Origin of the sequence: Streptomyces sp. 4N124, from assembly GCF_052245395.1 — a bacterium.
GTDB lineage: Bacteria > Actinomycetota > Actinomycetes > Streptomycetales > Streptomycetaceae > Streptomyces.
Genome location: NZ_JBQQBS010000001.1, coordinates 1 through 226577 on the forward strand (window position 1 = coordinate 1; position 226577 = coordinate 226577).

205 protein-coding genes, 2 tRNA genes and 4 pseudogenes (1 of these 211 running past the window's edge) are annotated in these 226577 nt (G+C 70.4%); 114 read left to right on the plus strand and 97 right to left on the minus strand.

The annotated features are described in order from the left end of the window. The 3 genes from ACTWQO_RS00005 to ACTWQO_RS00015 all read left to right on the plus strand — a co-directional run. On the plus strand, positions 1-737 hold a 737-nt coding region (locus ACTWQO_RS00005), incomplete at its 5' end, for an IclR family transcriptional regulator (protein WP_443235055.1). After that, the gene (locus tag ACTWQO_RS00010) at positions 734-1264 is read left to right on the plus strand and encodes an FAS1-like dehydratase domain-containing protein (RefSeq protein WP_443235056.1); all 531 of its coding nucleotides are present in this window, start codon (positions 734-736) and stop codon (positions 1262-1264) included. The genes ACTWQO_RS00005 and ACTWQO_RS00010, both read left to right, overlap by 4 nt. Then, positions 1261-1668, plus strand: a complete 408-nt coding sequence (locus ACTWQO_RS00015; RefSeq protein ID WP_443235057.1) for an acyl dehydratase — start codon at positions 1261-1263, stop codon at positions 1666-1668. Before ACTWQO_RS00010 ends, ACTWQO_RS00015 begins: the two co-directional genes overlap by 4 nt. 1 nt (position 1669) lies before the next feature. Here ACTWQO_RS00015 and ACTWQO_RS00020 read toward each other — a convergent pair whose 3' ends face one another. Continuing rightward, positions 1670-2617: an ABC transporter substrate-binding protein gene (locus ACTWQO_RS00020; RefSeq protein ID WP_443235058.1), complete on the minus strand. Its 948-nt coding sequence runs from the start codon at positions 2615-2617 to the stop codon at positions 1670-1672. A 179-nt stretch (positions 2618-2796) separates the two neighbouring features. Here ACTWQO_RS00020 and ACTWQO_RS00025 point away from each other — a divergent pair, with 179 nt between their 5' ends. Genes ACTWQO_RS00025 through ACTWQO_RS00050 form a run of 6 tightly spaced genes read left to right on the plus strand, consistent with a single transcriptional unit; the run spans position 2797 to position 7701 of the window. Next, complete coding sequence (locus ACTWQO_RS00025) at positions 2797-3819, plus strand: NAD(P)/FAD-dependent oxidoreductase (protein WP_443235059.1); 1023 nt, start codon at positions 2797-2799, stop codon at positions 3817-3819. 1 nt (position 3820) lies between these two features. Continuing rightward, entirely contained in the window at positions 3821-4147 is a 327-nt protein-coding gene (locus tag ACTWQO_RS00030) for a 4Fe-4S dicluster domain-containing protein (protein WP_443235060.1), read from the plus strand. Further along, positions 4144-4944 carry a 2-keto-4-pentenoate hydratase gene (gene mhpD, locus ACTWQO_RS00035; RefSeq protein WP_443235061.1) on the plus strand — a complete coding sequence of 267 codons (801 nt, stop codon included), beginning with the start codon at positions 4144-4146 and terminating at the stop codon, positions 4942-4944. The genes ACTWQO_RS00030 and mhpD overlap by 4 nt, the downstream gene beginning before the upstream one ends. A 2-nt stretch (positions 4945-4946) precedes the next feature. Further along, a complete protein-coding gene (locus tag ACTWQO_RS00040; protein WP_443235411.1) occupies positions 4947-5879 on the plus strand; it encodes an acetaldehyde dehydrogenase (acetylating) in 933 nt (310 codons plus the stop codon). Then, on the plus strand, positions 5876-6910 hold the full coding sequence (gene dmpG / locus ACTWQO_RS00045; RefSeq protein ID WP_443235062.1) for a 4-hydroxy-2-oxovalerate aldolase: 1035 nt from the start codon (positions 5876-5878) through the stop codon (positions 6908-6910). Before ACTWQO_RS00040 ends, dmpG begins: the two co-directional genes overlap by 4 nt. After that, positions 6907-7701: an alpha/beta fold hydrolase gene (locus ACTWQO_RS00050; RefSeq protein ID WP_443235063.1), complete on the plus strand. Its 795-nt coding sequence runs from the start codon at positions 6907-6909 to the stop codon at positions 7699-7701. Before dmpG ends, ACTWQO_RS00050 begins: the two co-directional genes overlap by 4 nt. 13 nt (positions 7702-7714) lie before the next feature. On the opposite strand, the gene ACTWQO_RS00055 is transcribed toward ACTWQO_RS00050, so the two are convergent. Then, entirely contained in the window at positions 7715-8767 is a 1053-nt protein-coding gene (locus ACTWQO_RS00055; RefSeq protein ID WP_443235064.1) for a class I SAM-dependent methyltransferase, read from the minus strand. 172 nt (positions 8768-8939) lie between these two features. Then, complete coding sequence (locus ACTWQO_RS00060; RefSeq protein WP_443235065.1) at positions 8940-9287, minus strand: hypothetical protein; 348 nt, start codon at positions 9285-9287, stop codon at positions 8940-8942. Positions 9288-9332: 45 nt separating this feature from the next. Between ACTWQO_RS00060 and ACTWQO_RS00065 the strand changes: the two genes are divergently transcribed. From ACTWQO_RS00065 to ACTWQO_RS00080, 4 genes are all read left to right on the plus strand, one after another. After that, a complete protein-coding gene (locus tag ACTWQO_RS00065) occupies positions 9333-10976 on the plus strand; it encodes a glycoside hydrolase family 13 protein (RefSeq protein WP_443235412.1) in 1644 nt (547 codons plus the stop codon). A gap of 62 nt (positions 10977-11038) precedes the next feature. Continuing rightward, complete coding sequence (locus ACTWQO_RS00070) at positions 11039-12394, plus strand: ABC transporter substrate-binding protein (RefSeq protein WP_443235066.1); 1356 nt, start codon at positions 11039-11041, stop codon at positions 12392-12394. A gap of 10 nt (positions 12395-12404) precedes the next feature. Further along, positions 12405-13778: a carbohydrate ABC transporter permease gene (locus tag ACTWQO_RS00075; RefSeq protein WP_443235067.1), complete on the plus strand. Its 1374-nt coding sequence runs from the start codon at positions 12405-12407 to the stop codon at positions 13776-13778. Beyond that, complete coding sequence (locus tag ACTWQO_RS00080; protein WP_443235068.1) at positions 13775-14695, plus strand: carbohydrate ABC transporter permease; 921 nt, start codon at positions 13775-13777, stop codon at positions 14693-14695. The genes ACTWQO_RS00075 and ACTWQO_RS00080 overlap by 4 nt, the downstream gene beginning before the upstream one ends. A gap of 115 nt (positions 14696-14810) precedes the next feature. Here the strand turns inward: ACTWQO_RS00080 and ACTWQO_RS00085 are convergent, their stop codons facing one another. The 21 genes from ACTWQO_RS00085 to ACTWQO_RS00185 form a co-directional block, all read right to left on the minus strand. Continuing rightward, a complete protein-coding gene (locus tag ACTWQO_RS00085; RefSeq protein ID WP_443235069.1) occupies positions 14811-16031 on the minus strand; it encodes a metallophosphoesterase in 1221 nt (406 codons plus the stop codon). 230 nt (positions 16032-16261) lie between these two features. After that, positions 16262-17749, minus strand: coding sequence for a UDP-N-acetylmuramoyl-L-alanyl-D-glutamate--2,6-diaminopimelate ligase (locus tag ACTWQO_RS00090; RefSeq protein ID WP_443235070.1), 1488 nt, complete (start codon positions 17747-17749; stop codon positions 16262-16264). 600 nt (positions 17750-18349) lie between these two features. Continuing rightward, a complete protein-coding gene (locus ACTWQO_RS00095; RefSeq protein ID WP_443235071.1) occupies positions 18350-19801 on the minus strand; it encodes a DUF1996 domain-containing protein in 1452 nt (483 codons plus the stop codon). A 346-nt stretch (positions 19802-20147) separates the two neighbouring features. Further along, on the minus strand, positions 20148-21074 hold the full coding sequence (locus tag ACTWQO_RS00100) for an ABC transporter permease (protein ID WP_443235072.1): 927 nt from the start codon (positions 21072-21074) through the stop codon (positions 20148-20150). Continuing rightward, positions 21061-21858 (minus strand): ABC transporter ATP-binding protein, encoded by a 798-nt coding sequence (locus ACTWQO_RS00105; protein ID WP_443235073.1) that lies wholly within the window; start codon positions 21856-21858, stop codon positions 21061-21063. Before ACTWQO_RS00105 ends, ACTWQO_RS00100 begins: the two co-directional genes overlap by 14 nt. 40 nt (positions 21859-21898) lie before the next feature. Further along, entirely contained in the window at positions 21899-23005 is a 1107-nt protein-coding gene (locus tag ACTWQO_RS00110) for an aliphatic sulfonate ABC transporter substrate-binding protein (RefSeq protein ID WP_443235074.1), read from the minus strand. Between the two features lie 142 nt (positions 23006-23147). After that, positions 23148-23333, minus strand: coding sequence for a putative leader peptide (locus ACTWQO_RS00115; protein ID WP_443235075.1), 186 nt, complete (start codon positions 23331-23333; stop codon positions 23148-23150). A gap of 54 nt (positions 23334-23387) precedes the next feature. Then, entirely contained in the window at positions 23388-23846 is a 459-nt protein-coding gene (locus ACTWQO_RS00120) for an RrF2 family transcriptional regulator (protein WP_443235076.1), read from the minus strand. Positions 23847-23936: 90 nt separating this feature from the next. Further along, a complete protein-coding gene (locus ACTWQO_RS00125) occupies positions 23937-24836 on the minus strand; it encodes a TauD/TfdA dioxygenase family protein (RefSeq protein ID WP_443235077.1) in 900 nt (299 codons plus the stop codon). 51 nt (positions 24837-24887) lie between these two features. Then, positions 24888-25256, minus strand: a complete 369-nt coding sequence (locus ACTWQO_RS00130) for a 4Fe-4S dicluster domain-containing protein (RefSeq protein ID WP_443235078.1) — start codon at positions 25254-25256, stop codon at positions 24888-24890. After that, positions 25253-26866 (minus strand): FAD-dependent oxidoreductase, encoded by a 1614-nt coding sequence (locus tag ACTWQO_RS00135; protein ID WP_443235079.1) that lies wholly within the window; start codon positions 26864-26866, stop codon positions 25253-25255. Before ACTWQO_RS00135 ends, ACTWQO_RS00130 begins: the two co-directional genes overlap by 4 nt. Next, complete coding sequence (locus ACTWQO_RS00140) at positions 26863-28218, minus strand: LLM class flavin-dependent oxidoreductase (protein ID WP_443235080.1); 1356 nt, start codon at positions 28216-28218, stop codon at positions 26863-26865. Before ACTWQO_RS00140 ends, ACTWQO_RS00135 begins: the two co-directional genes overlap by 4 nt. 74 nt (positions 28219-28292) lie before the next feature. Next, positions 28293-29270: an ABC transporter permease gene (locus tag ACTWQO_RS00145; protein WP_443235081.1), complete on the minus strand. Its 978-nt coding sequence runs from the start codon at positions 29268-29270 to the stop codon at positions 28293-28295. Beyond that, on the minus strand, positions 29267-30115 hold the full coding sequence (locus ACTWQO_RS00150; protein ID WP_443235082.1) for an ABC transporter ATP-binding protein: 849 nt from the start codon (positions 30113-30115) through the stop codon (positions 29267-29269). Before ACTWQO_RS00150 ends, ACTWQO_RS00145 begins: the two co-directional genes overlap by 4 nt. A gap of 4 nt (positions 30116-30119) precedes the next feature. Beyond that, positions 30120-31163 carry an ABC transporter substrate-binding protein gene (locus ACTWQO_RS00155; protein WP_443235083.1) on the minus strand — a complete coding sequence of 348 codons (1044 nt, stop codon included), beginning with the start codon at positions 31161-31163 and terminating at the stop codon, positions 30120-30122. Positions 31164-31323: 160 nt separating this feature from the next. Next, complete coding sequence (locus ACTWQO_RS00160) at positions 31324-31416, minus strand: putative leader peptide (protein WP_390823553.1); 93 nt, start codon at positions 31414-31416, stop codon at positions 31324-31326. A 154-nt stretch (positions 31417-31570) separates the two neighbouring features. Continuing rightward, a complete protein-coding gene (locus ACTWQO_RS00165; RefSeq protein WP_443235084.1) occupies positions 31571-32353 on the minus strand; it encodes a TSUP family transporter in 783 nt (260 codons plus the stop codon). A gap of 60 nt (positions 32354-32413) precedes the next feature. Continuing rightward, positions 32414-33643 carry an acyl-CoA dehydrogenase family protein gene (locus ACTWQO_RS00170; RefSeq protein WP_443235085.1) on the minus strand — a complete coding sequence of 410 codons (1230 nt, stop codon included), beginning with the start codon at positions 33641-33643 and terminating at the stop codon, positions 32414-32416. 12 nt (positions 33644-33655) lie between these two features. Then, the gene (locus ACTWQO_RS00175) at positions 33656-34225 is read right to left on the minus strand and encodes a winged helix-turn-helix domain-containing protein (RefSeq protein ID WP_443235086.1); all 570 of its coding nucleotides are present in this window, start codon (positions 34223-34225) and stop codon (positions 33656-33658) included. 272 nt (positions 34226-34497) lie between these two features. After that, positions 34498-36474 carry an FAD/NAD(P)-binding protein gene (locus ACTWQO_RS00180; RefSeq protein WP_443235087.1) on the minus strand — a complete coding sequence of 659 codons (1977 nt, stop codon included), beginning with the start codon at positions 36472-36474 and terminating at the stop codon, positions 34498-34500. Beyond that, entirely contained in the window at positions 36471-37478 is a 1008-nt protein-coding gene (locus tag ACTWQO_RS00185; protein WP_443235088.1) for an amino acid ABC transporter permease, read from the minus strand. The genes ACTWQO_RS00180 and ACTWQO_RS00185 overlap by 4 nt, the downstream gene beginning before the upstream one ends. Before the next feature lie 589 nt (positions 37479-38067). Between ACTWQO_RS00185 and ACTWQO_RS00190 the strand changes: the two genes are divergently transcribed. From ACTWQO_RS00190 to ACTWQO_RS00245, 12 genes are all read left to right on the plus strand, one after another. Further along, a complete protein-coding gene (locus ACTWQO_RS00190; RefSeq protein ID WP_443235413.1) occupies positions 38068-39204 on the plus strand; it encodes an LLM class flavin-dependent oxidoreductase in 1137 nt (378 codons plus the stop codon). Next, on the plus strand, positions 39201-39716 hold the full coding sequence (locus tag ACTWQO_RS00195) for a GNAT family N-acetyltransferase (RefSeq protein WP_443235089.1): 516 nt from the start codon (positions 39201-39203) through the stop codon (positions 39714-39716). Before ACTWQO_RS00190 ends, ACTWQO_RS00195 begins: the two co-directional genes overlap by 4 nt. Next, positions 39713-40669 (plus strand): ABC transporter substrate-binding protein, encoded by a 957-nt coding sequence (locus ACTWQO_RS00200; protein WP_443235090.1) that lies wholly within the window; start codon positions 39713-39715, stop codon positions 40667-40669. The genes ACTWQO_RS00195 and ACTWQO_RS00200 overlap by 4 nt, the downstream gene beginning before the upstream one ends. Before the next feature lie 20 nt (positions 40670-40689). Beyond that, the gene (locus tag ACTWQO_RS00205) at positions 40690-41712 is read left to right on the plus strand and encodes an amino acid ABC transporter permease (RefSeq protein WP_443235091.1); all 1023 of its coding nucleotides are present in this window, start codon (positions 40690-40692) and stop codon (positions 41710-41712) included. Next, positions 41709-42473 (plus strand): amino acid ABC transporter ATP-binding protein, encoded by a 765-nt coding sequence (locus tag ACTWQO_RS00210; RefSeq protein WP_443235092.1) that lies wholly within the window; start codon positions 41709-41711, stop codon positions 42471-42473. The genes ACTWQO_RS00205 and ACTWQO_RS00210 overlap by 4 nt, the downstream gene beginning before the upstream one ends. Before the next feature lie 39 nt (positions 42474-42512). Then, positions 42513-43496, plus strand: coding sequence for an ABC transporter substrate-binding protein (locus ACTWQO_RS00215; RefSeq protein WP_443235093.1), 984 nt, complete (start codon positions 42513-42515; stop codon positions 43494-43496). A 17-nt stretch (positions 43497-43513) separates the two neighbouring features. Further along, positions 43514-44419, plus strand: coding sequence for an LLM class flavin-dependent oxidoreductase (locus tag ACTWQO_RS00220; RefSeq protein ID WP_443235094.1), 906 nt, complete (start codon positions 43514-43516; stop codon positions 44417-44419). Between the two features lie 28 nt (positions 44420-44447). After that, positions 44448-45716 carry a vanadium-dependent haloperoxidase gene (locus tag ACTWQO_RS00225; protein ID WP_443235095.1) on the plus strand — a complete coding sequence of 423 codons (1269 nt, stop codon included), beginning with the start codon at positions 44448-44450 and terminating at the stop codon, positions 45714-45716. 124 nt (positions 45717-45840) lie between these two features. Further along, positions 45841-47049 (plus strand): LLM class flavin-dependent oxidoreductase, encoded by a 1209-nt coding sequence (locus tag ACTWQO_RS00230; RefSeq protein ID WP_443235096.1) that lies wholly within the window; start codon positions 45841-45843, stop codon positions 47047-47049. Between the two features lie 21 nt (positions 47050-47070). Continuing rightward, positions 47071-48444: an NtaA/DmoA family FMN-dependent monooxygenase gene (locus ACTWQO_RS00235; protein WP_443235097.1), complete on the plus strand. Its 1374-nt coding sequence runs from the start codon at positions 47071-47073 to the stop codon at positions 48442-48444. Beyond that, complete coding sequence (locus tag ACTWQO_RS00240) at positions 48441-49523, plus strand: LLM class flavin-dependent oxidoreductase (RefSeq protein WP_443235098.1); 1083 nt, start codon at positions 48441-48443, stop codon at positions 49521-49523. The genes ACTWQO_RS00235 and ACTWQO_RS00240 overlap by 4 nt, the downstream gene beginning before the upstream one ends. After that, positions 49516-50643, plus strand: a complete 1128-nt coding sequence (locus tag ACTWQO_RS00245) for an LLM class flavin-dependent oxidoreductase (protein ID WP_443235099.1) — start codon at positions 49516-49518, stop codon at positions 50641-50643. Before ACTWQO_RS00240 ends, ACTWQO_RS00245 begins: the two co-directional genes overlap by 8 nt. Before the next feature lie 438 nt (positions 50644-51081). Here ACTWQO_RS00245 and ACTWQO_RS00250 read toward each other — a convergent pair. Beyond that, a pseudogene (locus tag ACTWQO_RS00250) lies at positions 51082-51162 on the minus strand (helix-turn-helix domain-containing protein); the annotation flags it as partial. A gap of 135 nt (positions 51163-51297) precedes the next feature. Here ACTWQO_RS00250 and ACTWQO_RS00255 point away from each other — a divergent pair. Both ACTWQO_RS00255 and ssuE (ACTWQO_RS00260) read left to right on the plus strand, forming a co-directional pair. Continuing rightward, complete coding sequence (locus ACTWQO_RS00255) at positions 51298-51378, plus strand: putative leader peptide (RefSeq protein ID WP_409474983.1); 81 nt, start codon at positions 51298-51300, stop codon at positions 51376-51378. Positions 51379-51614: 236 nt separating this feature from the next. Then, positions 51615-52172, plus strand: coding sequence for an NADPH-dependent FMN reductase (gene ssuE / locus ACTWQO_RS00260; protein WP_443235100.1), 558 nt, complete (start codon positions 51615-51617; stop codon positions 52170-52172). A 138-nt stretch (positions 52173-52310) separates the two neighbouring features. Here ssuE (ACTWQO_RS00260) and ssuE (ACTWQO_RS00265) read toward each other — a convergent pair whose 3' ends face one another. The 10 genes from ssuE (ACTWQO_RS00265) to ACTWQO_RS00310 are packed head-to-tail and all read right to left on the minus strand — an operon-like array spanning position 52311 to position 61769. Beyond that, positions 52311-52865: an NADPH-dependent FMN reductase gene (gene ssuE, locus ACTWQO_RS00265; protein ID WP_443235101.1), complete on the minus strand. Its 555-nt coding sequence runs from the start codon at positions 52863-52865 to the stop codon at positions 52311-52313. 11 nt (positions 52866-52876) lie between these two features. Further along, complete coding sequence (locus tag ACTWQO_RS00270; RefSeq protein ID WP_443235102.1) at positions 52877-54262, minus strand: FAD-binding oxidoreductase; 1386 nt, start codon at positions 54260-54262, stop codon at positions 52877-52879. Further along, positions 54259-55422: an acyl-CoA dehydrogenase family protein gene (locus tag ACTWQO_RS00275; RefSeq protein WP_443235103.1), complete on the minus strand. Its 1164-nt coding sequence runs from the start codon at positions 55420-55422 to the stop codon at positions 54259-54261. Before ACTWQO_RS00275 ends, ACTWQO_RS00270 begins: the two co-directional genes overlap by 4 nt. Beyond that, a complete protein-coding gene (locus ACTWQO_RS00280; RefSeq protein WP_443235104.1) occupies positions 55419-56417 on the minus strand; it encodes an ABC transporter substrate-binding protein in 999 nt (332 codons plus the stop codon). Before ACTWQO_RS00280 ends, ACTWQO_RS00275 begins: the two co-directional genes overlap by 4 nt. Next, positions 56414-57517, minus strand: coding sequence for an LLM class flavin-dependent oxidoreductase (locus ACTWQO_RS00285; RefSeq protein ID WP_443235105.1), 1104 nt, complete (start codon positions 57515-57517; stop codon positions 56414-56416). Before ACTWQO_RS00285 ends, ACTWQO_RS00280 begins: the two co-directional genes overlap by 4 nt. A gap of 8 nt (positions 57518-57525) precedes the next feature. After that, positions 57526-58515: an ABC transporter substrate-binding protein gene (locus ACTWQO_RS00290; RefSeq protein ID WP_443235106.1), complete on the minus strand. Its 990-nt coding sequence runs from the start codon at positions 58513-58515 to the stop codon at positions 57526-57528. Then, positions 58512-59240 carry an ABC transporter ATP-binding protein gene (locus tag ACTWQO_RS00295; protein WP_443235107.1) on the minus strand — a complete coding sequence of 243 codons (729 nt, stop codon included), beginning with the start codon at positions 59238-59240 and terminating at the stop codon, positions 58512-58514. Before ACTWQO_RS00295 ends, ACTWQO_RS00290 begins: the two co-directional genes overlap by 4 nt. A 5-nt stretch (positions 59241-59245) precedes the next feature. Continuing rightward, complete coding sequence (locus ACTWQO_RS00300) at positions 59246-60142, minus strand: ABC transporter permease (protein ID WP_443235108.1); 897 nt, start codon at positions 60140-60142, stop codon at positions 59246-59248. Between the two features lie 50 nt (positions 60143-60192). Beyond that, the gene (locus ACTWQO_RS00305; RefSeq protein WP_443235109.1) at positions 60193-61044 is read right to left on the minus strand and encodes a sulfurtransferase; all 852 of its coding nucleotides are present in this window, start codon (positions 61042-61044) and stop codon (positions 60193-60195) included. Further along, complete coding sequence (locus ACTWQO_RS00310; RefSeq protein ID WP_443235110.1) at positions 61041-61769, minus strand: alpha/beta hydrolase; 729 nt, start codon at positions 61767-61769, stop codon at positions 61041-61043. Before ACTWQO_RS00310 ends, ACTWQO_RS00305 begins: the two co-directional genes overlap by 4 nt. Before the next feature lie 426 nt (positions 61770-62195). Between ACTWQO_RS00310 and ACTWQO_RS00315 the strand changes: the two genes are divergently transcribed. The 22 genes from ACTWQO_RS00315 (at position 62196) to ACTWQO_RS00420 (ending at position 91391) form a co-directional block, all read left to right on the plus strand. Beyond that, a complete protein-coding gene (locus ACTWQO_RS00315) occupies positions 62196-63077 on the plus strand; it encodes a LysR family transcriptional regulator (RefSeq protein WP_443235111.1) in 882 nt (293 codons plus the stop codon). 740 nt (positions 63078-63817) lie between these two features. Beyond that, entirely contained in the window at positions 63818-65296 is a 1479-nt protein-coding gene (locus ACTWQO_RS00320) for a sugar transferase (RefSeq protein ID WP_443235112.1), read from the plus strand. 73 nt (positions 65297-65369) lie between these two features. Then, positions 65370-66686: a nucleotide sugar dehydrogenase gene (locus ACTWQO_RS00325; RefSeq protein WP_443235113.1), complete on the plus strand. Its 1317-nt coding sequence runs from the start codon at positions 65370-65372 to the stop codon at positions 66684-66686. After that, the gene (locus tag ACTWQO_RS00330) at positions 66676-67956 is read left to right on the plus strand and encodes a glycosyltransferase family 4 protein (protein WP_443235114.1); all 1281 of its coding nucleotides are present in this window, start codon (positions 66676-66678) and stop codon (positions 67954-67956) included. The genes ACTWQO_RS00325 and ACTWQO_RS00330 overlap by 11 nt, the downstream gene beginning before the upstream one ends. After that, complete coding sequence (locus ACTWQO_RS00335) at positions 67953-69323, plus strand: Wzz/FepE/Etk N-terminal domain-containing protein (RefSeq protein WP_443235115.1); 1371 nt, start codon at positions 67953-67955, stop codon at positions 69321-69323. Before ACTWQO_RS00330 ends, ACTWQO_RS00335 begins: the two co-directional genes overlap by 4 nt. Continuing rightward, complete coding sequence (locus ACTWQO_RS00340) at positions 69320-70873, plus strand: Wzz/FepE/Etk N-terminal domain-containing protein (RefSeq protein WP_443235116.1); 1554 nt, start codon at positions 69320-69322, stop codon at positions 70871-70873. Before ACTWQO_RS00335 ends, ACTWQO_RS00340 begins: the two co-directional genes overlap by 4 nt. Before the next feature lie 3 nt (positions 70874-70876). Continuing rightward, complete coding sequence (gene asnB / locus ACTWQO_RS00345) at positions 70877-72811, plus strand: asparagine synthase (glutamine-hydrolyzing) (RefSeq protein WP_443235117.1); 1935 nt, start codon at positions 70877-70879, stop codon at positions 72809-72811. Between the two features lie 28 nt (positions 72812-72839). Then, positions 72840-75032 carry a bi-domain-containing oxidoreductase gene (locus tag ACTWQO_RS00350; protein ID WP_443235118.1) on the plus strand — a complete coding sequence of 731 codons (2193 nt, stop codon included), beginning with the start codon at positions 72840-72842 and terminating at the stop codon, positions 75030-75032. Then, the gene (locus tag ACTWQO_RS00355) at positions 75029-77011 is read left to right on the plus strand and encodes an alginate lyase family protein (RefSeq protein WP_443235119.1); all 1983 of its coding nucleotides are present in this window, start codon (positions 75029-75031) and stop codon (positions 77009-77011) included. Before ACTWQO_RS00350 ends, ACTWQO_RS00355 begins: the two co-directional genes overlap by 4 nt. Further along, the gene (locus tag ACTWQO_RS00360; RefSeq protein ID WP_443235120.1) at positions 77008-78549 is read left to right on the plus strand and encodes a right-handed parallel beta-helix repeat-containing protein; all 1542 of its coding nucleotides are present in this window, start codon (positions 77008-77010) and stop codon (positions 78547-78549) included. Before ACTWQO_RS00355 ends, ACTWQO_RS00360 begins: the two co-directional genes overlap by 4 nt. Before the next feature lies 1 nt (position 78550). Beyond that, positions 78551-79807, plus strand: a complete 1257-nt coding sequence (locus tag ACTWQO_RS00365; RefSeq protein WP_443235121.1) for an O-antigen ligase domain-containing protein — start codon at positions 78551-78553, stop codon at positions 79805-79807. Between the two features lie 2 nt (positions 79808-79809). After that, positions 79810-81051 carry a glycosyltransferase gene (locus ACTWQO_RS00370; protein ID WP_443235122.1) on the plus strand — a complete coding sequence of 414 codons (1242 nt, stop codon included), beginning with the start codon at positions 79810-79812 and terminating at the stop codon, positions 81049-81051. Further along, the gene (locus ACTWQO_RS00375; protein ID WP_443235123.1) at positions 81048-82298 is read left to right on the plus strand and encodes a class I SAM-dependent methyltransferase; all 1251 of its coding nucleotides are present in this window, start codon (positions 81048-81050) and stop codon (positions 82296-82298) included. The genes ACTWQO_RS00370 and ACTWQO_RS00375 overlap by 4 nt, the downstream gene beginning before the upstream one ends. Then, complete coding sequence (locus ACTWQO_RS00380) at positions 82295-83089, plus strand: sugar phosphate nucleotidyltransferase (RefSeq protein WP_443235124.1); 795 nt, start codon at positions 82295-82297, stop codon at positions 83087-83089. The genes ACTWQO_RS00375 and ACTWQO_RS00380 overlap by 4 nt, the downstream gene beginning before the upstream one ends. Beyond that, positions 83086-83733: a PIG-L deacetylase family protein gene (locus tag ACTWQO_RS00385; RefSeq protein ID WP_443235125.1), complete on the plus strand. Its 648-nt coding sequence runs from the start codon at positions 83086-83088 to the stop codon at positions 83731-83733. Before ACTWQO_RS00380 ends, ACTWQO_RS00385 begins: the two co-directional genes overlap by 4 nt. Before the next feature lie 3 nt (positions 83734-83736). Then, a complete protein-coding gene (locus tag ACTWQO_RS00390) occupies positions 83737-84762 on the plus strand; it encodes an NAD-dependent epimerase/dehydratase family protein (protein ID WP_443235126.1) in 1026 nt (341 codons plus the stop codon). Continuing rightward, the gene (locus ACTWQO_RS00395; protein WP_443235127.1) at positions 84750-86033 is read left to right on the plus strand and encodes a DUF4910 domain-containing protein; all 1284 of its coding nucleotides are present in this window, start codon (positions 84750-84752) and stop codon (positions 86031-86033) included. The genes ACTWQO_RS00390 and ACTWQO_RS00395 overlap by 13 nt, the downstream gene beginning before the upstream one ends. 5 nt (positions 86034-86038) lie before the next feature. After that, positions 86039-87337 carry a hypothetical protein gene (locus tag ACTWQO_RS00400; RefSeq protein ID WP_443235128.1) on the plus strand — a complete coding sequence of 433 codons (1299 nt, stop codon included), beginning with the start codon at positions 86039-86041 and terminating at the stop codon, positions 87335-87337. Continuing rightward, entirely contained in the window at positions 87334-88281 is a 948-nt protein-coding gene (locus ACTWQO_RS00405) for a glycosyltransferase family 2 protein (protein WP_443235129.1), read from the plus strand. Before ACTWQO_RS00400 ends, ACTWQO_RS00405 begins: the two co-directional genes overlap by 4 nt. After that, complete coding sequence (locus ACTWQO_RS00410; RefSeq protein ID WP_443235130.1) at positions 88278-89510, plus strand: polysaccharide pyruvyl transferase family protein; 1233 nt, start codon at positions 88278-88280, stop codon at positions 89508-89510. Before ACTWQO_RS00405 ends, ACTWQO_RS00410 begins: the two co-directional genes overlap by 4 nt. Beyond that, on the plus strand, positions 89507-90058 hold the full coding sequence (gene rfbC, locus ACTWQO_RS00415; RefSeq protein ID WP_443235131.1) for a dTDP-4-dehydrorhamnose 3,5-epimerase: 552 nt from the start codon (positions 89507-89509) through the stop codon (positions 90056-90058). Before ACTWQO_RS00410 ends, rfbC begins: the two co-directional genes overlap by 4 nt. A gap of 7 nt (positions 90059-90065) precedes the next feature. Then, positions 90066-91391 carry a glutamate-1-semialdehyde 2,1-aminomutase gene (locus tag ACTWQO_RS00420; protein ID WP_443235132.1) on the plus strand — a complete coding sequence of 442 codons (1326 nt, stop codon included), beginning with the start codon at positions 90066-90068 and terminating at the stop codon, positions 91389-91391. 12 nt (positions 91392-91403) lie between these two features. On the opposite strand, the gene ACTWQO_RS00425 is transcribed toward ACTWQO_RS00420, so the two are convergent. Next, on the minus strand, positions 91404-92090 hold the full coding sequence (locus ACTWQO_RS00425; protein ID WP_443235133.1) for a phosphatase PAP2 family protein: 687 nt from the start codon (positions 92088-92090) through the stop codon (positions 91404-91406). Between the two features lie 147 nt (positions 92091-92237). Here ACTWQO_RS00425 and ACTWQO_RS00430 point away from each other — a divergent pair, with 147 nt between their 5' ends. Together ACTWQO_RS00430 and ACTWQO_RS00435 are read left to right on the plus strand one after the other, a co-directional pair. Next, positions 92238-92741 carry a pyridoxamine 5'-phosphate oxidase family protein gene (locus ACTWQO_RS00430; RefSeq protein ID WP_443235134.1) on the plus strand — a complete coding sequence of 168 codons (504 nt, stop codon included), beginning with the start codon at positions 92238-92240 and terminating at the stop codon, positions 92739-92741. Positions 92742-92918: 177 nt separating this feature from the next. Next, the gene (locus ACTWQO_RS00435) at positions 92919-93641 is read left to right on the plus strand and encodes an alpha/beta hydrolase (RefSeq protein WP_443235135.1); all 723 of its coding nucleotides are present in this window, start codon (positions 92919-92921) and stop codon (positions 93639-93641) included. Positions 93642-93696: 55 nt separating this feature from the next. Here ACTWQO_RS00435 and ACTWQO_RS00440 read toward each other — a convergent pair whose 3' ends face one another. The 4 genes from ACTWQO_RS00440 to ACTWQO_RS00455 all read right to left on the minus strand — a co-directional run bounded on the left by ACTWQO_RS00440 (position 93697) and on the right by ACTWQO_RS00455 (position 98359). Beyond that, entirely contained in the window at positions 93697-95295 is a 1599-nt protein-coding gene (locus ACTWQO_RS00440) for an amino acid ABC transporter substrate-binding protein (protein ID WP_443235136.1), read from the minus strand. Continuing rightward, positions 95292-96365, minus strand: a complete 1074-nt coding sequence (locus ACTWQO_RS00445; protein ID WP_443235137.1) for a hypothetical protein — start codon at positions 96363-96365, stop codon at positions 95292-95294. Before ACTWQO_RS00445 ends, ACTWQO_RS00440 begins: the two co-directional genes overlap by 4 nt. A 182-nt stretch (positions 96366-96547) precedes the next feature. Beyond that, positions 96548-97297, minus strand: coding sequence for an SDR family oxidoreductase (locus tag ACTWQO_RS00450; RefSeq protein ID WP_443235138.1), 750 nt, complete (start codon positions 97295-97297; stop codon positions 96548-96550). 156 nt (positions 97298-97453) lie between these two features. Beyond that, the gene (locus tag ACTWQO_RS00455) at positions 97454-98359 is read right to left on the minus strand and encodes an AraC family transcriptional regulator (protein WP_443235139.1); all 906 of its coding nucleotides are present in this window, start codon (positions 98357-98359) and stop codon (positions 97454-97456) included. Positions 98360-98503: 144 nt separating this feature from the next. On the opposite strand from ACTWQO_RS00455, the gene ACTWQO_RS00460 reads away from it, so the two are divergent. Both ACTWQO_RS00460 and ACTWQO_RS00465 read left to right on the plus strand, forming a co-directional pair. After that, positions 98504-98821 carry a putative quinol monooxygenase gene (locus tag ACTWQO_RS00460; protein ID WP_443235140.1) on the plus strand — a complete coding sequence of 106 codons (318 nt, stop codon included), beginning with the start codon at positions 98504-98506 and terminating at the stop codon, positions 98819-98821. Between the two features lie 46 nt (positions 98822-98867). Continuing rightward, positions 98868-99845, plus strand: coding sequence for an alpha/beta hydrolase (locus ACTWQO_RS00465; protein ID WP_443235141.1), 978 nt, complete (start codon positions 98868-98870; stop codon positions 99843-99845). A gap of 12 nt (positions 99846-99857) precedes the next feature. Here the strand turns inward: ACTWQO_RS00465 and ACTWQO_RS00470 are convergent, their stop codons facing one another. Then, positions 99858-100151, minus strand: coding sequence for a hypothetical protein (locus tag ACTWQO_RS00470; RefSeq protein ID WP_443235142.1), 294 nt, complete (start codon positions 100149-100151; stop codon positions 99858-99860). A 175-nt stretch (positions 100152-100326) separates the two neighbouring features. Here ACTWQO_RS00470 and ACTWQO_RS00475 point away from each other — a divergent pair, with 175 nt between their 5' ends. Beyond that, a complete protein-coding gene (locus ACTWQO_RS00475) occupies positions 100327-101343 on the plus strand; it encodes a LacI family DNA-binding transcriptional regulator (RefSeq protein WP_443235143.1) in 1017 nt (338 codons plus the stop codon). Positions 101344-101366: 23 nt separating this feature from the next. On the opposite strand, the gene ACTWQO_RS00480 is transcribed toward ACTWQO_RS00475, so the two are convergent. From ACTWQO_RS00480 to ACTWQO_RS00495, 4 genes are all read right to left on the minus strand, one after another. After that, positions 101367-102212 (minus strand): carbohydrate ABC transporter permease, encoded by an 846-nt coding sequence (locus ACTWQO_RS00480; RefSeq protein ID WP_443235144.1) that lies wholly within the window; start codon positions 102210-102212, stop codon positions 101367-101369. Continuing rightward, positions 102202-103164 carry a carbohydrate ABC transporter permease gene (locus tag ACTWQO_RS00485; protein ID WP_443235145.1) on the minus strand — a complete coding sequence of 321 codons (963 nt, stop codon included), beginning with the start codon at positions 103162-103164 and terminating at the stop codon, positions 102202-102204. The genes ACTWQO_RS00480 and ACTWQO_RS00485 overlap by 11 nt, the downstream gene beginning before the upstream one ends. After that, positions 103161-104528 carry an ABC transporter substrate-binding protein gene (locus ACTWQO_RS00490; protein WP_443235146.1) on the minus strand — a complete coding sequence of 456 codons (1368 nt, stop codon included), beginning with the start codon at positions 104526-104528 and terminating at the stop codon, positions 103161-103163. Before ACTWQO_RS00490 ends, ACTWQO_RS00485 begins: the two co-directional genes overlap by 4 nt. Before the next feature lie 76 nt (positions 104529-104604). Then, positions 104605-105696, minus strand: coding sequence for a glycoside hydrolase family 172 protein (locus tag ACTWQO_RS00495; RefSeq protein WP_443235147.1), 1092 nt, complete (start codon positions 105694-105696; stop codon positions 104605-104607). 191 nt (positions 105697-105887) lie between these two features. On the opposite strand from ACTWQO_RS00495, the gene ACTWQO_RS00500 reads away from it, so the two are divergent. The 9 genes from ACTWQO_RS00500 (at position 105888) to ACTWQO_RS00540 (ending at position 120659) form a co-directional block, all read left to right on the plus strand. After that, positions 105888-107366, plus strand: coding sequence for an FGGY-family carbohydrate kinase (locus ACTWQO_RS00500; RefSeq protein WP_443235148.1), 1479 nt, complete (start codon positions 105888-105890; stop codon positions 107364-107366). Between the two features lie 177 nt (positions 107367-107543). After that, positions 107544-109184: a fucose isomerase gene (locus tag ACTWQO_RS00505; RefSeq protein WP_443235149.1), complete on the plus strand. Its 1641-nt coding sequence runs from the start codon at positions 107544-107546 to the stop codon at positions 109182-109184. A 71-nt stretch (positions 109185-109255) separates the two neighbouring features. Next, entirely contained in the window at positions 109256-110341 is a 1086-nt protein-coding gene (locus ACTWQO_RS00510) for a DUF4185 domain-containing protein (protein WP_443235150.1), read from the plus strand. Between the two features lie 37 nt (positions 110342-110378). Further along, on the plus strand, positions 110379-112055 hold the full coding sequence (locus tag ACTWQO_RS00515; protein WP_443235151.1) for a hypothetical protein: 1677 nt from the start codon (positions 110379-110381) through the stop codon (positions 112053-112055). Between the two features lie 124 nt (positions 112056-112179). Then, the gene (locus ACTWQO_RS00520; RefSeq protein ID WP_443235152.1) at positions 112180-113031 is read left to right on the plus strand and encodes a hypothetical protein; all 852 of its coding nucleotides are present in this window, start codon (positions 112180-112182) and stop codon (positions 113029-113031) included. Next, positions 113028-115220, plus strand: a complete 2193-nt coding sequence (locus ACTWQO_RS00525; RefSeq protein ID WP_443235153.1) for a bifunctional serine/threonine-protein kinase/ABC transporter substrate-binding protein — start codon at positions 113028-113030, stop codon at positions 115218-115220. The genes ACTWQO_RS00520 and ACTWQO_RS00525 overlap by 4 nt, the downstream gene beginning before the upstream one ends. Before the next feature lie 50 nt (positions 115221-115270). Beyond that, positions 115271-117394, plus strand: a complete 2124-nt coding sequence (locus ACTWQO_RS00530) for a bifunctional serine/threonine-protein kinase/ABC transporter substrate-binding protein (RefSeq protein ID WP_443235154.1) — start codon at positions 115271-115273, stop codon at positions 117392-117394. A 104-nt stretch (positions 117395-117498) separates the two neighbouring features. Then, the gene (locus ACTWQO_RS00535) at positions 117499-118659 is read left to right on the plus strand and encodes an FAD-dependent monooxygenase (RefSeq protein WP_443235155.1); all 1161 of its coding nucleotides are present in this window, start codon (positions 117499-117501) and stop codon (positions 118657-118659) included. Between the two features lie 149 nt (positions 118660-118808). After that, the gene (locus ACTWQO_RS00540) at positions 118809-120659 is read left to right on the plus strand and encodes an ABC transporter ATP-binding protein (protein ID WP_443235156.1); all 1851 of its coding nucleotides are present in this window, start codon (positions 118809-118811) and stop codon (positions 120657-120659) included. Between the two features lie 59 nt (positions 120660-120718). Here ACTWQO_RS00540 and katG read toward each other — a convergent pair whose 3' ends face one another. Together katG and ACTWQO_RS00550 are read right to left on the minus strand one after the other, a co-directional pair. Further along, positions 120719-122935 (minus strand): catalase/peroxidase HPI, encoded by a 2217-nt coding sequence (gene katG, locus ACTWQO_RS00545; protein WP_443235157.1) that lies wholly within the window; start codon positions 122933-122935, stop codon positions 120719-120721. A 34-nt stretch (positions 122936-122969) separates the two neighbouring features. Beyond that, a complete protein-coding gene (locus ACTWQO_RS00550; RefSeq protein ID WP_443235158.1) occupies positions 122970-123407 on the minus strand; it encodes a Fur family transcriptional regulator in 438 nt (145 codons plus the stop codon). A 148-nt stretch (positions 123408-123555) separates the two neighbouring features. Between ACTWQO_RS00550 and ACTWQO_RS00555 the strand changes: the two genes are divergently transcribed. Further along, on the plus strand, positions 123556-124356 hold the full coding sequence (locus tag ACTWQO_RS00555; RefSeq protein ID WP_443235159.1) for a DUF899 domain-containing protein: 801 nt from the start codon (positions 123556-123558) through the stop codon (positions 124354-124356). A gap of 34 nt (positions 124357-124390) precedes the next feature. Here the strand turns inward: ACTWQO_RS00555 and ACTWQO_RS00560 are convergent, their stop codons facing one another. From ACTWQO_RS00560 to ACTWQO_RS00575, 4 genes are read right to left on the minus strand one after another with little or no spacing between them, the layout of a single operon-like run. Beyond that, positions 124391-124918, minus strand: coding sequence for an NUDIX hydrolase family protein (locus tag ACTWQO_RS00560; RefSeq protein ID WP_443235160.1), 528 nt, complete (start codon positions 124916-124918; stop codon positions 124391-124393). A 24-nt stretch (positions 124919-124942) separates the two neighbouring features. Then, positions 124943-126070 (minus strand): amidohydrolase family protein, encoded by a 1128-nt coding sequence (locus tag ACTWQO_RS00565; RefSeq protein ID WP_443235161.1) that lies wholly within the window; start codon positions 126068-126070, stop codon positions 124943-124945. 1 nt (position 126071) lies between these two features. Next, on the minus strand, positions 126072-127457 hold the full coding sequence (locus tag ACTWQO_RS00570; protein ID WP_443235162.1) for a glutamine synthetase family protein: 1386 nt from the start codon (positions 127455-127457) through the stop codon (positions 126072-126074). 30 nt (positions 127458-127487) lie between these two features. Further along, the gene (locus ACTWQO_RS00575) at positions 127488-128300 is read right to left on the minus strand and encodes an SAM-dependent methyltransferase (RefSeq protein ID WP_443235163.1); all 813 of its coding nucleotides are present in this window, start codon (positions 128298-128300) and stop codon (positions 127488-127490) included. Between the two features lie 238 nt (positions 128301-128538). Between ACTWQO_RS00575 and ACTWQO_RS00580 the strand changes: the two genes are divergently transcribed. Next, entirely contained in the window at positions 128539-129954 is a 1416-nt protein-coding gene (locus ACTWQO_RS00580; protein ID WP_443235164.1) for a cytochrome P450, read from the plus strand. 7 nt (positions 129955-129961) lie between these two features. On the opposite strand, the gene ACTWQO_RS00585 is transcribed toward ACTWQO_RS00580, so the two are convergent. The 4 genes from ACTWQO_RS00585 to ACTWQO_RS00600 all read right to left on the minus strand — a co-directional run bounded on the left by ACTWQO_RS00585 (position 129962) and on the right by ACTWQO_RS00600 (position 133982). Continuing rightward, a complete protein-coding gene (locus tag ACTWQO_RS00585; RefSeq protein WP_443235165.1) occupies positions 129962-130657 on the minus strand; it encodes a response regulator in 696 nt (231 codons plus the stop codon). A gap of 74 nt (positions 130658-130731) precedes the next feature. Then, a complete protein-coding gene (locus tag ACTWQO_RS00590; RefSeq protein WP_443235166.1) occupies positions 130732-132738 on the minus strand; it encodes an FtsX-like permease family protein in 2007 nt (668 codons plus the stop codon). A gap of 28 nt (positions 132739-132766) precedes the next feature. Further along, entirely contained in the window at positions 132767-133450 is a 684-nt protein-coding gene (locus ACTWQO_RS00595) for an ABC transporter ATP-binding protein (protein WP_443235167.1), read from the minus strand. Positions 133451-133613: 163 nt separating this feature from the next. Further along, entirely contained in the window at positions 133614-133982 is a 369-nt protein-coding gene (locus ACTWQO_RS00600) for a DUF4333 domain-containing protein (RefSeq protein ID WP_443235168.1), read from the minus strand. 243 nt (positions 133983-134225) lie between these two features. Between ACTWQO_RS00600 and ACTWQO_RS00605 the strand changes: the two genes are divergently transcribed. From ACTWQO_RS00605 to ACTWQO_RS00635, 7 genes are read left to right on the plus strand one after another with little or no spacing between them, the layout of a single operon-like run. Beyond that, positions 134226-134864: a helix-turn-helix domain-containing protein gene (locus tag ACTWQO_RS00605; RefSeq protein ID WP_443235169.1), complete on the plus strand. Its 639-nt coding sequence runs from the start codon at positions 134226-134228 to the stop codon at positions 134862-134864. A gap of 45 nt (positions 134865-134909) precedes the next feature. Then, positions 134910-136247 (plus strand): M24 family metallopeptidase, encoded by a 1338-nt coding sequence (locus ACTWQO_RS00610; RefSeq protein WP_443235170.1) that lies wholly within the window; start codon positions 134910-134912, stop codon positions 136245-136247. Beyond that, on the plus strand, positions 136234-137211 hold the full coding sequence (locus ACTWQO_RS00615) for a thiamine pyrophosphate-dependent dehydrogenase E1 component subunit alpha (protein WP_443235171.1): 978 nt from the start codon (positions 136234-136236) through the stop codon (positions 137209-137211). The genes ACTWQO_RS00610 and ACTWQO_RS00615 overlap by 14 nt, the downstream gene beginning before the upstream one ends. Continuing rightward, the gene (locus ACTWQO_RS00620; RefSeq protein ID WP_443235172.1) at positions 137199-138209 is read left to right on the plus strand and encodes an alpha-ketoacid dehydrogenase subunit beta; all 1011 of its coding nucleotides are present in this window, start codon (positions 137199-137201) and stop codon (positions 138207-138209) included. Before ACTWQO_RS00615 ends, ACTWQO_RS00620 begins: the two co-directional genes overlap by 13 nt. Before the next feature lie 22 nt (positions 138210-138231). Next, positions 138232-139584 (plus strand): amidohydrolase family protein, encoded by a 1353-nt coding sequence (locus tag ACTWQO_RS00625; protein ID WP_443235173.1) that lies wholly within the window; start codon positions 138232-138234, stop codon positions 139582-139584. Then, positions 139581-140456 carry a cupin domain-containing protein gene (locus tag ACTWQO_RS00630; protein WP_443235174.1) on the plus strand — a complete coding sequence of 292 codons (876 nt, stop codon included), beginning with the start codon at positions 139581-139583 and terminating at the stop codon, positions 140454-140456. The genes ACTWQO_RS00625 and ACTWQO_RS00630 overlap by 4 nt, the downstream gene beginning before the upstream one ends. Next, positions 140453-141145, plus strand: a complete 693-nt coding sequence (locus tag ACTWQO_RS00635) for an SDR family oxidoreductase (protein WP_443235175.1) — start codon at positions 140453-140455, stop codon at positions 141143-141145. Before ACTWQO_RS00630 ends, ACTWQO_RS00635 begins: the two co-directional genes overlap by 4 nt. Before the next feature lie 43 nt (positions 141146-141188). Here the strand turns inward: ACTWQO_RS00635 and ACTWQO_RS00640 are convergent, their stop codons facing one another. The 3 genes from ACTWQO_RS00640 to ACTWQO_RS00650 are packed head-to-tail and all read right to left on the minus strand — an operon-like array spanning position 141189 to position 142288. Continuing rightward, positions 141189-141521: a DUF3140 domain-containing protein gene (locus ACTWQO_RS00640; RefSeq protein ID WP_443235176.1), complete on the minus strand. Its 333-nt coding sequence runs from the start codon at positions 141519-141521 to the stop codon at positions 141189-141191. A gap of 33 nt (positions 141522-141554) precedes the next feature. After that, the gene (locus ACTWQO_RS00645) at positions 141555-142034 is read right to left on the minus strand and encodes a Dps family protein (protein WP_443235177.1); all 480 of its coding nucleotides are present in this window, start codon (positions 142032-142034) and stop codon (positions 141555-141557) included. Then, complete coding sequence (locus ACTWQO_RS00650; RefSeq protein WP_443235178.1) at positions 142031-142288, minus strand: WhiB family transcriptional regulator; 258 nt, start codon at positions 142286-142288, stop codon at positions 142031-142033. Before ACTWQO_RS00650 ends, ACTWQO_RS00645 begins: the two co-directional genes overlap by 4 nt. 153 nt (positions 142289-142441) lie before the next feature. On the opposite strand from ACTWQO_RS00650, the gene ACTWQO_RS00655 reads away from it, so the two are divergent. Further along, on the plus strand, positions 142442-143218 hold the full coding sequence (locus ACTWQO_RS00655; protein WP_443235179.1) for a sulfite exporter TauE/SafE family protein: 777 nt from the start codon (positions 142442-142444) through the stop codon (positions 143216-143218). Between the two features lie 10 nt (positions 143219-143228). On the opposite strand, the gene ACTWQO_RS00660 is transcribed toward ACTWQO_RS00655, so the two are convergent. After that, positions 143229-144020, minus strand: coding sequence for an HAD-IIA family hydrolase (locus ACTWQO_RS00660; protein ID WP_443235180.1), 792 nt, complete (start codon positions 144018-144020; stop codon positions 143229-143231). A 36-nt stretch (positions 144021-144056) separates the two neighbouring features. Then, positions 144057-145499 (minus strand): hypothetical protein, encoded by a 1443-nt coding sequence (locus tag ACTWQO_RS00665; protein WP_443235181.1) that lies wholly within the window; start codon positions 145497-145499, stop codon positions 144057-144059. A 170-nt stretch (positions 145500-145669) separates the two neighbouring features. Here ACTWQO_RS00665 and ACTWQO_RS00670 point away from each other — a divergent pair, with 170 nt between their 5' ends. After that, positions 145670-146416 (plus strand): cobalt-precorrin-6A reductase, encoded by a 747-nt coding sequence (locus ACTWQO_RS00670; RefSeq protein ID WP_443235182.1) that lies wholly within the window; start codon positions 145670-145672, stop codon positions 146414-146416. Between the two features lie 74 nt (positions 146417-146490). Here the strand turns inward: ACTWQO_RS00670 and cobF are convergent, their stop codons facing one another. Together cobF and ACTWQO_RS00680 are read right to left on the minus strand one after the other, a co-directional pair. Further along, on the minus strand, positions 146491-147282 hold the full coding sequence (gene cobF / locus ACTWQO_RS00675) for a precorrin-6A synthase (deacetylating) (protein ID WP_443235183.1): 792 nt from the start codon (positions 147280-147282) through the stop codon (positions 146491-146493). 69 nt (positions 147283-147351) lie between these two features. Continuing rightward, positions 147352-147873: a DUF309 domain-containing protein gene (locus ACTWQO_RS00680; protein WP_443235184.1), complete on the minus strand. Its 522-nt coding sequence runs from the start codon at positions 147871-147873 to the stop codon at positions 147352-147354. A gap of 101 nt (positions 147874-147974) precedes the next feature. Here ACTWQO_RS00680 and ACTWQO_RS00685 point away from each other — a divergent pair. From ACTWQO_RS00685 to ACTWQO_RS00705, 5 genes are all read left to right on the plus strand, one after another. Beyond that, positions 147975-148048 (plus strand) — tRNA-Pro (locus ACTWQO_RS00685). A gap of 260 nt (positions 148049-148308) precedes the next feature. Beyond that, positions 148309-149214, plus strand: a complete 906-nt coding sequence (locus tag ACTWQO_RS00690; protein ID WP_443235185.1) for an NADP-dependent oxidoreductase — start codon at positions 148309-148311, stop codon at positions 149212-149214. A 109-nt stretch (positions 149215-149323) separates the two neighbouring features. Continuing rightward, on the plus strand, positions 149324-150385 hold the full coding sequence (locus ACTWQO_RS00695; protein WP_443235186.1) for an alkene reductase: 1062 nt from the start codon (positions 149324-149326) through the stop codon (positions 150383-150385). An 11-nt stretch (positions 150386-150396) separates the two neighbouring features. Continuing rightward, positions 150397-150876: a MarR family winged helix-turn-helix transcriptional regulator gene (locus tag ACTWQO_RS00700; RefSeq protein ID WP_443235187.1), complete on the plus strand. Its 480-nt coding sequence runs from the start codon at positions 150397-150399 to the stop codon at positions 150874-150876. 311 nt (positions 150877-151187) lie between these two features. Next, positions 151188-152105 (plus strand): SDR family oxidoreductase, encoded by a 918-nt coding sequence (locus tag ACTWQO_RS00705; protein WP_443235188.1) that lies wholly within the window; start codon positions 151188-151190, stop codon positions 152103-152105. Here ACTWQO_RS00705 and ACTWQO_RS00710 read toward each other — a convergent pair. Further along, positions 152096-153268, minus strand: coding sequence for an epoxide hydrolase family protein (locus ACTWQO_RS00710; protein ID WP_443235189.1), 1173 nt, complete (start codon positions 153266-153268; stop codon positions 152096-152098). The genes ACTWQO_RS00705 and ACTWQO_RS00710 overlap by 10 nt on opposite strands. Before the next feature lie 82 nt (positions 153269-153350). Between ACTWQO_RS00710 and ACTWQO_RS00715 the strand changes: the two genes are divergently transcribed. Continuing rightward, entirely contained in the window at positions 153351-153926 is a 576-nt protein-coding gene (locus ACTWQO_RS00715) for a CGNR zinc finger domain-containing protein (RefSeq protein ID WP_443235190.1), read from the plus strand. Positions 153927-153929: 3 nt separating this feature from the next. Here the strand turns inward: ACTWQO_RS00715 and ACTWQO_RS00720 are convergent, their stop codons facing one another. From ACTWQO_RS00720 to ACTWQO_RS00765, 10 genes and pseudogenes are all read right to left on the minus strand, one after another. Beyond that, on the minus strand, positions 153930-154571 hold the full coding sequence (locus ACTWQO_RS00720) for an esterase-like activity of phytase family protein (RefSeq protein ID WP_443235191.1): 642 nt from the start codon (positions 154569-154571) through the stop codon (positions 153930-153932). Positions 154572-154608: 37 nt separating this feature from the next. Next, positions 154609-155103 (minus strand): annotated as a pseudogene (locus ACTWQO_RS00725) (esterase-like activity of phytase family protein); the annotation flags it as partial. Between the two features lie 46 nt (positions 155104-155149). After that, the gene (locus ACTWQO_RS00730; RefSeq protein WP_443235192.1) at positions 155150-156085 is read right to left on the minus strand and encodes an ABC transporter permease; all 936 of its coding nucleotides are present in this window, start codon (positions 156083-156085) and stop codon (positions 155150-155152) included. Next, positions 156082-157194 carry an ABC transporter permease gene (locus tag ACTWQO_RS00735; protein ID WP_443235193.1) on the minus strand — a complete coding sequence of 371 codons (1113 nt, stop codon included), beginning with the start codon at positions 157192-157194 and terminating at the stop codon, positions 156082-156084. Before ACTWQO_RS00735 ends, ACTWQO_RS00730 begins: the two co-directional genes overlap by 4 nt. After that, complete coding sequence (locus ACTWQO_RS00740) at positions 157191-158777, minus strand: ABC transporter ATP-binding protein (RefSeq protein WP_443235194.1); 1587 nt, start codon at positions 158775-158777, stop codon at positions 157191-157193. The genes ACTWQO_RS00735 and ACTWQO_RS00740 overlap by 4 nt, the downstream gene beginning before the upstream one ends. 13 nt (positions 158778-158790) lie before the next feature. After that, positions 158791-159882, minus strand: coding sequence for a BMP family lipoprotein (locus ACTWQO_RS00745; RefSeq protein WP_443235195.1), 1092 nt, complete (start codon positions 159880-159882; stop codon positions 158791-158793). Positions 159883-159994: 112 nt separating this feature from the next. Then, positions 159995-160573 carry a phosphorylase family protein gene (locus ACTWQO_RS00750; RefSeq protein WP_443235196.1) on the minus strand — a complete coding sequence of 193 codons (579 nt, stop codon included), beginning with the start codon at positions 160571-160573 and terminating at the stop codon, positions 159995-159997. Beyond that, positions 160573-161322, minus strand: a complete 750-nt coding sequence (locus ACTWQO_RS00755; protein WP_443235197.1) for a glutamine amidotransferase — start codon at positions 161320-161322, stop codon at positions 160573-160575. The genes ACTWQO_RS00750 and ACTWQO_RS00755 overlap by 1 nt, the downstream gene beginning before the upstream one ends. Before the next feature lie 91 nt (positions 161323-161413). Then, entirely contained in the window at positions 161414-162451 is a 1038-nt protein-coding gene (locus ACTWQO_RS00760) for a LacI family DNA-binding transcriptional regulator (protein WP_443235198.1), read from the minus strand. After that, positions 162441-163805 carry an amidohydrolase gene (locus ACTWQO_RS00765; protein WP_443235199.1) on the minus strand — a complete coding sequence of 455 codons (1365 nt, stop codon included), beginning with the start codon at positions 163803-163805 and terminating at the stop codon, positions 162441-162443. The genes ACTWQO_RS00760 and ACTWQO_RS00765 overlap by 11 nt, the downstream gene beginning before the upstream one ends. A gap of 141 nt (positions 163806-163946) precedes the next feature. On the opposite strand from ACTWQO_RS00765, the gene ACTWQO_RS00770 reads away from it, so the two are divergent. From ACTWQO_RS00770 to ACTWQO_RS00780, 3 genes are all read left to right on the plus strand, one after another. Beyond that, a complete protein-coding gene (locus ACTWQO_RS00770) occupies positions 163947-164609 on the plus strand; it encodes an NUDIX domain-containing protein (RefSeq protein WP_443235200.1) in 663 nt (220 codons plus the stop codon). A 92-nt stretch (positions 164610-164701) separates the two neighbouring features. Then, a complete protein-coding gene (locus ACTWQO_RS00775) occupies positions 164702-165685 on the plus strand; it encodes an aldo/keto reductase (protein WP_443235201.1) in 984 nt (327 codons plus the stop codon). Positions 165686-165743: 58 nt separating this feature from the next. Continuing rightward, on the plus strand, positions 165744-166559 hold the full coding sequence (locus ACTWQO_RS00780) for a DUF427 domain-containing protein (protein WP_443235202.1): 816 nt from the start codon (positions 165744-165746) through the stop codon (positions 166557-166559). An 11-nt stretch (positions 166560-166570) separates the two neighbouring features. On the opposite strand, the gene ACTWQO_RS00785 is transcribed toward ACTWQO_RS00780, so the two are convergent. Then, positions 166571-167356, minus strand: a complete 786-nt coding sequence (locus ACTWQO_RS00785) for a GntR family transcriptional regulator (RefSeq protein ID WP_443235203.1) — start codon at positions 167354-167356, stop codon at positions 166571-166573. Between the two features lies 1 nt (position 167357). Next, complete coding sequence (locus tag ACTWQO_RS00790) at positions 167358-168035, minus strand: PfkB family carbohydrate kinase (protein WP_443235204.1); 678 nt, start codon at positions 168033-168035, stop codon at positions 167358-167360. Positions 168036-168333: 298 nt separating this feature from the next. On the opposite strand from ACTWQO_RS00790, the gene ACTWQO_RS00795 reads away from it, so the two are divergent. From ACTWQO_RS00795 to ACTWQO_RS00815, 5 genes are all read left to right on the plus strand, one after another. Further along, the gene (locus ACTWQO_RS00795) at positions 168334-169347 is read left to right on the plus strand and encodes a sugar ABC transporter substrate-binding protein (protein ID WP_443235205.1); all 1014 of its coding nucleotides are present in this window, start codon (positions 168334-168336) and stop codon (positions 169345-169347) included. Continuing rightward, positions 169347-170426: an ABC transporter permease gene (locus tag ACTWQO_RS00800; RefSeq protein ID WP_443235206.1), complete on the plus strand. Its 1080-nt coding sequence runs from the start codon at positions 169347-169349 to the stop codon at positions 170424-170426. Before ACTWQO_RS00795 ends, ACTWQO_RS00800 begins: the two co-directional genes overlap by 1 nt. A 4-nt stretch (positions 170427-170430) precedes the next feature. After that, positions 170431-171351: an ATP-binding cassette domain-containing protein gene (locus tag ACTWQO_RS00805; protein WP_443235207.1), complete on the plus strand. Its 921-nt coding sequence runs from the start codon at positions 170431-170433 to the stop codon at positions 171349-171351. Then, a complete protein-coding gene (locus ACTWQO_RS00810; RefSeq protein WP_443235208.1) occupies positions 171348-172250 on the plus strand; it encodes a sugar phosphate isomerase/epimerase family protein in 903 nt (300 codons plus the stop codon). The genes ACTWQO_RS00805 and ACTWQO_RS00810 overlap by 4 nt, the downstream gene beginning before the upstream one ends. Before the next feature lie 219 nt (positions 172251-172469). Continuing rightward, the gene (locus ACTWQO_RS00815; protein ID WP_443235209.1) at positions 172470-173795 is read left to right on the plus strand and encodes a lipase family protein; all 1326 of its coding nucleotides are present in this window, start codon (positions 172470-172472) and stop codon (positions 173793-173795) included. Positions 173796-173859: 64 nt separating this feature from the next. On the opposite strand, the gene ACTWQO_RS00820 is transcribed toward ACTWQO_RS00815, so the two are convergent. The 3 genes from ACTWQO_RS00820 to ACTWQO_RS00830 are packed head-to-tail and all read right to left on the minus strand — an operon-like array spanning position 173860 to position 176844. Then, positions 173860-174864, minus strand: coding sequence for a Gfo/Idh/MocA family protein (locus ACTWQO_RS00820; protein WP_443235210.1), 1005 nt, complete (start codon positions 174862-174864; stop codon positions 173860-173862). Positions 174865-174908: 44 nt separating this feature from the next. Continuing rightward, complete coding sequence (locus ACTWQO_RS00825; protein ID WP_443235211.1) at positions 174909-175685, minus strand: SDR family oxidoreductase; 777 nt, start codon at positions 175683-175685, stop codon at positions 174909-174911. Between the two features lie 16 nt (positions 175686-175701). Next, complete coding sequence (locus tag ACTWQO_RS00830) at positions 175702-176844, minus strand: phytanoyl-CoA dioxygenase family protein (RefSeq protein WP_443235212.1); 1143 nt, start codon at positions 176842-176844, stop codon at positions 175702-175704. 118 nt (positions 176845-176962) lie between these two features. On the opposite strand from ACTWQO_RS00830, the gene ACTWQO_RS00835 reads away from it, so the two are divergent. Continuing rightward, positions 176963-177985 (plus strand): LacI family DNA-binding transcriptional regulator, encoded by a 1023-nt coding sequence (locus ACTWQO_RS00835; protein WP_443235213.1) that lies wholly within the window; start codon positions 176963-176965, stop codon positions 177983-177985. Here the strand turns inward: ACTWQO_RS00835 and ACTWQO_RS00840 are convergent. After that, on the minus strand, positions 177975-179126 hold the full coding sequence (locus ACTWQO_RS00840; RefSeq protein ID WP_443235214.1) for a Gfo/Idh/MocA family protein: 1152 nt from the start codon (positions 179124-179126) through the stop codon (positions 177975-177977). The two genes, ACTWQO_RS00835 and ACTWQO_RS00840, sit on opposite strands and share 11 nt — an antisense overlap. 129 nt (positions 179127-179255) lie before the next feature. On the opposite strand from ACTWQO_RS00840, the gene ACTWQO_RS00845 reads away from it, so the two are divergent. Both ACTWQO_RS00845 and ACTWQO_RS00850 read left to right on the plus strand, forming a co-directional pair. Beyond that, positions 179256-180263, plus strand: a complete 1008-nt coding sequence (locus ACTWQO_RS00845) for a LacI family DNA-binding transcriptional regulator (RefSeq protein ID WP_443235215.1) — start codon at positions 179256-179258, stop codon at positions 180261-180263. A 93-nt stretch (positions 180264-180356) separates the two neighbouring features. Continuing rightward, on the plus strand, positions 180357-180881 hold the full coding sequence (locus ACTWQO_RS00850; protein WP_443235216.1) for a hypothetical protein: 525 nt from the start codon (positions 180357-180359) through the stop codon (positions 180879-180881). A 7-nt stretch (positions 180882-180888) separates the two neighbouring features. On the opposite strand, the gene ACTWQO_RS00855 is transcribed toward ACTWQO_RS00850, so the two are convergent. Continuing rightward, positions 180889-181710 (minus strand): class I SAM-dependent methyltransferase, encoded by an 822-nt coding sequence (locus tag ACTWQO_RS00855; protein ID WP_443235217.1) that lies wholly within the window; start codon positions 181708-181710, stop codon positions 180889-180891. 125 nt (positions 181711-181835) lie between these two features. On the opposite strand from ACTWQO_RS00855, the gene ACTWQO_RS00860 reads away from it, so the two are divergent. Next, positions 181836-183308, plus strand: coding sequence for a glycoside hydrolase family 3 N-terminal domain-containing protein (locus tag ACTWQO_RS00860; protein WP_443235218.1), 1473 nt, complete (start codon positions 181836-181838; stop codon positions 183306-183308). A 10-nt stretch (positions 183309-183318) separates the two neighbouring features. On the opposite strand, the gene ACTWQO_RS00865 is transcribed toward ACTWQO_RS00860, so the two are convergent. Beyond that, complete coding sequence (locus ACTWQO_RS00865; protein ID WP_443235219.1) at positions 183319-183741, minus strand: M15 family metallopeptidase; 423 nt, start codon at positions 183739-183741, stop codon at positions 183319-183321. Between the two features lie 353 nt (positions 183742-184094). On the opposite strand from ACTWQO_RS00865, the gene ACTWQO_RS00870 reads away from it, so the two are divergent. From ACTWQO_RS00870 to ACTWQO_RS00880, 3 genes are read left to right on the plus strand one after another with little or no spacing between them, the layout of a single operon-like run. Then, on the plus strand, positions 184095-184790 hold the full coding sequence (locus ACTWQO_RS00870; RefSeq protein ID WP_443235220.1) for a response regulator transcription factor: 696 nt from the start codon (positions 184095-184097) through the stop codon (positions 184788-184790). After that, complete coding sequence (locus ACTWQO_RS00875; protein ID WP_443235221.1) at positions 184783-185889, plus strand: sensor histidine kinase; 1107 nt, start codon at positions 184783-184785, stop codon at positions 185887-185889. The genes ACTWQO_RS00870 and ACTWQO_RS00875 overlap by 8 nt, the downstream gene beginning before the upstream one ends. Before the next feature lie 3 nt (positions 185890-185892). Continuing rightward, on the plus strand, positions 185893-186957 hold the full coding sequence (locus ACTWQO_RS00880) for an endonuclease/exonuclease/phosphatase family protein (RefSeq protein ID WP_443235222.1): 1065 nt from the start codon (positions 185893-185895) through the stop codon (positions 186955-186957). Here the strand turns inward: ACTWQO_RS00880 and ACTWQO_RS00885 are convergent. Further along, positions 186947-188197, minus strand: coding sequence for a glycoside hydrolase 5 family protein (locus tag ACTWQO_RS00885; protein WP_443235223.1), 1251 nt, complete (start codon positions 188195-188197; stop codon positions 186947-186949). The two genes, ACTWQO_RS00880 and ACTWQO_RS00885, sit on opposite strands and share 11 nt — an antisense overlap. 63 nt (positions 188198-188260) lie before the next feature. Between ACTWQO_RS00885 and ACTWQO_RS00890 the strand changes: the two genes are divergently transcribed. Beyond that, entirely contained in the window at positions 188261-189238 is a 978-nt protein-coding gene (locus ACTWQO_RS00890) for an N-acetylglucosamine kinase (RefSeq protein ID WP_443235224.1), read from the plus strand. 59 nt (positions 189239-189297) lie between these two features. Then, positions 189298-191455 (plus strand): annotated as a pseudogene (locus ACTWQO_RS00895) (glycoside hydrolase family 3 N-terminal domain-containing protein). On the opposite strand, the gene ACTWQO_RS00900 reads toward ACTWQO_RS00895, so the two are convergent. The 6 genes from ACTWQO_RS00900 to ACTWQO_RS00925 all read right to left on the minus strand — a co-directional run bounded on the left by ACTWQO_RS00900 (position 191419) and on the right by ACTWQO_RS00925 (position 200685). Further along, positions 191419-192303, minus strand: a complete 885-nt coding sequence (locus ACTWQO_RS00900) for a carbohydrate ABC transporter permease (protein ID WP_443235225.1) — start codon at positions 192301-192303, stop codon at positions 191419-191421. The pseudogene ACTWQO_RS00895 and the gene ACTWQO_RS00900 overlap by 37 nt on opposite strands. Then, positions 192300-193307, minus strand: a complete 1008-nt coding sequence (locus ACTWQO_RS00905) for a carbohydrate ABC transporter permease (protein WP_443235226.1) — start codon at positions 193305-193307, stop codon at positions 192300-192302. The genes ACTWQO_RS00900 and ACTWQO_RS00905 overlap by 4 nt, the downstream gene beginning before the upstream one ends. 2 nt (positions 193308-193309) lie before the next feature. After that, a complete protein-coding gene (locus ACTWQO_RS00910) occupies positions 193310-194683 on the minus strand; it encodes an extracellular solute-binding protein (RefSeq protein ID WP_443235227.1) in 1374 nt (457 codons plus the stop codon). A gap of 140 nt (positions 194684-194823) precedes the next feature. Continuing rightward, positions 194824-195453 carry a peptidyl-prolyl cis-trans isomerase gene (locus ACTWQO_RS00915; protein WP_443235228.1) on the minus strand — a complete coding sequence of 210 codons (630 nt, stop codon included), beginning with the start codon at positions 195451-195453 and terminating at the stop codon, positions 194824-194826. Further along, positions 195450-199679, minus strand: a complete 4230-nt coding sequence (locus ACTWQO_RS00920) for a glycoside hydrolase family 38 N-terminal domain-containing protein (protein ID WP_443235229.1) — start codon at positions 199677-199679, stop codon at positions 195450-195452. The genes ACTWQO_RS00915 and ACTWQO_RS00920 overlap by 4 nt, the downstream gene beginning before the upstream one ends. A 121-nt stretch (positions 199680-199800) precedes the next feature. Beyond that, entirely contained in the window at positions 199801-200685 is an 885-nt protein-coding gene (locus ACTWQO_RS00925) for a MurR/RpiR family transcriptional regulator (RefSeq protein WP_443235230.1), read from the minus strand. Between the two features lie 158 nt (positions 200686-200843). On the opposite strand from ACTWQO_RS00925, the gene ACTWQO_RS00930 reads away from it, so the two are divergent. Then, positions 200844-201608, plus strand: a complete 765-nt coding sequence (locus ACTWQO_RS00930; protein ID WP_443235231.1) for a sugar isomerase domain-containing protein — start codon at positions 200844-200846, stop codon at positions 201606-201608. A 101-nt stretch (positions 201609-201709) separates the two neighbouring features. Here the strand turns inward: ACTWQO_RS00930 and ACTWQO_RS00935 are convergent, their stop codons facing one another. Together ACTWQO_RS00935 and ACTWQO_RS00940 are read right to left on the minus strand one after the other, a co-directional pair. After that, positions 201710-204772 (minus strand): beta-N-acetylglucosaminidase domain-containing protein, encoded by a 3063-nt coding sequence (locus ACTWQO_RS00935; protein ID WP_443235232.1) that lies wholly within the window; start codon positions 204770-204772, stop codon positions 201710-201712. Positions 204773-204957: 185 nt separating this feature from the next. Further along, positions 204958-205857: an EamA family transporter gene (locus ACTWQO_RS00940; protein WP_443235233.1), complete on the minus strand. Its 900-nt coding sequence runs from the start codon at positions 205855-205857 to the stop codon at positions 204958-204960. Between the two features lie 68 nt (positions 205858-205925). Between ACTWQO_RS00940 and ACTWQO_RS00945 the strand changes: the two genes are divergently transcribed. The 7 genes and pseudogenes from ACTWQO_RS00945 to ACTWQO_RS00975 all read left to right on the plus strand — a co-directional run. Next, positions 205926-206780: a LysR family transcriptional regulator gene (locus ACTWQO_RS00945; RefSeq protein WP_443235234.1), complete on the plus strand. Its 855-nt coding sequence runs from the start codon at positions 205926-205928 to the stop codon at positions 206778-206780. Positions 206781-206889: 109 nt separating this feature from the next. Then, positions 206890-207540, plus strand: a complete 651-nt coding sequence (locus ACTWQO_RS00950; protein WP_443235235.1) for a GntR family transcriptional regulator — start codon at positions 206890-206892, stop codon at positions 207538-207540. A 46-nt stretch (positions 207541-207586) separates the two neighbouring features. Beyond that, a complete protein-coding gene (locus tag ACTWQO_RS00955; RefSeq protein ID WP_443235236.1) occupies positions 207587-208348 on the plus strand; it encodes a PIG-L deacetylase family protein in 762 nt (253 codons plus the stop codon). Beyond that, positions 208345-209049 carry a 4-carboxy-4-hydroxy-2-oxoadipate aldolase/oxaloacetate decarboxylase gene (locus ACTWQO_RS00960; protein WP_443235237.1) on the plus strand — a complete coding sequence of 235 codons (705 nt, stop codon included), beginning with the start codon at positions 208345-208347 and terminating at the stop codon, positions 209047-209049. Before ACTWQO_RS00955 ends, ACTWQO_RS00960 begins: the two co-directional genes overlap by 4 nt. Before the next feature lie 26 nt (positions 209050-209075). Continuing rightward, positions 209076-210143, plus strand: coding sequence for a 4-oxalomesaconate tautomerase (locus ACTWQO_RS00965; protein WP_443235414.1), 1068 nt, complete (start codon positions 209076-209078; stop codon positions 210141-210143). Continuing rightward, positions 210140-211090: a catechol 2,3-dioxygenase gene (locus ACTWQO_RS00970; RefSeq protein ID WP_443235238.1), complete on the plus strand. Its 951-nt coding sequence runs from the start codon at positions 210140-210142 to the stop codon at positions 211088-211090. The genes ACTWQO_RS00965 and ACTWQO_RS00970 overlap by 4 nt, the downstream gene beginning before the upstream one ends. 84 nt (positions 211091-211174) lie before the next feature. Further along, a pseudogene (locus tag ACTWQO_RS00975) lies at positions 211175-211807 on the plus strand (MFS transporter); the annotation flags it as partial. Here ACTWQO_RS00975 and ACTWQO_RS00980 read toward each other — a convergent pair. Then, positions 211725-212303 (minus strand): TetR/AcrR family transcriptional regulator, encoded by a 579-nt coding sequence (locus ACTWQO_RS00980; protein ID WP_443235239.1) that lies wholly within the window; start codon positions 212301-212303, stop codon positions 211725-211727. The pseudogene ACTWQO_RS00975 and the gene ACTWQO_RS00980 sit on opposite strands and share 83 nt — an antisense overlap. A 201-nt stretch (positions 212304-212504) precedes the next feature. Here ACTWQO_RS00980 and ACTWQO_RS00985 point away from each other — a divergent pair, with 201 nt between their 5' ends. After that, positions 212505-213938: an MFS transporter gene (locus ACTWQO_RS00985; RefSeq protein ID WP_443235240.1), complete on the plus strand. Its 1434-nt coding sequence runs from the start codon at positions 212505-212507 to the stop codon at positions 213936-213938. A gap of 43 nt (positions 213939-213981) precedes the next feature. Next, a tRNA-Pro gene (locus ACTWQO_RS00990) sits at positions 213982-214055 on the plus strand. 151 nt (positions 214056-214206) lie between these two features. Here ACTWQO_RS00990 and ACTWQO_RS00995 read toward each other — a convergent pair. Then, positions 214207-214863 (minus strand): NAD(P)H-binding protein, encoded by a 657-nt coding sequence (locus ACTWQO_RS00995; protein ID WP_443235241.1) that lies wholly within the window; start codon positions 214861-214863, stop codon positions 214207-214209. A 328-nt stretch (positions 214864-215191) separates the two neighbouring features. Between ACTWQO_RS00995 and ACTWQO_RS01000 the strand changes: the two genes are divergently transcribed. Further along, positions 215192-215488 (plus strand): hypothetical protein, encoded by a 297-nt coding sequence (locus ACTWQO_RS01000; RefSeq protein WP_443235242.1) that lies wholly within the window; start codon positions 215192-215194, stop codon positions 215486-215488. A 124-nt stretch (positions 215489-215612) separates the two neighbouring features. Here the strand turns inward: ACTWQO_RS01000 and ACTWQO_RS01005 are convergent, their stop codons facing one another. Then, on the minus strand, positions 215613-215777 hold the full coding sequence (locus tag ACTWQO_RS01005) for a hypothetical protein (protein WP_443235243.1): 165 nt from the start codon (positions 215775-215777) through the stop codon (positions 215613-215615). Positions 215778-215882: 105 nt separating this feature from the next. On the opposite strand from ACTWQO_RS01005, the gene ACTWQO_RS01010 reads away from it, so the two are divergent. Beyond that, a complete protein-coding gene (locus ACTWQO_RS01010; RefSeq protein ID WP_443235244.1) occupies positions 215883-216722 on the plus strand; it encodes an SDR family oxidoreductase in 840 nt (279 codons plus the stop codon). Positions 216723-216739: 17 nt separating this feature from the next. Here the strand turns inward: ACTWQO_RS01010 and ACTWQO_RS01015 are convergent, their stop codons facing one another. From ACTWQO_RS01015 to ACTWQO_RS01030, 4 genes are all read right to left on the minus strand, one after another. Further along, positions 216740-217711, minus strand: coding sequence for an ABC transporter substrate-binding protein (locus ACTWQO_RS01015; protein WP_443235245.1), 972 nt, complete (start codon positions 217709-217711; stop codon positions 216740-216742). Beyond that, complete coding sequence (locus tag ACTWQO_RS01020; protein ID WP_443235246.1) at positions 217708-218571, minus strand: formylglycine-generating enzyme family protein; 864 nt, start codon at positions 218569-218571, stop codon at positions 217708-217710. The genes ACTWQO_RS01015 and ACTWQO_RS01020 overlap by 4 nt, the downstream gene beginning before the upstream one ends. An 83-nt stretch (positions 218572-218654) precedes the next feature. Continuing rightward, on the minus strand, positions 218655-221015 hold the full coding sequence (locus ACTWQO_RS01025) for an arylsulfatase (protein ID WP_443235247.1): 2361 nt from the start codon (positions 221013-221015) through the stop codon (positions 218655-218657). A gap of 222 nt (positions 221016-221237) precedes the next feature. Beyond that, complete coding sequence (locus tag ACTWQO_RS01030) at positions 221238-222119, minus strand: LysR family transcriptional regulator (protein ID WP_443235248.1); 882 nt, start codon at positions 222117-222119, stop codon at positions 221238-221240. A 190-nt stretch (positions 222120-222309) separates the two neighbouring features. On the opposite strand from ACTWQO_RS01030, the gene ACTWQO_RS01035 reads away from it, so the two are divergent. From ACTWQO_RS01035 to ACTWQO_RS01055, 5 genes are all read left to right on the plus strand, one after another. Further along, on the plus strand, positions 222310-223395 hold the full coding sequence (locus ACTWQO_RS01035; protein ID WP_443235249.1) for an S-(hydroxymethyl)mycothiol dehydrogenase: 1086 nt from the start codon (positions 222310-222312) through the stop codon (positions 223393-223395). Then, complete coding sequence (locus ACTWQO_RS01040) at positions 223395-224033, plus strand: MBL fold metallo-hydrolase (RefSeq protein ID WP_443235250.1); 639 nt, start codon at positions 223395-223397, stop codon at positions 224031-224033. Before ACTWQO_RS01035 ends, ACTWQO_RS01040 begins: the two co-directional genes overlap by 1 nt. Positions 224034-224212: 179 nt before the next feature. Beyond that, positions 224213-224575 (plus strand): bifunctional 3-phenylpropionate/cinnamic acid dioxygenase ferredoxin subunit, encoded by a 363-nt coding sequence (locus ACTWQO_RS01045; RefSeq protein WP_443235251.1) that lies wholly within the window; start codon positions 224213-224215, stop codon positions 224573-224575. Further along, entirely contained in the window at positions 224572-225732 is a 1161-nt protein-coding gene (locus ACTWQO_RS01050; RefSeq protein WP_443235252.1) for an NAD(P)/FAD-dependent oxidoreductase, read from the plus strand. Before ACTWQO_RS01045 ends, ACTWQO_RS01050 begins: the two co-directional genes overlap by 4 nt. 109 nt (positions 225733-225841) lie before the next feature. Continuing rightward, positions 225842-226577: the 5' portion of an aromatic ring-hydroxylating oxygenase subunit alpha gene (locus ACTWQO_RS01055; RefSeq protein WP_443235253.1), read on the plus strand. It continues 395 nt past the right edge of the window; only the first 736 of its 1131 coding nucleotides appear in the window; it begins with the start codon at positions 225842-225844; its stop codon lies off the right edge, out of view.

Genomic DNA, 226577 nt, shown 5'->3' on the forward strand with positions numbered 1-226577 from the left:
GCCCCGACCCGATGAACTCCGTCCTGGGCAAGGTCAGACCCATTCTGGAGGCGTTCACCGCCGAGGACAGCGCCCTCTCGCTCGCCGAACTGGTGCGCCGCACGGGCGTGGCCAAGGCCACCGTGCACCGGCTCGCCCAGGAGCTGGTGGTGTGGGGGCTGCTGGAGCGGACGGGCTGCGACTACCGGCTCGGGCTGCGCCTGTTCGAGATAGGCCAGCGGGTGCACCGGCAGCGCATCCTGCGCGAGGTGGCCCAGCCGTATATGGAGGACCTCCTGCTGGCCACCCAGGAGACCATCCACTTCGCCATCCACGACAGCCTCGACGTGGTGTACCTGGAGAAGATCTTCCCGCACCGCGGTCTGAACGAGGAGTCCCGGGTGGCGGGCCGGCTGCCGCTGTACTGCACGGCCACCGGCAAGGCGATCCTGGCCTACTCTCCCGGCTCGCTCTTCGCCGAGGTGGTCAGGAGCGGGCTGAAGCCGTTCACCCGGCACACGGTCACCTCACCGGGGCGGCTGCGCGCCCAGCTGGAGCGCATCCGGGCGGAGGGCATCGCGACCGAGGCCGAGGAGGTCCGCCTCGGCTACACGAGCATGGCCGTACCGGTCTTCGGCAGCCAGTCCACGCTCGTCGGCGCGCTGTCCATCACCGCGCCCACCTACCGCATGGACCCCTCCGGGCACGCCACGGCGCTGCGCACCGCCGCCCTGGGAATCAGCCGGTCGCTGCGGTGAGCCGGCACAACCCGACCGCGGTACTGGACGAGGTGCTCTGCCGCGCCCGGAAGCTGATCGGGGAGTGGGAGAGCGAGGACTGCGGCGTGCTCGGCGTGAAGGACTTCTGCCGGTACGCCGCCGCACTCAACGACACGGACTACATCCGCCGGGCCCGTGCCCAGGAGGCGGCCGGGGAACCGGTCGCCGCCCCCGCCCTGTTCCTCGCCGGAACGCTGAGCTGGGAGGACGGCCCGGCCGAGGGCGAACTGCGCCCGGACGGGCTCGCACTGCGTGAATCGCCCTGCACACAGGGCCTGCCGGTACGCCAGGTGCACGGCGGCGAGTCGGTCCGGCTGGGCCGCCCCCCGGTCGCGGGCGCCCGCGTCACCGCCTCCCGCGCGGTCACCTCGGCCGATCACCGGCGCGGCCAGTCGGGCGAGTTCGTGCTGCTCGGGGTCACCACCCGCTTCACCGCGGAGGACGGAGAGGAACTGATGGCCGTGGACGAGACGATCGTCGTCCTGGACGGCGGGGGCGCCGCATGACGTCGGCTGCCGCCGAAGGGCAGGTCTGCCCACCGCGCGTGTACTCCCACAGCAGGGTGCAGCTGTTCCGGTTCAGCGCCGTGTCGTGGAACTCCCACCGCATCCACTACGACGCCGAGTTCGCCGCCTCGGAGGGCTTCTCGGACGTCGTCGTGCAGTCCACGCTGCACGGCGAGACGCTCAGCAGGTACGCGCTTCAGTGGGCCGGACCCGGAGCCCGCCTGGAGTCGGTGAGCTGGCGCAACCGGGCGACCGCCGTGGCCGGGGAGAAGCTCACCTGGACCGCGACGGTACGCACGACCGAGCCCTGCGACGCGGGAGTGCGGGTGACGCTCGACGTCTCGGTCCTCAAGGACGACGGCGCTCCCTGCGTCACAGGGCAGGTCGGACTCACGCAGCCCTGACTCACTTCGCGTGCTGCTCGTACCAGCCCTTCAGCAGCGACGTCCCCAGGTCCGGCGACTGCTTGATCAGTTTCTGGTCGAGGAGGAAGTCGACGATCTTCTTCGACTCGCCGACATCCGTGTCGTTGATGCCGCGGGCGGCGAAGGTGATCTCCGGCAGCACCTTCGCCGTCTCCGCCGCGGGGAGTTTCACCTGCTGGTTCGAGGCCTTCGCCGCGGCGGCGGGGTCGTCGGTGACGAGCTTGTCCGCGGCGGCCACCACCTTGAAGACCTTGCCGGCGACCTCCTCGTTGTCCTTGAGCCACTTCTGGTCGGTGAGCAGCCACTGCAGGTACTTCACCCCGAAGTCGCCGATGCGTCCGGCGACATGACCGCCCTCCGCGTCGCCCTTCGCCGCCCACGGCTCGAAGAGGATGTACGCGTCGATCGAGCCCCGCTGCAGCATGCCGGGGATCTCCGGCGGTGAACTCTGCGGGATCTTCACCGACTTCGGATCGATGCCGTTGTGGCGCAGATACTGGTGCGTCGCGTACAGCCCGAGCCCGCCGATCGACGCCATGGTCTTGATCTGCTTCGGGGAGTCGATGCCGTCGCGCAGGACGACCTTGAGGTAGCGATCGGAGGACTGGAAGACGCCCAGCGACCGCAGATCGGGGTTGGACGCCATCAGTGGCAGGGCGGTGGAGTCGGCGTTGGCCGAGATCTGCGCGGTGCCGGCGGACACGGCCTCGGCCGCGGCGGGACCGCCTTCGGTCTTCACGAGCTCGACGTTGACGCCCGCCTTCTCGAACATGCCTCGTTCCATGGCCAGGTAGAACGGCGCGTACGAGGCGTCGACGCCGAGGGCGACCCGTACCGTCGGCTTCCCTGCCGACGACACCCCCGCCGAGTCCGTCGAACCGGCCGTGCAGGCCGTGGTGAGGACCAGTGCCGCGCAGGCGGCGGTCATGGTGCTGAGCCTGATACCGAGCCGTGGTTCTCTGTCCCTACGCATGTGGGTCCTCCGCTGGCGGGAAATCGTCGGACGCCGACCATCCCAGCGCTTCCCGGGTCCGCATAAGCAAGGCGTCCTGCTCACCGGAACGGACTCGTTGGGTGGGATCGCGGCCGTCCATACGCTCCCAGGCCATGAGCGTTCTATCCGACGTGCCGGTGAGCACGGACTTCTCGCGCCGGATCGAGACCGACGTCCTGATCATCGGCGCCGGGCCCGCGGGCCTCTACGGCACCTACTACGCGGGCTTCCGCGGGCTGCGGGTCGCGGTCATGGACGTCCTGCCCCAGTGCGGCGGCCAGATCAGCGCCATGTACCCGGAGAAGCCCCTCTTCGACATCGCGGGGTTCCCGTCGGTGCGCGGCCGCGACCTGGTGGACAACCTGGTCGCCCAGGCCGAGCCGTACGGGCCCGTCTACCTGCTCGGCCACCGGGCGGTCGAGCTCTCTCACGACGCGGACGGACGCCCCGTCGTACGCAGCGACCAGGGCACCACGGTCCACGCCGGTGCCGTCGTGATCACCGGGGGAGTGGGCACGTTCACCCCGCGTCCCCTTCCGGCCGGCGACACCTTCCTCGGCCGTGGCCAGGTCTACTTCGTACCCAGCCCGGCCGACCACGCCGACCGGGACGTGGTGGTCGTCGGCGGCGGCGACAGCGCCTTCGACTGGGCGGCGACGCTCGCCCCGATCGCCCGGTCCGTCACACTCGTCCACCGCACCAGCCGGTTCCGGGCCCATGCCGCGACCGTGGAGAAGGTCCGCGCGCTCGGCATCGAGATCATCGTGGACTCCGAGGTGAGCGCGCTGCACGGCTCAGCGCACCTGGAGCAGGCGGAGATCCGGCACCGCGTCGACAGGACCACCCGGCTCCTCCCGGCGCAGACCGTCGTCGCCGCCCTGGGCTTCACCGCTGATCTGGGCCCACTCCAGAACTGGGGCCTGTCCCTCCAGGCCCGGCGCATCGCCGTGGACACCCGGATGGCCACCAACGTCCCCCGTGTGTTCGCCGCGGGCGACATCACCGACTACCCGGGCAAGGTGCGCCTCATCGCCGTCGGCTTCGGCGAGGTCGCCACCGCCGTGAACAACGCCGCCACCGTCATCGACCCCGAGGCCCCGCTGTTCCCGGGGCACTCGACCGAGAAGGAGAACTGAGATGGCGTACGTCATCGGGTCGGCCTGTGTCGACATCATGGACCGGTCCTGCGTCGAGGAATGCCCTGTCGACTGCATCTACGAAGGTGCCCGCAAGCTCTACATCAACCCGACGGAGTGCATCGACTGCGGTGCCTGCGAGGTCGCCTGCCCCGAGCAGGCGATCACCGTCGACCGGCGCGCCGAACCCGAACACCGGGAGGACAACCGGCAGTTCTTCGACGTGGTGCTGCCGGGCCGGACGGAACCGCTGGGAGCGCCGGGCGGCGCGAGCGGGGTGGGTGCCGTCGACGCCGAGTCACCCCTGATCGCGCGGGTGGGCTCATGACCGCCCCCGAGGTGCTCAAGGTCGCCGACACCCTGGTCGAAGCGTGTCGCACGGGTACGGCCTGCCCGCCCGTACGCGCGCTGCTGCCCGAGGGTGACATCGACGCCGCGTACGCGGTGCAGCGGGTGAACGTCGAGCGTGACGTGGCCGCCGGGCGTCGGATCGTCGGCCGGAAGATCGGCCTGACGTCGCCCGCCGTGCAGGCCCAACTCGGCGTGAACCAGCCCGACTTCGGGGCTCTCTTCGCCGACATGGCGGTCCCGGAGGGCGGTGAGGTGGCGGCCGGGCGGCTGCTTCAGCCCAAGGTGGAGGCGGAGGTCGCCCTGGTCCTGGGCGCGGATCTGCCGCACTCCGGGTGCACGGTGGCCGATGTGCTGCGCGCCACCGACTTCGCACTGCCCGCGCTGGAGATCGTGGACAGCCGGATCGCGGAGTGGGACATCACCATCGTCGACACGGTCGCCGACAACGCCTCCAGCGGCCTCTTCGTGCTCGGCGGCACCCCCGTACCGCTGACGGGCCTGGATCTGCGCGGCGTACGGATGACGATGACCCGCGGCGGCGAGCTGGTCTCCGAGGGCACCGGTGCCGACTGCCTGGGCGGTCCGCTGAACGCGGCGGTGTGGTTGGCCTCGACGCTGGCCGGGACGGGGGATCCGTTGCGGGCCGGGGATGTGGTGCTGACGGGGGCGCTGGGCCCGATGGCGGTCGCGGTGCCGGGCGACCGGTTCGAGGCGTGTATCAGTCAACTGGGCCGGGTGGCGGTCGAGTTCGCGATGGAGGGAGAGCGGCCGTGAGTATCCGTACCAAGGTGGCCGTCATCGGCTCGGGCAACATCGGCACCGACCTCATGATCAAGGTGCTGCGGCTGTCGGAGAGCCTGGAGATGGCGGCGATGGCCGGCATCGATCCGGACTCCGACGGTCTCGCCCGCGCCCGCCGGCTGAAGTTGGCCACCACGCATCAGGGCATCGACGGACTGGCCGCACTGGACGAGTTCGCGGATGTACGGATCGTCTTCGACGCCACGTCGGCGGGTGCCCATCGCCGTCATGACGAGGTGCTGCGCGGTCTCGGGCGCACAGTGGTCGACCTGACCCCGGCCGCCATCGGCCCGTACGTGGTGCCGCCGGTCAACGCGGACGCGCACCTGGACGCCGGAAACGTCAACATGGTCACCTGCGGCGGGCAGGCCACCATTCCCATCGTGGCTGCCGTCTCGGCCGTGACACCGGTCCACTACGGGGAGATCGTCGCGTCCATCGCCTCCCGCTCGGCGGGCCCCGGTACCCGGGCGAACATCGACGAGTTCACGGAGACCACCGCCTCCGCCATCGAGCACGTGGGGGGCGCGGCCCGGGGCAAGGCGATCATCGTCCTCAACCCCGCGGAACCGCCGCTGATCATGCGGGACACGGTGCACTGCCTCGTCTCCGACTGTGACGAGCAGGCCGTCACCGCGTCCGTCGAGGCGATGGTCGGACGGGTCCAGGCGTACGTACCCGGCTACCGGCTGAAGCAGAGGGTCCAGTTCGACAAGGTCGCCGCCGACGACCCGCTGCGCATGCTCGTGCCCGCCGACCCCGCTCCCGTGAAGGTCTCCGTGTTCCTGGAGGTGGAGGGCGCCGCCCACTACCTCCCGGCCTACGCCGGCAACCTCGACATCATGACCTCGGCCGCGCTGCGCACCGCGGAACGCCTGGCCGCACACCGGACGGAGGCGGCCAAGTGACCACCTTGTACGTGCAGGACGTGACCCTCCGCGACGGCATGCACGCCATCCGGCACCGTTACACCGTCGAGCAGGCCCGTACCATCGCCGCCGCCCTCGACGCGGCCGGAGTGGCCGCCATCGAGATCGCGCACGGCGACGGACTGTCCGGCTCCAGCGTCACCTACGGCGTCGGCGCCCACACCGACTGGGAGTGGATCGAGGTCGTCACCGACGCCGTCCGGCAGGCGATCCCGACCACCCTGCTGCTGCCCGGCATCGGCACCGTGGGCGACCTGAAGCGGGCGCACTCCCTGGGCATCCGCTCGGTGCGCATCGCCACCCACTGCACCGAGGCCGACATCTCCGCCCAGCACATCCACGCGGCCCGTGAGTTGGGCATGGACGTCGCCGGGTTCCTGATGATGTCCCACATGGCGGGGCCCGCCGAACTGGCCCGCCAGGCGGGGCTCATGGAGTCCTACGGCGCACACTGCGTGTACGTCACCGACTCCGGCGGCCGGCTCACCATGGACGGCGTCCGCGACCGCTTCCGCGCCTATCGCGACGTGCTCGACCCGGCAACGGAGTTGGGCATCCACGCCCACCACAACCTCGCACTGGGGGTGGCCAACACGGTCATCGCCGTCGAAAACGGCTGCACCCGCGTCGACGCCTCCCTGGCCGGACAGGGCGCCGGGGCCGGCAACTGCCCCCTGGAGGCGTTCATCGCCGTCGCCGACCTCATGGGCTGGCAGCACGGCTGCGATCTGTTCCCGCTCATGGACGCCGCGGACGACCTCGTACGACCCCTCCAGGACCGCCCCGTCCGCGTCGACCGCGAAACCCTCAGCCTGGGCTACGCCGGTGTGTACTCCAGCTTCCTGCGCCACGCCGAGACCGCCGCCGCCCGCTACGGCCTGGACACCCGCGCGATCCTCGTCGAGGTCGGACGCCGCGGCATGGTCGGCGGCCAGGAAGACATGATCACCGACATCGCCCTCGACCTGGCGGCGGCGGGGGAGCGGGCAGCGAAGGCAGGTCACCGATGACGTACACCCTGCACAAGGGCTATGTCCCCAGCCCCTTCGGGCAGTTGCACTATGCCGAATGCGGCATGGGCGAGCCCGTACTGATGCTCCACCAGACCCCGCGCTCGTGGACCGAATACCTTGACGTACTGCCCCTGGTCGGCGCCGAGCACCGGGCGATCGCCATGGACACCTTGGGCTTCGGCGCCTCCGCGAAACCTGACGGGCCGCACTCGGTCGAGCGGTATGCGGACGCCGCCGACGCGCTGATCGAGGCACTGGGGCTGGACCGCTTCCATCTCGTCGGGCACCACACGGGCGGGGTGATCGCAGTCGAACTCGCCGCCCGCCACCAGGACCGGGTCGCCGGCCTCCTGCTGTCCGCCACGCCCTTCATCGACGACGAGAAGCGGCGTACGGCGGCCACGCGCAAGCAGGTCGACCAGGTCGACCCGAAGCCCGACGGCTCGCACCTGCAGGAGCTGTGGAACCGGCGCCGCGGCTTCTACCAGGCAGGGGAGGAGGCCGCGCTCAACCGGTTCATGGTCGACGCGCTGACCGTCCTCGACCGGGTGGAGGACGGCCATGAGGCGGTGCGGCGCTATGTGATGGACGAACGTCTGCCTCACATCACGGCCCGGACCCTCGCGGTCTGCGCCCCTGGTGACCACTACTCCCTGCCCTCCCTGGAGAAGTTCGCCGCCGCCCTCGGCTGCGAGACCCGCGTCCTGTCCGGCGGCCATGTCCCGGCCCTGGAGCAACTGCCGGAGGAATTCTCGAAGGTCGTCCTGGAGTGGGTGGCGGCGGCGTAATACGGGCGGAATGCTAGGCAGGGGCCTTCGTGGCGAGGATGCGGTAGGCGTTGCTGTGGCGTGGCAGCAGTGGGCGGACAGTCAGGTCGAGCAGGAAGCCGGCCGGCAGCGCCGGCAGGGCGAGGAGCAGCGCGGCGGCCCATCGTGCGTGGTCGGTTGTGGTGGGTGGGCGAGGTACCCAGGGGCGGCGTGGGTCCTGGGCGAGGGTGGAAAGAAGCCGTTTGGCGGCCAGTAGAAAGTCCAGTCCAAGGTCGGCTCGTCTGTGCTCGACGGCCAGGATCGAGAGGCCGTTGGCGGCGAGGGCCTGTGTGAGGTTGCCGACGGGGAACATGTGCAGGTGCTGGGGTTGCACCCACTGTGACCAGTACTTGCCGAGGAGGCGGGCCCCGGCGCATTCGGGGTCGGGCACTTCGATGAGGAGGTGTCCCCCGGGAGGCAGGACGTGTGCGGCGGCGCGGATCTCGGCGATCGGGTCGATGGTGTGCTCGAGGTAGTGGTGCATGCTCACCACGTCGTAGCGGTGGGTGAGCGTGTCGGCGAGGTCGGGGAACGAGCCTTGGTGGGCGTCGTCGATCCAGCCACGGCGTTGGGCTTCTCGCACTCCGTCGCCGCGGTCCAGGCCCGCGAAGGTGGTCTGTGGCCAGATCTCCTTGGCGGTGTGGCAGAAATGCCCGTAGCCCGTGCCGACATCCAGCCAGGCGCGGGGCGTGGTGTAGGGCTGGAGCATGCGGGCGCGCCGCTGGTAGAGCTTGCGCATCAAGCTGAAACCGAACTCGACGCTCTTGGCACCGAGCCCGTCGTAGAGGTCCCGGTAGTAGAACTCGAGGCCGGAGGCGTTCAGTCGGGGGTTCTGGAATATGTGTCTGCAGTCACGGCACCGTTCCAGCGTGAACGAACCGGGCTTGGCTTGAATGAAGTCGGGGCTGGTCAGGTGGACTTGAAGGGTCGTTGAGCCGCACCAGGGGCAGTCAGGGCGGCGCGGCTCCAGAAAGCGGGCCGTTCCGTCGGCGAGGTCGGCCTGGTAGCTGGTTCTCAGGGCGGCTCGCGTGCTGGGCGTGGTCGTCACGGCGTCCTCGTCCTTTCCTGGGTCAGCGGACAGCCGGCGCCCAGGGCCTGTGGATGTCGGTGGGGAAGGGGCTCGTGTTCGTTCTTGGTGTTCTATCAGTGGTGCGCGCCGATGTCGGGGCCGAAGTCGGCCAGGCGGTTGGCAGGTTATGGACATCGAGGCCGGCGAAGGCTCACGTGGCGGAGGGCTCTTTGGCCAGCAGTGTCTGGGGGGCGTACCGCAGCACGGTCTCGACCGCCTCGTGGCCCAGACGCCGACGCAACCGCGGCACGAACTCCCTGCCGAGCACGTCCATGCCCGGCCCGCCACCGTAGGCGGTGAGCGAGGACTTGCGTCCGACGTCGGTCCCCAAGCAGATCTGGCCCAGCTTGCCGGCCTCGGCCATGCGCTCGATGAGGTCGAGGAGAGCCGAGTCCGGCCGGTATTTGATCCGCCCGATCGTGTCGTAGACGAGGTACGCGCCCCGGGCGATGAGGTCGAGGTGGAGTTCCGGGTCGGGGTTGCGGTCGGTGTGGGCCAACAGGACCCGTCCGGCCGGGACGCCGTGCTTGTCCAGGACGGCCCGATACAGAACGAGCCGCGCCCCTCCGAGCGGTCCGAGCACACCGCGCAACAGCAGTGGTGGCGCACGGCCGTCATCTACGAGGTGTACGTCCGCAGCTTCCTCGACAGCACCGGGGACGGCATCGGCGACCTGGCCGGTGTCCGTGCGGGCCTGCCGTACCTCAAGCGACTCGGCGTCGACGGCATCTGGCTCAACCCGTTCTACCCCTCGCCGCAGTACGACCACGGCTACGACGTCGCCGACTACTGCGACGTGGACCCGGTCTACGGAGACCTGGCGGAGTTCGGACACCTGGTGGACGACGCGCACCGCCTGGGGTTCAAGGTGCTCATCGACATCGTCCCCAACCACTGTTCCAGCAAGCACCCTTGGTTCCTCCAGGCCCTGGCCGAAGGCCCGGACGGCCCGGCCAGATCCCGCTTCCACTTCGCCGAGGGCCGCGGCACGGCCGGCGAACTGCCGCCCAACAACTGGCACTCCATGTTCGGCGGACCTGCCTGGACCCGGGTCACCGAGCCCGACGGGACACCGGGCCAGTGGTACCTGCACCTGTTCGGGCCGGAGCAGCCCGATCTGAACTGGCGCAACACCGAAGTCGGCGGCTACTTCGAGCAGGTGCTGCGGTTCTGGCTGGACCGTGGTGTCGACGGGTTCCGTATCGACGTGGCCACCGGCCTCTTCAAGCATCCCGAACTGCCGGACTCCCCGGACCCGGCGGCCGACGCGCGGGCCCGCGACACGGTCAATCCCCTGGCGTGGAACCAGCCCGAGACGCACGGTGTCTGGCGCACCTGGCGCGCCATCTGCGAGGAGTACACCGCACGCGACGGCACCGACCGGCTGCTCGTCGGAGAGGTGTCCGTACGCACCCCGGCCGAGCAGGCCGCCTATGTCCGCCCGGACGAACTCCACCAGGCGTTCTTCTTCCACATGTTGACGGCCCCGTGGGACGCCGCCACCTTCCGCCGGGTCATCCAGGACGCCCTGCGGGGCATCGCCGACACCGGCTCGACCATCACCTGGGTGCTCAACAACCACGACCAGATCCGCACCGTCACCCGCTACGCGGCCGCGGCCCGTGCTCGCGCCGCCGCGCTGCTGATGCTCTCGCTGCCCGGCGCGGCCTACGTCTACCAGGGCGAGGAGCTCGGCCTGCCGGAGGTCGTCGACCTGCCGGACGAGGTGCTCACCGACCCGATCTTCTTCCGCAGCGGCAGCCGTGTGGGAATCCGCGACGGTTGCCGCGTACCCCTGCCGTGGTCGGGGCACTTGTCCCCGTTCGGTTTCACCTCGGGCGAAGGCGTCGCCCAGCCATGGCTGCCCCAGCCCGCCTGGTTCGCCGAGCACACCACCGAACGGCTCATGGCCGACCCCGGTTCCTTCTGGCACCTCTACCACGACGCGCTTCGGCTGCGTGCGAGCCTGCCGTCGCTCGGCAACGGGACGCTGCGCTGGCTGGAGTCTCCGCCGCAGGTCCTGGCCTTCGTACGCGGTGACGGGCTGGTGTGCGCCGTCAACTTCGGCGACGTCCCTTGTCCCGCCCCGGCCCCCGGCGCGCCGCTGCTCGCGAGCGGTCCCTGCCCGCCCGGGACACTCCCCGGCTCCACCGCCGCCTGGTGGGCGGCCGACGGCCTCACGGGCTGAATCCGCCGTCCCTCGCCACATGTCCCTTCCGCCTTTCCGCGTTTTCACAAAGGAGTGACCCGATGAATGGCAGAGCGGCAGCACTGACGGCCGTGGCCGTCCTGATGATGGGGGCCGCCGCGTGCGGCTCCTCGGACAACGACGCCGCCGGCACCCCGGCGACCACCGGTGCCGAAGAGGCCTCCACGCTGAAGCTGCCCCAACTCGACGGGCAGGAGCTGCAGGTGGCCGGCGTCTGGACGGGCGCCGAGCAGAAGAACTTCCTCAAGGTACTGGCCCGGTTCGACGAGCTGACAGGAGCGAAGACCACCTTCGTGCCCACCGGTGACAACGTGTCGACCTTCGTCGGCAGCAAGATCCAGGGCGGCTCTCCGCCGGACGTGGCTCTGCTGCCACAGCCCGGCGTGCTCCAGCAGTTCGCCAAAACTGGCTGGCTCAAGCCGCTCCAGCCTGACGTGACCAAGGAGTTGGACCAGAACTACAGCCAGGCCTGGCGCGACCTGGGCACGTACCAGGACAAGCAGTACGGCGTGTTCTTCAAGGTCACCAACAAGTCCCTGTTCTGGTACAACACCGCGGTCTGGGAACAGGCCGGACTGACCGACACCCCCACCACCTGGGAGCAGTTGCTCAAGGACGCTCAGACGCTCTCCGACTCGGGCACTCCTCCGTTCTCCATAGGCGGCGCCGACGGCTGGCTCGTCACCGACTGGTTCGAGAACATCTACCTCAGCCAGGCAGGCCCGGCCATGTACGACAAGTTGACGAAGCATCAGATCAAGTGGACCGACCCCTCGGTGACCAAGGCGCTGACCACGCTGGGCCAGATCTTCGGCAGGCCCGATCTGATGGCCGGAGGCACGCGGGGCACGCTGCAGACCGACTTCCCCACCTCGGTCGGCCAGGTCTTCGCCAAGCCGCCCAAGGCCGCGCTGGTCTACGAGGGCGAGTTCATCGCGACCAACATCACCCAGGAGACCACGGCCAAGGTCGGCACCGACGCCAAGGTCTTCCCGTTCCCTGCCGTGGAGGGCGGTAAGGCACCGGTGCTGAGCAGCGGCGATGTCGCGGTCGCCCTCAAGGACGGCGAAGGCGCACGGGCGCTGATGCGCTTCCTCGCGTCCCCGGAGGCAGGAGCGATCGCTGTTCAGCAGGGCGGTTTCCTGTCACCGAACAAGGCAGTCGGCTTCTCCGACTACCGCGACGACACCGTACGGAACATCGCGAAGAACCTGATCAAGGCCGGGGACGACATCCGGTTCGACATGTCCGATCAGGCACCGGCCGCCTTCGGCGGAACGAAGGGGCAAGGAGAGTGGAAGGACCTACAGGACTTCCTCGCCAAGCCTTCCGACGTCGCGGGCGCGCAGAAGCAGCTCGAAGCGGACGCCGCGAAGGCGTTCGCCAAGGCGGGCTGAGGCAGTCGCCATGTCACAGACCCTTTCTCCGCCGTCCCCCGCCGCCCCCGCGGCGGCGGGGGCACCCGCCCGCCGCGCCAGGACACCCCTGGGCCGTAAGTGGATCGCCGCGTTCTTCCTGCTGCCCGCGCTGATCCTGCTCGGTGCGCTCGTGGTGTATCCGATCGTGTGGTCGGTGATACGCAGCCTCTTCGGCCCCGACGGCTTCACCGACTTCGTCGGGCTGTCCAACTACACCGGCATCTTCACCGACCACCAGACCCTCGTCGCCATCAAGAACAACGCGATCTGGGTCGTGGTCGCACCCGTCGCGGCCACCGGACTCGGCCTGATCTTCGCCGTGCTCACCGAGCGGATCCGCTGGGGCACCGCGTTCAAACTGGTCGTCTTCATGCCGATGGCCATCTCCATGCTGGCCGCCGGCATCATCTTCCGGCTCGTCTACGACCAGGACCCGGGCAAGGGCGTGGCCAACGCGGTGGCGACCGGTGTCCACGACACCTTCTTCAAGGCATCGGCGTACCCCGGGGCCCATCCGAGAGTGGCAGGCCCCGGCAGCACCCTGACAGGCCCGGTCGGCGGCCCCTACACCGGCAAACCCGTCAGCCCCGGTGACGGTCCGGCCGCGCTGGCTCTGGTCGGAGTGCAGCCCAATACCCTGACCGGCGCTGCGCAGGCCGCCGCACCGGGTTCGTGCCCCTCGGGCGCCTTGTGCGGCACGGTCTGGCTGGACTTCCAGCCGGGCGGCGGCACCCCCGGGAAGATCGACCGGGGAGAGAAGGCGCTGGCCGGCGTTCGGGTCGAGGCTGTGCGCGACGGGCGAGCCGTCGCCACGGCAACCGCGTCCAAGGACGGCACATTCGCTCTGCCCGCCGACCGTATCGGCACCTCGCCGCTTCAACTCCGCCTGCCCGCGACGAACTTCACCGCCCAGTACGCGGGCGTCAACTGGCTCGGTCCGACCCTCGTCACGTGGTCGATCATCGGCGCCTACGTGTGGATGTGGACCGGCTTCGCCATGGTGCTGATCGCTGCCGGACTGGCCGGGATCCCCCGGGAACTGCTGGAGGCCGCACGCGTCGACGGCGCGAGGGAGTGGCAGGTCTTCCGCCGCATCACGGTGCCGCTCCTGGCGCCGGTGCTGGGAGTCGTACTGGTCACGCTGGTGATCAACGTGCTGAAGATCTTCGACCTGGTGTACGTCATCGCACCCGGTGCCAGCCAGCAGGACGCCAACGTGCTTGCCCTGCAGCTCTACCTGTCCTCCTTCGGCGGCGGCAATGACCAGGGCACCGGCAGCGCGCTCGCCGTACTCCTGCTCGCCCTGGTCGCGCCGGTCATGTTCCTCAACATCAAGCGGTTCCGAAAGGAGAAGTCACGGTGACAACCCTTCAGACCGCCCGGGCCGCGAAGACCACCCGGACTACCCGGGCCGCCTCCGGCCGCACGGGACCGGGCACTGCCGCCCGTGCGGCACGTCGGCTCGCCGGCGGATCCACACGGCTCGTTCTGCTGGCTGTCGCCCTGTTCTGGCTGCTGCCCACGGTCGGTCTGCTGCTGTCCTCGCTGCGCGGGCCGCTGGACATCCAGGCGTCCGGCTGGTGGACGGTCCTCACCAAGCCCGCGCAGCTGACCCCGCACAACTACACCAACCTGCTGGACAACTCGGCGATCACGGATTCGTTCCTGAACAGTCTGCTGATCACCGTCCCTGCCACGCTGCTGGTCGTGGTCGTCGGCTCACTCGCCGGATATGTCTTCGCGTGGGTCGAATTTCCGGGCCGGGACTGGGTTTTCCTGCTGATCGTCGGCCTGCTCGTGGTCCCTCTCCAGGTCGCGCTGGTGCCCATCACCAGTCTGTTCGGGAAGCTCGGGATCTTCGGCAGCATCGTCAGCGTCGTCCTCTTCCACGTCGCTTTCGGTCTGCCGTTCGCGATCTTCCTGCTACGGAACTTCTTCGCGGCCATCCCACGCGAACTGCTGGAGGCCGCCCGCCTCGACGGGGCGGGCGAGGTGTGGCTCTTCCTCCGAGTGGTGGTTCCGCTGGGAGGGCCCGCGATAGCTTCGCTCGGCATCTTCCAGTTCCTGTGGGTCTGGAACGACATGCTCGTCGCGCTCATCTTCGCCGACCCCGGCTCGGCCCCACTCACCGTGGCCCTGCAACAGCAGACCCGCCAGTTCGGCACCAACATCGACGTGCTGTCCTCCGGCGCCTTCCTCTCCATGATCATCCCGCTGGTGGTCTTCTTCGCCTTCCAGCGGCAGTTCGTCAACGGCGTCATGGCGGGAGCACTGAAGTAACCGAGTGCGATCCAGATCTCGGGAGGCGCCATACGTTCGCCCACGTGTGGCACACGAACTCCTTTACCCGGTACCGGCAGATTCTTCGGCTGCTGGTGGTACTGGCCCCCCAGTGCTACGGCGAGGTGGGCAGGTGCGGGGAGCGGAGCACGAGCAGGGTGATCTCGCTGGGGGCGAATACGCGGAACGGCGGGCCCCAGAAGCCGGTGCCGCGGCTGGTGTAGAGGAGGGTGCGGGCGCCGTGGTGGCTGAGGCCGGCGAGGGCGGGCTGGTCGATGCGGACCAGGTGGTGGAAGGGCCATATCTGGCCGCCGTGGGTGTGGCCGGAGAGTTGGAGGTCGACGCCGCCGGCTGCCGCCCGGTCGACGAACTTGGGCTGGTGTGCCAGGAGCAGGACGGGTAGGTCGGGGTCGGCTCCGTTCAAGGCTCCGGCGAGGTGGGCGCCGTGGCCTGCCAGGCCGGAGGACTCGGCGGTGACGTCATCCACGCCGGCGACCACGAGGGTGTCGCCTCCGCGTTCGAGCAGCAGATGGCGGTTGCGCAGCGGCTCCCAGCCCAGTTCGTCCATCAGGTCGACCCAGCCCTGGGCCTCGCTGTAGTACTCGTGGTTGCCGGTGACGTAGACCCGGGCCCGGGTGGCCCGCACGGTAGCGAGCGGGGCGGCCTGGGCGCGGCGGCGTTCGGCCGTGCCGTCCGCGATGTCGCCGGTGTGGCAGACCAGGTCGGCTTCCAGCGTGTTCACCGTCTCGCACACCCGCGCCGACCAGCGAGCGCGATCGAGTGGGCCGTAGTGGGTGTCGGTGATGAGGACGACGCGGGTGCCGTCCAACCCGGCACCCAGCCGTGGGAGTTGTACGTCGAGGCGGCGCACGCGCGGCACGCGGCGGGCCTCGGCGTACCCCCAGGCGAGCAGTACGGCGGAGATGCCGAGGACGGCCCACGTGACGATTCGGGCCCGGTCCTGACTCTCGCCGACGCCGGCCACGGTCAGGGCGAGCCACAAGGGGACGCCGAGCAGAATGGACCAGGTGAACAGAACCCAGCTGGTGCCCAGCAGGGTGTCACCGACGATCGCCGCCCGGTCCTGCTGGCGCCGGCCATGGCCGCGCCCCATCGCGAGCGGCATACCAAGGAGGCCGAGGGCGAACAGGGCGGTACCGACCAGCGTGACGGGCAGCGGCCAGTGCTGGCCGGCGTGCAGGAGCACCCAGCAGGGCACGGCCCACAGCAGGACGGGGGCGATCAGGGGGATGTAGCGCATCAGGCGGCGCAGTCGGCTCCGCCGCGGAGCTTGCGCTTCGCTGTCGGCGGGTCGGGTGTCGCTGGTGTCGGTCACGCTGCCCCTCTCTGACCAGGCTGCCCTCTCGCGCACTGTATCCGGTCGTCCTCGGGCCGGCCGGACGGGCGTTCATGGGTGCGGCCCCGTGGGGCGAGCTGACCGGCGCCGAGCGTGAGCGATCCGACCACCGAATCGGTGCACTTCCGCGGTAAGGGCAGTAGGGACCGGCGAGGCGCTTTCGGGCCGAGTACGGCGCGGGCGGTCCGCGCTTGAGGCGGCAGGGCCCGCTATCCCCGGGTGAGTTCGAGCACGGTTGCCATGTCGCTGAAGGGGAGCAGTTTGTCGCCGATGATCTGATGGGGCTCGCTGCCCTTGCCGGCGATCAGGACGATGTCGTCCGGGCCCGCGGCGGAGAGAGCGAAGGCGACGGCCTGACGGCGGTCGGTGAACCGTTCGAACGGTGTGCCGGTCGCCGCGATGCCGGGGGCGATCTGGTCCAGGATGGCCTGGGGGTCTTCGCCTCGGGGGTTGTCCGAGGTGAGGACGCACAGATCGGAGTGGGTTCCGGCGATCCTGCCCATGTCCGTCCGCTTGGTGGTGTCCCGGTCCCCGCCGCAGCCGAAGACGGTGATGACCTGGCCGCGTGCGAAGTCGCGGATGGTGGTGAGGACCTTGTCCAGGGAGTCCGGTGAGTGCGCGTAGTCCACGATCACCGACGTGCCGCGCGGCGTCTGGAAGCGCTCGAACCGACCCGGGATCACGGGCATCCGGTCGAGGGCGGCGACCAGCCTGCCCAGATCGTGGCCCAGAAGGTGGCAGGCCGCCACGGTGGCCAGCGCGTTGGCCACCGAGAAGCGGCCCGGGACGGGGATCGCCGCCGGATACTTGCGGCCGTCGTGGTGCAGGATGAAACGCGTGCCGAAAGCGTCCACGGAGAGGTCGGTGGCCCGGTAGTCCGCCTCGGCGTCCAAGGCGTACGTGGTCACCGCGCCCGGCATCATCGCCTGGATCCCGGCGCCCACCGGGTCGTCGGCGTTGACCACAGCGTGCCTGCACAAGCCCTGGAACAGACGCAGCTTGGCGTCCCGGTAGTTCGCCATCGTTCCGTGATCGTCCAGGTGATCCTGCGTCAGGTTGGTGAACACGCCGACGTCGATGAATGTACGGTCCACCCGGTGTGTCAGCAGCGCCATGGACGTGGCTTCCAGTACCGCGCTGCCGACTCCGCGGTCGCGCATGCACCCCAGCAGGTACTGCAGGTCCGGCGACTCCGGCGTGGTCAGTACCGACCTCGGCATCGGGATCAGCTCGTCGCCGATCCGGCTGCCGGCGGTCCCGATGACCCCCACCTTCGCGCCCTCGGAGATCCGCAGGACGGACTCGACCATGTACGAGACCGACGTCTTGCCGTTGGTACCGGTGATCGCCACCATGTCCATCTGCCGCCCCGGCTCACCGAAATAGCGGGAGGCGACGACCGCGGCCGCTGTCCGGGTGTCCGGCACCCGTACGACGCACACCTCCGGTGCCGACTCCCACACCGACGCCTCCGGTGCCGGCGTCGCGGCGTCGACGAGTACCGCCGCCGCGCCGCATGCGAGGGCAGGTGCCACCGAGTCGGGGCCGCCTGCACGGTGGCCGGGCACGGCGATGAACAGCGAACCCGGCGTCACCCGGTCGGCGTCGAAGGTGGTTCCCGCGGTGATCGCCGTCCTTGCCGGGTCACCCTGCAGAACGTGGTGCTCCTGCCCGGCCAGCAACTCGCTCAGCTTCACAGTGATCCCTTCGAAGTGGCTCGGGCCGTCGTGCGGCCGTCGCCAGGCGGCAGCCCCGGCGGTGCGCCGGAAGCTGCGGTGGTGCCGTTGAGCGGGTGCGCAGGTGTCGCGGACGCGTCCGGTCAGAACCGGATCCGGCGGCTCAGGCCGGCAGCAGCAGTCCTGCCGTGTTGCCTGCGGTGTGTTTGCGAGGAAAGCGAGCCGAGCGAGGCCAGGGCCTGGCCCCGGTGAGGGCGCGGAGAATCGCTAGCCGTGGCCGTGCAGCGCGATGCGGCCGCTGTCGGGCGCCTCATTGTCAGCTGCGGTCGCCGGGCCTGCGGCAGCCGATCCCATGGCAGCCGGGCACAGCCGACAGGCAGCCCGCTGCAGGCTGTCCCTCACGGCACGTGTGCGACTCATGTGCCGAGTGTACGTCCGCCCGAGCGGCCCGAAGGCCACGCTCGGCGCGCCACCGAGCGCGCACGAGGCGGGTACCTCCTCGTCCGGCGCCCTCGGTGGCCCCGGCAGCGGTGCAGCGGGCGGCACGGAGGGGTGATCGAGGGCATTCCGTTCATGGCGGTGGGCGTCGTCAGCACGACGCCCACCGCTCGGTACTCGGACTCAGCTGCACTTACGTCCGGTGTTGATGCACTGGACCGCCTTGTTCATCAGCTTCGCGTCGAAGACGTTGATGAAGTCACCGTGGTCGGTGACCGGCTTGTGCTGCTGTTCGGGGAAGCTGTCCAGCGAGAAGAACGGACGGGTCTTGCCGTTGTCCCTGACGCTGGGCGCGTCCACGTCGTACACCAGACGCTGCACCAACTGGGGAATGGCCTTGAAGCCGGTCGGGCAGTTGCCGGCTGCGTCAGCGAAGGCCACGTGCGTACGGTGGTTGGCGCTGTCGATGTTCCTGCCGTCCCAGCAGCTCTGGAACTTGAAGGTGCGCACCACGTCGCTGCCTGACGGGCAGAGGGGGTACTTGTCCTTCAACTGCACCTTGTTCTCGAAGCCGGTGCAGCTCCATGAGGCGTTGGCGTTGGCCGTGCCGTTGACGAACGCCTTGGCGTCACCGGTGATGATGCGCAGGAACTGGGGCATCGCCACCACCTTGCCGCGAGGGCTGCCCACGAAGTTCAAGGTGGCCTTCTTGGCCGTCAGAATCCGGCCCGTGTTGCCCTCGGCGCCGCCGCCCTGCTTGTCGGCGTCGAACTCCTTGGTGCCGTCCTGCAGGCGGAGCACCGGCCAGTAGTAGGACGACTTGTCGCCCTTGTTCTGGCAGCTGGTCCCGGCCTTGGCGAAGTCCTGGTCGCTCGAGAAGGCGTCGTTGTCCTGGTTGCCGATGTAATCGTGCACGTGGTGTGCGCCGTTGGTGACACCGGGCGCGACGATGACGTTGTCGCTGTTGTACAGCTTGTTGGCGTTCACCCCGCACTTGCTGACGAAGACACCCTTTGAGGCCCTCGCCGACTTGGCCGGCGTGCGCACATTGGGCTTCACCTTGGTGATGTCCACGAAGTCGGCGGCGACGGGTCCGTTGCCGGTCCCGCCGGCGTTGGTGTTGTTGCCGCCTTGACCGGCGGTGGGCTGACCGGTGGGCTCGCTGCCGGTGGCGCGCAGCGTGCAGGCCGCCAAGGCGTCGAGGCCCTGCGGCTTGGCGGCCACCCGGCCGATGGCGATGGCGATCCGGTCGATCGTCGCCTTCCGCTTGTCCTTCAGCGGACCCACGATCGCGTTCTGGGCGAAGTTGGGGTCCTGCTGAATCGCCTTCTGGGAGGTGGAAAGGCGCTGGTATGCCTCGGATATCTGCTTGTCGAGGAGTGCCAGTTCCTTGTCGACCTGGGCCTTCGCCTTGGCGGGCACTGATGTCAACTGCTGGCCGACGTCGGGGCAGTCAATGGTGGAGGTGCCGGCCGCGAGCGCCTGGTTCTGGGTGGAGCCCTTCGACGCGCTGGTTTCGTCGGCCGAGGCGTAGAGGTTGACCGCCACTAGCCCACCGGCCCCTATGGCCAGTGCGGCCGCCGCGCCTACCGCCCGGCGGGCAGTCTTCGATCTTCTTCGCGTGTTGCGTCTCATCAGGCCTCTCAAGGACATCTCCGGAGCCGGCAGGACTTCCGGCATGGGGGAAGCGCATCCTCAGATACGAATGTGCGGCCCGAATACTCAGCGGATTCTCAGGTTCGTAGGTTCCTCCATCCGTAAACAGTGCATGAGGGCCCAATCCGGGCCGGGGCAGCTTTCAGTAATGGTTGTCACGGGCAACAGGTCACCCAGGACGGTTACGGTGAGTTCGACGCGCGGGCGGCGGCGCGGGGGCTGTTCGTCGACTGACTGGGTCGGGCCGCCTCATCCGCAACAGCAGCACCGGCCCGCCGGGGTCATCGCCCCACGGTCGAGCCGGTGCTGCTCACGATCCGTTCGTTCAGCGGGTGACCAGCAGCCCCCGGCCGCGCAGCACCCGCCGCTCCACTGGGCTGAAGATCAGCAGGTCGATGGCGATGCCGACGAGCAGGATCAGGAAGATGGCCAGGAACACCTGCGACATGCTGGAGTTGTTCCGCCCGTTTTCCAGCAACTGGCCGAGCCCGACGCCCAGATCGGGCGAGGAGGCGATGATCTCGGCAGCCATCAGCGACCGCCAGGAGAACGCCCAACCCTGCTTCAGGCCGGCCAGGTAGCCGGGTAGCGCACCCGGCATCACGATGTGCCAGGCCCCGCGCAGTCCGGTCGCGCCCAGTGTCCGCCCGGCACGCAGGAACAGCGGGGGGATCTGGTCGATGCCCGCGACGAGGCCGTTGGCGATGGACGGGACCGCGCCGAGCAGGATCACGGCGTACATCATCGAGTTGTTGAGGCCCAGCCAGAGCACGGCGGGTGGCACCCAGGCCACGGACGGCAGTGACTGCAGACCGGACAGGATGGGGCCGATGGCCGCCCGGACGAACTTCACCCGGGCGACCAGCAGGCCTAGCGGCGTGCCGATGGCGAGTGCCATCAGGAAGCCGAGCAGGCCGCGCGAGACGCTGGTCCAGATGTAGTCGAGCAGTGTGCCCTGCCGCCAGGCGTCGGTAACCTCGTCCCACACCGCGGACGGCGAGGGCAACTTGTAGGCGGCGACGACCTCCGCCCACACCAGCAGCTGCCAGACCACCAGCACCAGTGCGACGGCCGTGATGGGCGGCAGCACCTTGCGTATCAGTGTCTCGCGCAGCGATGTACGGCCGGCCTGGACCGAGTCCAGCGCGTCGAGCCCTGCCTCCAATCCCGCCAGGTCCGATGAGTCCTGGGGCTCCCCGGCTGCCGGGGAGCCGTCCTTGTTGATGTCGACGCCGGGGTCAGTGCTGGCCATGACGGCGGATCTCCCTACGCAGTTCGTCGGTGATCTCGACGGACAGCTCGGCGACCGCGCTGTCCTCGATACGGCGCGGCTGCGGAATGCCGACGGTCCACTCCCGGGCGATCCGTCCCGGCCGCGAGGACAGGAGCACCACCCGCTGCGCCAGCTTCACCGCCTCCCGCACGTTGTGTGTCACGAACAGCACCGACAAGCCCGTCTCGCCCCAGATACGGGTCAGTTCGTCGTGCAGTACGTCACGGGTGATCGCGTCCAGCGCTGCGAACGGCTCGTCCATCAGCAGCAGCCGGCTGTCCTGGGCCAGCGCACGGGCCAGTGCGACGCGCTGCCGCATACCGCCCGACAGCTCGTGCACCCGCTTGCCGTAGGACCCCTGCAGCCGTACCAGTTCCAGCAGCCGTTCCGCCTCCTGACGGCGCTCCGGCTTGGCGACGCCGCGCAGCTTCAGCGCCAGCTCGATGTTCTTGCCCGCGGTCAACCACGGGAACAGCGCGTGTTCCTGGAACATCAGGGCGGGCCGGCCGTCCGTGTCGATCGAGCCGGCGGACGGCAGGTCCAGTCCCGCGACCAGGTTGAGCAGTGTGGACTTGCCGCAGCCGGAGGCTCCCAGGAGGGTGACGAACTCGCCGGGCGCCACATCGAGCGTGATGTCGTCCAGCACGAGCTGCTGTCCGCCGGGCGTGCCCGGCGCGGGGAAGGACTTCGAGACATGCTCCATGCGGGCGGCGTGCGTTGCCGCCGTGGCGTCTTCGGCAGCCTTGACGATCGTGGTGGCCATGGTCCTCGCCTCCTGGGAACTCATCGGATCCGGTGGGTCGTTACTCGGCGCCGAGACCGGCGTCGGCGACCTCGTCCTTGCCCTCGGCCTTGAGGACCTTGTTCAGCGGTGCGAGGTCGTAGATGCCCTTCAGGTCGGGCTCCTCCAGCAGACCGGCCTTGACGGCGTGTTCCGCCTGGGCGTCGAGGGTGGAGGCCAGCGGGTCGTCGAGGAAGGTGATGGACTCCCAGGCAGGGTCGATGACTTCGGCGGGCAACGCCTTGCCCGACAACTTCTCCAGCGCCGTGTTGGCGGACGCCTTGGCCTTCTCCGGGTTGGCGTTGATCCACTCGTTGGTCTTCACGGAGCCGCGCAGCACGGCTTCGACGATGTCCGGATGCTCCTTGAGGAAGTCCTGCCGCACGATGATGTTCGTGATCACGAACTTCTTGTCCGGCCACAGATCGGACTCGTCGAGCAGCACCTCGGCGCCCTCGGAGACCAGCTTGGACGCGGTCGGCTCCGGCACCCAGGCGCCGTCGATGGAGCCGGACTTGTAGGCGTCCGGGGTGATCTTGTTGTCCGTACGGATCACGGAGACATCGCCCTTGCCGCTTTCCGCGTCGACCTTCCAGCCCTTCTCCGCGATCCAGTTGAGGAACGCCACGTCCTGCGTGTTGCCGAGCTGCGGCGTGGCGATCTTCTTGCCCTTGAGGTCGTCCAGGGACTTGATCTTGTCCGGGTTGACGACGAGCTTCACGCCGCCGGAGGCGGAACCGCTGATGATGCGCAGGTTCTTGCCGTTCGACTTGGCGTAGCCGTTGATGGAGGGGGAGGGGCCGATCCAGCCGATGTCGATGGATTTGGCGTTCAGTGCCTCGATCTCGGAAGGTCCGGCGTTGAAGGTCGACGGCTTGATCTTGGTGCCGCCGAGCTCCTTCTGGAGCAGGCCCTCCTGGACGCCCACCAGAGCGGTGGCGTGCGTGAGGTTGGGGAAGTAGCCGATCTTCACTTCGTCGGCGGACAGCTTCTTGGCGTCCGCCGCGACCTCGGTCTGCTTGTCGTCATCAGTGGACTCGGAACCGTAGCCGCATGCGGTCAGCAGCAGGGGGAGCGCCGCGATGACGGCGAACGTGCGCAGGATGGTGTGCGGTCTTGCGGCAGACACGGAGGTGTCCTCTCAGGGAATGGGTTGATCAGGGAGATGCGGAAGGCGCGAGGCGTAGGGCCCATGGCTCGGCGACGCTCGCCGCCCGCTGACGGGGAGGCGTGGGTGGCGGCGCGGCCCACAGGATGTCCTGCGGACGGTCTCAGACGGGCCGACAGATGGCGCTGGATGTGCGCCCGAGGTCGATGTGGCGACGCGAGGTCAGGAGGGGGAGCGGCCGGACTGCACGGTTGAGCGTTCTCATGGCCACCCCGCACATTCCTAGTTTTCCCATCAGGTTGATAGGGATCGTGGCAGAAGGCGGCGCCCGCCCCAAGGGGGTGTTCATATGATGGACGCGGCCGTCTCGATTATTGGAATGCCTGTGCGGATGCCCAGCGTGTCAGGGGTTTACCCAGGCTCCCGGAGCGTCCGTCAACGCGGATACGGGGGCGGGCAGTTGGGCCGATGCGACGTCGGCGAGCGACACGCCATCGAGGATCTCGCGCACGTTGGACCGCAGCGCGATCCACAGGGGGAGCAGTGACTGGGCGGGGCCGGTGTAGGACAGGTCCGGCGGGCGGACCCCGCGTACCGAGACCAGTGGTCCGTCCACGACGCGGATGACGTCGGCGATGCTGATGGACTCCGCGGGCCTGGCCAGCCGGTAGCCGCCGTTGCCGCCGCGCTGGCTGAGCACGAGACCGCCCCGGCGCATGTCGTTCAGGATGCTTTCGAGGAACTTGTGCGGGATGTCCTGGGCGTCGGCGATGGCCTCGGCCTTCAGCGGCCCGTCATCCCGTGACGCGGCGAGCTGCAGCGCGGCACGTACCGCGTAATCCGCCCTGGCTGAGATCCGCATGCGCACAGTATCCCTCAAGGCTTCGGCCGGCCTTCGCTTCGAGCAGGCCGCCGGGCAGGAGCAGGTGCCCCTGCCCGGCAGCCGAGGGACTCAGGCCGCGGCGGGGGTGTAATGGGAGGCGTCGTCACCCTCGATGACATGGCTGAGGGTGCCGTCGACGCCGACGGGGACGTCGCCCGCGACAGTCGCCCGGTGCAGCAGGCGCGGCAGGTCGCCGTAGTCGTCCGGGGCGTAGTGCTGGGTGATGCGGTTGTCGAACAGGACCAGGTCGCCCGGCGTCCAGGCCACCCGCACGATGTTCTCCGGGCGGGTGACGTACGACTGGAAGATGCGCAGCAGGTCCCGGGACTCGGAAGGGCCGAGGCCGACGATGCTCTGGGCGAAGCCGCCGATGAACAGCCCCCGTTCCCCGGTCTCGGGATGGACGCGGACCACCGGGTGGGCGGTGCGGTACCTCCGGGAGACGAACCGCTTGCGGTACTCGGCCGCCTTGTCGCTCTTCGGGGCGGCGTAGTCGTAGTCGTTGGTGTGCACCGCCCACAGCTTGTCCGCCAGCTCCCGCAGCGGCTCGGGCAGATCCCGGTACGCGGCGGCCGAGTTGGCGATGAGCGTGTTGCCGCCGTAGGGCGGGACCACGATGCCGCGCAGCGTGGACGCCTTCGGGGGCGTACGGACGAAGGTGACATCGGTGTGCCACTGGTTGGCGCGGATCCCCTCGTCGCCGTCGACCGGCAGGATGTTCGGCTGCCCGTCGACGGAGGGGACCGTCGGATGCGCGGTGGTCAGCTCACCGAAGAGGGAGGCGAAGCGGAGCTGGCCCGCGTCGTCGAGGTGCTGGTCGCGGAAGACGAGCGCCTTGTGTTCCAGGAGTGCCGAGTTGATCTCGGTGACGACGGCGGGGGTGAGGCCGGTGGAGAGGTCCACGCCGAGGATCTCGGCGCCGATACGGCCGCCGATCCTGCGGATGTCGAAGTCGGTGCTGGTGGTCATGCGCGGGTGTCCTTTCGAGGGGTGATCAGCTGGTATGTGATCGTCGGGTGGTCATGAAGTGATGGGCGGTGAGGTTCCCTTGGTCCCCGGCGGGCTGAGGGGAGGGCCGATGGCCCGCAGCGCGCCGGGGGTGCGGCCCCGTCCCCAGCCGATGTGCCGGCGGTAGCTGCCGAGCAGCCCCGTACTGTCCAGGTGGTCCTCGTCCCGGGCGGCTGAGTCGTCGGGCAGCGGTCGGGTCAGGGGCGCGACGAACAGGGCGTCGGCCGGGCAGTTCGCCTCGCACTGGAAGCAGGTCTGGCAGTCGTCGCGGCGGGCGAGAACCGGGATGCCGTCCTCGCCTCGGTCGAAGACGTTGGTCGGGCAGACCTTGATGCACTTGTCGCAGGTGATGCAGCGTTCCGCCGAGACCAGTTCGATCATGAAGCCACCTCCAGGGGTACGGCTGACGTGGCCGGCGCATTCGTCAGGGGCTCGACTCGGGTCCACACCCGGTCCAGACCGCCCGTCGTGATGCGGTGGCGCCGGCCGGGGTCCTGCGCGGGGAAGTCGAGCCGTTTGGCCATGCCGCGGGTCTCGGTACGGGCCAGTGCGGCCGCGTACATCCAGCGGGCGTGTGCCGCCATGGCCGCCGCCTGCCTCGCCCGTATGGTGTCCCCGCCCTCGGCGCGCAGGGAGGCGCGCGACTGCTCCCAGAGGCTGTCGAGGACCTCCAGCGAGGCGGTGAGCCGGTCGCCGTGGCGCAGGTAGTTCTTCTCGTACGGCAGCACCTCGGCCCGGACCGCGGTGACGACCTCGCGGAAGGCTTCGGCCGGACCCGGTGTCCCGGTGGGCCGGAGCCCGGCCCCGCCGGCGGCTACCAGGCGCCTCGTGACGGCGCGTACGCCGAGCGAGCGGGCGTGGCGGGCCGCGCCCTGACCCGCCCAGCTCCCCGAGGAGATGGCCCAGGCGGCGTTGTGGCTGCCGCCGCCGGTGAAGCCGCCGCAGATCAGCTCACGGGTCGCCGCGTCCCCGGCCGCGTACAGCCCTGGGACGGTGGTGGAGCAGTCGTCGCCGGTGATGCGGATGCCGCCGGTGCCGCGCACGGTGCCCTCGGCGAGGAGGGTGATGGCGAAGCGCTGGGTGAAGGGGTCGATGCCGAGCCGGTCGAAAGTGAGGAAGAAGTTCGGCTGGGCCAGCCGCATGGCCTGCCGGGCCGCCTCGTCCGCCCGGTCGAGGCGGCAGTACACCTTCTCGCTGAGCAGGGCCTTCGCGATCACGGACCGGCCGCCCTGGCTGGCCGCGCCCTCCAGGACCGTGCCGTCCTCGTGGTAGAAGGTCGCGAAGGAGTAGAACGCGGTCTTGGTGACGGAGGTTCCCTCGGGAGCGATGCCGTACGCGTTGGAGAACTCCATCCCGGACATCTCCGCGCCCGCCTCCGCGGCGAACAGCGCGCCGTCGCCGGTGTTGACGTTGCAGCCCAGAGCACCGCTGAGGAACGCGCAGCCGCCCGTGGCCAGTACGACCGCCCCGGCGCGCACCCGGTACGGCTGACCGGCCTGGCGCCGATGCCCCCGGGCCCCGGCGACCGCCCCGGAGGGATCGGTGAGCAACTCGGTGACCGGGCTGTGGTCGAGGACGCGCGCCCCGGCCCGCTGCACGCGGATCCGCATCCTGCGCATGTACTCCGGCCCCTGGAGGCCGTTCCTGAGCTGCTTTCCGTCCGGTCCCGTCGGGAAGGGATAGCGCCCTGCCGCCGCCAGTTCGTTCATCCCGGCGTACGTCTGGTCCAGCACCCGCGCCATCCAGCGCCGGTCGGCAAGGTAACCGCCGAGTCCCTCCCTGCTCGCCATGGCGGCCTCGCGCGCGGCGGGCTCCGGGGGGACGTACCAGACGCCCGTTCCGGCGGAGGCGGTGGCGCCGCTGGTGCCGCAGTAGCCCTTGTCGGCGAGGACGACGTCCGCTCCGTCCTGGGCCGCCTTGAGCGCGGCCCAAGTGGCGGCGGGGCCGCCGCCGACCACCAGGACGTCCGTGGTGAGGTCGAGACCGTTCATACGGCCACCTCCTCTCCCGCGGCTGTCGCGGTCAGCCGGTTGGCGGGGCGGGCCAGACCGTAGTTCTCGCGCAGGGTGCGGCCGGTGTACTCGGTACGGAACAGCCCGCGCCGCTGCAGGATGGGTACGACGTGGTCGACGAAGTCCTCCAGGCCGCCCGGCAGATGGGGCGGCATGATGTTGAAGCCGTCGGCGGCGCCCTCGGTGAACCACTCCTCGATCTCGTCGGCCATCTGCTCAGGAGTGCCGGCGAAGACGCGGTGGCCGCGTCCGGCGCCGAGGCGGGCGATGAGCTCGCGCAGGGTGAGGCCGTCGCGGCGGGCGAGTTCGGCGACGAGTGCGAAGCGGCTCTTGTTGCCGTTGATGTCCCGCTCCTCCGGCAGCTCGGGCAGCGGCCCGTCCAGCGGCAGTCCGGTCAGATCGGTGCCGAGCATGCCGGACAGCTGGGCGAGCCCGTACTCCGGAACCTGAAGGTCCGTCAGCTCCTGCTCCAGTGCGCGAGCTTCGGCCTCCGTGGAGCCGATGACGGGCGCGATACCGGGGAGCACCAGCAGCTGGTCTCCGGTGCGGCCGTGGCGGGCGAGCCGGGACTTGAGGTCCTTGTAGAAGGCCTGACCGTCGGCGAGGGTCTGCTGGGCGGTGAAGACGGCCTCGGCGTACTGGGCGGCGAACTCCTTGCCGTCCTCCGACGAACCGGCCTGCACCAGCAGCGGGTAGCCCTGTGGGGTGCGCGGCACGTTCAGCGGGCCCTGCACCCCGAAGTACTCTCCGCGGTGGTTGATCTCGCGCACCTTGTCGGTGTCGGCGTAGACGCCGCGCGCACGGTCGAGCAGGATCGCGTCGTCCTCCCAGCTGTCCCACAGCTTGGTGGCGACCTCGACGAACTCCCGCGCCCGCTCGTAGCGCAGCCCGTGCTCCAGGTGCTCGTCCTGCCCGAAGTTGCGGGCCTCGTTCACGGTGCCGGAGGTGACGATGTTCCAGCCGGCCCGGCCGCCGCTGATGTGGTCCAGGGAGGCGAACTTGCGGGCGGTGTGGAAGGGCTCGTTGAAGGTGGTGGAGACGGTGGCGATCAGGCCCACGTGCTCGGTGACCGCCGCCAGGGCCGACAGCAGGGTGAGCGGTTCGAAGCCGCCGAGCGCGTTGTGGCGGACCTTCCCCCACAGGGCGAGCCCGTCGGCGAGGAAGACGGAGTCGAGCAGGCCGCGCTCGGCGGTGCGTGCGAGGTGCTGGAAGTAGCGCAGATCGGTGACGCGTTCGGGCTGGGTGCGCGGGTGTCGCCAGGCGGCGTCGTGGTGGCCCGCGTTCATCAGGAAGGCGTTGAGATGCAGCTGACGGGGTCTGGGCGCGGTCATGGGGTTCCTCGGATCGGGGGCAGCGAGAGCAGCGGGTGACAGGAGGTGGCGAGGGCGGTGCGGTGGCGGGCAGGTCAGCCGCCCGCGGGTACGCGCCAGGAGCTGAGTCGTCGCTCGACGGTCACCAGGAACTGGTTGAAGACCACGCCGATGGCGGAGATCGTGATGATGCCCGCGTACATCTGCGGGATCGCGAAGTTGTACTGCGAGGCGTTGATCAGATAGCCGAGTCCCGCCTTGGCACCGATCATCTCGGCGGCGACCAGCACCAGGATCGACACCGCTCCTGCCAGCCGGATGCCGGTGAACATCACCGGTACCGAGGCCGGCAGGATGACCTTCTGGAACAGCCGGGGCGCGGACAGGTCCATGGATTTCGCCAGCTTCAGCAGGGTCGGGTCGACGTTGCGGACCGCGCTGATGGTGTTGAGCAGGATGGGCCAGGTGCACGCGTACACCACGATGGAGATCTTCGAGGTCTCTCCGATGCCCAGCAGCAGGACGAACACCGGCAGCAGGGCCAGCGCCGCGGTGTTGCGGAACACCTCCAGGAGCGGTCCGAGAAGGTCGGCGACCGGCCGGTACCAGCCGATCAGCAGCCCGAGCGGTACGGCGACGGCCACGGCGATACCGAATCCGCTGAACGAACGCGCCAGGCTGGCGCGCGCGTTGTCGGCGAGCTGACCGTCTGCGGCGAGCCCCCACCAGGCGTCGGCGACCTCACTGAACGGCGGCAGGAAGGTCCGGTCCACCAGACCGGCTCGTGGCGCGATCTCCCACAGCAGGAGTAGAGCCACGATGGCCGCGGACTTGGTCGCCCCCTTCAGCAGCAGGTACGGCAGCCGGCGGACCGTCCGCAGTGCCGTCCGGCGGACGCGGGCCGTGAGGGAGGGAGCCCGGCGCGCTTCCGGGGGCGATAAGGCGGCGCGCGGGGAAGCGGTGGACGAGGCGGGCTCAGTGGACGTGACGGGCTCAGTGGACTTGGCGGACTTGGTGAGGAAAGGCGCCCGGACGGTTTCTGTCGTGTTCGTCGCGTCGGTCGTGGAGCTCATACGGAGGCCTCCTCCTTCTCCAACTGCTGGGCTCTGGCCACCTCGTCGTGCAGCAGCGACCAGATCTCGTGGCGGTGACGTGCGAACTCGGGACTGGAGCGGAGGTCGTCCGTCGCCGTACGGGGGCCGAGGGCGACCGGCACGATCTGCTTGATCCGGCCGGGCCTGGACGTCATGACGGCGACGCGCTGTCCCAGGTAGACGGCCTCGTCGATGCCGTGCGTGATGAACACGACGGTCTTGCCGGTGCGCTGCCAGATGCGCAGCAGTTCGTCCTGCAGCGACTCCCGGGTCTGGGCGTCCAACGCGGCGAACGGCTCGTCCATCAGGAGCACATCGGGGTCGTAGGCGAGGCTGCGGGCGATCGCCACTCGCTGTCGCATCCCGCCCGACAGCTCATGCGGGTGGCGGTCCTCGAACCCGGTCAGGCCGACCAGATCCAGGAACTCCCGGGCGCGCGCGGCCCGTTGACGCCGTGGGACGCCGGTGGCCTCCAGGCCGAACTCGACGTTGCCCTGCGCCGTGCGCCACGGCAGCAGCGTGTACTGCTGGAACACGATGCCGCGGTCCAGTCCGGGCCCCGTGACGGGTTCGCCGTCCAGCAGGATCCGCCCGCCGGTGGGCGGGGTGAGGCCGCCGAGCAGCTCCAGCAGCGTCGACTTTCCGCAGCCGCTGGGACCGACCAGGACGACGAACTCGCCGTCAACAATCTCCAGGTCGATAGCGTCGAGGGCGGTGAACCGGGTGGCCTGCCCGGCCCTCGTCCGGTCCTTGATGGTGAAGTCCTTCCGTACGTCCTCGAACACGATCTTGGGCGTTGTGGATTGCGTGGTGGCTTCCGGCATGGGATCAGCTCCCGCTCTTGGCGGAGGAGGACTTCTTGTAGGCGTTGAACTCATTGGTGTAGAGATCCGACAGCGTGACCTGGCCCTTTTTGATATCGCCCCGCTCGGCCAGCCAGTCGATCCACAGCCGGAGTTCCTTGCCGGTGATCCGGCCCGCCGTCTCCGCGACGCCGTAGGACCGCCAGAACCGCAGCGGTGCGGTGTCCTCGTTGCGGCCGCGCTTCTTCACGATCTCCGTCATCCGGTCGACGACTTCCTCGTGCGGAGTGGCACGGGACCACTCGATGGCCCGCCCCACGGCGGTGACGAAGGTCCGGGCCGTGTCGGGGTTCTGCTTCAGGAAACGGTCCGTCATGACGTACGTGCCGGCGCTGAACGCGCCGAGCAACTGGTAGTCAGTGAACAGCGGGCGGATGCCGCCGGTCTCCAGGGCCTTGTCGCGCAGGATGCCGCCGAGTACGGCCACTTCGATCTGCTTCTGGCGCAGGGACTGCTCGGTGTTGACCGGAGGCACCACGAGCGGCTCGACCTTGTCGATGTCCGCCTGGGACAGACCGCCCCGCTGAAGGTAGATGTCGAGCATGGCCTCGGAGTGGGCTCCGAGCGTGTTCATCCCGACCTTCTTGCCGATCAGGTCCCGGGCCGAGCGGATCGGGCTGTCCTTGAGGACGTAGAAGCCGTTGTAGGCGTACTTGTCGGCGCCGTAGTAACTGATGACGGCCTTGATGGGAGCGTTGTTGGCGGCCAGCTTGACCACCGCGCCGTTGAACGCGCCGCCGAAGTCGACCTGACCCGTGGCCGCGGACTGGATGTCCTGCGGTCCGCTGATCGTGTTGCCGACCCACTCCAGCTTCACGTCCTCCAGGTAGCCGAGATCATCGGCCAGTTCGGGCAACGTGACCTGACCGGCCCAGCCTTGATATCTCAGCGTCTTGGTCTGGTCTTTGGCCGCCGGTGCTCCGGACGCGGTCGTGCCGCAGCTCACCGACACCGCCGAAAGACCGACCAGGGTGAGGAAGTGACGTCGTGTCGATGCCGTCGTGGCCATGGAAGGGTCCTGTTCAGGAAACGGGGAAAGGAAAAGGCAGACGTCGAACGGCGGAAGAGACCTCAGCAGAAATGGCTATGAGGACACGGCAGACGTCTGTTGAAAACAGCGGCTTGCGCAGAAGCCGGCTGTGAAATGGAGCGAAGAGGAGCTGTGCCTGTCAGCGGGTGCGGCGGCCGACGGCACAGATGGCGCTGGCCTGACGTCGCAGATCGACGTGCAGGCGCGCGGCGAGGATCTCGGACTTGCTCACAGCCAAGAGAGTTGCAGTGAAATTCAGCCAGGTCAATGTCGCCCGCGTATGCGACTTGTATTCTCAACAGTCCGACATGCGAATGAAGCGCGGCGTTCACAATTCTCTGGATGGGCGGTGGCGTGGTGACCGCCGTTTTGCGCCGCCACCTCCGTCAACGCAGTGACTGCACGGCGTAGAGGGCGCCGAGGATGGCGGCCAGGGCGCCGAGCAGGAGACGCAGCGCCGTCTCGGGCAGATGAGGTTGCAGGTGTGCGCCGAGGTACCCGCCGACCAGTCCGCCGAGGCCGCAGGCCAGGCCGAGGTACCAGTCAGGGGCGATGTCACCGGAACCGGTCAGGGACAGCAGCCCAAAGGCCGCGGCACCGGCCACGGAGGTGGCGAACGTGGCGGCAAGGGCAGCCGGTGCCACCCGAGTGACGGGCATGCCCCGGCCGACCAGTATCGGGCCGAGGATGGATCCGCCACCGATCCCGTAGATCCCGCCCACGACTCCGACGACCAGAGCCAGTCCGGTGATGGCCCGAGGGGAGGGTTCTGCGACCGGGGTCCGCCGGGCCGGCCGTAGCGTGCGCCCGATGAGCCACAGGCCCAGCGGCATCAGCAGAGCGGCGACCAGGAGGCGGAAGACGGTCGCCCCCGGGATGGCGAAGACCCGTACCACGGCGCCGATGACCACCCCGGGCAGAGTGCCCGGCACCAGGCGGCGCGTCAGCGGACCGTACAGCAGGCCCTCGCGGCGGTAGCGCAGCAGGGCGCCGGGCCCGGCCACCACGTTGAACAGCAGATTGGTGGGCGTGACCGCTGGGCTGGGCACCCCGAATACGCTCAACTGCACCGGCAGCAGGAACACCGCACCCGAAACCCCGACCGGCGCGGTCACCACCGCAATCAACAGGCCGGCGGCCAGACCTGCCAGCCCCGCTGACCATGTCACGGCAGCCCCCTGATGCGAACGTCCGCCCAGTATCGCGGCAGTGGTCCCGCTGCCTCCGGGTCAGGCGGGCAGGGCGAATGGAGGGTGGGCGCCGTTGAGGAAGTAGTCCCCGACATCGCGGAGCCGGTGGGTGGCGGGCTCGTACAAGGCATGGGTCCGGGCGTTGCGCCAGAAGCGGTCGAAGCCCAGCCGCGCGGAGGTGGAGCGGGCGCCGATGATGTCCAGGGCGCGGGTGGTGGACTCCTGCGCTGCCCGGGCCGCGGCGGTTTCGGCCATGGCCACGAGGGCGGAGATGTCAGCGGACTCGTCGTAGGTGAGGTCTCCGCCGCGATCGAGGCCGCCCCGCACGGCTTCCAGTGCCTGATCGGTGAGTGCCGACGCGGAGCGGGTGAGGACGGTGAGTTCTCCGTAGGCGGTCTGCACCTGCGGGTCGTGCGGGGTACCGGCCGGCCAGGCGGGGTGCCAGGGTGCGTGGCCCGTCCTGCTGTACTCACGGGTTTCGGAGAGCACTCCCTCGGCCATGCCGAGAAGGAGCTGGGCGGAGAAGAGACGCGCGACCGGAGCTGCCAGGGCGGCCCGGGGCGACAGCAGGTCCTCGTCCGCGGAAAGGGAGCCGAGCACGTCGTCGGCGCCCACCCGTACGTCGTCGAACTCCACGCTGCCGCCCGCTGCGAGCCGCTGGCCGAAGGTGTCGGCATCGCCGTCGATCACCACACCGCGACGGGCGGGATCCACCACGACGGCGAGCGGTTCACCGGTGTCCTCCCGTACGGCGCGCACGGCGAGACGATCGGCGACCAGGACCCCCGTGGTGTAGCTCTGCCGACCGTTGAGCACCAGTCCCTTGGAGGTCCTGGCCACCATCAGAGGCGGCTCCTGGCGCGCGAAACCGCCGCCCCAGCACCATTGTTCAGCCGCGGACCGCTCCTCTGTCTGCGCGGCGAGAGCGGGCTCGGCGAAGAACCGGGCGCTCCACGACAGGAAGTAGTGACAGCCGAGCAGTTGACCGATCGCGCCGTCGGCCGTGGCGATCTCCCGGACGACGGCGTAAGCCGTGGGCCAGTCCGCGCCGCCTCCCTGGGACTCGGCGGGCGTCAGGAGCGTCAGCAGTCCCGCCTCGCGCAGCCGGGACACCTCGTCGATCGGGGCCTTGCCCGCCTGCTCCCTGGCCACGGTGTCCGTGGCCAGGTCGTCCGCCGCCTCGCGGGCCACGCGCAGCCAGTGCGCATGGCCGGGCCCGGTCCGGTCGGACGGCGAGGTGGGGCGCGACGGCGCGGAGGCAAGGCCCATGGACGGATCTCCTCAAGGTCGGCCGCGGTGTGCGGCGTTGGGGCTCTCCTGCTGGTCGGGCACGTACTTGTAGCCCACGCGCCGGACGGTGACGATGCGGTGCCGGTGAGCTTCGCCCAGCTTGCGGCGCAGGCGGGCGATGTGGACATCCACGGTGCGGCCGTCGCCGATGTGGTCGTAGCCCCAGACGGCGGCCACCAGCCGATCACGCGTCTGCACCCGCTGGGGATGCTGAACGAGATGTGCCAGCAGCTGGAACTCCAGGTAGGTGAGGTCGAGTTCGCGTCCGTCGACCTCGGCGACATGTCGCGCCGGATCGATGCTGACGACGTCGTCCGCCGTCCGCCGGACAGGGGCCGAGCCTGTGGTGGCGACCGGTCGGATCTCGGGCCGTGGCCTGTCCTTGGCGAAGAGCTCGGTGGGATCGGTGCCCTCGGGGACGAGCACGAGGTAGCCGACGAGCGGCGCGGAAGCGTGTCCCTGGGTGTCGCTCTGAACGGCATCGCCCACCAGGCGAAGACGGGGTGTGTCGGAGAGCGACGGATCGTGCGGGGTGGCCTGGGCCGGAAGTGCCGTGGTCATGGTGGTTGTCCCTCAGAAGTGTGTCGGCCATCAGGCGCAGTGGGTGGATGCGCCTGATCGCCTGGGAAAGGCGGGGGCGGAGTGGCACGGGCGACGGTGCGAGTCGCGTGCCTTACGCGCGGCAGCAGGCGGCACTGACGACGTGACCAAAGTCGACATGCCGACGACGAACGAGTCGTTGCTGCTTACGGGACATGTTCATCATCCTGGGCACTCCCGGCGGACGCAGTCAAGACTTCCCTAGTATTTCCATAGGAAAAGTAGGGAAGTTCTCACACTCTGAGAGGCCGGCCGTCCACCGGAGACGTAGCCGTCTCAGCCTCGGTGGCGCTCAGGGCGCGCAGGAGCGCGCGGGCGACCGCGTCGTTCTGGCGGAAGGCCGGCGCGTTGGTGCGCGGGCGGGCGAAGGCGGCGACGGCCCGGCTGTTGGTGGGGGCGCCGAGGGCGATACGGCGGGGATGGGGCCTGTCGAGGGACGGGTCGATGACGTGGCCGTCCGCGGGGGAGACCGCGAGCAGGCCGGAGCGGTGGGTGTGGGTGGGATCGGCGATGACCTCCTCGGCGAGTGCGCCTTCCCGATACAGGCCTCCCAGGAGTGGGTCCTCGGTGCGGGCCAGGGAGGGGCCCGGCAGGTACGCCTCGATCAGGGCCGTGGCGTGGGTGGTGTGGCCGGAGACGGTGGGGCTGGTCGCGGTGAAGGTGCCGGCGGACTCATCGGTGCCGATCCGGACGTCGGCGCCGAGGAAGTGGACGATGCCGGCCCGGGACAGCGCGAGGAGTTGGCGCAGGCGGAAGCCGGGCGGGCCGGAGGCGAGGAAGCTGAAGAAGCCGTGCCACCAGCCGTCGAGGTCGTCGGCGACCGAGCGGGCGGTGAGACGACCGGAGGCGACGAGACGGGGCAGTTGGCCGTAGACGGAGAGCAGGGCGAGGAATGCGCCGAGGTCGGCGCTGAACTCCGGGTTCTCGCGGCGGGTGACGTCCTGAGCGATGTGGTCGCGCAGGTGGTCCTGGAAGGCGTCCGGTGTGGGGAAGGCGAGGCCGTCCAGCGGGTGGTCCAGGGCTTCGAAGTCGAGCCTGTCCGCCGGGTCGGGTACGGCCGTGGCGACGAGGGCGGCCATCTCGTCGTCGTACCAGTCCAGGCGGTCGTACGCGGCGACGAAGTCCGGCCAAGGGAGGACGGTTCGCTCGGGGTGGGCGTGGAAGAGCTCGTGGTAGTGGCCGAAGCCGATCTCCTTCGCCATGAGCGGCCACACATCGCGCCGCAGTTCCAGCGGACCGTCCCCGGCGAGCAGCCCGTCGACCGCCTCGGGGCCGAAGTGGCGCGGCAGCGGTGGCCGGGGGCCCTGGAGTCGGTAGCGGGTCTTGGAGTGGTACGGCACTCCGCGCCGCGATCCGACGTGCAGGACGGGCTCGCGGCCGGACGGGAGGTAGGTGAGGGCGCCGTCGGCCTCGGTGCGGTATCTGCCGCCGCGGCCCTCGGTGAACAGGGTCATCAGGTCGATGAATGCCAGCCCGAAGCCGCGCAGGATGACGTGCTCGCCGGATCGCAGTGCGGACAGGTCGGCGTCGGCGGAGAACTCGGGCGGGAGGTGGAAGCGGCCGTGACGGAGGGCGAAGGCAGCGTGGTTGCGGTGCTCGGCGTCGGGAGTGGAGCCGATGTGTCCCTGGGCGAGGACCACCAGGTCGGCGGTGAGCGGAGTGGTGCGGTCGGCCAGGTGCACGTGTTGCGGGCCGACGGGGGGTCCGGTGACGGCGGTGGCGGTGGTGCTGTGCCACTCGACGGTGACCGAGGGTGGCAGCTCGGTCAGCGCCCTGCGGAACACCCAGTCCAGGTAGGCGCTTTGGGCACGGCGGGTGGGGAAGTCGGCCGCGTCGAGCGCGCGCAGCTCGGCGAGCACCTCCGGGTCGGCGGGTTCGGCGTACGGGGCGTGGCGCGGGCCCCGGCCCGAGAACTGGGCGGCCCATTCGGCCAGCGAGGGGCCTGGCCGTACCGGGCCGTCGATGGTGGACGACTCGTCGGTGAACATGGTGACGTCCTCGGCCATGGAGTTCATCCGCAGCAGCGCCGACTGCTCGTGGCGCCAGACGCGTCCCGGGCCGGGCGGATGCGGGTCGACCAGATGGATGCGCAACTGCCGTGCGCCGTCCCACAGTTCGGGCGCGTTGGCGGCGATACGCTCCAGCAGGCCCGTGGCGCGCGGTCCCGCGCCGACGACGACCAGGACGGCCGTGGCAGGGGCGGTGCTCACCGGTCACCGCCGGTCACCGGGCGGGCGTCGGCGGCCGTCGCCGCGCTCAGCCGGTGGCGTACGGCGGTCAGGTGGCCGCGCAGCCGCTGCAGGGGAGTGGGCGGCAGGGCGCGGGAGTTGCCGCGGGCGTAGTACCGCTCGACATAGAACTGGCCCGCGCTGAGCACCGTGGTGACCGCGATGTACCACAGAGTGGCGACCATCAGCAGCGGGATGACCTGGTAGGTCTGGTTGTAGATCAGCTGCACCGAGTACAGCAGGTCGTGCACGGCCAGCACGCTCACGATGCTGGTGCCCTTGAGGGTGCCGATCAGCATGTTCCCGGCGGTCGGCACGATGGAGCGCATCGCCTGGGGGACGACGATCCGGCGCAGGGTGCGCCGTCTGCTCAGACCGAGTGCCTGGGCGGCCTCCGTCTGCCCGGACTCGACAGAGAGGATGCCGCCGCGCACCACCTCGGCGGCGTAGGCGGTCTCGTGCAGGGTCAGGCCGATGACGGCGGTGAGGGTGGGACCGAGCAGATTGACCGTCTTCACGGTGAGGAACTGCGGGCCGAACGGGATGCCGAGGCCGAGCGTCGGATACAGGGCGCCGATGTTGAACCAGAACAACAGCTGCACCAGCAGTGGCGTGGACCGGAAGATCCACACATAGCCCCAACTCAGGGTGCGCAGCACCGGATTGGCGGAGAGCCGCATGACCGCGAGTACGGTGCCGAGCAGAAAGCCGAGCACCATCACCACGGCCGTCAGCCACAGGGAGAGCAGCAGTCCGTCGAGCACGGCGGCGGTGGTGAAGTACTGGCCGACCACGGCCCATTGGAAAGCCTGGTTGCGGACGACGGAGTTGAGCACCATCGCGAAGAGCAGCAGTGCGACGGCGGCGGTCAGCCACCGGCCGGCGTGCCGGCGCGGCACGATCCGCGGCAGGTCAGGACCGGGGGTGCTCGCCCGTTTCGGGGGTTGCGTCGCAGGGGCCGGCGTGATGTCGGAAGGCGTGACCATCGAGAGGCTCTCCGGGGGAGGGGATCGCAGGCGTGGGTGACCACCCGGGGCACTCGCAGGGAGGCGCAACAGCACAGGCGTTGCGTACCGTGCGGCCGGGGTTCGGCGTCGTCACGTTCGCCGCGTCCCTCAACGCGGTCGGAGGGGCTGCCGCGCATCGCGGACCCGATCCGCCGTCGATCGTATGTGCCCATGGCATCTATGTGTCAACAGCGCGCAGGGAGGCGCTGGTCGAGGCGGTCCGGTATCCGGGCGCTGCTTGACGGGCGCCACGATGTACTGCTCAAGTAGTCGCATGAATGCCCAGCAGCGCTTGGTCACGCGCGATCACATCGACTTCGGTCGAGTGTGGTCCGCAGCGTGTTGCGCCTGACTCGGCAGCGGGCCCTCTGACCGGCCCTTCCCTCCCTCGGTGACCCCGTCGCGGGCCGAGCTCTCTCTTCACGCGCGCTGCCGCACCTCTGCTTCTCCCGACGCTCGACGTCGTCACGCCTGCACCGACCCGTCTGCCTGACGGCCCGTCATTCATGCCTCCACGCAAGGCCATTCCGCCATGCCTGCGTGCGGTCGCTTCCGAAAGGCCATGCCCATGCCCGTGGAGTTCCTCGGCATCGCCGCCACCAACGACGGCTCCGAAACCACGCCGCGCTCCGGCGCCGCGTTCGACAAGGACTACACACTCCGGCTCGCCCGGGCGCACGAGGACCACGGCTGGGACCGGGTGCTGTTCGCCTACGGCTCCGGATCGCCCGACCCCGCACCGGCCGCCGCGTACATCGCGAGCAGGCTGGAGCGCCTGCAGATCCTGCTCGCCCACCGGCCCAACGTCTCCTACCCCACGTTCGCCGCCAAGACCTTCGCGACCCTCGACCAGATCAGCGAGGGCCGTTTGACCGTGCACTTCATCACCGGCGGCAGCGACCACGAGCAGGGCCGCGAAGGTGACACCCTCACCAAGGACGAGCGCTACGCCCGCACCCGGGAGTACATCCGGGTCGTCAAGAAGATCTGGACCACCCACGAACCCTTCGACCACGAGGGCGAGCACTACCGCTTCCACGATTTCGTCAGCGACGTCTTCCCCGTCCAACAGCCCCGCCCGAACGTCTCGTTCGGCGGCTCGTCCGCTGCCGCGTACACCGCCGGCGGCGCCGAGGCCGACATCTACTGCCTGTGGGGCGAGCCGCTCGCGAAGACCGCCGAGCAGATCGAGAACGTCAAGGCCGCCGCGAAGGCCGCGGGCCGCACGGGCGTTCCGCGCATCCAGGTCGCCTTCCGCCCGATCATCGCCCCGACCGAGGAACTGGCCTGGGAGAAGGCCCACCGCACGGTCGGCGCGATCAAGGCCCGCAAGGAGCGCGGCGAGGCGATCACCAAACGCCACAACGGACACGCACAACCGCAGAACACGGGCTCGCAGCGCCTGCTCGCCATCGCCGAGGAAGGCGAGCGCTACGACCGCGCCCTGTGGACCCCGACCGCCGCCGCCACCGGCGGCGCGGGCAACTCCAACGCCCTGGTCGGCACCCCGGAAACGGTCGCCCAGGCGCTGCTCGACTACTACGACCTCGGCGTCGACATCCTCTCCGCCCGCGGCTACGACCTGCTGGGCGACGCCATCGACTTCGGCCGGTACGTCATCCCGATCGTCCGCGAGGAGGTCGCCAAGCGCGACGCCGAGCGGGCGGCCCGCGGGACGCAGACCCTGGCGGCGGTGAACGGATGACCTCCGCCCCCGAGTTGACGGTCCTTCAGGTGCCTGTCTCGGATCCGCGGGTGAGACCTCTGCTGCGCGAGCTCGGCCAGGAGTACTCGACGCGGTACGGCAAGGACGCGCACGCCGAGATCTCCCGCTACCCCGACGAGGAGTTCACCGAGCCGTACGGCGGCCTGCTCCTCCTGCTGCTGGAACGCGGCGAACCCGTCGCAGGCGGCGCTTTCCGCCGGTACGACGCGACGACCGCCGAACTGAAGCGGATCTGGACCCACTCCGCCCACCGCCGACGCGGTCTCGCCCGGCGCGTCGTCGCCGAACTGGAACGCGAGGCGGGCACACGCGGCTACCGGCGGATCTACCTGACCACCGGACCACGCCAGCCCGAGGCCCGCGGCCTGTACCTGGCCACCGGCTACACGCCGCTGTTCGACACCGAGGCCGACCCGGAAACCATCGGCCCGCTGGCCTTCGAGAAGCACCTGACCACCGAAGCGCCCACGGGAAAGGCCCGCGAGCTGTGAACGTCCACGGCATCAGACCACGCCTGCGCACCGTCGCCGCCCTCACGTTGTTGCCTCTCGTGGCGCTGACCGCCTGCGGCTCGGGCGACACCGACGGCTCGGCGGCCGTGGGCGCCCAGGCATCTGCCGCGCCGACCGACGACCCGGTCGCCGCCATACGCACGGTGGACTCGGTCGCATCCCTGCTGCCCGCCGACGTCCGCAAGGCGGGCACGCTGCGGGTCGGCAGCTCGATCGGGTTCCCGCCCGGCGCGTACTACCCCAACGGCGCGGACAAGGCCCCCGAAGGCCAGGACATCGACCTCGCCGACGCGGTCGCCAAGGTGCTCGGCGTCAAGCTGGAGCGGCAGGACGCCTCCTTCGAGACGATCCTGCCCGCCCTGGGCAGCGGCAAGTACGACGTCGGCACCGGCAACTTCGGCGTCACCAGCGAGCGGCTCAAGACCATCGACTTCGTCACCTACATCAACGACGGCCAGGGCTTCGCGGTGAAGAAGGGCAACACCGCGCTCAAGTCGAAGGTCACCGACCTCACCCAGCTGTGCGGGCTGACCATCGGCACCGGGGCGGGCACCACCTTCGAGGCGACCCTCACCGCGCAGAAGGGGGTGTGCGCCAAGGCGGGCAAGAAGCCGTACGACGTGAAGGTGTACTCGGAGAACGCCGCGACCCTCACCGCGCTCCAGCAGAGCCGTATCGACGTGATCATGTCGACCATCAACGGCCTGCGCTACCAGGCGGCTCAACCCGCCTCCCAGACCACCTTTCTGGGCGAGTTCCACCGTCTCGACGTCGGCTTCGCCTTCAAGAAGGGCTCTCCGCTCACCAAGGCCTTCCAGGCAGCCGTCAACGAGCTGATCAAGGATGGCTCCTACGCCCGGATCCTCAAGAAGTGGGGCACGTCCGCCTCCGCGATCGACACGTCGCGGGTCAACCCGCCCGAGCACGCATAAGAGTTGAGCAGGAACACACGATGGCATCCACCACCGACACCGCGCCGCCCGGCGCGGCCACCCCGGGCACCGGCCCCGAAGCCCCGCCCGCCCCGGACGATCCGGCCTCGCTCAAGGTCGTACCCACCCGCCACTACGCCCGCTGGGCGGCGGCCGTCGCCGTGATCGTGCTGGTCGCCCAGTTCGTGCACGGGCTGGCCACCAACCCCGTCTGGGAGTGGAACGTCTTCCGCGACTACGTCTTCTCCGAGACGATCGTCCAGGCAGTGTGGGTGACCCTTCAGCTCACCGCCTACGCCACCGTCCTCGGCTTCCTCCTCGGCACCGTGCTCGCCTTCATGCGGCTGTCGCACAGCCCGGTGCTGCAGACCGTCGCCTGGACCTACATCTGGATCTTCCGGTCCATCCCGATGATCGTCCAGCTGGTGTTCTGGTTCAACCTGAGTGCGCTGTACGAGGAGTTGGGCATCGGCATCCCCTTCGGCCCGGTGTTCTGGTCCGTCGACAGCAACAGCATCATCGGCACCATGGGGGCGGCGATCATCGGGCTGACGCTGCACCAGGCCGCCTACGCCGCCGAGGTCGTCCGCGGCGGCATCATCGCCGTCGACCACGGACAGCTGGAGGCAGCGGCCGCACTGGGCATCCCCCGGCTGCGGCAGATCCGCCGGATCGTGCTGCCGCAGGCCATGCGCGCCATCCTGCCCACGGCCGGCAACGAGATCATCGGCCTGCTCAAGGGCACCTCGGTGGTCTACGTGATGTCGATCGGCGAGCTGTTCTACCAAGTGCAGGTGATCTACGGCCGCAACGGCCGGGTGATCCCGCTGCTGCTGGTCGCCACCGCCTGGTACGTCGTCCTCACCTCCCTGCTGTCGGTCGCCCAGTACTACGTCGAGCGCCGCTACGCCCGGGGCGCCAACCGCACCCCGCCGCCCACCCCGCTCCAGCGCGCCCGCCGCTTCGTACGCGACCTCCGGGCCGCGGCCGCCCAGCGCACCCAGCCCGTCGTACCCCTCAAGCCCTTGGGAGACAGCCGATGAGCGAGGTGATGGTGGACGTCCACGGCGTCCACAAGAGCTTCGGCCCGTTGGAGGTGCTGCGTGGTGTCGACCTGAAGGTCCGGACCGGCGAAGTCACCGTGATCCTCGGCCCGTCCGGCTCCGGCAAGTCCACGCTGCTGCGCACCATCAACCACCTGGAGAAGGTCAACCGCGGCTGGATCAGCATCGACGGCGAACTCATCGGCTACCGCCGCTCCGGCGACAGACTGCACGAGCTGAAGGAGAAGGACGTTCTCAGGCAGCGCACCCACATCGGGTTCGTCTTCCAGAACTTCAATCTCTTCCCGCACCTGACCGTGCTGGACAACCTCATCGAGGCACCCGTCTCCGCGCTGCGCCGCCCACGCAAGGAGGCGGAGGAGACAGCCCGCCGGCTCCTCGACCGGGTCGGCCTCGCCGACAAGACCGACGCCTACCCGCGGCAGCTCTCCGGCGGCCAGCAGCAGCGCGTGGCCATCGCCCGCGCGCTCGCCCTCTCACCGAAGGTGCTGCTCTTCGACGAGCCCACCTCGGCCCTGGACCCGGAGCTGGTGGGTGAAGTCCTCGACGTCATCAAGGACCTGGCCGGCACCGGAACCACCATGATCGTCGTGACCCATGAGATCGGCTTCGCCCGCGAGGTCGCCGACACCGTGGTGTTCATGGACGACGGAGTCGTCGTGGAGCAGGGCCCGCCCGCGGCCGTCCTGGACAAGCCGCACCACGAGCGCACCCGCGCCTTCCTCTCCAAGGTCCTCTGACCACCCCTCACCACCTTCCCGCAAGCAAGGAGCACGACCATGTCCACCTCGATCACCCGCCGCACCGCCGCAGCCGCGCTGGGACTGACCGCCGCCCTCGTCCTCGCCGCGTGCAGCAACCCTGACGACGGCGGTACGACCGAGGTCGCAGCCGCGTCGGGCGGCAAGACGAAGATCAACATCAGCCCCGACCAGGACCGCATCACCACCGACAAGGTCGATTCCATAGCCGCCGAGGTCCCGGAGGAGATCCGCAAGAGAGGCACCCTGGAGATCGTCGACTCGTCCGGCTCCGCGGCGCCCCTGACCTTCTACGCCACCGACAACAAGACCGTCATCGGCGTCGAGCCGGACCTCGCCTCTCTGGTGGCCGACGTGCTGGACCTCAAGCTGCACATCAACACCGTCTCCTGGGAGAACATCTTCGTCGGCCTGGACAGCGCCAAGTACGACGTCGGCTTCAGCAACATCACCGTCACCGAGGAGCGCAAGGAGAAGTACGACTTCGCCACCTACCGCGAGGACAACCTGGGCTTCGAGGCGAAGAAGGGCAGCGGACTGAAGGTCACCGGGCCCGAGGACGTGGCGGGCAGGACGGTCGCCGTGGGCAGCGGCACCAACCAGGAGAAGCTGCTGATCGAGTGGAGCAAGGAGAACGAGAAGGCCGGCCGCAAGCCGGTGAACATCAAGTACTACCAGAACGACAGCGACACCTACCTCGCTCTCCAGTCCGGCCGCATCGACCTGTACCTCGGCCCCAATCCGACCGCCGCCTACCACGCGGCCACCACCGGCAGGACCGAGGTCGTCGGCACCTACTCGGGCGCCGGCTCCACCCTCCAGGGCCTCATCGCGGCCACCACCAAGAAGGACAGCGGCCTGGTCAAGCCGCTCGCCGACGCCCTCAACCACGTCATCGAGAACGGCACTTACGCGAAGGTGCTGAAGCGCTGGGGCCTGTCCGACGAGGCCGTGACCAAGTCCGAGATCAACCCGCCCGGCCTGCCCAAGACCAACAAGTAGGCGGGGAGGACGCGCACATGCCACCCCAACTCCACCTCTCCGTCGCACTCGACGCCGTCGACGACCCCTCCGCCGCCCACTGGGCGCAGCTCGTCGGCCTGGCCGAGCAGGGCGCCCTGGACTTCGTCACCGTCGGCGAATCCCGGACGCCACCGCCCGACGACAGCGCCGACCGACTCGACGCGGTGGCCGTACTGACCCGCGTCGCGCCCCTGACCAACAGGATCGGCCTGGTTCCGACGGTGACCACCACCCATGCCGAGCCCTTCCACACCACCACCACCGCCCTGGCCGGCCTCGACGACGTCAGCGAGGGCCGGGTCGGCTGGCTGGTCGACGTCTCCAGCAGCGAGGCCGGGGCGGCAGGCGCCACGGAAGTCTCCGTGCAGAGCCCTTCCACGTTCCCTTACCCACCGCAGGGGCGACCGCCCGTCGCCGTCGCCCTCGACGTGCACGACTCGGACGGGCAGTGGGAACTGGCCGCGAGCCACGCCGACGTCGTACTCCTGGACGCCGACCAGCCATCCACGGCCTGGCTCGCCCGCGAGGCGCTGCTGCGCCACGTGGCAGAGGCCGGACGCGACCCGGAGGCGCTGCGGGTGCTGGTCCGCGTCGCGGTCGATCTCGGGGGCGGCACCGGGCCCGGAGCCCTCCCGCCCGCCGAACTGCGCTTCACCGGCGCTGCCGCGGACCTTGCCGGACTGCTCGCCGACTGGCACGCCGCCACCGGCGTCGACGGCTTCCACCTCCTCCCGACCTCCGCCCCAGCCGATCTGCCCGCCCTGGTCCACGACCTCGTACCGGCGCTGCGCGAACGCCGCCTGTTCCGCGCCGACTACACCGGCCGCACCCTGCGCGACCACCTCGGCCTGCCCCGCCCGGCTGCCGACCACTACGCCCGAGACACCGAGACGGCTCGATGACGCACCGCACGTCCGCGAAGGAGTACGCGTGAACCCGATCAGAACCCGCCATCCCGTCCGCCCCGTCCTGGTGGCGCTGGGCTCGGCCGTCCTGCTGGCCGCCTCCCTCACCGTCCCGTCCACCGCGGCTGCCGCGGTGGAGGAGCAGCCGCGTTCGTCCGTGGCGCTCGACTGGTACGACACGACAGCGGCCACCATCGCGGCGGGCGGCGCCCCGACGCAGATCACGAACAGCCGGACCTGGGCCGTCAGTTGGCTCGCGGCGGCCCGAGCCACCCGGCAGGTGCCGTCGGGCGTGGAGCGGGGCGACTTCCAGGACGCGGCCCTGGCGTCCGCCGTACACGAGGCTCTGGTGGCGCTGGTCCCCTCCCGCGCTCAGGAACTGGACGCCGCTCTGCGCACGACGCTGGAGGGCGTTCCCGACGGACCGGCCGAGTCGAAGGGTGTGGCGGCCGGTGCCCGCCAGGCCCGGCTGGTGCTCGCCGCACGCGAGGGTGACGGCCTCGACCCGGCCTCGGTCGACGCGCCGTTCACCGTCCCGCCGGCGGCTCCTGGAGTGTGGCAGCCGACCCCGCCCGCCCATGCCCCGGCCGCGCAGTACGGCAACCGGATCGCCCGTCCCTTCCTGCTGGACAGTCCCGACCAGTTCCGGCTGCCCGCACCGCCCGCCCTGGACTCCGCGCGTTACCGCGCCGACCTGGCCGAAGTCCGTGCGTACGGTGCGGTGAACAGCACCGTACGCACGGAGCGGCAGACCGAGACCGCAACCTTCTGGCTCGGTTCCTCTCTGACGCTGTACACCGGGCCGCTGCGCGTGGCCCTCGCCCGGTCACCGCATTCCAGCGCCGGACAGGCCGGGCTGGTGGCCCTGTTCCACGTCGCCCTGGTGGACACGCAGATCGCCACCTCCGACACCAAGTACGCCCATCTGCGGTGGCGTCCGGTCACGGCCATCCGTACCGGTTCGATCGATCCCGACCCCGCATGGACGCCGCTGCACACCACGCCGGCCCATCCCGACTACCCCAGCGGCCACAACACGTACGCGGGCGCCGCGGAAGCGGTCCTCTCGGCGCTCGTCGGGCCGCGCACGGCGCCTTTTGAGCTGACCAGCCCCACCGCTCCCGGGGTGACCCGCACGTACACGGCCTGGAGCCGGCTGTCCCAGGAGAACGTGGATGCCCGCGTGTACTCCGGCATCCACACCCGCTCGGCCGACGAGGCCGGTCTGGTCCTCGGCGAACGGGTCGCGACGCACGCCCTGCGCAACGCCGCGCGCCTGTTCGGCACGCTGTGAGCGGCCATCTCAAGCGCGTGGCCGGCGCGCTCTGTTGTTCCTGACCCGTTCCTTCACCGCCGTGGCCCTCTCCTGTGTGAGGGGCCGGCGTTCTCGTCGCGGACTTCCTGGAAGGCACCCACTCGTGTCGTCAACACACCCTTCTTCCCTGCACCTTGCCGTCGCTCTGGACGGCACCGGCTGGCATCCGGCCTCCTGGCGTGAGTCGGTGGCCCGCCCCCAGGACCTGCTCACCGCCGCCTATTGGGCGGAGCTGGTCGCCGAGGCCGAGCGCGGCCTGCTCGACTTCGTGACCATCGAGGACGGCCTCGGCCCGCAGTCCTCCCACTTCCTGGACCCGGACGAGCGCACCGACCAGGTCCGTGGCCGCCCCGACGCCGTCCTCATCGCCTCCCGGGTCGCACCGCTGACCCGGCACATAGGCCTGGTCCCGACGGTGGTCGCCACCCACACGGAGCCGTTCCACATCTCCAAGGCGATCGCCACCCTCGACTACGTCAGCGGCGGCCGCTCCGGCCTGCGCGTGCAGATCACCGCCCGCCCGAACGAGGCCGCGCACTTCGGCCGCCGGACCATCGCGCGCATCGAGGCCTACGACAGCCCGGACACCCGGGAGCTGGTCGCCGACCTCTTCGACGAGGCGGCCGACTACGTGGAGGTGGTGCGCCGCCTGTGGGACAGCTGGGAGGACGACGCCGAGATCCGGGACGCCGCCACCGGCCGCTTCATCGACCGCGACAAGCTGCACTACATCGACTTCGAGGGCAGGCACTTCAGCGTCAGAGGCCCCTCCATCACGCCCCGCCCGCCACAGGGCCAGCCGATCGTCAGCGCCCTCGCCCACGACACCATCCCCTACCGGCTCGTGGCCCGCGCCGCCGACATCGGCTACGTCACCCCGTTTGACGCCGACGAGGCCCGCGCGATCGTCGACCGGATCCGCGCCGAGCAGAACGCCGTGGGGCGAGCCGCCGAGTCTCTCCATGTCTTCGGCGATCTGTTGGTCTTCCTCGACGACGACCCGGCCGCCGCGACCGCCCGCCGGGAACGGCTCGACGCGCTCGCGGGACAGCCGTACACCAGTGACGCCCTCACCTTCACCGGCACACCCTCCGAACTCGCCGATCTGCTACAGGAGTTGCACGGCGCCGGGCTGACCGGCTTCCGGCTGCGCCCCGCCGTCGCCGGCCACGACCTCCCGGCGATCACCCGCGGTCTGGTCCCCGAACTCCAGCGCCGTGGCGCCTTCCGCCGTGCCTACGAGTCCGACACCCTGCGCGGCCTGCTGGGCCTGGCCCGCCCCGCCAACCGCTACGCCGCTGTCACCGCCTGAGCCGGAGGGACGACCACGACCATGAGCAAGCCGCTGAAGCAGATCCACCTGGCCGCCCACTTCCCCGGCGTCAACAACACCACCGTGTGGAGCGACCCGAGGGCCGGCAGCCACATCGAGTTCAGCTCCTTCGCGCACTTCGCGCGGACCGCCGAACGCGCCAAGTTCGACTTCCTGTTCCTCGCCGAGGGACTCAGGCTCCGCGAACAGGGTGGCAAGATCTACGACCTGGACGTCGTCGGCCGCCCCGACACCTTCACCATCCTCGCCGCGCTCGCCGCCGTCACCGAGCACCTCGGGCTGACCGGCACCATCAACTCCACCTTCAACGAGCCCTACGAGGTCGCCCGCCAGTTCGCCAGCCTCGACCACCTCTCCGGCGGTCGCTCCGCGTGGAACGTCGTCACCTCCTGGGACGCCTTCACCGGCGAGAACTTCCGCCGCGGCGGTTTCCTGCCGCAGGAGGAGCGCTACTCCCGCGCCAAGGAGTTCCTGGCCACGGCGAACGAACTCTTCGACTCCTGGCACGGCGACGAGATCCTCGCCGACCAGGAGACCGGCACTTTCCTGCGGGACGCCAAGGCGGGCGCCTTCGTCCACACCGGGCAACACTTCGACATCCACGGGCAGTTCAACGTTCCCCGCTCGCCGCAGGGTCGCCCGGTGATCTTCCAGGCCGGTGACTCCGAAGAGGGCCGGGAGTTCGCCGCCTCCAGTGCCGACGCGATCTTCAGCCGGTACGCCACGCTGGAGGCGGGGCAGGCCTTCTACACGGACCTCAAGAACCGCCTTGCCAAGTACGGCCGCCGCCCCGACCAGTTGCTGATTCTGCCGGCAGCCACCTTCACGCTCGCAGACACGGACGCCGAGGCGGAGGAGCTGGCCAAGGTGGTGCGCCGGCAGCAGGTCAGCGGCGCCACCGCCCTCAAGCACCTGGAGTTCGTCTGGAACCGGGACCTGTCCTCCTACGACCCGGACGGGCCGCTCCCCGACATCGACCCGGACGTCAGCGACAGCCACATCTCCAAGGGCCGCGCCCAGGTCCGCATGTACCGGGACCCGCTGGCCACCGCCCGCGAGTGGCGTGAACTGGCCACCGCCAACAACTGGTCGATCCGCGACCTGGTGATCGAGACCGGCAACCGGCAGAACTTCATCGGTTCGGCGGAGACGATCGCCCGCACCATCAACGAGTTCGTGCAGGCCGACGCGAGCGACGGCTTCATCCTCGTCCCGCACATCACCCCGGGCGGCCTGGACGAGTTCGCCGACAAGGTCGTCCCGCTGCTCCAGGAACAGGGCGTGTTCCGCACGGAGTACGAGGGCCCGACCCTGCGCCACCACCTCGGCCTGGCCCACCCGGACGACGTCCGCGACGAGCAGGCGGCGTCGTGAAGTTCCTCGCCATCACCCTGATCGTGCACCGCCCGGACCCGATCACCGGCGTGCAGAAGACGACCCGGGACCGCTTTCGCGAGGTCCTCGACAACGCCCTGCTCGCCGAGGAACTGGGCTTCGACGGCTTCGGCGTGGGCGAGCGGCACGAGCGGCCCTTCATCTCCTCCTCGCCGACCGTCGTCCTCAGCCACATCGCGGCACTGACCCGGCGCATCCGTCTGTTCACCGCCGTGACCACGCTCAGCCTTCTCGACCCGGTGCGCGCGTACGAGGACTACGCCACCCTCGACCACCTCTCCGAGGGCCGCCTGGAGCTGATCATCGGCAAGGGCAACGGCGCCGCGCAGCGTGAGCTGTTCCACGTCACTCCCGAGGACCAGTGGGACCGCAACGCCGAGAGCTATGAGGTGTTCCGGCAGATCTGGCGGCAGGACAAGGTGACCGCGGCGACCCGCTTCCGCCCGCCGTTGACGGACGCCGAGGTGTGGCCCCGGCCCTACCAGCAGCCCATCCGGGTCTGGCACGGCAGCGCCACCAGCAAGGAGTCGGTGGACCTGGCCGCCCGCTATGGCGACCCGCTGTTCTCGGCGAACGTCACCAACCCCATCGAGCCGTACGCCGAGTTGATCAGGTACTACCGCGAGCGCTGGGAGTTCTACGGCCACGACCCGGCGCAGATCGCAGTCGGCGCCGGTACGGCCGGGCTGCTCGTGACCCGCACCTCCCAGGAAGCGATCGAGGTGTACCGGCCGATCTTCGAGGCGACGCTGGCGTTCCAGAGGCAGTTCGGCCTGCCGGTGGTCTTCGAGAGCGTGGAGGACTTCGCCGAGCGCAGCTCCGCCCTGATCGGCAGCCCGCAGCAGATCGTCGACAAGGTGCAGCGCTACCACGAGCGGTTCGGGCACACCGTGCTCCATCTGCACGCGGACGCGAACGGGCTGACGGATGCGCAGCACCGCGCCTCGCTCCAGCTCTTCCAGTCCGACGTCGCCCCCGTGCTACGGCGGGACATCCCGGACCCACCCTTCGCCTGGGAACCCGTCCTGTCCGTCACCGAGGAGCCCGCCCATGCCTGACATCCCCCTCAGCGTCCTCGACCTCGTGCCGATACCGTCCGGCTCGACGGCCGCCGACGCCCTGCGCAACTCCATCGACCTGGCACAACAGGCGGAGCGCTTCGGATACGCCCGCTACTGGTTCGCCGAGCACCACCTCAACCCGGGTGTCGCGGGCACGTCCCCCGCGGTCGTCCTCGCGCTCACCGCCTCCGCCACCTCCACGATCCGGCTCGGCTCCGGCGCCGTACAGCTCGGCCACCGCACCGCGCTCAGCACGGTCGAGGAGTTCGGCCTGATCGACGCCCTGCACCCCGGCCGCTTCGACCTCGGCCTTGGACGCTCGGGCGGCCGCCCGCCGGGACAACAGACCGCAGCCCCTCCGACCGCGACCCCCATCGTGGACGGCCGGGCCCCGAACGGCCTTCTCATCCCGCCCCGCTTCCCCTTCGAACGCCTCCTCGGCTCACCCCGGATCGCCCTCCAGCGCAAGCTGCTCCTGCTGCCCGGCGCCGAGTCACAGGACTACGCCGAGCAGATCGACGACATCCTCGCCCTGCTGGCCGGCACCTACCGGTCCCCGGAGGGGGTCGAGGCGCACGTCGTGCCGGGCGAGGGAGCCGATGTCGAGGTGTGGATCCTGGGCAGCAGCGGCGGCCAGAGCGCCGAGGTCGCGGGCGCGCGAGGGCTGCGGTTCGCCGCGAACTACCACGTCAGCCCGGCCACGGTCCTGGAGGCCGTGGACGGCTACCGGGCCTTCTTCCAGCCCTCCGACTTCCTCGACAAGCCCTACGTCAGCGTCTCGGCCGACGTGGTCGTGGCGGAGGACGACCAGACGGCCCGCGAACTCGCCACCGGCTACGCGGCCTGGGTCCGCAGCATCCGCACCGCCGAGGGCGCCATCGAGTTCCCGACGCCGGAGCAGGCTCGGGCCATCGAGTGGCGTGACGACGACACGGACCTGGTGCGGGACCGCGTGGACACACAGTTCGTCGGCTCACCGGGACGGGTGGCCGACCGCCTGGCGCAGCTCCAAGAGGCCACCGGTGCCGACGAGTTGCTCATCACGACGATCACCCACGACCACGCCGACCGGGTGAGGTCGTACGAGCTGCTCGCGCAGGAGTGGAGCCGGAGGTGATCAGACCGTCGCCGCGGCCTTGACGGCGGGGGAGACCTGCGCGCGCAGCTCGGCGAACTCGCGGGAGCTGCGCAGTTCCTCGGCGTCGACGTCGCCGCGAGGCAGGCGGATCGGGCGGATCCCTGGCGATCAGGTCGTCCGAGACGACGGCCAGCACGTGCAGAAGAGAGCCCAACGACTCCTCCACGCTCCGTCCTGCGGTGTCCACCACCGCACGCTCGCGGTGCCACGGCTCGTACTCCCGCTCGACGTTCCCAACCGGGCATCGGCAGATCCGGGATGTCGACCGATCGTGAGTCCACGCGCCGCACGCTGCGTCGCGCCACGCGTCCCGAGTCACCGCAAGGGGGTTCACCGACTCGGCGACCACGGACAGCCCTTGACGCAGATGCTCCTCGGCGTCCAGCACGTTCATGATGTGCGGCAGCAGTTCGCGGCCCTCAGTTCCTCGGCGGCGCGTCGCAGCGAGCCCAACCGCGTGACGGCGGCGAGGTATTCAAGCTGTTCGATACGTACCACCAGGAAACTGCCGTTCGCCGCACACCGGATTCAAGGGAATCCCTGTGACAACCTCGTGAATCCCGACTCTCAGCATGTGGAATGACATCCGGGCATTCTTGACCCGCCGGACTGCCCACTGCTTTGATCGAAGACATGAAGCGACAGGACCTCACGCGGCGACGCCACGTCGACCTCGCGCGTGTCTCCAGCTCCTTCTGTCGCTGTCGGGTCTGAACGCGCCCGAGGGAAACCCTCGCACCTGCGCCGATTCTCCCTTCGCGAATTCCACCGCCGACCGTCTTGCGTGCTGATTTCGGTCTCTCGCACGCGCCTTTTCGCATGCGCGGGCATGTGGCAGGACTCCAGCTTCGAGGACCTCGTCCAGTACAACGACGGCTTCCGTACCGGTCTGATCGGCACCCCTGAGCAGATCCCCATCCGCATCCGACACGACCCTGAAAGGTCCTCGCATGGCCATCGTCCTGTCCGTCTCCGGAAGCCCCTCCGCGACCTCCCGCACCGCCCGACTGCTGCGCCACCTGGACGACCGGCTCAGGGCCCATGGGCACGACGTCATCCCGCTCGACGTCCGTACGCTCCCGCCCGAGGCCCTGCTGCACGCCGACTTCAGGCATCCGGCGATCGTCGAGGCCACCGCCCTGGTCGAGCGGGCGGACGGGGTCGTGATCGGGACCCCCGTCTACAAGGCCGCCTACTCCGGGCTGCTGAAGTCACTGCTCGACCTGCTCCCGCAGTACGCGCTGGCGGGCAAGACCGTCCTGCCGCTCGCCACCGGCGGCACCACCGCTCACGTCCTGGCCATCGACTACGCCCTGCGCCCCGTGCTGAACTCCATGGGCCCCGCACACATCACGCCCGGCTGGTTCACGCTCGACAAGGACATCACCGTGGCCGACGACGGCACCCTGACCGTCGCGCCGGGCCCCGCCGAGGCACTGGCCCAGGTCACCGACCAGTTCTCGCTCGCCCTCGGTGGCCGCCCGGCCGAACTGGCCGCGGCTATGTGACGACGGCGAAGTGCTCAGGGCCGGGCAGCCGTTTCAGGACGGTGGCGAGCCGGATCTCGCGGGTGGCAGAGGGCAGGGCACTGGCCATGCGGAGACTCCTGGTCGGGGCGTGGCGGGGCCGGCCCCGCCGCTTGTCGCTCACGCCGCTGCCCTCAGCGGTCGACGTTCGCTGAGTGCGGCGGAGAACTGGTCGACGACGAGGTCCAGGGCCTCCCTCGTGTCCGGCTCCACGACGATGCCGCCGTCCTGCCGTACGTCGATGTGCTTGTCCAGGACGAACCAGCCGGGCGTGATGTGTGCGGGGCCCATGGAGGCGAGGACCGGGCGCAGGGCGTAGTCGATGGCCAGGACGTGGGCGGTGGTGCCGCCGGTGGCCAGCGGCAGGACCGTCTTGTCCTTCAGCGCGTACTGCGGCAGTAGGTCGAGCAGCGACTTGAGCAGCCCGGAGTAGGCGGCCTTGTAGACGGGGGTTCCGACGACGACGCCGTCGGCCTGAGCGAAGAGTGCGCATGCCTCGACGATCGCCGGATGACCGAAGTCGGCGTGCAGCAGGGCCTCTGGCGGGAGCATGCGTACGTCCAAGGGGATCACCTGGTGTCCTTGCGCTGTGAGCCGGGTGTCGAGGTCGCGCAGGAGGCGGGCGGTGCGGGAGGTGGGGGAGGGGCTTCCGGAAACGGAGAGAACGGTGGCCATGAGGGTCTCCTTCAGAGGGCTTTGCCCGGGTTGAGGATGTGGCGCGGGTCGAAGGCCGCCTTGATGCGCTGCTGCAACGCGTGCTGTTCCGGGCCGAGTTCGTCCGCGAGCCATCGCCGCTTGAGGGTGCCCACGCCGTGCTCCCCGGTGAGGGTGCCGCCCATGCGCAGTGCGGCGGTGAAGATGTCGCCGGCCGCTTGCCAGGCCGCGTCCGGGATGCCGGGCGTGTCGGGGTCGAGGACGAGGATGGGATGGAGGTTTCCGTCTGCGGCGTGGGCGAAGGTGAAGATCCGTACGTCGTGGTGCTCGGCGATGGTCGTGATCTCGCGTACTGCGGCGGCCAGTTGTGTCCTGGGCACCGCGATGTCCTCGATCAGCACCCGGCCCAGCCGTTCCAGGGCGGGCAGCGCATGCCTGCGGGCCGCCAGCAGCCGGTCCGCCTCCGCCGGGTCGGTGGTGGTCTCGACCGATGTCGCACGTCCGTGCAGCAGCCGTGCCGCCAGTTCCGCCTCGGCCGCAGCCGCGCGTCCGTCGCACTGCACCAGCAGCAACGCTCCACCACGGGACCGCAGATCGGTGCCCTGCGCGTCGTCCACGGCGCCGAGCACCGGCCCGTCCAGCAACTCCGCCATGGAAGGCTCCAGCCGGGCGGCGGTCAGCGCCGTCACGGCCTCGGCGCCCTCGGCGAAGGTGTCGAAGTAGGCGGCGACGGTGGCTGTCGACTCCGGCAGCGGGCGCAGTCGTAGCGTGGCTGCGGTGATCACGCCCAGGGTGCCCTCGGAGCCGGTGAGCAGGGCCGTGAGGTCGTAGCCGGTGACCCCTTTGACCGTCCGTCGGCCGGTCCGAAGCCGCGTGCCGTCCGCGAGGACCACATCGAGGCCCAGTACGGCGTCGCGCGTCACCCCGTACTTGGCGCAGCGCAGCCCGCCCGCGTTGGTGGCGATGTTGCCGCCCACGGTGGAGATCGCCGCGCTCGCCGGGTCAGGCGCGTAGCGCAGCCCGAACTCGCCTGCGGCGCGGTCGAGTTCGGCGGTGATGACGCCCGGTTCGACGACGGCGACCTGGTCGTGCGGGTCCAGTTCGAGGATCCGGTTCATCCGGGAAAGGTCCAGTACGACCGTGCCCGTGCCGGCGTTCGCGCCGCCGGACAGGCCGGTCCCGGCCCCGCGCGGCACCACCGGCACTCGCAGTGCGTGCGCATGGCGCAGTGCCGTCCGCACGTGCTCGGCGTTCGCCGCGTGTACGACGGCCAGGGGCTCGCCGTCCGGGCGGCTGCCGGAGCGGTCGGTGGCGTACGGGGCGGTGGCCTCGGGTCCGGTGGTGAGCGCGTCCTCCGGCAGGTCGCGGCTCAGAGCGGTCAACAGGGCGTCGGCGGTGCGCGATTGGGTGATGGTCATCCGGTGCCCTCCAGTGCACGGCCGCCGACAGCGAGCAGCGCGACGTCCTCCTGCGGAGCGTGCACCGGGGCGCACTGGACGTCGCGGAAGTGGCGCTCCAGGGGGTTGTCGCGGCTCAGCCCCGGATTGCCCAGCAGCCGTACCGCGAGCCCGACCGCCTCTACGGCGTGCCGGTCGGCCAGGATCCGGGCGCCCAGGGCCAGTTCGGGGGCGTACGTCTCGTCAGCGGCGTCCACCCGCTCCGCGCCGCCGAACACCAGCTGCTCGGCGGAGTCCAGCCGCACGGCGATCTCGCCGGCGACCCGGCGGAAGCGTTCCGTACGGGCGACCGGGTGGCCGAGGTTGGCGGGGACCCGTTCGTGGGCGAAGCGGTGGAAGTAACGCTGGGCCGCGCGGGCCACGCCCAGGTACAGGGCGGCGAGCGGGAGATGGAGAGCGGCGGCCGCGCGGTTGTCCTGCTCGGCGCCGGGACCGTGTGCGGCGATGTCGACCACGTTCCCGGCAGGGATCTCCACCTCGTCCAGCGCGATGTCGTGGCTGCCGCTGGCCCGCAGACCCAGGTGGTCCCAGGAGTGGGTGATCTCGATGCCGGGGGAGGTGCCGGGCACGGCGAACGTGCCGACTCGTGGCGTGGGTTCGTCCGTGGTCGCCCACACCAGCAGCCAGTCGAGCCCCTCCACGCCGGTGGCGAACCGCTTGCGCCCGGTGATGGACCAGCCGGTCGCCGTGCGCCGGGCCACCGTCGCGGGCAGCCCACCGCGCGCGGGGGAGCCGAGCTCGGGCTCCACCCGCACGTGGTTGAGCAGCACCGGGCGCTGTGCGGCTGCGGCCAGCACCTGCCCGTACAACTCCTCGGGCCAGTGCGGTCGTACGGCTTGGCGGTGGTGGATGGTCAGGTTCATCGCCGCGATGAGGGCCACCGAGGGGTCGCCCTCGCCCAGGGTGTGCAGGATGCGGGCGGTGGCGGCGACTCCGAGGCCCGGCCCGCCGTAGCGCTCGGCGACGGTGGCGGTGAGCAGCCCCGCCTCGTGCGCGGCCCGGATCCCGTCGGAGGGGAAGGCGCCCGTGCGGTCGTATGCGGCGGCCGTGGCGGCGAGCCGGTCCGTCACCGAGGCGAGGGCGGCGAGATCGGGCACGGGCAGCCGAAGAGCGGTCGTCATGAGGAAAGGGCCTTCCGCAGCGGGGAGTTGAGGCGGTCGGTCCAGAAGGCGGAGACCTCAAGCGGCTGCTTCAGGGCGCCGAGGTCCCGGAACGCGTCGGCGACTTCCTGCTGGGACGCTGTCGCCTGAGCGGTCACCACCTGCACCTCGGTCTCCCGCTGTGCCTCGCCCTCCTCGAACTCCTCCAGCGCCTCCTCCACCGGCTGGTGCGTGGCGGCGGCGACGACCTTCGCGTACTCCTTCTCGTGCCCGTCGCGGGCGTACGCGTACGCCTGGTCGATACGAGTGAGCAGGTCGGCCAGTGCCTCGCGTTCGGCCGCGCTGTCGAGCGTGTCGTCGGAGGCGGTCCACAGGAAGTTCCCGGAGAGGATGTCCGCGCCGGAGCCGATCGTGCGGGCGCCCTGCTGATGGGCGGCGATGATCGCGTTGCCGTAGCCGGCGAAGGCGTCGATCGAGCCGCCGTTGAGCGCGGCCAGCGCCTTGTCGGGCTCCAGCGGGGCGGCGGTGATGTCGTCCCAGCCGAGTCCGGCCTGCTTGAGCAGTTCGTAGAGGAAGTAGTGGGCGGTGGTGTTCTTGACGTAGCCGACCTTCTTGCCCTTCAGCTGCGTGATCGAGGTGACCTTGGAGCCCTGGGGGGCCACGACCTCCTGGTTGAGGGTGTTGCCGCGCTGAACGGCGACTACCTTGAAGTTGGGCCTGCCGTCGGCGGCGGCGAAGACCGGCGGGATCTCGCTGGAGCTGGCCACGTCGAGCGCCCCGGCCCGGACGGCCTCCAGCTGCTTGTCGCCGCCCTGGAAGAGGCTCCATCGCACCTGGTACGGAGTGTCGTCGAGATGGGCGAACTGCAGCAGGGCCTCCTCGCGCTTCCAGCCCGTCGCGCCCACGCGCAGCGTGACCGTATCGCCGCCGTCCTCCGCGCCCGCGGGGCCACCGCAGGCGCTGAGGACGACGATGAGGAGCCCGGCGAGGGCGAGCGCGCGTCCGGCCCGACTCACGCGGCCGCTCCCGTGGCGGCGCGGTGCGCCAGTTCCTGGCGGACCAGGGGGAGGACGTGACGGGCGTAGTCGATGGCGTCGTTGAGGGGGTCGTAGCCGCGGATGGACAGCAGCTCGCAGCCGATGTCGACGTAGTCGAGCAGCGCCTTGGCGACCGTCTCCGGTGAGCCGACGAGCGCGGTGGAGGCGCCGGCGGCATTGGTGGCTGCGGCGGGGGCGGTCCACAGGCAGCGGTCGTGCACCTCGCCGCGCTCGGCGACGGCGAGCAGCCGCTGCGAGCCGACGTTGGCCGGGGTGCCCTGGCCAAGTGCCGGGTAATGGCGGTGCTTGGCGCGCTCGGCGTGGTTGGTCGTGATGGAGCCCAGGATGCGGTGGGCCTTCTCCCAGGCCAGTTCGTCGGTGGGGGCGATGATCGGGCGGAAGGAGACCCAGATACGGGGGTGGGGCCGGCCGGCGGCGTCCGCGTGTGCGTTGACCGCGGCGATCTGCTCGGCGGTCTCCTTCAGTGGCTCGCCCCACAGCCCGAAGATGTCGCCCTGCTGCCCGCCCACCCGGTACGCGTCCTCGGAGGAGCCGCCCACCGAGATCGGGACGGTGCCGTTGTAGGGGGTGACGTCGGAGCGGAACCCCTCGAAGCGGTAGTACGGGCCCTCGTGGGAGATCGGCCCTTCGGCCGCCCACACCTCGCGCAGGATCCGGATGTACTCGTCAGAACGCGCGTACCGCTCGCTCTTGCTCAGGTAGTCACCCTCGCGGCGCTGCTCCTCGTCGCTGCCGCCCGAGATGATGTGCACCACCAGGCGCCCCTTACTGATCCGGTCCAGCGTGGCCAGGGCTCGGGCCGCGTGGGTCGGGAAGATCACGCCGGGGCGGTGGGCGAGGACGGGCTTGATGCGCTCGGTGTGGTGGGCCACGAACTGCGCCAGCTGCAGCGCGTCGGGAGAGGCCGAGTGGTAGGTGACGAGGGTGTAGTCGAATCCGCCGTCGTCCAGGGCACGGGCGTAGCGGCGGGCGTAGTCGACGTCGATGCCCGTGCCCGCGGTGGGGTCGCCCTCGGTGGCGGGGTTGGGGTGGACGGCGCTGATGAACTCGACCGGCATGGCGGGGCTCACTCCTTGATCAGGCTGGGGTCGACGTGGTCGGCGACGGTCGGGTTCGGGGTGAGGACGCCGATGCCGTGCATGGTGTCGCCGACCTTCTGCACGGCATCGACGACCTGCGAACTGACCGGCAGCAGCTCGCTGTTGGCCTGACTCACCAGCGTTTTCGCGACCTCGGCGGAGGCGCCGTTGTTCTGCTGGATGGCCTTGGCGTAGTCGCCGGGGTGTTTCTGCGACCAGGCGAGGGCCGTGTCCAGGCGGCGCAAGTAGTCCGCGATCGCGGCCTTCTTGCCCTTGTCGCCCAGTGCCTTCTCGGAGGCGCCGATGAAGCCGTAGCCGCTCACGCGCCCGTCGGCGCCGTTGACGAGGAGCCGGCCGCCCTGCTGCTCGGCGACGGCCTTGTAGACCCCGAAGGTGGCCCAGACCTCGACCTTGCCCGAGGTGAACGCGGCCTGGGCGTCCGTGGGCAGCAGGTACTGCACCTCGACGTCGTCGTAGCTCAGCCCCGCCTGCTGGAGCACGTGCGCCAGCAGGTACTCGGCGATGGACCCCTTGGCCGAGGAGACCACGACCTTCTTGCCCTTGAGATCCTTGACGCTCTTCACCGACGAGTCCTCGCGGACCACGATCCCGGTGTGGGTGCCGTCGTTGTGCAGCGCGCCCACCGCCTTGATGGGCACACCGCCGGACAGCGCCTGAAGTGTGGGGAGATCGGCGGCGTACGAGGTGTCCGCGGCGCCCGCCTGCACGGCCTGGAAGAGGGGTGCGGCACCCTCGAACTCGGCCCACTTCACGTTGTACGACGTCCCCTTGAGGGCGCCGGAGGCGTTGAGCAGGGTCTGCAGGTTTTTCGCCTGGTCGCCGATGGTCAGGGTCACGCGCGACGAGGAGCCGCCGGACGCGGCCTCGCTGTTGCCGCCGCAGGCGGCGGTGGCGAGGAGCGCGGTGAGGACGAGTGCGGAGCTCAGCGCGCGGCTGATGCGGTGGACGGGGTTCATGCGGGTGCCTCTTCCAGGGGATGTGCCGAGGCGTCGTGGACGCCCAGGCGGCGCAGCAGTTCGCCGCGGAGTCGTACGAAGGCGGGGGAGCCGAGGTCGCGCGGTCGCTCCAGGCCGACTTCGGCCTCGTACGCGATCCGCCCGCCGTCCATCACCAGGACCCGGTCGGCCAGCAGCAGCGCCTCCTCCACGTCGTGCGTGACGAGCAGCACCGAGCAGCCGTGCCGCTGCCACAGATCGGCGACCAGCCGCTGTGCCCTGACACGGGTGAGGGCGTCCAGCGCGCCGAACGGCTCGTCCAGCAGGAGCAGTTCGGGTTCACGGACCAGGGCGCGGGCCAGCGAGACGCGCTGGGCCTGGCCGCCGGACAGGGTCTTGGGCCAGCGGTCCGCGTACTCCTCGATGCCGACCTCGGCGAGGTAGCGCTCGGCGAGCGTCCGGTCGGGGGAGCCGGGCAGGCCGAGTACGACGTTGCGCCACGCGCGCAGCCAGGGCATCAGCCGCGGCGACTGGAAGGCCACCGAGCGGCGTTCCGGCACGGACACCTCGCCCTCGGTCTCGCTGTCGAGCCCGGCGAGGATCTTCAGCAGCGTCGACTTGCCGCAGCCGCTGTGGCCGAGCAGGGCGACGAACTCGCCCTGGCGGATGGTGAGATCGAGCCCGTCGATGACGGTCTTGTCGTCGAAGGCGCGGGTCAGCCCGTGAACCTCCACACTCGCGGTCATCTCCGTCACGCTCCTTCGCCGTCGAACGAGGCCCGCCAGGTCAGCAGCCGCCGCGACAGCAGCCGCACGGCGAAGTCGCACAGCAGCCCCAATACCGCGTAGACGGCGAGGCACAGGACGATGACGTCGGTCTGGAAGTACTGCTGGGCGTTGCTCATCAGATAGCCGATGCCGGCGTCCGCGTTGACCTGCTCGGCGAAGACCAGCGCGAGCCAGGCGGTGGACAGGGCGTACCGCAGCCCCACCAGCGCTCCGGGCAGCGCGGACGGCAGGATCACGTACCGGATCAGGCCGATGCGGCCGAGGCCCACCATCCGCCCGGCTTCGATGAGTTGGGCGTCGGCGGAGCGGATGCCGCCGTAGATGTTGAAGTACAGCGGGTAGGTGACGCCGAGCGCGACCAGGGCGATCTTCGGGGTCTCGTCGATGCCGAACCAGACGATGAACAGCGGGATCAGGCCCACCCAGGGGATGGCCCGGAACATGCCCATCGACGCGTCGATGACGTCCTCGCCCAGCCGGAACAGTCCCGCGGTGAGCGACAGCGCGAGCGCGACGGCCGCGCCGATGAGGAACCCGATCGCGGCCCGGCGGCCCGACGCGGCGATGGCCTGCGGCAGTTCACCCGTCCCGGACAGGTCGACGGCCCGCTGCACGACGTCGACGGGGGAGGCGAGGACGGACTCCGGGAGCACACCGGTGCTGCTCGCCAGGAACCACACCGCCAGCAGCCCGACCGGCCCGGCGGCTCGGCGAACGCTGCGCGGCACGCGGAGGGCGGGGCGCCGACGTTGAGGTGCGGGGCGCTTGCTCTTCGTGAGGGTCGGAGCGGGTGGCGTCGTCCGCGCTGGTGTGTGCGTCGGCGGAGACGTTCCGGAGACGGCGGTGTTCGGGGAGGGCATGGGTGGCCTCTCGGGGAGGAGACGGGACGGTGTTCGGGGAAGACGGGGATTCAGTACGGCCGTTCGCCCAGCACGGCCGGGCGGTCGGGGTCGGCGGACCAGGCGGACCAGGAACCGGGGTAGAGCGCTGCGGGGATGCCCGCGTGGGCTAGCGCCGCGATCTGGTGGGCGGCCGTGACGCCGGACCCGCAGTAGACCCCCACCTCGGTCGCGTCATCGGCGCCCAGCGCCGTGAACCGCACGGCGAGTTCCTCCACGTCGCGGAAGGTCCCGTCGGAGTGGAGGTTGTCGCCCGTGGGTGCGGACAGCGCACCGGGGATGTGCCCGGCACGCGGATCGACCGGCTCGCTCTCGCCCCGGTACCGCTCGGCGGCGCGGGCGTCCAACAGCACACCGTCCCGGGCGACTTCGGTCGCGGCGTCGGCATCCAGCACCGGCAGCCGTCCCGGAGTGAGCACGATGTCGCCCGGCGCGGGGGCCTCGGGCTCTCCGGATTCCGTCGGCAGCCCGGCCGCGCGCCAGGCGCCCAGCGCCCCGTCGAGCAGCGTCACCCGCTCGACTCCCGCCCAGCGCAGCAGCCACCAGGCGCGGGCGGCGGCGGTGTTGCCGTTGTCGTCGTACACGACGACCGGGCGGCCCGCGGTGAGGCCCCAGCGGCGCGCGGACGCCTGCAACTCGGCGGGGTCGGGGAGGGGATGGCGGCCGCCCTGAGGGCTGGGCGGGGCGGCGAGCTCGGTGTCGAGGTCGACGTAGACGGCGCCCGGGATGTGTTCCTTGAGGTAGTGCCCGCGCCCGTGCGGATCGCCGAGCCGCCACCGCACGTCGAGGACGGCAGGGCTCGGATCACCGCTGTGCAGCAGGGAGCGCAGTTCGGCCACACCGGTCAGCACCCGGGCGGTCATGCGAGGTCCTCCCGCACGGCGATGGGCGCGAGGTCCGGGGAGAGCCGCAGCCGCTCCAGGAACAGCACGATCGTGGCGGCGGCCGTGCGATGGGTGACGTCGTTGAGGGCGTCGTGCCGGGTCCCGGCCAGGCTCACCAGCTCCACGCCGGGCAGCGCGCGGTAGACGCGGTGGGCGTCCGGGAGCGGGCTGACCGGGTCGTCGGCGCCGTGCAGGGCGAGGACGGGGACGGAGATGCCGTCCAGGGCAGGCAGTTCGGCAAGCGTGTCCGTGAGAGCGCCGCGCCGGAACGCCGTGTCGGAGGTGAGCCTGCCCCGGTGGGTGGGGCAGGACGTGCGGGCGTCGAGTTCGGTCTCCCAGTCGGGTGTCGCAGCGACGGCGTTCGATGCGGTGGGCAGCCCGGCGAGGAGCAGCGCGTCCAGGCCTGGTGTGTCACGTGCGGCGAGCCGTGCCGCGTACAGGGCCCCGGTGTCGGACCCGACCAGTACCCGGGGGCCGGGCAGCGTCTCGTCGCGCAGCAGCTTGGCGGCCTCGTCGAGGACGGCTTCCGGGTCGGGGGAGGGATCTGTGAGGGCCCGTACGCGGTACCCGTCGGCGGCGATGCGGCGGCCGAACCGCTCGTACACGCCGCCGTGTTCGCCGCGGCCGGGGAGGAGGACGAGGGTGCCGCGCGGGGCGATTCCTGTTGGTTCGTCCCAGGCGTGGACAGGCTGAGAAGAGCTCATGGCGACTCGATTCATCGGAGGGCTCAGGGGGTTGGCGGGACGCACCTGTGCCGCGGGCGGGGGGAGAGAAGGTGACGCGCACATGCGTCGAGGGCCCGCACAGCCGCCGGGCGTACGGGATCAGCTCAAGAACCGGTTCGGCTCACCAGGGATGTGCGCGTGGGCAGATCAGCGACAGCGCATGGTGACGGCGCGGCCGAGGTCGACCACCCGTCGCTGCGTCAGCCGGATGCCCGCACCGCAGCACACCGCTGACCCGACGGCCGTCGGCCGGAGTCCGGTGCTGAGGGGGCGCGGCCCGCAGGCCGGTGCGTTGGCTGTACGCGGCATGCGCCCAGCATGCAGGAGGCGAAAGCCGTACGTCCAACGACGATTCGCCATCAAAACCGATCACGATCCTTAATCAATCGGTGTTAGCCTGCGCCCATGCGACCGGTCCTGGACATCGTGGCGCTGCGCAGCCTGATCGCCGTCGCCGACTACGGCGGCTTCCACCGCGCCGCCGGCGTGCTCGCACTCAGCCAGTCCGCCGTCAGCCAGCACGTACGGCGGCTGGAGAAGACGCTCGGCCGTCCCGTCGTCGAACGCGACGGCCGCAAGACCCGGTTCACCACCCATGGCGCTCAACTGCTGGCGGAGGCGCGGCTGGTCGTCGCGGCGCACGACGCGTCCGTACGCAGGTTGCTGGGTGAGGACGGCCCGGGCGCCCTGACCGTCGTCATCGGCGCCACCGAGCACGGTGCCGACCAGATCCTCCCGGTGCTCACCGAGGCGGTACGGGAGGTGCTGCCGAGTGCCGAGGTCCGGGTGCGGATCGACCGCTCGGCGCGACTGACCGACGCGGTCGACCGTGGCGAGCTCGACCTCGCTGTCTATGTCACCGAGGCGACCGCCGCGGCCGGCACCCCCGTGGGTGGACTGCCGCTGCGCTGGTACGCCGCCCCCGGCTGGAAGTCGCCCGTCGCCCCCGTCCCGCTGCCGCTGGTCGCCATCAACGAACCGTGCGTCATCCGCCGCCGCGCCCTCACCGCGCTGGCCGCCGACCACACCCCGGCCACCGTCGTCGCCGAGGCCGGATATCTCGCGGGCGTCCTGGACGCGGCGCGCGCCGGACTGGGCGCCGCGCTGCTCGCCGTGCCCGGTGGCCAGCACCCCGAGGGGCTGACCCCGGTCGAGGGCTTGCCCACGGTTTCACCGGTGCGGCTCAGCGCGCGCCCCCGGCATGGTGCGGACCCGTCGCTGACCGGTGCAGCCGTGGAGGCGGTCCGCGCACTGCTCGCCGCCTGCGAGACGGGCCGCGCGGCCTGACCGCACCAGAGGGCCGAGGGGCGCTCTCACCCCCACACCCGCGACAACCGGCTCGACCCCGACCGGCGCTTCACCAACGCACATCCGCAACCACCGCCCCGTGCTCACCGACAAATTGCGCCGAATAGGCCCGGAGTGCGGCCCAGTTGGTAGGCCGGCCACGCCTCGGGGTTGCCGGTGCCGGCGGCTCGGAGACCCTCCGTCATCGCAGGTCAGAAGGTATGCCCTCGCCGCCAAGGCGGTTGTGGGAGGTGAACGATCTGTGATTCCGGCTTCAAAGGTTCAGCACAAATTACACACGTCCCTCTCTCCAGACGGGGTCCGATGGTCTAGATTGACCTTGCTTCACATGCGGGACACGAGCCGACAAATGATGATCTATAGGTTTGCCGCTACGGACGACGCAGTCGCGTCTCCGGCGTCAGACGTGGGGATGATCAATTCGTGGAACCCGAGAGGGACTTTGGGTGCGGGGAGCACCCGAGGTTTCGACGGGTTTCCGCGCACCTCGAGAGGCCGGCAGGACGTACAAGTCTGCTGCCGCCGGGGCGGGTTGATCACGTAGCGCTGCAGTAGCCGGGATGTCATGCGCGGGGCAGGAGCCGCCCGCGGGGAGGGAACAGCGCGGCGGGGGGCGGGGGGCCTCCCGAGGGGAGGAAGCGTGCGGTAGGCGGGGGCCTCCCTGGGGGAGGAACGGTGTTTGGCGACCACGTCGTACCACTGGGGACCGGGGGGGTTCTGTGCGGCAGGGGGGATTAATCGACCCGTTTTCGTCGGCGCGCGGGGGTCTGGCGAGTGGGGCAATCAGCCAGACCGCGATCGACTGGGAGCAGCGGTACAGACGTGCCGTGATCACCAGCGACACCGTGGCCACCGCCTTGGTGGTGGCGGCGATCGGCAACTTCTTCGGGGTCCGGGACGCGGCCGACTGGCATGAGAAGTGGGGAATTCTCGCATTCGGCACCCAGCTGCTGGTGCTGGGAGCGTTGGCGGTGAGCCGGTCGTGGGCTCCGGCCGTGCTCGGCCAGGGTGCCGAGGAATTCCGCCGGCTCGGACGTGCGCTGTTCGCGGCGACCGTCGTACTGGCACTCGGCGGGATAGCCCTCACCTCGCGCAACATCAAGCTGTGGATCTTCGTCGCGATCCCCGCGATCGCGCTCGTCACCATGACCGCCCGGTATCTGCTCCGCCTCCGGCTGCACAGACAGCGGAACGAAGGACGGTGCCTGAGACCGGTGCTCGCTGCCGGGAGTCCGGCCACCGTGCGCGACCTGATCAACCGAACTCGCAAGTTCCCGCACCTCGGTTGGCGGGTGGAGGCGGTGTGCACGCCGGACGGACTCGGGCTCGACGGAGACCACCTGGACGGAGTGCCGATAGTCGGCCGACTGGCGGATGTCGCGGTCCACGTCCGCCGCGACGGCTACCGTGTCGTCGCGGTCACAGCGGACCCGCACTGGTCACCGGACCGGCTGCAGCGGCTGGCCTGGAACCTCGAAGGCAGCGACGCCGAGATGATCGTGGCCCCCGTGCTGATGGAGGTGGCCGGCCCGCGGCTGCACGTCGACGCGGTGCTCGGGATCCCGCTGCTGCGGGTCAGCATGCCGACCTTCACCGGGGGGCGCCGGGCGGTCAAAGAGGTCGCCGATCGGCTGGGCGCGGCGGTCCTGCTCGTGCTGTTCGCGCCGCTGATGGTGCTCGTCGGGCTGCTCGTGGCGGCGGACAGCCGGGGCGGGGTCTTCTACCGCCAGCGCAGGGTCGGCAAGGACGGCCGCGAGTTCACGATGTTCAAGTTCCGCACCATGGTCGCCGGGGCGCACGGGGCACGTGCCGCGCTGGCCGACCGCAACGAGGGTGCGGGGCTGCTGTTCAAGCTCCGCCGGGATCCGCGGGTGACCCGGGTGGGAGCAGTGCTGCGCCGGTACTCGATCGACGAGCTCCCGCAGCTTTTCAACGTGCTCTCCGGATCGATGTCGCTCGTCGGTCCGCGGCCTCCGCTGCCGGAGGAGTCCGCCGCGTACGGCCCGGACATCCGGCGGCGGCTGCTGGTCAAGCCCGGGCTCACCGGCCTGTGGCAGATCAGCGGACGCAGCGACCTGCCATGGGAAGAGGCGGTCCGCCTCGACCTGCGGTACGTGGAGGACTGGTCGCTGGCCCTGGACGCGGTGATCTTGTGGAAGACGCTGCGTGCGGTGCTGCACGGGCAGGGGGCGTATTGATGCGCGGGGGTTGTCGTTCGGTGCGTGCGCGGACCGCAGGCCAAAAGGGCCTGCCCGGGGGGAGGGACGGATCATGAAGGTCAGCGTTTTCGGGCTCGGCTACGTGGGCTGTGTGTCGGCCGCGTGCCTGGCCAGCATGGGGCACGAGGTCATCGGTGTGGACGTGAACCAGGTGAAGGTCGACCTGGTCAACGACGGCAAGGCCCCGGTGGTCGAGGAGCGGATCGGCGAGCTCATCGCGGAGGTCGTGCGGACCGGAGCCTTGCACGCCACCAGCGATGTCCGCGAGGCGATCATGGGCAGCGAGGTGTCGCTGATCTGCGTGGGCACGCCTTCGGAGCCCAACGGCAGCCTGTGCACCACGTACTTGGAACGGGTCACCGAGCAGATCGGTGCCGCGCTGGCTGAGCGGGGCGGGCGGCACACCGTCGTGTTCCGCAGCACCATGCTGCCGGGCACCTGCCTGAACCTGCTGGTACCGATCCTGGAGAAGTACGTCGGCGGCACGGCCGGGGTGGACATCGGGGTCGCGGTCAACCCGGAGTTCCTGCGCGAGGGCACGAGCGTGCGGGACTTCTTCGACCCGCCCAAGACCGTCATCGGCGAGCTCGACCCGGCAAGCGGCGACGCGGTGATGGCCCTGTACGACGGCCTGCCCGGCGAGGTGTTCCGGGTGCCGGTCCCGACGGCCGAGGCGATCAAGTACGCGGACAACGCGTTCCACGGCCTCAAGATCGGCTTCGCGAACGAACTGGGCGCGGTGTGCCAGGCGCTCGGGGTGGACTCGCACCAGGTGATGGACGTGTTCCTGGCCGACCGCAAGCTGAACATCAGCCCCGCCTACCTGCGGCCCGGCTTCGCCTTCGGCGGCTCCTGCCTGCCCAAGGACCTGCGCAGCCTGGTCCACGCGGCGCAGCGGGCCGACATCTCGGTGCCCATCCTCGCCCATGTGCTGCCCTCCAACTCCGCGCATCTGCAACGCGCGGTGGAGCTGGTCGAGCGCACCGGCAAGCGCCGGGTGGGCCTGTTCGGGCTGTCCTTCAAACCGGGCACCGACGACCTCCGCGAGAGCCCGCTCGTCGAGCTGGCGGAGAGACTCTTCGGCAAGGGGTACGACCTCAAGATCTACGACGCCAACGTGAGCCTCTCCCGGCTGATCGGCGCGAACCGCGAGTACATCGAGACCCGGCTGCCGCACCTCGCGCAGCTGCTCGCGAGCTCCGTCGACGAGGTGCTCGAGCATGCCGAGGTGTGCCTGGTCGGAACCAGGGATCCGGCGGTGCTGTCGGCGCTGCCCCATGGCGACGGCCCGGTGATCGTCGATCTCATCCACCTTCCCGACGCCGAGGCGCGGCGGGCCGAACCGGGGTACGTGGGCCTTGCTTGGTGACACATCGTTCGATGACATATCCGGCGGCGACCGGGCGGACCGGCGCGCGCTGATTCTGGTGGAGAACCTGTCGGTGCCGTTCGACCGGCGGGTGTGGCAGGAGTGCACGACGCTGCGCGACGCGGGCTGGGAGGTGCACGTCATCTGTCCCCGCGGGGAGAAGCGGGACACGGAGCCGGAGGCGGTGATCGACGGGGTGCGGATCCACCGCTACCCGTTGCGCGCGGCCACCGGAGGACCGGCCGGCTACCTCAGGGAGTACGGATCGGCGTTGTGGCACACGGCACGGCTGGCCCGCAAGGTCGGCCCGGTCGACGTGGTCCACGCCTGCAACCCGCCCGACCTGCTGTTCCTGCCCGCGCTGTGGCTGAAGCGGCGCGGCGCGCGATTCGTCTTCGACCAGCACGACCTGGTACCCGAGCTGTACCTCTCCCGGTTCGACCGCGGCGAGGATCTGCTCTACCGCGCCGTGTGCGCGCTGGAACGGCGGACCTACCGGGCCGCGGACATCGTCCTCGCCACGAACGAGAGCTACCGGGACGTCGCGATGCGCCGTGGCGGCCGGAGGCCGGAGGACGTTTTCGTGGTGCGCAGCGCGCCCCAGACCGACCGGTTCCAACCGGTGCCGCCCGAGCCGGAGTTGAAGCGCGGCAAGCCTCATCTGCTGTGCTACCTCGGCGTCATGGGCCCTCAGGACGGCGTCGACTACGCCCTGCGGGCCCTGGCGAAGCTGCGCGACGAGTTCGGGCGGACCGACTGGCACGCGGTGTTCGTCGGTTCCGGCGACGCCTTCGACGCGATGGTGGAGCTGTCCGGGCAGCTCGGGCTCTCCGAACAGGTGCAGTTCACCGGGCGCGTCCCGGACGCCGACCTGGTGCGCTACCTGTCCACCGCGGACGTGTGCCTTTCTCCCGATCCGCGCAATCCGCTCAACGACGTGTCGACCATGAACAAGGTCCTGGAGTACATGGCGATGGGCCGGCCGATCGTCTCCTTCGACCTGAAGGAGGCGCGCGTCTCCGCCGGTGACGCCGCCGTCTACGCGCCCGCCAACGACGAGGCCGAATTCGCCAAGCTCATCGCGTTGTTGCTGGACGACCCGGAGAAGCGGGCCCGGATGGGCAAGGTCGGCCAGGAGCGGATCAGCGGGCCGCTCTCCTGGCGGAACTCGCAAGCGTCGCTGCTCGCCGCCTACGCCGCTGCCTGGCGTGACCAAGCTCCGGTGTCGGCGGGCAACCCGGTCCGGACAGGGAAGAGGCCGCGCCGATGACCGATGACACAGTTCGCCTGGTCACGATCGGGCGGATTTTCCGACGGCGCTGGCGGCTTCTCGCCGTCCTCGCCGTGGTGGGCGCGCTCGTCGGCTACGGCACCTCTTTGCTGATTCCGCCGAGATACACGACATCGGCATCGGTGCTGCTGCCGGGGGCGTGGGAGGAGCGCGAGCTGCTGACTCAGGCGGAGATCGCGACCAGTTCGGCGGTAGTCGACCGCGCGGCCGCCAAGCTCGACTGGAGGGGCGTCAGCGACCGCGAGCTGCGGGATCGAGTGAGCGCCAAGGCCGGCGACGGGAACATCATCAAGATCTCGGGTACGGCCGACACCCCGGAGCGCGCACAGCGGCTCTCCGACCAGGTGGCCAAGGAATTCGTCGCATTCGCCGCGCGGATCGCAGGCGACAGCACCGCGGCGGGGCCCGAGGCACTGCGGCAGAAGGTGGAGCAGACCAACCGCCGCATCACCGAGCTGGCCAATTCGACCGATCCGGGGCAGACCGTGGAGAGCGTGCAGGCCCGCACCAAGCTCGAGCAACTGCGCACCTCGCTGGAGGAGGCCATGACCAAGCTGGACGAGGCCGACCCGGCGGCCACCAAGGCCAGCCTGGTCGTCATGGGGCCGGCGGCCCGGCCGACCGGCGAGGCCCCGCCGACGAGGATGCAGCTGATGGTCGCCGGGGCGCTGCTGTTCTTCCTGCTCGCGGTCATCGGCCATCTCGCCGCCGCACGGGCGAGCCGCCGACTGCGCACCGAACCGGAGATCGCCGCCGCGCTGGGCTCGGCGCTGCTGGGCACCGTCGACGTGCCTGGTGAACGGTCCGCGCACCGGCCGGAAGACCGTAGCCCGCGGGCCCGGATCCGCCGGCTGCTGGGCGTCGATACCCGGTGGGACATACCGACCCCGCGGAGGTCCGGCGACGAGGCCAGCAGGCGGATCCGCTACCGGCGGGTGTGCGCTCGCCTCCGGGAAGGGCTGCCGGCCCCCCGGCGGCTGCTGGTGGTCGTACCGGGCGGCGACGAGATCGCCCGCCGGGCCGCCGGGCAGCTCGCCACCGAGGCCGGGAGCGATCCGCTGCTTCGGGTGGTGGAGGCTTCGGTGTCCCAGCCGATGGTGCCGGACCGCGCCGGGGAGTCCGGTGCCCTGGTGGTGCTCAGCGCGGGCAGTTGGACCGCAGCGGAGCTCACCGGCATAGCCGAGGCGTGTAGGGACGGCAAGCACGAGGTCGTCGGCTTCGTCGTCGCCGGCACCGTCGTCGCCGGCACGGTCCAGGCCCGTCCGACGCCGGCTGCCGGCCGGACGCCGGATGACGCCACTCTGGCGCTCGCGGTTCGCGGCCCCGCGCCGGGAGGTTCGTCGTGACGACAAGCACACCTTCACAGTCGCCGACCCCCGCTCCGCTGTTCGACCTACAGGCGCTGGTGGTCGCGGTGCGCAGGCGCCGCCGCCTCTGGCTCTCCATGGCGCTGCTGGGGCTGCTGTTCGGCGGGGCGGTGGCGGTCCTGCTGCCGCCGCAGCCGACCGCGGTGACCACGGTGCTGGTCGCGCATCAGGAGGACCAGCCGAACGACCCCGGAACGCTGATCCGCACCGACGTCGAACTGCTGCGGACCACGCGGGTCGCCGACAAGGCACTCAAGTCCCTCAAGTCCCCGGAACGCCCGGCCGACTTCATGCGGGACTACCGTGGTACCGGCCTGACCAACAACCTGCTGCAGATCAATGTGACGGGTGACAGCGACGCTCAGGCGGTGGCCCGAGCCAAGGCGCTGGCTGATGCGTTCATCGCGGACCACGTGACGCGGATACGGGAAGCCTCGAACGCCGAGGCCGAGGCCCTGCTCGACCAGCGCGACCGCTTGCGGGACGAGCTCGCCAAGGTCAACAAGGCAATCGGAGAGGGGCCGCCGGAAGGTGACCCGTCAGCGTCGGCGGACCTCGAGTCGCTCTTCGACCGCCGGGCCAAGCTCAATTCACAGATCGACGACTACGACCAGCGCGCCGAGGAGGCGCGCATCGGCACGCCCCAGCTGATCGCCCGCACGCAGATCGTGGACGCCCCACGCACGGTGCGGCATTCCCTGCCCAAGGCCGCTGTCACGAACGCCGCGATCGGCTTCGTCCTCGGGCTCGCACTCGGGCTCGCCCTTGCCGCGGTCCGCACGGTGGTGGCGGACCGCCCCGTGCTGCGCCGGGACATCGCGGCCAACCTGGGCGCCTCGGTCGTCGCGGAGCTGCCCCACCGGTCGGGCAAGCTGTGGCAGCGCCGACAGACCCGGCTGACACGCGAACGGCTCACCGCGACCCTGGCCTGCCTCGCACGCGGCTCCGTGGAACCGGTGTCGCTGCTGGAACTGGGCTGTGCGCGCGGCACGAGCGTGATCGCCCTGGACCTCGCCAGGGCGATGGCGGCGGACGGACCGGTGGCCGTCATCGACGGTCTGCCCGGCCCGCAGCTCGCAAAGCGCCGCCCGAAGCCAGGAGACCCGACCGTGGTCAGCGGCGAACGTGCCGCTGCCCTGTCGCCTCAGGAGCGCCGGATCGGCGTCGGCTCGGTGGCGCCCGGCACGGCGTGGACCGACCTCCAGTACCTCGGCACCCAGACCGTGCTCGTCGTGCGTGCCGGGCACGGCAGCGCCGCATGGCTGCACACCGTGGCGCGGCAACTCGCGGACCAGCGCATTCCGGTGATCGGCGTCGTGCTGATCGACCCCGATCCGCGGGACCGGACCGACGGCACGCTGTGGGACGGGATGCACACCGCGCTGCGCGGCAGGAGCGAACGGCCGGTCCGGCAGAACGGTGGGGGTACCTCCCACGCCGTTCAGGCAGTGGGGGAGGGCCCGCGGCGGACCGAGCGGCAGCCGGTGTGGGCCGCACGGGGCCCGGACAACGACCAGGAAGCGCGGTAGGACATGTGTGGCATCGCAGGCACTTACCGATGGCCGGACGGGAAGGTCGTGACCGACCGGCTCACCGAGACCCTCACCCACCGCGGTCCGGACGGGGCGGGCCGGTACGGCCACCCCGTCGGTGACGGCGAAGTCCAGCTCGGGCACCGCCGGTTGGCGATCATCGACCTGTCCGAGACCGGCGCCCAGCCGATGGTCTCCGACGGCCTCGCCCTGACCTACAACGGCGAGCTGTACAACGCGCCCGAGCTGCGTGCCGAGCTGGCAGCCGCCGGGGTGCGCTTCCGCGGTACCTCCGACACCGAGGTGCTTCTCGAGGCGTGGCGCCGCTGGGGCACGGACTGCCTGCCCCGGCTGCGCGGCATGTTCGCGTTCGGGATCTTCGACGAGCGCACCGGTGAACTGGTGCTGGCCCGCGATCAGTTGGGCATCAAGCCGCTGTTCCTGCTGCGGCGCGGCGCGGGTCTGGTGTTCGCCTCCGAGCTCAAAGCGCTCGCGGCCGTGACCGGCGGGTCGCTGGAGGTGGACCATGCGGCGCTGGTGGCCTCGCTGCTGTACTACTGGGTGCCGGACTCACGGTGCGCGTTCCGCGAAGCGGAGAAGCTGCCACCGGGGAGCTGGCTGAGGTGCCGGCCCGACGGCCGGGTGGAGCGCGGCCGGTACTGGAATCTGAAGGACGTCGCCGCCGAAGGCCGGGAGCGGGCCCTGAGCGGCGAGCAGCCGGACCTGGCCGCCATCGTCGAGGAGTCGACCCGGCGGCACCTGCTCTCCGACGTACCCGTGGCGACCTTTCTCTCCGGCGGCCTCGACTCCAGCTACCTGACCGCGCTGGCCGCCCGCCACCGACCCGGGATCTCCGCCTACACGATCGGGTTCCGCGCCGAGGACGCCAAGTTCGAGGCCATGCCGGACGACCTGCGCTATGCCCGGCAGGTGGCCGAGCGGTTCGGCGTCGACCTGCACGAGATCGAGATCGCCCCGAACGTGCTCGACCTGCTGCCGCAGATGACGTACCACCTGGACGAGCCGATCGGCGACCCCGCCGCGATCAACACGTTCCTGATCTGCTCGGCCGCCCGGGAGGCCGGGGTCAAGGTGATGCTCTCGGGGATGGGTGCCGACGAGCTGTTCGCCGGGTACCGCAAGCATCTGGCCAACCTGCTCGCGCTGCGTTACCAGCGCGTCCCGCGGCCCCTGCGGCGCGGACTGTCCAGGGCCGTGGACCGGCTGCCGGTCGCCACCTCCCGCCGCGGATACCGGTCGGTGCGCTTCGCGAAGCGGTTCCTCTCTTTCGCCGATCTGCCGGAGGAGACCGCGTTCCGGCGCAGCTACACCATGTACGACCAGGACGAGCTGCTCGCCCTGCTCGATCCCGACCTGGCCGGGACGGTCGACGACGTCCTGACCGAACATGCGGACACCTACCGGGACAACGACCTCGACGACTTCGTCAACCGCATGTGCCTCACCGATGCCCGGATGTTCCTGCCGGGCCTGAACCTCGCGTACACGGACCGCTCCAGCATGGCCGCGTCGACCGAGGTGCGAGTGCCGTACGTGGACGTCGAGGTGGTCAAGGCGGCGTTCGCCGTGCCCGGTGATCGCAAGATCGTCGGACGGCAGGGCAAGGTCGTTCTCAAGGAGGCGGCCACCTCGGTCCTGCCCCGGGAGATCGTCTACCGGCCCAAGGGCCTGTTCAGCGCCCCGTTGCGCGCCTGGATGAGCCGGGATCTGGCACCACTGGTGCGCGAGGTGGTCAACGACGGCCTGCTGGTCAATTCCGGGTTCCTGCGCCGCGACGCGCTGGCGCGGATGGTCGCCGAGGACGCCGCAGGCCAGCGGGACTTCTCCAAGCATCTGTGGCATGTGCTGACGCTCGAGTACTGGTATCGCGACGCGACGTCCGGGTCCGGCCAGAGCGCTCGCTCGACGGCGTAGAAGACGCGTAGAAACAAGGGGACTTCGGGTGAAACAGGTTGTGCAGAACTACAAGAGCGGCGAGCTGGCGGTGCTCGACGTTCCGGTGCCGGGGTGCAAGCCGGGCGGTGTGCTGGTCCGCAGCGCCTACTCGCTGATCTCCACCGGGACCGAGCTCATGAAGGTGTCCGAGGCCGGCATGTCGATGCTGGGCAAGGCCCGCTCCCGGCCGGACCAGGTGGCCAAGGTCATGCAGAGCGTGGCCACCAACGGAGTGCCCGCCACCTACCGCAAGGTGATGGGCAAGCTGGACTCCTACACGCCGCTGGGCTACTCGCTGTGCGGGGTGGTCGAGCAGGTCGGCGCCGGGATCGACGATGTGAAGGTCGGCGACCTCGTGGCCTGCGCCGGTAACGAGCACGCGCTGCACGCCGAGCTGAACTGGGTTCCGAAGAACCTCTACGCCCCGGTGCCGGACGGCCTCGCACCGCGGCACGCGGCCTTCGGCACCGTCGGGTCGATCGCGATGCAGGGCGTTCGCCAAGGCGAGTCGCAGTTGGGCGAAGTGGCACTGGTCATCGGTCTCGGGCTGATCGGGCAGCTGGTCGTGCAGCTCCTCACCGCCTCGGGAGTCCGCGTCGTCGGCGTCGACCCCGACCCGGTGCGCTGCGAGCTCGCCGAGCGCCTGGGCGCTGCGGCCTGCGGCGATCCCGCGTCCGCCGCCGTGGAGGCTTCCGTCGCCGAACTCACCGACGGTCACGGCGTGGACCAGGTGTACCTGGCCGCCGGCGGCGGCAGCAATCAACCGGTCGAGCTGGCGGCCCGGCTCTGCCGGGACCGCGGCCGGGTGATCGACATCGGCAAGTGTCGCCTGGACCTGCCGTGGAACGCGTACTACGAGAAGGAGCTCGACGTCCGGTTCTCCCGCAGTTACGGCCCCGGTCGCTACGACCCGGCGTACGAACTGGAGGGCCGGGACTACCCGATCGGCTACGTGCGCTGGACCGAGCGCCGCAACCTGGCCTGCTTCCTCGACCTCGTCGCCCGTGGCAGCGTCGATGTGGAGCCCTTGGTCTCCCACGTCGCCGACTTCGATGACGCCGTGGAGACGTACCAGCGCCTGAAGGACGGCGAACTGAAGGCCGTGGCCGTGCTGTTCCGGTACCCCGAGCACGCGGCCCAAGAGGCCGAAGCGGAGGCCCCGGCGGTGTCCGTGCCCGCGGTGAAGCGACCCAGCGGCCAAGTCCCCACCCCGACCCGGGCCGCCAAGACGCCGGTGCGGCTCGCGTTCGTCGGCGCGGGAAACTACGCGACGTCGATGCTGCTGCCGCACCTGGCGCAGCGCGACGGCGTCGAGTTGTCGACCGTCGTCACCACGACGGCGCTGTCCGCGGCCAACGCGCAGCGGAAGTTCGGCTTCGCCGAGGCGACCACCGACCTCGATGCCGTGCTCGGCGACAAGTCCATCGACGCGGTGTTCGTCGTCACCCGGCACAGCTCGCACGCCGACCTGACCCGGAAGGCGCTGCTGGCCGGCAAGACCGTGTTCGTGGAGAAGCCCCTGGCCCTCACCGAGGACGAACTGGCCGACGTACTCGCGGCGGTGGAGGAGTCCGGCAACGACCGGCTGCAGGTGGGCTTCAACCGCCGGTTCGCGCCGCTGCTATTGGAGGCCCGCCAACGGTTCGGTGCTCGGACCGGCCCGGCGAACCTCCGCTACCTGGTCAACGCGGGCCGGCTGCAGCACGGCAGCTGGTACCTCCAACAGGGCAGCGAGGGCTCGCGGTTCGCCGGCGAGGGCGGACACTTCATCGACACGGCGAGCTGGCTGCTCGACGCCGACCCGGTCTCGGTGTACGCGGTCGCCCCGTCCGGCAACGAGGACCTCCAGGTCGTACTCCGCTACCCGGACGGGTCCACCGCCACCATCAGCTACGTCACCACCGGACCGGCCAGCCTCCCCAAGGAAACCCTCGACCTGGTCGCGGACGGGAAGGCGCTGCGGCTCGACGACTTCGTCCGCGCCTCGGTGTACAGCCGCAAGAAGTGGGTCAGTTCGCGGCTGCCCAAGGCCCGGGACAAGGGCCAGAACGCCGAGCTGGCCGCGTTCATCAAGGCCGTGCGGACCGGCGGGCCGATGCCGGTGCCGCTGGAGTCGCTGGTCGCCACCACCGCGGCCACCCTCGCCGTGCAGACCGGCCTGGCCGCCGGTGCGCCGGTGACGTTGGAGAAGCGGCGATGACCATGAGCGCGGGCTGGTACCTGCGGCGGCTGTCCCGGATGGGACCGCAGGAGATCGCGGGCCGGGCGGGCGACGCGGTGCGCAGGCGCCGGTGGCGGTCGGCGCGGCCGGAGTGCCCGAGCGTGACCGACGCCCGGTTCACCGCGGTCCTGCCCGCAGGGACGATCGCCGCGATACCTCCGGACGCCGCGAAACGGCTCATCGCCGAGGCGGACCGGCTGATGTACGGGCACGCCGAGTACTTCGGGGTGGTCCGCGACGACCTGGACGACCCGGACTGGTGGTGCGACCCGAAGACCGGGCGCCGGGCTCCGTGGGGCTACGCCTTCGACGTGCCGTACCGGAACGAGGACGCGGTCGGGGACATCAAGCAGATCTGGGAGCTGTCCCGGCATCAGTACCTCACCCAGCTCGCCGCCGCCTACGCGATCACCGGGAACGAGCGGTACGCCGAGCGGGTGGCCAAGCACCTGAGGTCGTGGTGGGCGGCCAACCCACCGCTGCGCGGCGTGCACTGGATCAGCGGCATCGAGCTGGGGATCCGGCTGCTGTCCTGGGTGTGGGTCCGCCGGCTGCTCGACGGCTGGCCGGGCGCGGCCGGTCTTTTCGAGGGCAACCCGGTGGCGCGGAACCAGATCTGGCACCACCAGCGCTGGCTGGCCGCCTTCCCCAGCCGGGGGTCCTCGGCGAACAACCACGTCATCGCCGAGGCCGCCGGTCAGTTCGCAGCGTCCTGCGCCTTCGGCTGGTTCCCCTCCTCGGCGCGCTGGCGAGCCGGCGCGCTGCGGTCGCTGGAGCGACACCTACGAGGCAACACCTTCCCCTCCGGCCTCAACCGCGAGCTGGCCACCGAGTATCACGGCCTTGTGCTGGAGCTCGGCCTGGCCGCGGTCGCCGAGGCGGATGCCGCCGACGTGCCGGTCCCCACGACCGTGCGGCTGGTGCTGCTGCGGATGACCGACGCGCTCGCGGCCGTCGTCGACAACCGGCTACGGCCACCGCGCCAGGGAGACGCGGACGACGGGCACGGTCTGATCGTGGACGGCGCGGGCACCGACCGCTGGGCCTCGCTGCTGGCCACCGGCGACGCCGTGTTCGGCCGGCTCGACTGGTGGCCGGCGGTGACGGGCACCGACGTGCGCACCCCGCTGCTGGCCGCGCTCATCCAGCCGTACGCGAAAAAGGGAACGGCACCGGCCGTGACCCGCCCGGCAAGCCGACCGGCCCACTTCGCCGACGCGGGGCTCACCATCCTGCGCGGCCCGGGGGAGATCTGGTGCCGCTGCGACGGTGGTCCGCACGGCTTCCTGTCCATCGCCGCGCATGCCCACGCGGACGCGCTGTCCGTGGAGGTCCGGCACGACGGGGTCGACGTGCTCGCCGACCCGGGGACGTACTGCTACCACGGGCAGCCCGAGTGGCGGCAGTACTTCCGGTCGACCCTCGGCCACAACACCCTGCGGCTGGACGGCGCTGACCAGTCCGTCTCCGGCGGCCCGTTCCTGTGGACCCGGCACGCCAAGAGCCGCGTTCTGGCCGCCGACCCCTCTGGCGAGGGCGTGGCCCGCTGGTGTGCCGAGCACGACGGTTACCAGCACTCCGTGCATCGCCGCCGGGTGGAACTGACGGCTGAGAGCCAGGAGCTGAGGGTGGTCGACGAGGTCCGCGGCCCACACGGGTCGCGCCGGACCGTGCACCTGGCGTTCCACCTCGGCCCGGCGATCGCCGCGGACCTGGTGGGGAACCGGGCACAGCTCACCTGGACCCGGGACGGCGAGGACCGCTCCGCGGTGCTCGACCTGCCCGGGCAGCTGAACTGGCGGGCGCATCGCGGCGAGAGTGACCCGCCCCTGGGCTGGTACTCCGCCGGATTCGGGCGCAAGGAACCCGCCACCACGCTGGTCGGCACCGGCTTCGCCGACGGCACGGAGGGCTTCACCACCGTGCTCAGGTTCCGGGGCCAGGGGGCGGGCGCGTGAGGATCAAGAGGGGGCACTGGGCGTGGGCGGCGGCACCGCTGGCGCTGACCCTGCTGGCGGCGACCGGATGCGACAGCGGCAGCACTTCGGGCGCCGACGCCAAGCCTTCCGCCGCGCCGTCGTCCACGCCCGTGGCCGTGGCCGTGGCCCGGGTGTGCGCCAAGCCCGCGGCCGGGCCGGCGAAGGCGCCGGCGGGCGCGGTCACGGTCGACCCAGCGACGGTGGGTGACCTGGCGGCGAAGACCAAGAGCAACCCCGCGAACACCACGTTCTGGCTCCGCCCGGGCAAGCACAGGCTCGACCCGGACCGCTATGCCCAGGTCATCCCCAAGAAGGGGAACCGCTACCTCGGTGCGCCCGGCGCGGTGCTCGACGGCGGGAAGAAGAACCAGTACGCGTTCGGCGGTGCCGCCCGCGACGTCACCATCAGCCACCTGACCGTGCAGGGTTTCGTCGCGCCGCACGACCAAGGCGTGGTCAACCACGACTCGGCCGACGGGTGGGTGATCGAGCACGCCACGATCCAGAACAACTCCGGTGCCGGACTGATGGCCGGTGCCCGCCAGCAGGTCCGCGCCAACTGCCTGCGCGACAACGGCCAGTACGGCATGAACGCGTACAAGGGCGACGGCCGTATCACCGGCCTGGTGGTCGAGGGCAACGAGATCGTGGGCAACAACACCGGCGACTGGGAGCGGCGGCGGGAGGGCTGCGGCTGCACCGGAGGCATCAAGTTCTGGGACGTCAACGGCGCCGACGTACGCGGCAATTGGGTGCACGACAACCGCGGCACAGGGCTGTGGGCGGACACCAACAACAACGACTTCCGCATCGAGAACAACGTGATCGAGGCCAACGACGGTGCCGCGCTGATCTACGAGACCAGCTACAACGCGGTCATCCGGAAGAACATGATCCGGCGGAACAACTGGGTCGAGGGCCGCAAGTACACCGCTGGCGACGACAACTTCCCGTACGCGACGGTCTACCTGTCCGAGTCCGGCGGCGATCCACGGGTCCGAGCCCGTACCGACAAGATCGAGATCTATCGGAACGTGCTGGAGAACAACTGGAACGGGATCACCCTGTGGGAGAACGCCGACCGGTTCTGCAACAGCCCGGCCAACACCTCGTCCGGTGACTGCACGTTGCTGGTGAAGGACACCGACCGCTGCGCCCGGCCGGGGATCGCGAAGGCACCGCTCTACGCCGACTGCCGGTGGAAGACCCAGCGGGTGGACATCCACGACAACCGCTTCGTGCTGGACAAGTCCGTCGTCAAGTGCACGGAGAAGTGCGACCGCATGGCGGTCCTCGCCAACTACGGCACCTATCCGGACTGGTCGCCGTACCAGGGCGAGAAGGTGGCTGAAGCGATCACCCACAAGCAGGACAACCGCTGGTACGACAACGTCTACGTCGGACCGTGGAAGTTCGTCGCCCAGGACACGAGCCAGGTGATCGGCTTCGGGCAGTGGCAGGGCAAGCGCTACCGGCAGGACGCGGGCAGCACCCTCGACGCACGGGCCGGTGGTTGAGATGGGCACGCAGCACGGCGCCGAACCGCGCCTCGCCGGCACACCGAAGACCGTCGGCGTCGTCTGGGGGCTGCTGATCCTCAACACGCTCGGCTCCGCCGGGGCGGAGACCATCGTCCCGCTGCCCCGCTCCCTCATCCAGATGGTCACCATGGGCGCGCTGGTCGCCGCGTTCGCTCTGGCGCTCGCGCTCAATGTCCGGCTGCGCATCCGGCCCAGCGCCTACGTGCTCCTGCTCACCCTGCTGCTGGTGCCGAGCGTGATCTCGAGCGTGTACGTGGAGTCAGGGTTCGGCGCGCTGTTCCGCTGCGCCCGGCTGGCTCTGTTCGTCGGCACACTGTGGCTGCTCACCCGCTGGTGGGACGGCGGCCTGACGTTCGTCCGGCACCACATCCGGATGTACTTCGCGGTGCTCGGGTCGGTGGCCGCGGGCCTTGCCATCTCACCGGGCGCGGCCCTGCCCGACATCTACGGCGGGCGCCTCGTCGGCGCGTTGTGGCCGCTGACCCCACCGCAGATCGGGCAGTACGCCGCGGTGATCATCGGGCTCACCGTGCTGCTCCTGCTCGGCCGCAGAACCGACCGGGCCAGTGCGGCGGTCGTCATCGTGCCGTCACTCGTCCTGCTCGGCCTGACCCACACCCGGACGGCCACGCTCGGCCTGTTCATCGGTCTGGCGTTGGCGATCGGCTCGCTCGTCCTGACCAGCGCCGCAGCCCGCCGGTTCTTCACCTGGACGGTGCTGTGCGCCGCGGTGGCTGCGGTGGCGTTCAGCTCCGCGCTCCAGGCATGGTTCCTGCGCGGACAGAGCAAGGAGAACTTCTCCAACCTCACCGGCCGGGCCAAGGTCTGGGACGCCCTGCTGGCCGAACCCCGGACGACTGCGGAGCAGGTGCTCGGCATGGGCCTGGGCGACAAGTCGTTCGGCGGGCTGCCGATCGACAACAGCTGGCTGGCCGTGTACCAGGAACAGGGTCTGATCGGCGTCGCCCTGGTGGCGGCGATCATCATCGTCCTCGGCGGCGTCGCGTTGCTGCGGCCACCGTCGCTGCAGAGGGCCTGCGCGATCTTCCTGATCAGCTACTGCGCGATCGCGTCGTACACCGAGGCCGGCCTTGGCGACGCCTCACCGTATCTGCTGCATCTGGCCCTGGCCGCCTCGCTGTTGGCGGCACCCGCCGCGACCGCCCCTCTCGCGATGCCCGAAGCCCCTCGGCGACACATCCCGCGCTGGGCCCGTAGATCGGAGGTGGTGTGAGCATGCACGTCCTCGTGGTGCACAACCGCTACGCCTCGGCGCAGCCGAGCGGGGAGAACAAGGTCGTCGACCAGGAGGTGGAGCTGCTGCGCGCGGCCGGCCACCGGGTCGAGATGTTCGAGCGGCGCAGCGACGACATCGCCGCCCGGTCCCTGCTCGGCAAGGTGGCGGTGCCGCTGCTCGTGCCGTGGAACCCGGGGGTCCGCGCGGAACTCGCCGCCCGGCTGCGCGCCGACCGGCCGGACGTGGTCCACGTCCACAACGTCTTCCCGCTCCTGTCGCCCGCCGTGCTGGCCGCCTGCGCCGACGCCGGGGTGCCCGCCGTCGCCACGCTGCACAACTACACCCAGATCTGCCCGCCCGGCACGCTGCAGCGGGACGGCCGTCCCTGCACCGAGTGCGTCGGGTCGACGCCGCTGCCCGCCGTCCGGCACGGCTGCTACCGCAACTCCCGTCTTGCCACGGTGCCGCTCGCGGTCAGCCTGTCGGTCAACCGGCGGCGGTGGTGGTCCGGCGTGGAGCGGTTCTTCTGCATCTCCACGGCGCAGCGCGACGTCCTGGTGCGGGCCGGCATGCCCGCCGAGCGGCTGGCGGTGAAGCACAACTTCGTGCCCGACCCGGATGACCGCCGAGCGGGCGAGGGCGAGCATCTGCTCTACCTCGGCCGGCTCGCGGAGGCCAAGGGCGTACGGCTGCTCATGGCCGCGTGGGACGAGATCGCGGCGAGCGGCGGTCTGGGCGTACCACTCGTGATCGCAGGAACGGGACCACTGGAGCGAGAGGTGACCGCCTGGGCGGCGGGCCGGGACGACGTGCGCTACGTCGGCCTGCTGGACCCGGCGGAGTGCCGGAAGGCCGTCGCGCGGTCGGTCGCCGTGGTGGCTCCCTCGACCTGGCTGGAGGCGTTCGGCCTGGTGGTCGTGGAGGCGATGGCCGCGGGGGTCCCGGTCGTCGCCGCCGGGCACGGCGCCTTCGTCGAACTCGTCGAGGACGGGGTGACCGGGCTGCTGCACCAGCCGGGCGAGCCCGCCTCGCTCGCGTCCTGCATACGCCGGATCGCGGCCGAGCCGGGCCGTAACCGGGAGATGGGCGAGGCGGCCCGGCGCCGTTACGAGCGGGACTTCAGCCCGGCCGTCGGGCTGAAGCGCCTCGTTGATGAGTACCGCACCGCGATCGCGGGTCGGTCAGCACAGACTCGCGGCGGGGACACCCGCGCGAGCAGGGGGGATGGGGACAGTAGATGACACGATGCCGACTCTGCGGCTCGGAAGCGATGGCGAGCGTCGTCGACCTGGGGGCGACGCCGCCGTGTGAGAGCTTTCTCGCCGCGGACCAACTGGATCAACCGGAGCCGGCGTACCCGCTTCACCTGCGGGTCTGCACCGACTGCTGGATGGCGCAGATCCCGCCGCTGATCACGCCGGAGGAGACGTTCAAGGAGTACGCGTACTTCTCCTCGTACTCGACCTCCTGGGTGGAGCACGCGCGCACGTTCGTCACCGACGCCGAACAGCGCCTCGCTCTCGGCCCCGACGCCTTCGTGGTCGAGGTCGCGAGCAACGACGGGTATCTGCTGAGGCATGTGGTGGACCGGGGGATCCGCTGCCTGGGCATCGAGCCGTCGGTGAACGTCGGCGCGTCGGCGCGGGACGCGGGTGTGCCCACACTCACGGAGTTCCTGGACCCGGCCACCGGCGCAGCCGTCCGCGAAGAGCACGGCCCGGCGGACCTGGTCGTGGCCAACAACGTGTACGCGCACATCCCCGACGTGGTCGGGTTCACTCAGGGGTTGCGCGCCCTGGTCGCCGACGACGGCTGGGTCTCCATCGAGGTGCAGCACCTGCTGACCCTGATCGAGGACAACCAGTACGACACGATCTACCACGAGCACTTCCAGTACTACACGGTCGCGTCCGCGATCCGGGCCCTTGCGAGCGGCGGACTCGCGCTCGTGGACGTCGAGTTGCTGCCCACGCACGGCGGTTCGATCCGGTTGTGGGCCCGGCCGGCCGAGGTGGCGGGCGAGCCGACGCAGCGGGTGGCCGACGTACTGGCCCGGGAGAAGGCCGCCGGGCTGCAGGAACTGTCCGGGTACACCGAGTTCTCCGCCCGGGTGGCCAAGGTGCGCCGGGACCTGCTCAAGTTCCTCATCGAGGCGGCCGAGCGCGGCGAGACGGTCGTCGGCTACGGCGCCCCGGGCAAGGGAAACACCCTGCTCAACCACTGCGGTATCCGGCCCGACCTGCTCGCGTACACGGTCGACCGCAACCCCTACAAGCACGGCAGGTTCACCCCGGGCACCCGCATCCCGATCCTGCCGCCCGAGCAGATAGCCGCCGACAAACCGGACTACGTCCTCGTCCTCCCGTGGAACCTGCGGACCGAACTGGTCGAGCAACTGTCCTACGTGCACGACTGGGGCGGCCGCCTGGTCTTCCCCATTCCGGAACTGAGCATTGTCGAGGTCCCGTCTCGAAAGGTCACAGCATGAAGGTCGTTCTGTTCTGCGGCGGTTACGGGATGCGGATGCGCAACGGAACCTCCGACGACGTGCCCAAGCCGATGGCGATGGTCGGCCCGCGACCGCTGATCTGGCATGTCATGCGCTACTACGCGCACTTCGGGCACACGGAGTTCATCCTGTGCCTCGGGTACGGGGCCCACCACATCAAGGAGTTCTTCCTCAACTACGAGGAGACGACGTCCAACGACTTCGTGCTGAGAGGCGGGCGGACCGAGCTGCTGTCCACCGACATCTCGGACTGGACGATCACGTTCGCGCAGACGGGCATCGAGTCACCGATCGGGGAGCGGCTGCGCCGGGTGCGGCACCACCTGGACGGCGACGAGATGTTCCTCGCCAACTACGCCGACGTGCTCACCGACGCCCCGCTGCCGGAGATGATCGACCGGTTCGCGCAGCGGGACGCCGGTGCGTCGATGATGGTGGTGCCGCCGCAGTCGTCGTTCCACTGCGTGGAGCTGGGCGAGGACGGCCTGGTGGGGGGCATCACCGCGGTGAGCGAACTGCCGCTGTGGGAGAACGGCGGCTACTTCGTGCTCCGCCAGGAGGTCTTCGACCACATACCCGAGAACGGCGACCTGGTCGCCGACGGATGCGCCCAACTCGCCAAGCGCGGCCGGTTGGTGGCACACCAGCACCGCGGCTTCTGGAAGCCGACCGACACCGTGAAGGAGCGGGCCGCGCTCGACGCCGCCTATGCCCGGGGCGACCGCCCCTGGGCCGTGTGGGAGCAGGACAGCGCCGGGGTGAAGGCGTGATCCGGCTCGGTGCCGGGCCGCTGGACCGGATCGTCGCGGTGGGCGCGCACTGCGACGACATCGCCATCGGCGCGGGCGGCACGCTGCTGACGCTGTGCCTTGCCCGGCCGGGCATCCGTGTCGACGCGCTGGTGCTCTCCGGCGGGGGCAGCGAGCGGGAGCAGGAGGAGCAGGCCGCGCTCGCCGCCTTCTGCCCGGGCGCCGACCTGCGGCTGACCGTGCACAAGCTGCCGGACGGCCGGCTTCCCGCGCACTGGGAGGAGGCCAAGTCCGCCGTCGAGGAGCTGCGTGAGCGGACGAATCCGGATCTGGTCCTCGCCCCACGTACCGATGACGCGCACCAGGACCACCGCGGCCTGGCGCAGCTGATACCGACCGCGTTCCGCGACCACCTGGTCCTCGGCTACGAGATCGTCAAGTGGGACGGCGATCTCGGCCGACCGGCCGCCTACCAGCCCCTGTCGCCGGAGATCGCCGAACAGAAGGTGCGGCTGCTGCAGGAGCACTACCCCTCGCAGCGCCACCGGCCCTGGTACGACCGCGAGGCCTTCCTCGGTCTGGCCCGGATCCGCGGCATCGAATGCCATGAGCGCTACGCCGAGGCATTCGCCGCCACCAAACTCACGCTCAACCTGGGGGACTGAACCTTGCGCGTACTACTGACCGGACACCAGGGCTACCTGGGCACCGTCATGGCCCCGGTCCTCGCCGCCGCCGGACACGAGGTCGTCGGCCTCGACGCCGGCCTGTTCGCCGACTGCGTCCTCGGCCCGGCGCCCGACGACCCGCAGGGGCACCGGGTGGACCTGCGCGACCTCACGGCCGACCACGTGGCCGGGGTGGACGCCGTGATCCACCTGGCCGCGCTCTCCAACGACCCGCTGGGTTCGCTGGCGCCGGAGCTCACCTACGACATCAACCACCACGCGTCCGTACGGCTCGCCCGGCTGGCCCGCGACGCCGGAGTGCGGCGCTTCCTGTACGCGTCGACCTGCTCGGTGTACGGCGCCGCCGGCGGCGACGGCCTGGTGGGCGAGGACGCCCCGCTGCGCCCGGTGACGCCGTACGCGGAGTCCAAGGTGCGGGTGGAGGACGACCTGCACGCGCTGGCCGACGGCGACTTCACCCCGGTGTTCATGCGCAACGCCACCGCCTTCGGCTTCTCGCCCCGGCTGCGTGCCGACATCGTGCTGAACAACCTGGTGGGCCACGCGCTCCTGTCCGGCGAGGTGCTTGTGCTCTCCGACGGCACCCCCTGGCGTCCGCTGGTGCACGCCGCCGACATCGCCCGGGCCTTCGCGGCCGCGCTGACGGCGCCGCGCGAAGCGGTGCACGACCGGGCGTTCAACATCGGCAGCGAGATCAACAACGTCACGGTCGCGGAGATCGCCGGGCAGGTCGCCGAGGCGGTGTCCGGCGTGAAGGTGGTGATCACCGGGGAGAACGGGGCCGATCCACGGTCGTACCGGGTGGACTTCTCCCGGTTCCGCGCCGCGATACCCGGCTTCGACTGCGAGTGGACGGTGAAGCAGGGCGCGCTCGAACTCGCCGACGCCTACCGGAAGTTCGGCCTGACCCGCGAGGCATTCGAGCAACGCTTCACCCGCCTCGCCGTGCTGCGCGCGGCGTCCGACGCCGGCACCGTCGACGACACCCTGCGGTGGCGCCCGTGACCGAGATCGGCGAGGAGATGTACGCGCTGGTGGAGCGGATGTACCCGCTGTGCCGGAGCATCACCGGCGACGGTGTGCGCGCCACCTTGGACATCGTCGGGGAGTACATCCCGCTGCAGAGGCACGAGGTGCCGACCGGCACGCAGGTGCTCGACTGGACCGTGCCGCAGGAGTGGAACATCCGCGACGCGTACATCGCCGACCCCACCGGCAAGCGGGTCGTCGACTTCGCCGCGTCCAGCCTGCACGTGCTCGGCTACAGCGTGCCGGTGTCGGCGACCATGCCGCTGGCCGAGCTGCGGGAACACCTGCACACCCTGCCGGACCACCCGAACTGGGTGCCGTACCGCACGAGTTACTACAAGCCGGAATGGGGGTTCTGCCTCGCCCAGGAGACCCTGGACGCGATGCCGGACGGTGAGTACGAGGTGCGCATCGACTCCGCCCTCGCCGACGGACACCTCACCTACGCCGAGCACGTGGTGCCCGGGCAGGTCTCCGACGAGGTGATCGTCTCCTGCCACGTCTGCCACCCGTCGCTGGCCAACGACAACCTGGCCGGCATCGCGGTGGCGACGTTCCTGGCCCGGGCGCTGGCCCGGCAAACGCCGTACTACACGTACCGGTTCATCTTCGCGCCCGGCACCATCGGCGCGATCACCTGGCTCGCGCGCAACGCGGAGCGGGTGGAACGGGTCAGGCACGGCCTGGTGCTGGCCTGCGCCGGCGACTCGGGCCACCTGACGTACAAGCAGAGCAGACGCGGCGACGCGGAGATCGACCGGGTGATGGGGCACGTCCTCGCCGCTTCCGAACGCCCGCACCGCGTCACCGAGTTCACGCCGTACGGCTACGACGAGCGGCAGTTCTGCTCGCCCGGGTTCAACCTCGGCGTGGGCTCGCTCAGCCGGACCCCGTACGCCGGCTACCCCGAGTACCACACGTCGGCGGACAACCTGGACTTCGTCTCCCCGGAGGCGATGGCCGACACGCTCGCCGTCTGCCGCGAGGCGTTCGCCGTGCTCGACCGCAACCGGCAGTACGTCAACCTCAGCCCTTACGGCGAACCGCAGTTGGGCCGGCGGGGGTTGTACGACGCGCTCGGGGGCCGCAGCGACACCAAGCAGGCCCAGATGGCGATGCTCTGGGTGCTCAACCTGTCCGACGGCGAGCACAGCCTGCTCGACGTCGCCGAGCGGTCCGGGCTGCCCTTCGACACTGTCGCCGCCGCGGCCGACGCCCTGCACGGCGCCGGGCTGATCAAGGCATGACGCCGATGACCACCGAGGGGGAGAAGCCGAGGGCAACGACGAGACCGGCCGGATCCGCGCGGCGGGCCCTCGTCGGCCGGCTGTCCTGGGGACTTGCCGACCAGGCGGCCTCCAGCATCAGCAACTTCGTGGTGGGCATCTACGTGGCCCGCTCGCTCGGGCTGGCCGCGTTCGGTGTGTTCAGCCTGGCCTGGGTGACCTACGGCGTAGTGCTCAACGTCTCCCGGGGCCTCGCCACCGACCCACTCGTGGTGCGCTTCAGCGGCGTGCCGGAGGCGTCCTGGCGCGCGGCGACGGCCCGGTCGACGGGTACCGCGCTCGGCGTCGGAGGCGCCCTCGGCGCGGCGTTCGTCGTGGTCGGGCTGGGTCTCGGCGGCAGTATGGGCGGCGCGTTGGCCGGCCTCGGCGTGGTGCTGCCGGCGCTACTGCTGCAGGACGCCTGGCGGTTCTCGTTCTTCGCCGCCGGCGCCGGGCGGAAGGCGTTCGTCAACGACCTCGTGTGGGGCGTCGCGCTCATCCCGGCCCTGGTGGCGGCGGCCCGCGTGGGCAGCGTGACCGGTTTCGTGCTCGCCTGGGGCGGGTCCGCCGCGTTGGCCGCGGGGTACGGCTGCCTCCAGTCCGGCGTCCTGCCCCGGCCGACCGGAGCGCGCGCTTGGCTTCACGAGCAGCGCGACCTCGGCTACCGATACCTGGTCGAGAACGTCGGCGTCAGCGGCGCGAGCCTGCTGCGGGCGTACGGGCTCGGCTTGGTCGTCGCGGTCAGCGCGGTGGGCGTGGTCCGGGGCGCAGAGCTCCTGATGGGCCCGTTCCTCGCCGTGCTGATGGGTCTCTCGCTGGTCACCGTCCCGGAGGCGGCACGGGTGCTTCGGCAGGCCCCGCACCGGCTGGCCAGGTTCTGCCTCCAGCTCGGCGGCGGGCTGGCCGCCGCCGCGCTGCTCTGGGGCGCCGCCCTGCTGCTGGTGCCGGACCGTCTCGGCGAGCACGTGCTCGGCAGCGTCTGGTACCCATCCTCCGAGCTCATTGTGCCTATCTCGCTCGGCGTCGCGGGCGCCGGCCTCGGCGTCGGCGCGGCGAACGGGCTGCGCGCGCTCGCCGCGGCTCGGCGCAGCCTGCGCTGCCAACTGTTCGCCTCCGCTTGCTATGTCGGCGGTGGGGTCGGCGGGGCCGCCGTGGCCGGCACTGTCGGCTCGGCCTGGGGCGTCGCCGCCGCGAACCTCGGCGCCTCGGCCGTGTGGTGGCTGCAGCTGCGGTCCGCCGTGCGCGAACGCCGGCACGACACCATTCCCGAAGTGAGGACGCCATGACCGCCCATCCCCGATTGAGCATCGGCCTTCCCGTCTACAACGGCGAGGAGTACCTGGCCGAGTCGCTCGACGCCCTGCTCGGCCAGACCTACGAGGACTTCGAGCTGGTCATCTCCGACAACGCCTCGACCGACGGGACCGAGAACATTTGCCGCAAGTACGCCGAACAGGACTCGCGCATCCGGTACCTCCGGCTGCCCCGGAACATCGGCGCCACGCCGAACCACAACCATGTGCTCGCCGAGTCCCGCGGCGAGCTGTTCAAGTGGGCCTCGCACGACGACCTCTACGGCCGCGACCTGCTCCGGCGCTGCGTGGAGGCGCTCGACGAGCGGCCTGACGTGATCCTCGCGCACACCGGCCAGGCAGTCATCGACGGCGACGGCCAGGTGAAGGTGCCCTACGACTACGGGCTCGCCACCGACTCCCCGCACGCCCCGGAGCGCTTCCGTAGCCTGCTGTTCGAGCCGGGCGGCGACGACTTCTACGGCGTGATGCGGACCGACATGCTGCGCCGGGTGAAACCGATGGACAGCTACCACCACGCGGACCGCACGTACGTCGCCGAGATCACCCTGCACGGGCCCTTCCACCAGGTGCCGGAACTGCTGTACTTCCGCCGCGACCACCCCACGCGCGCCGAGCGGGCGAACCCGTCCAAGCGCTCCCGGTGCGTCAACCTGGACCCGCGCCGGGCAGGCCCGCTGCACCCGACGCCCCGGCTGCTCGCCGAGTACGTCTGGGGCTTCGTGTCGGCGATCCGGCGGGCGCCGTTGTCCCCGGCCGACCGGCGCGCGTGCTACCGCCACCTGGCCTCGTGGATGGCCAGCCGGGCCCGGCCGGGTGCGGGCGAGCGGGTCGAGGACCGTGCCCCGGTCGACCCGGGCCGACTCACGGTCTCCGTCGACGCGATCGTCGCCGGCCGCGAGGGGAGGCAGGCATGACCTCCACGAACAAGACTCAGGTGCGCGTCGGGCTGTTCGGCCTGTTCGGCGCCGGCAACTCCGGCAACGACGCGTCGCTCGAAGCCGTCCTCGGCTACCTGCGCGCCGAGCACCCGGACGCGGAGGTCGACGCGCTGTGCGGCGGCCCCGAGATCGTCACCGCCCGGTACGGGATCCCCGCCGCGCGGCTGAACTGGAACCGCGGCGAGTACCGTACCGCGTCGAGCCCCGCCGCCATCGCGGCGAAGGGCCTGGGCAAACTCATCGACGCCGCCCGCACCGCCGCCTGGGTACGCCGCCATGACGTGGTGATCGTGCCGGGCACCGGCGTCCTGGAGACCACGCTGCCGCTGCGGCCGTGGGGCTTCCCGTACTCGCTGTTCCTGCTCTGCGCGAGCGGCCGGCTGCTGCGCTCCCGGGTCGCGCTGGTCAGCGTCGGCGCCTCCGAGATCGGCCACCGGGCGACCCGGACCCTGGTGCGCTGGTCGGCGCGGCTGGCCGCGTACCGGTCGTTCCGGGGCACCTACTCCCGCGACGCGATACGGGCGATGGGCGTGGACACCGCGGGCGACGAGGTCTATCCGGACCTCGCCTTCTCGCTGCCCACGCCGCCGTCGGGCGAGCCGTCGGACCAGCCGGGCCCGGTCTGCGTCGGCGTCATGGCCTGGCACGGCAGCAACGACGAGCGCGCCCGGGCCGAGGAGATCCACCGGCGCTACCTCGACGGGACGGTCCGCTTCGTCCGTGCGCTGGTCGAGGACGGCAGGCCGGTCCGGCTGCTCACCGGGGACGAGCTCGACCGGCCGGTGGCCGCCGCGGTTCTCGACGCGGTGGACTCGCCGCTGGTCACCGTTGCCGAGGCGGCCTCGCTTGCCGACCTGATGAAGGAGGTGGCGGCTGCCGACACCGTGGTGGCGACCCGGTACCACAACCTCATCTGCGCGCTGAAGGTCGGCACACCGACGCTCGCACTCAGCTATTCCGAGAAGAGCGACGATCTCATGGCCCTGATGGGACTGGGCGCGTACTGCCACTCCGCTCGCGAGGTCGACGCCGACCGGTTGCTTGAGCAGTTCCGGGAGCTGGAGCAGCGATCGGCGGAGCTGCGGCGGACCCTCCCCGAGCGGAACCAGGACGCCGCCCGGCGCGTCGAGGACCAGTTCACCGCCTTGACCGCGGCCCTGTTCCCGGCGACCGATCACGCCCACGCTCATCGGGAGACACGATGAAAGCCACCGAAGTCCCGGAGATCGCCGGCGCGTACCTCTTCGAGCCCACGCCGTACGCCGACGAACGCGGCTTCTTCTGCCGCACCTTCGACGCCGACGTGGTCCGCTCGGTGGGCCTCGATCCGAACGCCTTCGTCCAGGACAGCCTGTCCCGCTCGGCCCGGGGCGTGCTGCGCGGCCTGCACCTGCGCTCCGGCGCCGGCGAGGCCAAGCTGGTGCGGTGCTCGTACGGGAGGATCTTCGACGTCGTCGTGGACCTCCGGGCGGACTCGCCGACGTACCTGGGCCGGGCCTTCTTCGAGCTGTCCGACGAGACGCAGGTGACCCTGTACATCCCGGCGGGGTGCGCGCACGGCTTCCAGGCGCTCACCGAGACCGCCGACACCTCGTACCGGATCGACCGCCCGCACGATCCGGCCGAGGACGTGACCATCACCTTCGACGACCCGGAGCTCGCCATTCCCTGGCCGCTGCCGGCCACTTCGATGTCTCAGCGGGACCGGGAGGCGCCGAGCCTCGCCGACGTCCTCAAGCACAGGGAGAGTTGAGGCCGACGTGGAGACTGAAGAGTTCCAGCTGCCCCGGTCGCGGCAGGCGAACGAACGGCTGCACGCCATGATCCCCGGAGGCGCGCACACCTACGCCAAGGGCGACGACCAGTACCCCGAGCACCTGGCCCCGGTCATCAGCCACGGCCATGGTGCCCATGTGTGGGACATCGACGGCAACCGCTACATCGAGTACGGCTCCGGCCTGCGGTCGGTCAGCCTCGGCCACGCCCACCCACGCGTGATCGAGGCCGTGCGGCGGGAGCTCGACCGCGGCAGCAACTTCGTCCGGCCGTCCATCCTGGAGGTCGAGGCCGCGGAACGCTTCCTGGCCACGGTGCCGACCGCCGAGATGGTGAAGTTCGCGAAGAACGGCTCCGACGTCACCACCGCCGCGGTACGCCTCGCCCGCGCCGTCACCGGACGCCCACGGGTGGCCATCTGCGGCGACCATCCGTTCTTCTCCGTCGACGACTGGTTCATCGGCACCACGCCGATGTCCGCCGGAATTCCGGCGGCGACCACCGAGCTCACCGTGGCGTTCCCGTACGGGGACCTGGCCGCCACGGAGGAGCTGCTCACCCGGTACCAGGACGAGGTCGCCTGCCTGATCCTCGAACCCGCCGGCCACACCGAGCCGCCGCCCGGCTACCTCGCCGGGCTGCGCGAGCTGGCCGACCGGCACGGCTGCGTACTGATCTTCGACGAGATGATCACCGGCCTCCGCTGGTCCGAGGCGGGCGCCCAGGGCCTGTACGGCGTCGTCCCCGACCTCTCCACGTTCGGTAAGGCGCTGGGCAACGGCTTCGCCGTCTCCGCGCTGGCCGGGCGCCGCGAGCTGATGGAGCGGGGCGGGCTGCGGCATCCCGGCGACCGGGTGTTCCTGCTGTCCACCACACACGGCGCGGAAACACACTCCCTGGCAGCCGCGATGGCCGTGCAGAGCACCTACGTCGAGGAGGGCATCACCGCACAACTGCACGCCCTCGGCGAGCGGTTGGCCGCCGGTGTCCGGGAGGTCGCGGCGAGCATGGGCGTCGGCGATCATGTCGTCGTCCGTGGCCGGGCCAGCAACCTGGTCTTCGCCACCCTCGGCGAGAACCGGCAGCCGTCACAGCAGTACCGGACGCTGTTCCTGCGCCAGCTCCTCGCGGGCGGCGTACTGGCCCCGTCGTTCGTGGTGAGCAGCGCGCTCAGCGACGCCGACATCGACCGCACCGTGGAGGTGGTGGCCCAGGCATGTGCCGTGTACCGGAAGGCACTTGACGCCGCCGACCCTTCTCCCTGGCTGGGCGGGCGGCCGGTGAAGCCCGTGTTCCGCCGCTTGGCGTGACGTGACGTGCCGTCAGCGACGCGCCTGCCGACCGGCGTCGGCCATCCGGTCGGCCTGCCGGTCGGCGATGCGGTCGACCAGCCACGCGGTCCCCGGTATCACCGCCAGCGCGGTGCACCAGCCGCCGAGGACGTCGGTCGGGTAGTGCGCGCCCAGAGCGACCTGCGCCCAGCCCATGGCGGCGCCGGCCACCAGCGCCGCGCCGAGCACGAGTGACGCCCCGGCCGTTCTGCCGAGGCCGAGCCGACCGGTCGCGACCAGCGCGAGCACGAGGGCGAGAGCGGTGAGGAAGGCGGTGTGCCCGCTCGGGTAGGACAGGTTGCCGGGGCCGTGGATGGTGCGTCCCACCAGGTGCTTGAGCAGCGTCGTCGTCCCCACGGTCAGGCCGGTGCCGACCACGACGAGTACCGCCGCGCGAGGACGCCGAAGCAGCAGACAGCCCGTCACGGCGGCCACGACCAGCATCGCCGCTCCGGCGGGCTCCGCCAGGAAGTCCGTGGCCAGAGCGACGTGCCGCCACGGCGGCCGCACACTGTCCGCCGTCGGCTGGATGATCCACCTGTCCACCCTGCCGGGCTCGCCGTGACCGGCGTACAAACCCCCGACCACCACGACCACCAGCACGGCGAGCGCCGCGATCATCCCGAGCCACGCGCGCAACGACGGGGGCAGCACCGCCGGCGCCGGTCGACCGGTCACACGCCCACCGCGTCCAACCGAGCCCCCATCGAGTCCGACCCACCCTCCAGCGACCACAAACCTACCAAGGATGTCGAGAACGGCGTGACGACTCCGTCCCAGGGGCAGAAGCGACCACCGTGGTCGCATGACCCTAGGAGGCGCACCATGACGAACGACCAGGTCACCGAGGTCCTCAATCGCCCGCTGAGCCAGGAGCTGCTGGCTCGTGACCTCTGCCGCCTGGCCTACGTGGCCAAGGACGGGACACCGCGGAACATCCCGATCGCCTTCACCTGGAACGGCAAGGAGGTCGTGATGTGCACGTCGAAGAACGCTCCGAAGCTGGCTTCGCTCCGTCACAACCCGGCCGTCGCCATCACCATCGACACCGAGGTGCACCCGCCCAAGATCCTGCTCGTCCGCGGCACCGTTGAACTCGACGACGTCGACGGCATCCCCGAGGAGTACCTCGAGATGAACGGCTCCTACGAGATGACGGCCGAGCAACGGGTCGAGTGGGAGGCCGAGGTCCGCTCGCTCTACGACGGCATGGTCCGCATCGTGATGACACCGACGTGGGCGAAGCTGATCGACTTCGAGACGACCTTGCCCAGCGCCGTCGAGGAACTCGTCCGGCAGCGTGCGGAACGTCAGGGATCCCTGTCCTGAAACCCTGTTGGTGGACCACGGCGACCACTGCTAGCTTTCCGGAGGCCGTGCGAGCGAACGAGGAGGTGGTACCCGTGAACGCAGTATCGACATGGGTGCTCCCCTCCGGGGTCACGGTCGGGCGATAGGCAGGTCGTCCGGGAGCGCCGTTCCAGCGCACTCCCGAAAGGCACGACCATGCGATTCACTTCCGAACAACGTCTCGACGGCGGCGTCCTCGAACGCGAATTCACCCTCGGCGAGATCCCCGGCACCCTGTGGACGCCGGAATCCACCGCATCGGCCCCGCTGATCCTGATGGCCCACAACAACGGCCTGCCCAAGCGGGATTCCCGCCTGGTGGCCCGGGCCCGGCTCACCGCGGCGTACGGCTACGCGGTGGCCACCATCGACGCCGCCGGGTGCGGTGACCGGCCCCGTTCCGCCGCCGACGAGCAACTCCGCACCGACCTCCGGCGGGCGATGCAGGCCGGCGAGCCGGTCGACGAGATCTTCGAGTCCCTCGTCGGCCCCCTGGTCGAAAAGGCGGTTCCGGAATGGCGGACCACCCTGGACGCCCTCCTTGCGCTGCCCGAGATCGCCGGCCCGGTCGGCTACTCGGGGTGGACCGCCCTCGGCATCCGCCTCGCGGTCGTCGAGCCGCGCATCGCGGCCGCCGGTTTCTTCGCCGGGGGTTTCGTGCCCCGTGCCCAGCGCGAGGAGGCCCGGCAGGTCACCATTCCGCTGCTGATCCTGCTGCAGTGGGACGACGAAGGGAACCCCCGGCAACGGGCCCTGGACCTCTTCGACGCCTTCGGCAGCAAGGAGAAGACGCTGCACGCCAATCTGGGCGGGCACACCGGCACCCCGTGGTTCGAGCTGGAGGACGGAGGCCGGTTCTACGACCGCCACCTGAAGTGAGGCCGCGCCGCCTGGCGGGCAGCAGACGGTAGGCGGTGTCGGCGGGGACGGCGGCTCACTGGGGATTGGCGGGCACGACGCAGTCGTCGTGTGGCGGGTGGCCCTCCGGCCAGGCCACGCCCACGAGCGTCAGCTGACGCGCGGCGGGGTCGAGGCGGACCAGGGGGACGGCCTTGTCGTAGGGGTTGCCCGCGTTCGTGAGGCAGGTCCAGCCGCCGGCGCCCACCACGCGCAGCTCGGAGTTGAGCTTGCCGAGGTCCTTCCTGATCCGGTCGGTGGAGGGCAGTTCCGCCCCGCTGGTGTTCGCCGCGCGGGCCAGTTCCTTCGACGCGAGCAGGACGACGTCATGCGTCATGATCGTCCGGCCGTCGTCGAGGCTGACCGGGCCGATGGCTCCGGCCTGGTCAGCGATGTCCTGACGCAGGGCGTTCATGGCGTCCTGGGGCTCGGTGAGGTGGCGCGGCGGTTGTGCGTCCTTCCCCTCCGCCTCCCGGGTCCACTTCGCGATCTCGAAGGTCCAGGCGTCGGGGTGTGCGGGCGCCGTGTACAGCACCGAGACCGACGGCTTGCCCGCTCCGGGATCGCCGTTCAGCAGCGCACGCTCCGCCGTGTCCAGGCGCTGGTCCAGTGTCGTGGCGCTGGAGCCGGTGATCACGGTGTAGGACCGCTTCTCCCGGCAGTAGGCGCCGGCGAGTTTCTTGATGAAGATTTCGAGGTGGAAGGCCCGGCCGGCGAAGTAGACGACGCGGGCGTTCGACTGGCAGATGTTGACTGCGAAGTCCTCGAACTCGTTGGGGGTGAGCCCCGGTTCCTCCATGCCGGGCGAGTGGAAGATCATGTCCTGGACCCCGGTGCCCTCGTCGCCCTGGTCCCGGGCTCTGGTGAAGGCTTTCCGAAGGGCTTCGTTGTAGCTGTCGTGCGGCCGGAGGTCGGCGACCAGTGCGGTCTCGGCGCCGGCGAGCCCGGGGTCGAAACGGAGCAGTGCCTCGGCCTGCTTCTCGCTGGTGGGGATCGCCCGGGCGAGACCGGGGAACGGTACGTCGGTACTGTCCTCCGGGTTGGCGAAGTCGCTCGCGGTCACCAGGCTCGCCACAGCCGGGATCTTCAGCGTCCTGGTCACGTGCTGCATGGCCTCGTAGGTGTCCCGCAGGCTGAGATTGAACCCGGCGACGACCCTCAAGTCGGGTTCCCGCTCCACGAGTTCGTCGACCGTGACCCTCCAGTGCCGGTAGTCGAGGCCGGGATTGGCGAGCACGAGACGGATCGGTGGCTTCGCGGCGTCCGCGCCGTTCGCCCGGGCCTGGGCGAGATGGGCGCCCTGCACTTCGCTGAGTATCTGGCGCTGCACAGCCGGGTTGTCCGACTGCAGGGGGACCAGCAGGGCGACCGTCGCGTGCTTCCTGTCCGCGACGGCCTTGTTCTGCTCGGCGATGAGCTCGAAGACCTGGCGCATACCGGGGACTTGGGGCATGAACACATCGGTGCCGTCGGACACTCCCAAGCAGTCGCTCCCGCGCAGGTGGAGGTGCTTGCCACAAGCGGGTGGGGCGTCGGGCTCGCCGCCGAACATATTGATGGCGACTACGACGGCGAAGAGCACGGCCAGCACCCCTGCACCGAGCGTCACGGGGCCGGGGGACAGGTGCGGTTTCATGGCCTGCTTCCCGAAACGACGGGGCGTTGTTCGGGCACCGATCGCAGGTCGACCTGAACGACTCGGCTCGGCAGCGGCTCGTTGCTGCCGTGGATGCGCCACTCCCCGACCCGCTTGCGCTCCTGGAACCGAGCCGGAATCTCCCGCGCCAGACGGTCCGGCCGCACGGCGGGGCACGCACCGTCTGCCGGTGTGGCCGCGCCGGGCTGAGCCGTCGTGATCACCACGGGATACGCGCGGAGATTCCGGGACCCACCGTCGAACGCCGCGAGCAGTCTGTCCCGCACAGCCCTTCGAGCCGGATGCGTGTCGACGTCGGGGACGAAGAACACCGGACGCCTGACCCGGTTCAGGCGCCTCCAGAACCCGTAGTGCGCCGCGATGTCCGCCAGCAGTGCCTCGACGAGCAGGTCCTGCTTCTGCTCCGGGGTCCACTCCCGCCACGCCTCGAGCAGGGCGTGGCAGACCCCGGCGTCGGTCCACGCGTTCCGGAGCCGTACGGTGCGGCGGAACCAGCGCATCGTACGGCGATGGGGGAAGCGCACGACATGGACCAGGTCCAGCCCGGCTCCGACCAGTCCGTTGAACAGGCCTCCTACGTAGGGACTGTGGACGAACTCGTCCATGCGAGCGTGTGCCGTCGGCTTCGTGAGCGCCCTCGCCCGGGCGATGGCGTCCTTCACCGTGCGTACGAGGTCGCTGAGTTGCTCTTGCGGGGACTGCCCGTCTGTGGGGCGCCAGCCGTAGAGGGCCGTCCGGGCCGCGGCGAACCGGGGGAACACGACGGGCAGCGCGAACGGCGGCCGCCCCTCGAATCCGCACCCGTCCGTCATGGCCCGGAGCAGCGCCACGACCTGCTGCTCGTCGTCCATGCCGTCGGTGGCGGCGCGGGCCACGCCGACCGGCAGGGCGCCCTGACAGAGGTCGAGGCACCGGTTCAGCCAGCTTCCGTCGTCACCCTCGATCTGCAGGACCAGCGCCCCGGCCCGCCGCCCGAACCGTGCCTTGCTCCAGCGCAGGCGGTCCCTGACGGCGAGCCGCGCCACCTCCGCGTCCACCTGTTCCCACATATGCGCTCCCCGTTGCCTTCCACGTCATGGCGCCGCTGTTGTTGCCCGGCACGGCGCCGAATCGCGGAGCACTCTAGAAGCCCATGGGGCCCTGACCGTGGAGAAACGGGTGACTTGAGCGTTATTGATCGACGGCCTGCTCAAGTGCGTACGCGAGGTGCCCACATGCACCCTCGGGTCGGTCATTTCGCCTGGGCGAGCCAGACCGCGTCGGGGCCGGCCGGGAAGCTGAGCTGGCCGGTCGTGTCGTGCACGGCTCGCCAGACCGTCTCGGCGACGTCGCTCTCCTTGGTGAAGACGTCCTGGCTCATGAAGCCGTCCATGGCCTTCTTCGCGAACGCCGCGTAGGGCGCCGGGACCAGTTCGTCCAGCGAGGCGCCGTTCGTCGCGTTGGCTGCGAAGTTCGTTGTCAGGCAGGCGCCCGGCTCGACCGTCTTCGCCTGCACACCGAACGGCGCGAGCTCGAGCGCGAGGGATGCGGTGAACCCCTCGATGGCCATCTTGCTCGCCTTGTAGACGGCCGAGAGCGGCATGTGTCCCAGCACCACGCTGGAGGTCACGTTGACCACCACGCCGGAACCGCGCTCCCGGAACTGGGGCAGTACCGCCTGCGTTGTCGCCATCACACCGAAGGTGTTGGTCTCGAAGACCTCCCGTACACGCGCCATGGGGGTGCCCTCGAACACACTGATCGAGGGGACGCCCGCGTTGTTGACCAGGGCGTCGACGGGGCCCGCTGCCTCGAACGCGGCGGTGATGGATTCGGGCTCGGTCACGTCGAGTTCGACGATGCGGAGCCGGTCCGACTCGGGGAGGACGCCCGGACGCGGGGTGCGCATCGTGGCGATGACGTTCCACCCTTGCGAGTGGAAGTGAAGGGCGGTCTCCCGCCCGTATCCGGACGACGTGCCAGTGATCAGAACGGTCTTCATGCTGTGTCCCTTGCGATGTGATGGGATCCGCGGAGTGACAGGCACTTTCCTGCTCCGCTGGAGAATCGGTGATCCCATTGAATCGCTCTGACCTGCGTGAACAGTAGACCTATCCTCGCTCTGCCTTGCACGATCCTCTTCCGTCGCCGAGTCTGCTCAGGGAAGGGTGCTCAGGGGGCTGCGTACGGTGTCGCGCAGGCGGGTCGCGTCCTGGCTCGGGGGCGCCCCGAACTGGCGGCGGTACTCCCGGCTGAACTGTGAGGGGTTGTCATAGCCGACGCGCCGGCCGACGCCGGTGACATCGCCCGGGTGGGTGGCGAGCAGCAGCCGGGCCTCCTGCAGCCGGATCTGCTTCTGGAACTGGATGGGGCTCATCGCGGTGACCGCCTGGAAGTTGCGGTAGAAGGCGGAGACGCTCATGCCGGACATGCGTGCCACGTCCTCGACCCGGAAGGGCTGCGCGTAGTGCTCGCGGATCCAGCGCACGGCCCGGGAGACATGGCTGAGGCCGCTGTCGGGCAGGCCCAGCTGACGAACCGTCGCCCCCTGCTCGCTGGTGATCAGGCGCCACAGGATCTCGCGCTTGACCAGCGGGGCGAGCACGGCGCGGTCGCGGGGTTCGTCGAGCAGGCGCAGCAGCCGGACCACCGCGTCGAGCAGCGCGGCTGACGCGTCGCTGACGGCGATCCCTGAGGGCACGCCTCCGTCGGCGCGGGGGATGTCGCCGGGACCGGCCCGCAGCAGCAGTTCGGCCACGGCGGACGGCTCCAGTGTCAGACCGAAGCCGAGGGCCGGTCGTTCGGGTTCGACCTGGGTGAACTGCCCCGTGACGGGCAGGTCGACGGACGCCACCAGATACTGCCCGGCCCCGTATTCGTAGACCCGGTCGCCCAGCGCAAGGCGTTTGGCGCCCTGGGCGATGACCGCGAGCACCGTGCCGGACATGGAGGGCGCCGGCGGATCCGGCCGGTCGACCTTCGAGATGAGGACGCCGTCGATGGCGGTGGTCCAGTCGGGGCGGGCATGCCGGGCCAGCAGAGTGCGGAGCTCTTCGAGACGCATGCCTCCATTGCAGCACCATTCGTGCGTCCGGTCTCCCGCGGTTGCGAGGATCATGCAAGCGCCAGCGAGCATCGTTCTAACATTTTCGCAGGTCAGAGGCTTTCAATGGAATCACCTCACTCCCTCACCGAGAAGAAGGCTTCCATGATCGCCACTTATGGCTTCAACGCCACCCTGACCGCCAGGCCCGGAATGGGCGACCGACTGGTCGACCTGCTGCTGACCGGCCTGAACGAGGGCAGTCCCGGCGCGAGCGAGCACTGTGTCGTCTACCTGGTCTCGCGTTCCGCGTCCGACCCCGACGTCGTCCACGTCACCGAGGGCTGGACCAGTGAGGAGGACCACCACCGGATCTTCGCCGGCGAGGCCGCCCAGGCCATCGTGGCGCAGATCGACGGGCTGCTGGCCAAGGAATCCGAGTACACCGACTACGTCCCGGTCCGTGGCAAGGCCGCTTTCTGAAGTTCGCCCGAGCGTCCGACACCACCCACCCCGAAAGGCAACGACCATGACCCCGGTACGCCCCGCCCTTGACCCCGAACTCCGTGAACTCCTGGCCGACATGCCCCTGATGTCCCAGCTCAACCCGGAAGTCCTCGCTCAACTGCGTCAGCTCCCCTCGACGCCCGTCGAGTCCCTCCTCGCACACCGGCAGGTCGAGCGGCGCGAGATCACCGTGTCCGCCAAGGACGGCGCCCAGATCGGTCTGTCGGTCCTCAGCCCCGTGCGGACCGAGCGCACCACCCCCGCACCTTGCGTCTACTGGATCCACGGCGGCGGGATGGTCATGGGCGACCGCTTCTCGCAGATCGACATCCCACTGGAGTGGCTCGACCAGTTCGGCGCGGTCGTGGTCACCGTCGACTACCGGCTCGCACCGGAGGCCACCGGCACCACCCTGGTCGACGACTGCTATCAGGGCCTGCTCTGGATCGCCGAGCACGCCGACGAACTGGGCATCGACGCCGCCCGGATCGTCGTCGCGGGCGCCAGCGCGGGCGGCGGGCTCGCCGCCGGCGTCACGCTGCTGGCCCGCGATCTCGGCACCCCGGCGATCGCCGCGCAGATGCTGATCTGCCCCATGCTCGACCACCGCAACGCCACCACCTCCAGCCGCCAGTACTCCGGCGTTCCCGGTGTCTGGACCGGCGAGATGAACGCGTTCGGATGGCGCGCCGTCCTCGGCGACCTCACCGACGAGGAGATACCGGCATACGTCTCACCCGCGCTGGCCGACCTCTCGGGCCTGCCGACCACCTATATCGACACCGGCTCCGCCGAGGTCTTCCGCGACGAGGACACCGACTACGCGACCCGCATCTGGGCGGCCGGTGGCCAGGCCGAACTGCACGTCTGGGCGGGCGGCTGCCACGGCTTCGACGCGCTGTTCCCGCAGGCACAGCTCTCGGCCACCGCCCGCCGCACCCGCACCGACTGGCTCGCCCGGCTCTTGAGCCTGCCTCGCGAGAGCGGGGACGTCGGCTGATGCGGCCCCTCGTCAGTGCTGAGGGTGCGGTCCGGCAGCGGTGTCCGGTCCGGTGAACCGGGGTCGGTGGGCGCGGGGGCTCCTGGCGCGTCGGTGTGCTGTCGCGCGTATCGCCATCGCCAGACCCAGGCAGAAGATCAGCGCCAGCGCGAGGCCGGAGCAGAAGACGGCCAGGGTGTTCATGGTCGCGATGTCGTTGCCGAGGACGGACACGGTGTACTCAGGGCCGCCGGACAGATTGTCGCCGATTGCGAGCCCGGTGAACGCGGCGGCGCCCGCGAGGAGGAGCAGTCCGATGAACAGCATCCGAGTCATCTCCTAAAGGAGCCCGAACGGAGCCCGAAAGGGCCCCAACGGCACTTCGGGTACCCGTGACGCGCCGGGACACACGGCCCGCCATTGGCCTGCGGACAGCTCGTTCCGAACAGGGATGAAATCCTTTTCATCGGCAGGTAGGGTGAGCACTACTCACGGTGAAAGGATGCGGACACAGGTGGTGACGATCCATGACGTGGCACGGGCCGCCGGAGTTTCCCCGGCGACCGTCTCGCGTGTCTTCAACGGCGGCAACGTCACACCGGCACGTGCCCTGTCCGTGCAACAGGCCGCCGCGGCGCTCGGGTTCGCGCCCAACCGGCTGGCGCGGTCACTGCGCAAACAGCGGTCCAGTGTGATCGCCCTGATCATCCCTGACATCGAGAACCCGTTCTTCACCTCGCTCGCCCGCGGCGTCGAGGACGCCGCCCAGCGCACGAGCCTGTCGGTCGTCCTGTGCAACTCCGACGAGGACACCGACAAGGAACGTCGCTATCTCGAGGTCGCGCTCGGAGAGCAGATGGCCGGCGTGATCGTGGCGGTGGCCTCCCAGGACGAGACGGATCTGGAGCCGCTGATCACCCGGGGCGTCCCCGTGGTCGCCGTCGACCGCCGGCCGCGCGACGCCGACGTGGACGCGGTCCGGGTCGATGACCAGCACGGCGGTGAGGTGGCCACCCGTCATCTGCTGCGGTCCGGCTACCGCAGGATCGCCTGCATCACCGGCCCCGCGGGTGCCTCCACGTCGGAGGAACGTCTGGCCGGCTACCGCGCGGCGTTGCACGCGGCCCCGGGTGCCGTGGTCGACAACGACTATGTGCGGCACGCCGACTTCCGGGTCGACGGCGGCCGGGAGGCGATGCGCGAGCTGCTGGCGATGGACCAGCCGCCCGACGCCGTGTTCGTCACCAACAACCTCATGACCATCGGTGTCCTCGACGCCCTCGGCGAGGTCGGCCGCACTCCGCCCGGCATCGGAGTGCTCTCCTTCGGCGATGTCCCCTGGGCGTCGCTGGTGCGGCCGTCCCTGACCGCGGTCGAGCTCCCCTCGTACGAGCTGGGACGCGCCGCGGCCGACATGCTGCTGCAGCGCATGGACGGCGGCCAGGCGCCGTTGCAGACCGTGGTACTGCGCACGAAGCTCCAGGTCCGGGAGAGCACCGCGGGGCCGGTCGAGGACTGACCGGCCCCGCTGTTCGTCGTCGGTTACTTGATGCCGGAGGTCTTGACCGACTCCACGATCTGCCGCTGGAAGGCGAAGAACAGGAGCAGCATGGGCAGCGCCGCCACGGTCGACGCCGCCAGGATGTAGTTCCAGTTCGACCCGTACTGCGTCTGGAACGAGGCGATGCCGAGCTGGACCACCGTCAGAGCCTGGTCGTTGGTGGCGACCAGCGGCCAGACGAAGGCGTTCCAGTTGGCGAGGAAGAAGAAGATCGCCAGCGCCGAGAGGATCGGCCGCGACATCGGCAGGACGATGTTCCAGTAGACCCGCCAGTGGCCGCAGCCGTCGATGACCGCCGCCTCCTCCAGTTCCTTCGGCAGCCCCAGATAGAACTGGCGCAGCAGGAAGATGCCGAAGGCGTTGAAGATCGCCGGGATGATCAGGCCGGCATAGCTGTTCAGCAGGTTCAGCTCGCGGGCGACCAGGAACAGCGGGATCAGCACCACCGGCGCGGTGACCAGCAGGGTCGCGAAGATCGCGCCGAAGAGCTTTTCACGGCCCGGGAAGCGCAGCCGGGCCAGTGCGTAGGCGGCCATCGAGTGGAAGAAGAGGGCCGCCACGGTGATCACCGCGGAGACGAAGAAGCTGTTCCAGAGGTAGCGGGCGAACGGGACCTCGGTGAAGACGTAGACGAAGTTGTCGAAGGTGAAGTCCCGGGGGATCAGATTCCCGTCCGTGACGGTGGCGCGCGTCTTGAAGGAGGACGTGAGCATCCACAGCACGGGGAAGATGCTGATCAGCGACAGGACGACGGCCAGGGCCGTCAGCCCGGCGCGTGGGGACAGCAGCCGTCGGCCGGACCGGGGCGCCATGGTGTCACTCGCCATCGTCGAACCTCCCGCCTCTCGTGAGCTTGAAGATCACCGCGGAGATCAGGACCATGATCAGCACCAGGAACGAGCCCATGGCCGACGCATAGCCGTACTCCCCGAATCCGAAGGCCTGTTGGTAGATGTAGAAGATCGCCAGCGAAGTGCCGTTGGCGGGACCGCCGTTGGTGAGGACGAAGATCAGGTCGAGACCGCCGGTGATGGCGGCGACCGTCGACATCAGCAGGACGAAGAAGCTGGTGGGGCGCAGCAGCGGCCAGGTGATGGTGCGGAAGGTGGTCCACGGGCCCGCGCCGTCGATGCGCGCGGCCTCGTAGAACTCCCGGGGGATCTCCTGCAGTCCGGCCAGGAAAATGATCATGTAGTAGCCCATCATCACCCAGACCATGACCGCGATGACACAGCCGAGGGCCAGGGACGGGCTGCCGAGCCAGGACTCGCCGCCGAAACCGGCCGCGCGCATGGCCCGGTTGACCACGCCGGTCTGCTCGTCGAGCAAGAACTTCCACAGCACGCCGACCACCACGAGGCTGATGACGTACGGCAGGAAGAGCGCCGTGCGGAAGACGCCGACACCGGGGAGCTTCTGCTTGACCAGCAGGCCGAGGCCGAGGCTCACGCAGAACAGGACGGGGACGAGGATCACCACGTACAGGCCGGTGATCTTCATCGAGTCCCAGAACAGGGGGTCGTTCATCATCCGCTCGTAGTTGCCGAGCCCGATCCATTCGTACGATCCGAAGCCGCTGACCTGGAAGAAGCTCAGGCCGATGGACAGCACCATCGGGACGGCGACGAAGACCAGCAGCCCGAGCACATCGGGGGCGAGGAAGAGGCCCGCGGCCAGCCACTCGCGGTGTTTGCGGCTCAGCCGTGGACCGTCGGCGGAGGCGGGAGCCTGTGCCGGGGCCACGGTCCGGCGGCGTTGTTGTGCGGCGACGCTGCTCATATCAGGCTCGCCCCCTGGTAGCTCTTGGTGTAGGCCGCGATGGACCGGGCAGCTCGCTCCGCCTCGGCGGCCACGTCGCGGCCGGCGAGCATGGTGCCCTGGATGGCGTCGGAGATCGCCTTGTAGACGACCGGGGGATAACGCGGCTCGGCCCGGCCCCCGGGGAAGATCTCGTCCTTGAACTTCTTCATCGCCGCGGAGTCGTAGCCGCCCTTGGCGGCGCCGCGCTCCAGGGCGCTGGCGCGGGGTGCCACGTCCGACTTGGCGCCGACGCACCAGTCGACCATCCGGTTGATGGCGTCGTCCTTCATGGACCCCAGCGCCCAGACGCAGAACTCGGCCGCCGCCTCGGGGTTGCGGCCCTGCGCGTTGGCGCAGAAGGACCAGCCGCCCAGCGTGGTGACGTACTCGCCGCCCGCCGGCACCGGCAGTTTGAAGACGCCGTACTGGTACTCCGGTGCGAACGCCTTGAAGCTGGAGACGTTCCAGATGCCCTGCTGCCACATGGCGACGTTGCCGCCCTTGAACCCGCTGATCACATCTCCGGCGGCGGGCAGTGTGCGCGGCGCGATGCCGTGCCGTACCGCGTCCTGCCAGAACCGCAGGGCCTGGCGGGTGGCCTGGGAGTCGAAGGAGACCTCGCCCCGCTCGTCCAGGACGTCGCCGCCGCCCTGCCACATCCACGGGTACCAGGTGAAGTTCTGGTAGTAGCCCGGGTTGGTCTCGAAGACGAGGCCGGCCCGGGTCGTACTGCGCAGCTTGTCGCCGATGTCGAGCATCTGGTCCCAGGTGGTGGGGATGTCGGCCTCGGACAGCCCGGCCTTCTCCCACACGTCCTGGGCGTAGAACATGGCCAGCGGCTCCACCTCCATGGGGAGGGCGTAGACCTTGCCGTCGACCGTGCGGCTGTCGAGGGCGGAGCCGTAGTCGTCGATGGCCGCCTTTTCCATGTACGGGGTGAGGTCCGCGAGGACGCCTCCGTTGTAGTAGCGCAGGAAGTCGCCGGGGGAGAGCAGGAAGATGTCCGGGCCCTCGCCGGTGGCGAAGGCGGACGGCAGCTTGAAGCCGTTGAGGTAGGTGGGCTGCGGCAGGTGGATGAGGTCGATCTGCTGCCGGTGGGTGGCGTTCCACTGGCCGACCATGTCGACGAACCACTTGGACTGCGCGTTGAGGGCCGGGTCGGGCGAGCGCTGCGGTCCGTAGAAGTTCCAGAACTGGAGGTTGCCCCCCTTCGCCTGGGCCGTGCCGCAGCCGGTGAGCAGGGCCGGAGCGGCGAGGGCCGCTCCCGCGCCGGTGAGCGCGGTGAGGAAACGTCGGCGTGAGGTGGTGGGCGGGCGCCCGGCGTCATTGCCGTGCTGGAGCATGCGTGCGCTCCTGTCGGAGTGTTCGGAGTGTTCGGAGTGTTCGGGGTGTGAGGTGGGGCTGGTGGGAGTCCGGCGCTCAGTCGACTTCGAGCGTCAGCAGGTCCGGAGTGGCGGGGCGGGACGCGGAGCTGGGGGCGTCCAGGTAGAAGAGCGAGGTGCTGGCGATGTCGTCGCCGGTGTGCCGGTAGCGGTGCGGCAGGCCGTTGCCCTGGCCCGGTCCGATGCCGAGGCTCTGCACCGTGACGCGCAGGTCCCCGGCGAAGCGGATGGGGTCCAGGACGTGCCAGCGGTACATCCCGAACCGCTGCTGGCTGCGGTACAGCCCGTCCGGGCGCAGGATCTGGTTCAGGCCCAGATACGGCGTGGTGTAGGCGGTGTAGCCCTGGCCGGGCACGTCGAAGTTCCAGGCGCCCCCGAAGTAGTCCTCGGTGCCGGTGCCGCAGATCGTCGGGAACTCGTCGTCGCCGTCGAGGTAGAACTTCAGCTCGCCCTCACCCCACCAGCCCGGGCTGTTGACGCCCCACGCGAGGTACGTGCCCACATAGCTGCCGGCGCCCCTGACGCCGTCAAGCAGCGTGTGCACCTCGCCGAACGGCACCGGGTGGCTGCGGCGCCACTGCGCGTGGAAGTACGAGGCGTCCTCGCCGACCTCGTCCAGCTCGTAGTCCACCTGGTAGTAGAGCGTGACCTTCTCGGCCGTCAGGTTCTCCAGCGTGATGCGCGCCCTGCGACGGAACGGCATCGGCCAGTACGCGTTGAAGCCGCCGTTGGGGTTCACGGCGACCGGCACGGACGAGACCTGGCTGAAGGTGTTCCAGCCGTTGCAGTAGAAGTCACCGAGCGGGACCTCTACGGCCGGCTCCTCCTCGCCCTCCCAGTACATCCGCAGGAGGGTGCCCCGCCAGGCCTGGTGCGGGTCGGTCGTGCACCACAGGTGACGGATGGTGCCCGGGCCCTCGATGTCGGCGAGCAACGCCGTCTCGCCGGCGGCGATGTCGATGCTGGGGGAGATCTTCCAGCCCGGCCCCAGCCTGCTCGCCGCCACCGCTCCGGTGCCCTCGGTGGCCCGGCCGCCGCCGGACTTGGCTCCGTTGAAGTTCTCGGCGCTGATGGAACGGCTCACGGCACGTGTCCTGCGGGAGATGCCGTCGAGTCCAAAGGTCGTCATCGTGATGTGCCTTCATCTCTGAAATCCATTTCACCGGAAGGTAGGCCGGGCCTCATAGGGTGTCAAGGGGTGAGACGTGAAGCCGCTTTCGAGACGAATCAGCGCTCGTCAGATAGGGAACTTACCCAGTAAAACGCCCACTTGTGCGCTCACTCTTGACGGTGAAATCGATTTCTGTCAGCGTGCTCGTCATGCCTCGCAACGCAGCCATCGGCGTGGACATCGGCACGTCGAGCAGCAAGGGCGTCCTCGTCGGCCTCGACGGCGCCGTGATCCGCTCGGCCGTACGGGAACACACCCCCGCACGTCCGGGACCCGGCCGCTTCGAAATGGACGCCTCCGTGTGGTGGCGCGAGTTCACCGAACTCGCTGGGGAGTTGACCGCCGAAGGCGACGCCACCGTGCTCGCCGTCGGGGTCAGCGGCATGGGCCCCTGCGTCCTGCTGACCGACGAGCGGGACGTCCCGCTGCGCCCCGCCGTCCTCTACGGAGTGGACACCCGCTCGGTCCGCCAGATCCGGCGCATCGAGGAGCGGCTCGGCGCCGAGGAGATCATCCGGCGATCAGGCTCCGCCCTGACCACCCAGGCCGCCGGGCCGAAGATCGCCTCGATCGCGGACGAGGAGCCCGACCTCTACGCCCGCGCCCGCCGCCTGTACATGCCGAGCTCCTGGCTGGTCAGGAAACTCACCGGGAACTATGTGCTGGACCACCACTCGGCCAGCCAGTGCACCCCGCTGTACGACACGCTCGCGGGCGAGTGGTACGCCCCCTGGGCCGCCGAGGTCGCCCCCGGTATCGACCTGCCGCCGCTGCGCTGGTCCGGTGAGACGGCCGGTACCGTCACCGCCGAAGCCGCCCGGGAAACGGGTCTGCCCGTCGGTATCCCCGTCATCACCGGCACCATCGACGCCTGGGCCGAGGCCCTGAGCGTGGGTGCGCAGCACACCGGTGATCTGATGCTGATGTACGGCACCACCATGTTCCTCATCCACACCGTGCCCAAGCCGCTCACCAGCCCGTCCCTGTGGGGCACGGTCGGTGCGCTGCCCGGCACCCGCAACCTGGCCGGCGGCATGGCCACGTCCGGCGCCGTCACCAACTGGCTGCGCGACCTCTTCTCAGGCGCGGACCACGCCGAACTCACCCGCCTCGCCGCCGGGTCGGGCCCAGGTGCCAACGGGCTGCTGATGCTCCCGTACTTCTCCGGCGAGCGCACCCCGGTCATGGACCCGGACGCCCGCGGAGTGATCGCCGGGCTGACGCTCTCCCACACCCGCGGCGACCTCTACCGGGCCGCCCTCGAGGCCACCGGCTTCGGTGTCCGCCACAACGTCGAGGTCATCGAGGAGGCCGGAGGCGACATCCGGCGTGTCGTCGCCGTGGGCGGCGGCACTCAAGGGTCCTTGTGGACACAGATCGTCTCCGACATCACCGGGCGCCCGCAGGAGCTGCGCACGACCACGATCGGCGCGAGTTACGGCGGTGCGCTGCTGGCGGCGCAGCTCGTCGGGGACGCCTCCATCGACGTATGGAATCCGGTGCGGGAGACGGTGCGACCTCGCACCGAACACACCCGGCGGTACGACGAGTTGTATGCCCTGTACCGACGGCTGTACTCGGAGACTTCGTCAACTGTCCATGCCCTGGCGGCGCTTCAGGAGCGGTAGCGCTCCGCTGGGGGCGCGATGTGTCGTCGGTTGGCTGCGGCGCCGTCGTGGCTGGTCGCGCAGTTCCCCGCGCCCCTTTGGGGCGCTGCCGTACCGCAGCCGGCTTCGCCCCGGCGTACTCCCGAACCACAACCGAGATCGCATGACCGCGTACACCCGAACCACCACGGAGATCGCATGACCGCCTACACCCTGCCCGACCTCCGCCGGCCCTCCGTCGCTGAGCCGCGCACCGTCTACACCGTGGCCAGCGGCGATCTGCGCCCCGCCGCGAACGTCACCTGCTGGCCCACCCAGGAGAAGCTGGAGAACGATCTGGCCGCGGCTCTCACGGACCTGGGCTGGGCGGTCCGCCGTGGCCACCCGGTCGACGAGATCAAGGGGCACGGGTTCATCGACAGCCAGCGTGCCGGTATCGAGGTCTTCAAGGACCTGCCCCAGGACGCCCCGCTGATCGTCGTCGAGGGCGTCTGGCAGTACAGCCATCACGTCCTCGCCGGACTGCGCAGCCACCGGGGCCCGATCCTCGTCGTGGCCAACTGGAGCGGTGAATTCCCGGGTCTGGTCGGCCTGTTGAACCTCGCCGGCAGTCTCACCAAGGCGGGACGCGACTACTCCGTGCTGTGGAGCGCCGACTTCACCGACGACTGGGCTCGCGACGGTCTGCGGACCTGGCTGGAGACGGGTGCCCTGACCCACGACACCAGCCACGTCCGCTCGTTGCCGCCCCTGACCGAGGACCCCGAGACCGAACTGGGCGTGGCCCTCGCCCGGCAGCTGCGGGAGGAGAAGGCGATCATCGGCGTCTTCGACGAGGGCTGCATGGGCATGTACAACGCGATCATCGACGACGAGTTCCTCAACCCGCTCGGCATCTACAAGGAGCGCCTGTCGCAGAGTGCCCTCGTCGCCGAGATGAACAAGGTCTCCGACGAGGAGGCCCAGGCGGTCCGCGACTGGCTCGACGACGCCGGAATGACCTTCCACACCGGCACCGACGAGGCCACCGAACTCACCGACGCGCAACTGCTCAGCCAGTTCAGGATGTACATAGCCGCCCTGCGCATCGCCGACGACTTCGGGCTCGACGCGGTCGGTATCCAGTACCAGCAGGGCCTGAAGGACACCGTCCCGGCGAGCGACCTCGCCGAGGGCCTGCTCAACAACGTTCAGCGTCCGCCGGTGCGCAGCCGTGACGGCGCCCGCGAGCTGTACGCGGGGGCACCGCTGCCGCACTTCAACGAGGTGGACGAAGGCGTCGCCGTCGACTCCCTCGTCACCCACCGCATCTGGACGGCGATGGGCTTCGACCCGGCCACCACGCTGCACGACATCCGCTGGGGCGAGGAGTACGACGGCCGGTTCGTCTGGGTCTTCGAGATCTCCGGCTCGGTGCCCGCCTCCCACCACGGCGGCTACGAGAAGTCGTACAGCATGCGCCAGCCCCCGATGTACTTCCCGCTCGGCGGTGGCACCCTCAGCGGCGTCTCCAAGCCGGGCGAGATCGTCTGGTCACGGGTGTTCCTGATGGACGGCCGGCTCCACGTCGACCTCGGCCGCGCCACCTCGGTCGAGCTGCCCGAGGAGGAGACCCGGCGCCGGCTCGACGCCACCACCCCGCAGTGGCCGATCATGCACGCGGTCCTGCACGGCGTCAGCCGCGACCAGTTCATGGCCCGCCACCGCGCCAATCACCTCAACGTGGCCTACGCCCCCGACGCCGCGACCGCCGACAAGGCCCTGCGCGCCAAGGCCGCCCTCTTCGCCGAACTGGGCGTCGAGGTCCACCTGTGTGGAGACGTGACCGTGCAGCCGTAGGGACCCGCATGAGCAGGCGAACCGGCGAGCAGGCGAACCAGGAAATCCCCCACGATTCCGAGGAGTTCCGCATGACCGCTGCACCACGACCCCTGCACGGACCGAGCCGCCGCACCCTCCTCACCGCAGGACTGGGCGTGGCGACCACGGCAGCCGGACTGACCGCGGGGGCGCCGCACGCGAGCGCCGCCCCCGCCGCCATCACCGGCACCAAGATCCGAAACCTCACCGGCCCGGCCGAGACCGGCCGGTTCGCAGCTCCCTGGACCGACCTGGGCATCCCCGTCCGCTGCCCCGACGGCACGATGCTGTTCGTCTGCGGCGACACCTTCGACGGCGCCGGCGTGGGCGGCCCGGACTGGCGTGCCCCGGTCGGCCTGCGCGCACGCCATCCCGATCTCAACTCCCTCGTCATCGACGACAGCGTGGGCGGCTCGCACGCCGTGGGCCTGGTACCGGAGGGCCACGAGAACGGCACGACCGCGATCCCGTCGGACGTCTTCACCGTCGGCGACACCATGTACATGCACCTGATGCGGGGCGTGCTCTACCAGACCCACCACTCCGACTTCTGGCGTTCGACGGACAACGGCGAGACCTGGGAGTACCTGTGCCTGTGGCCGGGTGACCAGTACGGCGGCCAGTTCCAGCAGAAGACGTACGCCGTCGCGGACGACGGCTACTGCTATGTGCTGTCGACCGTGTTCAACCGGGACATCGCCTCCGACCTCCTCCTGCACCGCGTCCGCCAGGACCGGCTGGGCGACCCGGCGGCGTACGAGCCATGGGGCTACGCGAACGGCGCCTGGGCGTGGGGCAACTACCCGACCACGATCACCGCCCGCCGCCGGTGGGGCGAGATCTGCTTCCGCGCGATGGGCGGCAAGTACGCCCTGACCTGGCTGAACATGGACCCCCTTGGCATCCGCGCCCAGGTCTTCGCCCTCCCGACCAGCAACCTGTTCACCACTCCGGAACAGGTCGTCATCGTCCCCACCACTCCGGGCAACGAGTCCGGGAACGCGGTCGCCAGCGCCTACGGCGGCTTCATCGTCCCGGGTTCGACCTTCAGCAACCTCCACCTGGCCGTGAGCCAGTGGTACGACGACCAGAACTACCGGGTGATGCAGTACCGGATCAACGGTCTGGCCGTCTGAGCAGGATCCCCCGACCGACTCGTGGAGGAGCACACCTGTGCGCACATCCAGAACCCTGATCACCCTGGCGGCCGGACTGGCAGCCGTGACGGCACTGACCGCACCGGCGGCGGTCCGGGCCGACACCGAGCCCGCCGGGGCCGCCGCACTCGCCAACGCCCCGGAGAGCACCTACTTCTCCACCGTCGCCGTGGACCCGGGCGCCACCGTCGGCGCCCCCGCGGTCGGCGACAACAAGGAACACGGCGACCTGTGGCCGTCGTGCTGGTCGAACGACGACAACCTCTACACCGCCTACGGCGACGGCGTGGGCTTCGGCACCACCTGGCGGGACATCGGCGTGGCCCGGATCAGCGGCATGCCGGGAAACCTGACCGGTACCCAGCGGGCCGTCAGCGACGAGGTCGGCCGGATCTGGGGCGACCCGCAGCAGTACTACCGCAAGCCGACCGGCATGGTGTGCGTGAACGGCGCGCTGTATCTCGCGGTCCAGGACCTCAAGCAGGGCACGCTGGACCACGCACCGAGCGCGACGATCGTGAAGTCGACCGACAAGGGCGCCACTTGGACGTCGAACAAGACCGAGCCGATGTTCTCGGACCACGAGTTCACCACGGTCATGTTCCTGGACTACGGCAAGGACAACGCGAACAGCCCGGACGGCTATGTCTACGCCTACGGCATGGACCACAACTGGCGCGACACCTTCGACCCCGACCCGGACCCCACCGACCTCTACCTGGCCCGGGTGCCCGCCACGTCCATCCAGGACCGGGCCACCTGGCAGTTCTACGCCGGTGACAGCGGGGGCACGCCGACCTGGACCTCGAACATCGACCAGCGGGTGGCGGTGCTCCACGACGACCGGCGCATCTACCAGAACGTCGGAACCGCGGGCCGCGTCCGGGACTTGAGCGTGATCAGCCAGGGCGGCGTCGTCTACAACAAGCCGCTGGGGCGCTACCTCTACACCTCCTGGACGGAGTACACGTACGAGTTCTACGAGGCGCCCACCCCGTGGGGCCCGTGGAAGCACTTCACCCCGAAGGACTTCGGCGGCTATCCGTGGACCCACGCGAAGCACGGTGGCTACGCCACGACCATCCCGTCCAAGTACATCAGCGCGGACGGCAGATCGATGTGGCTGCAGTCCAACGTCTGCCCGTGCGGCGGTGGTTACCCGGCCGGTGACTTCTGGGCGTACACCTTCTCGCTGCGGAAGATGTCCCTCACCCCGTCCGTCCCCACGACACCGGGCAACGGGACGGACGCCTCGCGCAATCTCGCCCGCGAACCCGGCACCACGCCGATCGAACGCGCCACGCACTTCGGCACGGCGATCTACAACGACGGCAACAAGGCCCAGAACGAGGACGACTGGAACGACGAACGCAAGCCGGTCAGTTGGTGGGGCTACACCTGGCCGCGTACGTACCACCTCAACCGGGTGGCCTACACGACCGGCACGATGTTCGGCGACGGCGGCTGGTTCGGCAGTCCTCCCAAGGTCCAGGTGCGGCGGGGCGGTGTCTGGACCGATGCCACCGGCCTGAGCGTGACACCGTCGTACCCGACCTCGTCGGCGGCCGGCACCAACCGCACCTACGTCTTCGACTTCGACACCACCAGCGGTGACGGGGTGCGCGTCATCGGCGGCAGCGGTGGATCACAGACCTTCACCTCGATCGCCGAACTGGAGGCCTACCACCGCTGAGTCGCACCCGGTCGACTCACTGCTCTCTGACGCCCTTAACTCCGTATTCCTGCAAGGGTAGTTGTGATGGCGTTTCCATGCGCCACACTTCCTTCACAGGTGGGGCGTCGGAGGGGAGTGATACATGGCCGGGTGGAGACCAGCCGTCGTCGCGGCTGCGGGGGCGCTGCTGCTGGCGGGGTGCACCAGCGGGTCGGACGACGGGGGTGGGGCGGAGGGGAAGCCGAAGGCGGGCCCCAGCGCGTCGCCCTCGGCGACTGCGGTGAGCGAGCCGTACACCCTCGCGGAGGAGCGGGCGCCGAAGACGCGGGCCGAGGCGGTCGCGTACGTCCGCGACCTCGATGTGCGGCCCGACTACTTCGGCACCGGGTATCGCAAACGGCAGCCCTTCGCGAGCGATCCTGCCGAGTGGGCCGTGCTCGGGGCGGACTGCCTGTGGCGGCGCGAGCCGCTGGCGGACACCGTGCTGGCCAGCCTCACGCGGGCGTTCGAGCTGCCGGAGCAGGGCGCCAAAAGGCCGGTGTACCTGTCGCTGACCGTCACCGTGCACGAGAACGTCGTGGCCGCGCGGCGCGACATGGCCGGTTCGCTGGAGTCGGCTCTGCGCTGCCGCGAGCAGCGGCTGAACGCCACGGAACGGGTGCGCGGCCTGTACTCCCAGGTCAGCGCGTACACCGACGCGCGGAACCCGATCTCCGAGGACGACCTGTCGGAGGTCGGGGAGTGGGTCGTCGACGGGCAGAGCGGGGCGCACCCCTTCGACTGGTACAAGTTCCGGCTCGGGCCGGTCACCGTGGCCGCGACGACGCGGCACGGTGCGGGCCGGACCGAGGCGGAGGACTCCGCCATCACCTCCGACATGATCCAGGGGCTCAGCCTCGTCGCCGCCGAGATCAACCGGCAGGGGGCGGCGGACGGTTCGGACGGCTCCGGTGCGCCGAGCGCGCCGGCCGAGACCAAGGGGGCCGAGCGATGAGCGAAGAGCTGCGGTCCTCCGACCCCTCCCGCATCGCCGGGTTCCGGCTGCTGCGGCGGCTCGGCGCGGGCGGCATGGGCGTCGTCTACCTCGGGCGCACCGACGCGGGCGCGCTCGCCGCGGTCAAGGTGATCCGGGGGGAGGGCGCCGGGGACGACGACTTCCGGGCCCGGTTCGCGCGCGAGGTGGAGCTGGCGCGGCGGGTGGACAACCCCTGGGTGGTGCCCGTCCTGGACGCCGATGCCGAGACGCGCGAGCCGTGGCTGGCCACCGCCTTCGTACCCGGCCCTTCCCTGTCCGAGGCGGTCGCCGCACACGGGCCACTGCCCGCGCGTGCCGTCGGTGTCCTCGGCGGGCTGCTGGCCGGGGCACTGGATGCGGTCCACGCGGCCGGTCTGGTCCACCGGGACGTCAAGCCGGGCAACGTGCTCCTCGCGCTGGACGGGCCCCGCCTGATCGACTTCGGCATCGCACGTGCCGCGGGCGACACGGCGCTGACCGTGTCCGGCGTCGTGGTCGGCACGCCCGGATTCCTCGCCCCGGAGCAGGCCGAGGGGCGGCCCGCGACCTCCGCGAGCGACGTCTTCGCGCTGGGCTGCGTGCTCGCGTACGCCTCGTCCGGGACCCCGCCCTTCGGCTCCGGGACAGCGGACGCCCTGCTGTATCGCACCGTTCACGACGACCCCGAACTCAGTGGGGTGGAGGGCGAGTTGCGGGCCCTGGTGGAACGCTGCCTGGCCAAGGACCCGGACGCGCGGCCCAGCGCCGACGAGATACGGCGGCTGCTCGCGCAGGACGCTCCGGACGGCTCGGGCGACTGGCTCCCCGACCCCGTCGCCCGGATGGTCGCGGCCCGGGCCAGCGAGAGCCTTGCCCTGCCCGACATCGAGCCCACGGTCGTGAACGAGCCGGACTCCCCGGCCCCTCAGGACGCGCCCGGCCGCCGCCGGCTGCTCCTCGCCGGCGGCGCGCTGCTGCTCGCGGGCGGCGGGACGGGAGCGGCCGTATGGGCGTCGGGGGACGACGGGAAGAAGCCCGCTGCGGGCGGTGGGCGTCCCGTGTACGTCCTCGGCGTGCACACGACCTCCGACGCGGCCGACCGCTCCGTCAGCCGGGCCTGCGAACGCGCCGCCCGCCTCGCCGTCGCCCAGCACAACGCCTCGCCGAAGCGTGCGTACGACCTCGAGGTGCGGGTGCGCGCCGACCGGGGCGACGTCACCTCTGCCCAGCAGGTGGCCCAGGCGTTCACCGCCGACCGGAACGTGGTCGCCGTGCTGGGTCCGGTCGCCGAGATCCCGATGCGCGCGGCGGCGGCCATCTACGGCGGGGCCGGGCTCACCCATCTGTCCAGCAGCACGGGCCAGCAGGACTTCTTCGTGACGTCGCAGAAGACCTCGTTCCAGAGCGGCGCCCCGCATCTCGCGCTCGGCAGCTGGATCGTGATCCACGCGAAGATGACCGGCCAGGTGGCGAAGGCGGGCGTCGTGATCGACCGGGCCGGGGGCGCGATCATGCAGGACCACGCCAACCCGCTGATCAACGGGTGGCGCAACGAGACCGACGCCGAGGTCATCCCCAAAGTCGTCGCGGAGGAGACGGACGACGGCTCGAAGGCGGTCCGCGACCTGCTCGCCGCCGGTGTCGAGGACATCATCTATCTGGGGCCCCTCGAAGCCACCGTCCGCACCGCCCGCGAACTGTCCGCGGCAGGCTTCACCGGGCCGCGCTGGATGCAGCACCCGCTGTACGGCTCCGACTTCCCGCGCCTGGCGGGGGCCGCGGGCGAGGGCTGGTACGTGGTCACCTCGGCCGTGGACCCGTCCGTGCTGCCGACCCAGCGGGCCAAGAACTTCACCGCGGCGTGGCGGGGGCGTTACGGCGCCACCCCGGAGCCGTACGCCACCGAGGCGTACGACAGTGTGCGGATGCTGCTCGCCGAATTCGCCCGCACGGTCCCGGCCGGGGCCCGCGGGCGGCCGGTCCGGACCGATCTGGCGGCGCTGCTGGCGAAGGAGAAGTACCAGTACAAGGGCATCGCCCGGACGTACGCCTTCGGCCAGTTCCACGAATACGACAACTCCGGGGCCGGCTGGTTGCGGGAGACCTTCGTCCACCAGGTCCGCGACGGGCGCTTCCAGCAGTTGGGCTCGCTCGAAGACCTGCATCGTGCGGAGCAGGGCCAGGGCTGACGAGGGCGGATGGCGGATGAAGGAACCGGAGAAGAACGGAGGCGGCTGACGTGGAGCGGCTTGTGCCGTCCGATCCCTCGGTGATCGGCGGACACCGGCTCGCGGGGCGGCTCGGGGCGGGCGGCATGGGCGTCGTCTACCTCGCACGCTCTCCGCACGGCGCCTGGTGCGCACTGAAGGTGATCCGGGCCGAGTACGCCGACGACCCCGGCTTTCGCGCCCGCTTCCGCCGCGAGGCCGAGCTCGCCTCCGGGCTGACCGCCCGGTGGACCGTGCCGGTCGTCGGGGCGGACGCCGAGGCGCGCGAGCCGTGGCTGGCCACGGCCTACGTGCCCGGCCCCTCCCTGGCCGAGGCCGTCGCGCTGCGCGGACCCTGGCCGGAGGCGCAACTGCGCAGCCTGGGCACCGCGTTGGCCGAGGCGCTGGACGGGGTGCACGCTGCCGGTCTGGTCCACCGGGACGTCAAGCCCGCGAACGTGCTCCTCGCCGTGGACGGGCCGCGCCTGATCGACTTCGGCATCGCGCGGGCCGTCGGCGCGACCGCGCTCACCACGGACGGCTCCGTCGTCGGCTCCCCCGGCTACCTCTCGCCCGAGCAGGCCCGCGGGCACACGGTGGGTCCGGCCAGCGACGTCTTCTCGCTCGGCTGCGTCCTCGCCCACACGGCCACCGGCCGCCCCCCGTTCGGCGTCGGCGGGGCCGCGGCCGTGCTGTACCGGACCGTGCACCGGGAACCGGACCTGGACGGCGTACCGGAGGGTCTCGACCAGACCGTACGGCGGTGTCTGGCCAAGGAGCCGGAGGGGCGCCCGAGCGCGCGGGAACTCCTTGATGTCTTCGGTGGGTTCATGCGGGACGGGTGGCTGCCCGAGGGGCTGCCCGCCCTGGTCGCCGCCCGCGCCGGACACGTCCTCGACCTGCCGGTGCCCGAGCCGACCATGGTCTCCCGGGCCGCCCCCGTCGAGGCTCCCGAACCCCAGCCGTCACCGACCCGGCGGCGGCTGCTCGTCGCCGGGGCCGCGCTCGGGGTCACCGCGGCGGGCGGGACGGGTGCGTGGTGGCGGTGGGGCCGGAACAGCGCGTCCGCGAACACCGGCGCCGCCCGGCGGACCCGCCACGTGATCGCGGTGCTCGGCGACCCGGACGATCCCGTCCACCAGAACCAGGTGCGCGGCGTCCGCCTTGCCGTGGAGCGGCACAACGAGGACGCCCGGCGCACCGTCGACCTCGTGCTGCGCACCGCCGACGACCGGGGCACCGCGGCGGGCTCCGCGGCGGCGGCCGCCCGGCTGGCCGCCGACGAGACCGTGTCCGTGGTGATCGCCACGGGCGGGAACGCGACCGCGCCCGCGGCGGTGCCCGCGTGCACGGAGGCCCGGCTGCCGCTGCTGATCACCACCGCCGACACGGACGACCTCAACAGCCTCAGCACCACCTCGACGCTCGTGCTGCGGATCACCCGGACCATCGGCCCGGCCGCGGTGCTGCGCTATCTGAACCGGGTTGTCCAACCCGCCCGCACCGTGATCGTGAACGACCTGGCCACCCAGGCGGAGAGCGCGCCCACGGTCCGTATCGCCACCGTCTACGACAAACTCGAGAGCGAGACGGCAGTGGAGGACGTCGCCGCGGACGAGGACTTCGTCGACGCCGCCCGCCGCATCGCCGCCCGCCCCCAGGACGCGGTCCTGTTCGCGGGCGTGCGCCCGGACCGCGCCGCCGCCTGCGCCCGAGCGCTGCGGGACGCGGGTCACCAGGGCGCCCGGACCGCGGGCGAGCACGTCTTCGGCGCGTCCTTCCTCGCGGACGGCGAAGGCTGGTGGGTCGGCACGGCCTACACGGATGCGAGCGCCGACCCCCGTACGAAGGCGTTCGCCACGGCGTTCCGGGCCCGTTTCGCCCGACCGCCCGGCCCCTGGGCGGCCGAGGCGTACGACGCCGTCCGGTTCGCCGCCCATGGGCTCGCCTCCCTCGGCGACGACGGCCGGTCCACCTCCGCCCTGCGTTCGGAACTCCTGCGCCGCCCCTGGCAGGGCATCACCCGCCGCATGAGCTTCGACCCCGGCCAGCAGTTCTTGGAGTCCAACGAGGACGGCGGCACGTTCCTGTTCCGGGTGACCGGGGGAGCGGCCCGCTTCGTGACGCGCTCCGACAACATCCGCAAGAGGTCGTGAACCGGCCCGCAGTGTGCCCGAAACGCGTCGTACGTCAGCGAAGTCCCGTTCGCTATCCTGCCCGGGCCGACGTGGCGCAGGGTCCGGCGAAGTGAGGTCGGGGGATGAAAGCGATCGTCGTGGGGGCGGGCATCGGGGGACTGGCCGCGACGCTGAGCCTGCGCAGGGCGGGCTGCGAGGTCACACTCGTCGAGCAGACGCCGCGGTTCACCGAGATCGGTGCCGGGATCCAGCTGGCGCCCAACGCGACGCGGGTGCTGCGCCGGCTGGGCCTGCTCGACGCGGTCGCCGCGCAGGCTGTCCGGCCTCCTTACGTGAGTTTTCGGACCTGGTCCGACGGGGCCGAGATCTGCCGCTTTCCGATCGGGCCGGAGGCCGAGAAGGAGTTCGGGGCGCCCTATCTGCAGGTCCATCGGGCCGATCTGCACCAGGCGCTGGCGGACGCGGTGCCGGCCGAGTGCGTGCGCCTGGACACCGTGGTCGTGGGGATCGATCAGGACGACAGCGCGGCGTATGTGACGACCGGGAGCGGTGAGCGTCTGGGCGCGGACCTGGTCGTGGCCGCGGACGGGGTGCGGTCCCCGGCCCGGCAGTGGCTCTTCGGCAAGGACGAGGCGGTCTTCTCCGGGACCGCCGCCTACCGGGCGCTGCTCCCGGCCGACAAGGTGGCCGATCTGGACCTGCCGGAGTACGCCGGCTGGTTCGGGCCGGGCCGGCACTTCGTCCACTACTGGGTGCGTCCCGGCCAACTGCTCAATGTCGTGGGCGTGTTCGACACTCAGGCGCCCGCGCAGGAGTCGTGGACCGCGCGGGCGGAGCCGGGAGAGCAGCTGCGCACCTTCGACGGATGGGACCCCCGGCTGCTGAGCGTCCTCGAACGCGCGGGCCAGGTCTTCCGCTACGGCATCTACACCCGTGCCCCGCTGGAGATATGGAACCTCGGGCGGGTGACGCTGCTGGGCGACAGCGCCCATGCGATGGTGCCGTTCCTGGCCCAGGGTGCCGCACAGGCGATCATGGACGCGGGCGTGCTGGGCGACGTCCTCACGGGGACGACGCCGGCCGAGGTGCCCGAGGCGCTCGACCGGTATGTGCGGCGGCGGCTCACGACCGCCACGGGCGTGCAGTCCGGTTCCGCCCGGGCGGGCCGGGACTATCACCTGCCGGACGGCCCCGAGGCCGAGGCGCGGAACGCCCGCTGGGTGGCCTACGCGGCCGAGAACAGATTCGGTCCTCACGCGGTCGCGTGGGGCGTCGACGCCTGAGCCACCCCACGGGAAAACGCTTGGACTCCGCCCGTCCGCCCGCGGGACACTACGGCTTCTGCCCTGTCCGTAGTTGGCACGGACATCGAGGCAACGGCACCTCCTGACCGAGCAAACGGCGGGCTGCCGTACGACACCACGGGGTTGAGATGCGATCGCCAGAATCGGGTGAGTTACGCCGGGCCAAGGGCTCGGTGCTGCTCGCCCTTCGTTACTACGGACGGGAGTTGTCCCGGCTGCGGTGGCTGACGCTGCCCGCGATGCTGCTGCCGGCGCTGGGCAACATCGGCACCTTCTACCTCGCGCCGCTGGTCGTCGCGAAGCTGGTCGGCCGTATCGCCGGCGACACCGAGGTCTCCCTCGGCTGGACACTGCCGTACGTCCTCGGCTTCGCCGGTGTCCTGCTGCTCGCGGAGACGCTCTGGCGCGTCGGCCTGCACTGTCTGAACCGCCTTGCCGCCCGCAGCATCGAGCAGCTGTACGTGATCGGCATGGACCAGCTGTTCGCCAAGGACGCCGCGTTCTTCCACGACAACTTCGCCGGGGCGCTGACCAAGCGGGTCCTCAGCTTCGCCTCGCGCTTCGAGGACTTCATCGACACGCTGACGTTCCAGGTGGTGGCCAGCTTCGTGCCGCTGCTGTTCGGGTCGGTCGTGCTGTGGCGCTACGAACCCCTGCTCGTCCTCGGGCTGCTGGCGATGATCGCGTTGACGGCCCTGTGCGTGCTGCCGCTCATCCGCCGTCGCCAGGCGCTCGTCGATCAGCGCGAGGAGGCCATCGCCCGGGTGTCGGGTCATGTCGCCGACAGCCTGATGAACATGGACACGGTCCGGGCCTTCGCCGCCGAGGAACACGAGGCCGCCGAGCACCGGTCCCGGGTCGCCCAGTCGCGCCGGCTCACCCTGCGGTCCTGGGACTACGGCAATCTGCGCATCGACACGCTGGTGGCGCCGATGTCCGTACTGACCAACGCACTCGGCCTGCTGCTCGCGGTCGCCCTCGCCGGGGGCACGAACGGCGTGGAGGCGGTCGTGGTCGCCTTCACGTACTACACGAACGCGACGCGGATCATGTTCGAGTTCAACCAGATCTACCGCCGCCTGGAGAGCTCGATGACGGAGGCCGCGCAGTTCACCGAGCTGCTGCTGGTACCGCCGACCGTGCTCGACCCGGTGTCGCCCGAGCCGCTGCGGCCCGGCGCCGCCGACGTCCGCTTCGAGCGGGTGACCTTCGCCCACGCGGGAGCGGAGCCGCTCTTCGAGGGCCTCGACCTGGCCGTGCCCAGCGGGACGAAGATCGGACTCGTCGGGCGGTCCGGCGGCGGCAAGACCACCCTCACCCGGCTGCTGCTGCGGATGACCGACATCGACGCCGGCCGGATCCTGGTCGGGGGACAGGACATCAGCCGGCTGCGCCAGGCCGACCTGCGCGGTCTGATGGCCTACGTGCCGCAGGACCCGGCGATGTTCCACCGCACCCTGCGGGACAACATCGCGTTCGCCCGGCCGGACGCCACCGAGGCCGAGATCCGGCGCGCGGCTCAGGCGGCGCATGTCACGGAGTTCGCCGACGCCCTGCCGCACGGCTTCGACACCCTGGTGGGCGAGCGCGGGATCAAGCTTTCCGGCGGACAGCGCCAGCGGGTCGCTCTCGCCCGGGCGATCCTGCGTGACGCGCCGATCCTGCTGCTCGACGAGGCGACCAGTGCCCTGGACTCCGAGAGCGAGATCCTCGTGCAGGAGGCGCTGTGGCGGCTGATGGAGGGGCGGACGGCGCTGGTGGTGGCCCACAGGCTGAGCACGGTCGCCACCATGGACCAGCTCGTCGTCCTCGACCGCGGACGGATCGTCGAGCAGGGCACGCACCAGGAACTGCTCGCGTCGGACGGGACGTACGCGAAGCTGTGGCAGCACCAGTCGGGCGGCTTCCTCGACGACACCGTCCCGGACTACAGCACGAGCCCCGCCGTCGGCACCGCGGCAGCGGAACCCGGCCACTGAGGAAAGCACGATGTCCGGGGCTGCCACGCGAGCAGCCCCGGACATCGTGATCAGACGGTTCAGACGAGGTCGAACCGGTCCAGGTTCATGACCTTGTCCCACGCCGCGACGAAGTCCTTGACGAACTTCTCCTTCGCGTCGTCGCTCGCGTAGACCTCGGCGAGCGCACGCAGCTCCGAGTTGGAGCCGAAGACCAGGTCGGCACGGGTGCCGGTCCACTTGACCTCGCCCGTGGCGGCGTCGCTGCCCTCGAACGTGGTCTGGTCCTCGGAGGTCGACTTCCACGTCGTGCCCAGGTCGAGCAGGTTGACGAAGAAGTCGTTCGTCAGGACGCCCGGGGTCTCGGTGAGGACGCCGTGCTTCGACTGCTGGCTGTTCGCACCCAGGACACGGAGGCCACCGACGAGGGCCGTCGTCTCGGGGGCGCTCAGGGTCAGCAGGTTCGCCCGGTCCAGCAGCAGGTACTCGGCGGGAAGGCGGTTGCCCTTGCCGAGGTAGTTGCGGAACCCGTCCGAGGTCGGCTCCAGCGCGGCGAACGACTCCGCGTCGGTGTGCTCCTCGGTCGCGTCGACACGGCCCGGGGTGAAGGGCACCTCGATGTCGAAGCCCGCGTCCTTGGCGGCCTTCTCGACGCCGGCGCAGCCACCGAGGACGATCAGGTCGGCCAGGGACACCTTCTTGGCGCCGGAGTTGAACTCACCCTGGATCGACTCGAGGGTGCGCAGCACCGTCGCGAGCTGGTCGGGGTCGTTCGCCTCCCACGTGCGCTGCGGCTCCAGACGGATACGCGCGCCGTTGGCGCCGCCCCGCTTGTCGCTGCCGCGGTACGTCGAGGCCGACGCCCACGCGGTGGAGACCAGCTCGGAGACCGACAGGCCCGAGTCGAGGAGCTTGGCCTTGAGCGCCGCGATGTCGGCGGCGTCGATGACCTCACCCTCCGCCTGCGGCAGCGGGTCCTGCCACAGCAGCGTCTCCTCCGGGACGTCCGGGCCGAGGTACAGCGACTTCGGGCCCATGTCGCGGTGGGTCAGCTTGTACCAGGCGCGGGCGAAGGCGTCCGCGAACTGGTCGGGGTTCTCGTGGAAGCGGCGCGAGATCGGCTCGTAGACCGGGTCGAAGCGCAGCGAGAGGTCGGTCGTGAGCATCGTGGGCAGACGCTTCTTCGACGGGTCGTGCGCGTCGGGGATGATCGCTTCGGCGTCCTTGGCCACCCACTGCTTGGCGCCGGCCGGGGACTCGGACAGCTCCCACTCGTAGCCGAAGAGGATGCTGAAGAAGTCGTTGCTCCACTGGGTCGGCTTGGTGGTCCAGGTGACCTCCAGGCCGGAGGTGATGGCGTCGCCGCCCTTGCCCGTGCCGTAGGTGCTCTTCCAGCCCAGGCCCTGCTCCTCCATGGAGGCGGCCTCGGGGTCGTTGCCCACGTGGTCGGCCGGGCCGGCGCCGTGGGTCTTGCCGAAGGTGTGACCGCCCGCGATCAGGGCGACCGTCTCCTCGTCGTTCATCGCCATCCGGCGGAACGTCTCACGGATGTCGCGGGCCGCGGCGATCGGGTCAGGGTTGCCGTTCGGGCCCTCCGGGTTGACGTAGATCAGGCCCATCTGGACCGCGCCGAGCGGGTTCTCCAGCTCACGGTCGCCGGTGTAGCGCTGGTCGTCGAGCCAGGTGGTCTCGGGACCCCAGTAGACGTCCTCCTCCGGCTCCCAGACGTCCTCACGGCCGCCGGCGAAGCCGAAGGTCTTGAAGCCCATCTGCTCCAGGGCGACGTTGCCGGTGAGGATCATGAGGTCGGCCCAGGAGATGGACTGGCCGTACTTCTTCTTGACCGGCCACAGCAGCCGGCGGGCCTTGTCCAGGTTGCCGTTGTCGGGCCAGCTGTTGAGCGGGGCGAAGCGCTGCTGACCGGCACCGGCGCCGCCGCGGCCGTCGCTGATGCGGTAGGTGCCGGCGCTGTGCCAGGCCATACGGATCATCAGCGGGCCGTAGTTGCCGAAGTCCGCCGGCCACCAGTCCTGCGAGGTCGTGAGCACCTCGGCGATGTCCCGCTTCACGGCCGCGAGGTCGAGGTTCTGGAACGCCTCGGCGTAGTCGAACTCCTCGCCGAGCGGGTTCGCCACGGCGGGGTTCTTGGCCAGGATTTTCAGATTGAGCCGGTCCGGCCACCACTGGCGGTTGCCGCCGCCCTGAGTCGGGTGTGCGGCCCGCCCGTGCGCGACCGGGCAGCCACCTACGCCCTCCGCCTTGGGGTCGGTGACGATTGCATCGGGGTTCTCAGCCATGGGAATCCTTCCGGACTTGCTGGATCTTCGGTGCTCAGGAACTGCGTGGGGTGGAACAGTCGGGGCACTGGCCCCAGTAGATGACCTCGGCCTCGTCGATCGAGAAGCCGTGGTCGTCGGACGCGGTCAGGCAAGGCGCCTCGCCCATCGCACAGTCGACGTCGGCGACGACACCGCACGACCGGCAGATGACGTGGTGGTGGTTGTCCCCGACACGTCCCTCGTACCGGGCCGGGCTGCCGGCCGGTTCGATACGCCGGATGAGGCCCGCCCCGGTCAGTGCGTGGAGGCCCTCGTACACGGCTTGAAGGGAGACATGGCCGACGCGGTCACGGACTCCGGAGGCGATCGCCTCGACACCGAGATGGTCGCCGTGCCGGACGGTCTCGAGCAGCGCGGCACGAGCCGCCGTCACCCGCAGGCCGGCACCGCGCAGCTCCTCGGCCGTGGTCGGAGTCTCGGATGCGGTCATGCCGCAGAACCTATCCTCAAGAACACGAACGATTCAAGAAAACGACTCGTTCTAATTTCGTGTCGTGTCGGGGCACGGTGGTGGACGGGCCCGCGAGGGACAAGCATGGGGTGGGAGACCCGACACGACAGCAGTGAGGAGAGCCGCGATGACGACGACCGGAAACCTGCCCGAGGTCGTGTCCCGCGAGGAGTGGCTGGCTGCCCGCAAGGCGCTGCTGGCCGAGGAGAAGGAGCTGACCAGGGCGCGCGACCGGGTCAACGCCGACCGGCGGCGACTGCCGATGGTCCGCGTCGACAAGCCGTACACCTTCGAGGGCCCCGACGGGACGGTCCGCCTGCTCGACCTGTTCGAGGGCCGGCCGCAGCTGGTCGTGCACCACTTCATGTGGATCTACGACATCGACGCCGACGGCACCGAGCACCCCCGTGACCACGGCTGCTCCAGCTGCTCCTCAGCCGCCGACCAGATCCCCGCCCGGCTGCGTCAGCTGCACGTCCGGAACACCACGCTGGTCGCGGTGTCCAGGGCGCCGTACGCCAAGCTCGCCGCGTACCGCGACCGGATGGGCTGGACGTTCCCCTGGTACTCCTCGGCGGGCAGCGACTTCAACTACGACTTCCACACCACCCTCGACGAGCGCGTCGCCCCGGTGCTGCTCGGCTACCGCACCGAGGCCGAGCTCGCCGCCGCGGGGATGCCGTGGGAGGCGAGCTGGCGGGGCGACTATCCGGGCCTCAGCGCGTTCCTCCGCGTCGACGACGAGGTCTTCCACACCTACTCCACCTTCGGCCGCGGCATCGAGGAGTTCCACAACTGCGACAACTACCTCGACCTCACCCCGCTCGGCCGCCAGGAACCCTGGGAGGAGCCGAAGGGCCGCGCGGTCCCGCTCGGTCTGGAGGTCGGGGGCCCGGCGCTGCGGCTCCCGGACGAGTACGACGTCTGACTCACCGTGGTGATCGAGGTCCCGCCACGGCCGCTCAGCTCACGCAGCCCACATGGGCCAGCGCCTGCTTCAGGAGCACCCCGTGGCCGCCCGGCATGTCGCTCTGTACCGCCGGTGACAGGGCCTCCTGAGGGCTGAACCAGACGAGGTCGAGGGCGTCCTGGCGGGGCCGGCAGTCGCCGCTGACCGGGACGACGTAGGCGAGGGACACCGCGTGCTGACGCGGGTCGTGGTAGGGCGTGATGCCCTGGGTGGGGAAGTACTCGGCGACCGTGAAGGGCTGGAGGGACGTCGGGACGCGGGGCAGCGCCACGGGGCCGAGGTCCTTCTCCAGGTGGCGCAGCAGGGCGTCCCGGACCCGCTCGTGGTGCAGGACACGGCCGGAGACCAGCGACCGGCTGACCGTTCCGTCGGGTCCGATGCGCAGCAGCAGGCCGATGCTGCTGACTTCGCCGCTGTCGTCGACGCGCACGGGCACGGCCTCGACGTACAGGATCGGCATGCGGGCGCGCGCCATCTCGAGCTCGTCGGGGGAGAGCCAACCGGGCGTGGTATCGGTCATGTCAGACATTGCTTGATCATACTTTCAGGAGTTGGCGGAAAACCGGTAGACCCGGCGGGCGTTGTCCCGCCCGGCCCAGCGGGCGACACGGAGCGCGTCCGGCAGGCTCAGCTCGTCGGCGTCCACCCGGTCCTGCAGCAGCCCGGCCAGCCCCTGCCGGAAGGCCACCGCGCCGAGCAGGTAGAACTCGGCCAGACCGTAGGCGTCGGAGCTGTACAGCAGCTTGCGGAACGGGGTGATTTCCAGGGCTTCCTCCAGGACCGCCCGCGCCCGGACCGGCCCGACGTGGTGCAGGGTCAGCCCCACATCGAGGTACACCCGCTCGAACACCGCGGCCAGATAGGCGGCCTGCCGCTGGTACGGCCAGCAGTGCAGCAGGAGGACGGGGATCGTGCCGCTCGTCAGATGCAGCCAGTCGGTCAGGAGGGCGGGGTCAGCCCGGTGCAGACGGATGTCATCGTCACCGAAGCCCGTGTGCAGTTGGAGCGGCAGCCCCAGCTCCACGGCCGTCCACAGCAGATGCCGTACGAGAACGGGGTGCGCGAGTCGGCCACCTGCGGCAAGCCACTGACGGGCCGCCTCGGTGACCTCCGCGTCCGTCGGGCGGGCCGGGTCGAGTTCGAAGCCGGTGCGGTAGGCGGCGACAGACTTCACCGCCACCACGCCCGGACGTCGTACGGCCTCCTCCGCCGCCGCTCGGAACACGCGCGCGTACTCGTCCGGTTCGACCCCCTCGGCCGCGACCGCCTCGGCGACGGATTCCAGTCGTACGACCTCGAAGGCGTCCGCGTCCGCCGTCTCCGCCAGCTCCGCCGGAGTGGTCAGCCGGTCCGGGGTGTAGCCGGTGTCGACGCAGAGCACCTCCGTCTGCGCGGCCGTGAGGAAGCGGTGGTTGACGTCGCGCGCGCCCAGCTCCGCGCGCCGAGCCAGGTACGCGTCGGCGGGTGCGTGCCGGGGCAGGTCGAGGAGGGGAGCGCAGTGGCGGCGGACGGCCGTGCCGACGGGTGTGTCGAATGTCGAGATGCCCGGCCAGGTGCCGCCTTCCGTGAGCAGGGACTCGAAGTCCTCCCGGTCGAGATCGGCCGTGGTGACGCCGTGGCAGTGATGGTCGAACAGGGGCAGCGCGGCCAACTCGTCCTGGACGGCGCCCATGTCAGTACTTCCACCGGTACGCCGCCGCGATCCGCTCGTCGTCCAGTCCGGCGACGGCCGCGATCTCCCCCAGGCGTACGGCGGTCACCGCGTCGGCGAGGACCGGGCCCAGGGCGGTGCGCAGCCGTTCGTCCTTGCGGAACTCCTCGACCGCCTCCGCCAGCGAGGTCGGCAGCCGGCGCACCGCCTCGCCCAGGCGTGCCGGGTCGCCGGTGATCTCCTCGGGCAGGGGCGCCGCCGACGTGACTCCGTCCAGTCCGGCGGCGATCAGGCAGCCGAGGGCGAGATACGGGTTGGCGGCCAGGTCGACCGGCTTGACCTCCAGGTTCGCCGCCTGGTCGCGCAGGCCAGCCGTCCCGGTGACGACGCGTACCGCCGCCTCGCGGGTCTCGTGGCCCCAGGTGGTGAACACCCCGGCCCATTGGGAGGGTTTGAGCCGCAGTTGGCTCGCCGGGCTCGGGGCGGTGACGGCCGTCAGGGCGGGCAGGTGGGCGAGGATTCCGGCCGCGAAGGACTCCGCCTCGGCCGTCATGCCGTACCGGCCCGCGCCGCCGGAGTGCAGGTTCGCGCCGTCGCGCCAGGCGGAGAGGTGGATGTGGCCGCCGTTGCCGACGCCCTGCGCGAACACGGCCGGGGCGAAGGAGACGACCAGCCCGTGGCGCTGCGCCACCGCCCGGACGGTCTGCCGCACCAGCACGCTGCGGTCGGCCGCCGCCACCGGGTCGAGCGCGCCCACCGAGATCTCGAACTGCCCTGCCGCGTACTCGGGATGGACCTGCTCGACGTCCACGCCCTGCGCCGCGCACGCCGCCAGCAGGTCGGCCGTGTAGTCGCTCAACTCCACCTGCCGGGCCGCCCCGTAGGCGGGACCCGACACCGCGGGCACGAACTCCCCGTCCGCCGTGGGTCCCCGGCCCACCGCCCACTCGATCTCGACCGCCGCCCGGAAGGTGATGCCGTGCCGCTCGGCCGTGTCGGCGACGATCCGGCGCAGGAAGGTGCGGCTGCAGGCGGGATGCCGCTCGCCGTCCTGGGTGATCCGGTCGACCGGCGCCCACGCCCAGCCGGGCTGCCCGGCCAGGGCGACCAGTTGGTCCAGGTCGGGGTAGAGACGCAGATCGCCGTCGGGCGAGCCGAGGACGTCGGTGGTGACGATGGAGTCGTTCGCCAGGAACGTGTCGAAGACCGGCGACATGCCGACGCCCCAGGCAGCCGCCGAGGGGAGCTTGGCGGTGGGGACGGCCTTCACCCGGCCGATGCCCGCCGTGTCGACGTAGGCCAGGACGACGCCGTGCACACCCCGGCCCGACAACTCCCCGCTCAGCGCGGTGGCCCGTTCCACATCGCCGGGACGCCCTCCGGGAACGGGGTCGGCAAGGGTGGTCATACGTCCTCCTCGGCGGACTCGGCGGCCAGGTCAGGGTTTCACGGCCACCGCGCCGAACTGCGGTACCGCGGCGGGCAGGTCGGGCCCGGCGTGCCACTGGGAGCACGGCACCATGCCCGGGTCGAGCAGCTCCAGTCCTTCCAGGAAGGCGGCTATGTCCGCGCGGCTGCGGGCCGTGATCGGCGGGGTGGCGTTCTCGTTCCAGAACTTCATCGCCGGGATCTGGCCCTCACCGCCCAGGTCCGCGTCGAAGGTGGGGTGCGTCAGGACCAGGAAGCTGCCGGAGGGGACGGCCTCCATGACGCGGCCCACGATGTGCCGCGCCTTGTCGGTGTCCAGCACGAAGTTGAGGATGCCGAGCATCATCACGGCGACGGGACGGGTGAAGTCGAGGCTCCGCGCGGCGCGTTCCAGGATCGCGTCCGGGTCGTGCACGTCCGCGTCGACGTAGTCGGTGACGCCCTCGGGGGTGCCGGTCAGCAGTGTGCGGGCATGGGCGAGGACGATCGGGTCGTTGTCGACGTACACGATCCGTGCCTCGGGCGCGATGCGCTGGGCGATCTCGTGGGTGTTCTCGGCCGTCGGCAGCCCGGTGCCGATGTCGAGGAACTGCCGCACTCCACGCTCTCCGGCGAGGAACCGCACGGCACGGCCGAGGAATTCACGGTCCGCGCGGGCGATGTCCCGGATCACCGGGAACATGGTCGCCACGTGCTCGCCGACCTGCTGGTCGACCTCGTAGTTGTCCTTGCCGCCGATCCAGTAGTTCCACACGCGCGCGTTGTGCGCCACGGCGGTGTTCAGCCTCGGCGACCCGCCCGGCGGGGTGTGGCTCTCGCTCAACTCTGCTCCTTCGCGCGCCCGCGGCCGTCGCCGCCATTGTGCCGTTCGATGATCAGCATGTCCCGGAAAGGGCCCGAGCAGAAGTGGGCGTGACGCGAACCGGCGCGGACGCGGTGTGCTACCGGCGAGTACCCCGACCCTGTGACGCGTGCGGTGCCTGAGGTATGGTCCCCTGCGATCCGCAACCACTCACAGGCTGCAGACCGCTACGGGCGGTGTCGAAGGGGGCGGCAGCATCATGGAATTCCATCTGGTCGAGGAGGAGCCGGCGCGGGACGGTGCGCGGCTGGAAGCCCTGGCCCCGGAACCCCTGCTGACACGGGACTACGAGACCCGGCCCGCGCTCGTCTACGAGCGGCTGCGCGAACGCCACGGCCCGGTCGCCCCGGTCGACCTGCTGGGCGTGCCCGCATGGCTGGTGCTGGGCTACCGCGAGTCGCTCCAGGTGCTGCACGACGACGCCGGCTGGCCGAAGGGCCTGGAGAACTGGCGGGCCCGGTCGGAGGGCCGGGTGCCCGCGGACTGGCCGCTCGCACCCTCCCTCGAGGTCAACCACGTGCTGATCCAGGGCGGTTCGGGCCACCGTCGGCTGCGCAGTGCCTGGGACGGCGCCCTGCGGCCGTTCCAGGACCCGCGCCAACCGCAGGCCAAGCGGTTGAAGGCGGCCGTCACGACCTACGCCGACGAGCTGATCACCCTGCTCGGACAGGGCGGCGGCACGGGCATGGCGGACCTGTCGGCGCAGTTCTCCCGCCCGCTGCCGCTGATGGCGGCGAGCCATCTGCTCGGCTTCCCCGGCTCGCAGGGCGACGACGCCCTGATGGACATGTGGCGGGTGCTGGACGCGGGCCCGGACGCCGAACCCGCCCTGGCGCGGCTGCTGCGGACGCTCACGGAGCTGGCCGCCGCCAAGCGGGAGCAACCGGGCGACGACTTCCCCTCCCTGCTGCTGGCCGCCGACCCGGACCTCTCGGTCGACGAGCTCGCCCGCGAGCTGTTCATGCTGCTCGGCATGACCTCCGACCACGTAGGCATCCTCATCTCCAACACCGTCGTCGAGGTGATCTCCGGAGAACGCGAGGGAGGGGTGCGCGCGGTCCTGTCCGCCGGGATGGTCCGGGAGACCATGAACCGGGTGGTCATGCGCAAGCCCCCGCTGGTCAACTTCGTGCCGAGGTTCGCGGCCGCGGACACCCGGCTCGGGAACTACACCATCCACGCCGGTGACCCCGTGTGGGTCTCCTCCGCCGCGGCGCACGCCGACCCCGTGTTCGCCGGGCAGACGGCACCGGGCTCCTCCACCATCAGCAGCCGCGCGCATCTGTCCTGGGGAGCGGGTCCGCGCCAGTGCCCGGCCCGCGAACTGGCGTCGACGATCGCGGCGGCGGGCGTGAACCGGGTCTTCGAACGCTTCGCCCACCTGGAGCTGGCCCTCCCGGTCGACCAACTGCCGTGGCGCTCCTCGCCGTTCATGCGAGGGCTGCGCTCGCTGCCCGTGCGCTACGAACTCGCCGAGCACGCACCGTCGCGTTATGTGCCGGCGGCGGTGACTCCGGAAGCCGCGGCGCCGGAGGCTGACGTACCGGACCAGGCCATCCGTCGGCGGTCGTCGCTGTGGCGGTACCTGACGGGGCTGATCCGTCCGGGCGGCTGAACACCGGTCACGAGCCGGGCTGGACCTGCCCGCTCTGCCAGGCCCAGGCGGCGATCTCCACCCGGTTCCGTGCGTTCAGCTTGAGCTGGATGCTGGACAGGTGGGTCTTGACCGTGGACAGGGACACATACAGCTCGGCGGCGATCTCGGCGTTGGTGCGGCCGAGGGCGACCAGGCGGACCACGTCGAGCTCGCGGTCGGTGAGGGGTTCCGGCAGTGGCGCGGCGCGGCGTGGGGCGATCGGCTCCGGGGTCGCCGTGACGTGCTTGAGCAGGCGTACGGTCACCGAGGGGGAGACCAGTGAGTCGCCGGCCGCGGCGGCGCGTACCGCCTCCGCGAGGAGTGTCGGCCCCGAGTCCTTGAGCAGGAAGCCGCACGCACCGCCACGCAGCGCGCCGTACACGTACTCGTCGAGGTCGAAGGTGGTGACGACGACCACGCGCATCGGGTCGGCCACCTCGGGCCCGGCCAGCAGCCGGGTCGCCTCCAGGCCGTCCAGCTTGGGCATCCGGATGTCCAGCAGGCACACGTCCGGCCGCACCTTGCGGGCCAGCGCGACCGCCTCCTCGCCGTTGGCGGCCTCCGCGACGACGGTGATGTCGGGCTGGGCGTCGAGGAAGAAGCGGAAACCGGTGCGGACCATGTCCTGGTCGTCGGCGATCAGGACGCGGATGGGGGCGCCCGGCGGGGCGGGGGTCGTCATGGCTTGATCATGCCTCAGGGAATCGGAGGAGGACGGCCCGCCGGTACGCCGGGCCGTCGTCCCCATGGATGTCGTCAGTCCGCGGTCTGCGCCGGATCGGCCGTCACTCTGCGCAGCAGGGGCCGGCTGCCGCTGATGGCGGCGAACATGGCCAGCGCTCCGACGACCACGCACACGGTCAGTTGGATGACATCCGACGTGTTGATCGTGGCCCCGACCAGCTTGTTGAGCTGATACGAGCCGTACATGCCCATCGCGGTCGTGCCGCCCGCCAGCACGACCAGCGGCAGGACCGTCTCGCGGACCCTGGCCCGGTCCAGCACCTTCAACGGCGTGCCGGCCAGGCGCAGCAGGCCGTAGACGCGCCGCCGGTCGAGGACGTTCGCGGCGGCCGTCAGACCGGCGGAAGCGGTCGCCAGGACGAAGCTCAGGGCCAGTGTCGCGGTGCTGACCTGGGCGATGCGGTCGGTGATCGTGCGGTCGCTCGCGGTCGCGTAGTCCTGGGTGTACGGCGGATGGCCCGAGCTGACGGAGGACAGGACGGTGACGGCGGTGTCCATCCGCTCTGTACCGCCGGAGACATGGGCGACCACGCCGGGGCTGCCGCCGAGCAGGCTGTCGTAGTCGTCGGCGCTGACGACGGTGACCTTCGCGGTGACGCCCGCACGGTCCAGCAGAGTGCGGGCCTCGACGGCGGCGTGCCGGGAGGCGGTGGCGTCCGTGGTGATCACGGCCACCTGGTCGCGGTACTGCGCACCCTCAAAGCTCAGCATGCTGACGGAGAAGAACCCGGCCGCGAATCCGGCCAGCACCAGACCGCTGACGGTGCGCCAGGCGCCACGCGGGTCGTCGCTGAGTCTGCGGGCGGCGAGCAGGGTGGCGGGGCGGCGGGCGAAGCGGCCCGCGAGCCGGCCCAACTGGTCCACGACCCATGGGCCGAACAGCCAGAACGCGCCGTAGAAGACCAGCAGCAGGACCAGGAGCTGTCGGCTGGTGACCTGGCCTCCCGTGGACATCCAGATGTAGCCCAGGGCGACCACGAAGGCGACCATGCGGATCAGCCGGGTCCGCCGGGGGTTCGCCTGCTGGGCGACCCCCAGGGGCGAGGTCGCCACCTGACGCAGCATCGACACGGCACTGACCGTGATGAGTGCGGTGACCGCCGGCACGACCGCCGCGAACCACCCTGGCCCGACCCAGAGTTGGCCTGTGTACCAGCCGCCGATGCCGTACGGGATCTCGGCGAGGGCGGGCAGCAGGGTCACATAGACGAGCGCGCCCGTCAGCGCTCCGGCCGCACCGACGGCCGCCGCTTCCACGGCGGTCATGCCGATGATCTGCCGTGGGGTCGCCCCGGCCAGCCGCAGCGCGGCGAGCCGCTGTTCGCGCCGGGCCGCCCCCAGTCGTCCGGCCGCGGCGGAGAGCACGACCACGGGCATGGCCAGCAGGACCACGCCGAGCAACGCGGTCGGCTGGTCCCCGATCGTGAACATGCTGGCCTTGTTCCCGGAGAACCCGGAGACCACGGCCCGCGCGGCCTGTTCCTCGTCGAAGTAGCTCGCGCCCTCCGCGGCCACCTGCGACATCGCACGATCCGACGGCGCCCGGCCGACCACGGCGACCAGCTCGTCCGGCGAGGCGAGACCGGCGGCGCCGATCGTGCCGTAGGACTTCACCTCGGGGAAACGGTCGGCCAGTTGGTTCGCGGGCAGCTTGTGCAGCAGTTGGGCGAGGGCGGGGGAGACATACACCTCGCCCTGCTTCGGGAAGGCGTCGAGACCGGGCGGGGCCGGGGTCGTGGAGCGGCCAGGCAATTGGGCGAGCGACACGACGGAGAGGGGTACGCCGCGGACGTACGTCGTGGCGAGCGCCTGGACTGCCGTGCCGTTCTTGGCGGGCTCGGGGGTGCGCCAGGCGGTGTGGTCGGCGCGGGTCCCGGAGCCGACGGTCGCGGCGATCATCACCAGCATCACGAAGGCGCCGACGGCGGCGGCCCCGGCGGCCAGCAGATGGCTCTGCAGGCCGCGGCGACCGGAAGCCTTGGCCAGATGGAAGGTCAAGGGCAGGACGGGGGAACGCATTTCGGCATCTCCGCTGAGAAGAGGGGGATCAGGCGACCGTGTACTGGCTGTGGTTGCTGATGCGGCCGTCGCGGACCTGGAGGACGCGGTCGCAGTGGGCGGCGACCTCGGCATCGTGCGTGACCATGACCAGGGCGGCGCCCTGGGCCCGGGTGACCGAGGTGAGCAGCTGGATGACCTCCGTGCTGGTCGCCTGGTCCAGGGCGCCGGTCGGCTCGTCGGCGAAGACCACGTCCGGTTCCACGGCCAGGGCGCGGGCGATGGCGACCCGCTGGGCCTGACCGCCGGACAGCTGTCCGGGCCGGCGCCCTTCCAGACCGTCCAGGCCCAGCGGCGCGAACCAGCGCCGGGCCCGTTCGACGGCCTCCTTGCGCGGGGTGCCTTCCAGCATCAGCGGCAGGGCGACGTTCTCCTGGGCGGGCAGCTCCGGAAGCAGCTGGCCGAACTGGAACACGAAGCCGAACCGCTTGCGGCGCAGCGCACTGAGGCGGTTCTCGCCCAGCTGGTCGATGCGCTCCTCACGCAGCAGCACCTGGCCGCCGTCGGGACGGACGATCCCCGCGAGGACGTGCAGAAGCGTGGACTTGCCGGACCCGGAGGGCCCCATGATCGCCAGCGATCGACGCTCGTCGACCCGGACGTCCACACCCGCGAGCGCGGTAGTGGAGCCGTACTTCTTGTCGAGGCCGTGACCGGCCAGAACGGTGTTCATGATGTGCGTGGCTCCTCTGTGATTCCAGATACGGTTCGGCAGCGCCCCGAAGGGGCGCGGGGCTGTATCGATATGAGGCTCCGCCGCGTGGGCGCGACCAGCCACGACGGCGCCGCAGCGAACCGCCGACCGATCGCGGCACTACCCGCGGAGCGCTCAGCGCTCAGCGTTCGAACTTCCAGGTGACGGAGTCCCCCGTGGCCTTGACCACGGAGACCGGTATGTCGACGGACGAGCCGTCCGACTTCTTCCCGGAGCAGGTGACCGTCGCGCCTGTCACGGCCTTCAGCCCGGTCGGGCACCGCACGTCGTGGACCTTCACGCCGATGAGGGGAATCGGGTGGTATTTGCTCTGCACCCGGCCCGCGACGATGTTCGAGGACAGGGCCTTCTGCCCGTCCACCTGCACGGTGTTGTAGGTGTCCAGGGCGGTGGTCGACTCGGTGCCGGAGAGCGCGTACACACCGACACCGGCCGCGCCGAGCACGGCGGACGCACCGCCGACTACACCGATGAGGAACTTGCGCTGCATGAGGACTCCTTGGGGCTGGAGGGGAGGAAGTGGCTCCACCCTCGCCCGCGCACCCGGGCACGCGCCTCGGCCATAAGGCCAGCGTCTGCGGCCGCTCCCTCGGCCGATCGGCCGATCCCGTGCCGCGGAAGCCCGCCCCACCGCGATCGGCATGAAGGCCCCTCCGGCGGGCCGCCCTGGCGTCAATCCCACCCGCGGCTGTTCAATGAGGCTGCACACACGCCACCGGGAGAGGAGCCCTCAGTGTCACCAGCAGCCGCTCCGCCCGTCGGCGCGCGTATCCGGCAGGTGCGTCTGGACCGCGGGATGAGCCTGCGGTCGCTGGCCCGGGAGATCGGGGTCTCGGCGAGCCTGGTGTCACAGATCGAGACGGGCAAGAGCCAGCCGTCCGTCAGCACGCTGTACGCGATCACGACAGCGCTCGGCATCTCCGTCGAGTCCCTCTTCGAGGCGCGCGAGCCCGCACCCCCGGTCGCGGCGGGCGCCGCCCCCGGCACCGTCCTGCACGCCCTCGCCGCCTTCGCCGCCGACCCGGGCCGCCGCATCGGCCCGCTGGTCACACCCGGCGAGCGGGAGACGCTGGAACTGGACTCGGGGGTCGTCTGGGAGCGTCTCGGCCATGTGCCCGGCACGGATGTCGACTTCCTGCTGGTGACCTACCGGCCCGGGGGCTCCTCCTCCAGCTCCGGCGGCCTGATGCGGCACACGGGCACCGAGTACGGCTTTCTCACCTCGGGTGAACTCGTCCTCACCCTCGGTTTCGAGGAGTACCCCCTGCGCCCCGGGGACGCGGTCTGCTTCGAGTCGACGACACCGCACCGCTACCGCAACGATGGAGAGGAACCAGCCGTCGGCGTATGGTGTGTGTTCAGTAGGGCTTGACACTTCCGGCGGGTGGACGTTCACTCCGAATCGGGGGTGGTCGCCATGGCGATCCGCACATTCGGACCCAATGCCGTCGACTGGGAAGAGCGCGTCGACCTGGACCGGCTGCGCAAGCAGCGCCTGGCCCGGCTGAACGAACAGCTGAACCGCTCCGAGCTGGGCGCGCTGCTCAGCTTCGACTTCGCCAACATCCGCTATATGACGGCCACGCACATCGGCACCTGGGCGATGGACAAGCTGATCCGCTTCGCCCTGCTGACCCGCGGCGGTGAGCCGGTCGTCTGGGACTTCGGCTCCGCCGCCCGTCACCACCAGCTCTACAACCCCTGGCTCGACTACAGCGACGGCAAGGGCGGCCCGCCCACCGGCGCCCGCGCCGGCATCTCCACCCTCCGCGGCGCCTTCCACCCGGACGCCGGCATAGCCGAGGACGTCGCCCGGAAGATCGCCGCCGAACTGCGCGAGCACGGCCTGGCCCAGGAACCTCTCGGCGTCGACGTCGCCGAGATCCCCATCCTCACCGCCCTGCGGGCCGAGGGCATCGACGTCGTCGACGGCCAGCAGGTCTTCCTGGAGGCCCGCCGCATCAAGACCGGCGACGAGATCTCCCTGCTCACGCAGGCCTGCGCGATGGTCGACGCGGCGTACGAGGAGCTGTACGGCTATCTGCGCCCCGGCGTGCGCGAGAACGAGTGCGTCGGAGTCGTCAGCAAGGTCCTGTACGACCTCGGCAGCGAGTACGTCGAAGGCGTCAACGCCATCTCCGGCGAACGCTGTTCACCGCACCCGCACGTCTACAGCGACCGCCTGATCCGCCCCGGCGACCCCGCCTTCTTCGACATCCTGCACAGCCACCTCGGCTACCGCACCTGCTATTACCGCACCTTCGCCGTCGGCAGCGCCTCCCGCGCCCAGCGCGACGCCTACGTCCGCTGCCGTGAGTACATGGACGAGGCGATCTCCCTGGTCCGGCCGGGCGCCACCACCGCCGACATCGTCCAAGTGTGGCCGCGCGCCGAGGAGTTCGGGTTCGCCGACGAGACGGCGGCCTTCGCCCTCCAGTACGGCCATGGCGTCGGCCTGTCGATCTGGGAGAAGCCGATCTTCAGCCGTCTTGTCTCGCTCGACCACCCCGAAGTCCTCCAAGAGGGCATGGTGTTCGCGCTGGAGACCTACTGGCCCGCCGCCGACGGCTGGTCCGCCGCCCGCATCGAGGAGGAACTGGTCGTCACCGCCGACGGCTGCGAGGTCATCACCAAGTTCCCGGCGGAGGAACTGCTGGTGGCGGGACGCAAGTACTGGACGGTGGGCGGCGAGCTGAACACGCGCCGTGAGGCGCAGTCCCACCTGAACACGGGGACGGCCGATGGACGGCACTGAACTCCTCGCCCTGTACGAGCAGATGGCCGTCATCCGCCGTACGGAGAAGGCCGCCCACGACCTGTTCCTGCACGGCCTGGTCAAGGGCACCACCCACCTCGCCGCCGGACACGAGGCGATCGCCGTCGGCGCGAGCGCGGCCCTCCGCCCCGACGACTACGTGTTCGCCACCTACCGCGGGCACCACCACGCCCTCGCACGCGGCGCCACCCCCGAGGAATGCCTCGCCGAACTCATGAGCCGGGCCACCGGACTGTGCAAGGCCAAGGGCGGCTCGATGCACCTCACCAAGGCGGCCACCGGCATGCTCGGCTCGTACGCCATCGTCGGCGCACATCTCCCGATGGCGGTCGGCGCCGCCTGGTCCGCCCGGCTGCGCGGCACCGACCAGATCGCGGTCGCCTTCTTCGGTGACGGCGCGACCAACATCGGCGCCTTCCACGAGGCGCTGAACCTGGCGGCCGTATGGAAGCTGCCGGTGCTGTTCGTGTGCGAGAACAACCTGTACATGGAGTACACGCCGATCGCCGACGTCACGGCGGTGGCACGCCCCGCCGCCGACCGGGCGCCCGCGTACGGCATCCCCGGCGAGGTCGTCGACGGCAATGACGTCGTCGCCGTCCATGAGACGGTCGAGCGTCTCACCCGGCGGGCCCGGGCCGGAGACGGGCCCGCCCTCATCGAGGCGCAGACCTACCGTCACTTCGGGCACAGCCGCGCCGACCCGGCGACCTACCGCCCGGCCGAGGAGGTCGAACGCTGGCTCAAGCACGACCCGCTGGACCTGGCCCGCGGTAGGCTCATCGAGCTGGGCGTGGCGCCGGAGACGGTCACCGCGGCGGACGAGCGCGCACGGGATGTCGTAGAGAAGGCGGTCGAGGCGGCGAAGGCCGCTCCCGGGCCCGATCCGGGTGAGGCGCTGACCGATGTGTGGGCCGACGGAGGTGCCGCATGGCGGACGTGACAGCCGAACGGGCCGTCGGCGCACGGGAGATCAGCTACCGGGAGGCGGTCGCCGAGGGCATCGCGCGGGAGATGCGGCGCGATCCGGCGGTGGTGTGCCTGGGCGAGGACATCGGTGAGGCCGGCGGGGTGTTCAAGACGACCGTCGGACTGCTGAAGGAGTTCGGGCCGGAGCGGGTCTGGGACACGCCCATCTCCGAACAGGCCATCGTGGGCGCGGCGATGGGCGCCGCGATGACGGGTATGCGACCCGTCGCGGAGATCATGTTCTCCGACTTCCTGGCCTGCTGCTGGGACTACCTCGCCAACGAGATACCCAAGGTCCGCTACATGACGGGCGGCCAGGTGACCGTGCCCCTCGTCGTGCGCACCGCCAACGGCGGCGGACTCGGCTTCGGCGCCCAGCACTCCCAGGCCACCGAGAACTGGGCGCTCACGATTCCCGGCCTGAAGATCGCGGCACCTTCGACGCCCGCCGATGTGATCGGCATGATGGCGGCCGCGATCCGCAGTGACGACCCCGTCGTCTTCTTCGAGCACAAGGGCCTGCTGGCGAGCAAGGGGACGCCTCCGCCGCCCGGTCATGTGGTCGAGCTGGGGAGCGCGACCGTCGTACGCGAGGGCGCCGATGTGACGCTCGTGGCGCTCGCCTCGATGGTGCCGGTGGCACTGAAGGCCGCCGAACTGCTGGCGGCGGAAGGCATCCAGGCGGAGGTCGTCGATCTGCGCTGCCTCGTCCCGCTGGATGTCGCCACCGTCCTCGCCTCGCTCGCCCGGACCTCGCGGCTCGTGACGGTCGAGGAGAACCCCTACCAGGGTGGCTGGGGCGCCACCCTCGTGTCGGTCGTCGCCGACGAAGGATTCGGTCTGCTGGACGCGCCCGTGCGCCGGGTGGCGGGGGAGTGCGTTCCGCTGCCGTTCGCCGATGCGCTGGAGGAGCAGGTCATCCCCACCGTAGAGAAGGCCGTGGCGGCGGTCCGCAGCCTCGCCGCGTATTGAACACCCCATGGGAGGAAGCACGATGACCAATCGGACACTCCTGCGCGCCGGGCACGTCCTCTCGATGGACCCGGACATCGGAGAGCTGCCCAAGGGGGACGTCCTCATCGAGGACGGCCGGATCGCGGCGGTGCGGCCTGAGATCGACGCGGACGCCGAGGTTCTCGACATGACCGGCCGCATCGTGATCCCCGGTTTCGTGGACACCCACCGCCACACCTGGGAGGCGTCGATCCGCAACGTCGCCCCCGACGCCACCCTGGACGACTACTTCGTCGACATCCTCGACACCTTCGCACCGCTCTACACACCCGAGGACGTGTACGCCGCCAACCTCGCGGGATCGCTGGAGTGCCTGAACGCCGGCATCACGACCCTCGTCGACTGGTCGCACATCAACAACACGCCCGCCCACCCGGACGCCGCGATCCAGGCGCTCACGGAGACCGGCATCCGCGCCCAGTACGCGTACGGCAGCGCCAACACCTCGCTCGCCGACTACTGGTTCGACAGCAAGATCGCGATGCCCGGCGACGACGTACGGCGGATCCGCAGCACCTACTTCGCCTCCGACGACAGTCTGCTGACCATGGCCCTGGCCACCCGCGGCCCCGGTTTCTGCACCAACGACGTCGTCACCGCCGAGTGGACCCTCGCCCGCGACCTCGGCATCCCGATCACCGTGCATGTGGCGATGGGCCGCCTGGCGGGCCGCTTCGGCATGGTCAAGCAACTGCACGACCTGGGGCTCCTCGGCGCCGACACCACCTACGTCCACTGCTGCTACTTCAGCGAGGAGGAGTGGCAGATGGTGGCCGACAGCGGCGGTACGGTCTCGATCGCGCCGCAGGTCGAGGTGCAGATGGGGCACGGGTGGCCGCCCGTGATGAAGGCCATCGAATTCGGGCTGCGGCCGTCCCTGAGCATCGACGTCGTCACCACCGTGCCCGGCGACATGTTCACCCAGATCCGCGCGGCCTTCGGCGCCGAGCGCGCCCGCGTCAACGCCGACTGCTGGAAGGCCAACCTCCCCGTCCCCGACACCATGTTGACGGCACGTCAGATGCTGGAGATCGCGACCCGCAACGGCGCCCATGTCGCGGGCGTCGAGGACCGCACCGGCTCCCTGACCCCCGGCAAGCGCGCCGACGTCGTCGCGATCGACGCCACCGCGCTGAACGTCGCCCCGGTGCACGACGCGGCGGCCGCGGTGACGCTGTCGGCGGACGTCTCCAACGTCGACACGGTCATCGTCGACGGCGTGATCCGCAAGCGCGACGGCCGGCTCCTGGCCGACGTCGACCGGGCCCGGCGACTGGTCCAGGAGTCCCGCGACCGGCTCCTGGCCGCCAAGGAGGCGAAGAGCGCGGCATGACCGAGCACCTGGTGCGCCGAGCCGCCGACATCCCCGAGCCGCCGTACGACGAACTCGGCCATCGGCGGCGGGAGTTGGTCGGTGAGGACGACGGCAGCGTGCACACCGGCTTCGGCCTCTGCGAGCTACGGCCGGACGGCCGGGTCGCCGCCCATGTGCACTCGTACGAGGAGAGCTTCCACGTGCTCGACGGGACCGTGATCCTCGATGTGCCCGAGGGGTCCTACCTCCTCGAAGAGGGCGACTACGGCCTCCTCCCGGCCGGCGTCCCGCACGCCTGGCGCGGCGCCGGGGACACGGGCGGACGGTGGGCCGACATGCTCGCCCCGGTGCCGCGGGCCCGCTACGGGTACGACACCCAGGCGGTGCCCGCGCTGCCCGCGCGCGACCCCGTCCGTATCGACGTCCGTGACCCGCGCACCCGGTCGTTCGGGCACTTCGAGCCCGGGCAGATGGACCCGGGAAAGCAGTCCCAGGATCTGCTCGCGGTCTCGGCGAGCATGCGCACCGCGCTCCTCGTCTACAGCGGCATCACCGTGAAGATGATGGTCGACAGCGACCTGGGCGCGGTCGCCTCGACGATGTTCATGGTGCAGTACGCGCCCGACGGCGTCGCGGGCAGCCACGACCACCCCTTCGAGGAGACGTATCTGATCCTCGAAGGCGTCGTGGACGCGACGTTCGACGGTTCGAGATATCGGCTGGTTCCCGGTGACTGCGCCTGGGCAGGCGCCGGATGTGTGCACGGATTCACCAACGCCGGTGCTGGGCCCGTGCGTTGGCTGGAGACGCAGGCGCCGCAGCCGCCGGTGCGCCACTCCTACCGGTTCACGCGCGACTGGGACTATCTGAGGGAGGCCTTGGAATCATGAACAGCGTCCTCGTCGTCGGCGGTACGTCAGGCCTCGGCCGCGAGTTCGCGCGGATGCGCGCGGAGCGCGGGGACGAGGTCGTGATCACCGGCCGCGACGCCCACCGAACCGACACGCTGGCCAAGGAGATCGGCGCGGCCCGCGGCCTCGCCCTGGACCTCTCGCGGCCGGGCGAGATCGCCGCGGCGCTGGCCGACATCGGCCGCGTCGACCATCTGGTGCTCGCCGGGGTCACCCGCGACGACAACCTGGTGGACGAGTACGACATCGATGCCGCACTGAACCTCGTCACGCTGAAGCTGGTCGGCTACACGGAGGTCGTGCACGTCCTGCGGGCCCGGCTGCACGACGACAGCGCCATCGTGCTGTTCGGTGGACAGGCCAAGGAACGCCCCTACCCGGGGGCCACGACGGTGGCGGCCGTCAACGCCGGGATGACCGGCCTGATGCGCGCCCTCGCCGTCCAGCTCGCCCCCGTCCGCGTCAACGCCATCCATCCCGGCGTCGTGGGTGACAGCCCGTACTGGATGGCCAAGCCGGAAAAGGTACTGGCGGCCCTGCGCACCGAGACACCCACCGGACGGCTGGCCACGATGGCGGACGTGGCGGACGCCGTGGACTTCCTGCTGCGCAACCGGTCCGTCAACGCCGCGGAGTTGAGCGTGGACGGGGGCTGGCTGCTGGGCTGAGTGTGACTGCCCTGTTCATGCCTTCAGCGTCATGCCCTAAGCGTCATGCCCTCAGCGGATCGTGACCGATGGTCATCAGCCGGTGCCGACGGCGGGTCTCCTCCGGCTCCGGCTCGTTCTCGAGATCCGCCTGCTCGTTCACCGTGTCCACCACCTCGTACATCACCCGGATGTCGTCGTCCGTGAGGTCGGTGCGGCGCTTCTGCAGGATCGCCAGCACATGCTGCCCGATCGGTGAACCGGCGTGTTCGGGAAGCGGTTCGGTCTCCTCGTCGGCGTCACTGACCCGGAGCCAGGCGGCCAGTTCCTGCGAGGTCATGTTCACCACGCGGTGGAACTCGTCCCACAGCGTGTCGAGTTCAAGGGCGTCGCTCATGATGAGCCTCTTCCGTGCGTGCTCTCTCGCCCGTCAGTCGCGCGGCCAGTTCTCGGCGTCGAACATCCACCGCTGCTTCTCCAGCTCGCGGGTGATGCCGATCAGCAGATCCTGGGTGACCGGATCCGGCTTCTCGGTCGCGTCGATCCGCTCGCGCAGCCGTCCGATGGCCGTCTCCAGCGCGTCGACGAGCAGTTGGACGACCTCCGTGTCCCGCAGCCAGCCGTCCTTCGGGCCGGGCAGCGTGAACGCCGAGGCGATCGTCTCGGGCCGGCCGTCCGGCGGCAGACCGAGCGCCGCGGCCCGCTCGGCGACCGTGTCGGCGTAGCCGCGGGCTGCCGTCACCACCTCGTCGAGCTGAAGATGGATCGCACGGAACCGAGGGCCCACGATGTTCCAGTGCGCCTGCTTCCCGATCAGTGAGAGCCCGAGCAGGTCCACGAGCGTGCCCTGCAGCGCCTCCCCGGCGATCCCGCGAGCCGGCTCGGGCAGCGTGCTCTTCACGACGGTCATGGCGTGCTCCTCCTTGCGGCGTGGCGTCTGCTTCTACGGAGCAGTCGAATGCGTTCGTCCTCACCGGTGCCGCCCCAGACGCCCGAGGTCTGGCCGTTGTCCAGCGCCCACGTCAGGCACTCGTCGGAGACCGGACAGCGGGCACAGACGCGTTTCGCCTCAGCGACGTCCCGCAGCGCCGGTCCGGACGTGCCCACCGGGAAGAACAGCTCAGGGTCCTCTCCTACGCAGGCTGCACTACGCAACCACTCCATGCGGGCGCGGGTGCCCAGGGCGAACTGGTGCAAAACACGACTGACGTCGGCAGTACGCCATCCCAAAAGCGCAGCACCTGTTCGCCCGCCGGGACCATAAGGCGAGACGGTCCTTACGGCCACCGGTTAGCTGCAACTAGCATCGGTCTCCGCATGGACACGATGACGCTCTGGCACATAACCGGCTGGGAGTTCGCCGCCCTCGCCGCCGCGGCTCTCCTCGTCGGCTTCTCGAAGACCGCGGTGAGCGGCGCCAACACGGTCAGCCTCGCGATCTTCGCGGCGGTGCTGCCCGCCCGCGCCTCCACCGGCGTACTGCTGCCGGTCCTGATCGCCGGCGATGTGCTCGCCGTCCTCACCTACCGGCGGCACGCCCACTGGCCCACGCTGTGGCGGCTGTTCCCCGCGGTCGCCGCGGGCGTCGTCGGCGGCACACTGTTCCTGATGTGGGCGGACGACGCGATCGTCCGGACGTCGATCGGGGCGATCCTGCTGATGATGGCCGCGGTGACGGTGTGGCGGCGGCGCAAGGCCGACGCGGAGGCGGAGCAGCCGGACTCGGTCGTCACCCGCTCCGGCCGGATCAAGGCCCGCTCGTACGGTGTCCTCGGCGGCTTCACCACCATGGTCGCCAACGCGGGCGGCCCGGTCATGTCGATGTACCTCCTCTCCGCGGGCTTCCGCAAGCTCGGCTTCCTGGGCACCTCCGCCTTCTTCTTCCTGATCGTCAACGTGTCCAAGGTGCCCTTCAGCGTCGGCCTCGGCCTGATCGACGGCCGCTCGCTGCTCCTTGACGCCGCGCTCGTCGCGTTCGTCGTGCCCGGGGCGTTCCTCGGCAAATGGGCGGTGAACCGCATCAACCAGCGGCTGTTCGAGCAACTGGTGATCGCGGCCACGGTGGTGGGCGGCCTCCAACTGCTCCTGCGCTGAGCTACTCCGCCTACAGTCGGCGCAGCAGCTCAGGAAGGTCCGCGAACGAGTCGATCACATGGTCGGGCTCGCCACTCGCCGCCCGGTGCGTCTCCGGCAGATACTTGCCGGTCTTCACCAGCACCCCCGTCAGCCCGGCCCGCTGCGCCGCCAGTACGTCGGACTCGATGTCGTCGCCGATCATCAGCGTCTCGTCCGCACCGGCCCCCAGCCCTGCCAGCGCCGATGCGAAGAACGCGGGCGACGGCTTCCCGGTCACCTCGGCCTCGACCCGCGCCGCCTTCTCCAGGCCGGCCAGGAAGGCCCCGGCGTCCAACTGCAGCCCGCCCTCGGTGCGCCAGTAAAGATTGCGGTGCATGGCGACCAGCCGCGCCCCGCGCTGGACGTACCCGAAGGCCCGGTTCAGCGCCGCATAGCCGAACTCGGGACCGGCACCACCGACGATGACGACATCCGGGACGGTGTCCGCGTCCGCCTCGTCCAGCACCTCCACGCCACCCAGGTCCTCCCCGATGTCCCCGCTGTTCAGCAGGGCGCACCGCGCACCGGGACAGTGCTCGGCGAGATACGCGGCGGTGACCGCGGGCGCGGTCAGAATGTCGTCGGCGGACACCGGGAACCCGGCATCCGCCAGCGTCCCGGCGATCGACGCCCGGGTCCTGGACGTCGTATTGGTGACCTGCGCGACCGGGAGACCCGCCGCACGGATCTCCCGCAGCGCCTCGACCGTGCCCGGCAGCGGCTGCCAGGAGACGGTGAGGACTCCGTCGATGTCGATGAGCACGGCGCGTACGGATGCCATGTCCGTGACGATAGCGATCGAGCCGCCGGGCGCATCTCAGGGAGCGATCCCGACACCCTCGACCCTGCTCCAGGACTTCTCCTGCGCGGCCGTCATGGCGGGCCAGCGCAGCCCGCCGGGCCGGGGTTCGACACGTGAGGCGTAGTCGTCCGGGCGGAAGTCCGGATCGTAGAAGCACCCGGTGCCATACGTCCGGTCGAACGCGGCGCACGTCGCCGACACCGACCCCGGGCTCGGCTTCCGCCCCGTACGCACCCAAGTGTCCAGCGCGGCAAGGGAGGTGGCGTACTCCGCGTCACTCAGCTCGCTGTGCTCCTGCTCCCGTGTGAACGTCTGCACCAGATAGCGGTCCCGGTGGGCACCCTGAAGTGTCGCCCGGTACGCCGCCTCGTGCTCGACGAACGCCGTCGGGTCGTCGATCGCGTGCAGGGTCAGCACGGGGATCGCGACCTTGCCGGTGAGGTCGCTGTCGTACGACAGATCGCGTACGGCGGACGGGTCGGCGGCGAACCGCTCGACTCCGGCGTTCAGCGCCGCGTCGTCGTGCGACCCGGAGTACCGCACGCCCTGGTTGCCGAACGGGTTCCGGCCGCCGAGACGGTCGTGCACGATGTCGCGGAAGGTGAAGGTCGCGAACCGCAGATGCGACTCCAGAGTGCGCTCCGGGATTTTCGTGACGGCCAGGATGTCGTCGAGATTGCGCTGCTGCGCCGGGGTCCGGTCGGGCGGGGCGGACGCGTAGCCGGTGCACTCCTGCAACCGCGCCCGCAGCCCTGCCGCCGTCATGGTCGAGTCGGCGCGCAGCCCCTGCCACAGCGGATACGCGGGTTCGCTCGGGCGCGGATGGTTGCGGCAGTAGTACTGGTAGACCACGCGCAGGTCGACGCGGTAGTCGTAGCCGCGGGAGCCGCCCGCGAGGACGCCGTTGGTGAGCAGCGCGCCGTCGTACGGCCCACGCCGGGTGCCGTACGTCTCCACCACCTTGGCGGCGACGTTCCCGCCCCACGACTGGCCGTGCACATACGTCCGCCGCGGCTCGCCGAACTCCCCGACGAACAGCCGCCGTACGTTCTCGGTGTCGGCGGCGGCCATCCGGGTGCCGTAGCCGCCGCGGCGGTACGACGACCCCGCCCACGCGTACCCCTCGTCGACCAGCACCGACCAGCGGCCCAGGTCGTCGAGGCTGCGGGCGGGGTCGGAGCCGGTGCCGAGGTCGGGGCCGCCATGGGAGTGGACGACGAGCGAGCCGTTCCAGTCGTCGGGGACGGCGATGGCGTAGTAGGCGCCTTGGGCGTCCTGGCCGGTGTAGCAACGCGCCCGGTCGGCGAGGTCGGCCGGGCAGGCGACGGAGGCCGGGCGGGGCGGGCCCGCCTGGGCGGACGGGGCGGCGGTGAGCGTGCCGGCGGCGATCAGCGCCAGACAGGCGGTGAGTCCCGCCCATACACAGGACCAGCGGTTGCACGTTCTCGACCTGTACAAGGCACGGCTCCTTGTCCTAGCCGGCGCATCGTCGCGCCGTGCGCCGAGATGCTAGGAAGGCGAGGCGAGCAGGAGAACGGTCCGATCGGTTCTGTTCATAGTGTTCGCACAGGAAGGGGAGTTACGAGCGGAGTTACGGGGGAGCGCGGCCTCGGCCGTAGTCTCGGCCCATGTCCCCGCACATCCTCGTCCTCGGCGGTACGACCGAGGCCCGCCGCCTCGCCACCGACCTGGCGGCACGGCCCGGCGTCCGCGTCACCACCTCGCTCGCGGGGCGCGTGTCGAAGCCGGGAGCGGTCGAAGGGGACGTACGCATCGGGGGTTTCGGCGGCGCGGCCGGCCTGGCCGACTGGCTGCGCGCACACCACGTGGACGCCCTTGTCGACGCCACGCACCCGTTCGCCGAGTCGATCACGGCGAACGCGGCGGAGGCGGCAACGGCGACCGGACTCCCGCTGCTCGTCCTGCGCCGCCCCGGCTGGCAGCAGGGACCGGAGGACCGCTGGCACCCGGTCACCTCGCTGGACGCGGCGGCCGACCTACTGCCCCGACTCGGCCACCGCGTCTTCCTCACCACCGGCCGACTCGGCCTGGCGGCCTTCGCCCACCTCACCGACCTGCACTTCGTCGTACGGTCGGTGGACCCGCCCGAACCGCCCATGCCCCCGGACACCGAAGTCCTGCTGTCCCGCGGCCCGTTCACGGTCCTGGAGGAGAAGGCCCTGCTGCACGCCCACCGCATCGACGTCCTCGTCACCAAGGACAGCGGCGGGGAGGCCACCGCGGCAAAACTCACGGCCGCACGCGAACTCGCCCTGCCGGTCGTGGTCGTACGACGCCCGCCCTTGCCGCGGGGCGTGGACGCGGTGCCCGATGTGGCGGGGGTGTTGGCTCGGCTCGGGCTCGGCGGGGCGTGACGAAGGCCCGGACGCGGTCGATGGCGTGCGGCAGGGCGGGGCGCACGCCGGGCGGGCTGTAGCGGTGGGGGTCCTCAGTCGCCGCTCGCCTGCGACTCCTCCGGCTTCCGGCGCCGCAGCAGGTACGTGTCCATGATCCAGCCCTTGCGCTCCCTGGCCTCGGCCCGCAGCCGCTCGATGCGGGGGGCGGCCTCGGCGATCGGGCCGGAGGCGAGGATCTCGTCGGGTGTGCCTATGTAGGCGCCCCAGTAGATGTCCATGTCCTGGTCGGCGTACTGCCGGAAGGCCTGGTGGGCGTCGAGCATCACGACCACGTCGTCCACGCCGTCCGGGAAGCCCTCGGCAAGCCGTCGCCCGGTGGTGATCTGCACGGGCCGCGCCACCCGGTTCAGCCCCGTCCGGTGCCGGGCGACGAGCGCCGAGACGCTGCTGATGCCCGGCACGACGTCGTACTCGAAAGCGACCGCGCCCCGCTCCAGCACCTCCTCGAGAATCCCGAGCGTGCTGTCGTACAGGGCGGGGTCGCCCCACACCAGGAACGCGCCCCTCTCGTCCTCGCCCAGCTCCTCGGCGATCATCCGCTCGTAGATGTCGGCGCGGGCGCTGCGCCAGTCACCGACGGCGGGGGAGTACGCCGAGCCGCCCGCGGACCGGTCCCGCTCCGGATCGCGCGCCGCCACCACGCGATACGTCCCGTCGGGCACATGTGCGTCGAGTATGTCCCGGCGGAGCTGCACCAGGTCGGACTTCACCTCGCCCTTGTCCAGGACGAAGAACACGTCCGTGCTCCGCAGCGCCTTGACCGCCTGCAGGGTCAGCTGGTCGGGGTCGCCAGCGCCGATACCGATGACATGAATCTTTCGCACGCCCCCGAGTCTGCCGCACGCCACTGACAACGCATGCGGCACCTCCTCTGAGCCCCTACTGAGCCCCTTCTACGAGCCCCCGCGCAGCCGAGGCGCTCGCGCCCCCGCGTCGACGGCCACCCCGTCCCGCTCCGCGTCGCCCGCCAACTGCCGCGCCCAGGCCACGACGCCGGCGAGATCCATCCCGTACGGCCGCGGCTCCCCGGAGCCCGAGGCCCATTCCTCGACGGCCCCGGCCCCACGCCGCAGCAGCCGCACACCGCCCGTGAGATTCCCGCGGGCCGCGTGGGTGAGCCCCACGGCGAGCTGGGCCAGCCCCCGCCACAGCGCACGCTCGGTCGCGGGACCCGATTTCCAGGCGTCCTCGAAGACCTCGTGCGCATGGAACGGCTTCCCCGCATCCAGCAGCTCCTGCGCCTCGGCCACGGTCCGCTCCGGGCTGCGCACGACCCCCTCCGGCTGCCGCGCCACCCCCTCCTCGCCGTACGGCAACGGCCGCCCGAGCCCGTCCCGCGGCCGGGCATTACGCGCCCGCCCCTCACGGTCCCGATCCCGCGCCCCGACCGGTCCTTCCGAAGATGTACTGCCCATACCTCGATTCTGCCCCGCCCCCAGCCCCTTTCGGTGCCGCCCCCGACGTGCGGTAAAGTTCTGTCTCGCGCGCTCACGCGGATCACCGCGAGACAGCGCACCGGGACGTGGCGCAGCTTGGTAGCGCACTTGACTGGGGGTCAAGGGGTCGCAGGTTCAAATCCTGTCGTCCCGACGGTGTGAAGGGTCTTCGCAGGCAGCAGCCTGTGGGGACCCTTTTCGCGTGGGCCCGCAGGCCTCGCACGTCCGCGCCATCTGAGACCCGGCGGGCAAGACCTGCCGGACACCTCTTTGGCGTGACCGCTTCCTTCAGCTCGGCTCACGTTTCCACACACTCGGGGTGCCGGAAGCAAATACTTGGCTAGCCACGTGTTTGCTGCTACGGTCTTTATGTGGCCAGCCACCTAAATGGGTGGTGGCGCGAGAGGAGTCGTCATGAAAGCCATCCTGTTCGACCGTTTCGGTGGCACTGAAGTGCTGCACGAGGCGGACATCGAGGTCCCGCAGCCCGGCCCCGGCCAGGTCCGCGTCCGCGTCAAGGCGTCCGGAGTGAACGGGCTGGACGGCAAGATCCGCTCGGGGATGCTGGAGGCCGTGTACCCGACGACCTTCCCGACCGTCCCCGGTGGCGAACTGGCCGGCGTGGTGGACGCGCTGGGTGAGGGCGTGCGGGACGTGCAGGTCGGTGACGAGGTGCTGGGCTGGGCCGACACCGGCTCCTACGCCGAGTACGCGCTGGCCACCATCGTGGCCCCCAAGCCCGCCGGCCTGGAGTGGCAGGATGCGGCCGCGCTGCCGGTGGCGAGCGAGACGGCCGAGCGGGTCCTGAACCTGCTGGGCGTCACCGCCGGGGAGACCGTACTGATGCACGGCGCGTCCGGAGGGGTCGGAACGCTGGCGGTCCAGCTCGCCACGGCCCGCGGAGCGCGTGTCATCGGCACGGCGGGCCCCGCCAACCAGGACTACCTCACCTCGCTCGGCGCCACCGCGACCGTGTACGGCGAGGGCCTGGTCGAGCGGGTCCGGGAGCTGGCCCCCGACGGCGTGGACGCGGTGTTCGACCTGGCGGGCAAGGGTGCCCTGGAGGACTCGATCACCCTGCGGGGCGGCACCGAGCGCATCGTCACCATCGCCGACTTCCGCGCGCGGCAGCTGGGCATCACCTTCGCCCAAGGTGGCGCGCAGGCCTCGCCCGAGCGCCTGGCCGCCCTGGCCCAGGACGCCGCGGCCGGAAAGCTCGTCACCACCGTCACCTCCTACCCGCTCGACCAGGCTGCCACCGCCCAGCAGGTCAGTGACGCCGGGCATGTGCGGGGCAAGCTCGTCCTCACCGTTGCCTGACCACACCTGCTTGCCACTGCCAGGCCCTGTCCGCCAGCTGTTTTCGATGGCCGCCCGGTCATCGCCATACCGCCATACCCTCATATCGCTATGTCGAGAAGGATCATCCATGTTGAACCCCCTGTGGACGCGGACCACCGTCGGCGGCATGTCCCTGCCGCACCGCCTGGTCATGGCCCCCATGACCCGCGACCGCTCCACGCCGGAAGGCGTCCCGACGGAGCTGAACGCCGAGTACTACGCCCAGCGGGCCTCGCACGCGCTGATCATCACCGAGGGCACCCAGCCCTCGGCCGACGGCCAGGGCTACCTCCTCACCCCCGGCATCCACAATGACGAGCAGATCGCCGGCTGGCGCAAGGTCACCGACGCCGTGCACGCGGCCGACGGCCGGATCGTCATCCAGCTGATGCACACCGGACGCATCGCCCACCCCGACAACACCCCCCACGGGCGCCGGCCGGTCGCCCCTTCGGCGATCCGGCCGGAGGGCGCGATGTTCACCGCGTCCGGGCCTCAGGAGATGCCGACACCCCGTGCTCTGTCGACGCAGGAGGTCGCGGCGACCGTCGACGACTTCCGCCGCGCCGCAGCGGCTGCCATCGCGGCAGGCGCCGACGGCGTGGAGATCCACGCCGCCAACGGCTACCTGGTGCACCAGTTCCTGTCCGCCAACACCAACCAGCGCACCGACCGCTATGGCGGTTCCCTCGACAACCGCATCCGCTTCGCCGTCGAGGTCGCCGCTGCCGTGGCCGACGAGATCGGCGCCGACCGCACCGGCCTGCGCATCTCCCCCGGCAACCCCTACAACGACATCGCCGAGTCCGACACCGCCGAGCTGTATCCGGCTCTCCTGCGCGCCCTCAGCCCGCTCGGCCTCGCCTACCTCCACGTGATGCACGCGGGCGACGAGGAGCTGCTGGGCACCCTGCGCGCGCTGTGGCCGTCCACGCTGATCCTCAACCGGGCCGGCACCGACCTGCCCACCCGTGCCCAGGACATCGCCCACGGCACGGCCGACCTCGTCTCCGTCGGCGCCCTCGCGCTCGCCAACCCGGACCTGGTCGAGCGGCTACGCTCTGACGCGCCGCTGAACACCCCCGACCCGGCGACCTTCTACGGCGGCGGAGTGGCCGGCTACACCGACTACCCCACCTACACCGTCTGAGGAACCGAACCATGCCCGCCCCCACACCCCGCGTCCCCTCTACGGCCAGCGAGGGGCCGATGAGCTACGCGATCTTCCAGCTCGCCCGTGCTCACCGCGCCCGCGCCGCCGCCATGCTCCGCGAGATGGACCTGCATCCGGGACAGGAGCTGCTGCTGATGCACCTCCTGGACCGGGACGGCCAGACCCAGTCCGAGCTGCTCGAAAGCGTGGGCCTGGACCACTCCACCGTCTCCAAGTCCCTACGCCGCATGCAGGACGCCGGCCTGCTCGTTCGCGAGCCGGCCGCACACGACCGGCGCGTCATGGTCGTCCACCTCACCGACAAGGGACGTGCCATGCGTGAGCCCCTGGCAGCCATGTGGCGGGCCCTGGAGGAGAGCTCCGCGCTGAACCTGTCGGCGCAGCAGGCAGAGTCCTTCGTCCGTATCGCCTACGCCATCGCCGACGCGATCAACAGCCGCGCTGTTCCGGGGGAAGAGTCCGAGTAGCTCGCCTCAGCTGCACCCCCGGTTCCGGCCTGGCGCGCGAGCTGTCCCGGTGGAAGAAGGACGGAACGCATTCGGGGCAGGGCGACACCCCCGCGGGGTCGGCGAGCCCTTCCCCTTCGCCGGACGGCCGCACATCGAGGACGGCTGCATCACCGGGGTCCGGGTCACCGTCGACCTCCGCGAGCTCCCGCGGTCCGGCGGCGACCCGAAGCGCGGATCCGCCCACCACAGGCCGCCCCTGAGCGCCCGGCCGACTTCGCCCGCTCACCCGATCCCCTCCCAGTGCTGGCCTGATGAAAAGAGAGAACCCCATGACCACCACCCCGCCCGTCCTCGTCGTCGGCGCGACCGGCTCCCTCGGGGGCAAGGTCGTCGACGAACTGCTGGGGCGCGGTAAGAACGTCCGCGCCCTGGTCCGGCCGACCACCGACGCGAGCAGGCTCGAAAGCCGGGGCGTCGAGATCGCCCGCGGCGACATGCTCGACCGCGCCTCGCTCGTCGCTGCCATGAACGGCGCCGATGCCGTCATCACCACCGCTGCCGGCTACACCCGCGGCGGCAAGAACGCGTATGACATCGACACCGTCGGCAACGCCAACCTCGCTGAGGCCGCCCACCGCGCCGGCATCCGGCGGTTCGTCCTGACCAGCATCCTCACCAGCGACCAGACGCCCCAAGTCCCGCACTTCTGGCACAAGAAGATCGCCGAGGACGAGCTCGAACAGCTCGGCGTCCCCTTCGTCGCACTACGGCCGGGGGCCTTCCTCGACCAGATCGCGACCATGGCGGGCAACCCGATCGACAAGGGCCGCCTGACGTGGATCGGCAAGACCACCGTCCCGCTGACCTTCGTCCACACCTCCGATCTCGCGGCGTACCTGGCGGCCGCAGTCGACGCCGAGGCCGACGACGGTGAGCGCATCGACATCGGCTGGGACCGTCCGGTCAGCATGCGCGAGATGGCCGGCCTGATGGGCAGCCGGGCCGGAAAGACGATCAAGGTGTGGGCCGTCCCTTCCGCCGTCGCCCGCGCCGCAGGAGCCGTCGCCGGCCGCTTCATGCCCCTGGTCAAGGACATGGCCGCGATGTTCGGCTGGTTCGACAGCGGCCGCTACGTCGCCGACACCCGCCGGCAGGAGGAGCTGTTCGGCCCCGTCCCCACGGCCGAGGACGTCCTCAGCCGGTACACAGACGCCCTGTCATCGGCACCCAGCCGCGTTCACCGATGAGCGGCCAGCACTGCCGCGAGGCCTTCTCGCAGGTCCTTGACGAAATACTCGGGAACCTCCAGCGACGGGAAATGTCCCCCGGTTTCGGGTGACCTCCATCGGACGATCTGTCGGTACCGCTCCTGCGCCCAGGGGCGCGGACACTTCTCGACGTCGCGGGGATACATGGTGATTGCTGACGGGACGTCGACCCGGAGTTCGGGGTCCAGCGAGTTGTGGCTCTCGTAGTAAATGCGGGCCGCCGACGCGCCGGTCCGCGTCAGCCAGTACAGGGTGACGTCGTCGAGAACGCGGTCTTTGGACATCGTCTCGAACGGGCTGTCCTCGGTGTCCGACCACTCGGCGAACTTGTCGAGGATCCAGGCAAGAAGCCCGACCGGTGAGTCGACGAGCGAGTAGCCGATGGTCTGCGGTCGGGTCGCCTGCTGCTTCGCGTACGCCGCGCGATGGCGCCAGAAATCGCGGGTTTCCTCGGCCCACCTGCGCTCGACCGGCGTCAGCCCGTCCGTTGTCAGGCCGGGCGGCCCCTCCGCGAACGTGGTGTGGATACCGAGCACGTGCGCGGGGAACCTGCCGCCGAGAACGGTGGTGATATTGCCTCCCCAATCGCCCCCGTGGGCCGCGAACTTGCTGTAGCCCAGTCTCCCCATCAGTTCCACCCATGCGGCCGCGATCTTTTCGGTTCCCCACCCGGTGGTGGCCGGCCTGTCGCTGTAACCAAAGCCCGGTAGCGACGGGACTACGACGTGAAACGCCGGCGCGTCTGCGTCTTTCGGATCTGCCAGCTCGTCCACGACATCGATGAACCGAACAACGCTGTCAGGCCAGCCGTGCGTCAAGATCAGGGGAGTGGCATCCGGGCGCGCGGACCGACGGTGCAGGAAGTGGATTCCCAGATCGTCAATGGTCGTGCGGAACTGGCCGATCTGGTCGAGGCGCTCTTCGAACGACCGCCAGTTGTACCCGGTGCGCCAGTAGTTCACGACATCGATGAGGTCGGCGAGCGGAACGCCCTGTTCCCATCGGCGAGGGTCGGGCGCGGTACGACAGACCGTCTCGGCCTCCGGTAGCCGCGCCGCGGCCAGTCGTGCGCGCAGATCGTCGAGGTCGGCGTCAGTCGCGTGGGCTTCAAATGCTTGCACGTCGCTGGTTGGACGGGGCATGAGACCTCCTGGCCATCGCGGAACCGGCTAAGACGGTTCTACTATGTCCTCATGTCGGCGTGCAACCGGCTAAGGTGGTTCCATGCGTGCTGGATTCCCTGACTTCCGCCTCGGCAACGTGCTGGCGACCAGCTTCACGGGGACTCTGTCGGAGCGTCATGGCGACTCTGTCGAGCGCATTCCCACGCCGGGCCGACTCATCGACTGGCTGGCAGTGAACGGCCTCGCCGTGGACTCCTGCACCACTGCCCAGCTCGAACTCGCCCGGGAACTGAGGGAGTCGATTCACGCCGCCGCGACCGCGGCCGCGCTCCAGGACGCTCTCCCCTCGTCTGCCGTCCACGTCATCAATGACCGCAGCGCTCAGGGGCGGGCCGCGGCGATCCTGACGCCCGAGGGCAAGCGGCGCTGGCGGCTCAGTTCGGCTTCCAGCGTGGAAGATGCCCTCAGCGTGATCGCCGCCGACGCGATCAGCATCATCGCAGGCGAACGAGACGGAAAATTGGCCTTGTGCGCATCGCCGACCTGCCAAGCCGCCTTCTTCGACACCAGTCAAAGTCGCACCCGCAGATGGTGTGACATGAACACGTGCGGGAATCGTCAGAAGAAGGCGCGCTTCAAAGCCAACCAGCGAAAGAACCCCAGCTCAGCGGGGTGATCGTCACCGGACCGACAGCAGATGGAACTTGGTGACACTGCCGTTGAACCCGAAGTTGTCGTCTGCGACGAGGACGAGCGAGCGGGAGCCGTCGGGCAGCGTGGGTCCCCAGGTGATGCCCTCGACGTTGTCGGCGTCCGTGCCGGAGGTGGTGAAGTCGTACAGCAGCTTCTTCCGCATCGGCTTCTCGTCGCCGGACAGGGCGTCCTTGCCGTCCACGTTCGTGGCACCGATGGTGCTGGTCCAGTACAGACGGATGGCGAAGCCGACACCGGAGGCGAAGGAACGCTCCACGGTGATGTAGTCGGTCCCGTTGATCGCGAGGATCTCGGTGACTCCCCGGTCCGCCGAGTACGTCCCGACCGGGGCCGGCAGCGGTGCGGTGGGGGCGTCGGAGATCGGGTCCACCTCGTAGACGTGCTCGGCCTGCGGCTTGCCCGTCGCACGGTCCGCCACCAGCAGCCTGGACGGGCTCTTGGCCGTCAACCCTGCTGCGGGACCGTCCTGGACGAGCGCGTTCTCCGTGACCGTGACGACCTTCCTGCCGTCGGGGGAGAGCGTGAGGCCTTCGAGGGCCTGGTTGTTGCGGACGCCGGCGGTGAGCGTGCCGGACGCCGACCTGACGGGCGCGTACGCCTCGGGCAACGGTAGTTCGCGTTCGTAACCGCCCGTGGTGGTCGCCTCCCGGACGAAGGGCAGGCTGCCCGGAGGACGAGGCCCCCTCGCTGGTCCACAGCAGGCTGTTGCCGCCCGGCGTCCAGCGGATCGCCTCGGGGTCGACCGCCTTGGCGGCGAAGGGCTCGCCCGTGGTGTCGTCGAGCACGGTCAGGCCGTCGAGTGCGGGTTTGTCATCGGCGAAGGCGGCCCCGTCGAGCGGCAGTCGGAGGGTGTAGAAGCGGGCCTTGCCGTTCTCCGAGCGGTCGTCGCTGACGGCGACATACCTGCCGGACTTGCGGTCGTAGTCGATCCCGGACAGTCCGCCGAACGGCATGCCGAACTCCGTCGTCCCGGCGGGCACGGTGATCGTGTCCAGCAGCCGTACCTTCTGCCGCTTCGCCGCCGCTTCCGGCTCCGCGGCGAATCCGCTCGTGAGAGCGACGCTGCCGAGGAGTCCGACGGCGGTGAGGGAACCGACGAGCGCGCGCGTGCGGTGCACTCGGTGTCTGTGTCGTCGCATGGGTGACCTTCCAAAAGGACTGATTGCACGGGGGAGTCGGGTGCTGTCAGAGGGAGGCGGCGACCTCCCCGGTGGCGCCGCGTCGCTTGCGCCGCCACGCGTAGAGCGCGAGGGCCACCAGCGTCAGCGTGTACGGGATCGTCGACACCAGTTGCGGCGGTACGTCGAGCGTCCCGAGCTGTACGGCCAGGGCTTCCGCCGCGCCGAAGCCGAGCGCGGCGAGGAAGACGCCCCACGGGCGCAGCCCGCCCAGGAAGACCGCGGCGAGGGCGATGAAGCCGCGGCCGGCCGTCATGTCCCGTACGAAGAAGGACACATAGCCCATGCTGAGGAAGACCCCGGCGAGGCCGGCGAGCGCGCCGCTGAGGGCGAGGCCGGCGTACTGGACACGCCGTACCGGAATCCCTACGGAGGCGGCGGCGTCCGGCATCTCGCCGACCGCACGCAGATGGAAGCCGAAGCGGGTGCGGAAGAACAGCCAGGCGACGAAGGGCGCGGCCAGGAACGCCAGCCAGGTGATGATGTTCTGACCACTCACCACATCACCCAGTACGGGAATGGTCTCGACGCCCGGCAGGGTGACCGTCGGCAGTGTGCCGCTCTTCAGTCCTGACGTGCCGCCCTTGTCGTCGAGGAGGGTGTAGACAGCGAACGCGGTACCGCCGGAGGCGAGGAGGTTGAGGCCGATGCCCGCGATGATCGCGTCGGCGCCCAACTCCAGCCGCAGAGCGGCCAGAAGCACACCCATCAGCGTCGCCACCGCGACCCCGCACACCGCGCCCAGGGCGACGGAGTGGCTGTATCCGGCGACCAGCGCGCCCGTGCAGGCCGCGCCGAGCATCTGCCCCTCCAGCGCGATGTTGCTGATGCCGGAGCGTTCGGCGACCAGTCCGCCGAGCGCGGCGAGCAGGTAGGGGGTCGCGACCCGGAGCACCGCCGCCAGGAAGGCGCTGCTGAGGACGACGTCGAGCAGGGAACTCATCGGACGCCCACCTGCCTGCGCGCGAGCCGGCGCTTGAGCAGCTCCGGCAGGGCCTGGGCGGTGACCAGCAGCACGATGACCGCCTGGATGACCACCACGATCTCGGTGCCCACGTCCGTCTGCTGTTCCATGATGTCGCCCCCGGCGCGCAGATAGGAGTAGAAGAGTCCGGCGGCCACGACGACGAGCGGGTTGTTCCTGGCCAGCAGGGCCACGACGATCCCCTCGAAGGCCAGGCTGCCGGCGAGGCCGGGTTCCAGGCGCCCGTAGACGCCCTGGACGAGGTGGGCTCCCGCGAGGCCCGCCACGGCGCCGCCGATGACGAAGCTCCACTCGATGACGCGGGGCACCTTGATGCCGCCGTACTCGGCGAAGCCGGGGTTGGAGCCGGTCATGCGGATGCGGTAGCCGAGCGGGGTACGGGTGAGGAGCAGCCACAGCGCGACCGCGGTGAGCAGCATGACTCCGAGCCCGATGTTGGCGCGGCCCATCGGGGTGCCGAACCAGTCGGTCAGCGGCGTGAGCGCGGCATCGTCCTGGATGGACTTCGAGTGCACGGCGCTGCTGCCGGGCTCCTTGAGCGGACCGTTGACCAGGTAGTCGTAGACGCGGACGACGATGGCGTTGAGCATCAGCGTGGCCACGATCTCGTTGGCGCCGAGGCGGGCCTTCATCGATCCCGGCACCAGGCCCATTCCGGCGCCCGCGGTGGCGGCGGCGACCATGGGCACGATCACGGCCGCGACCGGTGGCAGCGGCAGGAAGACCGCGACCGCGGCGGCGGCCAGCGCACCGGCGTAGAGCTGGCTCTCGGCGCCGAGGCTGATCTGCCGGGCGCGGAAGGGGATGGCGACCGACAGGCCGAGCAGGGTGAGCGTGGTGGCGTCCTCCAGCCAGCGGCCGACCCGGAAGGAGCGGTCCAGCGGGCCGGTGAGCATCACCTCGTACGCCCGGATCGGGTCCTTGCCGGTGGCGAGCATGACGAGGAAGCCGATGGCGAGGGCGGCCAGGATGGTGGCCAGGGCCATGCTGAGGTCCACCGCGAGGTCGCGGCGACGGGTCGCCCGGTACTCGCGGCGGTCCTCGGTCTCGATCAGGGTGCCGGTCACAGGGCGTCCCCCAGGTCGGTCAGGCCGACCGTGAGCTGGTCGCGGTCGTGGTGCTCGACACCGAGCATGTAGAGCCCGACGCGCTTCTCGGTGAGGCCGGTCGTGTCGTCGAACCGGGCGGTGAGGCGGCCGTCCTTGAGGACGAGCAACCGGTCGGAGAGGGCGAGCAGTTCGGTGAGGTCGGCCGAGACCAGGAGCACGGCGGTGCCCGCGTCGCGCGCGGCGACCAGTTGCTCGTACATGAACCGCATCGCGCCGACGTCCACCCCGCGGGTGACCTGACAGGCGATCAGCAGCAGTGGCCCGGCGGAGAGTTCACGGGCGACGATCACCTTCTGCAGGTTGCCCCCGGACAGCGCGCGCACCGGGACCGACGGGTCGGGGGTGCGGATGGCGTAGTCGGAGATCAGCCGCTCGGCGTGGGCGCGCACGGCCTTCGGGCTGAGCACGCCGCGGCGGGCGAGGGGCGGGCGGTCGTGGCGGTCGACGACGAGATTGTCGGCGATCGACTCGTCGAGCGCGGCGCCGTTGGACAACCGGTCCTCCGGTACGTAGCCGATGCCGGCCCTGCGGTGCTCGGCCACGTCCAGACCGGCCGTGTCGGTGCCGCCGACGTGAACCGTGCCCGAGGTCGGACGGCGCAACCCGGCGAGGATCTCGGCGAGTTCGCTCTGGCCGTTGCCCTCGATGCCGGCCACACCGACGACCTCCCCGGCGGCCACATCGAAGTCCAGGCCGTGCAGGGACTGCCCGGTCGGTGCCTCGTAGCCGAGGCCGCGTACCCGGAGGGTGACCCCTGCCGGGCTCGCGGGGGCGCGGTCCACGTCCAGGGAGACCTCGCGGCCGAGCATCATCGAGGCGAGCGACCGCTCGGTGGCGTCGGCCGTGGCGACCGTCCCCACCAGCGAACCCGCGCCCATCACGCTCACCTTGTCGCTGATCTCCCGCACCTCGCGCAGCTTGTGCGAGATGAACAGCACGGTCATTCCGTCGTCGCGCAGCCGTCGTACGGCGGCGAACAGGTCCTCGGTCTCCTGCGGGGTGAGCACGGCGGTCGGCTCGTCGAGGATCAGTACGCGCGCTCGGCGGTGGAGGGCCTTGAGGATCTCGGCGCGCTGCCGCATTCCGACCGACACCTCGTCGACGCGCGCCCTCGGGTCGACGGCGAGTCCGGACTCCGACGCGAGCCGGGCGGTCGTCTCGACGGCCGCCTTCGGGTCGACCAGACCGCGCCGGCCCGGCTCGACGCCGAGGACGACGTTCTGGGCGACGGTGAAGGAGGGCACCAGCATGAGGTTCTGGTGCACCATGCCCACGCCCAGGGCGATCGCCGAGGCCGGGCCACGCAGCACGCGGGGCCGGCCGCCGATCAGGAGCTCGCCGGAGGTGGGCTGCTCCAGGCCGTAGAACAGCTTCATCAGCGTGGACTTGCCCGCGCCGTTCTCGCCCACGACCGCGCGGATCTCGCCCGGCGGGACCTCCAGGTCGACGCCGCGTACCGCGCGTACTCCGTTGGCGTACGTCTTGGTGACCGCGCGGGCGGCGACGGCAGGGCCGTCCTCGCCCCATGGCTCGTTCATCATCGAGGCCGTCCGGCTAGAAGGCGCTGGGGACCGTGACGGAGCCGGACTTCACCTGGTCGGCGGCTTCCTGGACCTCGGTACGGATCTTCTCGGGGACCAGCTGTGCGAAGTGGTCGTCGTTCACATAGCCGACGGCGTCCTCGGCGAGACCGACGCTCTCGACGGCGCCGTACTTCAGGGAGTCCTTCTGGTCCGCCTGCGCGGCCTTGTACAGGGCGTTGCCGACGTTCTTGAGGATGGAGGTGACGACGGTGTTCTTCTGCGCCTGGTCGGTGAGGGTCTGGTACTGGTCGGAGTCGACGCCGAAGGTGTACCGCCCGGCCGCGACCGCCGACTCGAAGGTGCCGAGGCCGGAGAGCCCGGCGACCGGCCACACCAGCGCGGCGCCCTGGCCGTACATGGCGGTGGAGATCTCCTTGCCCTTCGCGGGGTCACTGAACGGCTTGTCGCCGCCCACGTACTGCACGAGCACGTCCGAGTTCTGTCCGCCCGCGTCCTTGAATCCTGCCTTGAAACCGACGACGAAGTCCTCGATCACCGGTATCTTCACTCCGGGCATGACGCCGACCTTCTTCAGGGATTCGGCACCCTTGAGTGATTTCCCGGTCACCAGCTTCTCGGCGAGGAATCCGGCGAGATAACCGCCCTCGTTCTGCTTGAAGGTCACGGAGTAGACGTTCTCGCACTTGTTGGAACAGGTGCCGTTCTTGCCGCTGTAGTCGACCGGGGCGTCGAAGAGCCAGAACTTCTTGTCCGGGAATTGCGGGGCGAGTTCGCCGATGTAGTCGGTGACCTCGAAGGTCCCGGCTGCCAGGATGTCGTAGTCGTCGGCCGAGGCGGCGTCCTCGAATCCGGGCTCCCACTTGGTGCGGTCGGCACCCAGCTCGACCACCTTGAGCTCGTAACCGAGGTCCTTCTGGACCCTCTTCAGCCCCTCGTAGGCGGAGTCGAAGAACGACTTGTCGCCCAGCCCGCCATTGATCACCAATTTGATGCGCGGCTTGTCGGAGGCGGCCGCTCCGGAATCGTCCCCGCCCGACCCTCCGCACGCGGTGAGCGCGAGCATGCCGGTCACCGCGATGGCGGCGCTTCTTCCGTATCGCATCATGGACCTCCTGATCATTGTGTTGCTGAGTGAGCGGCTGCGTTGACAGTAGGAAGTGCAAAACGTTTTGGCTACGTCGGCCGGTTTCTGTCTGATTTCCGGTGTGGGAATTTCAGACATCGCTGAGCAGCGCGGCGGCGGCGATGCGCAGCGCCCGGTCGAAGTCCCTCTCGCGGTCCTCGGCGCAGGCCACCGCATAGAGTCCCGCCGCTTCCATCTCGACCGCGAGCGTGCCCCTGCGCTCCAGGGCGTCGAAGAGGGCGGGGCGGTCGAGGTAGAAGTGGTCGCTGCTGAACACCGGCCCTGTGTGCACGGCGGCGGGCTCCAACTCGGCGGCGTCCGCGGCCGAGGCGATCACCACGTCCCGCAGCGACACCGAGCGCGGGATGGCGCCCGCGGTGCTGACCCGGACGATCCGGCGGACCCCGTAGGTGCGGAACAGTTCGGTCGCGTAGATGGACATCGACGGAATGCCCATGCCGGAGGCGAGGGCGAACATCGGCACGCCCTGGCGAGTACCGGCGTAGCCGAGGACGCCGCGTACGTCGGTGACCTGCCGCGCGTCCTCCAGGAACGTTTCGGCGATACGGCGTGCGCGGCGCGGGTCACCCGGCATGAGCACCAGCGGGGCGACATCGCCCGGCGCCGCGCCGATATGGGGTGTACCGACCGGACGTGCCTGCCCGGACATCACAGCTCCGCCCCGGCCAGCCAGCGCACCAGCCGGTCCCACAACTCCGCGTACCCGTCCCAGGCCAGGAACGGCGGCGGCGCCCAGTGCGGCGCCACGTCGGAGGTGAACGCGGCCGACCTGCCCCTGCCGTGTCCGCCGACGGCCAGCAGCGGATGCCCGGCGCACTCGGCCAGCAGCGACGCCTCCGGACGTACCGTGACCTCGTTGAGGCCGAGCAGTGCCGGCCAGGACCGGTCCAGTCCCCGTACGAGAGGGTGCTCGTCCACCACCTCGGGCACGGCCCCGGCAGGCAGCTCCACCCGGTCGTCCCGGTCGACCATGACCACCGGCAACGCGGCGGCCAGCGGGGTACGCCCCCACCTCGCGCGGGCGTCGATACCGCTGAAGCTCAGATAGCCACCGATCATCAGCACCCCACCGCCACGCTCGACGAAGTCGCGCACCAGCTCCGAGCGGTCGGGCGCGGCGACGGACCGGCCGAAGGTCTCGGGCGGCAACTGGAAACTGTTGGCGCCGACATCGCTGATGACCACGACGTCGTACGCGTCGAAGCCCGCCGCCGAGCGGGGCACCCGGGTGGGGATCTCGTGCGCGGGAACGTAGGTCACGTCGTGGCCCCGGGAGCGGAGGGCGTCGAGGAAGACGCCTCCGCCCTCGGTGTACTCCGCGGTGTGGAAGGCGTCGAAGCCCTTCTGATGCACCGTGTACGTGAACCAGGACTCGCCGATGACGAGCACTCTGGGCATGGCGAACCGCCTTTCGGGGAGAGCACGTCGATACAGCCGGGCACGGGGACATGGCCGCGTGGCGCGGTGGTCGAGCAGGGGGATGCGCGGGTCAGCGGGTGGTGGGAGGCGCTGTGCTGCCCCGCACCTTCAGTTCGACGGGGAGGGTGTGCCGTGAGGCGGGCGGGATCTCGTCCCGGGAGACGTACTGGAGAAGCTGGGCGGTGGCGGTGCGGCCCACGTCGTAGGCGGGCTGGTGGACGGTGGTCAGGGACGGATGGGCCAGCGAGGCCGCTCGGATGTCGTCGAAGCCGACCACCGAGACGTCCTCCGGCACCGAGAGACCCGCGTCCCTGAGCGCCGTGAGGGCGCCGAACGCCATCAGGTCGTTGGCCGCGAACACGGCGGTGCAGTCGAGACCGCCGTCCTGGAGGAGCTTGTCGACCAGGACGTAGCCGGAGGCCTCTTTGAAGTCGCCGACGCGCTCTACGACTTCGCCCCGGAAGGCCTGGACGAAGCCGTTCGCACGGGCGACGCTGCTGCGCAGGGCCCCGGGTCCGGTCAGCATCAGGGCCCGGCGGTGACCGAGCGCCCGCAGGTGTTCACCGACCAGCCGCCCGCCCGCCTCGTGGTCGGCCGTGGCGATGAGGGCGCCTTCCAGACCCTCGACCTCCTCATCGGCGAGCGCGATGGGGAACTTGCCCATCAGGGCCTCCAGCCGGCGCCGGGACGGAGGGGACCCCGAGGCGTACACCATCCCGTCGATGAACCGGCTGCGGATCATGCCGAGATAGCGGTCCTCGCGGTCGGCGTCGAACTCGGTGTTGCACAGGATCAGGCCGTAGCCGAGGTCGTGGGCGGCGTCCTCGGCGCCCTTGGCGAGCTCGGCGAAGAAGGTGTTGCTGATGTCGGGGATCAGCAGGCCGATCACCGAGGTGGAACCGGCCTGCAGGCTGCGCGCCAGCGACGCGGGGACGTAGCCGAGCCGGTTGACGACACTGCGCACCCGGGTGGCGGTCTCCTCGTTGACCGGCCGGTTGCCGCTGAGCACGTGCGAGACGGTGGTGGCGCTGACGCCTGCCGCGGCGGCCACGTCCTTGATGGACGCGGGGCGCCGGACGGCCGTCCGCTCGTACGGGTCAGGGGTCATAGTGCTGCACCGTCCTGCCGTGGGAGGTGTCGAGGATCCTGGCCACACGGGCGTCGGCCTCGGCCAGCAGCTCCGGGACGTCCACGGTGAGGAGCCGGCCGTCGCGCATCAGCACCCGGCCGTCGACGACGACCGTCCGTACGTCACTGGCACGGGCGCTGTAGACCAGCGCGGCGCGCGGATCGTGCAGCGGACGGCAGTGCAGCCCCGACAGATCGGTGAGGACGATGTCGGCGCGCATGCCCGGCTCCAGTGCCCCGATCTCCTTCTGCAGGCCGAGGGCGCGAGCCCCGCCGCGCATGGCCATGCGCAGCGTGTCGGAGACGGTCATCCAAGTGGCGTCCCGTACCGCCTGCTTCTGGGTGAGCGCGACCAGTCGCAGCGCCTCCCACACGTCGAGCGTGTTGTGGCCGGCGGCTCCGTCCGTGCCGACGGCGACCGTGACTCCGGCGGCGAGCAGGTCGCGTACCGGGGTGAGCGGGGACAGCGCGTGCTTGAGGTACACCTTGGGACAGCAGGCCACGGCGGTCGTGCCGGCGAACTCGGCGAGCAGTGGCAGGTCGTCATCGACGATTCCGCAGCCGTGCGCGATCAGGGCGCCGGCCTGCAGCACGCCGGTCTCGTGCAGCACCCGGATCGGGGTGATGCCGCGCCGCTCCAGGCTGGACCCCGTCTGCTCCAGGTGCTCGGCGGCGTGGATGTGCATCCGCAGACCGAGTCGCCGGGCGTGCCCCGCGAGGGTGCGCAGGTCGCCGTCGTCGACCGTGTACGGGGCGTGGGGCCCGAGCGAGACGGTGACCCGGCCGTCGGCACCGCGGTGCCAAGCCTCCGCGAACTTCACTGTGTCCTCCAGGGCTGCCTCGCCCCCGCTGCTGAAGTACGTGGGAGCGATGTCGGCCCGCAAGCCGGTCTCGGCGACCGCCTCCGCGATCTGCTCGGGGAAGAAGTAGTGGTCGGCGAAGGTGGTGACACCGCAGCGGATCATCTCCGCGCAGGCCAGCCGCGCCCCGGCCCGCACATCCGCCGGAGTGAGGTTGGACTCCATCGGCCAGACGCGCTCGTTGAACCACCCCTCGACCGTCACGTCCTCGGCCGCACCGCGCATCAGCACCATGGGGCTGTGCGTGTGCGCGTTGACCAGGCCCGGTACGGCGAGCAGCCCGCGCCCGTCGACGACCTCCACCGTGTCGGCGTCAGGGACGGCGCCGGTCGGCCGCACCTCCTCGATGACACCGTCCGCGACCACGATGTCCCGCGCCGGGAGGATCTCGCACTCGCTCTCCGGCGGAACCCGCAGCACATCGCAGCCCCGCACCAGGAGACGGCCTGAGGAGGGAGGCGTTCTGTCGCTCATGCGGCACAAGCTAGATATCCAAAACGTTTTGCACAACAGGTGACGGCAGGTGACGACAAGTCGATGTCTCAGCCCGCCGTTCGCTCCGAACTGGTAGAAGACGGGCATGACCACTTCACTCCACCCTCGTGGCGCCACCCGATGACCGCCGGTATCGACACCCCCGACCGGCGCGGCCGTACCGGACTCGACCGGACCGGCCTGGACCTGACCGGCAACCCGCGTGTGAAGGTGCGGGAGGTGACCCTCCTCTCCAGCCACTGGTACGTCGAGCGAGCGACGACCTTCGACCTCCAGCACGCCGACGGCACCTGGAGCACCCAGCAGCGCGAGACGCACGACCGCGGCAACGGGGCCACCATGCTGCTGTACGACACGGAACGCGAAACCGTGCTGCTCACCCGTCAGTTCCGCTACCCCGTCTACGTCAACAGCCACCCGGACGGGATGCTGATCGAGACACCGGGCGGACTGCTCGACGACGATGACGAACACCCGGAGATCGCCGTACGGCGTGAGGTGGTGGAGGAGACGGGCCACACCATCGGCGCCGTCCGGCATGTCTTCGACGTCTATATGAGCCCGGGCTCGGTCACCGAACGCGTCAGCTTCTACGCCGCCGAGTACGGACCGTCGACCCGTACCCATGAGGGCGGGGGACTGGACGAGGAGGGCGAGGACATCGAGATCCTCGAAGTGCCCTTCCGCAGAGCCCTGGAGATGATCCGCACCGGGGAGATCGCCGACGCCAAGACCATCATGCTGCTCCAGTGGGCGGCGCTGGAGGGGCCGTTCGCGGGCTGAACCGGCGTACTCCCTTGACTTGAAGAGCACTTCAAGCTGAAGACTCCCGTTCACGCGCCCCGAACGTGGGCGCGGAACGGGAGGCATCCACCATGAAGTACCGCACGATCGGCACCGATCCGAAGACCCGCCGCGACGTGAGCGTGCTCTCGCTCGGTGCCATGCTGTTCGGCTCGCGTACGGACGAGGCGACCTCCTTCGCGGTGCTCGACCGCTATGTCGAGGCCGGGGGCACCTTCATCGACACGTCCGACAACTACGCCTTCTGGGAGGACGGAAGCCAGGGCGGGCAGAGCGAGGAACTGCTCGGCCGGTGGCGGCGCAGCCGCGGCGTCGGCGACGAGATCGTCATCGCGACGAAGCTCGGCGCCCGCCCCCTCGCCCCCGGCACCAGCTATGTCGAGAACGCGGAAGGCCTGTCGGCGAAGGTGATCCGGGAATCGGCCGAGCGCAGCCGGGAACGGCTGGGCGTCGCCAAGCTGGATCTGCTGTACGCGCACATCGAGGACCACAAGGTCCCGCTCCAGGAGACCGTCGAGGCCTTCGCCGGGCTGGTGGCCGAGGGCACGGTGGGCCTGCTCGGCGTCAGCAACCACGCCATGTGGCGGGTGGAGCGCGCCCGCGCCCTCGCCGCCGCGGCCGGACTTCCCGGCTACGAGGTGCTCCAGTACGCGCACAGCCATCTGCGGCCGCGTACCGACGTACCCGACGACCTCTTCCCCGACGGCAGCCTCGGCCACGCAGGCTCCGAGCTGCTGGGCTATCTGCGGGCCGAACCCGGACTGACCCTGGTCGCCTACTCGCCGCTGCTGAAGGGGGCCTACACCCACCCGGACCGGCTGCCCGCGGACTTCGACCACCCCGGGACCCCGGCCCGACTGAAGGTGCTGCGCGAGGTCGCCCAGGAGACCGGTGCGACCGTCAACCAGGTGGTGCTGGCCTGGCAGATCGGCGGCGAGCTGCCGATCGTATCGCTGGCCGGGGCGTCGTCGGTGGCGCAGTTGGACGAGAACCTGGCCGCCGTCGACCTGGAGCTGACCGCGGAGCAGCGGGCCCGGCTGGACGCGGCTCACTGACCGCGACGGTCGTTCGGCCCCGCAGTAGGCTGCTGGGAGAGCCGAAGGAGAGCGGGTCATGTCGATGCTGCCCACCGAGCGATCCATCCGGACCACCCCCGAAGGCCTCCTGTGGGAGCCCGGCGAACGTTGGGTGCGCGGCGTCAAGGGTGATGTCACCGTCGTGGACAGCCGGCATCCCGTCCTCGTCTGGGAGCCCGAACTGCCCGTTCCGCAGTACGCCTTCCCGCGCGAGGAGGTCCGCACCGAGCTCCTCCGCCCGGCCAAGAACCCGCCGACCGGCACGCACACCGGCTCGCAGGTCTTCTACGACCTTGAGGCCGACGGCGAGGTGGTGGAGAACGCGGCGTGGACCTTCCCCGCCGAGGACCTGGCCGGGCACATCGCCTTCGCGTGGTTCCTGCGCTGGGACAGGGGCCTCGACCACTGGTACGAGGAGGACGAGGAGATCTTCGTCCATCCCCGTGATCCGCACAAACGGGTGGACGCGCTGCCCAGCAGCCGCCATGTCCAGGTCGAGATCGACGGCACGCTGGTCGCCGACACCCTTCGCCCGGTGCTGCTCTTCGAGACCTCGCTGCCGACGCGGTACTACATCCCGCCCGAGGACGTCCGCCGCGATCTGTTCGTCCCCACCGACCACCACACGTCATGCCCGTACAAGGGCACCGCCGACTACTGGTCGTGGCGGGGCGAGGCCGACGTACCGCCGAACCTGCTCTGGAGCTACCCGGACCCGCTTACCGCGGTGGCCGCGATCAGGGGGCGCTTCGCCTTCTACAACGAGGCGATCGACATCACCGTGGACGGCGAACGCCTCGAACGCCCGGTCACCCCGTTCAGCGCGTCGCTCGGCACCCGGCCGCGCCCGTAGCGCGGGGCCGTTCAGGGCCTGACCAGCAGACGGAAGTCGAAGGCGTACCGGGACGCGCGGTAGATGTGCGTTCCGTACTCGATCGGCCGGCCGGTGTCGTCGTAGGCCGTGCGCTGCATGGTGAGCAGGGCCGCGCCCTCCTTCTCGTCGAGGCGGGCGGCCTCGTCGGGGTTGGCGGAGCGGGCGCCGATGGTCTGGCGGGCACTGTGCAGGGTGATGCCGGTGGCGCGCAGCATGCGGTACAGGCCGGTCGACTCGAGCCGGGGGGTGTCCAAGGCGAGCAGGCCGGCCGGCAGGTAGTTGCAGAGGAACGCCACCGGCTGGCCGTGCGTGCGGCGCAGCCGCTCCAGGACGACGACTTCTGCGCCCTCCGCGAGACCGAGGGCGGCCGCGACATCGGCGGTGGCCGCCATCCGCTCGTTGCGCAGCACCTCCGTGGTGGGGCCCTGCCCGGCCGCCTCCAAGTCGTCGTAGAGACTGCTCAGTTCGAGCGGGCGCTTGACCTGGCTGTGCACGACCTGGGTGCCGACGCCGCGGCGGCGGACCAGCAGGCCCTTGTCGACGAGGGACTGGATGGCCTGGCGGACGGTGGGCCGGGACAGGCCGAGGCGGGTGGACAGGTCGATCTCGTTGCCCAGGAGATTGCCCGGGGCGAGCACACCGTGCTCGATCGCCGCCTCCAGCTGCTGGGCGAGTTGGTAGTACAGCGGCACCGGACTGCCCCGGTCCAGGGCGAAGTCCACCGCGTCGAGCCCGGGGGAGGGCACGGCACGCGCGGCGCCACCGGTCTTCGCCATGCTAGCCAACTCCCTGTGAAGGACGGTCAGTTGAGCCGGGGGATACGGCCGCGTACTGTACGGTCGTCGCCAGATCCCAGCCGGACAGGAGCCCGTGACACAGCGCCCCGCCGAACGCCCCGCCCGTGCCATGGCCGTTGACCGGCCCGGCGGTGGCGGGAGGGGCTTCGGCCGTGCTGCCGTCGTGGTGCATGGCGAGTACGCCCGCGGCGTCCAGCCTGACCACCGCCGTCTCGACACCCGCGTCGAGCAGCGCCCGTGCGCACGCGTGCGGTTCGCGTACGCCGGTCATGAGCTCGCATTCGTCGAGGGTGCCGACCGCGACGGTGGCGTGCCGCAGCGCCTCGGCGTAGTACGGGCGGGCCTCGTCCGGGCCCGACCAGGACTGCGGGCGCCAGTCGAGGTCGAAGACGGTGATGCCCGCCCGGCCGCGGGCCTTGAGCGCGGCGAGCACGGCGGACCGCCTGGGCTCGTGGCTCAGGCCGGTACCGGTGATCCAGAAGACGCGGGCCGCGCGGATGGCGAAGCAGTCCATCTCGTAGGGATCGTCGCCGGTGGAGGTCAGCACGGCCGCGGAACGGCCCAGGCCGGCGGCGGCGACCGCCACGTCCGCGGCCGCGTCCCCGATTCCTGTGCGGCCCATCGTGATGAGATCATATGGCTGGGCTGACTCGGCCATGCGCGCTCCTCGTCGAGCTGAGGGAAGGTGGTCCCACCCATGGGGCCTGCCGACTCTCAGGTTGTAGGGCGCGGAGGCCGATGCTGTCAATGGTTTGTTCTTACATTCGGACCTGTTTGTGAAATGATGTCTTAACAAAGTATTGACAGCGGCCCCGCCAAGGGATTTGATCCCGTCCCAGCAGACAAGCCACGTTCGGCGGCGCAAGACCCGGACCCGCAAGGGCCCGGACTCCGGATCCTTCGATCCGCCGCCTCCTGCGCCGTCGTTCCCCGTCGCACAGTGAGGTGCAGGAAAGATGGACCGCTCTTCTCGCTCCCGCAGATTCGCCCCCGTAGTGGCCGTGGCGGCGGCAGCCGCCCTGACCCTCGCAGGCTGCTCCAGCAGCTCCGGCGGCAAGAAGGCCGAGGAGAGCGCGGAAGGCGCCTCGGCGGGCAAGGCCACCACACCCCGGATGACGGTCGCCCTGGTCACGCACCAGGCGCCCGGTGACACCTTCTGGGACATCGTCCGCAAGGGCGCCGAGGCCGCCGCGGCCAAGGACAACATCAAGCTGATCTACTCCGCCGACCCCAACGCGGGCAACCAGGCCAACCTGGTGCAGAACGCCATCGACCAGAAGGTCGACGGCATCGCCATCACCCTCGCCAAGCCGGACGCCCTGAAGGACGTCGTGAGCAAGGCGAAGTCGCAGAACATACCCGTCGTCGGCCTCAACTCCGGTGTGAGCGAATGGCAGAAGCTCGGCCTGATGGAGTTCTTCGGCCAGGACGAGACGGTGGCGGGCGAAGCGCTCGGCAAGCGGCTGAACGAGGCCGGCGCCAAGAAGGCCGTCTGTGTCATCCAGGAGCAGGGCAACATCGGCCTCACCCAGCGCTGTGACGGTGTGGCCAAGACCTTCAACGGCGACATCGAGCCCCTCAACGTCAACGGCACCGACATGCCGTCCGTGAAGTCGACGATCACCGCCAAGCTCACGGAGGACAAGGCGATCGACCACGTCGTCACGCTCGGTGCCCCGTTCGCGCTGACGGCCGCCCAGGTGGTCGAGGAGACGGGCAGCAAGGCCAAGGTGGCCACCTTCGACCTCAACAAGGAGCTGACCGGCGCCATCAGCGAGGGCAGCATCGAGTTCGCCGTCGACCAGCAGCCCTACCTCCAGGGCTACCTGGCGATCGACTCGCTGTGGCTCTACAAGAACAACGGCAACTACATGGGCGGCGGCGAGCAGCCGGTGCTGACCGGCCCGGCGTTCGTCGACAAGTCCAACGTCGAGGCGGTCGCCGCCTTCGCCGCGAAGGGCACCCGGTGATGAGCATGGCCCAACAGGCTGAGCCGGCGGTGACCACACCGCCGGCCCCCGGCCCCAGCAAGCAGAAGGACGGCCGGACCGCACAACGCCCGCTGGCGCTACGGCTGCTCGCCCGCCCCGAGGTCGGTGTCTTCCTCGGCGCCGTCGCGGTGTACATCTTCTTCCTCGTCGCGGCGCCGCCGGTGCGCGACGGCAGCTCGATGGCGAACGTCCTGTACCAGTCGTCGACGATCGGGATCGTGACGATCCCGGTGGCGCTGCTGATGATCGGCGGGGAGTTCGACCTGTCGTCCGGTGTCGCGGTGATCACCTCGGCGCTGACCGCGAGCATGCTCGCCTACCAGCTGAGCATGAACGTCTGGGTCGGCGTGATCGCGGCGCTGCTGGTCTCGCTGGCGGTGGGGTTCTTCAACGGCTGGATGGTGGTCAAGACCGGACTGCCCAGCTTCCTGGTCACCCTCGGCACCTTCCTGATCCTCCAGGGCGTCAACCTGGCCGTGACGAAACTGGTCACCGGCAATGTCGCGACCGACAACATCAGCGACATGGACGGCTTCGACCAGGCCAAGGCCATCTTCGCCTCGTCCTTCGAGGTCGGCGGCGTCAATGTGAAGATCACCATCGTGTACTGGCTGGTCTTCGCGGCGATCGCCACCTGGGTCCTGCTGCGCACCAAGTACGGCAACTGGATCTTCGCGGTCGGCGGCAACAAGGACAGCGCGCGGGCCGTCGGTGTCCCGGTCACCTTCACCAAGATCTCGCTGTTCATGCTGGTCGGCGTGGGCGCCTGGTTCCTCGGCATGCACCAGCTGTTCTCCTTCAACACGGTGCAGTCCGGCGAGGGTGTCGGCATCGAGCTGATCTACATCTCCGCTGCCGTGATCGGCGGCTGTCTGCTGACCGGCGGCGCCGGCAGCGCGATCGGTCCGGTCTTCGGCGCGTTCATGTTCGGCATGGTGCAGCAGGGCATCGTCTACGCCGGCTGGAACCCCGACTGGTTCAAGGCGTTCCTCGGCGTGATGCTGCTCGGCGCCGTCCTGATCAATCTGTGGGTCAGCCGTACGGCGACCAGGAGGTGACCCGATGACATCCAGCAACGGAACCGGCACGCATGGCGCAGTCCTCGCGGACGCCGCCCCCGAGAAGGACACGCCGATCGTCGAACTGCGCAACGCGGGCAAGTCGTACGGCAATATCCGCGCCCTGCACAGCGTCGACCTGAAGGTCTTTCCGCAGCAGGTCACCTGCGTCCTCGGCGACAACGGCGCCGGCAAGTCCACCCTCATCAAGATCATCTCGGGGCTGCACCAGCACACCGAGGGCGAGTTCCGAGTCGACGGCGAGCCGGTGCGCTTCTCCACCCCGCGCGAGGCGCTCGACAAGGGCATCGCCACCGTCTACCAGGACCTCGCCGTGGTCCCGCTGATGCCGGTGTGGCGGAACTTCTTCCTCGGCTCCGAGATGACCAAGGGCCCCTGGCCCATCCGCCGCCTCGACATCGAGCGGATGAAGAAGACGGCCGACGAAGAGCTGCGCAACATGGGCATCATCCTCGATGACCTGGAGCAGCCCATCGGCACGCTTTCCGGCGGCCAGCGCCAGTGCGTGGCGATCGCCCGAGCCGTCTACTTCGGCGCCCGTGTCCTGATCCTGGACGAGCCCACCGCCGCCCTCGGCGTCAAGCAGTCCGGTGTGGTCCTGAAGTACATCGCCGCCGCCCGCGACCGAGGCCTCGGCGTCATCTTCATCACCCACAACCCCCACCACGCCTACATGGTCGGCGACCACTTCAGCGTGCTGCGCCTGGGCACCATGGAACTGAACGCCTCCCGCGACGACGTCAGCCTCGAAGAGCTGACCAACCACATGGCCGGCGGCACCGAACTCGCCGCCCTCAAGCACGAGTTGGCGCAGGTGCGCGGCGTCGACGTCGAGGAGCTTCCGGAAGAGGGGGACCTCACCGCCCCCGTGGCGACCTCCTCCGAAGGGAAGTCCCTGAAATGACCCCTGCGCTGGACCGCATCCGGGTCGGCTCGGCCCCCGACTCCTGGGGCGTCTGGTTCCCCGACGACCCCCAGCAGGTGCCCTGGGAACGCTTCCTGGACGAGGTCGCGGAGGCCGGCTATCCCTGGATCGAGCTGGGCCCCTACGGCTATCTCCCGACCGACCCGGCGCGGCTCACCGACGAGATCGCCAGGCGTGATCTGAAGGTGTCCGCGGGCACGGTCTTCACCGGCATGCACCGTGGCCCCTCCGTCTGGGAGTCCACCTGGGAGCACGTCAGCCAGGTCGCCGCGCTCACCCAGGCCATGGGCGCCCGGCATCTCGTCGTCATCCCGTCCTTCTGGCGCGACGACAAGACCGCCGAGATCCTCGAACCGCCGGAGCTGACCGGCGAGCAGTGGGCGCACCTCACCAAGGGCATGGAACGGCTCGGACACGAGGTCAAGGAGGCGTACGGCCTCGACATCGTCGTCCACCCGCACGCCGACACCCACATCGACACCGAGGACCATGTCGAGCGGTTCCTCGACTCGACCGACTCCGACCTGGTCAACCTCTGCCTGGACACCGGCCATTACGCCTACTGCGGCGGCGACAGCGTCAAGCTGATCGAGACGTACGGCGAGCGCATCGGCTATCTGCACCTCAAGCAGGTCGACCCGGAGATCCTCGCCGACGTGGTGGCGAACGAGGTGCCGTTCGGGCCTGCGGTGCAGCGCGGGGTGATGTGCGAACCCCCGTCCGGGGTACCGGAGTTGGAGCCGGTTCTGGTCGCGGCCCAGAAGCTTGGCGTGGAACTGTTCGCGATCGTCGAGCAGGACATGTACCCGTGCGAGCCCGACAAGCCCCTGCCCATCGCTGTCCGTACACGGAAGTTCCTGCGGTCCTGTGGCGCCTGACCACGGGAAATGATCCTTGTTAGACAGAGCGTCATATTACTGAAGCGTAATAATCCGAGGGATACCGCGAGTAACTTACGCGTGAGTAGGGTCGCGGCAATCCGCTGTGGAGCGGTCCGAGGACGCCGTGGGACGACGTGCGTCCTCGACCCCACCCTGCCCGGCCCCACCCCCACGAGGCCGGGCAGGCCGCTCTGCATGCACTCCTCAGGAGGACGCATGTCTCTCGGAAGACGCCTGGTGATAGCGGTGTCCACCGCCGCCTGCCTCGGTGCCCAGGCCCTGCCGGCCGCCGCGGCGACGGACTCGGACACCGAGGTGGTGTCCCGTGGTGTCACGATCCCCGCGTTCTACAACCCGCCGGCCTCACTCCCGGCGGCCAATGGCGCGTTGATCCGCAGTGAGCCGCTGCACCTCGCCCTGAGCCTGCCCGGCCTGAACGGAACACTGCCGGGCGAGGCGACCCGTCTGATGTACAAGTCCACTGATTCCAATGGCAGACCGGTGGCCGTCACCGGCGCCTACATCGAACCCTCCGCCGCCTGGAAAGGCTCCGGTCCACGCCCGCTGGTCGCGGTGGCCCCCGGCACCATGGGGCAGGGCGACCAGTGCGCGGCCTCCATGGGCCTGGAGCACCCGCTCCGGCTCAACGGCCAGACAGTGTCCCTCGGTTACGAGAATCTGGCGATCTACCGGCTGCTGGCCAAGGGCGTCGCGGTCGTCGTCACCGACTACGCCGGCCTCGGCGCGACGGACCGGCTGCACACGTACGTCAACCGTGCCGACGAGGCGCACGCGGTGCTGGACGCCGTCCGCGCGGCCCGTGCCCTCGCCGGAGCGTCCGTCACCTCCGGGTCGAAGGTAGGCCTGTACGGCTACAGCCAGGGCGGCGGGGCCTCGGCCGCGGCAGCCGAGCTGCAGCCCTCGTACGCCCCGGAGTTGACGCTCGCGGGCACCTACGCCGGCGCACCACCGGCCGACCTGAACGCGGTCACCAAGGCCATCGACGGCAGCGACCTCGCCGGGGCCCTGGGCTGGTCGCTCAACGGGTTCCTGCAGTCCGACCCGGAGCTGCGGCCGATCGCCGACGCCCACCTCAACGAGAAGGGCAAGGCCGCACTGAAGGACCTGTCGACGATGTGCGTCGGCGACGCGCTCTTCGGCTACGCCTTCGCCAAGAGCACGAACTGGACCAAGGACGGCCGGTCGATCAGCGAGATCATCCGCTCCGAGCCCAAGGTCCAGACGTTCCTCGACGAACAGCGCATCGGCACGCATGCGCCGAAGAGCCCCGTCCGCCTCGCCACCGGCACCGCGGACAACCTCGTACCGCACGGACAGGCCCGCGATCTCGCCGCCACGTGGTGCAAGAAGGGAGTCGACATCACCTACAAGGCGGTGGTCCTGCCCAGCCTCGGGGACGCGCTGCTCAACCACTTCGCCCCCCTGCTCGCCGATCAGGGGTCGGCGATCTCGTGGCTGACGGACCGTCTCGCTGGCGAGCCGGCGAAGTCCAACTGCTGGAGCATGCCCGTCCAGCCGTGAGAAGAGGGCTCGGTGAGAAGGAGGGGGCTCGGCGGTCGAACCGCCGAGCCCCCTTTCTCGTACGTCAGACCGCGCGCACTTCCTCGATCGTCACCGGCCGGTGCTCGTGCAGCGACAGCGTGCACGCGTCCGCGATCCAGCCCGCTTCCAGCGCGTCCGCGACCGTGCACGGCGAGGGCCGGGTACCGGCCACGACGTCGGTGAACGCGGTGAGTTCGGCGCGGTAGGCCGCGGCGAAGCGGTCCATGAAGAAGTCGTGCGGGGTGCCGGACGGGAAGGTCACGCCGGGCTCGACCGAGCGCAGCGGCAGCTTGTCCTCCAGGCCGACGGCGATGGAGTCCGTGAAGCCGTGGAGCTCCATGCGGACGTCGTGACCCCGGGCGTTGTGGCGGGAGTTGGAGACCACGGCGATCGTGCCGTCGTCCAGGGTGAGGATCGCGCCGGTGGTGTCGGCGTCGCCCGCCTCCTTGATGTAGTCGGCACCCCGGTTGCCGCCGACGGCGTACACCTCCGTCACCTCGCGGCCGGTCACCCAGCGGATGATGTCGAAGTCGTGCACCGAGCAGTCGCGGAAGATGCCACCGGAAGCGGCGATGTACGCGGCCGGCGGCGGCGCCGGGTCGAGCGTGGTCGACCGTACGGTGTGCAGCTTGCCCAGCTCGCCGCTCCGCACGGCGGCCCGCGCGGCGACGAACCCGGCGTCGAAGCGGCGGTTGTAGCCGATCTGGATCGGCACGTCGCTGCCCTCGACGGCCTTCAGTACCTCGACGCCCTCGCTCATCGTCCTGGCGACGGGCTTCTCGCAGAACACGGGGATACCCGCCTCGACCCCGGCCAGGATCAGCGCGGGGTGGGCGTCCGTCGCCGCGGCGACGACGATGCCGTCCACGCCGGCGGCCAGCAGGGCCTCGGGCGAGTCCACGACCTCGGCTCCGAACCGCTCCGCGGCGGCCTTGGCGGCCTCCGCGAACGGGTCGGTGACGACGAGGGAGTCGACCGCGTCGAGTCCGGAGAGAGTCTCGGCGTGGAAGGCGCCGATGCGGCCGAGGCCGAGGATGCCGATACGCATGGGGTGTTGCTCCTTGGAGGGTGCGGGTTTCTTGCAGAGAGGTCTTAGTCGAGTCCGCCGAGTACGTTCTGGTCCCAGTCGATCACCGAACCGGTGACCACGCCCGACCGGTCCGACAGCAGGAAGACCACGAAGTCCGCGATCTCGTCCGGCTGGCCCAGCTTTCCCATCGGCAGCTTCGCGGCAGCCTCCTCCTGCCAGTCGTCCTCCGCGCCGTGGAAGGTCTTCTGGGTCGCGTCCTCGCCCTCGGTCGCGGTCCAGCCGATGTTGAGGCCGTTGATCCGGATCCGGTCCCAGCGGTGTGCGTGCGCGGCGTTGCGGGTCAGGCCGATGAGCCCGGCCTTGGCGGCGACGTACGGCGCCAGGAACGGCTGTCCGCCGTGGGCCGAGGACGTGATGATGTTGACGATCGTGCCGGGCGCCTTGCGCGCCACCATGTCCTCGACGGCGGCCTGCATGGTGAAGAAGGGCGCCCTGAGGTTGATCGCGATGTGCTGGTCGAACAACTCGGGCGTGGCGTCAAGGAGCGTGCCCCGCGAGGTCAGCCCGGCCGAGTTGACCAGGCAGTCGATCCGGCCGTACGTGGCGACTACGTCACCGACGGCCGTCCGCGCCTGCCCGGCGTCCGCCAGGTCGACCCGGATGAACATGGCCTTGCCGCCGGCGGCCGTCAGCTCGGTCACCAGCGCCTCGCCGGGGGCCGTACGCCGGCCGGTCACGGCCACAGTCGCTCCCTCGCGGACCGCTGCCCGGGTGACGGCGGCGCCGACGCCCTGACTGCCGCCGCCCACGAGGACGACCTTGTCGTCGAGAAGTCCCATATCTGGTCGGGTCCTTTCAGCTCTCGCGCCGCTCGGCGCCGGCCCGCAGCTCGTCACGCAGAGCCTCGGATGTCCATGCCTCACGCACGGCCCGCCGTACGACGTCGGCCTGCGAGGAGGGGGCCAGACCGTCGACCGGCGGATCGCTGTCGAGGTTGGTGGGGAAGGGGTAGCCCTCGGCGCTCGCGGCGATGACGTTCTCCAGCCAGCGCTCGCCTTCGGACCTGCGCTTCAGCAGCACGGGGAAGACGGCGTTCGCGATCGCCTCCCGGTCCACCGTCTCCATCGCCCGCCCGAACGCGGAGGACACCTGGAGGAGGTTGGCCATCCGCCGGATGTCCGCGGAGCGGTTGGTGCCGGCGGCGTGGAACAGGGCCGGGTTGAAGAAGACGGCGTCGCCCTTGGCGAGCGGGAGCTGGACGTGCCGGTCCTCGAAGCAGTCCTGGAACTCCGGCAGTCGCCACGCCAGATAGCCGGGTTCGTACGACTGCGAGTACGGCAGGTACATCGTCGGGCCGGACTCCACCGGCATGTCGCAGTGCGCGACCGCGCCCTGAAGGGTGAGCACGGGGGAGAGGCGGTGGACGTGCGCCGGGTAGGCGGCGGCCGTCTCGTTGGAGAGGAACCCGAGGTGGTAGTCCCGGTGCGCGGTCTGGGCCGTGCCGCCCGGGTTGACCACGTTGACCTGCGAGGTGACCTGGTAGCCGGGGCCGAGCCAGGCCTGCGAGACGAGAGCCAGGATGTCGTTGGCGTAGTAGTCGGCGAACGCCTCGGGGTCGTAAAGAGCCGCCTTCTCCAGCGCGTTCCACACCCGGTCGTTGGCGCCGGGCTTCGCGAAGTGGTCACCGGCGTTCGCACCCGAGGCGCGCTGCTCGGCGATCAGGGCGTCGAAGACGGCGGTGAGACGGTCGACGGCGTCCAGGTCCGGAAAGGCCCGCTTGAAGACGACGATGCCAGGTCCGTCGGTCAGCGCCCGGATCAGCTCGGCCTGGACGTCCCGGCGGCTCGCGTCGCGCAGCCGGTCACTGTCGTACACCAGGACGTTCCGCTCCACGGCCGCGGCGTGCGGGTAGTCGGCGGCCTCGGTCGTCCGCTCGACCAGCGCGCGGAAGGCGGCGAGGTCGCAGTCTTGCTCGGCCGGCCAGGAGGTGGAGGACATCGTCGTCCCTTCGGTGACAGCGGCGACTCAGCCCTGTCATTCTTGTCAGTACAAACCCTTCGAACAACCAGCAGGCAGCCATCAAAAACCCCTCAGGGCAACCGAAGGAGCCGTCCGCATGGGCCACCCCTTCCCGATCCGGGAGATCGCACGTCAGGCAGGCCTGAGCGAGGCCACCGTCGACCGCGTGCTCAATGGACGGGGAGGCGTGCGGGAGAGCACCGAGCGCGAGGTCCGGCAGGCCATCGCCGATCTGGACCGGCAGCGCACCCAGGTCCGGCTGGTCGGCCGCACCTTCATGATCGACATCGTGATGCAGACGCCGGAGCGGTTCTCCACCGCCGTGCGTGCCGCACTCGAAGCCGAGCTGCCGTCCCTGCACCCGGCCGTCGTACGCTCCCGCTTCCACTTCCGGGAGACCGGCCCGGTGCGGGAGCTCACCGCGACGCTGGACCGGATCGCCCGGCGCGGCTCGCAGGGCGTGATCCTCAAGGCGCCGGACGTCCCCGAGGTCACGGCCGCCGTCACCAGGCTCGCGGAGGCGGGCATCCCCGTGGTGACCCTGGTGACGGACCTGCCCGCCACGCCCCGCCTCGCCTACGTCGGCATAGACAACCGGGCCGCCGGGGCGACCGCCGCGTACCTCATGGGCCAGTGGCTCGGGGACCGCCCCGGCAATGTGCTCACCAGCCTCAGCAGCGAGTTCTTCCGCAACGAGGAGGAGCGCGAGATGGGCTTCCGGAGCGCCATGCGCGCCCGGCATCCGGAGCGCACGCTGGTCGAGATCGCCGAGGGACAGGGCCTCGACGCCACGCAGTACGACCTCGTCCGCGCCGCCCTGAAACGCGACTCCGACATCCGGGCGGTCTACTCGATCGGCGGCGGCAACATCGCCACCCTGCGCGCCTTCGAGGACCTGGGCCGGGAGTGCGTGGTGTTCGTCGCGCACGACCTCGACCACGACAACACCCGGCTGCTGCGCGAGCACCGGCTGTCCGCCGTCCTCCACCACGACCTGCGCCAGGACATGCGCGAGGCCTGCCACCTCGTCATGCGGGCCCATGGAGCCCTGCCGCCCGCGGGACCGACCCTGCCGTCCGCAATCCAGGTCGTCACGCCGTACAACATGCCTACGGCGTGACCCAGGCACCGCTCTCGGCGGACCGTGCCATCGCGTCGAGTACGGCCGCACTGTGCACGGCGTCCGCGAGCGTCGCCCCGTACGGCGTGCCCTCGACGATGGAGCGCAGGAAACGGTGGGCCTCGATGACCTTGAGGTCGTCGTAGCCCATGCTGTTGGCCGCGCCCGGCTGGAAGGCGGCGTACTCGCCGTCGCCGGGGCCGACGTAGACCGTACTGACGGGCTGGTCCTGGTACGTCGTGCCGCGGCTGACGCCAAGCTCATTCATGCGGCGGAAGTCCCAGAAGACGGCCCCCTTGGTGCCGTGCACCTCGAAGCCGTAGTTGTTCTGCTCGCCGACCGCGACCCGGCTGGCCTCCAGGACACCGCGGGCGCCGGAGGCGAAGCGCAGCAGGCAGCTGACGTAGTCCTCGTTCTCGACCGGGCCGAGTGCGCCGCCCGTGGCGCGGGTGTGACCGGCGGTGGCGCCGAGGGGGCGGGCCCGCTCGGGGACGAAGATCGCCGTGTCGGCGGTGAGGGACGCGATGTCGCCCAGAAGGAAGCGGGCCAGGTCGGCGCCGTGCGAGGCGAGGTCGCCCAGCACTCCGCTGCCGCCGCGCTCCCGCTCGTACCGCCAGGTCAGTGCGCCCTCGGGATGCGCCGCGTAGTCGCTGAAGAGCCGGATGCGGACATGCGTGACCGTGCCGATGTCGCCGGCCGCGATGAGCTCGCGGGCGGTCGCGACGGCGGGCGCGTTGCGGTAGTTGAAGCCGACCGCGCTCTGCACGCCGGCCTTGGCCACGGCGTCGGCGACCGACCGGGCGTCGTCGGCGGTGAGGCCGACCGGCTTCTCGATCCAGATGTGCTTGCCGGCCTCCGCCATCGCGACGCCGATCTCGCGGTGCAGGAAGTTCGGGGCGGTGATGCTGACCGCCTGGACCCGGGGATCGGCGGCCACCTCGCGCCAGTCGCGGGTGGTCGAGGCGAAGCCGAACTGCGCGGCGGCCTCCTCGGCCCGGCCGGGCACCTCCTCGGCGACGGTCACGAGTTCGGGCCGGAGGGGCAGTTGGGGGTAGTGGTGCGGGACTCGGGCGTACGCCTGGGTGTGCACCCGGCCCATCCAGCCGAATCCGACGACGGCGACACCGAGCGTATCCACCATGAGAGCCCCTCTACGGCCACGTGGGCCTCTTTGGACCGGTCCATTCCTTGTCCAGGCCACCCTGAGCGGGGTTTCCGCATGGTGTCAAGGGCTTTGACAAGACGTCCACCTCGTGGAACGGTCCACTTCATGAGAGCGCCGACCATCCGAGACGTGGCAGAGCACGCCGGTGTCTCCAAGTCGCTGGTCTCACTGGTGCTGCGTGGCTCCGCGCAGGTACGGCCGGAGAAGCGGGACGCCGTGCTGCGGGCGGTGCGCGAGCTCGGCTACCGCCCCAACGCCGCCGCGCGCAGCCTCAGCGAGCAGCGCTCCCGCACGGTCGGCGTCCTCCTCAACGACCTGCGCAATCCGTGGTTCGTGGACCTTCTGGACGGCCTCAACTCACTCCTGCACGACAACGGCCTGCACATGCTGCTGGCCGACGCCCGCCTCAACCGCCGCATAGGCCAGGACCTCGCCCGTCCCTTCCTGGACCTCCAGGTCGACGGCCTGGTCGTGGTCGGCACCCTGCCCGACCCGGCGGCGCTCGGTGCGGTCGCCGAGCGGATCCCGGTCGTCGTCGCGGGCGCACGCGAGGCGGTGCCGGCCGGCGTCGACGTGGTCGCGGGCGACGACGAGAAGGGCGCGCGGCTGGTCACCGAGCACCTCATCGGGCTCGGCCACCGGCGGATCGCGCACATCGCGGGCTTCGGCGCGGTCGGCGAACTGCGGCGGCGCAGCTTCGAGGAGACGATGCGGGCCCACGGTCTCGCGGACGGCGCGGTGGTCGAGCCCAGCGACATGACCGAGGAGGGCGGCTACCGGACCACCGTCCGCCTGCTGAGCCGCCCCGCCCGGCCCACCGCCGTCTTCGCCGTCAACGACATCGCGTCCGCCGGTGCCTTGTCGGCCGCCGACGAGCTGGGCCTGCGCGTCCCACGCGACGTGTCCGTCGTCGGCTACGACAACACCAGCATCTCCCGACTGCGCCACGTCTGGCTCACCACCGTCGACAACGCCGGCCACGAGGTCGGCCGCCGCGCGGCCCGCCGCCTGCTCGACCGGTTCGAGGGACGCGGAGGGCAGGGGGACGTCCACCTCGCCGTGCCGACGCTGGAGATCCGGGGGACGACGGGACCGCCGCCGACAACGGCGTAGGCCCTGCGCAGCGTCACGTGCACCGGGTGGCGGGCCTGCAGGTGGCGGGTGATCGTTTACGGGACACTCTGTACGGCCGTGAGGGGAGCACCCATGGTGGCCAGACCGGCGTCCCTGTCCGGACCGTCCCCGCAGGACACGCGGTCGGCCATGCTGTTCGGGGGCGTCTACGGCAGCGTGCTGGCCTGCGCCATGGTCGCCGCGCTCACGCAGTACGGCCACGCGTCCCGCGCGAGCCGCCGCTACGACGCCCTCTGGCTGGTGGTGACCGCGCTCGCCTCCGCCCTCGCGCACGGCTACGCGCACATCATCGCCGAGCGCGGACCGGACCGCGGCTGGGCCGCCCTGCGCTCGGTGCTGCGCACTCTCCTCGACGAGTGGCCCCTGGTCGCGGCCGTACTGCCGACCGTCTTCATCCTCGCGGGAGCGGGCTGGGGCTGGTGGCCTCCGAACGGCGTCGAGTACCCGGCGTTCATCCTCAACGTCACCCTCCTCTTCACTCTGGGCCTGGTCACCGCGCGCTGGTCGGGACGAGGCTGGGGTTCCGCGCTGCTGATCGGCGCGGCGGACGCGACGCTCGGGCTGGTCGTTGTCGTGGCGAACGCGGTCATCAAGTAGCGCGTGATCAAGCAGGGCCCTCTCGTCCTTCGGCCTTGCGGCCGCTCACCGCCCACGCGCGGGCGGTGAGCGGGATGGAGCCGTCCGGCGCGCTGGGGACAGCGGCCCGGAATGCGGCCCGCAGGAGGTCCCGGTCGGCCGGGGCGAGGGCGGCCACATAGCCCGGCGCGGGGCCCTGCCCGGCGAGGAACGGCTGCCACAGGTCGGTGAAGTCGGCGAAGACGGTGGGCACTTCGACGGGAACGACGGTTACGTCCACGAGGCCCGCGCCCGTCCACAGCGCGCGGAGCGGTTCGGGCCGGCAGACGGGGAATCGGCGGCCCTCGTCGAGCACCGCCGCTGCCGCATCCAGTGCGACGGCCGTGTCCCAGAACCGGCGCAGGAACTGCATGCCTTCGCCGTAGTCCCACACGTAGGCCGCGGCCAGACCGCCGGGCCGCAGCGCCCGCACCATCTCGGCGAGCGCCCGCGCGGGCGCCGGTAGGAAGTTCAGCGTCAGGCCGCTGACCACCACGTCGTACGCCGCGCCGCGCACCGGAAGCGACATCGCGTCCGTCACGACGAAGTGCACGCGACCGGGAACAGTGACGCGGGCCGAGCGCACGAACTCCTCCGACCGGTCGCCCGCCACCAGCAGGCGAGGGCGGTGCCGGGCGGACACGACTGCCGACAGCGCGCCCGTACCGCAGCCCACGTCGAGCCAGCGCAGAGCATCCGCGCAGTCGAGCCCCGCGACGAACTCCTCCGCCACCCTTCGGCTCCAGCGGCCCATGAACCGCTCATAGGCGGGCCCCGCCGCCCACACGTCGAACCGTCGCTCGTTCTCCATGGGGCCACGATCCCGGGAATCCCGTCCGCGAGCACGACACGTCTCCAAGTCTCCAAGCCTCCCAGGTGAATGAGTCATCCATGAATTGGTTGACTTTTGGCTGAGCGATCCAGAGGATTCCAGGGGTGACCCACACCGAGCGCGCGCCCCTGAGTCCGGCTCTGCCCTCCGACCTGGACGAGGCGGTCCACCGCTGCCTCGTGGCGGGCTTCGACGGCACCACGTCCGTCCCCGACACGCTCAAGCGGCTCATCGACCGTGGCCTCGGTGGGGTCATCCTGTTCACCCGCAATGTGCGGGACGCGGCGCAGGTCCGCGAACTCACCGACACGCTACGGGCGTTGCGGCCCGACCTGCTGGTGGCCATCGACAACGAGGGCGGCGGCATCGGACACCTGGTGCGTGCAGGTGCCCCCGAGGTGCCCGGCTCCTACGCCCTCGGCGTCGTCGACGACCCCGAGCTGACCGCGCGCTGTGCCGACGCCCTCGCCGGACACCTCGCCTCGCTGGGCATCACGGCCTCGTACGCTCCCGTCGCCGATCTGCAGCACCAGCCCCTCAACCCGATCGTGCGGACACGTTCCTTCGGCGCCGACCCTGATGCGGCCGCCCGCCACCTGAGCGCCTGGATCGCCGCGACCGAGGCGCGCGGGATCGCCTCGTGCGCCAAGCACTTCCCGGGGCACGGCGGCACGGTCACCGACAGCCACCACGAGACGGCCGTCGATCCGCGGCCGTACGACGAACTCGACCTCGCGCCGTTCCGGGCCGCTGTCGCCGCGGGTGTGCCGATGCTGATGAGCGCGCACGTCGTCTTTCCTGCGCTGGACCCCGACCGGCCCGCCACGCTCAGCCCGCGCGTCCTCAGCGGGCTGCTCCGGGACGAACTCGGCTTCGAGGGCGTGCTGGTGAGCGACGCGCTGGAGATGAAGGCGATCGCCGAGCGGTACGGCGAGGCTGCGGGGGCGCGGCTCGCGCTGGGCGCCGGGGCGGATCAAGTCATCGTGGCGGTACCGGACTTGGGGGTGACTCTGGCCTGCCGGGATGCGGTGATCGATGGGTTGCGGACCGGTGAGTTGTCGGAAGGGCGGGTGCGGGAGGCCGCGGGGCGGGTGCGGGCCCTTGTTCGGCGGTACGCGACTGAGGCCGCGGTGGTTTCCGGATGGGACGCGGGGGTGGGGCTGGAGGCCGCGCGGCGGGCGGTGCGGGGGCAGAGCGAGCCGATGCGGTTGCGTGGAGCGTTCGTCGTCGATCTGTTTCCGCCGCCGCATCCGGCGCTCAACTGGGGCGGGGAGGATCTGTTGAGCGAGGTGCGGGAGGTCGACGGCACGGCTTCGGGGGTGGCCGTCACGGGGGAGCCGGCGGATTCCGGTGCGCTGGTGGACGAGATCTCGCGGATGGCCGGTGAGTCGCCGTTGGTCGTCGCCACGTGTGATGCCGGGCTGCATCCCTGGCAGGAGCGGATGCGGGATGCGGTGGTGGGGCGGCGCTCGGATGTGGTGCGGGTGGACACGGGGCTGCCGGAGGGCGGTGCGTTGTGTTCGTTCGGGCGGGGGCGGGTCAATCTGCGGGCTGTGGCAGAGGTGCTGAGCGCGTAGCCATGGGCCGTCACTGCCGCATCCTCGGGTCGTGCGTGGGGTCGGCATACATGGCGGGGCAACCGTCATCGACGGCCTCGGGGCGGAGCTCGTAGTGCCACGGCTCGTTGCCGTAGATCTGGCACAGTCCGTACTCGGCGCCGTGTTCGGACAGCCACGTCGTGGCGTTGTCCTGCCCTATGTCGATCGCGTCCCCCGACACGTGAGGTGACGTGTCCGCTGTGGCCACCCATCGCGCGGCTTCTTCTTCCGAGCCGTACTCCGCGACCGCCTCACGAAGAAGCTGATTCTGCAGTTCCGCGGAACGCCAGCCGCTGTTGACGTAGAACTTGACGCCGTCGCCGGCGGCATCCGTCGCCGCCTCGCGCACGACCCGGAGCAGATCGGGGTCGAGCTTGGTGACGCCGGGATAGCCGTCGTCGAACACGGTCACGCCGTCGGGGAGAGCGCCGTCAGCCTCGCCCAGTACACCTTTGGGGGCCGCACGCCTGTGGTCTCCCTGAGAGGTGTCGGTGGGTGATGCCGCTGAGGAGGGCGGGGACGTCGGCGAGGAGGGCAAGGAAGCCGACGAGGAGGGCGAGGACGCCAGCGACTGCCAGATGAGTACGCCGATGAGCGTCGCGCTGATGGCCACGAAGGCAGCGAGGATGGCCGGTCGGGTACGGCGGGCCGCTTTTCGTGCTGATTGGCTGTGTGTCATGCCCGCAGTCAAGGCAGCGCGGTGTTGCCCGCCCGTATGCGGTTTTCGATACGGCGACGATATGTGCCGACTCGTAGCCTTGGAATATGCGTGTGTTGATCGTCGAGGACGAGCCCTATCTGGCCGAGGCCATCCGTGATGGCCTGCGCCTGGAAGCGATCGCGGCGGACATCGCAGGTGACGGCGACACCGCTCTGGAACTGCTGAGCGTCAACGCCTACGACATCGCCGTCCTCGACCGGGACATCCCCGGACCCAGCGGTGACGAGATCGCCAAGAGCATCGTCGGCTCCGGCAGCGGCATGCCGATCCTCATGCTCACCGCCGCCGACCGTCTGGACGACAAGGCCACCGGGTTCGAGCTCGGCGCCGACGACTACCTCACGAAACCGTTCGACCTGCGGGAACTCGTGCTCAGGCTCAGAGCGCTCGACCGCAGGCGTGCGCACACGAGGCCGCCGGTGCGGGAGATCGCGGGTCTGCGCCTTGATCCGTTCCGCCGGGAGGTCCACCGTGACGGCCGCTACGTCGCGCTGACCAGGAAGCAGTTCGCGGTGCTCGAAGTCCTGGTCGCCGCCGAGGGCGGTGTCGTCAGCGCCGAAGATCTGCTGGAGCGGGCGTGGGACGAGAACGCCGACCCCTTCACCAACGCCGTGCGGATCACCGTCTCCGCACTGCGCAAGCGTCTGGGCGAACCCTGGATCATCGCCACCGTGCCGGGCGTCGGCTACCGCATCGACACGGCACCCGGCACCGGACGTGAGGGACGAGACCGTGGATAGGCGGCCCGGGTTGAGCGTTCGCGTCAAACTCACCCTCAGCTACGCCGGATTCCTCATGCTCGCCGGTGCCTTGCTGCTCGCCGCCATCGGAGTGTTTCTCCTGCAGGAGGGGTGGCTGCAAACCAACCCACAGGGGGCGTGGAGATCAACTCCGGGCACCACCTTCGTGCGCGGGTTCGCCCCCATGGCAGCCGCAGTAATGGTGTTCCTCCTGGTATTCGGCCTCCTGGGGGGTTGGATCCTCGCCGGCCGTATGCTCGCTCCCCTGACTCGCATCACCGATGCCACCCGCACGGCCACGAATGGATCGCTCTCCCACCGGATCCGGCTGCCGGGCCGCAGAGACGAGTTCCGCGAACTCGCCGACGCCTTCGACACGATGCTCGCGCGGCTCGAAGCTCACGTCGACGAGCAGCGGAGATTCGCCGCCAACGCCTCCCACGAGCTGCGCACCCCGCTGGCGATCTCGAAGACCCTGATCGAGGTGGCCCGCACCGACCCGAACCACGACACCGGCGAGGTCATCGCCCGCCTCGAAGCCGTCAACACCCGGGCGATCGACCTCACCGAGGCACTGCTCCTGCTCAGCCGCGCCGACCAGCGGTCCTTCACCCGCGAACCGGTCGACCTCTCCCTCCTCGCCGAAGAAGCCACCGAAACGCTCCTCCCCCTCGCGGAAAAGCACGGCGTCACCATCGAGACCTCCGGCGAGATCACCCCCACCGTCGGGTCCCAAGCGCTCCTGCTGCAGCTGACCACGAACCTCGTGCACAACGCGATCGTCCACAACCTGCCCGGTCAGGGGAGGGTGTGGGTGACTACTGGCGTCCGCCCCAGGAGCGTGGTGCTCACCGTCGAGAACACCGGCGAGAAGCTCAGCCCCCAGCTGGTCTCCACACTCACCGAACCATTCCAGCGCGGCACCGAGCGCGTTCACACGGACCACGCGGGCGTCGGCCTCGGCCTGGCCATCGTCAAGCGGATCGCCCAAGTACACGACGGATCCCTCACCATCTCCCCGCGCCCCGCGGGCGGACTCCGTATCGCCGTTCAACTGCCCGCCCCACCACCCCACACAGCTGACAACGAGGACAACTGATCAGTGAGCGAAGCAGTGCAAGACCTTGCGGATGCGCGGCAGCAGGACGAAGCCAAGGGGCGCGCCGAGAACCTGAACGTGATCCGCCTCCTCTCCCGACCCGGGCCGTGGAAGCGTGGCCCGGTGCTCGCGGCGCTGGCGCTGCTGCTCGGCCTGTTCATGCTGCTGCACGCGCGGATCCCGAACGGGATCGGGGGTCTCGGCAGCCTGGTGGAGACGTTCCTTCCGTGGTTCGGCCTGTTCATTCCGGTGCTGCTGGCCGCCGCGCTGTGGCGCCGCTCCGCCTCCGCGGTGGTCGCGCTGCTGCTGCCGGTCACGGTGTGGCTGAACCTCTTCGGCGGGCTGCTCGGCGACAAGTCACACGCGGGCAGCGACCTCACCGTGGCCAGCCACAACGTCGGCGCCGACAACCCCGACCCGGCCGGCACCGCGCGTGACCTGATCGCCTCCGACGCGGACGTGCTGGCCCTGGAGGAGATCACCGCACAGGCGAAGCCGCTGTACGAGAAGGAACTGGCGAAGACGTACCCCCACCACACGGTGCTGGGCACGGTCGGGCTGTGGAGCAGGCTGCCGCTGTCGGACACCCGGCCGGTCGACATCGAGCTGGACGCCGGGCCGCTGGGGGACGCCAAGCCGGCCGAGGTCAAGCTGGCCTACAACCGGGCGCTGCGCACCACGGTGGCCACGGACCAGGGGCCGCTGGCGGTGTACGTGGCCCACCTGGGGTCCGTACGGGTAACTCCCAGGACGGGCTTCTGGACGGACAGCCGGGACAGAAACGCACAGGCGCTCGCCGAGGCCCTCGCCACCGAGCGGAACGAGCGGGTGGTGCTGCTCGGCGACCTCAACGGCACCATGGACGATCGAGCGTTGGACGGCATCACCTCGCAGCTGCACTCGGTCCAGGACGAGGCCGGGGACGGCTTCGGCTTCAGCTGGCCTGCGTCCTTCCCTGTGGCGCGGATCGACCAGATCCTCGTCCGTGGCGTGGAGCCGCGGAGCTCGTGGGTGCTGCCGGAGACCGGCAGCGACCACCTGCCGGTGGCGGCCGGCATCAGCTGGTGAACGCTGCTGGAAAGGGCTTGGGCCGTACGGCTTCCTTGATTCCTCGCGCCGTCAAGTAGTCGCCGTCCGCTGCCCGTTCCGCCAGCACGACCGCCGGGCGTACGCCCTCTCTGCGCATGCGCATCCATGCCTCGAAGTACGCGCCTCCCGGACCGGAGACAGAGCGTGTTGCGGGAGTGCACTCCAGCACCAGGGCCGTTTCGCGCGTCGGGGCTGAACGCGGGGCGGTACGGAGTTCGGCGACCGTGTCGGCGAGTGCCGTCGCGATCGGCTTCGCCCGGCCCGTCGCGTCGAACAGGCCCAGGGTGTATTCGAGTTCGGGGTAGTCGGCCAGGGCGCGGTCCACGTCGTGGGAGGACCACCACGTGACGCCCCACAGGTCCGTGCAGTCGGCCGCGTTCCGCAGGGTCGCGCGGGCGAAGTCCGGGGCGTCGGCGGCGGGGATGTGGGGCTCGGGCGCGCCGGTCTCCTGGACCCAGACCGGCCTTGCGGGGTCGTCGGCGTACGCCTTGGCGAGTTCCGTGCCGTACTCGGCGAGGTGCAGGACCTGGGGGGAGCGGGGGCCGTAGCGACGGGCGCAGTCGCCGGAGAAGACCCAGGGGTGGACGGTGGTGAGGTCGCCCTTGCGGGCGGAGGCCTCGGGGGTGAAGGGGTGGTCGTCGCCGTACCAGACGGCGTCGTAGGCCGAGTGCGTGACCAGGTGGTTCGCGGCGGGCAGGCCCTCCCCGGCGGCGGTCAGGAGCGTGTCGAGGTAGTGGTCCACCTCGGCGACCGTCACCGGGTTGTGTTCGACCAGGTTGTTGAGTTCGTTGCCGAGTTGGAGGCCCAGGAGGTTGGGGCGGTCGGCGAGGGCTCGGCCCAGGGTGCGCAGGAGCTGGGCCTGTGCCTCGATGGCTTCTGGGTCGGTGAACACGTTGCGGTGATGCCAGCTGCGGGTCCACTCCGGGTAGAAGTCGAAGCTGGACAGATGGCCCTGGACGCCGTCCACGAGGACGTCGAGGCCGGCCTCGGCCGCGAGGTCGACCAGGTGCGCCAGCTGGTCCACGGCGGTGGTGCGGATGAGGGTGCGGTTGGGCTGGAGCAGGGGCCAGAGGTGGAAGACGCGGATGTGGTCGAGGCCCAGCGCGGCGATCTGGGCGAGGTCCTCGCGGGCGTGCTCCGGGTCGAAGTCGTGCCAGGAGTGGAACCAGCCGCGGCGGGGCGTGTAGTTGACGCCGAAGCGGGGCGTGGATGCGCTCATGGGTCCTCCTCGGACGGCGTCGGGCCTTGTCTCCGGCGAATGTATCAACCACCATGGTTGCCGATGAACAATAATTTGAACCAGGATCTCGTGGTCGGCCTGGACGCCGGCGGCACTCGGACCCGTGCCGTCCTGGCCTCAGCCCACGACGGCCTGCCGCAGGGTGAGGGCACCGGCGGACCGGGCAACGCCTTGACCGTCCCGGTGCCGGAACTCACCGACCATCTGGCCGAGGCCGTCGCCCAGGCCGTGCCGGAGCCGCTGCGCGCCCGGGTCGGGGCCGTCGCGGGCGGCTTCGCGGGCGCGTCACGGACGGCCGCCGACGAGCCCGGGCGGCTCAGGGCGCAGTCCGCCCTCTCCGCCGCGCTGGGGCGGCTGGGCATCCCCGCCGTGTCGGTCGAGATCTACAGCGACATCGAGGCGGCGTTCGCCTCCGCCCCCGGCTTCCCCGCCGACGGCCTCGCCCTGGTCGCCGGCACCGGCGCGGTCGCCGCCCGGATCACCGGACGCCGCTGCACGGCGACCGCGGGCGGCGACGGCTGGCTGCTCGGCGACGACGGCAGCGGCTTCTGGATCGGCCGCAGCGCCGTCCGGGCCGCCCTGCGCATGGCCGACGGACGCGGCGGGCCGACCCTGCTGGCCGCCTCGGTCGGACGGGAACTGGGACTTCCGGACCACGTGCTGCCGTACGGCGGTCAGGAGTGGACCCGCGAGCAGCGCGAGGTCTACCGCATGCATGTGCTCCCCGCCGTGATGGCCCGCCCGCCGGTCCAGCTCGCCCGTCTCGCACCCCTCGTGGTCGAGGCGGCCGGCGACAAGGACGTCGTAGCGGAGGCGATCCTCCAGGAGGCGGCCGATCAACTGACCGACACCCTCTGCGCGTTGGACCCGCACCCGGGGGAACGGGTCGTCGCGACGGGAGGGCTGATCGACCCGCTGCTGACCCTCCTCACCGACCGGCTGCCGGAGTTCACGATCCACCAGGTGGCCGACGGCTGCCCTGGAGCCGTCGCCCTCGCCCGACTGGGGCTCGGACGGTGACGACGTACCGGGACCCGGCCGCCCCCGTCGAGGTCCGCGTCCGCGATCTGCTCGCCCGTATGACCCTGCGGGAGAAGGTCGGTCAGCTCAACCAGCGCATGTACGGCTGGGACGCCTACCGCCGCACCCCCGACGGCGCCTTCGAACTCACCGAAGCCCTGCGTGCCGAGACCGAGCGCTTCGCCGGACTCGGCGCCCTCTACGGGTTGCTGCGCGCCGACGCCTGGTCCGGCGTCGATCACACGACCGGAGCCGGTGCGGCCGACAGCGCGGAACTTGCCGATCTAGTGCAATGTCACATCGTACAGACCAGCCGCCTCGGCATCCCCGCCCTCTTCGTCGAGGAAGTGCCGCACGGCCACATGGCCCTGGACGGCACGGTCTTCCCGGTCAACCTGGCCGTCGGCGCCACCTGGGACCCCGCGCTGTACGAGCGCGCCGCCGCCCACGCCGCCGCCGAACTGCGCGCCCGCGGCGGCCACGTCGCCCTCGTCTCCGCGCTGGACATCGCCCGCGACCCACGCTGGGGCCGCACCGAGGAGTGCTTCGGCGAGGACCCCTACCTCGCCGCCCGTCTCACCGAGGCACTCGTTCGCGGCATGCAGGGCCAGGGAGAACTCTTCGCCGCCGACAAGGCCCCCGTCGTCCTCAAGCACTTCGCCGGACAGGGCGCCACCGTCGGCGGACGCAACTCGGCCGAGTCCGAACTCGGGCCGCGCGAACTCCACGAGATCCACCTCCCCGCCGCCCGGGCCGGAGTCCGTGCCGGAGCCGCCGCCGTCATGGCCGCGTACAACGAGGTCGACGGTCTGCCCTGCGCCGGCAATCGCGCCCTCCTCCACGAACTCCTGCGTGAGCGCTGGGGTTTCGAGGGCCTGGTCATGGCGGACGGGCTGGCCGTGGACCGGCTGGCCCGGATCGCCGGCGACAAGGTGTCCGCAGGAGCCCTCGCCCTCAACGCCGGGGTGGACCTGAGCCTGTGGGACGAGGGCTTCACGCACCTGGAGCAGGCGGTCGAACGCGGGCTGGTGACTGTGGCGGCCCTGGACGCCGCCGTGGCGCGTGTCCTGCGCCTGAAGTTCCGGCTCGGCCTCTTTGAACAACCCTACGGATCAAGCCAGTTGGCGCCACCAGATGGCCGCGAGCTGAGCACCTCCCTCGCCCGCTCCGCCGTCACCCTCCTCCACAACGACGCCGGTGTGCTGCCCATACGCCCCACGGTCTCCCGTATCGCCGTCCTGGGCCCGCACGCCGCCACCAGCGCCCACCAACTCGGCGACTACACCGCCCCGCAGCGCCCCGGCACGGGAACCAGCGTGCTCGACGGCCTACGCCGACTCGCCCCGCCCGGCGTCGACCTCCGCCACGCCCGCGGCTGCGCCCTGACCGGCGACGACCTGTCCGGCATCCCCGAGGCGGTCGCCGCCGCGGCAGCGTCCGACCTGGCCGTGCTGGTGCTGGGCGGCAGCAGCGCCCGCACCCCCGACACCGAGTTCGCCGCCAACGGCGCCGCCGTGACGGCCGTATCGGAGATGACCTGCGGCGAAGGCGTGGACCTCGCCGGACTACGGCTCGGCGCCGCCCAGCACACCCTGCTGGACGCCGTCGTCGCGACCGGCACACCCACGGTGGTCGTCCTGATCCAGGGCCGCCCGCACGCCGTACCCGAGGCCGGACGCGCGGCGGCCCTGCTCATCGCCTGGTATCCGGGCCCCTGGGGCGGCGACGCGATCGCCGAGGTGCTGCTCGGGCTGGCGGAGCCGAGCGGCCGGCTCCCCGTCTCCGTCCCGCGCTCGGCGGCCCAACTCCCCGTCTACTACAACCACAAGGACACCGAGTACGGCGGTTACGTCGACGAAAGCGCCGAGCCGCTCTACTCCTTCGGGCACGGGCTGTCGTACACGACCTTCGAGTACGGCACGCCACGCCTGTCGGGGCGCACGGTCGAGGTCGATGTCACCAACACCGGGGACCGGTACGGGCGTACGGTCGTGCAGGTCTATCTCAGACGCCTGATCACGTCCGTCTGGCCGCGCACCCTCGAACTGTGTGCGTTCGAGGGTGCGGGCCTCGCGCCGGGCGAGCGGCGTACGGTCACGCTGGCCCTCGGTGCCGATCTGACCGGCGTGGTCGAGATCCGCGTCGCCGAGTCGTCGCGGGCCGCACTGAAGGCCGTACCCCTACAGCTTCACCGCTCCTGACGACACGCCCTTGTAGAACCACCGTTGCGTGATGACGAACAGGACGAGCACCGGGATCACAGAGATCACCGACCCGGCCATGACCATCCGCTGGTCGTAGCCGAACGACGAACTCTGCAGCCGCGACAGACCCAGCGTCAGTGTCATGTTGCTCTCCGAGCGCAGCACGATCAGCGGCCAGAGGAAGTCGTCCCAGGCACTGATGAAGGTGTTGATGATCACCACCATGATCGCGCCCCACGCGGACGGCAGATACAGATGGCGGAAGCGCTGCCACTCGTTCGCGCCGTCGAGCATGGCCGAGTCCTCGATCTCGCGCGGCACCGCGAGGAACGCGGCGCGCATCAGCAGGACGTTGATCGCGCCGACGAAGCCGGGCAGCCACACCCCCGCCAGGCTGTCGACGAGCCCGAGGTCGCGGATGCTGAGAAACAGCGACACCATGATCGACTCGAAGGGGAACATCATCGAGGCGATCAGCACGACCCAGACCGCCTTGCGGCCCTTCCAGCCGGGCTTGGAGAGCATGTAGCCGGCGGTGGTGGAGAAGACGAGCTGGCTGGTGACCGACAGGACGACCACGATCATGCTGTTGCGGATGTACGTGGCCACCGGCACCTGCTCGAAGATCGTCCGGTAGGCCCGCAGGGTCGGGTCGTGCGGCAGCAGGGTGGCGTTCGCGCCGAAGACGTCCTCGCCGGTGCTCTTCAGGGAGGCCAGGAGCTGCCAGAGGAGCGGTCCTACGGTGAGGCCGAGCACGAGGAACAACAGCAGGTAGCGGACGAGCAGTTCGCGGGGGCGGCCGTAGTCCCGCCAACGGGGCATCAGACGGCGGCGCTTGGCCGGAACAGCGGCCGTGGTCATGCGTCGTCCTCCTTCGTCAGGCGCTGCGCCAGCAGGGTGAGCCCCAGCGTCAGCAGGAACAGGGCCACGCTGACGGCCGAGCCGTAACCGGCGTTGCCGGTGATCGGGTCCAGGCCGACGTCCCGGATGTAGAAGGGCAGGGTGCGGTCCGCGCCGCCGGGGCCGCCGGTGGAGCTGCCGAGCATGTAGATCTCGGTGAACACCCTCAGGGAGCCGATGCCGGTGAGCGTGCCGACGAGCATCATGGCGTGCCGGACGCCCGGCATCGTGATGTGCCAGAAGCGGCGGATCGAGCCCGCGCCGTCCATGGCCGCCGCCTCGTGCAGTTCCTTGGGCACGTTCCCGAGGGCGGCCAGGTAGAAGACCATGTACCAGCCGAGCCCCTTCCACAGCGTCAGGCCCATCGCGGACAGCAGGATCAGCCACGGGTCGGACAGGAACGGGATGGCGTCCCTGATCAGATGGGCCTTCTCCAGCCAGGTGTTGACCAGTCCGTCGTCGGCCAGCAGCCACTGCCAGCTCAGGCCCACGACCACGCTGGAGGCGAGGACGGGGGTGTAGAAGGCGGAGCGGAAGAAGCCGATGCCCGGCAGGTTCTTCTCCACCAGGACGGCCAGCATCAGCGGCAGCAGCACCATCAGCGGTACGACGATCAGCGCGTACAGGACGCTGTTACGGGTCGCCAGCCAGAAGTCGGAGTCGTTCAGCATGCGCGTGTAGTTGTCCAGCCCGACGAAGCCGGAGGCGCCGCCGAGCGGCTTGGCGTCGGTGAACGACAGCAGCAGGGTGTTGAGGAAGGGGAACACCCCGAAGATCACCGCGCAGCCGACCGCCGGCGCGGTCCACAGCCAGGGGAGCCACCAACGGCGGTACATCGCCGCTCCGTTGGCATCGGTCGCCGGGCCCGGCAACAGTGCGCGGAGTCGAGAGGGTTTCGTGCCCGGTGCGGAGTCCGTGCGCTCCGCACCGGATACGGACACCGGCTTCGTGATCTGAGCCGTCACCGTCAGCCTGCCTGCTTCAGCAGCTCGTTGGACTTCTCCTGGGCGTCCTTGACGGCGTCCGCCGCGCTCTTCTTGCCCTGCATGGCCAGCTGCACCTGGGACACGATGGCGTTCTGCACGGCCGGGGAGAGGTTGGTCTGGTTGGTGTCGGCCGTCTTGAGCTGGTCGGCGACGAGCTTGCGGGCCTGGGAGAACGGGTCGTCGCCGGTGACGTTCTGGAAGAACGGATCGTCCAGCGAGGCCGTGGTGGTCGGGAAGATCACCACGCTGGGGTCCTTGCACCAGGCCGTCTGGTTCTCGGCGTTGGTCAGGAACTTCGCGAACGCCAGCGCCGTGGGGGCGTTCTTGCTGGTCGCGGCGACCGAGATGTACTGCGGGGCACCGGCGGAGGCGCGGCCGAGCGCGTCGTAGGGCTGCTGGCCGACGGCCGTCTTGGCATAGACCGACGGGCTGTTGTCCTTCACGAACCGAACGAAGCTCGGGTTCGTCGAACCGTAGGCCACCTTGCCCTGGCTGTAGAGCGTGGACGGGTCGTTGCTGGAGGACAGCGAGTCCTTCGGCATCGCGCCCTCCTTGTACAGCTTCGCCATCCACTCGACCCACTGGACGGTGCGCGGGTCGTCGGCGAAGACGGCGGACTTGCCGTCGGTGGAGAGGACCTTGATGCCCATCTGGTCGAAGTCGGCCGGGATGCGCCAGATCGGGTTGGCCATGGTCGCGTAGAACTTGCCGCCGGCCGCCTTGGCGATCTTCTCGTAGTCGGCGAACAGTCCGAACATCGTCGTCGGCGGCTTCGCCGGGTCGATGCCGGCCTTCTTCAGCAGGTCGGTGTTGTACGTCAGGAGGACACCGCCGGTGTACCAGGGCAGCGTCGTGTGGATCGCCTTGCCGGTGGCGTCCTTGAAGGTGCTGGACTCCCAGAACGACGGGACGAACGGCTTCGAGGCGTCAGGGTCCTTGGCACCGACGTCGAGCAGGTAGCCGGCCTTGGTGAGGGCCGTCGCCGTCGGCGCGTTGACGTTGATGACGTCCGCCAGCGTGCAGGCCTGGGCGTCGGCGACCGTGCGGCTGGTGAAGGTGTTGTCGCCGGGGTCGTCGATCCACTTGACCTTGGTGCCGGCGTTGGCCTTCTCGAACGCCTTGATGACGCCGTTGAAGAAGTCCCCGAAGTCTTTCTTCAGGTTGGTGGTCTGGAAGGTGATGTCACCGTCGATCTCGCCGGAGAGCTTTCCCGACCCGACGTTTCCCTTGTCGACCTTGCAGCCGCCCGCCGTGGCGTCCCCTCCGTCGGAGCCGCCCGACAGGCCGCAGCCGGCGGCGGTGAGCATCAGGGCGACGAGCCCCGCAACGGATCCGGTCAGTCTTGTAGCGCGCATTGCTGCCCTCCTGCGACCAGCCAGCTGCTGGTTCAATTAACCAACTTCGACTCCGATTGATGAAAATGTGGACCAGAATTCATCGGAGGTCAATGGGTTGCCATGTTGCTTTTAGGTTCCGCCGGTGATCAGTTGGGCGCTCAGTGCCGGTGCTCGTGGTCCGGATGCGAGGGGTCGCCGGGGTGTTCATGGCCGGTGGCGTACTCCACGCCGGCGCGGGCGCGGTCGAACCAGTCGAAGAAGGCGCGGTGCGTTGCCGCGCGGCGCAACTCGTGCGCGATGCCGTCGCGGGCGTGGGTGTACGGCACGAAGTCCTGTGGTGCGGGCGCGCCGAACGGGTCGACGCCTCGCCGCAGGGCCTCCGGCGTGAGGAAGCGGTCCCGGTTGCGGTCGTAGTAGTCCTGTACGGCCGTCTCCGGGACGTGTTGCTCGCCCTCCAGTTCGGCGAGGAGGGTGCGTGCGGCGGGGGAGTGGGCGAGGGTTGCCGCGACGATGCTGCCGAGGTTGGCTACGTCGGTTTCGGCGACGGCTAGTATCCGCGCCGGTGACACCTCGTCTGGGGTCGCCAAACCCCGTTCCTGGCACGCCCGTCGGGCCAGTTCGTCGGCGACGACCACTTGTGTTGCCCAGCGGCGTCGTTGTCGTTCGTGTGCGGATTCGTTGTGGCTGGTCGCGCAGTTCCCCGCGCCCCTACGGGGCGCTTCCAATAGGGCGTTCACACGTTCCCTCGGGATCGCCTCGCCTTGCACGAGAGCCGCGTGTTCCGTCATGGCGTCACCTCCAGCTCCACGGCCTTCGTGTAGGCCACGCAGCCGTGCCAGGCGAGCTTTGCCATCAGCCAGTACGAGCCCGGTGGCACCGATCCTCCGTCCACCTCGATCGTTTGCTCCACGTGCTCTCCGCCGTCCACCGTGAAGCCCTGGCAGGCGGGGGTGACCCCCGCCCAGGTTCCCCAGGAGGACACGGCCCACAGGGTGCCGCTGATGGGGCCGCGGGTGGTGTTGTGCAGGGTGACCGGGACGTGGACGCGCTCACCGCGGCGTATGGCGATGCGCTCAACGCCCAGGTCTGCCAAGAGAGTTGGGCCCGGCTGGGCGCCCGGCACATCGAGGGCCACGACATCCTCGTACACCTGCCCGCCGTACGACAGTCGAGCCGCGAGCCAGTGGCGGCCCGGCTCGGGGTCGGGTGGGGGTGTCACCGTGATCTCGGTGAGGGTGAAGCCGCCGGGGCCCAGGGTGTAGGGCAGTTCGGCGGGGGTGGTGGACCAGCCGGGGGGCGCGTGCAGGGTCACGGTGCCCCACGTCGGGGCGTCGGTGAGTTCGGAGCCGATGCGGACGGTGGCCGGGACCGGGCCGGTGGCGGTGAGTGCGGTGGGGGAGAGGAAGACCGAGACCGGCATGTTGCCGCGGGGGGCGGGGCCGGAGTTGTGGAGCCAGTAGCGGGTGTGGATCGGCTGGGCGGGCTCGTGGGCGGCGACGGTGGGACCGCCGGATGTGTGGGTGGCGGTGGCCCTGGCCAGGACCGTGGCGACCTCGAAGCCGGTCAGACCCAGATCGAGACCGCCGTCGTCGTTCGGGGCCAGCGGTTCGCCCGGTGTCTCGAGTACGTCCGCCCGCGTGCCCTCCGCCCAGTCCCGCGGACCCTGCACGCGCGCGTGCACGGGCCGTCCGTTGACCTCGTGCATGCGTACGACGACTCCGCGGCCCGGGTCGGCGGGTGCCGCGCTGCCGCGGGCGAGTGGGGAGCCGAGCGGCTTGAGCGCGTCGAGCAGTACCTCGCCCGCGGGTTCGAGCGAGAGCAGGGTCGCCTTCCTCGGTATCCCGGGTTCGTCGGAGGACCGCCGGATCCGGGCGGTGAGCGGGTGGTTGAACTCATGACCGGCCCGGGGCAGGCCCAGTTCCCGCCAGTCGCCCTCGCCCGCGACGACGGCGTACTCGAACGTGTGGGACCAGCGCTGGAGTTGGAACGCCGAGCCGTCGGGGGTGGTGCGGCGGGGCGGGTCGATCCAGATGCCGGAGGGCCAGCCGCTGCAGGAGCGCATCAGGGACATGTAGAGGTCGCCGGAGGCGGTGACCACACAGCCGGGCGTGCCCCGGTTGAGGACGGCGAAGCCGCGCCCGTCCCAGGCGTCGCCCGGCGGCAGCGCCTCACCGCCGCCCGCCGCCGTGGCCTGTACGACGGCGTCGTCCAGGTCGGCGATCAGGGCGTCGACCGCCTTGGCGTCGTCCTCGGGGCGGGCGCCCGCCACCACGAGCAGCGGCAGCCGTTCGAGGTCGCGGAGGTCCGCTCCGGGCACCCACTCCTCACGCAGTCCGGCACGCGGCGCCACCCACACGGCCGCGACACCGCTCTCGGCCAGCTGTCGCCGCAGCTCGCGTCCGGCGGCGGGATCCCAGCCGAGGGCTTCGGCGACCAGGGAGTTGCGGTCGGGGCCGCCGACGGCGATCCGGATGTCGGGCAGGTTGGAGTCCACCTCCAGGTCCCCGTACCGGGGCCCGCCCGCGATCGTCGACGTTGCGGTGACTCCCGCGCGTACCAGCGCTGCCGCGAGCGGGGTGCCGAGTTCCCCGGCTTCCTCCCAGTCCGCGTAGACGAGTTCGGCGACTCCGATCGAGCGGTGCCCGAGGAACCTGCCCGTGTCGTCGCTCAGAGCCACACGGGCCGTGGACCCCAGGGCGAACCAGGTGTTCGCCGGGTTGTCCAGCGTCCACGGGAACCGCTCGCTGTCCACCTCCACGAACCCGAACCCACGCCCGATCACGGCATCCGCCACCTCGTGCACCGGCAGACCGCCCTGCACGTTCGACGGCCAGCGGACCCGGATGAGCCGGTCGGCGCTGTCGTACCCGTCGATGGTGGTGGACACGTCCAGCCGGTCGACGCCGTGCCACAGACACAGCCGCTGCGTGTACCGGAAGAGACCGAGGTCGGCGCGGACGGTGATCCGCGATCCGGCGGGGGACTGCTCGACATCGATGTCCGCGCGTACGTCCCCGCTGCGGGCGGCGGTGGTGCCGGTCGGGGTGAGATGCCAGGGGCCTTCGCCGAAGCGGGGGTGTCTCGGGTACTCCTCCTGGACGACGAGTTCGTTGCCGATGTCGCCGGGGCGCAGCAACTCCCGGCCGCCCTCGGTCAGTACGCGCAGGCTGCTGACGGCGCCGCCGCGCGCGGGGTCGACCGTCACCTCGTAGAACTCGTTGCGGATGGTGCTGCCCTCGCCGCTCGTCCACTCGGGTACGGTGCCCTCGGCGAGGGGGAGTGCCTTGAGGCCCATGCCGGGCAACTCCGCTACGACGACGTGCAGTTGGCCGTCCTCGCGCACGGCGGGCAGGGGGTGGCCGGTGTCGTCCAGCGGGACCTGTCCGGGATCCGCGACCGTCAGGACGTCCCGCCGCTCCCAGGTGGCCGGGTTGAAGACGACCAGGTCCGCCGCCCCCTCGGCGGGCGTCACGGCGTCGGCGAGCGCCTGTGTCGCGTCGGCGTGCACTGTCTCGGCGAGGTCGTACAACTCCCGCCAGCCGGTGAGGAGATCGATGTAGACCTGGTCCGACTCGGAGCCGGTGATGGCGTCGTGATGGGCGCCGTAGATCAGCTGCCGCCACGCCTTGTCGAGGGCGGCGTCGGGATAGGGGTGCCCGGTGACGAGCGAGGCGAGTGTCGCCCAGGCCTCCGCGTCGGCGAGGAGCGTCTCGCCGTACCGCTGGGCCTGCTTGGTGTCGATGTAGGAGACGTCCTTGCCGGTGTAGACGGGGTTCATGTCCCGGGTCTGAGGCGAGGCCTTCCGTCCTTCGGCCGCCAACTCGGCCCGTACGGCGGCGAAGAAGTCGCGCGGCACGGCGCTGATGAAACGCGGCCAGACGTAACGGGCGTTCCAGTCCCGGTGGATGTCCATGACCCAGCGGCACGGCGGGGCGTAGTCGCCGCCGACCGGGAGCAGGACATTGCGGGTGAGCGCGACCTTCTTGAGACCCTGGAAGAGCTTGTACGCGGCTGCTTCCGCCTCCGACAGCGTGGGCGCGTTGTCGATCGCCCAGCCGGCGCCGTAGTGGTTGACCATGTACGCCGTGAGCAGTCCGCGCCCGGACGGGGCGATCCAGTTGAACTCGGCCGGGAACTGCATCCGTCCGGGATCCCGGGGCTCCTCGCCGAACACGGAGAGGGTCGGTCCCCACTGATGGAACGGCCCGCGCGCCCACGAACTGGAGGAAATCCCTGCGTCCGCCATCAGCCCCGGGAACTGCGGATCGTGCCCGAAGGCGTCGAGCTGCCACGCCGTCTCGGGGGAGGCGCCGAGGATCCCGCGCTGGAAGCCGTCACCGTAGACGGCGTTGCGGATGGTCGCTTCCGCCCCGGTGAGGTTGGTGTTGGGCTCGTTGTAGGTGCCGCCCATGATCTCGATGCGCCCGGTGCGCAGCAACTGCCGTAGAAAGGCGCGTTCTTCGGGGAAGGCGTCCCAGTAGGGCTTGAGGTAATCGACCTCGGCGAGCACGAAGGTGTACGCCGGATCGCGCCGCGCCAGATCGCAGTGGGCGCGCACGAGGCTCATCCCGGACTGGCCGCGCGAGTCGAAGGTGCGGGCCGGAAGACCGGTCGTCGCCGGGTCGTCGGCCACGTCCCAGGTCTCCGTGTAGGCGCCCTGGGTGTTCCACCAGACGGGGTCGTAGTGGAAGTGGCTGACCATGAACATGGTCCAGCCGGGCTCCGCCGCCGTGAACTCGGCGGTGTGCCGCGCCACTTGGTCCCCGTCGGTGGCGGTGACCGTGATCTCGCGGCGGTCGCCGGGTGCGAGGCCGTCGGTGGTCACGGGTATCTCGACGCGTACGGTGCCGTCCTCATCGACGGTGGCGAGCGCTTCCCCGCTCACCTCCGCACCCGCCACGGCGAGGCGGACCGGCCTGCCCGGGACGTGCTCGATCCGGGCGATCACGACCTGGTGCGGCTGCTCGGCGGCACCGACGAACAGATCGGTTGACTCGACAGAGAGGACGCGCATGGGGCTCCTACGAGTGCTCGGCGGAGCCCCATCCTGGCACCGAGGGGATGATTCAAACAACCATCTCAACGTTTCCTCGGTGGTTCATCCATGCAAACCCGGTCATGCCGACCGGCCGCGCTCAGCGCGTGCGCCGGGACTTCACCGCATGCTGCGGAGTGATGTGGTCGGTCAGGGCCAGGGAGGCGCTGGCCCGCTGGTAGGAGAGCTGGGCGACGCGGACGTACAGGCAGTCGATGAGGAGCAGGGAGGAGTGCCGGCTGCCGATGCTCTCGGCGCGGAAGCTGGTCTCCGAGGAGGAGATGATGAGCCGGATGTCGGCGGCCTTGGCGAGCGGGGAACGGGGGTCGGACGTGATCGCCACGGTGGTGGCGCCGCGTTCCTTGGCCAGCTCGAACGGCTCGATGGTCTCTCGGGTCGCCCCGGAGTGCGAGATGCCGATGGCGACGTCCGCCGGGGTGAGCAGGGCGGCGGAGGTGGCCGCGCCATGCACCTCGGTCCAGCCGCGCACCGCGCAGCCGATGCGGAACAGCCGGGTCTCGGTCTCCTGCGCCAGGGCCCCACTGCCGCCGACGCCGTACACGTCGATACGGCGCGCGCGGGCCGTCGCCTGGGCCGCGCGCTCGACGGCGTCGAGGTCCATCCGGTCGATGGTCTGCTGGACCGCGCGCAGATCCGCGGTGCCGACGACCTGCACGACCCGTTCCAGGCTGTCGTCCGGGGAGATGTCGGGGCCGATCTCGGCGGTGCCCCAGTCCGAGACCTCGCCGCGGCCCCGCTCCTGGGCCAGTTCGATCAGCAGATGCTGGTAGGAGTCGAGCCCGACGGCCCGGCAGAACCGGGTCACCGTCGCCTGGGAGGTACCGGTACGGCGGCCCAGCTCAGCGGCCGAGCAGTGGGTGACGGCGGCCGGATCCTCCAGGATCAGCTCGCCGACCTTCCGCAGCGAGCCGGCCAGCCGGGGCAGCTCGGTGCGGATCAGTGTGGTGACGTCCGTCGCAGGCATACGACGAAGGTAACAGCCACCGTTCAGGCCACCGATTGAATTCCAGGACCCATCGACATGGGTGCGCTTCCTCGTTGCCCGCAGCCCACGGCGTGTGATTTATTGATTCAGCTGTGATGTTGTGTGAGGTGGTTCAATCCACCAGTGGGGAGTGTCCCGTGTCCGTCGAGTCCGTGAGCGCCCAGGGCTTCGCCCGCGAGGGCATGGCCGCCCTCGACCGCATCACCGAGTCCGCCGGCGGCGAGGTGACCCGCGCCGCTGAACTGATTGCCCAGTGCGTGCGCTCGGACGGCGTCATCCAGGCTTTCGGCACCGGCCACTCCCAGGCCATCGTCCTCGAACTCGCGGGCCGAGCCGGGGGGTTGGTGCCCACGAACCGCCTCAGCATCGCCGACCTCGTCCTCTACGGCGGTGACGCGCCCAGCGTCCTCGACGACCCGCTCCTGGAGCGCCGGCCCGGAGTGGCCCAGCGGATCTACGACCTCGCCGCCCCTCGACCGGAGGACCTCTTCGTCATCATCTCCAACTCCGGCGTCAACAACGTCATCGTCGAGATGGCCCTGCACGCCAAGGAAGAAGGCCACCGGCTCCTGGCCATCACCTCCCTCTCCCACACCCGGGCCGTCCCCGCCGCCCACCCGAGCGGCAAGAAGCTCGCCGACATCGCCGACGTGGTCCTCGACAACGCGGCCCCACGCGGCGACGCCCTCCTCGAACTCCCCGGCGGCGGCGCCGTGTGCGCCCTCTCCACGCTCACCGGCGTGATGCTGGTCCAGATGGCGGTCGCCGAGGCAGCCTCCCTCCTCCTCGCCTCCGGCGACCGCCCCCCGGTGTACGTCTCGGCGAACGTGCCGGGCGGCTTCGAGGGGAACCTGGAGCTGGAGAAGCGGTACGCCGGACGAATCCGGCGTACCGCGAGCTGAGACCGGTTCAGCAGCGCCCCCAAAGGGGCGCGGGGAACTGCGCGACCAGCCACAACGAACCCGCAGACGCTGGAAGGCGTAGCGCGGCACCCCGCGGAGCGCTACCCCACGGGCACGGGCGTCAGCGCCACAGCCAACGGATAGGCGCCCGTGCTGAACGCATCCCCCACCGCCCCCGACCCCGTCTCGACCAGCACCAGCGCGTTCCCGTCCGCGGTGGTGACGTACGCCGTACCCCCGCTCCAGTCCAGACCGACGTCGAAGGCAGACTTCCCGACCGTCACCCTCGTTCCGGGCGCCCCGGTCACCGTGTCCACGGGCGTAACGCTGTCGCCGGTGCTGGGGCTGACCCACAAGGTCCGCCCGTCCGGCGACAGACCGAGCCCGTAGGCCTGGCCGGCGACCAGGAGTGTCGGCTCGGTGTCGTTCGTGGCGGTGTCGATCGGAGTGACGGTGGAGCCGCCGGAGTTGGACACGTACACCGTCTTCCCGTCGGGAGCGGCCACGACATTGAAGGGCCTGGGGCCGACCGGGATCGCTGTGCCGCTCTTCCGGGTGGCCAGGTCAACCGGACTGACCGTGTTGTCGTGGATGTTGGCCACATACAGCGTCCGCCCGTCGGGTGTGATCGCCATGTTCTCGGGACCTGAGCCCACGGGAACGGCCGTACCCGCCCGCAGCGTTGCGGTGTCCACGGGCTGCACCGTGCCGTCGGAGTAGTTCGCGACCCAGAGCGTGCCGCCGTCCGGCGTGAGCGCGAGCCCGGCCGGGACGCGCCCCACAGCGACGGTGGCGGTGACCTTGCCGTCCGCCACGTCGATCACGCTGACGGTGTTCGAGCCCTGGTTGGCGGCGTAGGCGGTGCGCCCGTCCGCACTCACGACCACCTCACCGGGGTTGTTTCCGACGGCGATCTCGGTGCTCTTGCCGGAGGAGAGGTCGATCGAACTGACCGACGCGCCACTGAAGTTGGCCGTCAGCGCTCTGGACGAGCCGGACCCGTCGGTGACTTGGACCGGGATCGCCCGGTCGAGAGCGCCGGTGCCGGTGGCGACGACGGACCACACGCCTTCCCCGGCGCCCTCCTGCGCAGAGAACCTGACCGTGACGGAAGTGGTGCCGCCCGCCGGGACGGTGGCGGTGCCCTCGGCGGGGGAGGCCGTGACGCCCTCGGGAACGTCGAGCTTCCAGGAGACCGTCTTGGCGGTGGTCGAGCGCTCGTCGGACAGGGCCAGCGTGACCGTCTCGGACTCACCCGGCTTCAGGGCGAGGGAACCGGGCTCGAAGGAGAGGTCGACGCCGGGATCGGGCGCGGTCCGCAGCATCGTCGTGTAGAGGAACTGGTCCATCACTCCCGGCGAGACCTGCTGGGGCACGGCGTCCAGTGCCTTGCGCTCGGCCCTGAGCCGGTTCCAGTACGTGGTGACCGCGTCGCTGTCGCCGCGCTTGCTCGCCAGCAGCAGGTCCACGGCTGTCTGTCCCGCGGAGCCGTACCGGCCGAGCTTGTCCAGCCAGGCCGAAGTCTCTTCGAGGAAGCCGGGGTTGGCGAGTCGGGCCCGCAACTGTGCCGGTGCGGCGGCCATGTCCGTGAAGTACGCCCTGAGCGCGGCGGCGGCCCGGTCGAGACCGCTGTCCTGGTCGTAGGCCTTGTGGAAGGCGGCAATCAGCGGGCTCAGCGTCGGCGACTCGGTCGGGTCGAGCTGGGACGAGTAGTTGTTCTCTGCGAAGATCCGCAGCCACCTCGCCGCCGCGGGTCCCGCCAGGTCACGGACGGAGGCGAGGAACGCGGCCCGTGGGTCGTAGGCCTGCGGGTTCCACAGATAGGCGGCCGAGGTGAACAGCGCGATCCGGCTCGCCTCGCCCTGGACCATCGGGTTGGCGGTCACGCCGACCGCCTCCTCGGCGACGCCGGGCTCACGGCCGGTGTAGGGGCCGAGCAGCAGACGGCTCGTGACGTAGTCGTTGACGGGGTAGTTGTCCCAGACCAGGATCGGGTGGCCGTACACCTTGCGCGCGCTGCGTACCTGTTCGGCGGTGACGGTCGGGGCGATCACGCCGACGCCGGTCCATTCGACCACCACCGAGGGGTCCAACTTCTCTCGCAGGGCGGTCTTGTAGGGGGAGTCGGCCAGGTCCGAGTACTCGGTGGGGACCATCTCCAGCGGTTCGAGCCCTGAGTGCGTGGCGGAGAACTCCTGCCAGACCCGGTTGAGCAACTGGGCCTGGGCGGTGCCGGCCGCGCCGCCTCCGGTGCCGAACTCCTCTTCGTCGGCGGCGCAGTTCCATTTCGTGTAGCTGATGTCGTCCAGCGGTATCGCGAAGGAGCGGACGCCGATGGCGTACAGCGAGTCGAACTTGGCGGTGAGCGCCTTGACGTCGGCGTCGGAGGAGTAGCAGACCGACAGTCCGGGGGAGAGGGCGTACGTGAAGCGGACGTGGTTGGCGTCGGCCCGGTCGACCAGTTCCGCGAGCCGGGCGAGTTCGGCGGGCGGGTAGGCGTCGCGCCAGCGGGCGCGCAAGTAGGCGTCGTCCTTGGGGGAGTAGACGTAGACGTTCTGCTTCGTACGGCCGTAGAAGTCGAGTTGGGCGAGGCGTTCGGCGTGCGACCACGGAGCGCCGTAGAAGCCCTCGATGACCCCGCGCAGGGGCGCTGTCGGCCAGTCCCGCACGCTGACCTCGGGGAGGGCGGAACGGGATCCGCCCACCTTGACGACGAGTTGGCGCAGGGTCTGGGCGGCATAGAAGGTGCCCGTGGTGTCGACGCCGGACAGGGCGACGAGGGCCTGCCCTTGCTTCCGGCCGGACGCGAGGACGTAGCCGCCGGACGGCAGACCGGCCGGGGACTTGGCGCCGAGCGCCTTGAGGGCCCGGCCGGTGGCGCCGCTCTCGGCGGGGCCGCCCACGTAGACGGTGAGCGCGGCCGACGCGGGCGGCTTGTCTGTCGTGACGATCTCGTCGGCTCCGGCGTCCCGCAGGACGGACTCGACGAGACGGCGGGCCGAGGGGTCGGTTCCGGGACCGACGACCTCGACGACCCTTTCAGGGACGGTGAGTTGGCCGTGTCCCGTGCTGAGGTGCTGCGGGGTGGGCCATACCTGCGGCGCATCTCTTGGGGGCGTGGCCGTCGCGGTCGTGGGGAGGCTCAGGGCGAGCGTGAGTGCCATGGCGGTGGCAGGGCGTCTGAGGCGAATGGCTGGGAACACGGGGGAATCCCCTTCCGTAACCATGAGGGGTGCGGTGGGTGAATGGATCCACCGCGCGATGTTAGATTCGCTGAATCAAACATTCAATAGCGCGCCTGGCCTGAGCAAAGCGCGCCTGGTCTGATCAATACGCCCCCGGGGCTCGGCTATCGGCCCGGCCGAGCGAGGATGCTGAGCGCGTTCGCGGCGACGACGGCCGTGATGCCCGCCCACTCCGTCCACCCCAGTCCCTGGCCGAGGATGACCCAGCCGACCACGGCGGCGAGCACCGGGTTGACGCTCATGAACAGGCCGAAGGCCGGTGCCGGTACCCGGCGCAGCGTGAACAGGTCGGCGAGGTACGGCACCGCCGAGGACAGCACCCCCGCGGCCACGGCGCACCCGGCGGCCATCAGGGTCGGTGGGTGCTGGACCGCCACGACGATCCCGACCGGCAGGAACATCAGCGCGGACAGCCCGGCGGCGGCTGCCGAACCCTGCGCTCCCGGGATGCGCCGTCCGACGGTCCGGTTGAGCAGGATGTACGACGCCCAGCACAGGGCCGCGAGCAGGGCCAGCCCCATGCCGACATAGTCGGCCGACGGCTGGGGTCGCATCAGGACGACGACGCCCGCCGCGGCGAGCAGCGCCCAGCAGGCGTCCAGGCGCCGCCGGGTGGCCGCGAGCGCGATGCTCAGCGGACCCAGGAACTCCAGCGTCACCGCCAGTCCGAGGCCGATGCGGTCGATGGCGCTGTACAGGGACAAGTTCATCGTCCCGAACACCACGGCCAGCAGCAGCACCGGCCACCACTGCCGCCAGGTGAACGACCGCAGCCGCGGCCTGCCCACGGCCAGCAGCACGGCCGCGGCGACGTACTGGCGCACCGCGACGACACCGATGGGACCGATCACGGGGAACGCGAGGGAACCGATCGCGGCTCCGACCTGGTTGGACAGCCCGCTGCCCGCCATCGTGGCCACCCCGGCGAGCGGAGGACGCTTCGGGGCCGGGAGCGGTGCGGCGGAGGGCAGGGATGCGGCGGGGCGTGCGGGTGCTCCTTGCATGCTCCGATCGTGCGCCGGTTCCGTACTTGCGCAAAATGCATTCGGAGCGGGATCTATACGCTGGACGTATGGATGTGGAACTGCGGCAGCTGCGCTGTCTCGTCGCGATCGTCGACGAGGGCACCTTCACCGACGCCGCCCTCGCCCTCGACGTCTCCCAGGCGGCCGTCTCCCGCACCCTGGCCTCGCTGGAAAAGGCCCTGGGCGTACGGCTGTTGCGGCGGACCTCGCGCGAGGTGACGCCGACCGGTACCGGGGTGCGGGTGGTGGCGCACGCCCGGCGTGTGCTCGCCGAGGTGGACGACCTGGTGCGGGAGGCCGCGTCCGGCCATGCCCAGTTGCGGATCGGCTACGCCTGGTCCGCGCTCGGCCGGCACACCGTCGCCTTCCAGCGCCGCTGGGCCGATCTGCGTCCGGAGACCGACCTGCACCTCGTTCGCGTCAACTCGGGCACGGCCGGACTCGCGGAGGGCGCCTGTGATCTGGCCGTCGTACGGCGGCCCGTGGGCGACCGGCGGTTCGAGTCGGCCATCGTCGGTCTGGAGCGGCGGCTGTGCGCGGTGGCCGGTGACGATCGGCTGGCCCGGCGCCGCTCGGTCCGGCTGGCCGACCTCGCCGGGCGCACGCTCCTCGTCGACCGCCGCACCGGCACCACGACCGCGGACCTGTGGCCGCCGGACTCCCGCCCGGCCATCGAGGAGACGCATGACATCGACGACTGGCTCACCGTGATCTCCGCGGGCCGCGGCATCGGCATCACGGCCGAGTCCACCGCCAACCAGTATCCGAGGCCCGGCGTCGTCTACCGCCCCGTGCGCGACGCCGAGCCGATCGCCGTACGCCTCGCCTGGTGGCGCGACGACCCGCATCCCGCCGCACAGGCCGTGATGGAACTGGTCACCGAGCTGTACCGCGAGGGCTGAGGCGCCGGCTGGCACCCGGGAGACGCGGGCAGTATGCCGGACAAAATTGTTGACAATTCTGTTTGGCTAGATTTACGTTCGACAGGCACTCACTCAGAGAGGGCACACGATGCCGAAACAAGCCCGTCCGAGCACCGGAGAGCAGGCCAAGCAGCATGCGCTCGCGCAGCTGCGGCAGGCGATCCTGCGCGGCGAGATGGCACCGGCACAGCGACTGGTGGAGAACGAACTCGCCGAGCAGTTCGATGTGACACGGGCGAGCATCCGTGCGGCACTCATCGATCTGGAGGCCCAGGGTCTCGTGGAGCGGATCCGCAACCGCGGCTCGCGGGTGCGGGTGGTGACCGTGGAGGAAGCGGTCGCCATCACCGAGTGCCGCATGGTCCTCGAAGGGCTGTGTGCGGCGAAGACGGCCGTCGCGGCCAGCGACGAGCAGCTGATGGAACTGGCGGACCTGGGCACAGCCATGAGCAAGGCCGTGGCCGACGGCGAGCCGATGACGTACTCCGAGCTGAACCAGGAACTGCACGCCAGGATCCGGGAGTTCTCCGGCCAGCGCACGGCCGTGGAACTGCTGGAGCGGCTCAACGCCCAACTGGTGCGCCACCGCTTCCAGTTGGCGCTCAGACCCGGTCGTCCGCAGCACTCCCTGAACGAGCATCTGGCGATGATCGAAGCGATCAGGGCCAGAGACCCCCAGGCGGCCGAAGCGGCCGTCCGCGCCCACCTCACCAGCGTGATCGACGCGTTGCGCGACTGACGCACGCGGGGCGGGCGCCCCTCTGTCCACCAAGGAGATGTCTGCAATGACGCATGCCGAAGCGCCCGCCACCACCACCCCACCACCACGGTCGACCCTCGTCGTCACCGCGCACGCCGGGGACTTCGTGTGGCGGGCCGGTGGAGCCATCGCCCTGGCCGCCTCGCGAGGGGAGAAGGTCACCATCGCCTGCCTGACCTTCGGCGAGCGCGGCGAGTCCGCCAAGGCGTGGCGCGAGGGCAAGCAACTGGAGGAGATCAAGGCGATACGCCGGGGCGAGGCCGAGCGCGCGGCCGAAACCCTGGGCGCCGAGGTCCGCTTCTTCGACGCCGGTGACTATCCCCTGGTCCCCACAGCGGAGTTGACCGACCGACTCGTCGAGCTCTACCGCGAGACGCAGCCCGATGTCGTCCTCACCCACCCGACCGAGGACCCGTACAACGGCGATCACCCGGCCGCCCACCGCATGGCCCTCGAAGCCCGGATCCTCGCCCAAGCCATCGGCTACCCGGGCGAGGGCGACATCATCGGCGCCCCGCCGGTCTTCTACTTCGAGCCGCACCAGCCCGAGATGAGCGGCTTCAGGCCCGAGGTCCTGCTCGACATCACCGAGGTGTGGGACACCAAGCGCAAGGCGATGGAGTGCCTCGTCGCCCAGCAGCACCTGTGGGACTACTACACCGACCTCGCCGTGCGCCGCGGCGTCCAGCTCAAGCGCAACGCCGGACCCAACCTGGGCCTCGCCCACAAGACCATGGCCGAGGCGTTCATGCGTCCCTACCCGCAGATCGCGAAGGAGCTGGCATGAGCGGCGTGATCGTCACCGACCCGCCGAAGGCCGACGCCAAGGATGTCGAAGCGCTCGCCGGATTCGGCGTGGCCACGGTGAGCGAGGCGATGGGGCGCACCGGTCTGCTCGGCCCCGGCATCCGTCCCATCCAGCAGGGTGTACGGGTCGCCGGTACGGCCGTCACCGTGCTCAGCTGGCCCGGCGACAACCTCATGATCCACGCTGCGGTCGAGCAGTGCGGCGAGGGCGACTTCCTCGTCGTCACCACCACCTCCCCGTCCACCGACGGCATGTTCGGCGAACTGTTCGCCACCGCGCTGCAACGGCGGGGCGTCCGTGGCCTGGTCAGCAACGCCGGTGTCCGCGACACCCAGGAGCTGCGCCAGATGGACTTCCCGGTCTGGTCGCGGGCGATCTCCGCGCAGGGCACGGTCAAGGCCACCGGCGGCTCGGTCAACGTACCGGTCGCGATCGACGGCCAGGTGATCCGCCCCGGCGATGTGATCCTCGCGGACGACGACGGCGTGGTGGTCGTCCCGCGCGAGCGTGCCCACGCCACCGTCGAGGCGTCCGAGGCCCGCGAGGCCAAGGAGGCAAAGGCCCGCGCCGCCTTCCTCGACGGTGAACTGGGCCTGGACCGCTACGGGTTGCGGGAGACGTTGCGGCGGCTCGGCGTCGAGTACCGGACGTACGAGGAATACACGGGGGAGGGGTCGTGAGCCGCGGGCCCGAGGAGGTGCCGTGCATGCTGATGCGCGGCGGCACCTCCAAGGGCGCCTACTTCCTCGCCGGGGACCTGCCCGCCGATCCCGGTGACCGAGACGACCTGCTGCTGCGGGTCATGGGCAGCCCCGACCCGCGCCAGATCGACGGGCTGGGCGCCGCGCACCCGCTCACCAGCAAGGTGGCCGTCATCTCCCGCTCGGCCGGCCCCGAGGCGGACGTCGACTACCTGTTCCTCCAAGTCGCCGTCGACCGCCCCGAAGTGACGGGCCGGCAGAACTGCGGCAACATCCTCGCCGGGGTCGGCCCCTTCGCCGTGGAACGCGGCCTGGTCGACGCGGACGACGCCGAGACGACCGTACGCATCCGGATGCTCAACACCGGAGAGCTGGCCGTCGCGACCTTCCCCACCCCCGGTGGCCGGGTCGACTACACCGGCTCCGCGGAGATCGCCGGGGTGCCGGGCACCGCCGCTGCCGTCGTGATCGGGTTCCCGCCGGGCGCCGGCCCGCTGCTGCCCACGGGGCACGTCCGCGACACCGTCGCCGGTACCGAGGTCACGTGCGTGGACAACGGGATGCCGACCGTGCTGATCCCCGCCTCCGCCCTCGGCGTCACCGGCTACGAGGCGCCCAAGGACCTGGAGGAGGACGTCGCCCTCGCCGGCCGGCTGCGCGAAATCCGGCTGGAGGCAGGGCAGTTGATGGGCCTCGGCGATGTGGAGGGCGCCACGGTGCCCAAGCTCAGCCTGCTCGCGCCGCCCCGGGACGGCGGTGCGGTGACGACTCGCACCTTCATCCCCGTCCGCTGCCACACCTCCATCGGCGTCCTGGGCGCCGCGAGCGTGGCGGCGGGGCTGCTCGTGCCCGGCGGCGTGGGGGAGGGGATCGCCGAGCCCCCCGGGCGGAGCGACCGGATACGCATCGAGCACCCCACCGGATTCCTCGACATCGAAACCAGCGTGGAGCCCGGAGCCGCGCAGACCGCTCCCGTGGTCCGGCGCACCGCCGTCGTGCGCACCGCACGGAAGATCTTCGACGGCACCGTCTTCCCCCGCGCCGCCGTACCACCGCTTGGAGGCACACCATGACCCCGCCGCTCGGTGACATCGCCCATGTCGGCCACGCCCAGTTGTTCACCCCGGACCTGGACGCCAGTGTCGCCTTCTTCACCGACTACCTGGGCCTGACCGTCAACGGGCAGCAGGCAGACACCGTCTACCTGCGGACCTTCGACGACTACGAGCACCACAGCCTCGTCCTCACCGCCCGCGAACAGCCGGGCCTCGGCCGGCTCGCACTTCGCACCTCCAGCGAGGAGGCCCTTCAGCGGCGCGTCAGCGCGATCGAGGACGCCGGCGGCTCCGGCATCTGGGTCGAGGACGAGCCGGGCCTCGGCAAGCTCTATGTCACGACCGACCCGGACGGCCACGAGCACGCGCTGTACTGGGAGAGCCAACACTACGAAGCCCCCGGGGAGTTGCGGCCGGCGCTGAAGAACCAGCCCCAGGCCAAGCCCAACCGCGGCGTCGGCGTACGCCGGCTCGACCACATCAACTTCCTCGCCGCCGACGTACTCGCCAACGCGGAGTTCCAGGAACAACTCCTCGGCGCGCGACCCACGGAGCAGATCCGGCTCGACACGGGGAAGATCGCGGCCCGCTGGCTGACCTTCACGAACAAGTCGTACGACGTCGTCTACACCTCGGACTGGACCGGCTCCACCGGCCGACTGCACCACATCGCCTTCGCGACGGACACCCGCGAAGAGATCCTGCGCGCCGCCGATCTCGCCATCGACAGCGGTGTGTTCATCGAGACCGGCCCGCACAAGCACGCCATCCAGCAGACGTTCTTCCTCTACGTCTACGAGCCGGGCGGCAACCGCATCGAACTGTGCAACCCGCTCACGCGGCTGGTCCTGGCTCCCGACTGGCCGCTGATCACCTGGACCGAGGACGAGCGGAAGAAGGGCCAGGCCTGGGGCCTGAAGACCATCGAGTCGTTCCACACGCACGGGACGCCGCCGGTCGGCTGAGCCGGGACACAGCCGGCCCACAGGAGGCCACAGGAGCCCGGGCGAACGTCTTCCTTCCCCCTCGCTCTCCGCCCGCGGCGGCGGATGCGCGCCGAGGGCTACGAGCTGGGCTCCGCCCTGTCCTTCGTGGTCGTCTTCAACCTCGGCGGCATGCTCGTCGCGGGCCGGGCCGCCCACCGCTTCGGCGCCCCGCGCATCCCGGCGATCTGGTTCGCGCTGACCGCCGCCGGGGTCTTCCTGCTCAGCGTCCACACGCCGATGAGCGTGACGATGATCGTCGTCTTCCTCACCGGCGTCTTCCTCAACAGCGCCCAGACGATGATCTACGCGACCGTCTCCATCCGCTCCACCCCGGACAGCCGCGCCACCGCCGTCGGCTGGACCTCCGGCATGGGCCGCTTCGGCGCCGTCTTCGGCCCCTGGCTCGGCGGCCAGATCCTCGCCGCGAACCACGGCGACTGGGGCTTCACCGCCTTCGCCATCGCCGGCCTCTCCTCCATGGTCTTCATCGGCATCGCCTCACTGCGCGGCCCGAAGCAGCCCGTGGGGGCCGGTGCGCAGCAGGACCGGCGATCACGCACTGACGAGGTGAAGGAGAGTGCGGGTGCGGCCGCCTGCCCTGGCAGGGGAGTGCTCAGTCCCTGGCCCGTACGCCGTCGAGCGCGACGGTCAGTACGCGGTCGCGCTGGGCCTCGTCGAGGAAGTTCGTCGCGGTGATGCCAGCGACCATCCGCAGCAGGTCGTCGAAGTCCATGTCCTTGCGCGCCTCGCCCGCCTCCTGCGCCCGCTGGAACAGCGGGCCGCCCGCCGCGTACATCGACTCCCGGCAGGCCAGGAAGATCTCCGACTCGTTGTTGAGGGCCTCGCGGATGGCCCGCTTGGTGACGGTGTAGTCGACGAATCGCCGCAGCCACGAGGTCAGCGCCTCCCACGGCCCCTGGTCGGCGACCTCCTCGGCGACCTGGCACAGGTCGTTCACTTCGCTCGCGTACACGCTCTCGAACAGGTGGCGGCGGGTCGGGAAGTTCCGGTAAAGCGTGCCGATGCCGACGCCCGCCCGCCGTGCGATGTCCTCCAGGGAGGCCTCCGAGCCGTGCTCGGCGAACGCCTCACGGGCGGCCACCAGCAACGCGTCGTAGTTGCGCGCGGCGTCCTTACGGTGCGGTCGGCGCGACGCGACGATCTCGCTGACGGGGTACGGCTGGGCCGTCACTGCTGCCTCCCGGGGCGGACAGGTTGAAGCGGAGGTTAGCCTCCGCTACAGTGGAGGGGTACCTCCACTTTAGCAGTGCGGGGTCCGTTCGCCGTGGACGCGTGACGTCTCCGACGCGAAGACCCGCACCCTCCTCGGCTCACACTCGTCCGCGACCGGACGCTGTCGGCCGCACCCTGCTCGGATTCGGAGAGGCTCTCCATGCCCCGCAAGTCCACCCGTCTCACCTTCGCGGTCCTCGCGAGCGGTGCCGGCGTGTTCGCCATGCTGCAGTCGCTGATCGCGCCGGCCCTGCCGACCGTCCAGCACGCGCTCAACACCTCGCAGGCCACCGCGACCTGGGTGATGACGGCGTATCTGCTGTCCGCCTCGATCTTCACGCCGATCCTCGGCCGCGTCGGCGACCTGATCGGCAAGAAACGCACCCTCGTCGCCGTCCTGTCCGTCGTGGCCCTCGGCTGTCTGCTCGCCGCACTCGCGCCCACCATCGGCGTACTGATCGTCGCCCGGGTCGTCCAGGGCGTCGGTGGCGCGCTGGTCCCGCTCTCCTTCGGCATCATCCGGGACGAGTTCGCCCCGTCCCAGGTGAGCGGCAGCATCAGCAACCTGTCCGCGGTGATCGCCGCGGGCGGCGGCGTCGGCATGGTCGCGGCCGGACCCATCGTGTCCGCGCTCGACTACCGCTGGCTGTTCTGGATCCCCGTGGCGATCGTCGCCGCCACCACGCTGATCGCTCTGCGCTACGTACCCGAGTCGCGCAACCGGGCTGCGGGGAACGTCAATTGGCTCGGTGCCGGGCTGCTGTCGGCCTGGCTGGTGGCGCTGCTGCTGCCGCTCAGCCAGGCGAGCGTCTGGGGCTGGGGCTCGGCCCGGGTGATCGGCCTGTTCGTCGCCGCCGTCGTCCTCTTCGCGCTGTGGCTGCTTGCCGAGGCCCGCTCGCGCACGCCGCTGATCGACCTGCGTGTGATGCGGCTGCCCGCCGTGTGGACCACCAACACCGCCGCGCTGCTGTTCGGCGCGGGCATGTACGCGATCTGGTCCTTCCTCCCCGGTTTCGTACAGACCCCCGGCTCCGCCGGATACGGCTTCGGCTCCAGCGTCACCGCCACCGGACTGCTCATGCTGCCGATGCTCGTCGCGATGTTCTTCTCAGGCGTGCTGAGCGGCCGCCTGGAACCGGTCCTGGGTGCCAAGACACTGCTCACAGCAGGTGCGGCGCTCGGCGCGCTCGCCTGCGGCTTCCTCGCCCTCTGGCACGACGAGCAGTGGCAAGTCGCCCTCGTGGCAGGCGTGTTCGGCCTCGGTATCGGACTGGCCTTCGCCTCGATGGCCAACCTGATCGTGGGCAGCGTCCCGGCCGACCAGACCGGCGCCGCGACCGGCATGAACGCCAACATCCGCACCATCGGCGGCTCCATCGGCGCCGCGGTCACCAGCGTCCTGGTCACCGGCCACCTCCAACCCTCCGGTCTGCCCTACGAATCCGGCTACACCCACGGCTTCACCCTGCTGGCCCTGCTGTGCCTGGCCGCGGCACTGGCGGCCCTGCTGGTCCCGGTCGGACGATCCTCCGGCCTGACCGCGCCGGCCCGCCCCGCCGAGGACGCGGCGTCAGCACCCGTACGCGTGCGTTAGGGTTGACCTGCGCGTTCTCACGGAACACCGCGGGACGCGCAGCCGGGACGTGGCGCAGCTTGGTAGCGCACTTGACTGGGGGTCAAGGGGTCGCAGGTTCAAATCCTGTCGTCCCGACAGTTCGATGAACTGCCATGGCAGGTCAGGGCCTTGGATCACTTCATGTGAGACGAGGCCCTTGATCGTTTTCTGGGTCTTGTCTCACAACTTCTCACGAACGCGGATGATCTTGACTGACTCCGAGCGCCTAGCAGGCCGCTGGGACGACTCAGGGCTCGCGAACGTTTGCTTGAACGGCGTTGCGGATCGGCGTAGATCCGGTGTTGAGTTCAAGGATTTGCCGTCCGATGCGCGGCTCGTGAAGCAGCTCTGCAAGCGTTTCAGCGACGTCGTCGCGAGCTATCTGACCGTGGAATTCCGCCGGTCCGAGTGAGACGGTGCCGATCCCGGGTTCGTCGAGAAGGAGTGACGGGCGAAGGATCAGCCAATCCAGATCGCTGCGGGTGAGCGCGATGTCCGCGCTCTTCTTCACGGCGAAGTAGTACTCCACCTCCTCGCCGAGGTCCCGCTCCCGCCACGATTCCGGGAGTACGGACACCAGTACGAAGCGGTCGACCCCAGCTACGCGAGCGGCTTCAATCGCCTTCGCGACCCCATCGCCATCGATTGCCTTCGTGATCTCTCTGCTGCCACCATTCGACCCTGCGCTGAACACGATCACGTCGATATCACCCAACGCCGCCGCGAGCTCGTCTGCGGACATGCTTGCAAGATCCCCGACTCTTGCGTTCACGCCTTGTGCTGTCACCTGAGCCTGCTGGTCATCCCTGCGCACGAGCCCGTGAACGGCAGCCCCCCTGGAGCGCAGCTTCTGCGCGAGCAATCCGCCGACTCCGCCGGTGATGCCGATGATGAAGACGTTCATACTTGGTTGCTCCGTTCTCTGGACGCACGCAGTCGCTGCTAGCTTCTCGTCGGCTCTGCTGACTCTCAGCAGTTCGATCATCGCCACCATTCCGAACGTGGGAGCGACGTAGTCGCGCTGGCCCAGCCTCAGAACACGAGGAAGGCCATGCGCTCGTACAGACGGCTGGCCGTCAGGCCCTTGCTGTTGTCCGGGTGCTTCCATCACAAGGTCGCGAATCCCCGGCGTGCCGTCAGGGCATATCGGTATTTTTCATATTAATGTCCCGTGACTGTACGAAGTCGATCTTTTACGGATCGCACGCGCCTCACTCCATCGGAGATGACACATGCACAAGCTTCACAAGGCAGCCGTCCTGGTCGTCGCCCTGGGCAGCGTCGGACTCCTGAGCGCCGGCACCGCCAGCGCCGACGGGAACGACGGTCACGGCGACAAGGGCAAGGGGCACAAGGTCATGCAGAGCTCCGAATGCAAGTCGCACGACCTGAACCTCGACATCCTCGGCCAGGTCGGCATCCTCAACGGCCTGCTGGGCAACGCGCTCAACGGCGAGGGCAACGCCGGTGGGCAGAGCAAGCACATCGGCTCGACCATGGGCTGCAGCAACAGCGTCGGCGGCCACTAGGCGAGAAGGTACTGATCTGTCGTTGGCCGTCCGGGGAAGTCGCGGGCGGCCAGCAATCAGTACTTGGGTCATCAAACTCGGAGGCCGGCTTGAGGAGGGGAAGGGGCGCCTGAGGGCGATGCGTCTACGCCGGGGGTACCAGTCGGTGCAGGTGAGCGATCTCGTCGTGGTGGTCGGCGGTGTTGTCGCCGTCGCCGGCGACGAGCGTCTCGGCATCCCCCCGGCAGCGCATCGTCCTGCCGAGCCTGGCGCACCCGGTACGGGCGATCTGCGTGGAGAGCGGCAGCAAGCCGTGGGGAGATCTGCGGCCGGGAAGCCATTCTCGTCGACCTCGCGAGGGCATCCTCACCCCTGAGGGCGTATGGCGCGCCCACGGCTGGGAGGGCTGAGACGGATGGCGTACGTCGACGGAGAGCGGACGGGAACCCTTGAGGGAAAGACCGCGCTGATCACCGGTGCGGGTACCGGTATCGGCCGGGAAACGGCGCTGTTGCTGGCGGGGGAGGGGGCGAGGGTGGTGCTCGTCGGACGCAGGCAGCACATCCTCGACGAGGTCGCCGCAGTGATCGAGAAGGCCGGCGGCACGGCCTTCACCCACTCCACGCACGTCGAGAACGCCGACGAGGTCCGCGAACTCGTCGCCTGGACGCGAGAGGTGGCCGGGCCCGTCGACATCCTCGTCAACAACGCGGGCGGCGCGAGCAAGGTACTGGACGTCCGCTGGATCAGTGAGGAGGAGTGGAACGAGGTCATGGGCGTCAACCTCACCGCCGTGTACCTGCTCACCCAGGCCGTGCTCCCGGACATGCTGGAGCACGGCGGCGGCTCGATCATCACGGTGTCCTCGCTCGCCGCGGTGCGGCCCACCCTCCTCGGCGGGGCGCCCTACGGCGCGGCCAAGGCGGGCGTGCGCAACTTCATGACGTATCTGCGCAGCACCTTCCGCAACGACCTCATCCGTGCCACCTGCATCCTGCCCGGCGAGGTGAACACACCGATCCTGGACAGCCGCGCCGCCCCGCCGAGCGAGGAGAAGCGGGCGGCCATGGTGCAGCCGCAGGACGTGGCGCGAGCCGTGCTGCTGTGCGCCTCGCTGCCGCAGCGGACGGTCGTCGAGGAACTGGTGATCGCGCCCACGCTGCTGCGGGACACGTCCGCCGACATCGAGATCAGCCGCTGGATCGGGGCACCCGAGGATGCCCGCCCGATGAATGGAGAAGACCGCCGCATGTGAACAGAGGCACCGACTGCCTATCCGAGCCACGCCTTGACCTTGTCGGGGTTCGCGTCCACCCACTTCTTCGCCGCCGCCTCCGGCGTCATCTTGTCCAGCGCTATGGATTTCGCCACCGTGTTCTGGTCGTCGTTGGTCCACTTGAAGTTCTTCACCAGGTCGTAGGCCGGGCTGCCCGACTTGGCGAACTTCGCGCTGACGATCTTGTCGAGGTCGAACACGGGATAGTCGCAGGCGACCTTCGCCGGATCGGCGGTACAGCCTTCCGTGTGCTTGGGCAACTCGACGTGGACCAGCGGCACTTCCGAGAAGAACCACTGCGGCTCGTAGAAGTAGCCGATCACCCATTTCTTGTTCTGCTCGGCGTCCCGGAAGGCCTGGATGAGCGCGGTCTCGCTGCCCGCGTACACCACCTCGAAGTCCAGCTTCAGGTTCTTGACCAGGGCCTCGTCATTGGTCTGGTACGACGGGTCGCCGTCGAGGAGCTGGCCCTTGCCGCCCGACTCGGAGGTCTTGAAGTTGGCCGCGTACTTGTTGAGGTTCTTCCAGTCGGTGATGTCCGGGTACTTCTTCGCGATCCACGGCGGAAGGTACCAGCCGATGATGCCTTTGTTGCCGGTCGAGCCGAGATCGACGGCGGTCTTCTGCTGGGTGATGTACTTCTTCTTCAGGTCCTCGTGGCCCCAGTTCTCCAGGATGGCGTCGACCTCGCCCGTCTCGAACCCCTGCCAGCCGATCTCCGCCTTGAGGTCCTTCTTCTCCACCGTGCAGTCGAGTTCTTTCTCGGCGATGTACGCGATGACCGCCGCGTCCGCCTCGTAGCCCACCCACGGGTTGACCGCGAGGTTGAACGTGCCGCACTTGCCCGAGCTGTCGGAAGCAGAGGAGCTGTCGTCGCCCACCTTCGCTCCGCCGCACGCGGTGAGGGTGAGGCCGAGGACGGCCAGGCCGGCTGTGCCGGCTGTGCCGGCTCTCCAGTGTCGTGTCATGGTGTCGTGCTCCTTATGCGTCCGCGCGTTGCGCTGAGGGCTGAGGGCTGAGTGAGGGAGTCGAAGTCCAGGGCGCACCGGAACCCGACGTTGCCGGTCGCCGAGTCCGGGGACAGGCCTTGCCTCGCGGCGACCCGGTACCGGCGGCAGTAGGAGGCGTGGCACAGGTAGGAGCCGCCCTTGGCGACGCGCCGCTGTTCCTGGTGCGTGAGGGAGAACGGGTCCTCGCACCATTCCCAGACGTTGCCGGTGGCGTTGTACAGGCCGAAGCCACCCGGCTCGTAGGCGTCGACCGGGCAGGTGCCGTACCAGCCGTCGGCGGTCGGGTGCCGGTGCGGGAAGTCGCCCTGCCAGACGTTCATGCGGGGGCGCCCGCCCGGTTCCAGCTCGTCGCCCCAGGGGAACACCTTGCCGTGCAGTCCCCCTCGGGCGGCGCGTTCCCATTCCGCCTCGGTGGGCAGGCGCTTGCCTGCCCAGGCGCAGTAGGCGCGGGCGTCGTCCCAGTCGACGTGGATGACGGGATGGTCCGGCCGGTTCTCCCAGGTGGAGTGCGGTCCTTCGGGACGGCGCCAGTCGGCGCCCTCGACCTGGCGCCACCAGGGGGCGCCCACCACGCCCCGGGTCGGCGGGAAGTCGTCCGGCAGCAGGCCGGCGAAGACGAACGACCAGCCGATCCGCTCGGCGGAGGTGCGGTACCCGGTCTCGACGGCGAAGCGCGCGAACTGTGCGTTGGACACCGTGCGGGCGTCCATCCAGAAGGCCTCCACGTGCACGGTCCGCACCGGGCCTTCCCCGTCGGCCGGGTAGGCGAGCGCGTCCTGGCTGCCCATGAGGAACGCGCCGGCAGGTACGGCCACCATGCCCTCGGTTGTCGAAGGGCCGAGCACAGCGCTCGGGGACGGCTGCCGGTCCGCCGCCCGTCCGCCGGACGGCGCACAGCAGCTCACTGGGCCCCCATGACGCGCCGGTGCAGCCCACCGTCGAAGTCCGACGGTTCGCCGGCCGCGGAGTCCAGATCGATCCGCACGGTGTGCACGGTGCCCGTGAACTCGTTGTCGAGGACGGGATAGTCGTCGGTCACCGGCGTACTGAGGTCCACTCCCACGTCGAGCGTCTCGTCGAAGGAGAAGTAGTACGGGATGGTCCGCTCGACGCGTCCGGTCGCCCGCCGTTCGCCGTCCACCAGGAGTACGGCGGTCCCGCCCTTGCCGAGTCCTCCGCCGTCGTAGTCGAAGGCGAGCCGTACCTCGTGCCGTCCCGGTGTCAGGGGTTCGTCGGCGCGCACGGTGTACAGGCTCATTCCGAAGTAGTTGTAGACGTACGCCGGCCTGCCCCCGGTGACGTACAGGGACCAGCCGCCGAACCGGCCGCCCTGCGCGATGAGCACGCCCTCGGCCGTCGCGCCCGGCACGTCGATGTCCGCGGTGATGCTGTGCGAGCGGTTCTTGATGTTGGGGGTGGTCTCCTCCGTGAACCGCCGCATGCCGCCGCGGTAGGTCACGGACGTGCGGTCACCGAGCAGATCGATGCGCCCGGCCACGGCGGGGTTCTCCCGTTCGGTGACCCGGTCGTCCAGCGGGAACACCTGGTACTTGGCCGCTTCGATCAGGAACAGGTCCTGCAACTGGCGCAACTTCTCGGGGTGTTCGGAGGCGAGGTCGTGCGCCTGACTCCAGTCCTTGTCCAGGTCGTAGAGCTCCCAGACGTCGTCGGAGAACCTCCGGCTGCTGTCCGGCACCATCTCCCAGGGGATGCCGTGCCGGGTGACCGCCATCCAGCCCTCGTGGTAGATGCCCCGGTTGCCGCACATCTCGAAGTACTGGGTGCGGTGGAACTCGGGCGCCCGTGGATCGGCGAGCGTGCGCCACATGCTCGTCCCCTCCAGCGCCTGCTGGGTGACCCCGTCGACGCTGAACGGTGCCGGGATCCCCGCACAGTCCAGGATCGTCGGCAGTACGTCGATCACGTGCGAGAACTGGTGGCGCAGGCCGCCGCCCTCGGGCACCCCTCGGGGCCAGTGCAGGATCATGCCGTCCCGGGTGCCGCCGAAGTGCGAGGCCACCTGCTTGGTCCACTGGTAGGGGGTGTTGAGTGCCAGCGCCCAGCCCGCCGGGGCGATCGGATAGCTGTAGGGTCCGCCGATCTCGTCGAGGTGCTCGATCATCTCGTCGGGGTCGTCCACGATGCCGTGCCCGAGCCGGTGTTCGACGATCGTCCCCTCGATGCCGCCCTCGCCGGAGGCGCCGTTGTCGCCGAGGATGTAGAGGATCAGGGTGTTGTCCAGTTCGCCGAGTTCCTCCAGCGCGTCGAGGAATCTGCCGACCTGCACATCGGCGTGTTCGGTGAATCCGGCGAAGGTCTCCATGAACCTGGACGCCAATTGGCGCTGATGGTCGGTGAGTTCGTCCCAGTGGGGGACGCCTTCCGCCCAGCTCGCGAGTTCCGCGTCCTGGGGCACGACTCCGAGTTCCTTCTGCCGTCGCAGGGTCAGTTCGCGCTGGCGGTCCCAGCCGTGGTCGAAGCGGCCGCGGTACTTCTCCTGCCACTCCGGGGCGACGTGCAGGGGCGCGTGCGCGGCACCGAGGGCGAGGTAGGTGAAGAAGGGGCGGCCCGGGGTGAGGGTGCGCTGGGTGTGGACCCAGTCGATGGCGTGGTCGACGAGGTCCTCGGAGAGGTGGTAGCCGTCCTCGGGCCGGCGGTCCGGCTCGACGGGGGTGGTGCCCTGGTACAGCAGCGGGTACCAGTGGTTCATCTCGGCGCCCATGAACCCGTAGAAGGTGTCGAATCCTTCGCCTGTCGGCCAGCGGTCGAAGGGCCCGACGGCGCTGATCTCCCGCGGCGGGGTCTGGTGCCATTTGCCGAAGGCGGCCGTGCTGTAGCCGTTGCCCTGGAGGATCTGGGCCATGGTGGCCGCGCTGCGCGGCCGGAATCCGTTGTAGCCGGGGGCCGCCGTGGTCATCTCGGTGGTGCCGCCCATGCCGACCGAGTGGTGGTTGCGTCCGGTCAGCAGGGCCTGCCGGGTCGGCGAGCACAGGGCCGTCACATGGAAGCGGGTGTAGCGCAGCCCGTCATCGGCGAGCCGGTCCGCGGCGGGCATGTCACAGGGCCCGCCGAATGCGCTGGAGGTGCCGAATCCCAGGTCGTCGACCAGCACGATCACCACGTTCGGGGCGCCCGGGGGCGGAGGGACCGGGCCGATCGGGGTGAAGGGGGACTTCTGGTCGTGGACGTCCATCGCGGTGGTGAGTGGTGGGCGTGTGTCAGGCCGCGGGAGTACGTGCCGTCCGGCGTCGAACTCAGTCATGTATTTCTCCGATGCGATGCCCGGCGGGGAAATGTCACACGTTCTTCGCGCGGCCGAATTGACAGCGTAATAAAACGGACTTGGGGCGGTCTGGGGAAACTCGCCAGCTGTCGTGGAGCAAAAGTGACAGGCGCCGTGGACAGCGGTCAACCAGCCGACTTGAATACCCCTGAACCGGTTTTGAATGGGGCCGGTAGATAACTTCTATACCGGCAGTGGGGTTCAGTCCTCGGCGGGTGCGGCTGCCAGGTCCACGAAGGCCTGGGCGGCCGGGGACAGCGGGCCCGACCGCCAGACCAGTCGGCCGTGGCGCACCAGCCGTGGCCGGTTGGACAGCATCCGGGCCCCGCGCAGCGCGGCATCCCGGGCCATGGAACCAGGCAGGAGCGAGGCGCCGACGCCCGAGAGGATCAGCGGCACGATCATCGCGCGGTGCGCGGTCTCGACCACGATCCGGGGCGTGACGCCCAGTGCGGTGCATACGTCGTCCACCGCCGCCCGGGTCTCGGTGTCCGGCGGTGTCACGATCAGGTCCAGCGCGGCCAGTTCGCGCGAGGTGATGGTGTCGCCCGGCGGATGCGGGTGGTCCGGAGGCAGCACGACGTGCATCTCCTGCTCGGGCAGGTCCATCCCGCGCAGATCCGTCGTGGGCACCGAGGCGTCCACCAGACCCAGTTCGCACTGACCGGCGGCGACCATGTGCGCCACGGCGGGGCCCTGCTCCGGGTCGACCACGCGCACGGAGACCTTCGGATGTGCGCGATGGAGACGCCCCAGCATCCCGGCGAGTGGATCGACCGAAAGGGTCGTCTGGGAGACGATGTCGAGCCGCCCGCCGCTGAGCCCGAGGACTTCACGGACCAGGGAACCGGCCGTGGTCAGATCGCGCAGCACCTGCCGGGCCGGCTGGACGAGCGCTTCGCCCGCCGCGGTGAGTGCGACGCCGTGCGGGAGGCGGTGAAAGAGTTTTCCGCCGAATTCGCGCTCCAGAGTGCGGATCGCATGGGAAAGCGAGGGCTGCGCTACATGGAGCGCAATGGCCGCGGCTGTGAATCCGCCGTGCTCGACCACGGCGATGAAGTATTCCAGCTGGCGTCGTTCCATCGTGTCTCCGTAAATTCCGGGCAACGCTATCACCGGTCGGCCGGCCGTCGTGCGGCGACGGCTTCTTCCGTCCGTCCGCCTACCGGAGCCTTGACCCCCAGGTGGCCCTCCCCGATGCTGTGTTGCGGCACGCGAGATGTGTGCCGCAATGAGCAACATGCTCAGGTCTCGTACCAGCCGAGGAGTGGCCATGACGCATCAGGTCCGTGCTGTCGTCGCGCGGGGCAAAGGTGCCCCTGTCAGCCTGGAGACGATCATCGTGCCCGACCCGGGTCCGGGGGAGGCGCTGGTGAAGATCGAGGCCTGCGGGGTCTGCCACACCGATCTGCACTATCGCGAGGGCGGCATCAACGACGACTTCCCCTTCCTGCTGGGCCATGAGGCCGCGGGCGTCGTGGAGTCGGTGGGGGAGGGGGTCACCGATGTCGCGCCCGGTGACTTCGTCATCCTGAACTGGCGGGCCGTGTGCGGGCAGTGCCGGGCCTGTCTGCGCGGACGCCCCTGGTACTGCTTCGACACGCACAACGCCAAGCAGAAGATGACCTTGCTCGACGGCACCGAACTGTCTCCGGCGCTGGGCATCGGCGCGTTCGCGGAGAAGACGCTGGTCGCGGCCGGGCAGTGCACCAAGGTCGACCGGGCCGCGTCCGCGGCTGCCGCCGGACTGCTCGGCTGCGGGGTGATGGCGGGCATCGGTGCCGCGATCAACACCGGCGAGGTCGGCCGGGGCGACACCGTGGCGGTCATCGGCTGTGGCGGTGTCGGGGACGCGGCGGTCGTCGGGGCGAACCTGGCGGGCGCGGCGAAGATCATCGCCGTCGACATCGACGACCGGAAACTGGCCACCGCCAAGAAGCTGGGGGCGACCCACACCGTCAACTCCAAGGAGGCCGACGCCGTAGCAGCGATCCGCGAGCTGACCGGCGGCTTCGGCGCCGATGTCGTCATCGAGGCGGTCGGCCGGCCGGAGACGTACCAGCAGGCCTTCTACGCCCGCGATCTCGCCGGCACGGTCGTCCTCGTCGGTGTCCCCACTCCGGAGATGAAGCTCGAACTGCCCTTGCTGGACGTCTTCGGCCGGGGCGGGTCGCTGAAGTCCTCCTGGTACGGCGACTGCCTGCCCTCCCGGGACTTCCCGATGCTCATCGACCTCTATCTCCAGGGCCGCCTCGACCTGGACGCCTTCGTCACCGAGACCATCGCCCTGGACGACGTCGAGAAGGCCTTCGAGCGGATGCACGGCGGCGACGTCCTGCGCTCGGTGGTGGTCTTCTGATGGCCGCCCGTACAGCCCGTACAGAGCGCCTCGTCACCTCGGGCACGTTCTCGCTGGACGGCGGCACCTGGGACGTCGACAACAACGTGTGGATCGTCGGCGACGACACCGAGGTGATCGTCGTCGACGCCGCCCATGACGCCGACGCCATCGCCGAGGCGGTGGGCGACCGGCGCCTCAAAGCCGTCGTGTGCACCCACGCCCACAACGACCACATCGACGCCGCCCCCGAACTCGCGGCGCGCACCGGAGCCCCGATCCTGCTCCACGCCGACGACCTGCCGCTGTGGAAGCAGACCCACCCCGACCGAACACCGGACCGTGAACTAACCGACGGCCTGGTCCTCACCGTGGCGGGCGTCGAACTGACCGTGCTGCACACCCCCGGCCACGCGCCCGGCGCTGTCTGTCTGTACGCCCCTGCCCTGACGGCGCTCTTCAGCGGCGACACGCTCTTCGCGGGCGGGCCGGGGGCGACGGGACGGTCGTACAGCCATTTCCCGACCATCATCGACTCGATTCGGGACCGGCTGCTCGGCCTGCCGGGCGACACGGTCGTATACACCGGGCACGGGGAGACGACCACCGTCGCAGCCGAGGCCCCGCACCTCCAGGAGTGGATCGACCGGGGCTTCTGACCGTCCGGCGGACGTTCGGCAGCCCTGACATCGTTCTCTATGGCGCACATCGTTGCGCAACAAGCAACCATCGCTGACGTGTTTCCCCGGCTCTGGAATGCCTTGACAAGGGTTCAGGGGCGACCTCAGACTGACGTTGCGCTTACCGCAATCCGTTTCGTTATACGCACCGAGGTGTCATGATGATTCCCGTGTGCCGTCTCGCGGATCTTCCGCGAGGTGAGGCCTTCCGGCTCGACATCGATCCGCCGGTCTCGGTGTTCCACACCGACGACGGCGAGGTCTTCGCCATCGACGACACCTGCACCCACCAGGACGCCTCGCTCGCCGACGGCTGGCTGGAGGGCTGTGAGGTGGAATGTCCGCTGCACGCCTCGAAGTTCGACCTGCGGACCGGCGCCGTCGACGCCCCGCCGGCCAAGCTCCCGGTGCGCACGCACGAGGTCATGGTCGAGGACGGCGTGATCCACGTCTGTGTCTCCACCGATGCCCCCAACCTGCCGCCCTGCATCACGGCCCGGCTCGCCGCGGGTCCCGGGTGAGGACCGTGGCCGTGGTGGGTGCCTCACTGGCAGGGCTGTCGGCGGCGCGCTCGCTGCGGAAGCAGGGCTACGACGGACGGCTGGTCGTCATCGGCGACGAGCCCCACCGCCCGTACGACCGTCCGCCGCTGTCCAAGGAGTTCCTGGCCGGCGCCCTCGGCGAGGCGGACCTGGCGCTGGAGACGGACGGCGAGGACCTGAGAGCGGAGTGGCTGCTCGGCACCCGCGCCACCGGGCTCGACCGCGCCGAGCGTGCCGTCCGGCTCGCCGACGGACGGGAGGTCCGCGCCGACGGCATCGTCATCGCGACCGGGGCCGCCGCGCGCACCCTGCCCGGCAGTGCGGGTCTGGCCGGAGTGCACGCCCTGCGCACCCTGGACGACGCCCGCGCCCTGCGCGACGAACTGGCCCTGGGGGGACGGCTGGTGGTGATCGGCGGCGGCTTCATCGGCGCCGAGGTCGCCTCCACCGCGTACGCCCTGGGCCTCGACGTGACGGTTGTCGAGGTGGCCCCGACACCGCTCGCCGGACCTCTCGGCCAGACCATGGGCGGGGTCGTCTCCGCCCTCCATGCGGACCACGGCGTACGGCTGTTGTGCGGCGTGGGCGTCAAGGGGCTGAGCGGAGAGACCCGTGTCGACGCCGTCCTGCTCGAGGACGGCCGAAGCGTCCCCGCCGACATCGTCGTGGTGGGTGTGGGCGCGCGCCCGTGCGTCGAGTGGCTGGAAGGCTCCGGCGTCGAACTCGACAACGGCGTCAAGTGCGGCGCCGACGGCCGCACCAGCCTGACGGGGGTGGTCGCGGTCGGCGACTGTGCCAGCTGGTACGACCCCCGCCTGGGCGCCCACCGCCGGGTCGAGCACTGGACCGGTGCGCGTGAACGCCCCGACGCGGCCGTCGCCGCGCTGCTGGCGGGCGGCGCGCTGGAACCGGGCGTGCCCAGGCCGCCGTACTTCTGGTCGGACCAGTACGGCGTGAAGATCCAGTTCGCCGGTCACGCGGGTGTCTCCGACAGCGTGACGGTGGAGGTAGGCGCCGTGGACGACCGCAACGTCCTGGCCGTCTACCGGCGGGCCGGTGTGCCGGTCGCCGTGCTCGGCATGAACCAGCCCCGGCTGTTCATGCGTTGGCGCAAGCAGCTCAGCGCTCCGCTGTGAGCGCTGTTATGGGTTGTTGTGTTCCCGCGGCGCCATTGTGGCTGGTCGCGCAGTTCCCCGCGCCCCTGCGGGGCGCTCTCCCTCCCCGACGTCCTCCGAGGAGTGCACCGTGACCTCGACCAGCCTGCCGGACAGTCTGATCGCCACCCTCCCCGGCTCCTCCTACACGGATGCGGCGATCTTCGCCCAGGAGCAGGAGCGCATATTCGAGACCATGTGGTTCTGCGTGGCCCGCGCCTCCGAACTGGCCAAGCCGGGCGCCTTCCGCACCGTCGACGTGGGCCGCGAGAGCATCCTCGTCACCCGGGCGAGGGACAACAGCATCCGTGCCTACTTCAACGTCTGCCGGCACCGGGGCGCCAAGCTCTGCACCGAGGAGGCCGGTGAGGTCAAGCGGGCCTTCCAATGCCCGTACCACGCCTGGACGTACGGACTGGACGGCAAGCTCGTCGCCGCGCCCAACCTCACGAAGATGCCCGACGTCGGCCGCACCGAGTACGGCCTGGTGAGCGTGGCCGTGCGCGAATGGCTCGGCTATGTCTGGGTCTGCCTGGCGGAGAACCCGCCCGACTTCGACGAGGACGTCATCGGTGACGTCGTCGCCCGCCTCGGCGACGTCGAGTCGATCGAGCACTACGGCATCGAGAACCTCTCCGTCGGCAAGCGGATCGTCTACGACGTGCGGGCGAACTGGAAGCTCATCATCGAGAACTTCATGGAGTGCTACCACTGCGCGACCATCCACCCCGAACTGACGGAGGTGCTGCCGGAGTTCGCGGACGGTTACGCCGCCCAGTTCTACGTGGGCCACGGCGCCGAGTTCGGCGAGGACGTCCAGGGCTTCA

Coding starts and splice junctions, on each gene's coding strand:
- ACTWQO_RS00285 (WP_443235105.1), bottom strand. CDS start 57,517: ATGCCGGTCGAGTTCATCAGCGCCGTCCACCCCAACCCCGCCACCGAG.
- ACTWQO_RS00375 (WP_443235123.1), top strand. CDS start 81,048: ATGACACGATGCCGACTCTGCGGCTCGGAAGCGATGGCGAGCGTCGTC.
- ACTWQO_RS00245 (WP_443235099.1), top strand. CDS start 49,516: ATGCCTGACATCCCCCTCAGCGTCCTCGACCTCGTGCCGATACCGTCC.
- ACTWQO_RS00925 (WP_443235230.1), bottom strand. CDS start 200,685: ATGCCTGCGACGGACGTCACCACACTGATCCGCACCGAGCTGCCCCGG.
- ACTWQO_RS00985 (WP_443235240.1), top strand. CDS start 212,505: ATGCCCCGCAAGTCCACCCGTCTCACCTTCGCGGTCCTCGCGAGCGGT.
- ACTWQO_RS00625 (WP_443235173.1), top strand. CDS start 138,232: ATGACCAATCGGACACTCCTGCGCGCCGGGCACGTCCTCTCGATGGAC.
- ACTWQO_RS00825 (WP_443235211.1), bottom strand. CDS start 175,685: ATGGGACTTCTCGACGACAAGGTCGTCCTCGTGGGCGGCGGCAGTCAG.
- ACTWQO_RS00185 (WP_443235088.1), bottom strand. CDS start 37,478: ATGGTCACGCCTTCCGACATCACGCCGGCCCCTGCGACGCAACCCCCG.
- ACTWQO_RS00650 (WP_443235178.1), bottom strand. CDS start 142,288: ATGGAGTGGTTGCGTAGTGCAGCCTGCGTAGGAGAGGACCCTGAGCTG.
- katG (WP_443235157.1), bottom strand. CDS start 122,935: ATGGCTGAGAACCCCGATGCAATCGTCACCGACCCCAAGGCGGAGGGC.
- ACTWQO_RS00760 (WP_443235198.1), bottom strand. CDS start 162,451: ATGACCCCTGACCCGTACGAGCGGACGGCCGTCCGGCGCCCCGCGTCC.
- ACTWQO_RS00710 (WP_443235189.1), bottom strand. CDS start 153,268: ATGCCCCGTCCAACCAGCGACGTGCAAGCATTTGAAGCCCACGCGACT.
- ACTWQO_RS01015 (WP_443235245.1), bottom strand. CDS start 217,711: ATGACACGACACTGGAGAGCCGGCACAGCCGGCACAGCCGGCCTGGCC.
- ACTWQO_RS00475 (WP_443235143.1), top strand. CDS start 100,327: ATGCGGACACAGGTGGTGACGATCCATGACGTGGCACGGGCCGCCGGA.
- ACTWQO_RS00335 (WP_443235115.1), top strand. CDS start 67,953: ATGACCGATGACACAGTTCGCCTGGTCACGATCGGGCGGATTTTCCGA.
- ACTWQO_RS00100 (WP_443235072.1), bottom strand. CDS start 21,074: ATGGCCAGCACTGACCCCGGCGTCGACATCAACAAGGACGGCTCCCCG.
- ACTWQO_RS00470 (WP_443235142.1), bottom strand. CDS start 100,151: ATGCTGTTCATCGGACTGCTCCTCCTCGCGGGCGCCGCCGCGTTCACC.
- ssuE (WP_443235101.1), bottom strand. CDS start 52,865: ATGGCCACCGTTCTCTCCGTTTCCGGAAGCCCCTCCCCCACCTCCCGC.
- ACTWQO_RS00410 (WP_443235130.1), top strand. CDS start 88,278: ATGACCTCCACGAACAAGACTCAGGTGCGCGTCGGGCTGTTCGGCCTG.
- ACTWQO_RS00620 (WP_443235172.1), top strand. CDS start 137,199: ATGGCGGACGTGACAGCCGAACGGGCCGTCGGCGCACGGGAGATCAGC.
- ACTWQO_RS00535 (WP_443235155.1), top strand. CDS start 117,499: ATGAAAGCGATCGTCGTGGGGGCGGGCATCGGGGGACTGGCCGCGACG.
- ACTWQO_RS00295 (WP_443235107.1), bottom strand. CDS start 59,240: ATGACCGCGAGTGTGGAGGTTCACGGGCTGACCCGCGCCTTCGACGAC.
- ACTWQO_RS00715 (WP_443235190.1), top strand. CDS start 153,351: ATGCGTGCTGGATTCCCTGACTTCCGCCTCGGCAACGTGCTGGCGACC.
- ACTWQO_RS00570 (WP_443235162.1), bottom strand. CDS start 127,457: ATGACCACCCTTGCCGACCCCGTTCCCGGAGGGCGTCCCGGCGATGTG.
- ACTWQO_RS00030 (WP_443235060.1), top strand. CDS start 3,821: ATGGCGTACGTCATCGGGTCGGCCTGTGTCGACATCATGGACCGGTCC.
- mhpD (WP_443235061.1), top strand. CDS start 4,144: ATGACCGCCCCCGAGGTGCTCAAGGTCGCCGACACCCTGGTCGAAGCG.
- ACTWQO_RS00215 (WP_443235093.1), top strand. CDS start 42,513: ATGTCCACCTCGATCACCCGCCGCACCGCCGCAGCCGCGCTGGGACTG.
- ACTWQO_RS00450 (WP_443235138.1), bottom strand. CDS start 97,297: ATGAAGACCGTTCTGATCACTGGCACGTCGTCCGGATACGGGCGGGAG.
- ACTWQO_RS00400 (WP_443235128.1), top strand. CDS start 86,039: ATGACCACCGAGGGGGAGAAGCCGAGGGCAACGACGAGACCGGCCGGA.
- ACTWQO_RS00270 (WP_443235102.1), bottom strand. CDS start 54,262: ATGACCATCACCCAATCGCGCACCGCCGACGCCCTGTTGACCGCTCTG.
- ACTWQO_RS00025 (WP_443235059.1), top strand. CDS start 2,797: ATGAGCGTTCTATCCGACGTGCCGGTGAGCACGGACTTCTCGCGCCGG.
- ACTWQO_RS01020 (WP_443235246.1), bottom strand. CDS start 218,571: ATGGTGGCCGTACCTGCCGGCGCGTTCCTCATGGGCAGCCAGGACGCG.
- ACTWQO_RS00220 (WP_443235094.1), top strand. CDS start 43,514: ATGCCACCCCAACTCCACCTCTCCGTCGCACTCGACGCCGTCGACGAC.
- ACTWQO_RS00610 (WP_443235170.1), top strand. CDS start 134,910: ATGGCGATCCGCACATTCGGACCCAATGCCGTCGACTGGGAAGAGCGC.
- ACTWQO_RS00920 (WP_443235229.1), bottom strand. CDS start 199,679: ATGCGCGTCCTCTCTGTCGAGTCAACCGATCTGTTCGTCGGTGCCGCC.
- ACTWQO_RS00770 (WP_443235200.1), top strand. CDS start 163,947: ATGACCGCCGGTATCGACACCCCCGACCGGCGCGGCCGTACCGGACTC.
- ACTWQO_RS00510 (WP_443235150.1), top strand. CDS start 109,256: ATGACCGCTGCACCACGACCCCTGCACGGACCGAGCCGCCGCACCCTC.
- ACTWQO_RS00440 (WP_443235136.1), bottom strand. CDS start 95,295: ATGAAACCGCACCTGTCCCCCGGCCCCGTGACGCTCGGTGCAGGGGTG.
- ACTWQO_RS00435 (WP_443235135.1), top strand. CDS start 92,919: ATGCGATTCACTTCCGAACAACGTCTCGACGGCGGCGTCCTCGAACGC.
- ACTWQO_RS00310 (WP_443235110.1), bottom strand. CDS start 61,769: ATGAGCTCTTCTCAGCCTGTCCACGCCTGGGACGAACCAACAGGAATC.
- ACTWQO_RS00765 (WP_443235199.1), bottom strand. CDS start 163,805: ATGAGCGACAGAACGCCTCCCTCCTCAGGCCGTCTCCTGGTGCGGGGC.
- ACTWQO_RS00615 (WP_443235171.1), top strand. CDS start 136,234: ATGGACGGCACTGAACTCCTCGCCCTGTACGAGCAGATGGCCGTCATC.
- ACTWQO_RS00915 (WP_443235228.1), bottom strand. CDS start 195,453: ATGACGGAACACGCGGCTCTCGTGCAAGGCGAGGCGATCCCGAGGGAA.
- ACTWQO_RS00485 (WP_443235145.1), bottom strand. CDS start 103,164: ATGAGCAGCGTCGCCGCACAACAACGCCGCCGGACCGTGGCCCCGGCA.
- ACTWQO_RS00305 (WP_443235109.1), bottom strand. CDS start 61,044: ATGACCGCCCGGGTGCTGACCGGTGTGGCCGAACTGCGCTCCCTGCTG.
- ACTWQO_RS00785 (WP_443235203.1), bottom strand. CDS start 167,356: ATGGCGAAGACCGGTGGCGCCGCGCGTGCCGTGCCCTCCCCCGGGCTC.
- ACTWQO_RS00645 (WP_443235177.1), bottom strand. CDS start 142,034: ATGACCGTCGTGAAGAGCACGCTGCCCGAGCCGGCTCGCGGGATCGCC.
- ACTWQO_RS00900 (WP_443235225.1), bottom strand. CDS start 192,303: ATGACCACGGCCGCTGTTCCGGCCAAGCGCCGCCGTCTGATGCCCCGT.
- ACTWQO_RS00465 (WP_443235141.1), top strand. CDS start 98,868: ATGACCCCGGTACGCCCCGCCCTTGACCCCGAACTCCGTGAACTCCTG.
- ACTWQO_RS00700 (WP_443235187.1), top strand. CDS start 150,397: ATGCCCGCCCCCACACCCCGCGTCCCCTCTACGGCCAGCGAGGGGCCG.
- ACTWQO_RS00325 (WP_443235113.1), top strand. CDS start 65,370: ATGAAGGTCAGCGTTTTCGGGCTCGGCTACGTGGGCTGTGTGTCGGCC.
- ACTWQO_RS00705 (WP_443235188.1), top strand. CDS start 151,188: ATGACCACCACCCCGCCCGTCCTCGTCGTCGGCGCGACCGGCTCCCTC.
- ACTWQO_RS00660 (WP_443235180.1), bottom strand. CDS start 144,020: ATGGCATCCGTACGCGCCGTGCTCATCGACATCGACGGAGTCCTCACC.
- ACTWQO_RS00945 (WP_443235234.1), top strand. CDS start 205,926: ATGGATGTGGAACTGCGGCAGCTGCGCTGTCTCGTCGCGATCGTCGAC.
- ACTWQO_RS00580 (WP_443235164.1), top strand. CDS start 128,539: ATGGAATTCCATCTGGTCGAGGAGGAGCCGGCGCGGGACGGTGCGCGG.
- ACTWQO_RS00840 (WP_443235214.1), bottom strand. CDS start 179,126: ATGGTGGATACGCTCGGTGTCGCCGTCGTCGGATTCGGCTGGATGGGC.
- ACTWQO_RS00235 (WP_443235097.1), top strand. CDS start 47,071: ATGAGCAAGCCGCTGAAGCAGATCCACCTGGCCGCCCACTTCCCCGGC.
- ACTWQO_RS00500 (WP_443235148.1), top strand. CDS start 105,888: ATGCCTCGCAACGCAGCCATCGGCGTGGACATCGGCACGTCGAGCAGC.
- ACTWQO_RS00635 (WP_443235175.1), top strand. CDS start 140,453: ATGAACAGCGTCCTCGTCGTCGGCGGTACGTCAGGCCTCGGCCGCGAG.
- ACTWQO_RS00790 (WP_443235204.1), bottom strand. CDS start 168,035: ATGGCCGAGTCAGCCCAGCCATATGATCTCATCACGATGGGCCGCACA.
- ACTWQO_RS01045 (WP_443235251.1), top strand. CDS start 224,213: ATGATGATTCCCGTGTGCCGTCTCGCGGATCTTCCGCGAGGTGAGGCC.
- ACTWQO_RS00810 (WP_443235208.1), top strand. CDS start 171,348: ATGACCCCTGCGCTGGACCGCATCCGGGTCGGCTCGGCCCCCGACTCC.
- ACTWQO_RS00205 (WP_443235091.1), top strand. CDS start 40,690: ATGGCATCCACCACCGACACCGCGCCGCCCGGCGCGGCCACCCCGGGC.
- ACTWQO_RS00495 (WP_443235147.1), bottom strand. CDS start 105,696: ATGACGACCTTTGGACTCGACGGCATCTCCCGCAGGACACGTGCCGTG.
- ACTWQO_RS00780 (WP_443235202.1), top strand. CDS start 165,744: ATGTCGATGCTGCCCACCGAGCGATCCATCCGGACCACCCCCGAAGGC.
- ACTWQO_RS01035 (WP_443235249.1), top strand. CDS start 222,310: ATGACGCATCAGGTCCGTGCTGTCGTCGCGCGGGGCAAAGGTGCCCCT.
- ACTWQO_RS00490 (WP_443235146.1), bottom strand. CDS start 104,528: ATGCTCCAGCACGGCAATGACGCCGGGCGCCCGCCCACCACCTCACGC.
- ACTWQO_RS00745 (WP_443235195.1), bottom strand. CDS start 159,882: ATGCGATACGGAAGAAGCGCCGCCATCGCGGTGACCGGCATGCTCGCG.
- ACTWQO_RS00670 (WP_443235182.1), top strand. CDS start 145,670: ATGTCCCCGCACATCCTCGTCCTCGGCGGTACGACCGAGGCCCGCCGC.
- ACTWQO_RS00120 (WP_443235076.1), bottom strand. CDS start 23,846: ATGCGGATCTCAGCCAGGGCGGATTACGCGGTACGTGCCGCGCTGCAG.
- ACTWQO_RS00460 (WP_443235140.1), top strand. CDS start 98,504: ATGATCGCCACTTATGGCTTCAACGCCACCCTGACCGCCAGGCCCGGA.
- ACTWQO_RS00730 (WP_443235192.1), bottom strand. CDS start 156,085: ATGAGTTCCCTGCTCGACGTCGTCCTCAGCAGCGCCTTCCTGGCGGCG.
- ACTWQO_RS00955 (WP_443235236.1), top strand. CDS start 207,587: ATGACGCATGCCGAAGCGCCCGCCACCACCACCCCACCACCACGGTCG.
- ACTWQO_RS00690 (WP_443235185.1), top strand. CDS start 148,309: ATGAAAGCCATCCTGTTCGACCGTTTCGGTGGCACTGAAGTGCTGCAC.
- ACTWQO_RS00445 (WP_443235137.1), bottom strand. CDS start 96,365: ATGTGGGAACAGGTGGACGCGGAGGTGGCGCGGCTCGCCGTCAGGGAC.
- ACTWQO_RS00890 (WP_443235224.1), top strand. CDS start 188,261: ATGAACAATAATTTGAACCAGGATCTCGTGGTCGGCCTGGACGCCGGC.
- ACTWQO_RS00560 (WP_443235160.1), bottom strand. CDS start 124,918: ATGACCGATACCACGCCCGGTTGGCTCTCCCCCGACGAGCTCGAGATG.
- ACTWQO_RS00775 (WP_443235201.1), top strand. CDS start 164,702: ATGAAGTACCGCACGATCGGCACCGATCCGAAGACCCGCCGCGACGTG.
- ACTWQO_RS00950 (WP_443235235.1), top strand. CDS start 206,890: ATGCCGAAACAAGCCCGTCCGAGCACCGGAGAGCAGGCCAAGCAGCAT.
- ACTWQO_RS00175 (WP_443235086.1), bottom strand. CDS start 34,225: ATGACCACGGCACTTCCGGCCCAGGCCACCCCGCACGATCCGTCGCTC.
- ACTWQO_RS00190 (WP_443235413.1), top strand. CDS start 38,068: ATGCCCGTGGAGTTCCTCGGCATCGCCGCCACCAACGACGGCTCCGAA.
- ACTWQO_RS00405 (WP_443235129.1), top strand. CDS start 87,334: ATGACCGCCCATCCCCGATTGAGCATCGGCCTTCCCGTCTACAACGGC.
- ACTWQO_RS00020 (WP_443235058.1), bottom strand. CDS start 2,617: ATGACCGCCGCCTGCGCGGCACTGGTCCTCACCACGGCCTGCACGGCC.
- ACTWQO_RS00015 (WP_443235057.1), top strand. CDS start 1,261: ATGACGTCGGCTGCCGCCGAAGGGCAGGTCTGCCCACCGCGCGTGTAC.
- asnB (WP_443235117.1), top strand. CDS start 70,877: ATGTGTGGCATCGCAGGCACTTACCGATGGCCGGACGGGAAGGTCGTG.
- ACTWQO_RS00365 (WP_443235121.1), top strand. CDS start 78,551: ATGGGCACGCAGCACGGCGCCGAACCGCGCCTCGCCGGCACACCGAAG.
- ACTWQO_RS01025 (WP_443235247.1), bottom strand. CDS start 221,015: ATGACTGAGTTCGACGCCGGACGGCACGTACTCCCGCGGCCTGACACA.
- ssuE (WP_443235100.1), top strand. CDS start 51,615: ATGGCCATCGTCCTGTCCGTCTCCGGAAGCCCCTCCGCGACCTCCCGC.
- ACTWQO_RS00140 (WP_443235080.1), bottom strand. CDS start 28,218: ATGACCGCGCCCAGACCCCGTCAGCTGCATCTCAACGCCTTCCTGATG.
- ACTWQO_RS00600 (WP_443235168.1), bottom strand. CDS start 133,982: ATGCAGCGCAAGTTCCTCATCGGTGTAGTCGGCGGTGCGTCCGCCGTG.
- ACTWQO_RS00805 (WP_443235207.1), top strand. CDS start 170,431: ATGACATCCAGCAACGGAACCGGCACGCATGGCGCAGTCCTCGCGGAC.
- ACTWQO_RS00885 (WP_443235223.1), bottom strand. CDS start 188,197: ATGAGCGCATCCACGCCCCGCTTCGGCGTCAACTACACGCCCCGCCGC.
- ACTWQO_RS00795 (WP_443235205.1), top strand. CDS start 168,334: ATGGACCGCTCTTCTCGCTCCCGCAGATTCGCCCCCGTAGTGGCCGTG.
- ACTWQO_RS00540 (WP_443235156.1), top strand. CDS start 118,809: ATGCGATCGCCAGAATCGGGTGAGTTACGCCGGGCCAAGGGCTCGGTG.
- ACTWQO_RS00565 (WP_443235161.1), bottom strand. CDS start 126,070: ATGGGCGCCGTCCAGGACGAGTTGGCCGCGCTGCCCCTGTTCGACCAT.
- ACTWQO_RS00550 (WP_443235158.1), bottom strand. CDS start 123,407: ATGACCGCATCCGAGACTCCGACCACGGCCGAGGAGCTGCGCGGTGCC.
- ACTWQO_RS00640 (WP_443235176.1), bottom strand. CDS start 141,521: ATGAGCGACGCCCTTGAACTCGACACGCTGTGGGACGAGTTCCACCGC.
- ACTWQO_RS00135 (WP_443235079.1), bottom strand. CDS start 26,866: ATGAACGGTCTCGACCTCACCACGGACGTCCTGGTGGTCGGCGGCGGC.
- ACTWQO_RS00275 (WP_443235103.1), bottom strand. CDS start 55,422: ATGACGACCGCTCTTCGGCTGCCCGTGCCCGATCTCGCCGCCCTCGCC.
- ACTWQO_RS00105 (WP_443235073.1), bottom strand. CDS start 21,858: ATGGCCACCACGATCGTCAAGGCTGCCGAAGACGCCACGGCGGCAACG.
- ACTWQO_RS00170 (WP_443235085.1), bottom strand. CDS start 33,643: ATGGGCCTTGCCTCCGCGCCGTCGCGCCCCACCTCGCCGTCCGACCGG.
- ACTWQO_RS00755 (WP_443235197.1), bottom strand. CDS start 161,322: ATGCCCAGAGTGCTCGTCATCGGCGAGTCCTGGTTCACGTACACGGTG.
- ACTWQO_RS00095 (WP_443235071.1), bottom strand. CDS start 19,801: ATGAGACGCAACACGCGAAGAAGATCGAAGACTGCCCGCCGGGCGGTA.
- ACTWQO_RS00525 (WP_443235153.1), top strand. CDS start 113,028: ATGAGCGAAGAGCTGCGGTCCTCCGACCCCTCCCGCATCGCCGGGTTC.
- ACTWQO_RS01040 (WP_443235250.1), top strand. CDS start 223,395: ATGGCCGCCCGTACAGCCCGTACAGAGCGCCTCGTCACCTCGGGCACG.
- ACTWQO_RS01000 (WP_443235242.1), top strand. CDS start 215,192: ATGCACAAGCTTCACAAGGCAGCCGTCCTGGTCGTCGCCCTGGGCAGC.
- ACTWQO_RS00070 (WP_443235066.1), top strand. CDS start 11,039: ATGAATGGCAGAGCGGCAGCACTGACGGCCGTGGCCGTCCTGATGATG.
- ACTWQO_RS00290 (WP_443235106.1), bottom strand. CDS start 58,515: ATGAACCCCGTCCACCGCATCAGCCGCGCGCTGAGCTCCGCACTCGTC.
- ACTWQO_RS00960 (WP_443235237.1), top strand. CDS start 208,345: ATGAGCGGCGTGATCGTCACCGACCCGCCGAAGGCCGACGCCAAGGAT.
- ACTWQO_RS00150 (WP_443235082.1), bottom strand. CDS start 30,115: ATGCCGGAAGCCACCACGCAATCCACAACGCCCAAGATCGTGTTCGAG.
- ACTWQO_RS00195 (WP_443235089.1), top strand. CDS start 39,201: ATGACCTCCGCCCCCGAGTTGACGGTCCTTCAGGTGCCTGTCTCGGAT.
- ACTWQO_RS00830 (WP_443235212.1), bottom strand. CDS start 176,844: ATGTCCTCCACCTCCTGGCCGGCCGAGCAAGACTGCGACCTCGCCGCC.
- ACTWQO_RS00355 (WP_443235119.1), top strand. CDS start 75,029: ATGACCATGAGCGCGGGCTGGTACCTGCGGCGGCTGTCCCGGATGGGA.
- ACTWQO_RS00815 (WP_443235209.1), top strand. CDS start 172,470: ATGTCTCTCGGAAGACGCCTGGTGATAGCGGTGTCCACCGCCGCCTGC.
- ACTWQO_RS00455 (WP_443235139.1), bottom strand. CDS start 98,359: ATGCGTCTCGAAGAGCTCCGCACTCTGCTGGCCCGGCATGCCCGCCCC.
- rfbC (WP_443235131.1), top strand. CDS start 89,507: ATGAAAGCCACCGAAGTCCCGGAGATCGCCGGCGCGTACCTCTTCGAG.
- ACTWQO_RS00835 (WP_443235213.1), top strand. CDS start 176,963: ATGGGCCACCCCTTCCCGATCCGGGAGATCGCACGTCAGGCAGGCCTG.
- ACTWQO_RS00130 (WP_443235078.1), bottom strand. CDS start 25,256: ATGATCGAACTGGTCTCGGCGGAACGCTGCATCACCTGCGACAAGTGC.
- ACTWQO_RS00935 (WP_443235232.1), bottom strand. CDS start 204,772: ATGGCACTCACGCTCGCCCTGAGCCTCCCCACGACCGCGACGGCCACG.
- ACTWQO_RS00800 (WP_443235206.1), top strand. CDS start 169,347: ATGAGCATGGCCCAACAGGCTGAGCCGGCGGTGACCACACCGCCGGCC.
- ACTWQO_RS00050 (WP_443235063.1), top strand. CDS start 6,907: ATGACGTACACCCTGCACAAGGGCTATGTCCCCAGCCCCTTCGGGCAG.
- ACTWQO_RS00075 (WP_443235067.1), top strand. CDS start 12,405: ATGTCACAGACCCTTTCTCCGCCGTCCCCCGCCGCCCCCGCGGCGGCG.
- ACTWQO_RS00585 (WP_443235165.1), bottom strand. CDS start 130,657: ATGACGACCCCCGCCCCGCCGGGCGCCCCCATCCGCGTCCTGATCGCC.
- ACTWQO_RS00940 (WP_443235233.1), bottom strand. CDS start 205,857: ATGCAAGGAGCACCCGCACGCCCCGCCGCATCCCTGCCCTCCGCCGCA.
- ACTWQO_RS00155 (WP_443235083.1), bottom strand. CDS start 31,163: ATGGCCACGACGGCATCGACACGACGTCACTTCCTCACCCTGGTCGGT.
- ACTWQO_RS00740 (WP_443235194.1), bottom strand. CDS start 158,777: ATGATGAACGAGCCATGGGGCGAGGACGGCCCTGCCGTCGCCGCCCGC.
- ACTWQO_RS00750 (WP_443235196.1), bottom strand. CDS start 160,573: ATGTCCGGGCAGGCACGTCCGGTCGGTACACCCCATATCGGCGCGGCG.
- ACTWQO_RS00300 (WP_443235108.1), bottom strand. CDS start 60,142: ATGCCCTCCCCGAACACCGCCGTCTCCGGAACGTCTCCGCCGACGCAC.
- ACTWQO_RS00855 (WP_443235217.1), bottom strand. CDS start 181,710: ATGGAGAACGAGCGACGGTTCGACGTGTGGGCGGCGGGGCCCGCCTAT.
- ACTWQO_RS00850 (WP_443235216.1), top strand. CDS start 180,357: ATGGTGGCCAGACCGGCGTCCCTGTCCGGACCGTCCCCGCAGGACACG.
- ACTWQO_RS00680 (WP_443235184.1), bottom strand. CDS start 147,873: ATGGGCAGTACATCTTCGGAAGGACCGGTCGGGGCGCGGGATCGGGAC.
- ACTWQO_RS00555 (WP_443235159.1), top strand. CDS start 123,556: ATGACGACGACCGGAAACCTGCCCGAGGTCGTGTCCCGCGAGGAGTGG.
- ACTWQO_RS00845 (WP_443235215.1), top strand. CDS start 179,256: ATGAGAGCGCCGACCATCCGAGACGTGGCAGAGCACGCCGGTGTCTCC.
- ACTWQO_RS00970 (WP_443235238.1), top strand. CDS start 210,140: ATGACCCCGCCGCTCGGTGACATCGCCCATGTCGGCCACGCCCAGTTG.
- ACTWQO_RS00820 (WP_443235210.1), bottom strand. CDS start 174,864: ATGCGTATCGGCATCCTCGGCCTCGGCCGCATCGGCGCCTTCCACGCC.
- ACTWQO_RS00145 (WP_443235081.1), bottom strand. CDS start 29,270: ATGAGCTCCACGACCGACGCGACGAACACGACAGAAACCGTCCGGGCG.
- ACTWQO_RS00210 (WP_443235092.1), top strand. CDS start 41,709: ATGAGCGAGGTGATGGTGGACGTCCACGGCGTCCACAAGAGCTTCGGC.
- ACTWQO_RS00380 (WP_443235124.1), top strand. CDS start 82,295: ATGAAGGTCGTTCTGTTCTGCGGCGGTTACGGGATGCGGATGCGCAAC.
- ACTWQO_RS00630 (WP_443235174.1), top strand. CDS start 139,581: ATGACCGAGCACCTGGTGCGCCGAGCCGCCGACATCCCCGAGCCGCCG.
- ACTWQO_RS00695 (WP_443235186.1), top strand. CDS start 149,324: ATGTTGAACCCCCTGTGGACGCGGACCACCGTCGGCGGCATGTCCCTG.
- ACTWQO_RS00655 (WP_443235179.1), top strand. CDS start 142,442: ATGGACACGATGACGCTCTGGCACATAACCGGCTGGGAGTTCGCCGCC.
- ACTWQO_RS00430 (WP_443235134.1), top strand. CDS start 92,238: ATGACGAACGACCAGGTCACCGAGGTCCTCAATCGCCCGCTGAGCCAG.
- ACTWQO_RS01010 (WP_443235244.1), top strand. CDS start 215,883: ATGGCGTACGTCGACGGAGAGCGGACGGGAACCCTTGAGGGAAAGACC.
- ACTWQO_RS00480 (WP_443235144.1), bottom strand. CDS start 102,212: ATGGCGAGTGACACCATGGCGCCCCGGTCCGGCCGACGGCTGCTGTCC.
- ACTWQO_RS00520 (WP_443235152.1), top strand. CDS start 112,180: ATGGCCGGGTGGAGACCAGCCGTCGTCGCGGCTGCGGGGGCGCTGCTG.
- ACTWQO_RS00115 (WP_443235075.1), bottom strand. CDS start 23,333: ATGAACACCCCCTTGGGGCGGGCGCCGCCTTCTGCCACGATCCCTATC.
- ACTWQO_RS00595 (WP_443235167.1), bottom strand. CDS start 133,450: ATGAACACCGTTCTGGCCGGTCACGGCCTCGACAAGAAGTACGGCTCC.
- ACTWQO_RS00505 (WP_443235149.1), top strand. CDS start 107,544: ATGACCGCCTACACCCTGCCCGACCTCCGCCGGCCCTCCGTCGCTGAG.
- ACTWQO_RS00315 (WP_443235111.1), top strand. CDS start 62,196: ATGCGACCGGTCCTGGACATCGTGGCGCTGCGCAGCCTGATCGCCGTC.
- ACTWQO_RS00995 (WP_443235241.1), bottom strand. CDS start 214,863: ATGAACGTCTTCATCATCGGCATCACCGGCGGAGTCGGCGGATTGCTC.
- ACTWQO_RS00590 (WP_443235166.1), bottom strand. CDS start 132,738: ATGCGTTCCCCCGTCCTGCCCTTGACCTTCCATCTGGCCAAGGCTTCC.
- ACTWQO_RS00870 (WP_443235220.1), top strand. CDS start 184,095: ATGCGTGTGTTGATCGTCGAGGACGAGCCCTATCTGGCCGAGGCCATC.
- ACTWQO_RS00965 (WP_443235414.1), top strand. CDS start 209,076: ATGCTGATGCGCGGCGGCACCTCCAAGGGCGCCTACTTCCTCGCCGGG.
- ACTWQO_RS00125 (WP_443235077.1), bottom strand. CDS start 24,836: ATGACCACCAGCACCGACTTCGACATCCGCAGGATCGGCGGCCGTATC.
- ACTWQO_RS01030 (WP_443235248.1), bottom strand. CDS start 222,119: ATGGAACGACGCCAGCTGGAATACTTCATCGCCGTGGTCGAGCACGGC.
- ACTWQO_RS00910 (WP_443235227.1), bottom strand. CDS start 194,683: ATGCGCGCTACAAGACTGACCGGATCCGTTGCGGGGCTCGTCGCCCTG.
- ACTWQO_RS00370 (WP_443235122.1), top strand. CDS start 79,810: ATGCACGTCCTCGTGGTGCACAACCGCTACGCCTCGGCGCAGCCGAGC.
- ACTWQO_RS00255 (WP_409474983.1), top strand. CDS start 51,298: ATGAAGCGACAGGACCTCACGCGGCGACGCCACGTCGACCTCGCGCGT.